The following is a 230,686-nucleotide window of genomic DNA, read 5'->3' on the forward strand; positions in this document are numbered from 1 at the left end:
TCTCGGAGTATACCGCCCTCTCCTCCCAGCTGATTGCAGCCTTGGAGCGTAAGCAGTACGGCAGCGAGGTGCTTGCCCTGACGTATCTCATTCAAATTCTGGTGCTGATCAACGAGCTATACAGCCGCACCCGTGCCGCCGTTCCCAGCATTATCTCCTCCCATATTCAATCTGCGATGAGCTATATCGACAACCACCTGCACCTGAATCTGTCGCTGGATCACATCGCCGGGGAGCTGAATCTGGATAAATATTATCTCAGCCATCTGTTCAAGCAGCAGACCGGAGGCACCATCTACCGCTATGTCCTGCTCAAAAAGATTGCGTTATCCAAACAGCTCCTGTCCGCCGGCAACTCCGTGTCCGATACCTGCTACCTGTCCGGCTTCAATGATTATGCCAACTTCATCCGCACCTTCAAGAACATCACGGGCATCCCGCCGGGAAAATACGGCAAATAAAAACGGCAGTGCCTATCCTCAGCGCTACCGTCTCAGGAACAAAATGCCTATGGCATCCCCATTGTGGTCGGTTTTTCGACCTTATCCGGCTCGCACGTCTCTACCGCACCGAATGTAGTCGGTTTTTCGACCTTATCCGGCCCACTCGTCTCTACCGCACCGAATGTAGTCGGTTTTTCGACCTTATCCGGCCCACTCGTCTCTGCCGCACCAAATGTAGTCGGTTTTTCGACCTTATCCGGCCCACTCGTCTCTGCCGCACCAAATGTAGTCGGTTTTTCGACCACATTTGGCCCAGATGACCATGCGCTGTACATGTGTTCAGTGAAATCAGCGAAGTCATTCCTATGACTGATCCAGAACATAGTCATCCTGCCGATGCGAGCTTTCCAGTTGAAAGCTTTCAGGCGGTCGCTACCGTCACCGTTCCCCTCCCCTATACTCCGTAGGGCTTACGCCCGTATACTCCTTGAACACCTTGGAGAAATAGTGCTGGTCGCCGAAGGACAGCAGCTCCGACAGCTCTTTCACCTTCAGCTCCGGCCTGAGCGTGATCAGCCGGCAGGCTTCGGCTATCTTCAGCCGCATGCTGTAATGCACGAAGGTCTGGTGTGAGTACCGCTTGAAAATCCGGCTGACATAGGAAGGGCTTACGTGGAACTTAAGCGCGACTTCCGTAATGGAGAGCGGAGCGTAGAGCTGCTCCTGCAAGTATTGCTCCAGCTGCCGGAACAGCTCCTCGCTGCTCTTCGGCCGCTGTTGCCCAGGTGAGGGCAATCCCTCCGGCAATCCTGTTCTGCTGCCCTCCTGCTCCTGCAGATGGGCGACCAGCCGCTGCATCACTTCAGCAAGCTGCTGCCGCTCCACGGGCTTCAGCAGATAATCGAACACCTGCAAATTCAGCGCCTTACGCGTATACTCGAAATCGCTGTACCCGCTGATCAGCACCGCCTTGAGCGCCGGATTCACCAGCCTGCACTCCCCGATCAGCGCAAGTCCGTCCAGCTTAGGCATACGGATATCGGTCAGCAGGATGTCCACCGGGTTAGCCTTGATGTATTCCAGGGCATCCAGCCCGTTCGGTGCAGTGGCAGCGATGCGGACTGGCAGCTCCATGGACTGCATAAGAGCCTCGATATTCCGCAGAATCGGCTTACTGTCCTCTGCAATGATAGCGGTATACATAGCTGTTCCTCCCCCGGTTCTAGTAGAAGTCTTTACTCATAGATGCGATAATCTGGACCGTGGCACCCTTTTCGCCGCCCAAGTGGTTGTAGATGTTGAAGAACAGCCGGTTCCTGTACATCAGCTTCAGCCGGTTCACCGTATTCACAATCCCCATATTGCCAATCCCTGAGGTATCATGCCTAAGCTCGTTAACCCCGGAATCGGAGCTCTCAATGTTATCCAGAATGTCCCTGATCCTGCCCGGAGCGAAGCCTTCACCGTTATCCCGGATTTCGATGGCCCACAGGCCGTTATACACCTTCACCCGCACCTCAATCCTCCAAGGAGGGTCCGTATTCTTGAAAGCATGCTCGATACAATTCTCCACGAACGGCTGGATCACCAGCCGGGGCAGCTCAATCCGCTCAAGCCCTCCGTCCCCGTCAATCTCCCACTCCAGATCGTCCTCGAAATTATGCTGAATCAGGGACAAATAATGCCGGGTATGCTTCAGCTCCTCCGTCAACGCCACATGCTGATAAGGGGAGGACACAATATAACGCAGGCTGTCCGAGAGATGCTTGCACATTTCGGTCACCACGCTATTCTTCCCTTCCTGGGCGGCAATACTGATCAGATACAGGACATTGTGGATAAAATGGGGCGCGATCTGAGCCTGCAAGGCGGAATTCCGCGACTTCACTTCTTCGTGCAGCGCAAGCTTTTCCCGTTCGATAGATTCCTGTAACCGCTCCAGCAGCTCCTGAAAAGCGCTATTCAGTTGAATCAGCTCATTGTTGTGGGTACGCGGGCCCGCCTTCATATTCAGGTTGCTGTAGTTCATCCGCAGAATCTGGCTGCGCAGCTTACGGATCGGAAGCAGCAGGTTCCGGGTCGAGAAGTAGATGAAGATGAACGAGAACAGAATCAGCGCGGTAATCAGCAGAATAGAGATGTATTTCACCGAATTGACCGGGCCCAGCACCACATTCCTGGGATTCACCACATAAGTGGTCCAGCCTGTCTCGGCAGAGCGGTGGTAAGCCACATAGTTCTGGCCGCTGCTCAGATAGATTCCGTTAGCTGCTGCAGATTCAGAGGGAGACGCTGCGAATTCGGGGACCTTCTCCCCTTCCCGCAGTGCCGGAGAACTGGAGACCAGCCGCTGGTCCTGATCCATAATATAGACCTTGCCGCCCGCCAGTCCCGCAGCAGATCTGTTCAAGTACCGCTGGTCGAGCTGCACCGCCAGATAGCCGAACACCTGACCATTCTGGTTCCTGATCGCCCGCACAAAAGAGATGGCATCCGCCCCCTGCCGGTACAAAGCGTAACCGCTTGCATTCCAGGTCGGCAGCTGGCTGCTCTCTTCCAGGAACGGCCTTAGCGACGCCGGGCTATCCGCATATCCGATATAAGAGGCCACCCGCTCCCCGGTCAGATCGTAGATCATCATATCCTCAATGTTCAGACTCGGTCCGAGTGCCTGGAACATGATGTCCTTCAGCCTGCGGCTGCGGGTCAGCCCTTCAAGGGTAAGCTGTGAGTAATCACCTGCGGACAGGAGGGTGAATACCTCTTTGTTCGACAGAATCCGCTGGGAGAGCTGGTTCTGGTTATTGATATAGAGGTTCAGCTGATCGCTGACCTGGACAGCCGCCAGCTTCATTTCGTTCTCTGTCTTGTCCTTGAGCGGCTGGATCACCATATAATTCACGTAGACCAGGAAGCAGCCCAGCACAATCAGCAGGAGCAGCATGAAGGTGAAGAAGAACTTCGTTTGCAGACTGGCCTGAACCCTGCCCTTGCGTAGTCTCTCGTAAAAAGTAGCCAAGCTAAAGCCCCCCTGAACCTTAGGATGCTGCCTACTTTACAACCAATCGGGCGAAATGACAAGCCGTCCCGGAGTTCAGAATATTACACAGAAAGTGTCAAGTACAAACATGTACCTTGCGCTGTCCTCATTCTATAATGGGCAATGTAAACGGATTCAGTTCACAGAAAATTCACTACGGGGGCGATCACATGAGTAAGCGAATGAAGAAAATCGCAACAGGCCTGCTCGCTGGAATCATGACCTTAACGCTGGCGGCGTGCGGCTCTGACAATTCAGGCAAGGGTAATGCTGCGGCAACGGACAGCGGGAGCGGTAACAGCGGCGGCAGCAGCACCGGCAAAAAGGTAACCATTGAGCTGGCCATCTCCAAAAGCTCGCAGGATTCGGCGTTCGTAGCCCAGGATGTGCTGGATGAGTTCGAACAGAAAACCAATATCAAAGTGAATCTGCAGCTGCTTCCGGCAGAGCAGACCGCCACCGTACTGCAGACCAAGCTGGCCGTTGACGAGGTGCCCGATCTGATTCAATACAATCTCGCCAGTGCGACTACGGACCTGAATCTGGAGCGCAATTTCGAGATTCTCGATAACGAGCCTTGGGTAAGCCGCCTGCTGAATAAGGATGTGCTCTCGGCTTACGATCATGTCTACAGCTTCCATTACAGCCAGGATACCGGGATGCAAGGCGTCGTCTACAACAAGGATATTTTCAAAGATCTGGGGCTTGAGATTCCAAAGAATTACGAAGAATTCCTGGCCGTCTGCGAGAAAATCAAGGCCAGCGGCATTACGCCGGTGTTCATGCCGTTCAAGGATAACTGGGCGGCGAATATCTGGCCGGCGGCTGCTTTTGCCGACTGGGCTGCCAAGAATGAGCCGTCCCTGTTCGAGGACATTAATGCCGGCCGCAAGAAGTGGTCCGATGTTCCCGAGTTCGCTACCTTCCTCGATCAGCAGTATGAGGTCTACAAGAAAGGCTACACCAACACCGACATTCTCAGCGACAGCTACGATATGGCGGTAGGCAAATTCCTGAACAAGGAAACGGCGATGATGTTCATGGGCGACTGGCTTATTGTAAATGTGGCCGAGAAGGATCCGAATGTGCATCTGGGCCTGTTCGCCATCCCGTCTTCTGAAGACGCAAATCTCGGTGCCAGCCCGCTGGGCGGCCAACTGTTCATTCCGAAGAAAGCCAAGCATATGGATGAAGCGAAGAAATTCCTGGAATTCCTCGCTACCAAAGAAGTCGCACAGAAAATGGTTGACAGCCAAGGCTCCGTCTCCAACTTCAGCGATGTCACTACGCCGAAGCTTCCCGATTACAAGCAGGAAATTGTCGATCAATATATCACACCGAAGAAAACTACGCTGACCACCGATGCTTACATGATCGTGGACCGCAGCGAGCTGTACCGTCTGCTTCAGGATGAATTTGCCGGAGGTCTGGATGCCAAGGGCGTACTCAAGGCCTGGGATGAGAAATTCAGCCAGCTGATGAAGGACAAAGGCGTAGAGGGCTTTTAATTAGAGCGGTTAACCATTACAACAGGCAGAATAAAGTCCGTCCGGGGCTTTATTCTGTTCCTGGCTATAGAGGAGTGTGAAGAGATGAAAGTATCCAAGAGACTATACTCGTATTACCTGATCTGGCCTGCGCTATTGATCTATTCTGTGTTTTTCGTGCTGCCCGCGCTAACCGGACTCTTCTATTCCTTCACTGACTGGCGGCTGGACCGGGAAGCGATCAAGTTCATCGGCTGGGACAACTTTGAGCGGATTTTCACGGATAGAACCCTATTGCTTGCGATGAAAAACACAGCGATCTTCGCCATCGTTACCGTCTTAGGCAAAAACCTGCTCGGAATCGCGCTGGCGGTCGGCTTGAACATGAAGCTAAAATCCAAAAACCTGCTGCGGGCGATTTTTTACTCTCCGTCGATCCTGAGCGTTTTGGTTATTAGCATTGTGTTCACGCCGATGCTGCGCTCCGACGGGACGATTAACCGCATCTTCGAAGCAGTGGGACTGCCTTCGCTGAGCCAGGCCTGGCTGACCAATCCGGCGCTGGTCATCTGGACCGTGGCATTTGTGTCCATCTGGCAGCATACCGGCTTCCAGATGGCCATCTATTTGGCCGGGCTCCAGTCGATCTCCAAGGAATATTATGAAGCCGCAACCATCGACGGGGCAGGCTCCTGGCGCAGCTTCCGCAGCATCACGATTCCGCTGCTGCTCCCTGCGATTAACATCAATCTGATGCTGACGTTGATCGGCGGCCTCAAGGTATTCTCCGAGGTCTTCGTGCTCACCGGCGGGGGGCCGGGCAATGCCTCCCAGGTGGTCGGCACGATCATCCTCCGCTCCTTCGGTGAAGGCAGCTGGGGGCTGGGCACTGCCGTCAACACCCTGCTGTTCGCAGCCGTAACGGTCATCGCCATTCCACTGCTGATCTTCATGCGGCGTAAGGAGGTATCGGAATAATGAGCTTTTCCCGTAAAATGGCTTGGCGCAACTATCTGGTTGAAGGCTTCCTGATTCTGGCCTCGCTGCTGATCATCCTGCCGCTGCTGATTATGCTGTTCGGCAGCTTCATGACCAGCTCCGAGGTGCTGAAGTTCTCGCTGCGGCTCCCGGAGGAGTGGAAATTCTCCAACTATACGACCGTTTTCAAGGAAGGCGGTCTGGGACGGGCGTTCCTGAACGGGATGCTGATTACCGGCGTCTCGTCCATCCTGAACATCTTCACCTCGTCAGCGGCCTCCTTCATTCTCGTACGCCGCGAGACCAAGTGGTCGAATTTCCTGTACATGTTCTTCTTCATGGGTCTGATCGCGCCGATGTCCACCATCACCACGATCCGTGTCGTGCAGTGGATGGGCTTCTACGGCAGCATCACCAGCGTCATTCTGATCTACGCCTCGCTTAACACAGCGTTCAGCGTGTTTCTGTACAGCGGATTCATCCGGTCTATTCCGAAGGCGCTGGATGAGGTCGCTTTTCTGGAGGGGGCGAACACATTCGATGTGTTCTTCAAGATCGTGACCCCGCTGATCGTTCCGGTGAACGCCACCGTAGCGATTATGGTCTTCATGTCTGTCTGGAACGACATTACCATTCCGCTCTACTTCCTGACCGACAGCTCGGACTGGACGATGCCGCTCTCGGTGTACAATTTCTACGGCAAGTACAGCCGGGACTGGAATCTGATCTTCGCAGACCTGGTGTTAACTTCCCTTCCCGTGCTAATCCTGTATATCTTCTGTCAAAAGTACATTGTTAGCGGACTTACAGCGGGAGCGGTGAAGGGGTAACCCTTGCCCTTTTTGTGGCTTTGTTGGACGAATGGATTATTCGGGCCGGAGATTTCGGACATACCCTACAGCAGACAACCTGATGCGGCATCCGGGAGATCCGGCGCGCCTGCCCATCCGGTTGTCCGTCCGCCGGGCCCGGCGAGTCCATGAGCCAGAAGCACATGAAAGGGGTTTTTAATTATGAATACGAAAATAGCAAACCACAGAAGAAGTCTAGCATCAAATATTAATCCTTACGTGTTTGCGAGTTATGAACTTTCCTATTATTTTGGCTACGTCGCTGTCATTGATCCTGTATACAATAAGGTCACCAAACGGATTCCGGTGGGCCTTAACCCTGGTCCTATGTGTTTGAATCCAAGTGAGGATAAGCTTTATGTAGTAAATACGGGCAATGATTCGGTCACTATCATTGATGCATATGACTTTAACGTTATCAAAACCCTTCACATTGGCACTTCGTCCACTTATAGCGCTCCTGTTGCTATCTTCGCTGCTCCTAACGTGAACAAAGTCTATGTAGCCCATTCGGGTGACAAGGCCGTTACAATTATTGACTCCGTCACAGATACGGTTATTAAGCAAGTGGATTTGCCTAGCGGAAGCGGATACCCTTTTGCCTTTGCCGGTAAGGTGAACAGTCTCTTTGTCTTTGTTGCATGTAAGTCTAAAGATAATGATAAAGGCAATGTTGTCGCCATTGCTGTTGACGATGACACCGCCCATCCAGTTGGGGATGATACTCCGCTTGAATTTGACGGGATCCACAACCCCTTGACCGTGTACCCAGGCGGAGTGGAACTAGTCACACTTGGGCCGACTGGCATGTTGACTCATTTTGAACCACTTACAATTGGTCCCTCCAAAACTTTTAGTCTGCTGGACAATACGGTATCCGGGATCTATCTGGATAATGATATGTTATTTTGCACCTCGCGAGAAGATAGAGCCTATCTGAAAAAATTCAACAACCTGTTTATTGACCAGCAAGGAAACATTACCAATGATCAATTCACAGAGATTTCTAGCTACAAAGGCCAGGATAAAATCCTTGCTTCAAGTAATCAAAGTACTATTTGCATCACCATTCAACCCACCACTTTCCCGACAGGTGGTCTGCAAATTTACGATGTAAACGCTGCTAGCTCACGGTTTGTTCCGCTCCCTTATGTCGGTGATTTAGCACTTGTCGATGACATCATTGCCTATGTAGGACAACTGACTTCGATTCAACCGATTGATTTGGGAAATCCAAGTAATCCCATTCCTGCTATTCCGATTGGCACAAGTCCCTCAGACCGCGTCAACGTGAAGAACATTATTTCCGGTTATAGCAATCAATCCTTGTAATGCACATTTAGTATAATAATCGAGCTGTCTCTTCAAGTCGAAATGGACTTAGGGGCAGCTCTTTTTTTCTACCTTACTGGACATTAGGACTATTCGGGCCGGAGCATTCAGACATAACATACAGCAGACAACCTGATGGGGCATCCGGACACAAACCGGCGCGCCTGCCCATCCGGTTGTCTGTCCGCCGGGCCCGGCGAGTCCATGAGCCAGAAGTACATGAAAGGGGATTTTATCAAAACGGTTCACATAGGCGGTCCCTCTATCAATAGCGCTCCTGTTGCTATCTTCGCTGCTTCTAGTGTGAACAAAGTCTATGTAGCCCATTCTGCTGACAGGGCCGTGACAATCATTGACTCCGTCACGGATGAGGTTATTAAGCAAGTAGATATGATTCCAGCCGGAAGTGGCTACCCGTTTGCCTTTGCGAGTCATAAGAATGCCCCCTATGTCTTTGTTGCATGCAAGTCTAAAGATAATGATAACGGTAATGTTGTCGCCATTTCCTATCTGGATGATAGCGTTTATCCAGTTGGAGATGGAATTGAGCTTACCTTTGACGGGACCCACAACCCCTTGACTGCTCACCCATTAGGACAGACACAAGTCACGCTTGGGCGGGCTGGGATGTTGACTTATTTTGGAATCCATGAAGTTTATCAGTCCAAAACACTGAGTCTGTTGGATAATACGGTATCAGGGGTCTATCTGGACAACGGATTATTATTTTGCATCTCCCAAGAAAATAAAACCTACCTGAAACAATTTAAAAACCTGCGAATTGACTATAAGGGAAACATTACCTTTGATCAATTCACAGAAATATCCAGTTTCAAAGGCCAGGATAAAATTCGTGCTTCAAGTAATCAAAATTATATTGGCGTCACCATCCAGCCCACTAATTCTCATACAGGTGGTCTGCAAATCTACGATGTAAACGCTGCTAGCTCACGATTTGTTCCGCTCTCCCTTGTAGGTGATTTAGCGTTTGCCGGTGACACCATGGCCTATGTAGGAGATATGATGGCGATTATTCCGATTGATGTGGCAAGGGCAACAGCCCTCCCCGGTATACTGATTGGCATAAACTTCATGGATCTCCTCACTGTCAAAAATATTATTTCCGGTTATAGCTATCAATCCTAATAAATATCTTAGGCCCGGCGAGTCCATTAGATAGAGCTGCATGAAAGGAGATTTTATCTATGAATATGAATCGAACAGCAAACCGTAACAGGAATACACGGAGCGGCCTTTCTTATGTCTATGTGTCTTATGAAAGTCTTAATAATAATGGATATGTCGCTGTTATTGACCCCACTACCGATCAGGTCGTCCGACGGTTTTCGGCAGGCTATAATCCTACCGCTATGTGCTTGAATCCCTCTGGAGATAAGCTTTACGTGGCGGATGGCCTTGCGAATATGGTCTATGTCTATAGTACAGATACCTTTAACCTTATAGGTTCAGTTCCAATTAACGACAAACCTGTTGCTATCTTCGTAGAGCCTAGCGGCAAATACGGCTATGTAGCCAACTATGGATATCCCTGCCTGACGGTTTTTGATGCCATTACTCTTAGTTTAATTGGAACTTTTTATTTTCCAGACATGGCTTACGCCTTTGCGTGCAATGAGAATAGCCCTTACGTCTACACTGCCCTCAAGAGTATTGTTAGTACAAGAGCATATTATTCTGCTTTTGCCATTAGTATTTTGAATATTAATGAATCTAATACGTGGATTGACCCAGATAGACCGGACCCTTTCCCTGACTCGACCTACAACCCCTTGACCGTTCACCCGAATGGACACACACTGGTCAGGTTTGAAAATGAAACCCTTTATTTTCTTGATCCTGATAATGATCAGGGTCCTGTAGTTGCAGCAGCACCGACTAGTTTGCTGGACAATACGGTATCCGGGGTATATCTGGACAACGGCTTGTTATTCTGCACGATGCGAGAAGAAAGGAACTTTTTGAAATTATTCAAGAACCTGGATATCGATGTGAATTCGAAAATCACCTATGATGATTACAAAGAAATCCCCAGTTACAAAGGTCAGGATAAAATTCGCACTTCGCTTACGCAAAAATATATTGGCGTCACCATTCAAGCCACGGATCACCCGCTGGGTGGTCTGCAAATCTACGATGTAGACCGTGGCACTTCCCAGTTTATTGCGCTTGCTTCCACAGGCGATCTTGCATTCTTCTCAGACACCAAAGCCTATGTGGGAGGATTTAACTCGGTTCAACCCATTGATCTGACCAATGTAGCAGCTCTACCTGCGATCAGCATTGGGACAGCTTACTTCAGAGTGAAGAATGTTATTTCCGGTTATAGCAATCAAACCCTGTAGCAGCATAACAGCCGATCCTATGGATCACTCAAGCGTTACAGTAAGCTGTCTCTTCAAGTCGAAATGGACTTGGAGGGCAGCTCTTTTTCTTTTAGCAGGTATAACATAAACCTATGTATTGTAAGCAGTCTTTACTGATACCTGCCCTTTTTGTGGCTTACTGGATGTTTGGATTATTCGGGCCGGTGAATCCAGACATAACATATAGCAGATAACCAGATGCGGCATCCGGATACAATCTGGCGCGCCTGCCACCCTGGTTGTCTGGCCGCCGGGCCCGGCGAGTCCATTAGTAGTGCCACAAGAAAGGGGATTTCATCCGTGAATACGAACAAGGCGAACAACAGGAATTTACCCTCAGGCGATCCTTACGTCTATGTGAGTTATGAACTTGATTATCAATTTGGATATGTTGCGGTTATTGATCCTCTAGAGGACCGAATTATTAAACGGATTCCAGTGGGTGCAAACCCTGGCCCTATGTGCACGGATATCACTGAGTCAAAGCTTTACGTGCTTAATACCCGCTCGAGTTCGGTCACCATCATTGATACAAATAGCTTTAATATTATCAAAACCGTTCAAATTGGCACTCCTGGCAGCACAAATACCGAACCAGTGGCTATCTTCGCTTCTCCTTTCGGTAACAAAGTCTATGTAGCCAATGCCGGAGATCATAGTGTAACGATTATTAGTACCAATACGAATACGGTTATAAAAAATGTGGATATCCTCCCAGGCAAGCCAGGCAAGCCTTTCGCCTTTGCGAGCAATGAGAATAGCTTCTATATCTATGTTGCCTGTAAGGTTGCCGATAAAAAAGATTTTGTTGTTGCCCTTTCCCTTGATGATGACCACGCTTCTCCTTATACCGAGGGCATTGAGCTTACTTTTGACGAGACCCGCAACCCCTTGACCGTTCATCCGCAGGGGCATACGCAAGTCACGCTTGGGCCGACAGGCATGGCTACCTTTTTTGGAGATAATGAAATTGGCTTGCCCAACACGTCAAGTCTGCTGGACAATACGGTATCCGGGGTCTACCTGGACAACCAAATGTTATTCTGCACAACACATGAAGAAAAATCCATTCTGAAACGGATTACTGAACTGGAAGTTGATCCAGAGGGACATATCACCTATGACAAATTCACAGATTTCCGCAGCTACAAAGGTCAGGATAAAATTCGGGTATCGCGTACACAGGGTTATATAGGTGTCACCATTCAACCCACTACTTTCCCGACAGGTGGCCTGCAAATCTATAATGTAAACGGGGCCTTCTCCCGGCTTGTTCCGCTCTCTTATGTCGGCGACCTGGCGATTTTCTCAGACACCAAGGCCTATGTGGGAGAACTGACCTCAGTTCGTCCAATTGATCTGGCATCCGCAACGGCCCTGCCTGCTATCCCGATTGGGTTCGGAACCAATGATCGTATCACCGTCAAGAATATTATTTCCAGTTATAGCAATCAATCAACATAGGCCCTGAGCAGAAAGGGGAGTTCATCCATGAACCCGAGGAATTTACCCTCAGGCGATCCTTATATCTATGTAACTTATGAACTTAACTATCAGTTTGGATATGTCGCTGTAATTGATCCTATAGAAGATCGGATTATCAAACGTATTCCCGTGGGCATGAACCCCGGCCCTATGTGCATGGACCCTGCAGAGAAGAAGCTGTACGTAGTGAATACCCGTGGAGATTCGGTCACTATCATTGATACGGGTAACTTTAACATTCTCAAAACCATTTCTGTTGGCTATCTTGGCAGCACAAATGTCAACCCTATTGCTATCTTCGCTGCTCCTTACGGTAACAAAGTCTATGTGGCTAACGCCGGAGATCAGAGCGTTACGATTATTGATGCCGAGACGGATACGGTTATAACAAATGTAGCGATCCTAACAGGCAAGCCTTTTGCCCTTGCGAGTAGTAAGTATAGCGACTTTGTTTTTGTTGCCTGCAAGGTTGCCGATAAAAAAGATTATGCCGTTGCCATTTCCTATAAAAATGACTACGCTTATCGGTATAGTCAGGACTTTGAGCTTACCTTTGACGAGACCCGAAACCCCTTGACCGTTCACCCGGATGGAACCACACAAGTCACGCTTGGGCCGATAGGTATAGCTAACTATTTTGGAAATGGTGACATTGGTTTGGCCAACACGTCAAGTGTACTGGACAATACGGTATCCGGGGTCTACTTGGACAACAAATTATTATTCTGTACCACGCAAGAAGAAAAAGCCATTCTGAAACGAATTACTGACCTGACCGTTGATTGGAGGGGAAACATCACCTTTGATAAAATTGAAGATGTTCCCAGTTACAAAGGTCAGGATAAAATTCGGGTGTCGCGTACACAAGAATATATTGGCATCACTATTCAACCCACTACTCTCCCGACGGGTGGTCTGCAAATCTACAATGTAAACAGTGCCAGTTCCCGGCTTGTTCCGCTCTCTTATGTTGGTGATCTGGCGTTCTTCTCAGATACCAAGGCCTATGTGGGAGAACCAAAAGCGATCCGTCCAATTGATCTGGCAACCGCAAAGGCTCTGCCCGCTATCCCGATTGGGTTCCCAACCGACACTCGTATAAACGTCAAGAATATTATTTCCGGTTATAGTAATCAATCAACATAGGCCCTGAGCAGAAAGGGGAGTTCATCCATGAACCCGAGGAATTTACCCTCAGGCGATCCTTATATCTATGTGAGTTATGAACTTAATTCTCAATTTGGATATGTCGCTGTTATTGATCCTATAGAAGATAAAGTTATCAAACGGATTCCGGTAGGTAGGAAACCCGGCCCTATGGGCATGGACCCCGGAGAGAAGAAGCTGTACGTAGTGAATACTGATGCGCCTTCGGTCACGATCATTGATACGGATACCTTTAACATTCTCAATACCGCTCCCATTGGCAATCCATTCACCTTGAATTATCCTAATACTGTTTTGGCTGCTCCTAAGGGTAATAAAGTCTATGCAGCCGAATCAGGTCCGTCCGTTACCATTATTGACGCCCTCACTAATCAGTCTATTAAAGAATTGGGATTGTCACAATGGTTTGAAGATAACCCTTTCGCCTTTGCGGGTCATGAGAAGAGTAACTATATCTATGTTGCCTGCGTTAGTGATAAAGATAAAATGTTCGCCATTTCCATTGACGATGACAGCGTTTATCCGTATGGAGTTGGAATTGAGCTTACCTTTGACAGGACCCACAACCCCTTGACCGTTCACCCGGATGGAACCACACAACTAACGCTTGGGCCTATAGGCATGGCTACCTACATTGGAGATGATAAAATTGGCTTGTCCAAAACGTCAAGTGTGCTCGACAATACGGTATCCGGGATCTACCTGGACAACAAATTGTTATTCTGCACCATGCAAGAAGATAAATCCATTATGAAACGAATTACTAACCTGGCCATTGATAGGAAGGGAAATATCACCTGGGATCATATTGCAGATGTTCCCAGTTATAAAGGCCAGGATAAAATTCGTGTGTCGCGTAATCAAAAGTATATTGGCGTTACCATTCAACCTACTGGTTCCCAGGCGGGTGGTCTGCAAATCTATAATGTAGACAATGCCAGTTCCTGGTTAGTTTCGCTTGATTATGTCGGCGACCTGGCGTTTTATTCAGATACCAAGGCTTATGTGGGGGAACCAAAAGCGATCCGTCCAATTGATCTGGCAACCGCAAAGGCTCTGCCCGCTATCCCGATTGGGTTCCCGAACGACACTCGTATCACCGTCAAGAACATTATTTCCGGTTATAGCACTCAGTCCTCATAGCAACATGGCAGACAATCCTATTGATAATTGAATGTTAAAGCCGAGCTGTCTCTTCAGGTAGAAATGGACTTGGAGGGCAGCTCTTGTTCTTTGAGCAGGGACTTCTTTGTTGCACATGCCTTTGTGTAGTCTTATTGGATGTTTGGATTGTTCGGGCCGGAGAATCTATGAATAACCTATAGCAGACAACCAGATGCGGCATCCGGATACAATCTGGCGCGCCTGCCCACCCTGGTTGTCGGTCCGCCGGGCCCGGCGAGTCCATTAGCTAGTGACACAAGAAAGGGGATTTCATCTATGAATCCGAACAAAGCAAAGGCAAACAACAGGAATTTACCCTCAGACGATCCTTATATCTATGTAACTTATGAACTTAACTATGCATTTGGGTATGTCGCTGTTATTGATCCTGTAGAAGACCGAATTATCCAGCGGATTCCGGTGGGGATGAAACCTGGCCCTATGTGCATGGATCCCGCAGAGAAGAAGCTGTACGTAGTGAACACTGGCGGGGATTCAGTCACCATCATTGATACGGGTACCTTTAAGATTCTCAAAACTGTTCGTGTTGGCACTGTTGGCAGCATGGTTACTGTTCCTGTTGCTATTTTCGCTGCTCCTTATGGAAACAAAGTCTATGTAGCCAATGCCGGAGACCATAACGTTACGATTATTGATACCAACACGGATACAGTTATAACGAATGTGGATGTCGGCCTAGGCAGACCTTTCGCCTTCGCGGGCAATGAGAATAGCGACTTTGTCTGTCTTGCCTGCAAGGTTGCCGATAAAAAGGATTATGTAATGGCCATTACCATTGATGATGACAATTTTACCCGGTATAACTTGGGATTTCAGCTTAGCTTAGACGAGACCCGCAACCCATTAACTGTTCACCCTGATGGACACACGCAAATCACGCTTGGATCGATTGGCATGATTACCTATTTTGGAAATGATGAGATTGGCTTGCCTAACACGTTAAGCTTGCTGGACAATACGGTATCCGGAGTCTACTTGGACAACAAATTATTATTCTGCACCACGCAAGGAGAAAAAGCCTATCTGAAACGAATTACTGATCTGGACATTGATTGGGAGAACCACATTACGTATGGCAATTTCGCAGATGTTCCCAGCTATAAGGGCCAGGATAAAATTCGTGTGTCGCGTACGCAAGGCTATGTTGGCATCACCATTCAGCCCACTACTCTCCCGACGGGTGGTCTGCAAATTTATAATGTAAACAGTGCCAGTTCCTGGCTTGTTCCGCTCTCTTATGTCGGCGACCTGGCATTCTTCTCAGACACCAAGGCTTATGTGGGCGAACCAAGTGCGATCCGTCCGATTGATCTGGCAACCGCTACTGCCCTGCCCGCTATCCCGATTGGGTTCCCTAACGACACTCGTATCACCGTCAAGAATATTATTTCGGGTTATAACACTCAGTCATAACAGCGTCAGGACAGTCAATCCTATGGTCACTCAAGCGTTAAAAGTCAAGCTGTCTCTTCTAGTCAAAACTGACTTGGAGGCAGCTCTTTTCTTCCACTGCGATCAACCGGATTAATAGACAGCAGGTACAATCTTCAGGCGAACGCTGCCCTTCTCTGCGGATCGGTGCGGTTCAATTAGGTCTTACTGTCTGAGCGAGATGCGTCAGCCAATGGAGGAGTCATGCTGGAGCTTACGCGGTTGTTACAGCACTATTCACGTATCCATACACAGCCAACTATCGGCGCCTACTTTTGGCGGAATGAGGTGCAGTTATGCTCCTCCTTACGACCGCTGCCCACTTCTAGTATATTCGGAGGGATTTATCCCTCTCATTTCCACGTGTAGCATACTTTCGGCGGATTCGGAGGGATTTATCCCTTTCATTTCCACGTGTAGCACACTTTCGACGAAATCGGAGGGATTTATCCCTTTCATTTCCATGCGCAAGCCACTTTGGGCGGATTCGGAGGGATTTATCCCTTTCATTTCAGTATGTATACGCAGAGCAGCGGTTCCCCAATACTGGAGAACCGCTGTTTTGTTTACCTTGTATAATTAGTTAGTTTGGAATTATGCCAGTAACTAGAGATGCAGCTTATATATGCCCCAGCAAATTAGCGATGACTTGCGCACTCTCGGCACGGGTCATGGTCTCCTGCGGCGCGAATTGCTGGTTGCCGCGTCCTTGGATCAGGCCGGCCTGTTCAGCGGTAACGGCAGCGTTCTTCGCCCAATCCCGAATCCGGGAATAGTCACTGAACGAGCTTCCGGCTGAATCTCCTGTCTGGCTTCCCGGAAGGGTGGCGTACGCCCGGACGATCATGACCGCCATTTCCTCGCGGGTAATGCGTTCGTTCGGAGCGAAGGCGTCCTTGCTGCGTCCGAGCACGATGCCCGCTTCATGCACTGCCGCCACAGCTTCGGCGTACCAGGACTTGGCGTCCACATCGGCAAATGCGGATGGGCTTGCCGCCTTAAGGCCAAGCGCACGTGTAATCATTGCGGCGAATTGCGCCCTTGTGACTTCACCTTGCGGCTGGAACTCGCTGCTGGAAATGCCTTCAATAATATGCTTCGCAGCCATAGATTTAATAACACCGCTGGCCCAGCTATTGCTGCTTACATCCGAGAATGTCTTGTCATACTCCAGCACCGCATACTGGCTGAAATGCTGCACACCAGCGGTAAGTTTACCGTCTGTCAGCGTGCCGCCCATGTATTCCACGGCCCCGCTGGCAGCAATATAGTAGACGCCGAGTAAGCTGCGGTTAGCATTAGGATCAACCGTGAAGGTAAGCGTCAGCGGCTGGTTAAACGTTGTCACTGCCACGGAGCTCCCGTCCACAGCCACAAGCTCCAGGCTGAAGCGGATCACATCACTTGCCGCCGTTAACTGAACGGCCCCATTGACCGCCGGGTTATTTATGAGCTGCTCCGCAGCAGCTCTCGCTGTCTTCACGGCAGAGAGCCTGAGCGCCGATCCTTCCGGCTGTCCTCCAGCCCCGGCAGCCTTCTCCCGGATGCTCTTCAGCACTTGCGGACTCAGTTCAACGGCAACTGAGTTCCAGGCAAGACGCAGGGTATTCTCTCCTGTTATTCCGGCTAATCCTGCCGGAAGCAGCACGGATTCAATAGCATCTGTTAGCTGAACGGTTATAGCTCCGCCAGCCGGTGCCGGGAAATCAGCCGCTGTAAGAACCTTCTCCGTCTGCGGTGAAGGGGACGGTGCTGCAGTTGGCGAAGGCGTTACGGCCGGTGCTGGTGTCCATACTGGCACTTCCACAGGAGCCGGTGTTGCTGTCGGCACCGGAGTTGGCGTCGGAGTTGGAATTACTTCCGGCGGCAGCTCCGCTTCTTTTACAGTGACCGTTCTTGTCACTTCAGCCGCCGCATTGCCCGCTGTATCCGTCACATTATAATGATACACATAGCTGCCTGCTGCTGAAGTATCCAGCGTCAGCACGGTCTCCCCATCCTGCGTAATCGTTGCAACGATACGGTCTGTAATATCGCCGTCCCGGTCATCTGCCGCTGTAGCTCCGGCATCCGTATAGTCTGCACTCTTCTCCAATTCAGCGGATGCTTCACCAAGCAAGGTAATTACCGGCTTCGTTACATCCGGGTCCAGCGCAACCACTACCCGTCTTGTCACCTCAGCAGCCGGATTGCCCGCCGTATCACTGACATTATAATGGAAGGTATAGATATCCACCTTGGATGTATCCAGTTCAGTCAAGCCATACACTTCGCTGGTCACCGTTGTCGTAATACGTTCAGTGATATCCCCGTCCTGATCATCATAAGCTGTAGCTCCGGCATCGGTATATTCCGCTCCGACCGGCAGATTGACTGTCGCCTCCCCATTCAGGGTAATCCCCGGCTGTACTGTATCCGGTACGGGCAGCGTGATTGTTCCGCTGGCAGCACCCTCTGCCGATGCTTCTCCCTTGCTTAAGGTTACCGAGAAAGTGAAGCTGCCCTCTGTATCCTCCGTTGCTTCCTGGAATGCAGCCATGGTAATGTCACCCAGGGTAACCCCGGTGCCCTTGAAGCCCGGCAATCCGCCGATGGTCTGCGCCAGCCAGATCCGTACAGCCTCTTCACTTCCCGCTGTCTCCTTCTTCACGCTGTACTTCGCGCCTTCAAGGATACTCTTCGCCTCAGAGACTGCCTGTTCATTCTCCACACTGGTCTTATCTCTGGCTACAGCCAGATAGCTGATCAGAGCCGCCTGACTGAACGTATTGTTCACCGAATATTTCACTGTACCGCTGACCGGCAGCGTGAAATCATGCTGAACCATGACCCCATTCGGACCTGCAACCAGGTTGGTCTGGACGGTCTCATTCACGGTCTTACCCTCAGCATCCACATAGCTGAGTGTAATATCCATGGTCCGGCTGGCATTGTTCCACCAGTCCAGATGGTAGGAAGTAATTGTGTATTTGCCCGCAGAGAGCGGCAGATTGTAGACGAGCGGCGTATTCTTCGTATTCGAGCTGTATACCCCTGTCTGGGCCTTATCGGTAGTGACTACAGCACCGCCCAGCCCCTTAGGGTTATAGTTAGCCCCCGTGTTGGTATGTCCCCATACCGTGTCATCTGCCGACAGCTGGTCTGCTTTGTTATTCAGCAGGCCCTCGCCTGCAAAATTCTTAATCGTCGTAAATGGCGGGGTGTCGCCGTCCGCCGGGACTCCAGGGTCCAGGAAGTACACAAGCCCTTGTGGCACCACCTCCACATAAGCTGTGGTCTTCAAGCTTCCGTAGGAGCCGGTTACAGCCACCCTTTCAAAAGGATTGTTAAAGCTGACCGCTTCCAGATTCCACTTCACGGCCACCTGTAATTTCGTGCCGTCTGCACGTGTGGCTTCCACCTTGGCGGGAAGCTCCGGCAGCTGTCCTGCATAGGTTGCCATATCCGCAATAGCGGCAAGCTCTCTCACATCTCCCGTAGTCAGCAGATTGCGGGCGAAGGTCAGGCGGGCTTCAAGGTGCTCAGCCCCTTCCTGATCCAATCTGTACAGAACCGGATCACTTAGTGCTGCCTGGGCTGCGCCCAGTGCATGAACGAAGATATTCCAGTCCTTCTCGGGGAAATCATCCTCCCTGCTGATCTCCAGCGCAGCACTCACCGCCTGCTGAAGTCCCGCTGTATCCGGGCTACCAGCTCCTGCCCCGCTGATAATCCCAACGGAATCCACGGCCAGGGTTCCGCTCAGCACTTTGATCTGAGCGGTATGCTCACCGTATTTCAGTCCACGGAGCGTGAAGGCCTGATACAGCTCCCTCGCTGCCGCCGTACTGCCCGAGACCACTTGGGTCTCCCCGTCTACTACAGCTTCCAGCTTAGCGGAGCCGTCATTTGGTCCGAGAATATCAAGGCCCGTGCCGGTAAAAGTATACTTCAGCACCGCACCCGCACCCTGGCTGGTAGAGAGGGACCGCTGATATACATACATGCCTTTTCCATTCTCATGGGCCCAGGCACCCTCGTATGCCAGCTTCGCCCCAGGTGACTGCGCCAGATCAAACATCTCCAGATTATCCAGCTGCTCTGAATAATAAGGCGTATAACCCTCCACCTTCTCTACCTTCAGATTGTCGAAGCGGACATGGTAGAAGCCGCTCGCGAGCTGCACGCGCCCGGAGAGCTTCGGATTCGGATCGGTATAGGAGGCAAGCTCAACCTGATCCAAATAAGCAGTCACCGTGTCACCGGCCACCTGAATGGCAATGTTATGCCACGCGTCATGTGCCGCATTGAAATCGGCAATCTTCACACCGCCGGAGCCGGTAGCTGCGTTGCCGCTGGACACAACGGTGCCGCTGGACAGCAGCTGCCAGCCGCCATCGAACCAGAACTTGAGCGCATAAGGAGTACCGTTAATCGTCTGCGGACCTCCCTGATATCTGGCTCCAATCGCTGCGTAATTATTCCCGCCATACGTACTGTTCTGTTCAAAAGACACATCGGCGCTGGCCTTATAGTTAGTCCAGCGGTAATCACCGATTGCTGTGACCGGATCACCGCCGTTCCAGGCCCCGCCCACGCCGGTAGTTACCTGGTCCAGCTGCTGCCGCAGCACATAGTTATCCGTGCCGTCAACCAGATACCCCTCGAATGCGCCGTTGAGGTCCTGGGTATAGCGCGGAATTACACTCTGCGGCCCGCCGCGTGAGCTTACATAACTCTCTTCATCTGTAATTGCACCGCCTTCTCCGATAACAGGCACGGTTCTGTCTCCATAATTGAAGTCATCTGTATACAGCACCTGATCCTCCGTATTCTGCACGGACCCGGTGGCATCGGTGTCAAGCACCGTGCGTTCACCTTCAACCGGAAGCGGGGTACCGAATTCTTCATTCGCGCGGTTATCCAGCGTAGTGACCGTTACAATCGAGAACGGCTTCACACGTATGGTATACAAGCCGCTGCCATCGGCATGGGCATCACCAAGAGGCTTCATATAATTGCTGTTAAAAGCCTGACCTTTGTCCGCCGCACGGGTCTCCCACACCTCCAGCGAAGGATTCCCGGTATAGCCCATGTTCACGGCCTGGAGCTTGTAGATCTTCTCATACTGGCTGTCATTGATGATGACGGTCGAGAAATCCTGCTTGTCAGGAGCGGCAAGCGTCATGTAGCTCGGAGTTCCGTTACGTCCGCTGACCGGATTCGTACCCGTTGCTCCGGTATAGCTGGCTGCAGGAACGGCTCTCCAGATGCCAGCCGTATTGTCTTCATTCTCCCAGCCGGTCTTGGCGAATCCGTTAAAATGCTTCAAAATGACCAGCCCCGCGTCATAATGAATGAAGCCCGACCACGGGTCACGCGCACTGAGCAGCTCTTTGAAGGAATATTGTCCACCTTCATAGAAGGAGCCAATCGCCGGCTGATAGATGAAATGCGTCCGCCGGGAATTCACGAAGCCCTTGATAATGGTATTGCCCATCTCCAGCGGTCCGCCGGTGCCGCCAATTCCTGTCCCTGCCACTGACGGGTCCTTCATATTATTATTGGGGCGGAAGGCCGAGTTACTGAAGGTGGCCTGCGCCTCGCTGTTCCAGATTTCCTTGTCGAATTCATCGGCCAGCCGTTTGAAATTCCCTTTGCTGTCGTCATCGGTATTGTAATGGAATCCGGCAGCAGCTACAGCTTCACGCAGCGACAGGTCATTCACCATGGCATCCCCGAAGGAGCCGATGCCGACCTCGTCGGAAATCACCAGCTGGATGCTGTGGTACAGCTCTTTCTCCTGATCGTTTTTGAAGCCTTCAGTATCACTCTTGACCCTCTCACCATACTGCTTCGTCCAGGCCAGATCCGGCGCGTGCTCATTAATATGGGGATTCACATAATCGATCATGTAGCCATATTCGCGGTATGCGGCCAGAATAGTCTTTTTGTACCAGGTATAAATCTTGTCGTTATTGTTCGCCCAGGCCGGAGCATTCCAGCGCAGGAAGCTTACCTTGACAGCCGGATTAATAGCCTTGGCATCCGCCGCAAGCTGGAAGCCGGGATGCCGGGCTACATTGGCCTTCTCATCCTCCGTACGCATCGTTGAAGGGTCAGGACCGGTAGAGTTATTGCGGTCATTGCCCATTTCAATCTTGACATGGTCGATCAGCGGGCGGTCACCGCCGAACAGAATCTTCAGCATTTGGGCATAGGCCTCCGGCTGCTCAGACTTATAGTCCATTAGCAGGGCACTGGTGCTGTTGCCGCTGAGTACGCCGAAGCCTTTGAAGGTCAGTCCGTTGACATTATCCTTCTTGATATCGTTGCCATCGAGCAGAATCTTGGTTGTAGAAGCAGCGGTCTGGCGGGCGTCATCCATCTCTTGCTTAATCGCGCCCTTGGCAACAGCGAACCAGCTAAGTATCGGCTTCTCCCCGGAGACATTAGCATAGGTCAGCGTCATCGGACTGCTGGTGTCAATGTCTCCGGGAATGGTAAATTCACCGGAAATAAATTTTGTCGTATTCGTGTTGAACTGAGCAAACGGGATCGTCTTGCTCTCCCCGCTGCTATTCTTGTATTCCAGCCGGGGCTGTATGAGCCGGTCACGGCTGCCGTACCAATCATAGAAACCGCTGCTAAGCGTATAGGTTCCAGACTGAAGTGCTTTCAATTTATAGATAATATCGTTGCTGGCAGGGTCTGCGCGCAGCCCGACAACCCATAGGCTTGGATCAGCGGCAGGATCGGTAAGATTACCGTTTTTGGAATTCTTCACTTTATGGATGGAATCATCGAATCCCCAGTCTGTGGTACCGGCGACATACCTCTGGTCCGGTGACGGGTTAAGCAGCTCACTGCCGGTCAACGTTCTGACCGCTTCGTATAGAGGTGAAGTAGAAGGACCGTTGCCAAAAGAATCGCCCCCTCTGCCACTATCCACAAAATAGACTAGCGGACTGCTGGCTGGCGGAATAACCTCCACGCTTGCCGTGACCGGACCGCCGTTTGCAGTTCCAGTGACTGTCACGGTGTCATACGGTACATCGAAGGTATCTTCACCGATGTTCCAGCTCACCGCCGCAGCCTGACCTGCAATCTCGATGCTTGCCGGAAGTGTCGTACCTGCGGTAGTCTGGGCACCCATATAAGCCGCAGCATAGACTGTATTTTCGGTAGCTGTAGCCGCCGATGCCGACGGCAGACCAAGGGCAGGGAACATTCCGGCTACGAGTGTAGCGGACATCAGCACGGAGAATAGCCTTTTCTTAACGCGGTTCTTTCTGTTCATTCATTAATCCTCCTCTTTCTCACTTAAGTAAGCGCATTCAGCATTTCGTAAGAAGAATGATTGACTTGGACAGACCTTCGTCTAAATTCACAATGCGGGTATACAAATACCTGGCAGACTGCGAAAAGCTGCAACTGCCAGGCTGTTACTCTACTAGTACAGCGTCAGATATAAGCTGGTAGATGGGGCGCTATGATGCCTGAAGGCCTACAGGAGAAGAGCGAATCTCTTCAGGTGCCATTCTAGCTCCTCCATTCCCAGATGAAGACGAGAGCTGTCCATTTGGGGCGTTTGGCCCGGCGTAACGGACTGAGTGGGCTCTTATTCCGATGAAAGTCCCCTCTTGGGCAACCTAACGGACCCCGTGGAGCTTATTCTTGGAATTTCTACTCTAAACATCATGTAAAGAAGCGATAAGTGCTACTCAGTCCGTTAAACCGCCAAAAGTGGCGTTTTTCAGGGAATAGAGTCTCTCAGGTCCGTTAGGAGCAAACTCCTGGCCGGTCAACTGGCCGGTATAATTTTGTTTTACGGAACCTCCGGGTCTGACCCTATTCACAGAATTACAGCTGTTTAGTTGTACCAACAAAGTACAGTTAGGCACACAGCGACCGGAGGGCCAAACATTCTCTGGAGTCACGGCTATCCCATAGGAGAAAAAATAAGTACAATCTCTATAGTTCAATCTAACGCTCTACTATCCCTTAATCCCCGAAGCAGCAACGCCCTGCACGAAGTACTTCTGAAGCGCCAGGAAGACAATCACTACCGGAATGATGGACACTACACTGGCTGCCATGATCAGCCCGTACTCGGCAGAATACTGGGAGATGAACATCCGCAGACCGATCTGGATCGTCTTGAGCTTCGTATCGGTCAGATAAATCATTGGCCCGAGGAAATCATTCCAGGTGGCGACGAAAGTGAAGATCGTCAGTGTGGACAGCGCAGGCTTGGACAGCGGAAGCATAATTCTCGCCCAAATTCCGTATTCGCTGAGTCCGTCGATTCTTGCGGCTTCACATAATTCATCAGGTACGCCCTGATAAAACTGGCGCATCATGAACACCCCGAAGGCCGAGAAGGCTTGCAGCAGAATGATGGCCAGGTGGGTATTGTTCAAGCCCATATAGCGCATCAGAATGAACTGCGGCACCATGTAAGCCTGCCAAGGAATCGCAATCGTCGCGATGTATCCCAAGAAGATCACATTTTTGCCTCTAAAATGCAGCTTGGAGAAAGCATACGCTGCGAAGCTGGAAGTCAGCAGCTGCAGGATCGTAACAATTATGGATAATTTCGCTGTATTGTAGATGAAGCGCCCGAGCGGAATCCGGGTCCAGATATCCTGGAAATTCTCCCAGCGCGGATTCGCCGGAATCCACTGCATCGGGAAGGAGAAGACATCCTTGTTCAGCTTGAGCGAAGACGACAGCATCCAGATATACGGCACCAGCATCGCCAGCACGGTCAGAATTAACAGGGCATATACAAGCACCATTAAGCTGATTTTAAGTCCTTTACTTTTACCAACCATATCTTATAGATCCCCCTATTGTCCGTATTTCTTCTCGCCGCGGAACTGGACGATGGTAATGCCGAGTACCAGCAGAAAGAGTACAATCGCCATGGCACTGGCATATCCGTAATCAAGCGAGCGGAACGCCGTGTTGTAAATCTGATAGACCATGACCCGAGTAGCATTGTTGAGCTGGTTATCCGCGCCGGCGAACAGGTTGATGAAGATATCGTAGACCTTGAACGAGTTGATGACCAGAATCATCAGGACAAAGAAGGTGGTTGGTGCCAGCTGCGGCACAGTCACATTGCGGAATCTTCTCCACGGGCCTGCGCCGTCCAGCTCAGCCGCTTCATACAGCTCCGGGTTAATTCCCTGAAGACCGGCCAGATAGATGACCATGTAGTAACCCATATTTTTCCACACTGTGAAAAGCACTACCGTAAACATCGCCCACTGCTTATCCGCCGCCCAGCGGGGCAGGTCCTCCAGCGGAATACCAGTTATCAGGTGCAGGATGTTGTTCACCGGACCCATGGTCGGGCTGAAGATGAAGTTCCATACCGCCGCAACCGCTACCAGCGAAGCCACGTAAGGGAAGAAGAAGACCGTTCTCATGAAATTACGGCCCATAATCTTCTGATTGAGCAGAATCGCCAGCGCCAGCGCCACGATCATGGTCAGCGGCACGACACCGATGGTGTAGACAATCGTGTTCCACAAGGCTTTGTGGAAGGTGGTATCCGAGATCAGCCGGGAGAAGTTGTCCAGCCCGATGAACTTCATCGGATTGGCCCCGTCCCATTTCACAAACGCCAGAATAAAGGCAAAGATCATCGGTACCAGGGTGAACAGGGCAAATCCGATAAAGTTCGGCGCAATAAAGCTATACGCGACCAGGTTATCCCGGAGTCCGCGCGACAACCGGCTTTTTGGGCTCTTATTTGTACGCAATATGGTTTCGTTCTGCATTCGTTCTCCTCCAAACCTTATCTAACATCCCCGCAAAGTGGGAATTATTTCGAAGCCTGTTAATGTGAGTGCTGTAATGTCTCTATTTATATGGAAGGCGGGCCTCCGCCCGCCCTTCCTTCAGTACACTACCGTTACACGCTCACCTTAATTGTTCAAAAGCTGGCCTACACGGTCATTCATATCCTTCAAGCCTTCGTCGATCGTAGCGTTCTTGGTCATGATGTTGTCATGTGCTTCATTCAGAATAACCTCGATGTCCGCACTCTTCTCATGAATCGGCATTTCCAGATAAGTCTGAACGGTATTCAGTGCAGCCTTACTGTTCTCGTCTGACGGGAAGCCGTCGATGGAGGTGATGGAATTGATAACTTCGTCATTCTTGATCGCAGGGATCGTACCGGTAGAAGCGATCACCTTGGCGCCTTCCGCACCCGTTACGAAGTTCATGAAATCAAGGGCAGCTTCCTTATGCTTAGACTTCTGGTTAACGGCCAGGGAAGTAATCGTTCCCAGAGTCGTTCCGGCTTCTACGCCTTCAGGATGAGGATACTTCACGATGCCCCATTCCTTCGACTGGGATTCGCCGCTCTTCACCTTCTCAATCTGGGTGGCAATGAACCAGCTGCCCATGTTCATCATCGCAACAGAGTTGTTGTAGAATACGCCGGAGTAATGCGTGCTGGAGGTCTTCAGGGTAGCGTAATCCATAACGATGCCATCTTCCTGCTCCTTCAGAATCCGCTCATAGGTAGGCTTCAGGAAGTCATAGTTGCCGCCGACCACAGTGTTCTTGCCGTCCAGAATGCCGAACAGTTGAACCGCGCTGCGCCAGGTGTGGTAGTGTGCGCCGTATACTTTTTCCGAGCCGCTGCCGGAGGTCATCTTGCGGGCCAGCTCATCATATTGGTCGAAGGTCATATCGTTGGTCGGATAATCCACGCCCGCTTTGTCGAACAAGGCTTTGTTGTAGTAGATCACCCAGAAGTCACTGCGGAACGGAAGCGCATACACCTCGCCGTTCACTTCAATCTGCTCCACCGTACCGCCATACACCGAAGGATCGATGGATTTGTCACCCATGTAGGTCTTCAGCGGCTCCAGGTGATTCTGCTTCACAAGGTTCGAGTAGCCCGGAATGTCTTTGATCGTCAGGACGTCCAGATCTGCCCCGCCCGAGAGCTGTGTGCTGAGCATGGTCATATAGTCGGTGGAGCCAAGATCCACATACTCAATAGTTACGTTCGGATGTGCAGCCTTGTAAGCATCGATCAGCGGTTTGTAGTAGGCAGTCGCTTCCCAGTCCCACAGCGCCCATTTCAGTGTTACCGGCTCCTGGCTTGGTTCGGAGGAAGCGGTTGCAGCGTTGCCCGAAGCGGGTGCGGCCGTGGCAGCAGCGTCTTTCGTATTGTTATTGCCGGAGCATCCGGCCAGCAGGCTCACAGAGAGCGCAGTGGCCAGGGTCATGCCGTAGAATCTTTTCAAGTTCATGTAAGTATCCCCTTTATCTTCTGATGGTCTATCGATAACCGGTGCATTTGCTTACCCGGCCTTAGTTCAAATTGTAAGCCTTTTCAGATCCGATGGGGATGCAAAATCAAACACAGTTCATTCACTATTCTGTGCTCTTCTCCGCACGGCCTGCCCCAAACCTGTAATTTCTTATCCGAAACCTGTAAAATTCTCAGCTTCTCCCCCTGACTCTATATTGAAACGCAGGAATATGCTATGGTAGTTGAAAACGCTTTATATATCCTCACCTGTATAAGATGCACTTAAGAGTTTAACTTGAAGCTACATCGTCACTGCGGTGAACATTTGGACTTCCGGCCGCTGTTGTCCCCAGTTTTCTTGATTTAAACCGCTAATCGCGGTAGAAATCCGGTGACAAAGGCGGTCGCTATCGCTCCTCCAGTTCCAAATTTCCCCTCCGCTTCTTTTGCTTTTTTGTTTATTTCTTTAGTGCCTCTTATATATCCTAAAGGAGTGTTCACCACGGTAAGAAAATCTACTATTAAAAGCCGCATTATTCTGCTCATGACCGCCTTTGCGCTGCTGATAGCGACGCTGCTGTCATGGTTCAGCTACGAACTCATTACCTATTATCAGCGGAAAACAACGATCCAGGCGACGGAATTCAACCTCCAGCTCGTCTCCCATATTATTGAACAGGATCTGATTGATCTGACTACGCTGGCGATGACCAGCAGCACTAACTCGTCTACGAACACACTGCTTACCGAATATTTCGGGTCGGCGGAGGCCAGCCCCAAGCAGGCGCTGAATGTGTTCAACGCGATGCAGGACGATGTGCGGATCAACCGTTCCTATAGCTATGTACGCCGCCTGATTGCCACGGATAACAGCGGAAAGTTCCTGCAGGTGGAGAATTTCGGCACCTCCGTTCCGCTTACCATCCATAATATCGGTCAAGTCACCGGTCTGACGAATGAGGCCGAAGAGCAATGGGACCGGGTCATTAAAGATCCTCTCTCCAATTCCTACGGCATTCCCTTTGTGTTCCCGATCTATGGCCGGGGGGCTACCCGGGTGGGCACCGTCTACCTGCTCGCGAATACCTCCGTCATTACGGACAAGCTGAAGGGCTATGCCCTGCCGGAGCATTCCCGGCTGCTCCTCACACTCGGCGAGCATCATTATCAGCTTAACGGAGATCAGGTCAAAGCCATTGAAGAGCCGTATGAGCCGGTAGCCTATACCAGTGACAAGCCTGTCGGCCCGGGTACCGAGCTGTCCATGGTGAAATTGCAGGATGATCGGGAAAGGCATATCGTGGTATCGTATCCGGTACGCAGCGGTGTCATGCTCTCGCAGACCTTATCGAACGACCAGTTCGCTCCCCGGAGCAATATATGGATTCTCGTCCTGCTCGGTGTCTGTCTGCTCGTGCTTGTCTTAAGCGCGATCATTACGCTGTATTTGACCCGCACGATCAGCCTGCCGGTGGAGAAGCTGAAGAAGCGCATGGACAAGATTGCCCAGGGCAACTTCCTGCTGGACTCGGGTATTGAATGGAACAGCGAGCTGGGCGATGTCGGCCGGGGCATTAACCGCCTGTCCCAGGATATCGTGGCCCTCATGGACAGCCGGCTCGCAGACGAGAAGCAGAAGCAGGAGCTGGAGTACCGGATGCTCCAGAATCAGATTAATCCGCACTTCCTGTATAATACCCTGAATTCAATCAAATGGATGGCTACAATCCAGAACGCCACCGGCATTGCAGAGATGACGACCTCCCTGTCCCGGCTGCTCCGCAGCATCGCCAAGGACAACCGGCGGCTGATGCCGCTGAAGGATGAGCTGAGCCTGCTGGATGATTATTTCCTGATTCAGAAATACCGGTACGGCAGCACGGTTACCATGGTCACAGAGATTGAAGAGGAAGCGCTGCTCGCCGGGCTTATTCCCCGCTTCACCCTCCAGCCGCTGGTCGAGAACGCGATCTTCCACGGCATCGAGCCCAAAGGCCGGGGCGATATTGTGGTCCGGGTCACGAAGAGCGGCTTCGCGGATCTGCTCATCACGATCGAGGACAACGGGGTCGGGATGAAGGAGGAGCAGATCTCCACCATCCTAACCGTTCCCGGGGACGAGGCTAAGGGAATGCTGGAGAATATCGGGCTGCGCAGTGTGAACGAGCGGCTGCAGCTTGCTTTTGGCGGGGAGTACGGCTTGTCGATTGAGAGCGAGGTCGGCCGTTACACCAGGATGAAGCTGCTGCTGCCCTTCCGGCAGAGAGAATAGCCCCCGGCGCCCTGCAAACTGAGCAAGGATGTGATGAGCTTGATCAAATTATTAATCGCAGATGATGAAGCCCTGGTCTGCATCGGACTCCAGTCCATGCTGAAATGGGAGCAATATAACATTGAAATCGTCGGCATCGCCCACAACGGTGCGCAGGAGGAAGAGATGATCGACACCCTCCGCCCGGACATCGTAATCAGCGATATCAAAATGCCGATTAAAAGCGGCCTCGAGGTTGCCGGCTCGGTCCGCCGCAAGTACGGGCGGCTTCCGCTGTTCATCATGCTGACCAGCTACGAGGAATTCCAGTATGCGCGCGGAGCGATTGAGGTCCAGGCCACCGATTACCTGGTGAAGCTGGAGCTGACCCCGGAGGCGCTGGGCGAATCGATCCGCCGGGCCATTAGTATCCTGGAGGAGTATCAGACGATAGAGAGCTATCCGAAGCTGGTCCACCGCGGCAATCTCCAGGCCCAGCGGGATAAATTCTTCATCCGGCTGTTAAGCGGCCTGTTCGAGAACAAGAACCAGTATCTGCTGCAAAAGGAGGATCTGGAGGTGGACCTCTCCGCGCCGGCCTATCTGGTCTGCACCTGCCGCATTCTCGGACCGGACACCGTCCCGCCGCGCGGGGATAAGCTGGTGGCCTTATGCTCAAGCACGGTACAGATGGCGAAGGATACGCTCTCTTCGCTTAGCGCCTGCTATGTAACCAGTCTGGATCTGCGCAACTTCGCGCTGATTCTGCCGGTTGCGGGACCTGATCCGCAGCTCTGGATGCCTGACATTCAGAAGCAACTGGCGGATATGGCTTCCGTGCTGCATAATTATTTCAACGTGACCATTATCGGGGCGATCGGCTTCGCGGCGGAAGATCCGTTTTTGCTGCAGGGGAGCTATCTAGCTGCCCGGAAGGCGCTGCCCGCCGCCGTGAAGGAGCGCTCCTTCGTCTTCTTCACGGAAGGCGAAGCCCCGCTGCAGGAGCAGCTTCTGTTTGACTTCTCGGAGTCTCGGCTGGAGATCCGCAGAGCTTTTGAAGAAATGGATACCCGCGCCCTGCACAGTATTATCTCCCGGATGATCGAGAGCTTCGACGGACGGGACGACCTGCTCGTTCCCGCCACCGATGCTGCCTGCAACATTCTGTATATGGCGACCTCCCTGCTAGCGGACGGCGAGAACATGGTGGAGCAGATCTTCGAACAGGAGCCGGAGGGTTACCGGGCGATCTACCAGATGCATACGATTGAGGAGATTATCGTCTGGCTCGTCCAGTTCCGGGACGGCTGCGTCCGGATGCTCGCCACCCGCAGACAGAGCTATAAGGAGCAGGTGGTGAAGAATGTCCAGGAGTATATCAAAAGAAATCTCGGCACCAAGCTCTCGCTTCATCAGGTGGCGGATGTGTTCAACTTCAGCCCCAACTACCTGAGCCACCTGTTCTCCAAGGTCGCCAAAGTGAACTATGTTGAGTATATCACAGAGACCAAAATCAACGCCGCCAAGGAGATGATGGTCCGCGGCGAAGGCCGGATCTACGAAATCTCCCAGAAGCTCGGCTATGAGAGCGCCTTCTATTTCAGCAAGGTATTCAAGAAGGTCACCGGGCTCTCCCCCCGGGATTATATGCAGCAGATTGAGGGGAATGCGGGAGGAGAGTAACGAAGGGAATAAGAGTAATGAAGGGAATAAACGAAGGAAGAAATTAAACGAAGCATGAAAGGAAGGAAAGGCAAATGAACCAAGGACAAATCGTATTTCTAAACGGAGTGACCAGCTCCGGCAAAACCTCAATCGTCGAAGCCATACAAGCGAGATCACCGGAATTCTTTTATGTGGTAGCCAATGATCTCTTCGAAGAGACGATCGGGGAACGCTACCTGCGTGAAGATTACTGGAAGTATCTTAGCGAAGCGATTATCATGATGTATCATACCGCCAAACTATTCTCGGATCATGGCAAGCATGTGCTGATTGACGGCATTATCGTGGAACGTCCCGGACTTGCGCCTCATTATGAGAAGGTAAAGGAGATTTTCAGCGGATACCCGCTATCCATTATTGAAGTATTCTGTCCTCTGGACATCTGCCGCCAGCGCAACCTGGCCCGGGAGCACCGGAGTGAAGACCAGTCGGAGGAGCAGCACAAGCTGATGGCCCGGGACATCGGGTATGGCTTCAAGGTGAACACGCATGAGAACACTTCTGAAGAGTGTGCGGATCTGATTGTGGGACATTTGTTCGGTGAGCATGCTGTAGGGTGATAGGGATGAGATAACTTTATTTGCTCGAAAAAAATGGACGAGGCTGCCTAAATAGGCTGCCTTTTTTTATTTGCGTACAAACGGAATAGTGGGCTGTGACATAGCTGTCTCCAAAGAGCAAGGGCTGAACAACAAAGCAAGACCTGTTGGGGGCTTGTTCGGGGCTTGTTCCAAACTCCTCCTAGGCTTACTTGGCATCTGGCGGACTGATATGACGCTATAGCGCGAAAAAACCAACTTTTCTTATGTTTGCGGACTCAGGAGCGCCTATTTGACCATTTGCAGCTATAAATGAGGAGTAATAGGTTAGTTAACGGCCACTGAGTCCGCCCGGCCTGCCTAACCGTGTAATTTGCTGCTGATAAGGGCCTTCCAGTCCGCGAGGATGTTGGGGCGGGGCTAGGCGATGAGACGATGAGTGATGGGCGATGAGCGATGGGCGATGAGTGGTGGGCGATGAGCGATGGGCGATGAGTGGCGGGCGATGAGCGATGGGCGATGAGCGATGGGCGATGAGTGGCGGGCGATGAGCGATGGGCGATGGGCCGTACGATGAAATAGTGACGGGGTTATACGACGATAAGGCGGTACGTAGATGGGGCGGCGGCGATGAGGCGATGAGGCGATGAGGCGATACGGCGGTGCTCCTGCGTCCAATCCCCTCCCATGTAAGCGCTCGTCAAAATCTGCTTGAAAGAACTCCAAAGGGATGATAGGATTAAGGTGAAGATTTAGTAAATTTATTAACTAAAAAGGCGTGATCAGCTTGGCAACGATTAAAGATATCGCCCGGGAGGCCGGCGTATCAGCCGCAACCGTATCCAGAGTGCTAAATAACGACCTGTCCCTGGCTGTCAGCGAGGAGACGCGCAGCCGCGTATTCACCGTGGCCGGGCAGCTGGGCTACAAGCCCTCACGGGTACGGCAACTGAAGCGGGAGAATGAGCTGGGCAGCAAGACCGTCACGCTTCTGCTCTGGTGTTCAGCCGAAGAGGAACGGGACGACCCTTATTACGGCTCCATCCGGCGCGGCGTGGAGCTGCGCTGTGAGGAGCTGGGCATCCGGCTGGGCCAGACGCTGCGCGGACACAGCACGCCAGCCCCGCTCCGGCCCGCCGGTGACGGGCTTATCGTAGTCGGCGGAAGCTTCCAGCCGGGAGAGCTTGCGAAGCTGCACCAGGATACAAGCACCACGGTGCTTGTCGATCATTACTCGGAGCGCCCGGAATACGACTCCGTGCGGACCCATTTCCGGCAGGCTGTCGATCAGGCGCTGGGCCATCTGCTGGAGCTGGGTCACCGCGAGATCGCCTTCATCGGAGGCGGCAGCGGAGAGGAACGCCGCAGGCATCATTACACCCGGATCATGCAGAGCCAGGGCTGTTATGATCCGGCGCTGATCCGCACGGGAAGCTGGACCAGTGCTGACGGCTACCGGATGATGAGCGAGCTGCTGGCAGGTGTAAAGCGGCCTACGGCCTGCTTCGCCGCCAGTGATCCGCTGGCGGTCGGCGCCCTGCGTGCCCTGCATGATTACGGGATACAGGTGCCTGCCGGGATGGCTGTCGTCGGCTTCGATGATATCGAGATGGCAGCCTATGTTCAGCCTCCACTGACAACGGTCCGCGCCTACCCCGAGCAGATGGGCAAAGCAGCAGTTCAATTACTTGCCGAGCGGTTCGAAGGACGCGAAGCTCCTTCGCATACGATGATCGGCACGAAGCTGATTGTCCGCGAGACCAGCGGCGGGATAGCGGATTAGCCGCAGCCCGGTTTCACAGCAATCGCAGATTGCCTTTTCCAAGATATCCGCAGAAGTCCCGCTCAAGCTGGTCCAGATATTCAGACCTTATCCCAACATACAAGGAGTGTTAAGATCATGAACATTTTTGCAGATGAATCGCAAGGGTTGTTTCACCTTCAGTCCAAAGACACCAGCTACATCATCCAACTGGTAGAGGGTTACCCTGCCCATGTCTACTGGGGCGCACGGCTCCGTCATGATGACAGTCTGGCCGGAGCACTGGAGCTGCGTGAACGCGCCTCCTTCTCGCCAACCCCGCTGCCGCAAAAGCCCGCCCTCTCGCTGGATGCACTCCCGCAGGAGTATCCGCAGTATGGTACAAGTGATTTTCGCCGGCCGGCTTATCAGGTTCAGCTTGCAGACGGCACGCGGATCTCAGAGCTGCAATATGCAGGCTATGTAATCACGCCGGGCAAGCCGGCACTGGACGGACTGCCTGCGGTCTATGCAGAGAGCGAAGCAGAAGCCCTCACGCTTGAGCTCACCCTGAAGGATGATTACGCCGGTCTGACGGTCAGACTGCTCTATACGGTGTTCGCTGACCATCAGGCGGTTACCCGCTCTGTACGTTTCGAGCATAACGGTGAAGCCCCGTTCCGGCTGGAGCAGGCGCTTAGCGCATCGGTGGATTTTGCCGATTCTGCCTATGACACCCTACACCTGAGCGGCGCATGGGCCAGAGAACGCCATGTCCAGCGCCACCCGCTTAACCCCGGGGCCGCGCTGTCTCTGGAGAGCCGCCGCGGATCAAGCAGCCATCAGGTCAATCCTTTCCTCGCGCTTCTGCGCCCGGGTGCAGATGAAGACCAGGGTGATGTCTATGGCTTCAGCCTCGTCTACAGCGGCAGCTTCAGCGCTACTGCTGAGGTGGAGCAGTTCGGACAGACCCGTGTAAGCATCGGGATTAATCCGTTCGACTTCTCCTGGCTGCTGGAGCCGGGCCAATCCTTCCAGACCCCGGAGGCCGTGCTTGTCTATTCCAGCGAAGGCATCGGCGGCATGTCGCGCACCTATCACCGGCTGTACCGGACCCGGCTCTGCCGCGGTGTTCACCGTGATCAGGCCCGGCCGATTCTGGTCAACAACTGGGAGGCGACTTACTTCGACTTCAATGCGGACAAAATCGCAACCATCGCCAAAGCAGCAGGCCCGCTCGGCATTGAGCTATTCGTCCTTGACGACGGCTGGTTCGGCAGACGCGATAAGGACAACAGCTCGCTCGGCGACTGGTTCGAGGACCGCCGCAAGCTGCCTGAAGGTCTGGCGGATCTGGCAGACCGGGTCAATAAGGAAGGCGTACAGTTCGGTCTATGGGTAGAGCCGGAGATGGTTTCGCCGGATAGTGAGCTATACCGCAAGCACCCGGACTGGTGCCTGCATGCCGAGGGACGCCGCCGCACGGAAGGCCGCAACCAGCTGATCCTGGATCTCTCCCGCCCGGAGGTATGTGACTATCTGTATGAGACGCTAAGCGCGGTCTTTTCCAGTGCCCCGATCCGCTATATCAAGTGGGACATGAACCGTAACATGACCGAGATTGCATCAGTGAAGGCCGCCCCGGAGCGGCAAAAAGAAACCACCCACCGCTATATGCTCGGCCTGTATAATCTGCTGGAACGCCTGACCTCGCGCTTCCCTGACATTCTGTTCGAGAGCTGCTCCGGCGGCGGCGGCCGGTTCGATCCGGGCATGCTGTTCTATATGCCGCAGACCTGGACCAGCGACAACACCGATGCGGTGGAGCGCCTGGCGATTCAGTACGGCACTAGCATCGTCTATCCGGCCAGCAGCATGGGCGCGCATGTATCTGACGTTCCGAACCATCAGGTAGACCGCATTACTTCCCTCGCTACGCGCGGCGATGTGGCGATGAGCGGTAACTTCGGCTACGAGCTGGACCTCACCAGGTTCACCGAAGCCGAGAAGGACCTGGCCGCCCGGCAGATTGCCCAGTACAAGGAAATCCGCAAACTGGTGCAGCAAGGGGATATGTACCGTCTGCTAAGTCCGTTCGAGGGCAGCGGTGAGACCGCCTGGATGTTCGTCAGCGAGGACAAGACCGAGGCCTTCGTCGCTTACTTCCGTGTACTCGCGAGACCTAATCCGCCAATCTCGCGCCTTACGCTCAAGGGACTGAATCCGGAGCTGGATTACGTCATCGAGACCGGGGCTGCCGGCAGCAACGAGCATGTCCACGGCGGCGCTGAAGCTGCTGCGGCAGCTGGAGGCGATAGCTCCGGTCCGTTCCAGACGGCCTTTGACGGTACACCGCTCGGCGGCGACCGCCTGATGCGCATCGGCCTTGTAGTCTCCGACCTGCGCGGAGATTACGCAAGCTGCACTTACCGCCTGAGAGCGGTGCAGCGCTGATCTACAGCTTGCTTTTCATTATAAGGCTGCTGCTTCGTACAGCTTCGTACTGCTTAAGGCATACCACAGGCGTCAGCCTCCTTTTGGAGATTGACGCCTGTTTTTTTGGTGGAGAGATGCAGTCAGGAAGGCGGCTTTGCTGCCGGTTCATTAACTACTTACTACCTCCCCCTATTCCTCATCTACTCCTGTCCATGTTCATGATCCCGGCCAAATAACCCGCTGAGCGCCTCTGTTACGTCCATGCCGGTAAGTGTCTTGGTCAGCTCAGGCACCTGGGCCATGATTTTGGCGATATCGCCGGTAATTTTGTTCACGCCAGAGGAAGCGCCGTCCTGAGAGATGACCGTGATCTTGTCTACCTTGGCTAGCGGGGAGGCGATTTTCTCAGCCAGCTCCGGCAGGATTTTCAGAAATTCCACGGTCAGGGCAGCTTGAGTGAACTGTTTGTACGCCTCAGCCTTCTTCTGAAGTGCTCCCGCTTCCGCCGCTCCGGCGAGCTGTACGATCTCTGCATTCGCCTTCCCTTTTGCCAGCTCCGCCTCTGCTGTTGCCAGTCCGCGCTTGGTTGTGGTAGCTGCCTCGGCTTCCGCCTCCAGAATCTGCCGCTGCTTGGCGGCTTCTGCTCTCATGATCGTCGCCTGATTCTCCGCCTGGGCAGGCTTGATTACCGTCGCCTCCAGCTCCTTCTGCTTCAGCTCGACCTCAATCTCCCGGACTGTGCGGTTGGCTTCGGCCTCCATCTGAGTGATTTTCACCTGTTCCGTAACCAGTGACTGCTTGATCTTGTTCTGCTGCAATTCGTACGCCAGATCCGCTTGCGCCTTCTTCACCTCGGTCTCCAGCTTGAAATCCGCCTGCTTAATATTCAGCTCCTTCTCGAACAGGGATTCCTTCGCACGGGCGGCGGTTCCCGCTTCTATGGTCGCCTGATGGGCATTGGCTTTGGCAATGGAGGATTCCTTCTCCGCTTCGGCCTGCTTGATCTGAATGTCGCGTTCGGCTTCGGCCTTGGCAATACTGGCGTCGCGGCGGATACGCTCAATCTCGGGCACCCCCATATTGTCGATGTACCCTTTGTCGTCGGTAATCTTCTTGATGGTGAAGCTGACCACCTCCAGCCCCATTTTGTCGAGATCCTCTGAGCAGGTCTCCCGCATCTTGCTGTTGATTTCGTCTGGGGTCTTGAGTATGGATTCTACACTGAGCTGGCCGATGAGGCCGCGCAGATGACCCTCCACCGAATGCAAAATAATCGTCTCACGGTCCTCTTCCGGCCGGTCAATGAACTGTTCACTGGCAGTGAGAATCGCGGTTGGATCGCTTTTAATCTTAATTTGGGCGACTGCCTCCAGGTTCAGCTTGATGCCTTGACGAGAGAACATGGCCTGCGCCGGGATAACATCGAAGCTCATCAGCATCATGGAGATGGTTTTATTGTTCTGAAAGCCGGGGATGACGAACGTCCCGCCGCCCTGAACCACTCTTTTGCCGCCGAGACCGTATACGATCATGGCCTGATTGGGCGGAACCTTTTTATACGCGGTCACAATACTGGTTAACGCCAGCAGAATCACTACAACAATAGCTCCGGTTACATATAAAATTAACATTTGCTCCGACACTCCCCGTTAGTTATGTTCCATTTCCCGTTCGAACAGAGTGACCGCTGCGATCCCCTTATCCGTCTTCACAATAATCACCCGGTCGCCCCGCAGCAGCTGCTGGCCGGATTCCGCCCGCACGCCGATGGAGCGCATGGTCCCGTGCAGCACATACTTCATCTCTCCCACAGCCCCATCCGCTGCGGCGATGCTGATATACCCGAGCTGGCCGGCCGGATCATAATCCAGTTCACTCATACTGCTGTCATACCGGGTCATCACCCGTGCCAGCACGGTGTAGAGCAGAATGCCCGGCAGCAGGGCAATCAAAGTACAGACCAGCACTACGGCAAGCAATTGCATCCCGCTGTAATTGACAAGCATATACCCCGTGCCGCCCCAGACGGTGACAAACACCATCAACGGAAGAATCGGCAGGAAGCCCGGTCCACCCGCATCCCCGCCCCCGACATGCAGGTGGCCTGCCAGACCATGTCCATGAATGCTGCCGCTGAGGATAAGCAGGAGGCCCACCCAGAAGCAGACGATAAATACAGTAACGATGGTAACCCCTCCTTTCAATGTAATGTGATGATGCATTAGCTGACTATTTGGGTGATGCGGAAACAGACTAATGTGGTACATACAAGACTAATTCGTATTTAAATTGACTAATTAATGTTGTTATATGATTTAATTGTGCTTCTCTCCGTCACTATTTCCTTTAATTTTCACTTTAGGCTGCTTGGTTAGTAGGGGCTGAGACGCAACTTGGCATTGCCGGGATTCAGGTGCACTTGTGCTCTTCATTTGCTCGTTTAGCCAACATTGCCGGGATTCAGGTGCACTTGTGCTCTTCATCCTCCCACTTTCCTCTGCATTTGAGGGATTAATCCCTCTCATTTCCACCTCCAGCCCATTTTCAGCGCAATCTGAGGGATTAATCCCTCTCATTTCCGCATCCAGCCCATTTTCAGCGCAATTAGTGGGATTTATCCCTCTCCTGCACAACAAAAAGACCACAGCAGCAGGGCTCTCCGTGGTCGGTTAATCGATCATGGCGCTCATCCTCTCTCTTCGAGGCTTACGGGGTTAGCTGACGGATTCGGACAGCGAGATTGCCCTACCTCACCAGAGCCATAGTAGCACGCTGGCAAGGATTCACCCCGGGTACTCAGCAGCCCATCCTTAAGCCGCCTGCACCAGTTGGTTCCCCCGTTCCCGTTACGGAATTCAGCCATTTCAAGAACAGTGTCATTTCATTCGGTTGTTGATTGAATCTTACGCCTGCAGCCATTTAATGTAAAACCTCACGGATGACAAAAGAAGCCAAAATTGCTGTCCCTTCGCGAATGAAGGCGCATTCTTCAGCTCTGCTCTTATCCGCCCGGGGATTTGCTCGCGCTATCGTCTGTTTACACCAACATTACTCATCCTCTCACTTACTCACCTACTCACTTACTCACCTAGTCATCTACTCATCTACTCATCTACTCACCTACTCACCTACTCACCTACTCACCTACTCACCTACTCACCTACTCACCTACTCATCTACTCATCTACTCATCTACTCATCTACTCACCTACTCATCTACTCACCTACTCATCTACTCACCTACTCATCTACGTACCTACGCACTTACTCGCCTACTCCACCATTTCTCATTATCCTCACAATGACTTCCTCCTAACTCATCCCTCATCCCCCACCTTTTTTCTCCAGCTCATTATTACAAATTTAAAACATTCACACTTCCGTCACTCGATGCTCATTGTGCAATCTTTCCCTTTGAGCAATAATAGAATCTATAGATTCTATAGCGCCTTTAACTTTTGAAGAAAGGAGGAACGTTGAAATTTGAATTCGAAACTGAATTTGCGGGACAAAAAAAAGGAAGCCACCTCCTACGCCTTAGCCGTAGCGGCCTTCGAGCTTGCGCTTGAGCATGGCATGGACGGCTTCATTGTCGACGATGTTGTTCAGAAGGCCGGGTATTCCCGGCGGACTTTTGCGAATTACTTCTCCTGTAAAGAAGAGGCAGTCGCTGCCTACTTCATTGGCATTATTGCTGTCCAAGAGAAAGAGGAAGAAAATAACCCGCTGGCTGCTCTGCCGCCCGATGCTACACCGCTCGATGCCCTGTACAATCTGCTGAAGCTGCAATTCACCTCGGAGTTCCTGCATAAGCTGCGGCAGTTCGTCTCTTTGGCGAATCAGTATCCGTCTCTGGAGCCTTACATTCTCAATGTCTTTCGGCATTTGCAGATCACCGCCCAGGACACGCTGGAGCAGTTCACCCGTGGACGGTATGCCGATGGATATACCCACCTGCTGGTAGGTGCCGTCTATGGGGCCTTCGTGCCTATCTTGGACGGACGGCTGAATGTCATGCTGCCGGGCGAACAGCTGAGTGAAGGCTCCGATGCCATGCTGTTTGAACAATACCTGAATTCCATGTTTGCTTATTTACGCAACGGCTTCTAAATTCACAGATAAAGAGGAGAAACCATTACATGTCTACCTTTCTATACCGCTTAGGAAAATCTGCTTATGCCAAGCCTTGGGCCTTCATTGCAGTCTGGATCATTGTACTCGGAGTTGTAGGCACCCTGATTGGAGTCAACGGCATTCAATCCAGCTCTGAGATGAAAATTGAAGGCACTGAGTCGCAAAAAGTGCTGGATAAGCTGACAAAAGAGCTGCCCGCTGCTGCCGGAGGGCAGGCAAGCATCGCCTTCACTGCGCCGGAAGGAGAACGTCTCGATACGCCTGAGCGTACTGCGCTGCTCCTGAAGGCCATTAATGATGTGTACAACATGGAATATGTCATTAACCCTATGGAGCTGGCAGCCCAAGCGGCTGCGGCGGCCCAGGGCGCCGGTGCTGACCCTTCCGCCGCTGATCCTTCTGCCGCCGCGGGCCAGGGCGCTGCCGCCGATCCTTCCGCCGCTGCCGATCCTTCCGCTGCGGCCGGCCAAGCTGCCGCCGACCCTTCCGCCGCTGCCGGCCAAGCCGCCGCCGCCGATCCTTCCGCCGCTGCGGGCCAAGGCGCTGCGGCTCAGGCAGCCCCGTTCGGCCCGCTGATGGCCGACGGGATGCCGGTTCCCGGCGTGATGCTGTCGGCTGACGGCAGCATTGCCCTGTTCCAGTTCCAGTTCACCGTTCAGCAGACATCTCTGCCATCGGATGTGCCGGATAATATCATCGATACCGTATCCGAGGTCGAACAGTCCGGTTCAGGCATTACGGCGATTCCAAGCGACTCGCTCAAAAGCATGCCGGCCATCGGCTCCACAGAAGCGATCGGCGTGGCCGTTGCTGCCGTCGTATTGTTCCTGACACTGGGCTCAGTCGTAGCCGCAGGCCTGCCGCTGCTGACCGCGCTTCTCGGAGTCGGCATTAGCGTCGGAGGTGCGTTTGCCCTCGGCAGCCTGATCCAGATGAACGATATTACACCGGTTCTTGCCGTGATGATCGGTCTCGCCGTAGGGATCGACTACTCGCTGTTCATTGTGAACCGGCAACGCCGTCTGATCCTGGATGAGAAATTAAGCGCAGCGGAAGCAGCCAGCCGTGCTCTGGGCACCGCAGGCAGTGCTGTATTCTTCGCGGGTCTGACCGTTATTATCGCCCTGTGCGGCATGCTCGTCATTGGCATCGGCTTCTTATCGACAATGGCACTTGTGGCTGCGGCCAGTGTTCTGATCAACGTCCTGCTGGCCTTATCCCTGCTGCCTGCGCTGCTCGGACTGGTCGGTGAACGGATCGTAACTGCCAAAGCCCGGACCAAGCACAGCACCGCAGCCAAAAAATCACAGCACAGCTTCTCCCATCGCTGGGCGAATGCCACAGTGAAATACCGCTGGGCCATCATTGTACTCGTAGTGCTGGTGCTTGGCACAGCCGCAATTCCGGTGACCAAGATGGAGCTGGGTATTCCATCCGGCGCCTCGGCGAACCTGGATACTCCGGCCCGCCAGAGCTATGATGTCATCTCCAAAGGATTCGGCGAAGGCTTCAACGGCCCGCTGCTGCTGGTCGCTGAGACGAAGAATCCGTCTGAGAAGATCTCCATGCCAGTCCTGGGCAAGCTGGTTCAGGAGCTGCAAATGCACGATAATGTGACCCTAGTCTCTCCGCTTGGTGTCAGTCCCACCGGCGATATCGCTATTATCAGCCTAATTCCGAAGACGGGTCCCACTGACACCGCAACGAGAGATCTGGTGCAGGAGCTGCGCGATCCGAATTCCGCTCTGACCACCGGCAACAATATCAATCTTGGCGTGACCGGCTTCACCGCCATCAATATTGATATGTCCTCCAAGCTGTCCGATGCCTTCCCTGTATACATCGGGATCATCGTAATCCTGTCGCTGATCATTCTACTGCTGGTGTTCCGGTCGATTATCGTGCCAATCAAAGCGACCGTCGGCTTCGTGCTAAGTATTCTTGCCACCTTCGGCGTGACCACCGCCGTCTATCAATGGGGCTGGCTGCATTCGCTGTTCGGCTTCGATACCGGCGGACCGCTGCTCAGCTTCATGCCAATCCTGGTTACCGGTATTCTGTACGGACTCGCCATGGATTATCAGGTCTTCCTGGTCAGCTCCATGCGTGAAGCCTATGTCCACGGCCGCCATGGCAAGGACAGTGTCGTTCACGGCTATGATCTGGCCAGCCGGGTCGTACTGGCCGCAGGTGTGATTATGGTATCCGTCTTCGCAGGCTTCATCTTCGCCCCGGATGCGATGATTAAGCAGATCGGCTTCGCACTGGCCTTCGGCATCCTGATCGATGCCTTCATTGTCCGGATGACGCTGGTTCCGGCCGTCATGGCCGTCTTCGGCGACAAAGCCTGGTGGCTGCCGAAATGGCTGGACCGCCTGCTGCCGAATCTCGATGTCGAAGGCGATAAGCTGATCGCCAAGCTGAATGCCGAGAGCGGACACAACAAGTAGAAACGGCTTTGCCGTCCTAATAAGGACGGTACCGTTTCAGCGAGAAATAGAAGGATAAATTATCGTGTAAAACATATAAATTCTTCTATTTGCACTACATCTCCACGGAATAACGGACGGCACTCCCGCCGTTCTCCCTGTACGAATAGAGCCTGCGCATCGTCCGCAGGCTCTATTTTGATATAATGGCTATCATTGAATTCAGATCCTAAGGAGGCATACCCATGAACATTATAGAATTGGACCTTGCTCAGAATCAGCAGGAAATCTCCAGGCTCCTGGAGGAACACAGCCGCCGCATGGACAGCAGCATTCCGCCTTATCAACGTGAGGTAATCCCCCTCGCCGCTTACGAGAACGGTATCTTCGTTGGCGGCATTACCGGGGAACTGGTCTGGAATATCCTGAACGTGCACTTACTGGCCGTTGATCCCGGATACAGGGGGCATGGACTCGGCGGAACTCTGCTGAAGGAGCTGGAAGCCAGAGCAGCGGGGCACGGCTGTAAGGTTAGCGAATTGACAACGATGAGCTGGCAGGCACCGCATTTTTATCAGAAGCAGGGGTATGAGATCTTCGGTGAAATCAAGGACTGTCCGAATGAAGGCCAGACGAAATATTATCTTCAGAAAAAATTGCAGCCGTAACCCCCCACTCCTATGCAGAAACGGTACCTCCTTGTAACAAGGACAGTACCGTTTCTGTGAGCTATATAAGGAGGATAATTCAAGCCACACTGAAAATAACATGCTTCCCGGCAGCCGCTGCCCTCCGGTAAAAGTCCAGAAGTCCGGTAAACTCACTTGTCACCTGCTGCCTTAGCGCCTCTTCAAGGTCACCTGTCTCCAGCGTATCTAAATCCACCTGCTGCATCGCTGCAATAATATCTTCCAGTTCATCCTGCTCCGTGCACGCGAAGAACCCGTCCTCCTCTTCCACCTCAAACACATGGACGCCGACAACCGCTTCACTTAACGGATCGCCTTCGATAGGCTCACTGGCTGAGACTCCGGTTAGCGCGAGATGCAGTTCCTCCCACAGCTTGTCGATATCGTAGTGTTCACTCCCGCCTTCAATCAGCTTCTCCAGCGTATCCATCAGCTCCGCCCCGTCCATCTCCATCATCCGCTCCAGTGTATCCTCATCCACCATCACGTATTGGCCCAGCATCCCCATCTGTCATTCCTCCTTTTATAGGTACGGCTGCATCACCAGTCTTCTTACAGAATAGGTGACAGCAGCCGGGAAATCCCCTCTTTCAGCTTAATTACCAGCGAGCGCTGCGCATAACGCTCCACGGTCAGCTCCGAGCACAGTTTGACATCATTCAGGAAAATGTCCTGGAGCTGTTCGGCAATCGCCCGGTCATACACAATGGCATTGACTTCGAAGTTCAGCCGGAAGCTGCGTGAATCAATATTCATCGTCCCGACAGAGGCAACCTCCCCGTCTGCGACAATCGTTTTGGCGTGCAGGAAGCCGTTCTCGTAGAGCAGGATTTTGGCCCCGTAATTCAGCAGATCTCCGGCATACGCCCAGGTGGCCCAATACACGAACGGATGGTCAGGCTTGTTAGGGATCATGATCTGCAGATCCACCCCGGAGAGCAGGGCGATTTTGCAGGCATCCATGAAGCTTGTGTCCGGTATGAAGTAAGGGGTCTGGATATACACGCTCTCCTTGGCTGACAGAATCAGCTTAATATACATGTTCTTAAGATGCTCCGTCGACGAATTGGGGCCGCTGGTAATGATCTGGACCGGGCTTGTCCCTGTATGCTGCTCCATGTTGAAGACGAATTCCCCGTAATCTCCGCGCTCATGCTTCCCGGCCTGATGCCAGTCGAGGATGAATCTGCCCTGGATATGGCTGACGGCGTTACCGGTAATCCGGAGATGAGTGTCCCGCCAATAGCCGAACTTCGGAACCTGCCCCAGATACTCATCCCCCACGTTGAACCCGCCGATATAGGCAATGCTTCCGTCAATAATGCACAGCTTGCGGTGATTCCTGTTGTTGATCCGGAAGTTCAGCGGCTTGATCAGGGACGGGAAGAACACTTCAACCTCGCCCCCTGCTGCACGCAACTCTCTGAAAAAATGCCGCGAAATCCGCTTCGATCCCACCTCATCATATAACAGCCGCACCTTCACCCCTTCCCGCGCCTTTCGGGTTAATTCATCCCTCAGCTGCTTGCCCAGAGCGTCCGGCTGAATGATGTAGTACTGAATATTGATCTCTGCGCGGGCTGAGCGGATATCCTCGAACAACGCGGCGAACTTCTGGTGGCCGTCACTGTAAATGACAATATCATTATCGTTAGATAACAAGCCGTGCGACGAGCGGATATTCATGTTGATGAGCTGGGCATAGTTCTGCAGCAGCTGCGACCTGTCATCCGCCCCTTCCGCAAAAGCTGCCAGCTGCTTGTCCGCTTCAGCCTGGACATATTCCTGCTCTTCGATGAAGAGCTTGTAGAAATTCTTCTTTTTGAGATTGCGCCCGAAAAAGATATACAAGACAAATCCCAGAATCGGGATGAAAAACAGCACCATCAGCCAGGCCCAGGTATACCCGGCCTCCCTGCGCTCAATGAACAGAAAGCCCAGGGCCAGAATGATGTTAATGAGGGTGACGACTGTGGTTAGACTTGCAAACTCCATGCTCTTTCCCCTTTCCTCTCTGTCTCTCTCTGCTGCCTAAAAGTCCTCCAGCACCTTGGACCTGTCGCCATGAATCCTGTCCAGGTGCTCCTCTCCCCAGTAGCATAACAGGTCCAGCGCGGGCTTCAGCCCCCATCCGTAGGCCGTCAGCTCATACTCCACTCTGGGTGGAATCTCCTGATAGATGGTCCGCGAGATAATCTCATCGTTCTCCAGGCCTCTTAACTGGGCGGTCAGCACTTTCTGGGTGATGCCCGGAATGAGCCGCAGCAGCTCGGAGGTACGCTTCTGTCCGGTCATCAGATGGTAGATAATTAACGGCTTCCACTTGCCGCCCATCACTTCGAGCGCCGCCTCCACGCCGACTCTATACTTTTTGGGAACGCTATCGTCACTCTGTTCAGTCATTGCTTCTGCCTCCGTTATGTAGGGTACCTCAATGTTCCTATGGAACATACACCTTCCTATAGAACAGCAAAGTGCGTACTTCCGCATTATTTTATTCCTGTATATAATAGCATCAGCCAAGGAACATGGCTACAAACCTGCTGTTAAGAAAGGTAGTGAAGATACCAGCATGAGCATATTAATCGTCGTATCACACCCGAGACAGGATTCCCTGACCTTCCAGGCTGCCCGCCGTTTCGCAGAGGGGCTTACCGCAGCCGGACACGGCTATGAGATATTGGATTTACATGGGATTGGGTTTAACCCTGTTCTGCAAGGAATGGAGGAACTCCATATGACCGCAGGTGAACAGGAACAGCCCTATTCTCCTGAATTAGAGCGGGAAATGGAGCGGTTGCGGCAGCATGACGGCCTGGCATTTGTGTTTCCGCTGTGGTGGTGGCATCTGCCGGCCATGCTGAAGGGGTATATCGACCGGGTGGTGAACAACAGGGTTGCCTACGGTACAAATAATCTGCATGGTTATCGTGCACTGTGGCTGGCGCTGGCAGGCGTAACAGAGGCGCAGATGAAAAAGCGCAGCTATGATGAAGCAACCGCCCGTCTGCTTAACGTGGGAATTGCCGATTATTGCGGAATCACGGACTCCAGAGTAGAATTCCTCTACGATACTGCGAGTTCCGCACCCGGACACCGTGAGGCGTTGCTGGAACAGGCCTATCAGGCGGGATTACATTATGGCAAGGGGGAAAACTGACAAATCGCAGGAATAAGGGAGATCACAGAGTCACATCAAATTCATTCACATAAACGGCGTTGCCCGTCACTTCTATAGTATTGCCGTTGTCCGACACGGACACTCTGACTCTGCCGTCCCTGCCGATCTCTTGGCCCTGCTCGATCAGCAGCTCGAAGGAGGGGGCTTGTCCGCCGATGTACCTGGAATAATAAGCCCCCATCACCCCAGAGGCTGTGCCTGTAACCGGGTCCTCAATAGTCCCTGAGAAGGGGGAGGAGAAATGGCGGGCATGCATATGCGCCTCAGGATCATTCGTCTCCAGGCAGAACGGGTGAATGGACGAGCGGGGCATCTCCTTCAGCACCTCTGGAAACCGCTTGTTGTCAGGCTGCATCCGGGTGAAGGCATCAAGGCTTGTAATCGGGACCAGTAAGGTCCACGTTCCAGTGCTGCCGTACATGGTCGGCAGGGTCTGATCAATATCACCGGGCTCAAGGCCGAGCGGGCGGGCCAAGTCCTCAAGTGATCCTTTAAAAGCTTCAAACTGCGGACTGGCCTGCCTCATCTTCATATAGAGTTCGCCGCTATCTTCTGTGATGCGGATAGGCAAAACTCCTGCCTTGGTCTCGATGGTTAACTCTTTTTTGTCCCCCAGCATCCCCTTGGTCTTCAGGGCATACAACAACGCCATGGTCCCGTGACCGCAGAGATTCATCTCATGCCCCGGGGTGAAATAACGGATTCTGAGATCCGCCTGGTTGGATTTTAACGGAAACGCCGTCTCATTGAAACCCACCTTCGCTGTAATCTCCTGCATTTGCTGCTCTGTAAGACCCTCGCTGTCCAAGACAACCCCTGCCGGGTTCCCTTTGTTCGGAATACTGCTGAATGCATCGTAATGATAGACTTTGATGTTCTGCACACCTGCACCGCCTGTCTTTTTTGAGTATTATGTTAGCATAAATTAATAGAATGTGAATTTAAGATATTTAGGCATTATGATTATCCCGCAGAAATTCTACAGTCAGCGCAGAGAACTTCTCAGGTTCTTCTATAAAAGGCAGGTGGCGGCCGTCCGGGAATATTATTTTCGTGGAACGTCTGATGCCTTTGTGCAGAATTTCTGCGGTCTCTCTATTGTATGGGTGGTCCAATGCGCCAATGAGGATAAGAACTGGTTGAGCAATCTCCGCTAATCTATGAATGGCATAAGGCTTGGGGACGCGCGATAGGCTTGGAGGGAACCGACAGAAGTTGCCGGGATTCCGCACATTGTCTATCGTTTTCTGTCTGGCCTTTTCTTTTGTTGCCGCAGGGAAGTAATAGTCCCAATAAGAATTAGCGATAAAATGGTCAATAGCTTGTTCAGCACCCTTCAGCCTGACCTGAATATGCTGTTTGATCCCCTGCCATAGCATCCTGGCGGGATAGCTGCGGCCGCTGACCGAAGGGGCTGCCAGAATGAGGCGGTCCACATAGCCTGGATAGACCAGCGTGAAATCGGTGGCTACGCTGCCGCCCAGGGATGAACCAACTAGAGTTACTTTTGTGAGGCCAAGGGTGTCCAGCAGCAGCTTCAGGTCCTCTACATGAGAGAACGAAGCGCGGGGAGTGTCCGAATGTCCGTAGCCCCGCAGATCATAGCCGATAACATCGTAGCTGGTGGAGAACCTCTCCATCTGCTCCTCCCATATCCGGTGGTCATTATAATTGCCATGGATAAATACGATCGTTTCGCCGCTGCCTCTGCGCTGATGGAACAACACTCCGCCTTCAACCTCTATGTATCCCGGACTCAACAACCACCCTTCGCCCCGTCCCTTCATAGCAGATCTGCCTTGTGCAGACTGTCTTCAATGATCGACCGCAGCACCTCAGAGACGGAATAGTCACCTCTGCCGCAGCTACGGTCAATTTCATTCCAAACTTCCTGCGGCAACGTCAGCGAGATTTTGCGCGTAACACCGATTGGTTTGCGGCCGGCACCTCTGCGTGCCCCGCCCTGTTTGCTTACCTTATTCACGCCGGTTGACACTTGGTTATCCTCCATCATTTATCACCCGCCATTATCATTACACATCGTGATGGCATGTTCAATTTATGCTACCTTAATCAAAACGCATACACCCGGTGCGTGGATGCTATGCGTGGTCCAAATGTAGTCGGTTTTTCGATTACATTTGGACCACGCACCTCCGACACGCCCAATGTGTTCGGTTTTTCGATGACATACAAAAAAAACAGCAACGAACCTCGCCCTAAAGCGGACGATATCCGTTGCTGCAATCATAAAAAGCTATACAATTTGTCTATTCTGTTGTCTACTCAGCCAAGCCATTTATTCAGCCATCTACTCAGCCGCATCTTGCTTCCCCAGCCAAGCCAGCTCCGCCATCGCCCGCAGCGGGCCGCGGAGGCCTGCGGCCACTTCCGCTTCGGTCTGTGCCTCCGGCTTGTCGCTCCAGATGGAGAAGGTGGTGCCGACCAGTTCGCGCGGGTAGGCTCCCGTGTATTCCTGTTTGGCTTCACCGGTGCGGTTCGGGAACAGTCCGGGATGCCAGGAGGCGCGGATTTTCTCGGCTGTCGGATAAGTGTAGCCTGCATGTTCGCCCAGCACGTAATACAAGTAGCCGTCGTTGTAGTTGATCACCTGATGCCCCTTGGCGAGGATGTCCTCCACCGGGGCCATCATCGGGTGCCACTTCGTCCAATATGTGATCTGAATAGACGGCTTGGGCGCGACCCGCTGGGTCTGATCCGCACGGTACAGGCCATCATTCCAGGCGCGGACCGTCCAGCCCATCGACTCCAAATGTTCAGCGACTTCATTAAGGTAATCAATATACGTGTCCACACCCGTGCCGCCGCTGATGTTCAACACATTCCGGGCATACTCCGCGAGCTGCGGATACTTATCGAACTCCGCAAAGTTAATGAATTCATCCCCGCCGATATGAAAAAATCGGCTGCCGGCAAATAACTCGGCATATTCGTCGATCAGTTCCAGCACAAACTGGCGGGCTGCCGGATTCGTAATATCCAGCGCACCCGGTGCCGGATTGCCTGCTGCATCCTTGAGCAGCCACTCTGGGTGCGTCCGGAGGGCCTGTCCCAGATGCCCCGGTGAATCCAATGAAGGTATGATATCCACATGATAACGCTGTGCCTCAAGGATAATCGCCTTCATCTCCTGCTTGGTTAAAGCTTGCTCCGACACCACCTCAGGATGGCTTTCGCTCATCAGCCGGAAGCCCTCATTCTCGGAGAAATGCAGCTGCAATGTATTGAGCCGGAGCCGGGACATTTCTCTGATCCGCTCCGTAATCCAATCCTCGCTGTAGAACTTGCGGCCGATGTCAATATGCAGCGCCCGCTCAGGCATTACGGGATAATCGGTCACTCTACCATAAGGAACGAAGCCGTCTGCCGCCAGTCTCTGCAACAGCGTCCGCAGACCATACATCAACGCACGTTCACTTGAGGCGGTGATCTTCGCACAGGCCCCGATGTCAATGACGTAAGTTTCCTGACTGTCCAAGTCTCCCGCAGCTTCATCACCCGTCAGTTCAATGACGATATCGCCCGAAGCAGGTGTCTCCGTTTCTCCATGAACAACAGGGATGATCCTGTCAGCAGGTGTCAGAATACCCGCGTATTCCCCCAGAACAATGAAGACCGTTTCGTTCAGAACACTGTTATTATCCGCTCTGGCATTGTCCACAATCCGGGTTTTGGACCCGGCAGACAGCCGCCATTGTCCCCCGGATGCCGCCGCAATCTGCTGCTGTACACTGGTGAGCGGGCCGTTATTGGAGGTGCGCCGCTCTAATGGTTCATTCTTATCCATATCCATACCTCACACCTCTCCCTTCTTCGCGTGGATCAGCGCAGCCGGAGGCCGACCGTTGTAATCTGATGTCCGCCAAGCGGCAGCTTGAGCGAAGCATCTCCTTCAGTCTGAAGCTCTTCACCTTCTGCTTCCAGCACATTCGAAGTATAGAAGGCAGCAACCGGCAGCGCGGATTCCAGCCCCAGCTCGCAAGGCTCAGCCGTCAGGTTGAACCAGCGGAGCAACACATCGCCGCGTTCCTTGTTCAGCTTCATAGAGGAGAAGGCAGCGGTCTCGCCACTCCAGCGGACAGCCGAATACACGGCGGGAATCGTTCCTGCATGAACCTCTGCCTGCGCGCAGGTCCACGGAATCTGGAACTGGTAAGCAGCGGCAGCGGCACCGGAGGTTACGGCATCCCCGCTATGCGGCAGGAGCAGCATGTCTGCAGTCTGTTCTCCCAGGCACTGGGCTTCCGGTGTAGGGAACCAGCCCCAGTCGCCCATCTCGCCGACACTGCGGAGCAATGTCACGGCGATGGTATTGCGTCCGTCCCGCAGAATCTCGTATTCGTGTAGTCCGAGATTAGCGACTGTCAGGCCTGCATTCTCCCCGGCAACATCCACGAAGCACTGCTGATGCTGCGCATTGCTCGGATTCTGCCATTCCGTTGCCGGCTCATTCGGACGTTCCGCCAGCTCGAACATCGAATCAACACTGTGCGAGACTGCAGCCAGATCCGCCGGGAAAAGCATCCGCAGACGGTGGTCTTTAGCCGTGTTATCTATGAAGCTCTTTACTTCCAATCCCTTGCCGTTGCGCTCCAATCTCAAGACCGTCCGCAGCTTAAGGGTAACAGTAGCCGCACTACGCTTAGCCTGCCGTTCCGGGTAATAGACCAGTGCCCGCTGCTCTTCTTCCAGCAGGGCATCGGCCGAAGCCGGGATCTCCCAGGCATGGGCGATTTCGATGGAAGCGCGGTATGGCGTATCTTCAATGACAGCGATCTGCGCGTCAAGCCCCAGAGTCGTCAGCGGTACTTCACCCGCAGGCTGTCTGTACATATATTCATTCCCGATGTCACCAGTATTCTCGTAGACACCGAGGTCTCGGTAGACTTTGCCGCTAGGCTTATGCTCCAGCGTGAAGGAACCGTCAGCCATAACCTCGACCCGCAGCGTGTCGTTCTCCAGTACGCGTGCGCCTTGAACCAGCGAAGAGACTTCTTTTCCGGCAGCATCAGCTGCAACAGGGCGAACCCAGGCATAGGTGCGCAGCCCCAGGGCAGACACATCCGCCGCCTCGAAGGTCAGCCGCACCTTGCGGCAGCTATACGGCTGGCGGAAGCGGTCATCCGGCAGGTCGTAGCCGAAGGACAGGCCGAGATCCTCCACCGTACAAGGAACCGGCTGGCCTTGTTCATCGACCAGTACCCGTCCGGCCAGCTCCACAGCCTTCATCAGCCGGGCATTCTCTTCAAGAGGCAGCCCGTCGCGCAGATACTGGCGGGCAGCATCCAGCTCAACGGTCACCGTACCGGTGCGGCTCCAGCCGCTGGTATTCGTCACCACGAGCGGAAGCGCCTCTTCGCCGTAAGCGGCGAAGCCGGAGGTGTCGACCGCTGCGGTGATCGCCTGCATACTATCCGCCACGATGCCTTCGGCCGTGTGATAGCTCTTGTCGAAGCGGGTGACCATCTCGCGGTGCACCTCATCCACGCTGCAGCCGCAGATGGAATCATGTGGATGGTTCTGCAGCAGCGTCTTCCACGCATAATCCAGCAGATGCTGCGGATACTCGCCGCCATGCAGCTTGGCGATAACCGCCAGCGGCTCGGCCACCTTTTCCAGCATGGCCTGGCCGCGCTGGTTGAGCTGCTTCAGGTATACCCGGGCGGAAGCGGTATTAACCAGCGTTCCCCAGCCGTCCGTGCGCTGGCTCCGCAGTTCGCCCTTCACCGTGGACAGGCTGCGGCCAGCCAATGAAGCTTCCACTGCCTTGATGTACTCCGGGAAGTTCGAGTGAACGAAGGCGACCTCCGGGTGCAGCTTCTCTGCCGTGCGGATCGCCTCCGGCAAGTCGGTCTGCAGCGGCTGGTGATCGCAGCCGTTCATGAACAGCAGCTGATCAGTCGCTGCGTACTGCCGGGCATCGCCCAGCTTGCGCTCCCAGAAGCGGCTGGCCTCCTCAAGCTCGACCGGAACTTCATTCCCGTTGGAATACCAGTTGGCGAAGAGGATGCCCAGCACCTGCGAGCCGTCCGGCCCTTCCCAGACCAGCTCCGAGAACGAGGATTCATAGCCGTCATCGGAGACCATATTGTTGAAGCCCGTCGGCTTCACGCCGCGCCCGAAGAAGGCGTTGGTAATACCGGCCTGCTGCATAAGCTGCGGAATCTGTCCGGTCAGGCCAAAGGTGTCCGGGAAATAACCGATTTTGGACACTTCCCCATAGACTGCCGCATCCTGATGTCCCAGCTGTAAGTTACGCACATTGGCTTCCGGGCTGGTCAGGAATGCATCCTGCAGAATATACCAAGGGCCGATGAAGATCCGTCCCTCCCGGATATGCCGTACCAGCCGCTCCCGGTTCTCCGGACGGACCTGCAGATAATCCTCGATGATAATCGTCTGCCCGTCGAAGAAAAAGCTGCGGAAGTCCGGGTTCTGCTCCAGCGTGTCCAGAAGTGTATCCACGAGCTGAATCAGCCGGATGTGATGGCGCTCATAAGGCAGATACCATTCCCGGTCCCAGTGCGTATGCGAGATAATATGTGCCGTCTGTTGTTTGGTCATAACCAGTTACCCCTCAATCTCCAGCGGATATTCATCCATATAGCTGATCAGCTCATCCACCGTCGTGAAGGCCAGCCCCGTCACCGTATCCGCACAGCCGTAGTAGATGGCAATCCGTCCGGTAGCCGCATCGGTCAGTGCCGCGCAAGGGAACGTCACGTTCGGCACATCGCCCACACATTCATATAGCTCTTCCGGGCCGAGGATGTAGTTGCGCGAACGCGCTTTTACCTTCCAAGGCTGATCCAGATCCAGCAGCGCTACCCCCATGCGGTAGACGAACCCGTTGCAGGTGTTGATAACGCCGTGATAGATCAGCAGCCAGCCCTTGTCCGTTTCAATCGGAATCGGTCCAGGACCAATCTTCTTGGACTGCCACGCCGAAGCGTCACCGTCAACCGTACCCATCACATAGCGGTGCTTGCCCCAGAAGGTCAGGTCAGGACTCTCACTGTAAAAAATATCGCCAAACGGCGTATGCCCGGTATCACTCGGACGGCTGAGCATTGCATAGTTGCCGCCGATCTTGCGCGGAAGCAGCACCCCGTTCCGGTTATACGGCAGGAAGGCATTTTCCAGCTGGTGGAAGGTTTTGAAATCGAATGTATACGCCAGTCCAATTGTTGGGCCGTGGTAGCCGTTGCACCAGGACACATAATACCGGTCGTCGATCTTGCAGACACGCGGATCATAGCGGTATTCGCGCTTGGTGATCTCTTCATCGCCCTCGAATACGATCGGCTCGTGGTTGATCTTCCAGTTCACGCCGTCTTCACTGAAGCCCGCGAAGATATCCATGCTGACCGACCGCGAATCACAGCGGAACACCCCTGCGAAGCCGCCTTCAAACGGAATGACTGCCGAGTTGAACACACTGTTCGAGTTCGGAATGGCGTTGCGCGGAATGATCGGGTTGGCGGAATATCTCCATACCGGCGAATTCGTGCCCTCAGGCTTCTCCTGCCAAGGGATGTTCGGTAGTGCTTCTCCAATAATTGTACTCATGATCAGGTCTCCTTTATCTGTGAAAAATATTTAAATTGAACTTATGATTTTCATGTTATGGATTAGCCGTGACTCCAGAGAAGTTTTGGACTTCCGGCCACTGTTGTATGCAGATTTCTTGATTTTATACCGCTATTCGCGGTGGAAATCCGCATACAAAGGCGGACGCTATCGCTCCTCCAGTTCCAAAATTCCCCTCCGCCACTTTTCCTTAAACTTTAATGTTTTAGTTCAATATTTAGAGAATGCCTTCCTTCAGTGCCCGCAGGATCAACTGCGAGAACAGGCTGTTCGACCAGGCGAACCACTTGCGGGTGAACACAGACGGATCGTCGGCGTGGAAGCCTTCATGCATATAGCCGGTGTCAGCATCGGTCGCTTCCAGCATGGCGATCACCGCCAGCCGTTCTTCCTTGCTGTCAGCCGTGATGCCCTGCATCGACAAGGCCATATGCCAGATATAGCCGGGAGGGGTGTGCGGACTCCCGATTCCTTTTGCAGCCTTGCCCTCGAAGTAGAACGGATTCTCCTTGCTTAGTGCGAAGCGTCTCGTATTCTGGTAGACCGGATCGTCATTGTTCAGATAGCCCAGGTACGGAATGGACATCAGGCCCGGCGTTCCGGCATCATCCATCAGACTGTAATTGCCATAACCGTCGGTCTCATAGGCGTAGATCGGCCCGAATTCCGGGTGGCGGTAGGTGCCGTACAGCTTGATGCCGTGATCGACCTCCTGCTCCAGTTCTTTCAGCTCAGCCAGGAAATCCAGGTCCCGGAAGACCCACTCGGCAAAATCCTGCATCTGCCGCAGCGCCACCACGGCGAACATGTTCCCCGGGATGTTGTAATGGAAGTCACAGGCATCATCGCTGGAACGGAAGCCGGACCAGATCATGCCAGTGTAATTCACAGGCATCCCTAAGCCGCCGTTACGGATGGAATCCTCCATAATCCCGTTGTTCCGGGTGAAGCGGTAAGGGGACTCTTCCGCATGATGCTGCTCGCGCTTGAACAGATCGGTGATGACGCGGAGCATTTTTTTGAAATCAGAGGTGAAGAAATCGGTCTGTTTCGTCTCTTCCCAGTAAGCATGGGCCAGCCGGATCACAAAGCACAGCGAGTCGATTTCGAATTTGCGCTCCCACACCCAAGGCGACATCTCCGTCACATCTGCGGCGTTCCAGTGCCAGTCGTTGGCCGATTCATTGAACGCGTTGGCGTAAGGATCGATCAGCACATACTCCGTATGGCGCTTGATCAGCCCGCCGATAATCCGCTGCAGGTCAGCATCTTCCGCGGCAAAAGGCACATAATGAATGACCTGCTCCACCGAATCGCGCAGCCAGCAAGCAGGAATATCCCCCGTAATGACAAAGGTAGTTCCGTCATCTAGCAGCTTTGTAGTGGTCTCTAGTGTATTCGGGAAGCAGTTGCGGAACAGCCGCTGCAGCTTAGGCCGGTGGGCCAGCTTCGCTTCGGCGTCGGCCAGCACGGCCTGAATGGATGACGGCAGCGTTAGCTCCGGCATCTCGATGCGGGGAAGTCTGAATTGTTCCAAGGTAGTAGTCTCCTTATCGCTTGATCTATAGTTTAGAAGCTGAATTTCTTGATGGGAGTGAGAGTTGAGATTGGCTTAATTGGACCTTACGCTCAGCCCCCATTTGTTTCTATTCAGCATGAATAATCTTAATCGTCTTTATCTCAAACGGATGGAAGTCTAGCGTCAGTACGCCGTCTTCATCCGGCAGCAGCTCGGTCTCTTCCTCTAGCGCATTGGACAGATAGATACCAGCGTGCGGCAGCGGCCAGCTGATCCGCACGGTCTCGCGTCCACCGGCGGATTCATACAGCCGCAGGATGCTGCCGCGTCCGTCTTCCGCCAGCTTGACGGTATCGAGCACCACTTGCTTCCCTTCATAAGGAAGGAAGGAGCCGGTCGACGGATGCTGCCCTGCACTTGCCTCGCAGCCTACCGCGTAGGATGCGTGATTCAGCTCAGCGGCCTTGCGCTGGGTATGGGCTGAACGCCAGTCTCCGGTATGCGGGTAGAGCGAATAGGTGAATTCATGCTCTCCCTGATCGGCCGAATGATCCGGCCAGCGCGGTGCGCGCAGCAGGGACAGACGGATGGTGCTGCCCTGCGTGTCATAGCCGTATTTACAGTCGTTCAGCAGGCTGACGCCATAATCATGCTCCGACACATCGGCATACCGGTGCCCGCAGACCTCGTACTGTGCCTGCTCCCAGCTGGTGTTGCGGTGCGTGGTCCGCTCCAGTGCGCCGAACGGAATCTCATACGTCGCCTTGCTGGTCACTACATCAATCGGGAAGCCAACCTTCAGCAGCTTGTGGGCTTCGTGCCACTGGACCTGTGTCTTGAAGTCGATCCGCTTGTCGGTGTGGTACAGGATCAGCTCCTGCTGGATTTCCGATTGGCCTAGACTCCAGCGGAAGAACAATACATCGCAGACAGGACCTGTGGACAGCAGCCGCTTCTCCAGCAGGACCGCCGCTCCGGCAGGTTGCTCCTCATAACGGCTGTCGATATCCCAGGCATCCCAGAGAATCGGACGGTCATGGAAGAAATGCAGCCGGTTCAGCGCTTCCCCGGACTTCACAATCTCGCGCCCGGCTTCCTTATCGTACAGGCTGATGATCTCGCCCAGCCCGTTGAACTGGAGCCGGTAATAGCCGGTCTCCCAGCGATTCTCGAATGCAGCTGCGGCTGCCGCAGAGATGGAGTTGTTGCCTGCATCCGATGCATCCGCCCCCTGCTTCTCTTCCCGCAGCCACACGGTTGCATACCCGAATGCCGGAACCTCCGGCACCCGTACACGAAGCACTGTTTGCTTTCCTGCTGTAGTCAGCTCTGCCGGAAGCTGTGTTCCGTTTCCGTCATAGACGGCCGGAGCAGTGAGCTTCAATCCGGCGGCAACCTCAAGCTCGGCTACCATATCCCGGGTCCAGCCCAGTCCGTTCAGGATGACATAAGGCTGCCCCTCTCCACGGGTATCAATATCCGATACAGCGGCCTCCATCACGGACTTCAGGCTGCTCTCCCCAAGGACGAAGATATTCTTGTATTCCTTGTCCGAAGTCTCATAGACCTCAGGAATCGACGAGCCGGGGATAATATCATGGAACTGGTTCAGTAGAATCATCTTCCAGCCTTCATGCAGGGCTTCCCCTACCTCTTCCCTCCGCTGCGGTGTCAGCCCGTGTCCAGCCAGCGTCTGCCATAGCTCAGCTTCCCGGTACAGAATCTCGGCCTTGCGGTTATTGCGCTTGTTCCGTGCATGGGTCGTATAGGTCCCCCGGTGCAGCTCAAGGTATAGATCGCCCTGCCAGACCGGCAGCTCAGGTGCAGCCTGCTCGATGCCTGCGAAGAAATCTGCCGCCGTGCTGTAGCTAGAGGCAGGTTGACCTACCATAAGCTCTGAACGCGACAGGTATTCCAGCATCTCCCGCGTCACGCCGCCGCCGCCGTCCCCGTGTCCGTAGAGCAGCATTTGTTCGCTGTGAACGGCTTTTTGGCGGTAGGATTGCCAGTGCTCATGGATATCCTTCGGCAGCGTATTCTCATTCACGCCATGGTTCATATAGGATAATAGCGCTGTCCCGTCGATTCCGACCCAGTGGAACAGATCATACGGGAACAGGTTCGTGTCATTCCATCCAAGCTTCGTGGTCATGAAGTAACGGACCTTGCCGTGCTTCAGGATCTGCGGCAGAGAGGCACAGTAGCCGAAGGTGTCCGGCAGCCATTCAATCTCGGATTGCTGGCCGAACTCCTCCTGGTAGAAGCGCTGTCCGTACAGCATCTGCCGCATCAGCGATTCCCCGCTCGGAATATTCAGATCGGGCTCTACCCACATGCCGCCGACCAGCTCCCACCGGCCTTCCTGAATCCGTGCCTTCACCTTCGCGTACAGCTCAGGATCATTGTCCTTCAGATAAGCGAACAGCTGCGGCTGGCTCTGGGCATAGCGGTATTCCGGGTACTCCTCCATCAGAGCATGTACCGTCGAGAAGGTCCGGCTGGTCTTGCGCACCGTCTCCCGGGTAGGCCATAACCAGGCAATGTCGATATGCGACTGCCCGATCATATGAATGAAGCCCTCGCTGTTGCCGCCGATGGCCTTCACTTTTGCCGCCAGCTCCTGCTCAATCGCCTCTATCCCCTTGCCAGCCTGCGAAACGTCAGTCCCCAAATTCACATAAGCATCCATCGCCTGATGCAGCGCCTCCAGCATGCGGATACGCCGGAAATCCTGCTCCGGCAACAGCAGCATCGAATCCCGGATGACGGTCACTGTGTACATCAGCGACTGTACAGGCAGATTCACTCTGACCAGCGCTGCGGTGATGGACCGGACCGGCGGCTGAATGACCGCCTGCTTATTCAGCGGATCATCCGGCTCAGGGATCGGATCATACAGCTCAATCTCAATCTCCGGGTGTCTGCCGCCCGTCTCCGGGTTTAGAGAAGCATAAGTATGATTGCGGTCAATCCCCTGCTGCGAGGCTCCGTTCACACGCAGCAGCCCTTCGCCGCCGGAGTGGAAGATCAGCCCGGTGTCCGCGTCGGTCCAGTCCGCCGGGATATCCAGGGTGGTGCGGAAGTAATAGGTGGTGCCTTGCACGCTCGGAAACAACCCGAACGATTCGCTGCCCGAATAAGGCTGTGCTTCGTCATAGTGGCCCGGCTGCCGGTAGATGGTGGAGAAGACCTGCCAGTCATCAAGCACCCGGTATTCCAGCCACTGCTGCTGTGAACATTCCCGAATGAACCGGTTTATGCGTTCGATGTTTATCTGCTCCATCTTTAGTCCTCCATGACCGCAAGATCAGTATCCAGCGTATCGTTCACATTCCTGCCGACACCGATGCGGAAGCTTCCCGGCTCGACCACCAGCTTGTAGTCCGTCCCGATATAGCTCAGATGCTCTGCATTCAGTGTGAAGCTCACCTTCTGCTTCTCTCCCGGCTCCAGTATGATTTTGCGGAAGCCCTTGAGTTCCTTGGCCGGTCTAGTCACCTTGCTGACCAGATCGGAAATATATAGCTGCACGACCTCCGCACCGCTGCGGGAGCCTGTATTCTCCACTTCCACTGTAACCTCAGCCGTTCCGTCAGTCCCGATCACCGCAGGCTCGACCTGTAGTCCGCTATAGCTGAATTCGGTGTAGCTGAGTCCGAAGCCAAACGGATAACGCGGCTGCGAATTCCCTTCCAGATAGCGTACTCCCCGGGAACGTTTGCCTAAGTAATACACTGGCAGTTGTCCTACATCCTCAGGGAGGGAGAGAGTCAGCCTGCCGGACGGATTGACATCGCCGAACAGAATATCTGCAATGGCGTGGCCGCCTTCCTGCCCTGGATACCAGGCTTCGAGAATGGCATCTGCCTGCTCATCGATCCAAGGTTCAGCAATGGGACGCCCGTTGATATACACGACGACTACCGGCTTACCGAGTGCCTTCAGCTCCTTCATCAGCTCCAGCTGAACACCGGACAGATGAAGCGACATGCGGTCGATGCCTTCACCGCAGTCCATATCGCTAAGCGCATTCTCCGTGACCTTCGAGGCTCCGGTCCGCAGATCGATGCTGCCTTCACCGAAGTCACGGGCGCTCGACCCGCCCAGGGCGAGCACAATGATATCCGCTTCGCTTGCTACCTTACGCGCCAGCTCGAAGCCCTCGGTAGAGCTGTCCTTGATCCGGCAGCCCGGCGCATAACCTACGCGCTCCGGCTGCCCGGCAAGCTTGGCGCGTATTCCGGCCAACACTGTAACCACACGGTCACGCGGCTGCGGAGAGGTGTAATCGCCAAGCTGATTGTAGCCGATATCCGCGTTCGGCCCGATAACCGCAACCCTCCCCTTGTCCTTAGACAGCGGAAGCACCCCGTTATTCTTCAGCAGCACAATTCCCTCTGCCGCCACGCTGCGCGCCAGCCCGGCGTGCTCTGCACTGCCGATTACCTGCTCTGCCACATCGGGATCGGCATACGGCTGTTCAAACAGGCCCAGCCGCAACTTCAGCTCCAGCACACGCGCCGCCGCCTGATCCACCAGCTTCTCATCGAGCCGCCCGGAGCGCAGCGCCGCAAGCAGATATCCGCCGAACATAACGCCGGACATCTCCATATCAATCCCGGCGGAGAGCGCCTGCACCGCTGCATCCTCCCCGCTGTCTGCCGTATCATGGCCCGAGGCCAGCATATCGATCGCACCGCAATCGGTAATGACCATGCCGCCAAAGCCCCACTCGCCGCGCAGAATATCCTCCAGCAGCTCCTGATTGGTGGTGCAAGGCACGCCGTCAATCTCGTTATAGGCTGGCATAATGGAGACCGCTCCCGCTTCCACCGCTTTGCGGAACGGGTACATATCGACTTCCAGCAGCTCGCGCTTGCCGATATGCGCCGGACCGGCATTCCGGCCGCCCTCTGAGCTGCCATAGGCTACGAAGTGCTTGAGGGTTGCGCCCACACTGGACGCGCTGTCCAGCCGGTCGCCCTGTAGTCCTTCTACAGAAGCTACGGCATATTCGCCGATGAGATACGGGTCTTCCCCGAAGCATTCCTCGGTCCGGCCCCAGCGCGGATCACGTACCACATCCAGCACAGGGGAATAGGTCACGGCTCCGCCCTGCGCCCGGGTCTCACGCGCTACTGCCCGGGACATCTCCCGGTAGAGGTCCACATTCCAGGTGCTGCCGATCAGCAGCGGAACCGGGAATACCGTGGCCCCGATGGCCATGTGTCCATGCGAGCATTCCTCACCGATCAGGAGAGGAATACCAAGTCTCGAATGCTCCAGCGCATAACGCTGAATCGAATTCACAGCCTCTGCTCCGGCCCGTGCATCCAGCCCGCTCTCCAGCGTAACTCCTGTCCAGGGATCGGCCCGCAGGGTTCCGTATAATGCGCCGACGCCGCCTTCGCGGATCTGGCGCTTGAAATCTTCGGTCAGTTCTATTGTTCCATCTGTATGATTATAGGTCTGCCATCCGAACAGCTGCACCAGCTGGCCGACCTTCTCTTCCGGCGTCATCAACCCGAGCAGATGCTCTGTCCGCTCCTTGACGGGCTGTGTACGGTCTCTATATAACATCCTGGCTCCACCCTCTCTCCCTTTGTTCTCTATAAAATACATTTAAGATTTCGATTCAAAGTATGGTCGTCACTGCGGTGAACATTTGGACTTTCGGTCGCTGTTGTCCCCAGATTTCTTGATTTAAACCGCTGTTCGCGGTGGAAATCCGGTGACAAAGGCGAACGCTACCGCTCCTACAGTTCCAAATTTCCCCTCCGCTCCTTCTTACTTTTCATTAATATCTTTAAAAATTTATATAGAAGCCTACTCCTTAACCGCACCCACAGTAAGACCCTGAATGAAGTAACGCTGGAAGAACGGATACGCGAAGATAATCGGACCGGTTGCCAGCACCACCATCGCCATACGCGAGGTATCCTGCGGCATGGAGCGGAGCGCCTCCAGACTCAGCGAGCTGTTCTGGGAATTCTGCAGAATGAACTGCATACTGGTCTCGATCCGCATCAGCATCGACTGCAGCGGCACCAGATTCGGATTGTCAATATAGAGCAGCGCGTTGAACCAGTCATTCCAGTACCCCAGGGTGCTGAACAGACCAATCGTAGCGAGACCCGGCAAGGACAGCGGCAGCACAATGCCGAGGAAGGTGCGGAACTCTCCGGCGCCGTCGATTTTGGCCGATTCGATCAGCGCATCCGGCACACTGGTAATATAAAAGGTACGCAGAATCATAATGTAAAAAGCATTCACCGCCAGCGGCAGCACCAGCGCCCAAATGCTGTCCTTCAGGCCCAGCATCTGTGTTACCACAATATAGGTCGGAACCAGCCCGCCGTTAAACAGCATGGTGAAAAAGGAAAAAAACGCGAAGAAATTGCGGTATTTGAAGCTTTTACGTGAAATGGCATAGGCATAAAGTGAAATAATAAGCAGGCTGACAATCGTACCGATGACGGTTACAGCAATCGTCACCCCGTAGGAACGGAGCAGCGTGTCCCCTGAGCTAAATACATATTTGTAGGCTTCCAGACTCCATTTGGCCGGGATTAACCGATATCCGTCCCGCGCCAGCGCCCCTTCGTCCGTGAACGAGATGAGGACAACGAACAGGAACGGGAAGATACACAGGATGGCAAAGCCTCCGGCGATACAGTTGAAGATGGTATTGAGCACCGGCGACAGCCGATGGAAATCGCGCGATTTCGCAGCGTTAGCAGACATTTGGATGACCTCACTTTCCTTCTTTTTCCCTAGAATAATGCACTGTCCTTATCGAATTTGCGCACGATGTAATTGGAGGTTAGAACCAGCACGAACCCGACCACTGATTGATACAAGCCCGCAGCCGTACTCATTCCGATCTCGCCGGTAGTCTTGAGTCCACGGTATACATACGTATCGATAACGTTGGTCACGCTGTAGAGCGTCCCCGAATCTCTCGGCACCTGATAGAACAGCCCGAAGTCCGCATAGAAAATCTTCCCGATCGCAAGCAGCGTCATGATGATAATGATCGGCTTCAGCATCGGCAGCGTGATACTGCGGATCTGCTGGAGCTTGCTGGCCCCGTCGATCATCGCCGCTTCGTAGAGGGACTTGTCGATACCCATAATCGCGGCTAGATAGACCACGCTGTTATAGCCGACGGCCTTCCATAGGAATACGAATATAATAATGAACGGCCAGTATTTCGATTCCGAGTACCAGGAGATATTACTGCCGAACATGGAGTTAAGCAGGCCACGCTCCGAGCTCAGGAAGCTGAACGCAAAGTATCCCACAACTACCCACGACAGAAAATACGGCAGGAACATGCCTGTCTGATAGAATTTGGCCAGTTTCTTATTGGCAATCTCGGACAGCACCACCGCCAACAGCACTGACAGAATCAGGCCCAGGCCGATGAAGGCTATGTTATATAAAAGAGTATTACGTGTGATCAGATAGGCATCATTAGTGCTGAACAGAAACTTGAAATTATCCCAGCCGACCCACTTGCTGTTGATGATGCTGGCCCAGAAGCCATCCCGGCTGAACCGGTACTGCTTAAACGCAATGACCGTACCCACCATCGGCAGGTAAGAGAAGAATAAAAACCACAGTGTGCCCGGCAGAACCATAAACAGCAGCACTTTATTTCTCAATATATCCTTGGCGGACTTTCCTATTTTCCCCATACTTCTAGTTCCTCCTATGCCGGAAAATTCTTATATTTACAAAAAAGATCGGGCCAAGTCTAATCACCCGCCCGATCCTCTAATAGAATGCTACTTATTATTCGCTGCTTTCCAGGCGTCGATCTGTGATTGAGCTTCGGCAATGATTTTATCCAGACCGGCAGCCTTCAATTTCTCGTTAGCCTTGGTCAGGTACTCTTCCGAATCTACAGATCCGGTCATCAGCGGTGCCCAGAATTCTTCCTTCACGTTCTGAACAGCAGCGATTTCATTCGTTACCTTGGAGGTATCGAAGTTGAAGCCGAGCAGCGGTGCGTTGATACCGGCATCATTAAATTTCTTGAATTCTTCCCATTTGTTCTCAGGGTCGCCTTCATTCAGATAGTTGATCATGATGTTACCCAGGGAGAAGGTAGGCATATCGTAGTTCTTCGCATCCGGGAGGTTCTTGATCATGTTGTCGCTGATCTTCTCGTAATGCACGCCTTCGATCCCGGAGTCAATCATGTTGCGCAGCTTAGGATCCGTGTTAAGCAGGTTCAGGAATTCCATCGCTTTCTCAGGATACGCGGAGTTAGCAGAAATCGCCTGCATGGAGCCCATTACGGACCAGTTGTAGATATAAGGCTGACTGGCTGGTGTGGACACGACTGGATACCCGTAGCTTGCGGACCACAGATTGTCGGCCATCGGCTGGGTGGATGCACGGTCAGTGAACCATTTGCCGGCTTTGTACAAGTCATCTACCGATGAGGTAGTCGCAACTTCAGGGGAGATGTAACCTGCCTGATAGAATTTGCGGACGGTCTTAAGCGCTTCCTTGATCTCTGGAGTTTCCAGGATGTTGACCACTTTGTAGTCCTTGGTGTCCAGATAGACAGCCATCGGCATCTTCTCAATCACATAGTCAAAAGGCATAATCGGCATGAAGTCCTTGACCATTGCGTAAGGAGTGACTCCAGGCTCGTTTTCCTTGATGGTTTTGAGCAGCGGCTCCAGATCCGCCATCGTCTTCACGCTGGTCATATCCAGCTTGTATTTGTCGAGCAGCTCTTTGTTGAAGCGGAAGACCTCTTGAGCCGGAAGCTCTTTGTTCGCAGGAATCGCATAGTTGTGGCCGTCTACCTTGGAGCCTTCCAGGAAGGCCGGATCAATTGTATCCACAATGCCCTTGCCCTGATTCTTCAGCAGATCATCGATCTGCAGGAAGGCACCCTTACGTGCATTCTGCACATAATCGAAGGCCCAGGAGGAGGTGAACAGGATATCCATCGGCTCACCGGAAGCCGCCATAACCTGCATTTTTTGCGTATAGTCCCCGAAGTCGAGCATTTTGATATCCAGTGTTGCGTTGATTTTCTCTAGTGTGTATTTATTGACTTCTGTGAGCACCTTGTCCATATCTTTCTGCGGCGGCCCGATTGTGTACCAGATCAGTTCTACTGGCTTTTCGGTAGCCTCCGAGGCTTTGTTGCCGCCTGAAGCTGCTTCTCCGCCTGCATTGTTCTTACTGTTTCCCCCGCACGCCGTTAGCGCCAGTGAAACGGTTAAAAGCGTTGTCAACAACAAGGAGAAGTGTTTCTTTTTCTTACTCATTTGCCGTACCCCCTTTTAATTAGCTGTCTGGTCTTTCAGGCTTACCGGATCTTTCCGGCTGCTGCTTTCCTTGAGCTATACCTTAACTTTATAAGATGAAAGCAGTTTCAAATAGAAGAGAAACTATAGTTTTTCAGGTATGAAATAAAGAAAATAAGCTTACCTGTAAAGGCAGGTTATTGATCTTTTACAAGGGCTGTAATGTTCTGGTCCCGTGATGCGCAGGGAGGACTGCCTCACAGCAGCCCCTTGAATTCCGTCGGCGAGATGCCTACATATTTCTTAAATTGCTTGTAGAAATATCCCATTTCCCAGTATCCCACATTCCTTGCGATTTCATGCACCTTCAGATTCGTTGAGCGGAGCTGCTCCTTGGCCTTATCGATCCGGTAGCGGTTCATATACTCGGCAAACGATTCGCCGGTCGTCTTGTGAAACAGCTGTCCCAGATACACCGGATGAATGTTGAACATGAAGCCCAGCTTCTTCAGCGACAGATCCTCACTGTACGATTTCGCGATATAATTCAGCACCTGGTTCACCACCGGACTCTTCAGCTCCCGGTCCAGCAGCCCGATGATGCCTGCCGAGGTCTGGCGGAGCGCAGCAGACAGAGCAGGCAGCGAATTCGCCCGGCGGATCGCCGTCAAGCCCTCGGCAATACACTCCCGCTCCGTCTCACTGCGGATATCCTTGATCAGTACCCGGAAGAACAGAATCCATTCCAGCGAGATCTCCTCCAGCATCGCTGGTGTTAACCCGTCCATACTTGGGGCTGCAAAATATAGCTCCAGCTGCTCCGACAGCCCCGCCACATTCTTGGACATAATGAGCTTAGCGTAATCGCTCCAGTCTGCGGGCAGGACCGACCCCAGATCCTCTTTCCGGTCCCTCAGCTGCTCATAATAGATACTGCTGCGCTCCGGGTGAATCTCCAGGAACTCCTGTGCCTGCTTCGCCTGCTCATAGCTTGCGGGAGCGGCGTCCACCCCGTACACAGGCGAGCCCACTGCCGACCGCAGCTTCTCACCGCCGGTGCATAAGCCGTTAATCTCCTCCAGCATGAACGCCATCTCCGCCGCACCGGCGGAGGCTTCTTCATAGTTATGTATCAGCACCAGATCATTGTCGGAATCCCAGAACATGAAGAACGAAGCCTCTGCGCCGATGCGGTCGGCCACCCTCTTCCTGAAGTCCTCCGTTGCAGACTCTACCTGCAGGAGCGCAACCTGCACATAACGGCTGCTGAGCGGCAGACCGATCAGATTCAGCCGTTCGGAGCGCTCCTGCGGATCAATCTGCCCCCGCAGCCAGCGCAGCAGCACATTATCCTTCAGCACGGAATTCGTATATTCCCACCACTGCATATCCTGCCTGGAGACATTCAGCTTCTCCACAATCGTCTCCAGCGTCTGCTGGAATTCCTCCAGATTAATCGGCTTCAGCAGATAATTCTCGATTCCGAGCGACAGGCCTTCCTTCACATACATGAATTCATCGAAGCCGCTCAGCACCACCACCTTCATGTCCGGGCGAAATTCCCGGACGGCGCGGATCAGCTCAAGACCGGTCATCACCGGCATGGAGATATCGGTAATCAGAATATCGGCGGGATTCTCCCGCAGCTGCCCCAGTGCCTCCTGCCCGTTCTCGGCCTGCCCAACAATCGTGAGGCCCAGTTCCTCCCAATTGAGAATATCCTGCAATCCGCTCAGAATGAACGGCTCATCATCCACAATAAACACCTTATACATCTGCGTTCTCCTCCTTCAGCGGGTATGGAAAAGTAATCGTAACCTCTGTTCCGCTGCCTTCCTCACTCTCCAGCTCTACGCCGTAGGGCTTGCCGTACATCAGTCTCAGCCGCTCATGAATACTGCGCAGCCCGAACGACTCGGACCCGGACATTTCGCCGTGATCCTCCAGCACCTCACGGAGCCGGGCCAGCCGCTCCTCTGCAATCCCCTTGCCGTTATCCGTAACCTTGACCCGGATATTCTCCGGCTCCGCTGTGATCACAATACGGATCACATTATCAGTCTGCCCTGTCCGCATGCCGTGCAGAACATAGTTTTCAATGACCGGCTGCAGCGACATTTTGAGTACAGGAAGCTCTTCCAGCTCCGGGCTGCATTCGATGGTATACGCGAATCGGTCCTTGTACCGGATACGGAATAATTCCAAATACAGGCGGCAGGCCTCCAGCTCATCCTTGAACGTATATTTCAGCTTCGGACGGACGTACGATTTGAACAGCATGGACAGGCTGTAGATCATTTCCCCCACATCCTTCGCCCCGCTCGAAATCGCCCGCATCCGGATAACTTCTAATGTATTATACAGAAAATGCGGATTCACCCTGGCTTCCAGCGTAGCGATCTCCGTATGCTTCTGCTTGATTTCCGCCTTATAGACCTGGTCGATATATTGGTTCAGTTCATCCAGCATGCTGTTGAAGCTCTTGGCAATCTGCCCTAACTCATCTTCCTTGCCGTCCACAATCCGGGTGTTCAGATCCCCGTTCTTGACTTTGCGTGTGAAGCGGATAATGCGGTGGGTCCGTTTGGCAAAATTAGAAATGAACATCGCCGGCAGCAGCACGGCAAACAGAATACAGACGAGTGCGATGGACACAATGGTGCTCCGCGCACTGCTGTAGGTCTCGGCCAGCTCCTTCTTCGAGATCAGGCTGACCACCGTATACCCCGCCTGACTCTGCGTCTGGCTGGTGACAACCATTCCATCCACGGTAACCTCCTCGCCGGCGTTCATTCCCTGCAGCTTCGGCAGCTTCCGGCCATATCCCTTCCCTGAGGAATCGAAGATGACTTCATTCTGGGCCGAGAGCACGAGGAGGTCGCCTTTGAAGTCCTGCTTATAATTATTCATGGCCTGCCAGATGGCCTCGGAATCGAAGTAGACCAGCAGCTGGCCGATATTGAGCAGCGAGGACTTATTATTGATGGGTATTTTCACAGAGAACAGCGGGGCTGCCGGCATCCCTATGCTTTTCAGCACCCAGATATTCGGAACAGAGACGACACTCTCCTCACCCAGCACCATCGAATCGGGGACAAAAGAATGCGCCGCATTGGTCGAGATCCGCTCGAACTGCCGGCGGTTGTCGTAATAATACATCACCTGCTGGTTGGCGCTGTACAGGATCAGGCCGCGGATGTCGGGATCATCGTCAATCTTGTTCTGGAAATACTGGATGGCGTTCGAAGCGGACTGTTCCCCCAGCAGAAAACGGTCCAGCCGGTGCTCAATATAATCGCTTAAGGGATTCTCCAGCAGGAAGGTCGTGTTACTGGCCAGACTCGCGTCCCTGTACACATCACGGAGCATATCCTGAACAGATTGATATTTGTTCTCCACATAATTGCTGACGCTCTCCATGCTCTTGCGCTGGATATCCATCTGGCGCTGCACTGCCGAATCCGAGATTAGCATCAGCACCAGAATGGAGAAGGCGATAATGGTGGCTATGAAGATACAGGACACGATCAGCGTGAAGCGCAGGAACATATTGTCTTTAAAATACTTGCGGTACAGCGAAAGGCTTCGCATCATTCACCTCCTAACATACTTGATAGCCCTGCAGGCACGGCTAGCCGGTATACACAAGAAGCGCTCCCCCCTGCTAATTTTGCCAGAGGGTGAGCGCTTTGTGTATGTTGTGCAGAATGGGCGGTACTTATTCCCTACCCGCGCCTTACGGCGTTGGTTGGCCTTTAAGGTATACAGGCTGCGACTTGTTGCCGCTGTAATCCTCCATGACCACGGTAACTGTTGCTGCGGTAGAGGTGAAGCTTAGCGCAGCTTTGGTTGTGCGGCCGCGGATAATCATCGGCTTCATGCCCGCAGCACCGGACAGATAGGTGACCGGGAACGACCGGTTCTGGCCGTCTTCATTAATGTACATATACCGCCAGTCCCGGGTGCTTGGCATCGGCAGGTTCAGCGTATTGCCGTTCCAGGACCAGTTCTCTGCATAAGGCTCGGACACCTTATCGGTGAACGTTCCGTTATAGGTTATTTTATCGGTATTTCCGGCTTGAACGGTAACCGTATACTCATCTCCGTTAACGGGCATATCCTGGAACAGCGCTGAGGTTGCCCCCTGCGGCACAGTCAATTCCTTAGATACCGGCTGCGGCGTGGTAGTCCAGTTCACCGACTTCACCGTAACCTTGATACTGCCCTGAGCGGCGGCGGGATTCGTCCACTTCACCAGGAAGTCCCCATTCGCAGCGGATTCGGCGGTCACCTTGGATACCGCAGCATTCAGATCGAAGGACAGCGTGGCCGCATCGCCCTCCAGCCCGTCTGCACCTACTGCCGCCACCTTCAGCACGCCGGATTTGGCCGGAAGCTTCTTGATATAGAAGGTCTCATCATATTTCCCGCCCACATAGATATCATTCACGTAGACATTGTACTGCTTCACCTTGGAATAATCGGTGTCCATGCTCCACTTCACGATCATCTCATCCGTGCCCGGCAGCGCCTGGGCAATGGAGAGACCGGCAGGAGCCGATGGTCTTACCGCCGAGCCGTCATGAATCCGCAGCTGGCCGATGTTCATCTGGTAATTGGCTGCTGTAGTGGCTCCAGGGGCGAACACCAACCCGAAAGCCGCGATCTCCCGTCCGGCATAAGCGCCCAGATTAAGCTCGGCTGTGGTCCAGCCCGTGGTATGCTTCCCGCTATTCGCAACAGGAATCTTCACAACCTGGGAAGGCTGGTCACGGAAGATGAGGCCCGCACTCAGGACAGAGCCATCATCGGCAGACGGCTTATTGTATACGATGGACAGCTTGGAACCAGCCTTAACGGCAAGATCGCTCTTGTAGAGACGCAGGAAGTTCTCGCTGTTCAGATTCCCGCTCACTGCCAGCGAGCTGCCGCCGTTGTAACCGCCAAGCTGCTGGTAGTTCATGCGCGAATTGGCGGTCTGGTCATAATCCGGACCATAATCGAAGTCCACCTTCAGGCGGTTGCCTGTGGTGTCCTGCCACCATTGCCAGGTGACCGGAACATCCTGAAGGCTCATATTGGACCACTCCGCTGCACTGGATACCGCTCCATCCTTGTAATAGGAGAGGCCGTGGCCGGTATTGAAGCTGGTATAGAAGTTAGAATCCTTCACCACCGAGCGCTCAGCAATGACCGAAGCGATCCCCGGCCAGTAGCGGGTATCAGCATATACGTCAGCTGCCGTATTGGAGGAGGATACCGCTGTGTTCTTCGGATTCACCTGCGGCCCTGACCACCATAGCTGCTCGCGCAGGTTCGTCATCCATTGGTAGCTGTTATCCGTGCGCTTCGAGACCGGCCAGGACTGATTCATATCCTCATCCAGACCAGCATGGACAAAATCCGCGCCCAGTGTCGCCAGGCTGGTCCGTGGAATTCCCCCGGACAGCTTGCTGCTCAGCGCTGAGCCCTGCACGCTTTTGAAGCGGTCGCGTCCGGCTTCAAGGCCCGCGAAGCCGGTCTCAAACAGATTGTAGCTCGTCCCTTGAGCTGTGTTGAAGCTATTCAAGTAATTCGCTGCTGAGGTAATCTGCGAGCTGCCCATGCCATAATCGAAGAAAAACGAATTCGAGACCGGCTTGTGGGCCGCTTTATCGTAGAGCATGGAGATATTATTGTTATTGAAGGTTCTGGCAAAGACATTGGCTCCTGTTGCGGTATTCAGAGAATCATACCACTGCACGTACAGCCCGCCATCCTGCAGCGCTTTCATAAAAGCAATATAATCAGGAAGATCCGCTGGCGCCACATTCGGATTCTGCTCCTCCTGATTCAGGAAATACCCGTCATACCCGAAGTATTCGGCCATTTCAATCATTTTCTCAGCCACCGGGAACTTGCCGTTCGCGTCCTTCACTATCATCTGCTTATATGTCTGCTGCCCGCGGTCATTGTTCGAGAAGAACACCCCGGCCAGTGACAGTACCCCATTCTTATGCGCGGCATCGGTATAGGCCGGATTGGGAATATTCAGCATACCGAACTCGAACCATTTCTGCTGCCAGTCGGACTGGGCCAGATCGTCGTAATATTCCGGCGGTGTATATGCCGTTGCTGTTCCATGCCAGTAGGAATAATAGTCAATGTACTGCCAGAAGTTGAAGTGATACTGGGCGAACTTGTTGGTGTACGGGGCATTCTCGATAAAAGCATTGCCATAATCGCCCGCAACATTCATCATCTGCACCGCCGGATTCAGCGCCGGATTGGCCTGAGTCTGCTGGAAAGGTGCAATCCGCTGCTGTAAGGGAACCCGGGAGCGCAGCAACGCCGCGTCCTGATCTCTCTGCGGACTCCAGTCTGCAATGTGCTGGCTGGTATAGCCGTGTACGCTGGGCTGATTCGCACCGTGTGCGCTTTCGCCTTTGAACGGCCAGGTGTCTCCGGCCATGGCTGTCTGCGGCAGCAGGGTCACCAGCAGCGCTGTGCCTAATACCGCTGAAGTCAGTTTACGAATTCTGTGTGTCCGGGATGTAGCTACCATTGTTCACTCTCCTCATTCTTCAGATTGATGAGAACGCATTCATAATAACCGGCTTCTTGCTCAACGAAAGGGTCACACTAACTACTCACCACTAACCAATTCACAATAAATTCCAGTTTACTCCTATTTATTGTTCATCCAACCTTACTATATAGCAGCTCTTCCCTGCTCTAATAGAAGCCAAATTAAAGATTTGCTGGTCAAATTAAAGGAAAAGTAGGGTGAATCGAACTGCAAATGATTAGTTCGTTTTTTAATGCCTGAAAACTTTAAATTGCAAAAAAATAGAGACAAAGTGACTTCCTTATACTAAAAAGCAGTTATACAACCTACTTTTTCACTAAAGGAAGATCTCAATTGTCTCATGTATTTCAAACTCATTTTTCTTCATTTTCAGTAATATATAATAACCATTTATCAATATGGTCTTTTAAATAAAAGTGCTTTCCATTTAATTCTCCATAAGGAATGAATTTAAACCTGTCATAAAAAGATAACTTACTTTTCGCCTCATTTTCTTGATTAATGATTTTTTTTAGATCATCATTCGTTATTCGCAGATACGCTGCAAGTTCATCATCATTCATTACATTTTTATTACCATCGTATAAACTCCTGGTCTCTCCAGAAACCGATGTAGGTCTCCATCCATCTGCAAGTATGTAAGCACCAACTATCAATGATAAGCCGATTATAAAAGCACTTACGATATAACCAAGGTTACTTTTCAAATAATACACCTCCTCACCATTTGTTACTGCAGATAGTTTTCCAGACATTGAGAATAGATCAACAATTTTCAAAAAATATGAACCTGTTGTAGATTTGAATACAAGAATAGAATTTGTAGATCCTACCCTTTCTCAATCAAATGGTTCTGCAACTAATAGGGCAGGTGATAGAAGGGTCTATGTTAGTAGCTCAATTGGCATTGGCTCCTCTCAAATCACTGGTTATGATGTTGGTCCTATACATAAGCAGACATTTTTACTTAGTGTACTGAAAGGAAAGGTTTTACAAATGTCCTCTTCTAAATCCGTAAGTGGTACATTATCTATAAGCGGAACGTATAATCAAAACGTTCTAAATCTAATAAAGACAACCTTTACGGGTTCTGCTAGTGGAACTGTTTCTAAAACATGGAGCACTACTGAAACTTGGTCTGGTCCACCTGAAAGCAGTTCTTATACTACTCGCAATTACTACGGTGCTATCAACTATGACCAATACAATTCTACATGTGTTCAATACGATTTTTATGACGTCTATTTAGGCAATACTTACCTTGGTAGAGAAACAGAAACAAAGTACTATTATGTAAATGGTTTCAAGGTTCCTAAGCCAATAGAATATGTTGTTGATACTAATTATTAATAGAAAGACTAAAGAGGCTATCTCATAAGTAGACTTCTACAAAAGAAAATAGCTCATACTATTCAAGTAGTAGTAAACAATCAGCAGGGCATCTATTCTCTCGTTATTAGAGAATAGATGCCCTTCGTTTTTAGTCATTACGGCTAGCTTTAGTACATTACGGGCAAGTGAACGCCAACATGCCATCCACAAAGTAATGTTTCAGAGATACGCATTTTTCGTCAGCCTGACTGAAGTACGGCAGTAAATAGCGTTTCGATGAAACTTCTCATCTGTTAGGAACGGAACCGATTAAGGGGGCGGAAGTCGGGATGTTGCCATCCAACCAGCCACATGAATGGGATGTTCTCTCGCACGGCTTTAGTGATTTGACAGGAGGAACTGATTCGCAGAGTATAAGCGTAAATCATGACTTTAGTAAGCAACTAAACTTGGTTAAAAAAGAATTTAGATCCAATTCCCGCTTAAACAGTGGAGAGAACGGGCTGATTGCCGCACGCCTCCGCTGCCGCCATTGTGTTCACTTTTCCGCATACATCCGGCCCACACGCCCCGCGCCAGCACATTGTAATCGGTTTTCCGACTACATTCAGCCCACATACTCTGCATCTGCCAAATGTAATCGGTTTTCCGATTACATTTGGCCCACACACCCTGCGCCAGCACATTGTAATCGGTTTTCCGATTACATTCAGCCCACATACTCTGCATCTGCAAAATGTAGTCGGTTTTCCGATTACATTCAGCCCGTGCGCCCCGCGCCTGCACATTGTAATCGGTTTTCCGATTACATCCGCCCCACCCGCACCCTTGCTACGCCAAGAGGCAGCCCCGCAAGGAGCTGCCTCTTGTTTGTCTCATATGTTACTTACCTTCATTACATATTTCCGCCAGCTTACTCCGCATCCGGATAAGGGTTGATACTCTGGATCGTGCCGTCTTCGTTGTACTTCAGCTCGGTGTACTTCACGCAGCGCTTGTGATTGACGCCTTCGGACAGGGAGCTGTCGTGATAGAACAGATACCACTTGTCTTCCACTTGTACAATGGAGTGGTGAGTCGTCCAACCGATAACCGGAGAGAGAATCTCGCCCTTGAACGTGAACGGTCCCATCGGGCTCTTGCCGATCGCATACACGAGCTTATGCGTGGTTCCTGTGGAGTAGGACAGGTAGTAATCGCCGTTATATTTGTGCATCCATGGGCCTTCAAAATATCTGCGTTCCTCATCCCCGGCCAGAATCGGGTTCCCGTCTTCATCAACAATCGAGATCTCGGCAGGCTTGCCCTGGAAGGACAGCATATCATCGCTAAGCAGCGCAACTTGCGGCCCAAGCGCCGGCTGGTCGGCAGCCGGTCCTTCTGCATCGGCTACGAAGCTGCCGGTCTGCCACTTCTCCAGCTGGCCGCCCCAGAGCCCGCCGAAGTAGACATACGCCTGATTGTCGTCATCCACCAGCACGGCCGGGTCAATACTGAAGCTGCCTTCCATATAATTCGGCTGCGGAGTGAACGGGCCTGCCGGAGACTCCGACGTTGCCACACCCAGGCGGAAGATTCCTTCATGGTCACGGGCCGGGAAGAATAGATAGTAGGTGTTATTCTTGTACGCTGCGTCTGGTGCCCAGAGCTGCTTGGAAGCCCATGGAATATCTCTCACATGCAGCGCTTCGCCGTGATCGACCACCGGGGAATCGAAGCTGTCCATCGAGAGAACATGGTAATCTTCCATTTTATACTGGTCGCCGTTATCATTGCTCGGCTCGTCATGATCCAGATCGTGGGAAGGATAGATATAGATTTTGCCTTCATAGACATGGGCGGACGGGTCCGCTGTATAGATGTGAGTTACGATCGGTTGATTAGGCTTAGGGGGTTGTTGCTGATTCATAAGGCATCTCCTTTGATATTGGAATAATAGAATCCTTCATAATAAGCAGGGCTGGCATTCTCTGTGCCGTTGCCCGAGGCATGTACGCCCAGGCAGACACCGGTGAAGCCGCCGTTGACCTCCGGGGACAGGACCGATACATGAACCGTCTCCGGCACTTCATGCCAGGACACGCCATCTGCCGAATAGGAGCAGTGGTAGTGATGACCGTCGCAGCGGAGGCGAAGCTGAACGGCACCTTGACCGCTTACCTCGTACTGGTGAATCTGCCGCTCCTCACCGTTCTTGACTACAAGCTCCATCACCCGGCGGCCGCTGCGGCAAGTAAGTCCCCAGAAAAGATATCCACGGTTGTTAAGCCGCGCAGCCAGCCCGGCATGCTCGCCTTCGGTCACCGGCGTGAAGTCAAGGCTGACGCCGGTCTCCATCCGGTGATGCTGCTGGCGGAGGCACGCGAACACGGCCGGCGCTTCATCGTCCAGCGTGTAAGCATTCCCACGCACGGTGAGACTGCCTTCGCGCTCGGTCCAGGAATAACGCTCCGCTTCATAGTCGCGGAGGAAGGTCCACTCCGGCCCGAAGCCGTCCCCTGGCGTAAAGCGCAGCACCCGGTCCTCCAGGCTGGACTCGTCCGCAGCTATAACGGTGCCTTCATTATTGTCAATCATCGGCCAGCCGTCCTCCGTCCAGGTGACCGGAGCCAGGAAGGTCTCCCGGCCCAGCGGGGAATACTGGCCTTCCACCGGGCGCATGCCCAGGAAGACCGCCCACCACTGACCGGACGTATCCTCCACCAGATCGGCATGTCCAAGGCATTGGACCGGGTGGTCCTTCAGTCCCCGGTGGGTCAGGATCGGTTCCGGCTTGTCCTCGAACGGGCCGTAAGGGCTGCTGCTGCGGGCAATAATCTCCCGGTGATCGCCCGCCGTGCCGCCGGAGGCGGTCATCAGGTAGTAGATGCCCTTGATCTTGTACAGATGCGGACCTTCGACCCACGGGCCGTCATCTCCGCTCCAGATGTTAACCGGCTCCGACAGCACTTCGCCGGACAGCGGATCAATCTCATACTGGATAATGTGCGATTCATAGCCTGCCCCGTTCTGCACCGTGACATAGGCGCGCCCGTCATCATCGAAGAACAGGGATGGATCAATGCCCCCGTGCGGCAGCAGAATCGGATCAGACCAGGGGCCCTCAGGCTTGTCCGCAGTCACATAGAAATTGCCGATGCCTCTGACATCGGTTGTAATCATGTAGAATCGCCCGTCATGATAGCGGATGGTGGCAGCGTAGATCCCCGACGAGCTCTTGGTGGTCCGCAGGTCCAGCTGGGACTGGCGGGTCAGCACATGCCCTATCGGGGTCCAGTCGATCAGATCCCTGCTATGGAAGATAGGCACACCCGGAAAATATTCAAAGGTACTGTTAATCAGATAAAAATCTTCATTCACACGGACCACACTGGGGTCCGGATAATACCCGGCAATCACGGGATTCCGCACATTCATGGAATGCATCATACCCTCCTCTGGAATGAAAGCAAGCGTTTACAATCGCTAGTGTTATTGTACAAGCCCGGATTAAGCTTTCCTATGCGCAGACTAAAGGATTTCCCCCGAAAAAATGTACAATTTCCGCATACATCCGATTGTACTGGAAATAACCACCTTTTGCTCGCCATTTTGCTTGCGTGGGTGGACATTTTTTGCTGAATTTATCACAGGCCGCAAACTTTGCAACAGACCTTCTCCACATAACAAAAAGCCGTCCCCCAACCATAATTTGGCATGAGGGACGGATCTGATCTTGCTTATATGGTACTTATGCGATGCTTCTTCCTACGGATTAATCAGATTCGATTGGATCAGCAGTCTGCGGATCGCCGCCGATGCTTCGGAGCGGGTAATATTCTCGTTAGGTGCAAGACGCTGCTCGTCTCTGCCTTGAATAATGCCGGCCGACAGATTCAGCTTCACATTGGCAACCGCCCAGCCCGCTACCGATGCGGAATCGGCGAAGGACTTCAGCAGCTGCTGAACCTGCGCTTCGCTGCGCGAAGCTTTCAGCTCCGTAATGCTCATCGCTCTGCTGACAATCGCCATCGCTTCCTGTCTGGAGATGTTGTTGCCTGGTCTGAACGTTCCGTCCGGATATCCGGTGATCAGGCCGTTCTCCACCGCAACCTGAAGCTCCAGTCCGTACCATCCGCTTGCGGAGACATCGCTGAACCTAACCTGCTGCTCCCCATGCGTAACAATACCGAGCGCTCTGGCAAGCATCGCTGTGAATTCAACACGGGTGATATTCCGCTGCGGTTCAAAGACATCGGTCTTCGTGCCGCTGGCCACCAGTCTTGAGCCCATGTCATTCACGTCCGGCTTGCTCCAGTGCTTCGCCACATCCGGGAATTCGAGCGGATTCCAGATCAGACCGAAATCGCCGTTCTCCAGGCTGTTGATCGTAGCGTAGTAGCGACCGTCCTTAACGGTTACATAAGTCGGTTGATGATAGATTTTACCATCTCGGTACAGTACGCCAGTTGTAATCTTCATATTGGCAGGCACTTGAAGCTCGTACTTCGCCCAGCCATGGCTGGTTACCGGTACAGTCTGCCCCTGGTACTTCGCCTGGATGGAGAAGTTCGCCAGTGTGCCGACCGTCTGCGCATTCCGCAGCCCTGCGGCTAGCTTGAATCCTTCGAGACTGTCCGGAGTGGACTCCGCCAGCCCTGCAGTGATGACAATATCATTCACATTCACATTTCCGTGACCGAACTGCTTGCTGATCTCAGCGAGATCAATGGCAGCCGGGTCAATTTTAACCGTACCCAGCTTCGATTCGATTACAATTTCACTGCCCTTTTTCTGCAATTCCTTCAATTGCTCAGCAGTCCATTCAACAGTGGTGGAAGGAACCGTCTCACCTTTGACTGAAGGAGCAGCTGTTGGCGCTGCTGTTGGTGCGGGTTCCGTTGGTTTAACCGGCTCCGCAGCCTTGTCTGTAATCCGTACAATCTGGAAGGTGCTGAATTTGTTAATCTGAATCTCCAGCGCTACAGGCTCGCCGCCCGAATTATACACAATTGCTGGAGTGTAGACTGTAATCTCGCCATCGCTGTGCTCAACGTATACCCGCAAGCTGTCCAGGAAGGCATCACGCACCCCGGAGCTTTGCAGCGGAATCTGATCCGCGAACTCGGTTAACGGCAGTTGAATCATAGTATTGATCTTGCTGTAGTTCGTCTCAATCTCGCGAGGCGCCCCCAGATTCTGAAGCGTCTTGTCACTGGCAAGCGCCAGTTTGGAGGTACCGTTCAGGATCGCATTGCTCTGAACATTCGCCTTCAGCTGCGGATTCTTCACCGGTACAATCCGGAAATACAGGTCGGTAGTGCTCGCATCAAGCTGCGCCAGGCTGTCTGCATCCAGATGGATGGAACCAAGAGCAGTGACAATATCCAGTGAAGCCTTGCGTCCGGCAAGAATCGATACGGCTGTTGATGGAATCTCAACTGCAATCTCGTCCGCACGTGCAGCCGGATCGTCCACATGGGTGATGGTTACACTCCGGTTGGCGGCATCCGGGTCATTCGGATTCACGCCTTCCACAAGGTCGTACACTTCGTTCTCATCAATCACAATGGTGTCGATCTTCGTTCCGTTTGACAGGTTCGTTCTGAGAATCGTCACGCCCTGCTCCAGCGGATTGCCTTCATTCGGGGTAGACAGTCCGGCTTGTCTGGACGTTGCCTCACGGACGGCACCTTCCTTGACTATGCCTTTCGCCTTCACAATCAGCAGGTATTGCTTCACTGCGCTCTTGCCGCCACGGGTGAAGGTTGCAGTCAGAATGACATTCGTATCCTGGGCCGGAAGGGTTACATTGCCCTTGGCCTGATCCGCATCCTGCTGAACGGCGATCACCGAAGGCACACTTGAGGTCCAGGTAATCTTCGTATCGTATTTACCGGTCTGAAGCAACAGGAAGGCTTCCGTGACACTCTCCCAGGTATCTCCCTCAGCGAAGGTTGCCGCAGGATGAATTCCTGTAGTTCTGGCAGCTTCGTCTGCCGCTTCCTGGTCACTGAGTTTTTTGATAACAATTGTAAAAGTCTTAACCAGCGTCTCGCCCGGACGGTCCGGGTCAGCCAGCTTCACGGTAAGCTCTACCGTCGCATCCTCTTCATCCGGCCCTGGTCTCTTGACCCGTCCGGTATTCGTCAGAACATCCGGCTTGTTCGAAGTCCAGGTCAGGACTGATCCGGTGTCGCCTGTCTTCGGCAAGAAGAGGTTACGGGTCACAGATTCCTCGGAATCTCCAGGTGCATAACCAATCTTGACATTGACTTCATCCTGAGGAAGGTCAACAGTGGCCGTTCCTTTGACCGTAATGTAGAAGTCCTGCTCCCGGAAGAAGCCTTCCTTCGCAACACGCGCTGTCAGTCGTACTACTGTATCCTTCAGCGGACGCTTTACTTCACCACTGCTGCTGACAATATCGCTGCGATGGCTTGTCCATACGACCTCGGAATCATAGTAGCCCTTGGAGATTAGCTCAACGTCTTGCGTTACGCTCTTGGCTGTATCCTGTCCTTTGTAGCCGATTCTCAGCAGCTTCATAGCTTCATCTAGCTGATCGTCGATGCTCTGACGCTTAGCCTTAACAGTTACTATGAACTCTTTCTGATAGGTCACTCTTCCTTTGGTTACTGTTGCTGTAAGGGTAACCTTCTGGTCTCCGTCAGCATAACCGGGGCGCTTCACACCACCGTCCGGAGTAATAACCGCTTCCTCGGAAGAGGTCCAGGTGATCGTGCTGCCATTGGTACCTTCGGAAATCAAGTCAAGATCCGTCAGGACCTGCTCCTGCTTCTCGTTATCTTCCCGAATCATGTCCCAGTCCAACTTAGCCAAGGTCTCGTTTACAGATTCCTCGTCTGTCATCGGGCGCTTGATAACTGTGAGCACGAAGGATTTGGTCTCTACAGTATCTCCCTTGCGGATAACCGCAGTCAAGGTTACCGTCTGGTCTCCCTTCGAATAGGAAGGTGCCGTTACGGTGCCGTCTATATCGATTACCCCTTCCTCGGAAGAGGTCCAGGTAATCGTGCTGCCATTCGTCCCATTCTTCGGCAAATACACATCAGAAGTTACGGATTCCTGCTTTACATTCTCCTCACGGATCGTATTCCAGGTGAGCAGTTCCGCATCTTCTGCTACCGACTGTTCGTTGGTTCCCGCCTGCTTTTTGACAATCAGTTCGAAGGTCTTCGTCAGCTCGAAAGTCCCATTCTTCAGCACCGCTGTCAATGTAACCGGCTGATCGCCTTTATTGAACGGTGGTCTTGTTACCGTACCATCAACAGCAACAGCCGTTCCATTGCTGGAGGTCCAGATAATCGTGCTGCCGCCCGCTCCTTTTAACGGTAGATTCAATCCCGTAGAAACGGAGGTCTGCTCAAGATTGTCCTTACGGATCATATCCCAGGTTAAGGCTTCCATATCGCGCTTCACCAGCACACCTGCACCGGGTAACTGCAGATCAATGTTGTTGGAGGTCATCGGCTTAACCCCGTCTACAATAACAGAAGGATCTACTGTGACTGAAGCAAAGGCAGAAGCCTCGTACTTTCCAGCCGCCTGACCGGTGAAATGAATCTCAAGTACAGTGCCGCTAATCCGCACCACGTTGAAGCTTAAGCCTTCAGGCATATTATTGACGCTTACGCCGCCTTCGACCTCTTCTGTGAATACGCCGTTACGCAGAGTTACCGTCAGCGTCTCTGCTGCGGAGCCGTCACCTGCATCGTGAATCACATCAGGAGACGCCGTAATCGCTGCAGGCGGAGAACGGAACAGAATAGCGAAGGTTCCCGATGGAATACCCGCTACCGTAACCTCTGCCCGGTCTACGCTGTCAGCAGTCTTGTGGCTGGCAGCCTGTCCGGCAATGGCGATCGTAATTTGATTCGGGCTGTCCAATGTAATCTTGCCTGGTGTCAGGCCTGGCGGCCAATTCACCGCTTCGATGGCATCCGCAATCAGTTCAGCATCGAAGGAACCGTTCTTCAGTTCCAGTACAAGCGAATCCCCAATCGTGCCGTCGTTCTGCTCAGATTCATAGAGCAGTGGTGTTTTGACTACCAGATAAGGCTCTTTATCCAGGAAGTCGAATTTGAAAGTGTTCGTGCTGAGAGCTGCCGGACTGCCCTCAAGCTTACCGGTGGCTACGGTCGCATAAGCTCCATAGACATCGCTTGTCACCGTTGCTGCACCGGTGAATTTGACCTCCAGCTCCGTATCGGAGACTCGGGTCACTTCCGTCCCAAGTCCGGCTGGCAGACTATGAATCAACACATCTTCTGCACCAACCGTTTTGGCGAACTTGCCGCCAGTCAACGTCACGCCAAGCGTCTCGGTGATCTCACCTGTGCCGTAGACGGCTTCGGATACAATCCCTTTGTTCACACTAAGCGTGGCAGGGTCTCTGAACGTTACACTGAAGGTCTTGGTCGTCAGACCGGAGGAGATCCCCCGCAGATTCTCTTTATCAACTGTAACGGACAGGTTCTTCGTGGTCGCATCCTTGCCGTGTTCAACCGCTGTACCGGTCAACGTGAAGTTAAGCTCCGTATCACTCAGCCGGGTTACGGCGAAGTCAAGCCCTTCCGGCAGATTGTTGATGCGGATATGGCTTGGATCAATCGGTTCAACTAAGGTCGCACCGACAATTTTCACCTTCTGGTTACCGACAACCGTTCCATCATTCGCCTTAGCTTCTACCAGCTCGGTGCTGGCGCCTTCATCCAGCTCGATGTCTGAAATGACTTCACTGAAATCCCGCTCATCCAGACTTGTGTAATAGGTGAATGTCTTGCTCGCATGCGGAGCCAGCGTCCCGGAATCCCAGGTCATGGTAATCCCCGCATCCGCCTTGACTTCCACGTTCTTCGCCTTCGGAGTGTTATAAGCTTCCAAGGCATAGGGGTTAGTATTTGTAAACCCGAAGACGGAAGCTTTAGCCCGCAGATCACTGGAATAGAAGAAGATAGGGGCTCTCGAATTAAAAGCCTTATACAGCGGATCAGTATCAGCAATCGTACTCGCCTTCACGACAGCTGCGCGATCTTCCTCGATTGTGTGAGTCACAATATTTGAGGTGACATATGCCCCTCCTTGATCCACCGTATTATCCGGGTCCATCGTGCGCATATACCGCGCCCCGTCCCAATTCCCATCGGTAAGATTGGTAAGGGTCACATCATTACGGTAGAATTTCTGGTTCTCCTCGAAGCTGATTACCTGCTTAATCTCCATAGTGTCAGTCCATGTGGATACTGTTGTCGCACTCAGAATCCCTTTATCCGTCTGTGAGGTATTTACTACTGTGGTCGGCATCTCCCACGAGTGCATCTGCGCCGAATTGGACTTCGCATATGTATTGTCACCGATCTGGTAGCCTACCGCGAACCGTTCTTCAGGGGTACCCGGCAAATAATAATCGACCGGCAGGTCCTTGCCTGTGCCATAGCCATCATGATCTGCACTCATTCCCAGGTACGGTCTGGAATTCGTTCCACGGAAGTTAGCGGGCTTACTGCCCAACGTACCGAAATTCCCCCAGTTGCTTATCCCCAGTTCAATGAATTTGCCTCCCAGGAAAAGCTCTGTCCCACCTTCTCCGCCATAGGCAGCCCGTGCTCCCCAATCTGCTGAATCTGCATGTACCGCAAGGGGTGCAGGAAACATAGACAGAATCATTGTGGGCACCATTAGCAGTGCTAGCAGCTTCTTACGCTTCATTGTCTCACTCCATTCTTAGTAATTGAAATGCAAGCTTATACATATAGAACCAAATCATTCTCACAAAATTCTCACAAATGATCGAAAAATGTCGATAACACAGGCAAAAAGTCAAAAAAAGAAGCAGAGCACACGATTATTCGTGAATACCCTGCCTTATAGCGCTTTATTTCAGTTACGATCATGACTGCTCTTCCGTCCAGCCTTTCCCTGACCGTTCACCGCCTAACCCTTCTGGCGAAATCCACAAACTGAAACTTATCCAGCCGGTGCCGGGATTCGGTGTATTGGAACAGCACGGTATTCTCCAGATACACATAGTTCCGCACCACGACAATATGCTGGTATTGCTTCAGGTCCAGCAGACGCTGATCCTCCCCGGTCACGGGCTCAACGGAGATCAGCTTTTTGGCATAACTGATCTTCAGACCCAGCTCCGCCTCCAGATATTCATAAATAGAGCCTTCTGCGATCTCTTTGCTGAGGAAGGGAACGATATCGGACCGGAAATAGTCCTTGTCCAGAATAATCCGCTCGGCTTCAATCTCTCTGGCGCGGATGACCTTCCATACCGGCGTCTCTTCAGCGAGGTGCAGCTGCCGGGCCAGCAGGGAGCCTGCCGGCTCCAGGACCGTCTCTTCTACCAGTGTCCGCGAGGGAACCCCAAGCGTCCCGGTCAGCTCCTGGAATGAGATCAGCCCGGTTACGGGAAAATCCATCCGCGTCATATCCAGCACGAACGAGCCCCTGCCTTTAATTTTGTTAATATAGCCCTCGCGGAACAAAAGATTCAGCGCCTTGCGCACCGTCTCCCGCGAGGTCTTATAAGCCTCCGCCAGCTCACTCTCAGAGGGCAGCTTGGTTCCGGGCGCGAGCTGGCCGGATTGGATACGGCTGCTGTATTCCGTATAGATCTGCAAAAATATATTCTCTCTCATCGAACATCACCGCCCTAAATTGTAGAAAAACAGCCCCGCAGGGCTGTCCTCCATTCCTTATATTGCATGTCTGATCCGCACGGGTCAACCCTTAAGATGAACAGTTAGAATACGGGTCTGCTTCGCCGTGGCCGGTCCGCTCTGTTCCTCGATCCGCTCCACCATCTCCTGCCCGGCAGGGATGATTATTGGAGTAATTAAAGGATACCCGGCGGCGCGGATGGCCTCCATATCGAATTCCAGCAGAAGCTCGCCAGCCCGGACCTTATCGCCGATCTGCTTCGTTGTCGTGAACCCTTCGCCTTTGAGCGATACGGTGTTAATCCCGACATGGATCAGCACCTGGACTCCGCTGGCATGCTCCAGAATCAGCGCGTGCTTGCTCTTAATCACGTGGGCTACTGTAGCATCGAAGGGAGCATAGACCTTGCCTTCGGAAGGTTCAATCGCAATCCCATCCCCCATCTGCCGCTCAGCAAAAGCGGGATCAGGAACCTGCTCTAGCGGTACCGCCGTTCCATTAAGCGGTGACGCCAGCTCCAGGATATTCACCGGCTCCTGCTCCTGCGAGCCTTGTACGGAGCTGCGGCTGCTTAGCTCAGGGGCTGTAACAGAAGAATCGGCTGCTGTTACGCCTGCTGTTGCTTGCGCTTTGTTCAGTGCACGCTGTGCAACCGCCCGGCCATACAGCACGGTGGCGGCAAACGGTACGATCAGCACGATCGCCATCCCGATGAAGAACACACCCCACTGGTTAGGGAAGATCGACAGGAAGCCGGGAATTCCCCCTACCCCAATGGATGTAGCCCGGATCTGATTCACAGTGAGCAGCACACCGCCTATCGCGGAGCCGATCATCCCGAAGATGAACGGATAGCGGTAGCGGATATTCACCCCGAAGATGGCCGGCTCGGTAACGCCGAGGAAGGCCGAGACGGAGGAGGTCACAGCCAGACCCTTGGTCTTCTGCTCTCTGACCACGAACATCATCGCCAGTGCTGCCGCACCCTGGGCAATATTGGAGAGTGCCAGCATTGGCCAGAGGAAGGTGCTTTTCTCGCTTCCGATCAGCTGGACGTCAACGGCCAGGAAGGTGTGATGCATGCCTGTAATGACCAGGAGCGAGTAGAATCCGCCGTAAATTAATCCGCCGAGTATGGCAAAATGATCGAAGATATACACCAGGCCGGAGGTGATGCCATTGGCAATGCCGAACGTAACCGGCCCGATGATGGTGAAGGCCAGGAAGCCTGTAATCAGCAGCGTCACCGGTGCGACCACCAGCAGCTTGACGGAATCATGGACGCGCTTGTCCAGGAACATCTCAATTCTGGCAAGGATATAGGCTGATACCAGGACCGGCAGCACCTGTCCCTGATAACCGATCCGCTCCAGATGCCAGCCGAACAGATTCCAGGTTGGAACCGTACCTTCCGTAGAAGCGTTAGCATAGCTGTAAGCACTTAATAAGTCTGGATGCACCAGAATCAGACCCAGCACAATCCCGAGCAGCGGGCTGCCCCCGAAGCGGGTCACGGCGGCCCAGCCGATCAGTGCGGGCAAGAATGTAAATGCGGTACTGGCAATTGTATTAATGATAGCAGCAATGTCCTTCCACTGCGGATAGACATCGACCAGCGAATCGCTGAAGAATATCCCCGGGCCGGTCAGCAGGTTATTGATCCCCAGAAGCAGACCCGCAGTAACGATGGCCGGAAGAATGGGAATGAAGATATCGGCCAGTGTCTTGATGATCCGCTGAAGCGGATTCAGGTTCCGGGCTGCGGCTGATTTCACCTGATCCTTGGAGGAACGGGCACCGCCGGTCAGCTGAATCATCTCATCATATACTTTATCTACAATGCCCGGTCCGATAACAATCTGGAATTGCCCCTGGGAAGAGAACTGCCCTTTCACAAGGTCATTTGCGTCCAGCGCCGAAGCATCCACTTTACTCTCGTCATAGAGCGAGAATCTCAGGCGCGTTACACAATGCGTAGCTACCTCAATGTTCTCCTTGCCGCCCACCGCCCGGACGATCTCTTCAACATTTTTGCGGTCTATAGCCATATTGTCACTCCTCGCATAGTTGATGAAGGCATAGTAGCCTATCAGATTTTAACGTACATTCACGCAATTTCGGTATCTCCTAGTGCCGGCTGACTAGCCACAGATATGAAGCATACGGGCGAAGCTGAAGCTCTTGCGTAAGTGCAGGATGCTCTCCGGTATTGCCAAGCAGGAGCTTCCCCTTCCCCTTAGCGCTTAAGTCCGCCCAGTGATCATCCGGAAGCCGGAACATCATCTCTTTGCTGCTGAAGTTCGAGACCACGACAAGCGCCTCATGATCTCCGGTCCGTGCATAAGCGAACACCTCGGGATGTCCTTCGTCCAGTCTGCGGTATAGCCCGTCTACGAAAATAGCGTGCGATTTGCGCAGAGCGATCAGCTTGCGGTAGTGATGGAAGATGGAATCCGGCTGCTCCAGCGCCTGACGTACATTGATGTCCGGGTACCGCTCATCCACTTTTATCCAAGGCGTTCCGGTGGTGAAGCCTGCATTCGAACTGTCATCCCACTGCATCGGCGTGCGGGAGTTGTCCCTTGAACGTTCCTGCAGAATCGCGAGCGCCTCCCCGGGGCTTGCACCCTGCTCACACAGAATCCGGTACATATTGAGCGACTCAATATCACGGAATTCTTCAATCCCCCGCCACTTGGGATTCGGCATCCCGATCTCTTCTCCCTGATAGACATAGGGTGTACCCTGTAATCCGTGCAGTGTAGTCGCCAGCAGCTTGGCACTCTCCTCGCGGTACGCCGTGTCGTCTGTGAACCGGGAGAGGGCGCGAGGCTGATCGTGATTGTTGAAAAATAAAGCGTTCCAGCCCCCGCCCTTCTGCATCCCGGTCTGCCACTCGCTGAACAGCCGCTTGAGCGCTTCGAAATCGTAAGGCATCAGCTCCCACTTCCGGCCGTTCGGATAATCCACCTTCAGATGATGGAAGTTGAAGGTCATTGAGAACTCCCGCCGCTCAGGATTGGAATAACGGATGCACTGCTCAAGTGTGGTAGAGGACATCTCACCGACCGTGATCAGCTCATGCGGGCCAAACACCTCATCGTACATCGCCCGGATGTATTCGTGGACCCGTGGACCGTCTGTGTAGTACTTCCGCCCGTCGCCCGGCGGCACACTCCCGTCATCATCCGGGAAGCGCTGGTCCTTGGAGATCAGGTTAATGACGTCCATCCGAAATCCATCCACACCCTTGCGGGCCCAGAACAGCATCATCTGGTTCACCGCGCTGCGGACCTCTTCGTTCTCCCAGTTCAGATCCGCCTGTGTCTTGTCGAACAGAGTAAGATAATATTGGCCTGACGCCTCATCGAACTGCCAGGCGGGACCTCCGAACTTCGACTGCCAATTGTTCGGTACTCCCCCGCCTGGCGCCGGGTCCTTCCAGATATAATAATCGCGGTACGGATTGTCCCGGCTGGAGATCGCCTGCTTGAACCACTCATGCTCTGTCGAGGTATGGTTGACTACGATATCTGTCATCAGCTTCATACCGCGCCGGTGCAGCTCCGCTACCAGCTCGTCGAAGTCCTCCATCGTGCCGAATTCCGGGTTAATCCGCTCATAATCCGCCACATCGTAACCGTTATCATGTCCGGGCGAGACATAGACCGGCTGGAGCCAGACAATATCAATCCCCAGCTCCTGCAAATAATCCAGCTTCTCCGTCAGGCCTCTGATATCACCGGTTCCGTTCCCTGTCGTATCCTTGAAGCTCTTCGGATATACCTGATACACTGTGGACCGCCGCCACCATTCCGCTGGCCGGGCCTTACTCTCTTGATTCAAATGAAGCACCTCCATGAATAACTTGTTGAGATACATTAAACTTGTATATACAAGTTCAAACAGAGGGGGACCTGATATGAGAGGAGAAGGCTCTCGCACCAACGGATACATTTGGACCATGTGCCTGCTTGCGGGTACAATGTATGCTGTTTTTCACATACATTTGGACCATATGCCTGCTGCGGGCACAATGTATGCTGTTTTTCACATACATTTGGACCGTATGCCTGCTTGCGGGTACAATGTCTGCTGTTTTTCACATACATTTGGACCGTATGCCTGCTTGCGGTTACAATGTATACTGTTTTTCACATACATTTGCTCCAAGCGCTGTACCCCGGCACACCGACTGTATTCGGTTTTACGTATACATTTGGCCCGCACGTACCTTCGCGCCGAGTCTCCTCCACTCCACCTCACAAAAAAACAGCGCCCCTCCCCGCAACTGGGGACAGAACGCTGCCTGTTAAATGCTATCTATTACCTTTACACTCTTTGCTTCTTCGCTTATTCGCGCTACTTTTCGCTATGATTAGCTGCTTTCTGCTACTCCAAATATCCCTTAATCAGTCCCGGAGCCAGCGGCTTCGGCTGGTCGCAGGTGGTGGTCAGCTCGGCATAGCGCTTCGAATCGGAGCTGGTATGGAAGGCGTGCATGATCTCCAGCACATGATTCGCCAGCTCGCCGTTAGCGCGCGGGGTCTCTCCGGTCCCGATGCAGCGGGCCATATCGGCCACGCCGATGCCCCGGCTGTTGCCTTCATAGCTGTGCACCACCGGAATCTCCTTGAATTCCGCGCTATGCGCCGGACGCAGGAGGATCGGGCCGCCGAAGGTGTTCGGGTCCGGCACAATCAGAGTGCCCAGCGAGCCGTAAATCTCAATGCGCGGCAGTGTGCTGTGCCAGACATCGAAGCTGGTAATCATCGTGGCAACAGCACCGCTGGCGAACTGTATTGTTCCGGCCACATGCGTAGGGACTTCAACCTCCACCACCTTGCCGAACTTCTTCTCGCTGGTGATCGTCCGCGTGGGGAACGAGGTCTTGGTCATACCGCATACCGTAGCCGCCGGACCCAGCAAAGATACCAGAGCCGTCAGATAATACGGTCCCATATCGAACATCGGGCCGCCGCCGGCCTGGTAATAGAACTCTGGGTCCGGATGCCAGCTCTCATGTCCGTGGCAGAGCATGAATGCCGTTGCCGCCACCGGCTCTCCGATATATCCGTCCGCGATCAGCTTGGCGCAGGTCTGTAGTCCCGCTCCAAGGAAGGTGTCCGGCGCGCAGCCGATGAACAGTCCTTTTTGCTTAGCCAATTCCACCAGCTCAGTCCCGTGCTCAAGCGATAAGGACAGAGGCTTCTCCACATAGACATGCTTGCCTGACAGCAGCGCCTGCTTACACACCTCGTAGTGGTAATTCGGCGTGGTCAAATTCACGACAATCTCAATCTCCTCCGAAGCCAGCAGCTCCGCTGTCGTCCACACATTCGGAACCCCGTACTGCTCTGCGGCCTGCTGCGCCCGCTCCAGATTAAGATCCGAACAGGCATAGACCTCTGTATTCACAAAGGTTCCGGTCAAATTCTCAAAATAAATGCCGCTGATATTTCCGCAGCCAACAATCCCAATTTTTACTTTACGCACGCTATTTCCCACCTTGTCCTTCGTTTATTTGGCTGCCCACAAGAAGCCCCGGCGCATCAGTTCCTTGGCCTCCGGGATATCGAACACATCCGCATGATGTCCAAGCGCGTTATAGAATACCTTGCCCTGGCCCCATTTCTTCGTATAGACTACCGGCATCGTGATGACACCATTGGCCGAATGCTCGCCTTCACTCATCACAAAAGTGGTAGTAGCCAGTACATTCACCGCCGGATCGACATGCAGATAATACTGCTCCGACTTCACCATAAAGTCCTGCATGCCTTCCACAATCGGGCTGGAGCCGGATTTCACGATGTTCACTTCATAATCCACTCCATCATTGAAGGGATGTGCCACCCATTGTGATCCGGTCAAAAATTGCCATTCCGTATTGGTACGGAAGGAGTCGCACATCCCGCCGTGACAGCCTGCGATGCCTACGCCGGAAGCCACAGCCGCCAGAACCGCCGAGCACTGCTCCCCCTTGATTTCGCCCATGGTCCAGACCGGTACAATCAGATTCAGTGCCTTCAGTGCCTCGGCATCGTTGAAGCTGTCCAGTGTATCCGAGACTTCCACCTCGAAGCCTTCGTTCGTAAGGATATCTGCAAAAATCGCCGCTACCTCATTCGGTTCATGCCCGTCCCATCCACCTTTTACAATCAATGCCTTCTTTGCCATGTCAAGCTCTCCTTTTTGTCCTATTTATTTAAGTTTGGGTTATAGATTGATTTAGATCAGGTCTTCCTGAAGAAATTGTAATCTATCCGCGCCGTTTCTGCTCGTCATTTTGCTTGTGGGAATGGTCATTTTTTGCTAAATTTAAGACTGCATTATGCCAATAGCAGCAAATAACTGAAACCGCTTCCTGACGGACTGCCGGGAGGACGAGAACAGGAGTAAACATGAGAGCGTTTCACGAGAACCGGACGTACGGCTATGCGTTTCCCTTCACGGCCTTTGTGAGCCGGAATATTAATTTCCTTGCCCACTGGCACAATGATCTGGAGATTGTCTATTGTCTGGAGGGGTCCATAAGGATGGGGATTAACTCCGAGACACGGGTGCTGACCGCCGGGGATCTGGCCGTATGCAGCAGCGGAGATATCCATTATTATGACAGCAAGAACAGCGAGTCCAAGCTGCTGATGATTATTTTCAATCCTTCACTGATCGGATATCCGGCAGGCTGGCCCCTGAATAAGCGGCTGATGTCACCTTTTATGGAGAAGAGCCAGTCTGCTCCTGAACAAGGCAACCCCCGCCTGCCTGCGATTATGCATGAGCTGCTGGAGGAGCATCTGGAGAAGGCCCCGCATCATGAACAGCTGGTGACCGGCCTGCTGCACGAGCTGTGTGCGCTGATTCTGCGGCAGATGCCGCTGGATATCGTAAATCCGCATAAGGATAAGCGGCGCATTACCAATATGAAGATTATGCAGGAGGTGCTGGAGTACCTGGATGTCCATTACATGCACCCTATCACCCTGGCCGATGCCGCCCGGCATGCCAATATGAGCTTGTTTTACTTCTCCCGCTTCTTCAAAAGCATCACAGGCATGAGCTACGTGGCGTACCTGAACAGCATCCGCGTCAACCAGGCGGAACGGCTGCTGCTGGGCACCGACAAAAGCATTCTGGATATCGCGCTGGAATGCGGCTTCACCAATATCCGCACCTTCAACCGGGTGTTCAAGCAGGTCAAGCTGCGCACACCGGGCGAGCTGCGTTAGCACTCCGCTGCTTCTTTTACAGAGGATTGGCGAAATATTGGATACGCATAGGTTGTAACCGTCTCAGCGGGGAATCTTCAGGAATAGGATGAAACAATCCTATTTCAAGGAGGCAAACCTCTTGTCCAATCCCAGCATCCCCAACATCAGTACTACGGTTACGTTAACAAGATACGATGCTATTAACCTATTGTTATCCTCCATTGCAATGGAGGAGCTTGCACTTGCCCATATTATTAACGCTGAGGGTGAGAAAATCCAATACGCCTTGGGCATGCTGATTGGAATCAGCGGTCCACCTGATTCACTCGTATAGGGGCTTCAGGTCATATTATCGGTAATACACGGTAAGAAGCCTTACTCCATAGGGAGTAGGCTTTTTTGTTATGAAACAATGCAGCAATCTGCTCTACCAATTATGTCTTGCCCTTTCAACTGAAACTGACTACAATACACTTATTGCAATTCTTTTAATAAGATTAATTAATAACCCGGGAGGAGAACCCCGCTATGGCCCAGCCGTCTCATAACACACAACTGGTCAAGAAAATCAATGTAGAACTGGTGAAAAATGCGTTGCGCACCTCCGGCACCGGCACCAAAGCATCCGTCGCAGGACAGACACGGCTAAGCGTGGCTACCTGTGGCACCATTCTGAATGAACTGGTCCAGACCGGTGAAATTCTGGAGCTGGGCTGGGAGGAATCCAGCGGCGGCAGACCGGCAAGGAAATATCAGTTCAATGCAGATTACTCTTCTATTATCTGTATGATTGTGCGTGCAGAGGGCGGCCGGCAATCCATTACCTGTGCGCTTGCCAATCTGAACGGTGAAATCATAGAGGAAGCCGTTAAGGATTATGACGAGATTACTCCAGATACCCTCGGAGAGTGGCTGGATGAGATGATTGCGGACCGTCTGAATGTGCAGGCAATCGGCATCGGCATTCCGGGGGTAGTACAGCAGGACCGGATAGGAATCTGCGATGTCCCCGCGCTTGCAGAGCAGCCGCTCGGACTTTTTCTGAAGGAACGCTATAAAGAGGTAGAGATCATCATTGAGAATGATATGAATCTGACGGTGTACGGCTTGTACCAGAAGCTTCTCCTGGACGAAGAGAGTCATTTTGCCGTGCTGACCTTCCCCAAGAATCATTACCCGGGGGCCGGCTTCATGGTGAACGGACGTTTGCTTAACGGCAACAGCTTTTTTAGCGGCGAGGTCTCTTACCTGCCTTACGGTATCCCCCGAGAAGAACAGCTCCGGCTGCTCCAGGGTGCAGGCGATCCCCGCAAGCTGGCCGTACATGCACTGGTGTCGATCATCAGCATCATCAACCCGGCCACCATTGTTATCACAGGCGATAATATCTTGCCGGAGATGCTGGAAGATCTGCGCAGCGGATGCCTGGACATTATTCCGCCCGAACATATGCCTGAGCTTATTATTCAGCGGGATACCCGGCAAGAGTACATGAGCGGACTGATTACCACAACCACGGAAAGCCTGAATTACCGGTTCCACCTGGTTGAACGAAAGTAAGGCAAATCTATTTTATTATCATCCAGGAGGCTATTTACTGTGAAAGCTCAATCCGGCAATTCTGCCAGCGCACCAGGCAACAAACGTAACACCGTCTATATCATGCAGCTCGTGACAATCTTTCTGGGCTTTGTCGTCTTTGGCATCTCAGAGAATATTAAAGGGCCCGCCATTCCGCGGATTCAGCTCTCGTTCAATCTGGATGAAGGCCAGCTCGGCACCCTGCTCTCGCTGAACGCGCTGGGTTATCTGATCGCCTGCTCCTTCACCGCTGTGCTTGTCCGCAAATGGGGGATCAAGGCGGTCACTATTATTTCATTTGCTTCCATGGTCCTCTCGGGGGTACTGATCTACCTGTCGCACAGCTATCCGCTGTTTGCTTCGTCCTACTTCCTGATGTATATAGGGAACGGGATGCTGGAGATCGGACTGGCGATTCTGGGGGCACGTATTTTCGTCAAAAACACGGGGATGATGATGAACCTCTCCCACTTCTTCTATGGATTAAGCTCAACCGTGGCGCCGCTTCTCGCTACCGGAGTCATGTCGATGAGCGTGTTCGGACATCTGCTGGACTGGCGGGGGATGTATCTGGTCATGCTGTCGCTCTGTCTGCTGCCGATTCTCTCGGCGCTGCGCAGCACATTTCCCGGAGATGATCTTCCGCAGGAGGACCGCACCTCCTTCCGCACGCTGACGCGTGATCCCGCGCTCTGGATGATGGTGATGATCCTGTCCTTCGGCGTGGTCTCGGAGCTGGCGGTGGGCGGCTGGCTGGTTAACTTTCTGGAAAAAGCCTATGCCTGGGACACCGTCCGGGCCTCCGGCCTGCTCTCTGCATTCTTCCTGGTGTTCTCTCTCGGCCGGCTTTTGCTCGGCGCGCTGACAGACCGGATCGGCTTCGTGCTCTCGCTGATTATCTTCTCCTGCTTCTCGGCGGTCTGCACCTTCGCCGCCCTGGCTGGCGGGGAGCGTCTCGCCTTTCTGTTCGCCCTCTCCGGGGCCGGGATTGCTATTATCTATCCTACGGTTATGGCGTTCATCGCCCGCCGGTACCCGAACGGGAGCGACACCGCTATTACCTTCGTGGTGACCCTGATGGGCCTCGGCAGCGTTATCGGCAACTACATTATCGGCTGGGTGATTGAAGCCGTCAAAGCATTCTACGGCTCCACCACCCAGCTTGGCCTACTCCGTGGGCTCCAGGCGGGGTACGGCTTTATCGGCTTATGCGCCGCCGTCTGCTCCCTGTCTGGCATCGTGCTGTATGTGTATTTGAAGCGGCGGCGGGAGTTGATCTGAGAGATTGGAATAAGCCTCATCCGCTATAGTATTTATTCTCTTTATGTCTTGGTTACCGTTAAAATCGATAACCGCAGCGCGAGCTCGGCTTACTGAAATGGAATCGACCTCTAAATTCGCACCAAACCGGAGAATCCGAATATTACTATAGTAATCATTAAGTATGCTGCTGACTGGAGTGTTTCCGTTTATGTGTGCAGACTCGGCATACAATACCGGGCGCATACTTGAACGAAATCTAAGTATACGGATAGGAAGTGACCCAATAATGGCCTTTTTATCAACTGGACCGATCGAAAATAACCCGGTTAACGGAGTGAGGCCTACTCAGCAGGTTACCGTTAAAATTGATAACCGCAGCGTTGATTCGGCTTCCTCAGTATCCATTCAAGGGTATTATTTAAACGCAGGAACCAGAGTCCTGTACGTTAGCGAAGTAGTCCAAATTGCAACAAATCAAGTCATTACTAAGAATTATTACGCTGATTTTAATGGTTTTGAATTTATCTTTGTCACACCTGCAAATATGACTGAATTGAGCGATTTCATTCAAATCTCGGTGTGGGGCAAGAGCAGTACAGGTCAACTGGTAAGCGCACACCGGTTGGTGTCTGAAGAACTGCTTGGACAAAATACCGGCGGAGGGAAAGGGACGACTGGAGCAACGGGGCCGACCGGAATGACGGGGCTTCGCGGTGTAACAGGACCGACCGGTCCAGGGGCGGCAACAGGGCCGACCGGAGTGACGGGGCTTCGCGGTGTAACAGGACCGACTGGTCCAGGGGCAGGGGCAACGGGGCCGACCGGAGTGACGGGGCTTCGCGGTGTAACAGGACCGACCGGTCCAGGGGCAGGGGCAACGGGGCCGACCGGAATAACGGGACCGACTGGTTCAGGGGGAGGGGCAACGGGGGGTACTGGTTCTACAGGAGTTACTGGCGCTACCGGTGTGACCGGAGCTACTGGAGCTACTGGTGTTACCGGAGCTACTGGCGCTACCGGGGCTACTGGTGATACTGGAGCTACCGGTGTTACCGGAGCTACTGGCGTTACTGGACTCACGGGCGTTACCGGACTCACAGGCGTTACCGGGCTCACGGGCGTCACCGGACTCACAGGCGTTACCGGGCTCACGGGCGTCACCGGACCAAATATTTTGGCCACTAATGGACGATTTGTACCGGTTAACAACACACAAGTAAATGATGGCGTCACGATTAACATACCGTTCAGTACGGTATTTGCTCAGGGGATTACCCTTGGAGGTACCGGTGGTAACACAAGCATAATAATACAAGAAACAGGCATTTATTTTGTTGCCTACAACATTCGATTGTTCATTAGTGATGTCGCTGCAAGTGCAGATGTTATAACTGTTCTACCTACCTTGGACGGTATAATTGCCCCCTTCCCCTCCTATTTGTATAAAGCAGGCGGAGGAACTGCAGGACCTGGCGGCCTGGCGTTGGCGGCCAGTGGTCTGATAAATGTAACTACGGCTAACTCTGAACTTGTTTTCCCAATCACTGCAACAGGAATTGGGACGTTAAACTTGCAAATCACAGGACAAAATTACAGTAATGTAAGCATATTTAAAATTTCTGAATAATAGTGCTGGAAAATGAGCAAAAGCAGGGTGCCTTTAATCCGATTAAATAATCGCAAAGGTGCCCAGCTTTTTAATAATCATGAAGCCGCCTAGACCTGACAGTGTTATTTTTCACATCCTACGCCTGCCTCTTACAAATACCCCTTAAGATTATTCAGCACCACCGCGTACCCGTTAGCATACATATGAACGCCATCCATCGTGTACTCTTCCTTCAGATTCCCTTCGGCGTCCATCAGTCCCTCATTCACATTAATGAACTCATAGCCGTGCCTGACCGCCAGCTCCTCCACGGCCCGGTTCGCTTCCAGTAGTGCCGCATTGGTTCTCGTTCTGAAGTAGTTCGCCCGCAGCTCCTCATCCATTCCGGGGAAGTCAGCCTTGGCGTTCACAGGATAATAAGCCATGACATACACCTTGCACTCAGGCAGCCTTGCGCCAATCCGGGTGAGGATCTCATCATAATTCGCAAGCAGATTCCCGAGCTCATATTCACCATCCGCTGAACTGATGTCGTTCGTGCCGATATTAATGAACAGCCGCGAAGGCGCAAGCTCTAGCACACATACCTCCAGCGCTTCGAGCAATTCCCGGGTCACATAGCCCGCAATCCCGCGGTTATAGATGATGGTCCGCTTCTCCAGCGTCTGCTGCAATTCATTCACCGGAAAAAACTCCATCAGTGAGGAGCCCGCCAGTACGGTCTGCCCCTGTAGCGCCAAATTGTTCAGGATGCTGTACTTCTTCACCTTCTCTTCTTTCTCCTCCTGCATTTGCTTCTCCCACATGGCGTCAAGCTCTTCCTCAGTCATTCTAAATCCCTCCGTTTCTGCGGCTCTGTTATTCTACTATTGTTATCCTTTATCTATCAGCTTGCAACCCTTGCCTAATTTTGTCTAAAATATGTAAATTGTTCTCATTAAAAGGATTTTGTTCTATGCACACGTGTTCTGAATAGGCTAGATATCGGGTGCCATCAGAGGTGCACATCTGGCTGGCATGCCACAAGGGACCGGTGCGCCGGACCTCATTCTACAGTTGAAGGGCGGAATGTTTTTGAAAAAGGTAGTTGGCTTGCTCCTGTCGGTTGCTCTGTTGTCTTCGTTCTATGTCGCCAGTCCCCCCAAGGTATCTGCCGCAACGCCCATTGTGGTGAACTCGACGATTGTCGTACCGGCCGGACAGACGTATGACGGCAGCGGCCAGACGTTTGTCGCCAATCCCAGTACGCTAGGAGACGGCAGCCAGGCAGAGAACCAGAAGCCCATCTTCCGGCTGGAAAAGAATGCTACACTCAAAAATGTAATTATCGGCGCTCCCGGCGCAGACGGGGTACACTGTTACGGGAATGCGACCATCTCCAATGTGACCTGGCAGGATGTCGGCGAGGATGCCCTGACACTGAAGGCTTCCGGCACCATCAATATTACAGGCGGAGGTGCGTACAAAGCCTACGATAAAGTGTTTCAGGCGAACGCTGCGGGCACGATCAATATCAAGAACTTCAAAGCGAATGACATCGGCAAGCTGGCCCGCCAGAACGGCGGCACCTCCTACACCGTGAATTTCACTTTGGACAACTCGGACATCTCCAATGTCAAGGACTCCATCTTCCGGACAGACAGCAGCAGCAGCGCTGCGCGGATCACCAATACCCGCTACCGCAATGTGCCCACCCTCTTCAAGGGTTATGCCTCGGGCAAGACCAGCCAATCGGGCAATACACAATATTGAAGGTAGCGAAGTAGGAAAACTGGCGTAAACACAGCAGTCTGAAGTTTACCGCATATAACTGTTATCTGAAACCGTCTTCATTCCGGCTCCACCGGGATGTAGGCGGTTTGGCCGTTCAAGCGGACAGCCAAGCACGTATGAACACGCTCAGCTCCGGGCCGGAGGAGATAGATTTATTTTGGACACATCTGCCTCTCTCAACTCTCTCAACTCTATCGACATAAGCTCACATCCTATGCTATTATGATAGCCTGATAACGTATTAACGAACTAAAGCAATGGATGCGGCAGGCAATCTACTAGGGGGATTAGAGAGATGAAGAGACAGGGAATATGGGTTCTACTCGTAATTATGGCACTTGCAGTGGTCACTGGCTGCTCCAGTTCAGGCGGTAAGGACGGGAAGCTGGTGATCGGCATCGACGACAAGTTCGCACCGATGGGCTTCCGGGATGATAACAATGAGCTTGTCGGCTTCGATATCGATTATGCGAAAGCCGCTGCCGCGAAGATGGGCCGGGAGGTTACCTTCCAGCCGATTGACTGGTCCGCGAAGGAGTCTGAGCTGAACAGCGGGCGGATTGATATGATCTGGAACGGATACACCATCACGGATGAGCGCAAGGACAAGGTGTTATTCACGAAGCCTTATCTGGAGAATAGTCAGGTGGTCGTTGTGCTGGCGGATTCAGCACTTGCGAAGCTTAAGGATCTGGCCGGTAAAGAAATCGGACTTCAGAGCCTCTCCTCTGCCGCCGATGCCCTGGATGCGAATCCGATCAAGGCCGAGCTTGGCGGCGTGTCTGAATTCACCGATAATGTGCTGGCGCTGACCGACCTGAAGTCGGGCCGTCTGGACGGGGTGGTCATCGATGAGGTGGTTGCCAGATATTACATAGCCAAGGAGCCGGATACGTACAAGCTGATGGAAGAATCGCTGGCCCCTGAGCAATATGGTATCGGCATTAAGAAAGGTAATGAAGCTCTGCTGGATGAGCTGCAGAAGGCGCTGGATGAGCTGAGCAGTGACGGAACAGCCGCCGACATTTCAACCAAGTGGTTCGGAGAGAATAAGGTATTGAACTAGATGCTATCGTTTAGGAGCCGGGTGTAGACATGGATATCGATTATATTATTAGAATCTCCGGACCGATGCTGGAAGGCGCCCGGACTACGGTGCTGCTGTTCCTGATCGTGATCGTGCTGTCCATTCCGCTCGGGATGGTCGTCACGCTGATGGCCAAAAGCACGTTAAAGCCGCTGGCCTGGATCGCACACACCTATATTTACGTCATGCGCGGAACGCCGCTCTTGCTGCAATTGTTCTTCTTCTGCTTCGGCCTCCCGCAGATTCCCGTAATCGGGGAATATCTGGTTATGGACCGTTTTGTAGCGGCGAGCCTGGGCTTTATCCTGAATTACGGCGCTTATTTCGCCGAAATCTTCCGGGGCGGACTGCTCTCAATCGATAAAGGCCAGCATGAGGCGGCCAAGGTGCTTGGGCTTAGCCGTTGGCAGACACTGCGCAAGGTCATTCTCGCTCAGATGTTCCGCGTGGCGCTGCCTGCGGTTGCTAATGAGTCCATCACGCTGGTCAAGGATACCGCTCTGCTGTATGCCGTGGCGGTGCCGGAGCTGCTGAATTTCGCCAAGACGGCGGTGAACCGTGATTTCACCGTCACGCCTTTTGTCGTAGCGGGCGTTATTTATCTGCTGATGACCCTGGTGCTGACCTTGTTCTTCAAGCTGCTGGAGAAACGTTTCAAATTTGAGTAGAAGGGCTGTATCGCTATGAGTAGCATGATTGAAGTACGGCAATTGAAGAAGGACTTCGGCAGCCTCAGTGTGCTGAATCAGATAAGCTTTGATGTGAAGCCCGGCGAAGTCGTTGCGGTGATCGGACCCTCGGGCTCCGGCAAAAGCACCATGCTGCGCAGCCTCGTACATCTGGAGGAAGTCACCGGCGGCAGCATCTCGATCTGCGGGAAAACGCTTGTTGAGAACGGACGCTACGCCAGTACGGCGGCGATTAGAGACATCACCTCAAGCATGGGGATGGTGTTCCAGCATTTCAATCTGTTTCCGCATCTCAGTGTGCGGGACAACCTGGAGCTTGCCCCGCGCACACTGAAGCGGGAGAGTGTGCAGCAGATCACGGCCAAGAGCCGGGAGCTGCTTGCCAAGGTAGGCCTGGCTGACAAAGCCGACGTCTACCCCTCTACGCTGTCAGGCGGGCAAAAGCAGCGGGTTGCTATTGCCCGGGCAATGATGCTCAGCCCGGACATTCTCCTGTTCGATGAGCCGACCTCGGCACTTGATCCTGAATTAACCGGCGAGGTGCTGCGCGTCATCCGCCAGCTGGCCGAGGAGAACATGACGATGATGATCGTCACCCATGAGATGAGCTTCGCCCGTGATGTCGCGGACCGCATCTTCTTCATGGACAACGGGGACATTGCCGAATCCGGCACCCCGGAGGAGATCTTCGGCAATGCGAAGTTGGAGCGGACGCGGACGTTTTTGATGCGGGAGTAGCTGTGAGTAGAGCTTAACAGCTTGAGTAGTGCGTTGCAGCTTTGCGGCTGAAGCCTCATGCTGGTCCGAACACAGAGCGGCTACCCTTCTGCTCATGGTGATTCTAATTGAAGAAGGTCTATCCCAGCCATATGATGGCTTTTGGGATAGACCTTTTTTGGGATTCAGATCAGTATGCGGTTGTATCGGATGTATACCCACAGCTCAGAACGCAGCGTGTGAAGCAAATGGATTTAGTTCATCTAATTTCGCGCTACAGACACACTTTCAGAGATTAGTTGGATAAACAACACTTACTGGGGCCGACTTTCGGTGAATCCTTAGAATTGGGCAGATTAGATGTACTTTTCCACCTACTCCCCCGTAACCGTCCATTCCGCGCGAAATAAGTGCCTTTTTTCCAACTCTGCCCCGAGGCCGGCCCAGCTCCAGTCTTACTTCAACCTACTCGCTCTTACTTCATCCAACCTTGCTCTTACTTCACCCAACCTCGCTCTTACTTCACCCAACTCGCACTTTCTCTACCTCATTCAAGCGCTAATCGGCACTTAATCTGCCTTATTCAATTACTACCTACTCCCCCGCTTCCGCAGAAGATACTGTGCCCTCGGGCACCGGCTCCGCCGGTCCCATGGGCGCTGGCGGCTCCTCATCCCAGCGCTTGCGGATGAAAAGCTGATACAGCTTGACTGTTATGATTTTGAGCATCATGTAGACCGGAATAATAACCAGGATACCGATGATTCCGCCGAAATCGCCGCCGGCCAGAACGAGAATAATGGTGGTCAGCGGGTGGATATCCATGCTTTTGCCGAAGATATAAGGGGCCACCAGGTTATCCTGAATCTGCTGCGCAACGAGCACGACCACAATCGACCAGACCGCCGTAGACGGGGACTCGATCAGACCGATAATGAAGATCGGCACAGTAGACAGAATGGCCCCGATAAAAGGGATAAAATTCATCAGCACCGCCACCAGCGTCAGCAGCAGCGCATACGGCAGGCCGATAATCAGGAACCCGATGTACATGAGCACGCCGAGCGCCAGATTGACCAGCACTCTGCCGACGATGAAGCTGCCCATCACGTTGTCAATCTCGGCAACCACCCCGGCGCCTTCCTCATGATAGCGTCTCGGGAAAAAGCTCACGAGCTTATCGCCGAACTTCCCGCCCTCCTTTAGCATGTAGAACAACAGGATCGGAAAGGTGAACAGCACAATCGCAAAATTAGAGACAAAAGAGAACAGCCCGGACACATAGCCCGTTGCCAGCGAAAAGCCTGTATTTAAATAGCCTATCAATTGGCTGGACAGGTTCATATTCTCGGGAAGCAGTCCTGACAGCAATTCAGTGTTCTCCAGCTTGCTAAGCTGCTCCCCTACTGCCCTCAGCACACCCGGCATATTGTTGACCAGGTTCAGCAGCTGACTTTGCAGCGAAGGCCAGACCCCTACTGTGAAGCCCAGTAACAGCATAGCAATGACCAGATAGACCAGCAGGATCGCCAGCGTCCGCTTCATTTTGCGGGAGGACAGGAAGTCAATCAGGGGCCGAAGCAGATAATAGAAGAAGACGGCGAGCATTAACGGCACCATCACAACCTTGAACAACGAGATAATGGGGGTAAAAATAAAGTCTACCAGTGAGCTGACATAGATAATGCCCAGCACCAGCAGCACGGCAATACACACGCGGATAAACAAATTCAATTTGGCCATAGTGGACTCCCGTTCTTATATTTTAAGCAGCGTTTCTTATTCACTTAAATATAGCCGGGGATTCTTAATTCAGACTAAACCAAGTCTAAAGATAAGCTAAAGATTGGGTCTTCAGGCAGTCTATCCGTTTTTAAAAATCATCCTAACGGATGAATAAGATTACCTTTGCGCGAACACAATGTATGCTGTTTTTGATATACATTCAGGCCATATGCCTGCTTACGAACACAATGTATGCTGTTTTCCATATACATTCAGGCTATATGCCGCTATACCAGCCCATTCTATTCGGTTGTACGCATACATTATCCAGACTTCAGGCCTTGGCTCTGATTATCCGATAGTCTTGACCACATTACCTTCCTGGTCTTTGATATAGGTTTTGCGGATCTGCACCTTCAATCCTTTGGCGGCAGACAACCGGAGCTCCCCTTCCTTAGGCTGGAGCTTCTCCTCCAGCTCCAGGACCGCCTCTTCCGTCAAGCCGAGGCTGACAAAGTCCTCGTTGACCACACTCTCGTTATCGGGTCTGCGCTCCAGCATCACCTGCAGCTTCTTGCTGGTCAGGGTCAGCGGCTTCCCTTTCAGCAGACGGCCGCGCAGCAGCTTGGCTATAGTCGGTGCCTGCCTTGCGCCTATGGTCAGGACAGCAGGTGCTGTGCCGATCAGGCGGCTTTTGCCCGGCTCATAATCCAGTTCATCCACATACAGAATGCCCGTCTGCGACCCGTCACGCTCGATGCCCTGACGTACCGCCTCCTGGATGACAGGAAGCCGGAGCAGCGAATCCCGGTCAAGATCGGTGATATAGAGAGGGAGCACCTCCTGGCTGGCCTCCAGGAAGGCATTGGTATTCCAGGAAATCATCGCTTCCAGCTCGTCCGCTGTGATTCCTACCATCTGCAGGAATTCCACACGGCCGTTCGGCGTATCCACAGCTGGAAGCTCCGGGTCATCGGTGAACGCCAGCGCCGTCAGCAGGGTATCAGCCCCGAGGCATATGGGGCCATTGGCATCCAGATGATGGCCGGAAGCAAAGATATTGCCGCTGGAGAATACATATCTGGCCATGTTTTGCAGCAGATTGATTGCCCAGGCTGGAGGCTCCTGCTCGCCGCTACTACGCGCCAGACGGAAGGTCAGCTCGAAGCCGTAGCCGCTGTATTCAAGGTCTTCAGACTCCTTCTCATACAGCTCGGAGAACCCGAAGGTTACGAAATGCCAATGCGGGTATGGCTGCTCGGCTGCATAGGCGCTGATTCCGTTCAGCGGGTCATTCCCCCCCAGGCTATAGGGCAGCATTGCAGCATAATGCTTAGGTTCCTGTTGTCCGTATATCCCTGTCATCTGTTTCTCTATCGCATCCCAGCCGATAGCTTCCACTTCATGCTCACTCATCTCTTTCCCTCCGATATCAGATTTATGTACAACCGGGTACTTCCATATCCGGCCCAGAATCTCCCGTTCATTACCCCATTTGCAGGGACCCCAAAACATACAAATTAACCCCACAAAGTGGGGCTTTGGCTTCGATGATGACTCAGATACTTTGCGGGGACCCCAAAACATACAAAATAACCCCACAAAGTGGGGCTTTGGCTTCGATGATGACTCAGATACTTTGCGGGGACCCCAAAAGATACACAAACGGCAAGCTCATCTGACGAGCTTGCCGTTTGTGTATCTTCATTAATATTAATATAGGAATCAGTTAATGCCGACGAGCAGGTTCTTGCGGGCTACGCCGCTCTTGGCTGCCGCTTCGGCTACAGCCATGCGGATTCTCTCTACTACCCGCGGATCGAAGGCGTCTGGGATAATGTATTTCTCATGCAGCTCAGACGGGTCAATCACGGAGGAGATCGCCTCTGCAGCCGCCAGCTTCATGTCTTCATTGATATCCGTAGCTTCACAATCCAGCGCCCCTCTAAATATCCCAGGGAAGCACAGTACATTGTTAATCTGGTTCGGATAGTCGGAACGGCCGGTCGCCATGACTCTTACATGCGGCGCAGCAATGGCGGGATCAATCTCCGGCATCGGGTTCGCCATAGCGAAGACAATCGGGTCGGTGGCCATGTTCAGCACATCTTCCAGCTTCAGCACATCCGGTGCAGAGACTCCGATGAAGACATCCGCGCCTTTGATCACATCGGACAGACTACCGATTTCTAGATAAGGGTTCGTAATCTGGGCAAAATCGCTCCAATGGCTGCGCTCATAATCCGCCAACCGGTTAATCGCGCCCTCCCGGTCCACGCCGATCAGGTTCACCGCTCCGGCATGCAGCAGCATTTTGGAGACGGAGATGCCTGCTGCACCGATGCCGTTGACCACGATTTTGACATCCTTAATATCCTTGCCGCATACCTTGAGTGCGTTCAGCAATCCGGCAGTTACGACAATTGCCGTACCATGCTGGTCATCATGGAAGACCGGAATGTCCAGCTCGGCTCTTAGTCTGGCTTCAATCTCGAAGCAGCGCGGAGAGGAAATGTCCTCCAGGTTAATGCCGCCGAACGTCGGGGCAAGCGCTTTTACAATCGCAATAATCTCTTCGGTATCCTTGGTGTCCAGGCATATCGGCACGGCGTCTACGTCTGCGAACTGCTTGAACAGCGCTGCCTTACCTTCCATAACCGGCATGGCCGCCTTCGGCCCGATATCGCCAAGCCCCAGTACAGCCGTGCCATCGGATACGACAGCTACGGTATTCTTCTTCGTGGTTAGCTCATAAGCCTGGGACTGATCGTCGGCAATCGCCTGACAGACCTTCGCCACACCCGGCGTGTAGACTTTGGACAGGTCGTCTTTGCACAGAATCGGATGCTTCAGGGTAGTTTCAAGCTTACCGCCTTTATGCAGCAACATAATTTCTTCTAATAGTTCCATATTAATTCCTCCATTCAACTGGTTCACCGTTTGTTACATCCCTCTCGGATCTTTCTATATATAGCGGAGCTTCCTGCATCCGAACCTTTCCAGGCCCGGGTGCAGCCCCGTCAACTATGCGTTTCATATGCTCCTGTAGTCATTCTCCGCGATAATGAATGGATTGGCAATACAAAAGCTGACATCTGCAAATTGTCCATGATTTAGACACGATTGAAGGCGATTTCATGTGATTCATGCGAATCGGCTAGTGCTGGTGCGCCTCGCTTAGCCGCCCCATACTGCTATGAGCAGCGTGGCCACAACCACCGTAATAGCTCCACCGATACGTGTAGAAATCTGTGCGAATGGCATCAGCTCCATACGTCCGGAGGCCGACAGAATCGCTACATCGCCAGTTCCTCCTAGACCGCCGCGGCACCCGGTAACAATCGCTGCTTCGACCGGATACATGTTGACCCATTTGCCGGTAAAATAGCCAGTGATCGTCATCGCCACAATCACTGTAGCGCAGACAATAATATAAGGAAGTGAGATCAGGGCCGCGACATCCTTCAGCGGAATGTACAGCATCCCCAGGCCGACCATGAGCGGCCAGGTTAACGTGCCAGACACAAGCTTGTAGAGCTGATAAGCACCCTGCTCGATTTTGGACGGGAGCAGCTTGGAAATCTTCAATAGTGCCGCTGCGAAGATCATCAGGATCGGACCCGGAATGCCGACAAACGGCGACAGCAGGTGTCCGGTGATGAACAATCCGCAGGCGAACAGCAGGCCCGCGCCCATCAGCAGGAAGTCCGGCTTCGCGCTGTCATACGTGCTGCCCGCCAGCTTCTGGCCATCCTTCGATTTCACCAGGACACCGTTCCCGGTAATGGACGGATTTTTGTCAGCCATCCGCTTGAGCAGGCCCGCTCCGATAATCGCAAACACGTTGCCGATCACCGCCGCCGGAATCATCTGGGCCACATAGGAACCGGATTCCCCGCCGAGGATCTGCGAGAACGCGATGGACAGCGGGAGAATGCCTTCCCCAACGCCGCCGCCGATAATAGGCACAACGATGTAGAACAACGTCCGGTGTGCGCTATAGCCGAGCAGCATCCCTACGCCCATCCCCGCAGCGACTGCAGCGATCGTTCCGGCCATCATCGGAATGAAAATACGGATGAAGCCGTTAATCAGCGTGGTCCGGTTCATCCCTGTAATACTTCCGGCTACCAGAATCGAGATGTACAGGTAGAGGAAGTTCGATGTCTTCATCAGCGTGTTGACTGATTCGAGCACCGAAGGGTCGAGCACATTCCAGAACACCAGGAACGATGGGATCATTAGCGAGAGGATCGCGGGACCGCCGATATTTTTCAGAATCGGAAGCTTGAAGCCCAGATCACTGAGCAGCACCCCCAGGACAATAATTACTGCAAAGCCGCCGATCATGTCGTTTGGCAGTTCACCAAGCACAGAAGCCGCAAAAATAATGAGTGCAAATACCACGTAGAGCGGGAGCGGAATAACGCCTACCTTTAAATGCAGAACCTTCTGGACGAAGCCCTGTTCTCCTTGCTTCAGTACAACAGGCTGCTGTTCCGGTACCGAAAGTGGGGGTTGAATTGCTTTTTGCATGTTAACCTTACCTCCTTAACTCTTTTACAAATTCATCATAGCTGCTTTGAAAGCGCTTTTGTTTTTATGAAAGTAATAAAGGGGTTTTGTAAATTATTAAAGTAAGCGCTATCAGGATAGAGGTAGGAGTGAGGGCGGGGGGATTGACGGGGAGTAGTAGAGCACTCTACATGGTCGAATTTGATTATAGGTGCTGGGGAGGAAGTATGCTGGAGTTCCGGCGGGTCAGAGGCTGGTAGTATCATGGGAAGGCAGGTAACATTAGTTAGTATGGGAGCTTAATACGTAGTCTGATTAATTCAGGTGCACTTGTGCTCCTCATTTGAGCTTACCGCTGACTTTTGCCTAATTCAGGTGCACTTGTGCTCCTCATTTGCGCTTACCGCTGGCGTTTGGCTAATTCAGGTGCACTTGTGCTCTTCATTTGCGCTTACCGCTGACTTTTGCCTAATTCAGGTGCACTTGTGCTCCTCAATTGCGCCTATCGCCGACTTTTGCCTAATTCAGGTGCACTTGTGCTCCTCATTTGCGCTTACCGCTGACTTTTGGCTAATTCAGGTGCACTTGTGCTCCTCATTTGCGCTTACCGCTGACTTTTGGCTAATTCAGGTGCACTTGTGCTCCTCATTTGCGCCTATCGCCGACTTTTGCTGGGATTCAAAGGGATTTATCCCTTCCATTTCAGCATCCAGCCCACTTTCGGCCAATTCAAAGGGATTTATCCCTTCCATTTCAGCATCCAGCCCACTTTCAGCCAATTCAAAGGGATTTATCCCTTCCATTTCAGCATCCAGCCCACTTTCAGCCAATTCAAAGGGATTTATCCCTTTCCTTTCGGCTCCCAGCCCACTTTCAGCCCCCAACCCACTTTCTGCCCCCAACCCACTTCCGCTGTCTGCACAACACAAAAAGCCCCGCCGCAGGATGCGCGGCAGGAGCTCCAGAACTAGTTAGTTGGACTTAAATATACTTAGTAATCAAACTCTTGCCGTTCGGAGCGAGCCGGTATTTCTGCACCGGGCGGCCGATGCTGCCGTAGACAAGATCCATCTCCAGCACGCCCATCTCAGTCAGCCCGATCAGGTATTTGCCGGCGGAGACGCGGGAGATGCCGGATACCGCCGAGATATCCTCAGCGGAGAACAGCTCGCTGCCGCAGGCCTCCACGGCACGCCAGATGGTCTGGAGCGTCTGCCGGGTGAAGCCCTTCGCCAGCTCCTGCGAAGATGTCCGCTCCTGCTTGAATCTCGCCAGCCTGTCCAGCTCCGACTGGTTCAGCCGCTCCTGGCTGCGGAACAGCTTATTCTGCTCCCGGTATCCGTTCAGGGCGGCCCGGAGCCTAGCGAACTCAAACGGCTTGATCAAGTAGTCCACCGCCCCGTTCTGCAGCGCTTCCTGAATGCTCTCCTTGTCGCTCGCCGCCGAGATGACGATGACATCGATCTTCACGCCCCTGCGCCGGATCTCGGACAGCAGCTCCAGCCCGTTGCTCTCCTTCATGTAAATATCGAGCAGGATCAGGTCATAGGCCTGCTTCTCCAGCATACTCAGCACTTCTTCCGCCGAGCTGGCCCAGCCATCGGCTCGGAAGCCTTCCACCTGCTGGACATAGAACTTGTTCATCTCCGACACCATAGGATCATCTTCAACAATAAGTACTTTGATCATAATGGCTGATCACCACTCTTCATGGGCTTTCCACCCTTTTCATTTAATTATCTTCACTTTTCATTCATTATCTTCCCTTTTCATTCATTATCTTCACTCTTCATCATTCTCATAGGCTTCAGCCATTAGCATCACCCTTCGCTCTATAAGGGATCTGCACCGTAAATTCGGTGCCTTCCCCTTCCCGGCTGTCATACGTAATCGTCCCGCCCAGCTTGACCACACTCCGATACACCAGATACAGTCCGACGCCACGGTCTCCGCCTTTGGTCGAATAGCCCTGCTCAAACAAGTGCGCCCCATTCTCTGCAGCGATGCCTGTCCCGTTATCACTAACCAGAAGAGTAAGCTGGTTGTCCTTGTACCGGAATCCAATCTCGATCTGCTTACCGTCTGCACCTTGGAGTGCTTCCAGCGCATTGTCCAGCAGGTTACCTGCAATGGTGACCAGTTCCCGCGCTACCTCATGATCTGCTGCTTCAGGCAGCATACCTTCATCCCGGATCACCAGCCGCACATCGGCCTCCCTGATTCTGCTGAGCTTGCCGAGCAGGAAGCCGACCATCACCGGGTCTTTGACCTGCCGGACCACCGAGTCCGCCTCTGTCTGGATATTCTGCACAATATCCGTGAGATATTCCTCAAGCCGGTCGTATCTGCGCATCGTATTCAGTCCCATTATGACATGCAGCTTGTTCATGAACTCATGGGTCTGGGCACGCAGCGCTTCGGCGTACAGGGAGATGCCGGAGAGCCGCTCCATCAGAATACTGATCTCAGTCTTGTCCCGGAACGTAGCAATCGCGCCTTCGATAATTCCGTTCACCCGGACCGGGACCACATTCACCAGCAGCGTGATGCCGCTCTGCTCCACTTCCTTGTCCTGCAAGGCCTCTCCGGTCTCCAGCACCTTCTCCATCCGCAGCAGCGGCCAGAACTGCCCGGCCTGCTTGCCTAGCGGTTCCTGGTTCAAGCCAACGCTGCCCATCAGCCTCCGGGCCTCGGCATTCACAAGGGTAATCCGCGATTCCTTATCGACGGCCAGAATCCCCTCCTTGGTCGATTGCAGCATGGCGCTGCGCTCCTCCAGCAATTTGGCGATTTCTCCCGGCTCCATGCCGAACATCATCCGCTTGATTTTGCGGGCGAGCAGGACGGCACCTAATATCCCCATCAGCCCGCCGACCAGGATGCCCGAGTAGATAATCCAGCGGTTCTGCTGTACGGCGGAACGGACGCTGCCCAGCGATATGCCTACTGCTACTGCTCCAACCTGCCTGCCGTCAGCGGCAAAAATCGGTGAGAACGCTCTCACGGAATAACCGAGCGAGCCTTCAGCCACGGATATGGTCTCCTTGCCGTGCAGCGCATCCGCCTCATCCCCGCCCATGAAGTGCTTGCCGATCAGGGCTGGATCTGGGTGCGAGCGGCGAATGCCTCCCATATCCATCACGACCACGAATTGCACGTCATTGATGGCGCTGATATCCATAGCATACCGCTGAATACTGCCGGAATCTCGCTCGGCAAGCAGCCCGTCCACCACTCCCGGCGTACGGGAGACCGTACGGGCAATGGTGATGGCCTTGTTCTCCAGAGAGGACCGGGCCTCTTCGGAGAATCTCATGCCGAACATCATATACACAATCAGCAGCACCAGCACGACGATCAGGCAGATCATCAGAGTGATGGTGGTCTGAAGGCGTAATCTTTTGGTACCAATTCTCACAATGCTCCACCTTCAGGAAATTTTTCTCGATTATAACGCAAAAGCACTCAAAGCGCGATAATCACAATTCAAAGTAATTCGGCTAAGACTCCGTAATCACCGACTGGTTCCGCCCTCTGCTTTTCGCCAGATACAAGGCCTGATCCGCCTTCACAAGCAGTCCCGTAAGGTCGCCGGCATGCGATGGATAGTGGGCAATTCCCTGTGAAATCGTAAGCTGCGCCGCAATCGGCGCCTGGCTCCGCTCGACAGCAAGACGGATTCGCTCAGCAGCGCTGAAGGCTTCCGCAGGCGTAGTCCGGGCCAGCAGAATAACGAATTCCTCCCCGCCATAGCGGTAACAGACATCATCCGGGCGAAGCGAGGTTACAATGACCCGGACGACATGCTGCAGAACTTCATCGCCCAGATTATGGCCGTACGTGTCATTGACCAGCTTGAACTTATCAATATCCAGCAGCACCAGTGAAAAGGGAACACCCGAGCTCATCCGCTGGCTGATCGTATGCTCCAGGGACCTGCGGTTCATCAGACCGGTCAGCACATCAGTCTCGGCTTCATGGGTCAACTGCTCGGTCTGCTGCCGGATATTGGCCAGGGCAAGCGACACGCCGTCTGTCAGTAAATACGCCTCCCGGCTCCAATACCGTTTCGCTTCCTGCAATTCTATCTGTTCTTTGCCCATTCTGCTCACGACATCTGACAGATAGACGAAGGGACGCGCAAATTTGCGCGCCAGCAGAATAACGCCCAGCAGCAGCAGAATGAACGGTATGGAGGAAAATCCGATCAGGGTACGGAAATGCCCGATCAGTTCCTGATGAATCTGGCTAATCGGGGAGACGACTACAATGCCCCAGCCATTAGCGGGCACACTGGAGTAACCGGCCAGCATCTCAATGCCCCGGGTGTTCGTGACAGGCTGTTCTCCGCTTCTCTTATTCAACAGCTGCTGCACAACGTCATTACTGCTGACATCTGTGCCGATCCGCGCTTTATCCGGGTGATAGACCAGATGCCCTTGCGAATCCACAATATAATAATAAGCCCCCGAATCATCCTCCTGCCCATTATCAAAAATCTCAGACAGCACATTATTCTCCTGAAGATAGATGGTGCCGCTAAGGATTCCAGCATAGGTACCCGCAGCGTCGAAGATCGGCTGGCTCAAAAATACGATTAACCGCTTGGTATTGGCTGTCAAATAAGGGGAAGAAATATACGGCTTGCGGAGTGCTAAGGCTTCCTTGCTATTCGTTGAGCTGACGTGCTTGCCTGCGGTCCCTATACTGGCTGGCGAAATATTGCGGATGAGTCCGCTGGCGTCAACCACCGTGATGGAATTGAAGAAATTACTGCTGCTGCGCATCAGATCCAGAGAAGCATTCACTTCCTGCGGCGGCATAGCATCTATGTCAGACAGCCTGATAGCGTTGTATTCCAGAGTCCCGTGCATAGACTGAAATAAGGAATCCATCGTCTTGGACATCCGGTCAGCATTGAGGTAATTCAGATGAAGCGTGGTCTCCATTAAGGACCGCTTCTTGGACTCATACGAACCGAGCAGAAGAATACTCGAAGTTAGCAGAACCACCAGTGTCACCAGACCTGTGAGCAGCGTGGTCAGGCTCAGCTTTTGACTTTGACGAAGCTTACGCTTCAACCTTATATACAAACCAGCAATCCTCCTTGGAGCAAAAAACGCAATGATATATTTATCATACCGCAAATACTGATAATGTTCGACAGCGGATTTATGGCAGGACAGGCGGCAGACAGGTCTTCCGGACATAGCAGAATAAGCCCGCAGCAGCGAGGCTCATCTTCAAGCGGTTATTCAAGTTCAGGTTCACCCTACGCCTGCAAAATCTCATCCACCCGTGCCGATGCACCCTCCCAGGAGGTCATCAACGGAAAAGAGTATTGCTCCCGTACCCTCAGGTTCCACGGATGCGGGATACAAAGTACCTTCTTCCCTGCCTGAACGGCGGGCAGCAGATTATGCGGGCCATCATCAATCAGCAGATCGTAGCCGATCAGATGCTTCCGCTTGCAGGTGAAGAAATTGTCGGCCGGGATATACGGCATATGCTTTTGCAGCCAGTTCCATTTCTCCAGCACCGTCTTCGGGACAGCGGCCGTCACAATAATAACGTCATAGGCGTTGTGCAGCTTCTCCATCTCTTCCACCACATATTCGTCGAACAGCTCCAGCTCCTCGTAGAGACCCGGTCTGCCGAAGAAAAGATCCATGGTGCTGTCCGGATGGCGCAGATGGTCCGTGTTCCAATCCATCATATCCTCGTAGCGAAGCGGATGTGTAGGAAACTCAATGTTATTGTGGTATATCGCACGCTTCACGAGATGACAGATGGTATCATCCATATCGACGGCGATGATCGGTTTGCGCATTGAATCTCCTCCATGTACATTTTCATTCATTTTCATTAATTATAGGCAACAAGGGAATGAGTGTCCAGACATCCGCCATACTTAACATCAAAAAGCACATGCCCCCTTCACAGGGACACATGCTTGCTGCCTAATCCGATCCACTCATTTTCCTTTATCTGCGCGTCCGTCCCTTAACCAGGTTAATCACGAACAGGACCGCTGCGACAAACAGCAGCAGATGAATCATGTTACCCATGAAATTAAAGATAAGGCCTAACAGCCATACTACTACTACAAGTCCGATTAATCCCCACAGCATAAGCTTACCGCCTTTCTCTTCCGGTTTTATTTGTTTTTACTTTACCCTTGTGGAGAGAGATTTAAACGGCTGGTCCGTCAGATCCGGCTGTGGAGACAGCTATTTTCCCAGGTCTTAGGACATTGCTTAATTGCGGGACAGGCTGTTATACTGTTTTTAAATAATACAATTGTATTGTAAAAAAGGAGACGAACCTATCCCCATGACCAACTCTTCAAGTCATCCGAAACCTGCTGCACCGAAATCGCGAAGCAGGCTGCTTAAGCTCCTGCTGATCCTTGTGTCTGCTGTCCTGCTTCTCGCAGGGTCAGGGTTCCTATATGAAGCCGTTGCCTCCCACTCCGCCCGTAAAAGCTATCCTGCACCGGGTCAATTGGTGGATGCCGGAGGCTATAACCTCCACATTCGCCAGCTGGGAGCGGGAGCCCCGACTATCATTCTGGAAGCAGGCAGCGGCGAAACCAGCCTGTCGTGGAGAGATATTCCTGAACAGTTAGCTGAACATGCTACCGTTGTCACTTATGATAGGGCCGGGTATGCCTGGAGCGAGCAGGCGGATACGGAACGCTCAGGCGCCAATATCGTTCGTGAGCTGCATACGGCACTGAGAAATGCAGACATTCCCGGCCCCTACTTGATGGTCGGCCACTCTCTCGGCGGCATGTACGCCCGGCTGTTCACTCAGACCTACCCAGCAGAAGTAACCGGGCTGGTGCTGATTGATGCCAGACCCGAGAATGACGACCGCGAGACAAAGCCGATTCTGGCCGCTGAGAATATTGCCGGCAACCCCAGTGCTTCCCTGCTGAGTCTACTTAAGCGATCCGGTGTGCTGCGGCTATTCCAGGATCATCTACTCACGGGGCTGGTTGCTCCACAAGACCGCGGCGCGTTCATTAACGTTATTTCCACGCCCAGTTATTTTGCCGCCAAGGAGCAGGAGGCAGCGCTCGCCAGCTCTACCGAGGATGCCATCCGGGGACAGAACTTCGGCTCACTCCCGGTCAAGGTGATCGCCCGAGGCTTACCTCAGGACTATGCATCCTTCGGAGTCTCCGAAGATGCGGGCCGGCGGCTGGAAGCAATCTGGCAGGAAGGCCAGCGCAGTATGCTGAACCTGTCTTCCAACAGTGAACTTATAGTCGCCGAGAAAAGCGGGCATATGATCATTCATGATCAGCCGGAGCTGGTCGTCCAGACGATTCTCGGTATGCTCGCCGCAGGGAAGTGATCTTGATTGCAGCACATTGCATGCAGCATGACATTTCAAGCTGCATTCATTATGGGTACATCGGCTTGATTACATTCCAGTTGGCATGCATAGACAAGGTTACCGGGGAACAGCCCTTGGGCATCAGAATGCCAAGCCCATAGCTATGCTCGAATTGTACTGCATAGTACTGCTTCTGAAGATCTTCCCACAGGCGGTGCACGCCGAAGTCGTCTTGCATAGCCGCAATATCATGGAACAGAATAACACCTTGATCCGCCAGCTTCGGCAGCCAGGACTCATAATCATGCTTAACCGCCTCATAGGTGTGAAGGCCGTCAATATGCAGCAAGTCGATGCTTCGGTCTGCAAATTGAAGCAATGCCTCGTCGAAGGTCATTCGCAGCAGATGGGAGATCCCGGGGTAATAGGTGGCCGACGAGGATTGCACGGATTGGTAACAGGATTCATCGTACAGTCCCGAATGCTGGTCGCCCAGCCACGTATCGACTGCGTAACATTCCGTTGCAAGCCCATGATCCTTGACAGACTGACAGAAGGCGAAGTGAGAAGCTCCATAATAAGTTCCTAACTCCACTACCCGGTTCGGCTGTATATGACGGACCAAGTCATAGCCGAATCTGCGGTGCCCTTCCCAAGCGGTATTCAGATGTGTCCCCCGCTCATCCGTCTCAAACACAGGTCTGCTGCTGCTCCATACCGTCATGTACACTCCCCCCGACCCAAGAGATATACGTTAGTGTATTCGGAGCGAGTAGGATTGGCTTGGATATCTGTAACCTCCAAATCCGATAAATTTTCAGATTGTCCGGATTGCGCACTAAATAAAAGCGGTACAAACCCAAGACTCATTCGTGAATGAGCTTGCAGGTTGTACCGCTTATTTTCGGTTTCTATACAATTAGTGCAATAGCTTACTTCTCCAACTGGTACACCTGTGTGACGATCTTGTAGCCGCCTACAGGCTGCTCCGCTGCCGCAAGCTTCGAGACACGGCGCTCCAGCACATCACTCTCATAGACAGCCTCTGCCCCGAAGGCAGGCTGAACCTTGAGTTCAGCCGGTTCGCCGCCCAGGTTGTACCAGCGGGCCACGAGATCGCCCGTCTCCTCTGCCATCTTGAGGGTCGAGAAGGCCAGCGGCGAAGCACTGGAGTTCCAGCTTAACCACTGCCCCGATACCGGCAGGGTCACTCCGCCTGAATGCGGACGTCCATTCACGGCCGGAACACGTGTAGCAGGACCTTGGGTCTGAAGGACCGTCCACGGAATCTGGTACTGGTAAGCTTGGGCATAAGCACCGGATACCGCTCCGTCACCTGTATAAGGGATGATCGCGTATTCTACGGATTGCTGGCCCAGGCACTGTGCCTCCGGCGTCTCGAACACACCCCAGTCTCCGAGTTCAGAGGACGAGCGCAGCAGGGTTACTGCAATGGTGTTCTTGCCGTCCAGCAGTACCTCGTATTCATTCAGGCCCTTGTTCGCAACCGCAAGCCCATGGACTCCGTCCGCTACGCTGACGAAGACCTGCTGATGCTGGGCATTACTCGGATTGATCCACTCTGCCGCAGGCCGGTTATTACGTCTGGCCACCTCGAACACGGAGTCAGCATAGTGGTGGTCCGCTTCAAGCCCTGTAGGGAACAAGGCTCTGAGCCGCTGATCCTTGGCCTGATTATTGAAGCTGGTGCTTACCTGCAGCATTCTGCTTCCAGCTTCCAGTGTATAGTGTGTGGTCAGCACAAGCGGAACCATCTGAGCCGAACGCTGGGCTGTGCGCTCCGTGAACGGTACCATCTGCTGCTTCTCGGTAAGGAAAGTCTCGTCTGCACTGGCCGGAACCTCCCAGCGCAGCACCGTCTGCATCACCACACGCGACGGGGACTGCTCCTTGATTGAAATCTCAGCTGTCAAGCCTTCGGTGGTCAGCACCTCGCTGCCTTCCGGCTGACGGTACACATACTCATTGCCGATATCCCCGGTGTTCTCATAGGCATTCAATCCGGCATAGACCGCACCTGATTGCTTGTCTGTAACAGTCACGGTACCGTTGTCCGCAACCGCAACGATCAGCTTGGCATTCTCCATGGTATGGCCCTGGACATGTACACTATCCAGCACGGCTGCTTCCGCACCGGCGGCAGCGGCAGCGGGAACCATAGCATACGTACGGTACCCAAGCGCAGCCACCTCCGCTGCCGGGAAGCTCATCCGCACCTTACGCGCCATATAAGGCTGGCGGAAGCGGTCCTTGGGCAGCTCATACCCGAAGTGAACCCCGAGATCCTCAATCTGGGCCGGATAGACTTTACCCTCTTCGTCCATAACCTGCCATTCGCCCAGGGGCTCCTGCTTCAGCTCCCGTGCAAGCCCCTGCGGGGTTGGGCCTTGAGGGAAATATCTCTTCGCCGTAATCAGCTCCACCGTCACCGTTCCGGTTCTGGACCAGCCGCTGGTATTAAATACGGTGAACGGAACGGCTTCCGGTCCCCATGCCGCTACCGAAGAGACATCAATGGCTTCAGTAAGCGCAGCCGCGCTCTGGGCGGCAATCGCCTCAGCCATCTGGCTGCTCTTGGCGAACCGGGTCACCATCTCGCGGTGCACCTCATCCACGCTGCAGCCGCAGATGCTGTCATGCGGGTGATTCTGCATGAGCGTCTTCCACGCATAGGTCAGCAGCGCATGCGGATAGGCCTGTACCCCGGCCAGCGCAGCGAACGCCGCCAATGGCTCAGCCACCTTTTCCAGCAAGGTCTGGCCGGATTGGTTCAATTGCTTCAGATACACCCGCGATGAGGCTGTGTTTACCAGTGTGCCCCATCCATCCGTATGCTGGCTGCGCAGCTCCCCTTCCACCGTCACCAGATCGCCTGGAAGATTGTCTTCCAGCGCCTTCAGGTACTCGTCGAAATTGGAATGCACGAACTCCACATCGGGATACAGGCTGGAGGCGGTGCGGATGGCCTCCGACAGATCGGTCTGAATCGGCTGATGATCGCAGCCGTTCATGAACAGCAGATGCGGAGTAGAAGCGAACTTCTCGGCGTCTGCGAGATTCTTGTCCCAGTATGCCTTGGCGGCAACCGGGTCTGCCGGAACCTCCATGCCGTTGCAGTACCAGTTGGCGAACAGCACACCCAGCACCTCGGAACCGTCCGGGGAACGCCAGACCATCTCGGAATAAGGAGACTCGTAGGTATCGTTCTCGCTGACTTCATTATTGAAGCCTGTCGGCTTCACGCCGCGTCCGAAGATGGCATTCGTAATTCCAGCCTGCTGGAGAATCTGCGGCGCCTGGCCCATATTGCCGAAGGAATCGGGGAAATATCCGGTTTTGGAGATGATCCCGAACGGTCTCGCATCCATATGCCCGATCAGCAGGTTGCGCAGATTTGCTTCCCCGCTGGTCAGGAACTCGTCCTGAAGCACGTACCACGGACCGAAATGAATGCGTCCTTCCCGGATATAGCGGTCCAGCCGCTCTCTCTGCTCCGGGCGGACCTGGAGATAATCCTCGCGGATGATGGTCTGTCCGTCCAGGTGAAAATAGCGGTAATCCGGATCTTGATCCAGCGTATCGAGCAGCTTATCCATCAGTTCAATCAATAGCAGATGATGATGTTCATAAGGCATATACCATTCACGGTCCCAGTGCGTATGCGAAATGATATGTGCGGTTTTTTTATTAACTATGTTGTTGTCTATGTTGTTAGCCATCTAGGTAACCCTCCATTATCCCTTATCCTTTTGTCGCTCCGCCCATGCTGAACCCCTTGGACATATACCGCTGGGAGAACATATACAGCACTACGGAAGGCATCGTGTAGAGCAGTGAGAAGGCAGCGAGTCTGCCATATTCGACCATACCATGGCTGCCGAAGAATTGATAGATCGTGACAGAGGCCGGCAGCTTCTCCGGTGTCTGGAGCAGGATGTACGGCACGAAGAAGTTCCCCCAGCTGCCCGAGAAGGTAAAGATCGCAATCGTCGCGATACCCGGAAGCATGAGCGGGGCCACGATTCTCCGGAGTCCGCCCCAGACGGAGGCCCCGTCAATCCATGCTGCTTCCTCCAGATCGATCGGCACGGAGTCCATGAAGCTCTTCATCATCCAGATCCCGTAGGGCAGGGAGGAGGATGTGAGGAAGAGCATGGTCGCGAAGATTGAGTTCTGCAATTTGAAGAACAGGAACATCTGAAATACCGGAACCATAACCGCCGTAATTGGCAGAGCCGTCATGAAGAGGATGCTGAGCAGGAAGCTTTTTTTGAAGCGCATCTCATAACGGGATAACGGATACGCAGCCAGTACGGATGCAAGAACAACAAGGGTTGCCTGCCCTCCGGAGAGAATGATCCCTACGCCGAACGAGCGCAGATTGCCGCTGTCTCCGAGCACTGCCGAGAAGTTATCGAGTGTAAAATTAGGGAATCTAATACCCTGCTGGGCATTTGTATCAAACGAAGCGAGCAGAATCCAGAATAACGGCAGCAGGAAGCAGAGTCCCAGAACCACCAGAATCCCGTATTGGATATTACGTTGAAGCCTATGCTTGACCACAGTGATGCACCTCCTTCAGGGTTAGACCTTGACTTTCATAGATTTCATATAGAACAAGCTTGCAACAATTCCGATCACCAGCAGCACGAGCGAGATCGCGGTGCCGTATCCGAACTGATAATTGACGAAGGCCTGGTTGTACATAAATACCGGTAAGGTCTGAGTGGCCGTTCCCGGTCCCCCTCCGGTCATGGTATAGATCAGTGTGAATACGCCCAGTGTCTGGAGCGTGACAAGCATCATGTTGGTGACGATCGAGCCTTTTACCATAGGAATGGTGATGTAACTAAGAATCTTGAAGTTGCTCGCTCCATCAATCGTGGCGGCCTCCTCAATATCCTTGGGAATCTCATCCAGTGCGGATTGATAAACCATCATCGAGAACGCTGTGCCGTGCCAGATGTTGGCGATGATGACACTCACCATCGGGAAGCTGAACAGCCAGGAGACCGGGCTAATGCCAAACCAGCCGATGATCTGATTGAGGGACCCGTTATCACTGAAGAACGCTACCATACAGAAGGCGACAACGATCTCCGGTGTAACCCAGCCCGCAATGACGATAATGCCGATGATCCGGCGGAAGGTTACATTCTTCTCTTTCATTAGCAGGGCCAGAATGAAGCCGAGCACGACCTGCCCGATGACCGCTGAGAAAATCAGGAACACCAGGGTTCTCCAGACGCTGATCCGGAAATCCGGGTCCTGGAACATGTTCGTGAAGTTCTGGAAGCCGATGAATTGCAGGTTACGGGCAGCACTCCCCGTCAGAGCCATATTGGTAAAGGCAAAGCAAATGGTCAAAATAATCGGTACGATAAAGAATATCAGCAGCAGCAAGACAGAAGGCGTCAGAAATAAAAATGCGCCCCGCGACTTCCTTTTCATAGGTCACTCCCCCTCCAAATCCGAAAGAGGAGAATGGCTTCTCCTCTGCGTTCGAATTCTCAAATCCACTATTTGACTTCTACTTTATCTTCTCCAAGCGAGCGGGTAACATTATCCTTCAGCTGCTTCACAGCATCTTCCGGCGACAGCTTGCCTGAAGCAATGCTCTCTACAATACTCTGAAGCTGCGCAGATACGGTTGCATACTGATCATTGGCCGGGCGGAATTTCGCTACTTCCAGTAAGGCTTGCGCCTCCGCTGTATACGTACGGTCTGTATAGCCTGCTACGTCCACCGAATCATTACGCGGGCTCAGGTTGCCCTCTGCCACTACGCGTCCTGTTGCATTCTCCTGATTCATCAGGAACTCCAGGAACTTCCACGCTGCTTCCTTATTCTGCGATTGTGCCGGAATCGACCAGGCCCAGCCGCCGGACATGGTGATGGCTCCAGGCTCTTGACCGTTCTGCGTCGGGAATGGAGCGAAGCCCATCTTGTCTGCTACATTCTCAATCGGTGCTGCACCGTTCTCGAACCAGGTGGAGCCGGCCCAGCTTCCGTCTACGGCCATCGCCAGCTTGCCCTGCGGGAACAGCTGCTGGAAGGCAATGCTGCCGGCTTGTCCGTTAAGTGCTACCTGCATCGAAGGGCCTGTCTTATCTACATTGAACAATTGATTAATGAATTTGAAGGAATCAAGGAGTCCGGGGCTGCTTACGACCCATTTCTTAGTTTCATCGTTATAGAGGGTGTCGTTCGTGCCGTACAGAAGCATCTCCAGCGTCTGCATCGTTACGCCTTCTCCGCTCGATTTGCCCACGATCATATTCAGCGGGGTTACGCCCGGCAGCTTATCCTTGATGGTACGTGCGGCTTCCAGCACCTCATCCCAATTAGCAGGCTTGAACGGCACCGGTAAGCCCGCTTGCGCCAGCAGCTCTTTGTTGTACCAGATACCGCGTGTATCCGAGGTTGCAGGTACGCCGTAGATTTTGCCGTCTTCACCGGTCACACCGGCTTTGAGGTTCTCAATGAATTTGTCCTTCCAGTCACTCCAGCCCGCAACCTGCGTATCCAGCGGCTCCAGGTATCCGGCTGCGGCATCCGATTTGATGATTGAGGTATCTTCGGCTACGATATCCGGCGCTGTATCGGGCGACTTCATCTGCAGGACGATCTTGGAGGTGTAGTCCCCTTCGCTGGCCAGCACCGGAGCAATCTTGATCTTGATATCCGGGTTGTCCGTTTCGAACTTTTCAATCAGTCCCGATTCAAAATACTTGGTTAATGTATCCTCGGAGCCCGACGAACGGAAGGTAATGGTGACCTCCTTCTTCCCTTCGGCTGCGCCCGAACCGGAATTCGAATTGCCGCTTGAACAGGCCGTTGTCAACAGAAGAAGAGAAGCCATAGCCGCAGTCATCGAAACTTTGAATTTATTCATTTTCATTTGTCTTTGCCCCTTTTGGTTGTAGTTTCATAACGCTTTCATAAAAGCTTCGAAAAGAACGGACAAGCCGTCTTTTCTACTACACAATCCGGTCTACTTCACTACCCGTAATCCGCAATAATCCATAATCAGTTCGCTGAACAGCATATTCGACCAGGAGAACCATGGACGGGTGAATGCTGCGGCATCGTTGACAGAGAAGCCTTCATGAGTCAGGCCTGTGCCGCCATCTGTGTCCTGAATCAGCTGGAGTAAGCGTTCTTTCTCGCTGCGTTCCGGTGACGTAAGTCCTTGCATAGACAAGGCGATGTGCCAGATGTAACCTTCCGGGGTATGCGGACTGCCGATGCCTTCCGCAACCTGCCCTTTATAGTAATAAGGATTATCCTCGCTGAGGATAAATCTCCGGGTATTGCGGTACACCTCGTCATTCTCGTCCGTGTAGCCGAGGTAAGGCAAGGACAGCAGGCTTGGAACATTGGCGTCATCCATAAGATTGTAGTGACCTAGCCCGTCCGTCTCATAAGCATAGATTCTCCCATAGACCGGATGATTATAGATGCCATGCTCCTGAATCCCCTGATTAATCTCCTGCCCCAGCTTCTGCGCCGCTGCCGCAAGCTCCTGATCCCCGTAGATCTCACGGGCAATCTCTTCCAGATATCGCAGGACAACGACAGCGAACATATTGGACGGCACCAGATAGCCATACTCACAGCAATCATCGCTTGGCCGGAAGCCTGACCAGGTCATCCCGGTATAAGCGGTTTCGCTGCCTTTGCCTTCACGGGTCAATGTATCGGTGAGCGGTGCATCCAGGCGCTGGAACGTATAGGGGGAATCTGTCTCGTGATGCTGCTCCACTCTCCACAGCTTGATGATTTCAAGCGCGGCCTTGCGGAAGGTCTCGTCAAACTGCGTGACGCAGCCGCTGTTCTTCCAGAGCAGATAACTGAGCTGAATCGGATACGCCAGCGAATCAATCTCATATTTGCGTTCCCAGATCCACGGGTTCATAGCGGTAAGATCCGATTGATGTCCGTGGCCGTTCGCCTCTTCATTGAAGGCATTGGCATACGGATCAAGCAGAACATAATTCATCTGCCGCTTCACAAGACCTGCAATCATCGCTTCCATGTTAGAATCTTCTGCGGCAAGCAGCAGATACGGCCGAACCTGGGCAGCGGAATCACGCAGCCACATAGCTGGTATATCACCTGTTATAACGAAGGTGGTGCCATCCGCTTTCTGCGAAATGGTGGTGCCAATGGTATTGATCATGCAGTCCTCGAACATCTTGGCCAGCTTGGAAGAGTCTGGCAACTCCCCTTGTACCTTGCCGATCAAATCATATACAGACTTCGGAATTTCATTCTGTAGCTTCACGGGTGTATGTTGCACCTCCAAATGGTATATATCAGTATTTCAAACGCTTTCATCATAGTAAACAAATAATAATAATATGTCAATATATTAATGGTATATTTATAGAATATAATGCGCTATTGGTATATTATATTTGGCTCACACGCCCTAGTGTCGCCCATTCTGAGCGCAACAAAAAAAGCCTTCGCGACGAAGGCTAATTCATTTCCGTTATGATTATAGCGGCCTCTTGCAGTAAGATTATTGCTTGCGGACCGGTGCTGTTGACTTGCCCTTAATCAACTCGGCCGGTAAAAGAATCCGGGAAATCGGCTGCTCGTTCACATGCATAGTGAATACATTCTCATACGCCTGCTTGCCGATACTGAACTGATTCTGGCGCATATGCGTCACTCTACAGCCTTCATAGGACTCCGGGCTGTCGAAGCAAATCAGGGACAAGTCTTCGGGAATCCGCAGTCCCAGCTTGCCCGCCGCCTCTTCGACCAGCAACGCGATACTATATTCGGCTGCGAACAGCGCGGTGATCTGAGGATATTTCCGCAGATGCTCTACCAGCTTGTCTACATCGCTAATACGGGCCTCCGGGTCAAATACATTCGGCATAGTAGACGTGATCTTCTCCATCCATAATTCACGGTTCGCCAGCAGATTATGCTCCATGTGAGCTTCGAGAATACCATCGATCCGTTCCTCTATTGCGGTTGTATTTGCTGGCGGAGGCGCGAGAAATCCGATATGGCGGTGCCCAAGCCCGAAGAGATAGTGTGTAGCTTCCTTGGCCGCCTGAATATTATCAGTACTCACAGAAGAGGCGGGAATCCCCTTTAGATACCGGTCAATCATGACAAACGGGAATTTCTGGATGACCAGCTTCAGGATCTCGGCACTGAAATATTCGCCTTGCGCCGGGAAGATAATCAGCCCGTCCACCCCAAGCCCCAAGAGCTGTTGAATCGCCTGTTCCTCCAGCTCGGGAATCCCGAACGACCGCCGCACAATCAGAAATGCGTCATTCTCCCGCGAAGCTTCTTCCATGCCGTAGATCAGCTCTGTGCCGTACATATCACTGAAGTGTGTAATCACCAGTCCGATGATCCGTTTCTTGCCTGTGGTCCGGACCGTCTGCTGGCTGTCAAACGGTTTCATGATCAGCGAGTTCGCATCGGCTACGAAGGAGCCTCTGCCTGGCTGACGGACGATTAGATGTTCATCAGCCAGCATTTTCAGTGCTTTCTTGGAGGTAATCCGGCTCACCCCAAATTCACTGCACAGTTCTTTTTCTGAGGGAACCCGCTCCCCCGCTTTATATTCATGATTCGTAATTCGCTCACGCAGCGTATGAAATATCATTTCGTACATCGGCTTCGAGCCTGAGTCATTGGCCATATCAAGCACCTCCATTACCGCTTTCTCTTGGAAAGACACAACCTAATATACCATGTTATATTAGTAATGTGAAGCATACGGATAAAAGGAGCGCCTGAGAATTGTTGCAATTATTGCAGGAATCCTCTATACCTATTACTGGCTGAAGTGGAATGTTGCATGAATTGCATAAATTTCTGTGATTAGAGCAAGTTTGCGCTGGATTTGTTGCATTTTGTGCAGGATTTCAGCATAGACCGCTTCAATAGGGCAGGATTGTTGCATTTCATGCAGAATTTCTCAACAATTGTTATTGGCTGTGAAGCCTAGAGCCCATCGCTCATCGTGGCAGCACCCACTGTATTCAGTTTTTGCTTGTAATACACGTTTCCAATAAAAGAAAAATAAGGAGCGCCTCATATGGGGCACTCCTTCAACCATAAAAGCATACAACCCCTACCGGACACGCTGGCGTAGCGGGCTTCCCTTCTTCGCCTTGAATGAATTCCGCTCTGTCCGGCCTTCCCCTTCGGCATCGTCCTTACTGGGCGTTACCGCGAAGAAGGACAGCAAGCCGCCTACGGCCCCGACGCCCGCCATGGTGAAGAACAAGGTCCAATGTCCCCGGTTCATCAAGAGGGACACCACCGGCGGGCCGAGCGCGACCCCGATGAATCTCATGCTGCTGTAGAGGGAAGTTATCGTGCCCCGGTTCTCCTTCTCGATGCCTTCGGTAATCAGTGCATCCATACAGGGCAGAACCACTCCGATCCCGATTCCGCTTAGACTCAGGAACCCGACCATGTAATAGATGTTCTCGCTGAAGCCCGTAATCAGCGTGGCAGCAGTCAGTAAGGCCATGCCGCCGAAGCCGAGCCATTTCATGAGCGGCTTGTTTTTGCCGATGATCTTGCCGCTTCCGTAAGAGGCCAGACATAGCAAAGCAAGCGGAATAGCCAGAACGAAGCCTTTGTAGGCCCCATGCAGGTTATATCTCGATTCGAGGATCTCAGATAAGTAGAACAGCACCCCGAAGGTGGCGAACATGCAGATGCCCCCGATGGCGAAGATGGCGTACAGCCAGCGGCCCTTCTCAAGCAATACGTTTTTAATGCCGCCCAGGAATTCCTTAAGACTGGTCTTCTCCGCCTCCTCCTTAGGCTTCTTGACCAGGAAGATCACTAGAATGCAAGAGATCAGGCACAGGACAGGAATGGCGATAAAAGGCGCATACCATAGCAGCATCCCCAGATAAGCTCCAAGGATCGGGCTGACCACTTTCCCGAAGGTATTGGAGGTTTCAATAATCCCGAGCCCCTTGCTCACCTCCTTCTCGTCCTTGAACAGATCGCCCACGAATGGAATGACGATGGGAAAAGCGCCTGCGGCACCGATCCCCTGGACGAAACGTCCGGCAAGAATGATCCAGTACGCGCTCACTCCTGTGAAGAACCAGGCAGCGGCGACACATCCGGCTCCGCCCAGGGCGGCCAGGATCAGGCTGGGCAGAATTACTTTTTTTCGCCCGAAGCGATCTGATAAATAGCCGGCGATGGGAATCATCAGGATGGCGATCAGGCCATAGACAGTGATGATCATACTGACCTCAAAAGCGCTCACCCCAAGCTCCTTCGAGATCTGCGGCAGGATCGGCAACAACATTGAATTACCCAGTGTCATAATCAGCGGGATGGAGGAGAGCGCAATTAGTGCCCCTTTTGTACCTTTTCCCCCTTGGGACTCTTCGGACCCGTTCATGGACGAACCACCTTCTTTTAGTTTCGCATCCTGCTTATTGTCGGTCTAACGGCTGTATTTATACCCAGGAATGATCCAGCTGATGATTACCTAACTTCACATCTGCTTATTATGGAATGACAGTCAGCCTTTTATCCGTGTCAACAAATTTACAACCTTGCTCTGTAATATCTCTGTTTCCTCCAGGACATGCTACCCCTTGTTCAAATCCAACCGCAAAGGAGCTTGATTACTTATGACAGGAATTCTAGGCGGCAACCCCAAAGATGAGCCGATGCATTATGGAGAGATTTTTACGGTGTGGGAGGCTTCAATGGCTGCCAAGGGCGCCTTATCGTCTTACAGAGCATACATGTATCATGCCGGAGATAGTGACCTGAAGAAAATCATCGCCTCTATGATCGACCAGGCGGAGCTGGAGATCAGCGAATGCGACTCGCTGCTGGCTGAGCAGGGCATTGCTGCTGCCCCGGCACTGCCAAACCGGCCTGAAGCGAGACTGGAGGATATTCCGGTTGGCGCACGGTTCACGGACCCTGAGATTGCAGCCATGGTTGCAGCCACTCTGGCGGTTGGACTGGTGGCGTGCAGCCAGGCGATGGGGATGTCTATCCGTGAGGATATCGGCGCATTGTTCGCCAAATATCATCTCACCAAGGCAGCTATCGGTGTGAAGAATCTGCATCTGCTGAAGAAAAAAGGCTGGCTGGTTCCCCCGCCGCTGCTCGTCAAGAGACCGGAACCGGTCCACGCGTAAAGCAGCCGGTTACAGCATCTGATACAGCAAGAGGCCCGCGATTCTTCGCGGGCCTTCTTCAGGTCTGGTTGTCCTATTCTCCCATCCTGTGGAATAAGCTATCTATATAGAATAAAGGAGGAGGACATCATTAACATTTTCATAGGTTATATGGTGCTGGGATTATCCCTGTCAGCGCCTATCGGCCCTATTAATGCTGCCCAATTGGACAAGGGGCTGCGCGGAGGCTTCATGCCGGCTTGGGTAGTGGGCCTCGGAGCCATCAGCGCCGATATTATCTACATGCTACTGGTATATCTGGGGATGATTCATCTGCTGGATGCTCCGTTCGTCAAGGCCTTTCTGTGGCTATTCGGCTTCTTCGTGCTGGTCTATACCGGTATCGAGAGCATCCAGCATTCTGGGCAGATTGCAGCCGCAGACACGAGAGGCAGTGGGGTCTCCCTGTCCAAATCGTTCGTGTCGGGCTTCCTCATGTCGCTGTTCAATCCCCTCTCCATCCTGTTCTGGCTCGGAATCTACGGCTCCATCTTGGCCAAAGCAGTTAACGAATACCCGATGCAGCAGCTCCTGATCTACAGCGGCGCCATTGTTCTCGGCATACTGCTCTGGGATGTGACCATGGCGGCAGCCTCCAGCATGTTCCGCTCCTTCCTGACTTCGCGGGTGCTGAAGTCGATCTCCGTCCTGTCCGGCCTATCGCTGGTAGGCTTCGGCTTCTATTTCGGGATTCAGGCAGCCCGGCTGCTGTTCTTTCATTAGATTTTGTTCTTCCGCAGCCGAATGCCCTTGATCCGGAAGCCGGGGCCTCCCGGCAACGAGTGGAAGCTTCCTGTATGCGCTTCCGTACGCTGTTCCTTGTCCGCTGCCTCCTGCCCGTGCTTGCTGCGGTAATGCTGGACTATCCAGTCGCTTAGCGCTATCAAGGCTACAATCAAGAGACTGATATAGAAGCCCGGGCGGCTGAGCTTATGGAACAGAGTGCCGGTGACTGCAGCCAGAATCAGCACCAGCCCGCTCCAGCGCTTCACACCGCCAAGCAGACTTGGCCCCAGCAGCTTGGCCGAGGAGAGCAGGATGAAGGCCCAGTTATAGAGAATCATCAGCCCGGCGGCGGTGGTGATGTATTCGTACACTTTTCCCGGCAGCAGCAAGGCCATAATTACAGCCCCCGTCAGACCGCCCGCGATCAGGCACAGCGCCAGCAGCGGATACTTGTCCTTCCATTTCTTCGCGAACACCATAGGCGCATCCCCCTCCTGGGCCAGCGTAAGCATCATCGAGGTAATGGCATACAGTGACGCAGTCATCGTAGAGAAGCCGGCAATAATCAGCACCCCGTTGAACAAATGCGGTATGAACGCGAGATGATCACTGCGCAGAGCCAGCACAAAGGGACTCTCCTTGGGGTTAAAAGCGCTAAGCGGCACCATAATCACCGCAAGTCCAATGGACAAAATATACACAGACGCCAGCCCCAGCAGCATCACCTTTCCCGCCTTCGGCGCTTCCTCCGGCTTCTCCAGCCGGTAAGACATAATACCCAGCACCTCAATCCCGCCATAGGCATAGAACGCGAAAATGAAGGCGGACCATAACCCGATGCCGCCGGACGGGAACAACGCCTTATAGCTCATAGGCACCTTCGGCTGAAATTTGGCACCGCCAATCCAGCCCGCTAGCAGCGCAGCCGCAATTACCAGGAACATAAGAATAGCCGCCACCTTGATGACGGCCAGCACGTTCTCCACCCGGTCGAAGCCCTTGTTGCCGAAGAATACAATCCCGAGAGCGACCAGCGCATACCCCGCTGCAAAAATCCACATCGGTACGTCCGGGAACCAGAACCGCGAGAAAATCGACAGCGCCGTAAGCTGGCTGCCCATAATCAGCAGCTCTGAGAACCAGTATAACCAGCCGCTGCCGAACCCGGCCCAACTGCCGAACGCCTGCTTGGCATAGGAGCGGAAGGAGCCTTGCTCCGGCTGCGCCGCCGTCATACGCGCCAGCGCATCGAAGACCGCATAGGTTCCCGCCGCCGCCAGCAGGTACACCAGCAGCACCGCCGGCCCGCCCATCGAAATCGCCAGGCCCGACCCGAGGAAATACCCCGTGCCAATCGTCCCCGCTATGCCCAGCAGGCTAAGCTGCCACCACTTCAGTTTCTTGTCATTCCCCGTTGATCCAGAAGTCTGCTTCATGAACTCCGTCCTTATCTTGTCAGAATTAGAGAGGTCTCTCAGGCTCTATAATTCCCTGCGGGCGGGGATTCATGAATTTAGTTTTCGGGCCAGATGCCCGTAACCGGTCTGGATGCTCTGTAATGAGGTGTAACGGGGCTGATAGCCTATTTCAGCAGCGCGGTCATTTAGCGAATAATAATTATTTTTGGAGCCGGTAATGGAGTTGTAGGAAGGGCTATCTTGGATTTCATACTTCAGTCCATGGTACTCTGCGAAGTAGTCCAGAATCTCGAATTTCGCCGCTGGCTTCAGAGAATATACATCATAGGCCTCATTCCGTACCTCTCCCTGCATACATAGCTTGATCAACTCGACCAAGTCCGCCGGGTGGACGTAATCTCTGACGATGTTGTCGGCTGAGGTGTACAGAATCTCTCCCGTCTGAAGGTGATGAATGATGTCAGTCAGCAGATACCTGGAATCCAAATCAATGAACGCGCTAAAAAAGCCGAAGATCCGCAAGTCCACAATACCGTATTGGCCCAGACTTCTGTGCTTGGCCTCCATGTTCAGCTTGGTGATCCCGTAAAATTCCTGGGCAGACAGATGGTTAGGATCAAGCTTAAGCCACTTCCCGTCTATAGCCGGCTGATCAAATTCAGATCCGTATACCGCCCCGCTGCTCAGATTGATGTATATAGCCGCCGGATTCTTATGCAGATAGTCCAGAATCAGATTGTCGTATTGCTCGGTGATCTGAAAGACCTGGAACGGATACTGCATAAGGTCACGTGGATTACCAATCCCTACTCCGTTAATTACCACATCATAGTCCGCTGCGTGAGCAAATTCATTGTATTTACAGAGCTTGACACGCTCCTGAAGCTGATTCTCTGTCAGGAAAAGGGTCATCCTGTCCCTGGACCGTGAGAATAAATACAGCTCATATTCCTGCAGTACTGCAAGACCGAGAATTAGATTTTTAGAAATATGGCCTGTGGCTCCTAGTAAGGCGATCTTTATCTTCATAATGTTTACATAGCAGCCCCTTTCTGGTTTACGCTCTTCAATAACCAAGTTATTCACAGCCATGCCCATTTATACGGTATTTCGGACCGGCAAGTCCAGTAGGTCTCGCTTGTCCAGGTGAAAGGACCACGAAGCAACCAGAAATCCATATAAAGAAGCAGGCAGTTGCAACCTTCCAACTGCCTGCTTCTTTATTATTCTTTCTTATACCTTGTCTCTTCGAGCACCTGATGTAATTCGCTTCTTTTGCCCAGCAAGACCTGATTCCCAGGCAAGTAAGCCAAGGCCTGCTCATTATGCCGGTAGGCCTGCTGCCATTCTCCGGCGGCGGCGAAGCAGCGGCTGACCAGGACATGAGGCAGCCAGGTGTAACAGGCCTGGGAGACCGGGCGTTCTCCCGGAGGCGCAGTCTGCCGGTCAATTGCCTGGAGATACCAGTAGATTGCACTCTCCCATTCCCGGCGCTCCTCGAAGAATCCGGCTACAGTGCAGCAGACATCCGCCTGGGGCAGCCCGAAGCCGAAAGAGCGGAAGAGGCTATTCAGCCTGAGCTCCGCTTCACCTAGCTCCCGGTAACATTCTGATAACCGCAGACAACCTGTAATCCTTTCCTCCTTGCAGCCGCTAGGCTCGCGCAATAACTGTTCATAGGAAGCAGCAGCAGCTTGATAGTCCCGGGCATCGAAGCATTCATTCGCATAGTGGAAGAGCAGCCTTCCTTCAGCCATGCCCTCCTCAACGATCCAGCGCTTTAGAATCTTCAGGTTGCGCACCGTATGAACAGTGGACGGACGATGGTCAATGTAGATGTCCGTGTTCATAGCGGAGCTTGCTCCAATAACCAACTCCTCATGAACCCGTCCCTGCCAGCGGAAAAGTCCGCGCCTCACAACACGGGGACGGCACTCCGGATACACTGGTACAACTGGGGGAGCAGGTTGGGAAGACTGCGGAGATAGCCGGGTTCCCATCCGGATTACATCCACCCCCTCCTGTTCCTGCGCAAGCTGCTGCTTCAGCCTGGCCAGCTTCTCAGCTTCCGGCGCACTCAGCAGTTCATCCGCATCCATCCAGATGACATAAGGCATCGTCGCCTGCTCGAAGGAATAGTTGCGGGCGGCTGCAAAATCCTCATCCCACGGATAAGTGAACACCTTCTCTGTATACCAGCCTGCAACAGTGACTGTTCTGTCTGTTGATCCCGTATCCACAATAATGATCTCATCCATCAGGTCTCTGACCGAGTCCAGACAACGTCCTAACACAGCTTCTTCGTTCTTCACAATCATACACAGACTGAACAGACCTTCCTGTTCCGCTTCCATCTCCCCGCCTCCTGAGAATGATCCAATATACAAAAGAAGCCATCCCTTAAAGGATGGCTCATAAACTGCTGATAAGTGAAGCCGATCCATTCTAGGATCAGGTTAATCTGTGGACAGACCATACAACACCTGCATTGGTAGCCCCCAGGTCTACATCAAGCGCCACTCCATTAGACTGATAGATGAGAATGATCACATCACCTGCTGTAAGCTCCACTTCACCTGCCAGGGTGACTGTTCCGCTTCTTAGAAGCGTTCTGAGGGTTAAAGTTCCTCCGATAGCCACATCAAGTACCGGTAATAATCCCGTCACAAGATCTGTAACTGGAGCTGGTGTAGTTCTTTGTACCACTAAAGACGGATTCGCTGCCGGGTCTAAAGCAGCGGCAATGGATGCGTCAAAAGCAAAGTTGATAGTTGCTTCAATAGAATATCTTCCTGTCTCTGGAACGGTATATTCCCCCAAAGCCTGGTCGAATGCCGCATTGCCGTAATAAGGTGCTGTTTCTTCCCAACCAACAAAAGTTGCTGTGGTTCCAGTCACCAAGGTTGGCAAGAATACAGAGAAGCCTTCAGTTGCCAATATGGGACCGGTCGTTCCTGTAACTCCTGTCATTCCTGTAAGCCCTGTAACTCCTGTAAGCCCTGTAACTCCCGTAAGCCCTGTAATTCCCGTAAGTCCTGTAACTCCCGTGAGCCCTGTGACTCCCGTAGGCCCTGTGACCCCCGTAAGCCCTGTGACTCCCGTAGGCCCTGTGACTCCCGTAGGCCCTGTGACCCCCGTAAGTCCTGTGACCCCCGTAAGCCCTGTGGCTCCCGTTTCCCCAGTAAGACCCGTGACTCCGGTAACTCCTGTAAGACCTGTGTCTCCCCGAGCTCCTCCTCCGGGCCCTGTGGTTCCTTGAGGACCTTGAACTCCCGTGGTCCCTGTAGGTCCAGGGGCTCCTGTCGTTCCTGTAGGTCCTGGGGCTCCTGTAGGTCCAGTAGCTCCAGATTCTCCTCCACCCGGCCCGGTAGGTCCAGTAGGTCCTGCTGGTCCAGCTTCTCCTGGCGACCCTGGTAATCCTGACGGTCCTCTCTCTCCTGCCGGCCCTGTAGGTCCCGCCGGTCCTGTTGCTCCGCCGCCGCCGCCTTTGTCTGCACCTAACAATTCTTCCGATACTAACCGGTGTGCGGTGACCAATTGTCCCGATGAATTCTTGCCCCATAGCGAAATCTGCACCGGCTCAACTTCCTCCGATGAATTCGGTGAGGTAATAAATGTGAATTCATATGCATTGACGTCTGCGTAGTAATTCTTCGTAACGACCTGATTCGCTGCAATGTTGAGTAATTCGCTTACGTACATCACTCGCGTTCCTCCGGTCAATTGATAACCCTGAATGGTGAGTGAGTAAGCCGAAGTCTGGCTGCGGTTATCAATTTTGACAGTAACCTGCTGAGTAGGTCTGACTCCGTTCACAGGGTTATTCTCAATAGGTCCTGTTGATAAAAAAGCCATTACATGGTCACATCCTTACAGATTTGGATTTCATTCCAGTATGCGCTGTGAATCATGCCAAATCCGCATGATCAGCGGACCCTCCCGTCAGCAGCATACTTAATGATTAATATAGTAGTATTCATCTATACAGGTTTGGTGTGGACTTAGTGGATGGTCTCGATAGAATAGGCTTCCTCCCCATCCGCCAAATCTTCTCTGCTCTGTGAATACCACTATATGCGCCAAGTCTGGAATGTGTCCGTCAGATCAAGTTGAAATATCCGTTTCGTCCACGAGATCGATTTGCATGATCTTTTTTAATTCCTCCCTGTCCAGGTAAGGATACATGTCCTCAATCGGCCGGTTCACCACCAGCTTGGGATAGACATTGGTATCCTTATCCAGCTTTACCTCAAGGAAAGCCGGCCCATCCACACTCAGGAACTGATTAAGCTGATGCATATCAGCCATCGTATTCATAGTATAAGCCGGGAGCTTATACGCTCTAACAATATCAATGAACGAAGGATTGGGATTCACCGTCGATTGTTGTCTGCCTGCGAAATATAAATCCTGGAATTGCCTGACCATGCCAAGCGAGCTATTATTCATAACGACGATTTTGATGGGCAGATTCAGCCGGACCACCGTATCAAGCTCCTGTATATTTAGTTGAAATCCTCCGTCTCCTGCAATCACAAGCGTCTCCTGTCCTGTGGCCAGACAGGCGCCGATAGCAGCCGGTAAGGCAAAGCCCATGGCCCCCATCCCGCCGGAATTAAGCAACCTTTGATGTCCGGACAGCCTGAAGGATTGCGATGCCCACATCTGATGCTGGCCCACATCTAGACATACCGTATGGAAGTTCTCTGATCTGGAGGACAACAGCTCCATGAACCGGTTCGGTTCAATTTCATCAGCCTGCGGAGTGAAGGAATAGGTAGGATATTGCTTCTTAAGTAGTGTAATATAGTCTAACCATGCAGTAATATCAGGCTTGCTAAATACAGCTAATGCATCATTCATCCTCTCGAGAAATACATTCAGACTGGAGTGAACAGCTAGGCTTACGCTAACTTTGCTGTTAAGCTCGTTAGAATCAATATCTACATGGATCAAGTCAGCGCCGCGCCCGAAGGTATCCGGTCTGGTTCCGGTCTGTCTGGTATCCAGCCTTGAGCCGAGAATAAGTAACAAGTCACAATTCGCCAGGATCAGATTGCTGTAACGGTTGCCGTATGACCCGATCAGACCTGTATATAACCGGTGGTCATGGGGGATGACATCCAATCCCATTAATGAAGTAACAACGGGGATTCCGGTCAGCTCAATGAACCGGGATAATGACGCTGCGGAGTTACCGGCCCTCACTCCCCCGCCCGCCAGTATCAGCGGCCTCTTGGCTGCCTCAAGCCGTTTCAGGACATCTGCAACAACGGCTGCGTCTAAGTCGCCATCATCTTGCATAAGCTCCTGATATTCAACACTATCATAGAAGCTGGCCAGCGTATCAGGTTCCACCTCTGCCCGCTGAAGATTCATCGGAAGATCCAGAAGCACCGGGCCGGGCCGGCCGCTTTGCGCGAGCGCCACAGCCTTTTCCAGCTCATACCTGATCTGATCCGGCTTAGTAACCATGACTGCATATTTGGTTAACGGCTGCGCGACACTGACAATATCCGTTTCCTGGAATCCTATTTGCCGGACCGGACGGTCGAATTTATACTCATATGTGTTTACTTGACCCGTGATGAATAAGCAAGGAACGGAGTCGAAGTAGCAACTGCCTATACCGGTCAACAGATTCAAGGCTCCCGGTCCGCTAGTAGCCATAGCTACACCCAGCTTCCCGTTCATTCTCGCATAGGCCTCCGCTGCGAATGCGCCTGCTTGTTCATGACGGACAGAGACACACTCGATGTCCTCTCTAACCGAGACGGAATCGAGCAAATGGACAATCGCCCCGCCAATGAACTCGAAGACATGGGAGACACCTTGCTGCTTGAGATAATCAATGACATAATCAGATATCTTCAAGTTAACTCCTCCTCCATGGACCTTGTCCGCCCGCAGTAAGTGATTCTTCAGCAATGGTGTTCAGATATTGTCCGTAGGCCAGCTTGCGCAGCGGCCTTGCCAGCTCCAGAAGCTGCTCTCTGGTAATGTAGCCTTTAATGAAAGCAATCTCTTCAATGCAAGCCACGTACAGGCCTTGCCGCTTCTGGAGCGTCTCCACCAGATTGGCTGCCTCCAGCAATGAATCCGGCGTCCCGGTATCCAGCCAGGCCATTCCCCGGCCGAACAGCTCCACATTCAATTGGCCTCTGTTTAAATACTCCCGGTTAACATCTGTAATCTCGATTTCACCACGCCGTGAGGGCTGGATATGTCTTGCGATCTCAACGACCTGGCGGTCGTAGAAGTATAAGCCCGGCACTGCATAATGGGAACGGGGATACAGGGGCTTCTCCTCCAGCGCAACCGCCTTGCCCATGCTGTCAAATTCAACAACACCATAAGCCGAAGGATCTTGTACCCGGCAGCCGAAGATCGTGGCACCCTCCCGCCGCTGGACAGCTCGCTCCAGAATGGAGCTGAAGCTCTGTCCATAGAAGATGTTGTCGCCCAGAATCATGCACACATGATCTGTACCAATAAATTCTTCTCCGATCAGGAACGCTTCGGCAAGTCCGCGCGGCTGCTCCTGCACTGCATACTGGAAGGAGAGGCCAAGCTGTTCGCCGTTGCCCAGAAGATCCTGGAACAGCCGGATGTCTCTCCCGGTGGAGATAATTAGGATATCCCGGATGCCTGCCAGCATCAATACAGACAGCGGATAATAGATCATTGGCTTGTCGTATACCGGCAGAATCTGCTTGGAGATCGACTTCGTCAGCGGATGCAGTCTCGTCCCCGAGCCGCCCGCCAGAATAATGCCTTTCATCCGTCCACCCTCCGGTTCTAATCATTTCTGAAGACAATCCCCGCGGTTTCAGGAACCACAGGGATTGGTCTAAGCACTTGTCGTGCAGTTTTATTTACTCTGCGTTTTGTAGGCTCCGCTAGTGAGGGTATAGAATAGCGGATGATTAGAAGGTTCAGGCGGAAGGTCAAAGGTTCTCATGGAGCGATCCTGCATGCTTATTGAGTAAATATGCTCAGTTCCAATTGCAATGACAAAACGGCTGTCCCTTGTGAAACTAATTCCACCCTGTATGATGGATTCCGGTATTGAAATAAATGATTCTCCTAAAAATGTTCTGGGCTCAATGAGAGTTATCCCCTGGATACTCTGAACACAAAGCATTGAACCATCAGGAGACAGGGCCAGAGCAACCGCATCAACGTTAATAGAGATTGCTGCAACTGACGAATCGGGATTTACAACAGTGATTTCAGAATAATTGGGCGGGACGTCTGGATCGACATGGTTGGTTATTACTAATGTACTTCCATTATTTAGCTCTACAATACCCCAGGTAGGTTGAGTCGCCCCCACGAACCGGGTCCCGTTGTCGCTAAAGTTTCCCACCTTCGAGTAGGCATAAGCGACATTTTGTAGACTGGGTGTTAATCGTACCTCGCTACTGTCCTGTGATACCACTAGAGGGTTCGAAATGCCTAAATACTTTGCAGGCTGAACATCATAGGCTCCACTGAAAATATTCTCGGTAAGCTCCCCTGTAGCAATCCGATAGGCATAAACCTCACCAGTGTAGACATAGAAGAAGACGTATCTGCTGTCGGGAGACGCAGCCGAGAAGAGCACATTCGAGTGCAGGGTGAGCGTTCTGACCGGATCTCTTTTCACCACGTCATAGATCTGCACCTGGGGACTGGCTTCATCCGAGATGAAGAGATAGTGCTCGTCAGGCGTCAACAACAGGTCATTTGCCTGCATTCCCTGATTCAGATCAACGCCCCATTCCACCTTCTGTGCGTATGCGTTGAACTGGTATAATCGGTCTTGGACCGCGAAGTAGATACTGCTGCCCCTCGATGAAGCGTAAGCCGCTGTCAGCGGGAACATGATGTTAGGGTCCATAGTGACCGAATGGGTTGGACCGACCAGAGCATTTAAGGTCTGGACCCCGCCCGCAGCCAGGAAATAAACTTCTTCATCCTGGATATAGGGTGTCCCGCTTCCCACAACCTCTGCTGCCAGATACCGGTTCTCCACGGTCAGCGGGAAGTTGCCCGGTACAGAAAAGTTTATTTGTACTTGAACCGAATAGACTCCCGCTCCGGCATCAGGGGTATGCGTCAGGCTGAACGGGAATTGCACACTCGCTCTTTCGCCGGGATCGGCTGCACCGCTCCCATAACCTTGAACAATGGACCGGAAGTCAAACCACTGAATCACTATACCTTTATAGAGAACATAAATAGAGAGAGGGATTCGTACGGCTGTTGCAAGCGGGAGATAGGAGACACGGAGATTCCCCTGTAGTTGTACGCGTTGTCCGTCCTCAATCTGCAAAAAGTTCAGGTTGAGAACCGTTAGTGAAGCATTGCTTAATACTAGTGAATTGTTAAGGTATTGGTATGCAGGAGGTGGCACGGGCTCTCCCGTCGCCCCAGTTGCACCTGTGGCTCCTGGCGGACCCGCCGGGCCTTTACCGCCAGTTCCTGTCGGCCCCAGTGCGCCCTCTGAACCCTCCGGTCCCTGCGCACCTCGCGTTCCTTGTATGCTGTACCCCGTAGTGCCTGTTACAGCTACGCCGGTTGCACCCGTAGGGCCGATTCCGTTGTTTCCCGTCTCCCCGGTCGGCCCAGTCGGACCATAGCCTACTGGGCCAGTGACAACCGCGGGAGGACCCGGTGTGCCTGTATCTCCTGTCTGCCCGGTCGCTCCGTAGCCTGTTGCCCCTGTCACGCCCTTCTTACCAGGATCGCCGCCATCGCCCATCCGCCCCTGGGTACCGGTTGTTCCTGTCGGGCCGGTTGGGCCGGTCAGTCCTGCCGCAGCTCTACCTGTATTCACAGATGCGATCCCTGCAACAGCTCTGCCTATAGATGGATCTGCTTTGACGTTAATGTAGCTGACGACCCGGGCTCGGATCGTGTAGGCATACGTTCCCGGGTACACCGCATGGTTGACCGTCACCTGCATTGTTCTAACGGTCTCCTCCGTTCCGGTATGGGACAGTGTAACCAATTGAGTCTGCAGGACATTGCCGGAGAGCATTGTTTCCAATTCTACCCGCAGCAAGGATGGACCGGAAGTGACTCCCTGGAAGACGACAGGAATCTGGAATGTGACATGCGCCTGGGGCTGTGCTGCAACAATGTCAAGAGTCTCCGCCAGGTGAACAGCCGGTCCTGGTGCTCCCAAGGGAAAAGTCGTTAAATTCGACATAAATTCACCGCCTTTTATATTTTGCACAACATCAGATGCTATCAGGAATTACCGTGGATGTTATTACACTTTGGAAGAGTTGAACTAAGTTCCATCCGTCTTGTTCATCACCTGTATACAACAGAGTTAAAGTCAGAGTAGTCGGTGGCCCATCATACATCACAATAAACGGGGAATTCTGAAATATTCCGGAATCGCCAGTTCCTTGCTGTTTTTGGAAATAATTAGCGTACTGATATAATGTATTTCCAGCAGTATCAGTAAGTTTGAAGCCTATTCGGAGTCCAGAATTAGTTGGTCCAGGTATACTCTTAAAATAAGATAACTTTACTATCCCTTCTACCTGACAACTCCCGCTTCCAGGATCAACCGGGAGAGACACAAGCGTTGTAGGGGTATTAAGAGCCACTTCCAAAGCACCGGCAGAAACTCTGTAAGTCAATGTTGGAATAAACGCTTCATCCGCTGGTGTACCTGTAGCTCCTATGGGACCCTCGGGTCCGGCTTCACCCTGCTCACCGCTTCCCCCGGACGGATCCCCTGTGGGGCCTGTGGGGCCTGTCGGACCGTCGGGTCCTGTATCCCCTATAATTCCTAGTCCGGTGGCCCCCATGGCCCCTACACCTGTAAGTCCGGTCGCTCCTGTAATCCCCATTCCCGCTGCCCCGGTCGTTCCAGTGGGGCCAGCGAATCCTCCTGCATAACCGGTTTCCCCTGTTGGACCGGTGGGGCCGGTTAGGCCGGTCGGGCCGGTAGCTGAGAATCCAGCCGCTCCCCTTCCCCCTAAGCCTCCAGATATTCCGGTTCTTCCGGTGAGACCAGTAGGTCCTGTAGGTCCTTGGGGGCCTATAGGGCCGTTGAATATGACAGGCCCCGGCCCCGTCCGGATCAACGGAGAGCCGACCCGGATATCCGAAGCGATATTCTGAACATGGAGCAGCTTCATTCGCAGCTCGTATTGATGAATGCCTGCGGGCAGTTCATCACTGAATCTGACCGTGGCTTCAGTCTGTATCCATCCGGCAGACAAGGCTGTGGATTCAACCGACACATCACGGGTTTCGACTAACGCATTTGCCCTCCATAGTTCAACATTCAAGTGTAGATGATAATAGCCGGGGGACTGGATATCCAGCAGCAGAGGAATCGATAACTGCACTTCCGCAGATGGATACGGCTGTTCTACATCCGTCCGAATATCCGTAAGCACCAGTTCGTTGCCGCTTTCAAGGGGAAGCGACGAATAGCTGTTCATATATGTTCAACTCCTTTATTTCTCAGATGCTTGTTACACTGACGCGGCTTTTATGAATAGATATCATTAATTTCCTTTGAGGAATACCTTCGCGGCTGCACTAAATGATTTATAGCTGATGGTTGTATTGGTAGACAGACTCCCAACCTCCACATACAATTGATAGTTATGAACACCCGGTGACGGATTCTCATCTACTGCATAGAAGGATAATGATTGTTCAGAAGGAATTGAATTATACGGTGGATTATTCAAATAATCGTAAGAAATACTCCATACTTGATCACCAGTGTCTGGAATTGTCTGACCATCTCGTCTCACCAAATAAGAAATAGCGTTGTTATAATTATGATTAGATGGATTTCCGTAGCTGATTTGGAAGGTACCTGCTACAACTACACATTGATCGGTCGAGGTTATCAGTACCGGCGGGAGTTGGCCTACGATGTTCCCCTCAATAGGACTGCTCGACAGCAGAGTATCACTCACAACGATCGGTAAGGCTCGGCTGGGTCCGGTTATCCCTGTGGGACCGGTTGGACCCGTATCCCCGGTAGCCCCTGAACCAGGACCTGTAGGTCCCGTCACGCCCCTTGCTCCCGTCGTCCCTGTCGGTCCCTGCGGACCATATCCGGTCATCCCGGTGGCTCCAATTCCAGTCATTCCGGTTGCACCTGTGGGCCCTACCCCGTCAGGTCCTGTAACACCCGTTGCCCCCGTTACGCTCCCCGCTCCAGTTGCCACAACCACACCAGTCGGTCCAGTGGGGCCCTTAGGACCCTTCACCCCTTGTATGCCAGGACCAGTTGTTCCTGTCGGTCCAGTGCTGCCAGTCGGACCTTTAGGTCCCTTCGTACCCCGTGGACCTTGCGTACCCGTTGGCCCTGTCGGACCCACCTCCTCCTCGTCCGCCGCCACTCCTTGGACGGAGACTGCTGGGCGTCCGGCCAGCGGATTCGCCGCAATATTCTGTGAAGACAGAATCTGCAGCTCCAATTCAAAGAACTGCCCACCCTGGCCGAAGCTGCCTGTAATCCTTGCATTCACATCCGCAATGAGTGCTTCCCCAGCATTGCCGCTGCCGATAAAGGGCTCGGTAAGGGTATAAATGATCTTTCCGTCTTTCAGCACCGATAGCCCGACGATCAAATGATAATTACCGGGCGCGGCGGGCTGGAACGACAGAGGCACACTAAAATCAATTTGGAAGAACGGATGACTCTCCTCCAGCAATATCGGACTTGCCATCCGGATTGCCGGTCCCGGACTTCCCAGTTGCACTGGAATTAATGATGACATATGGACACAACCCTTCTTTCACTTTATATTTGCTTGCCATTTGCGAACGGCAGTACTATTTAAACAACACCCCCAATACCAGTTTATGCTGCCTATAGATTGTCCAAGTCCACGATATGCAGAATATTTCATAGACCTCTCGGAGATCTGGCAACACCTAATATTCTATGCTTGTGAATCAGTCTGGCCTGGACCATTCCTCTAATATTTCCAAAGAGGCCAATCACTTCTCTGTTCTGAACTTTTAGACGCGGCAAAGCGCCAGAATTCATTCTGGCGCTCGTTATAAATTGATATTTTAATTAATCCTGATCAGTTGAATATTGGCAGAGAAGGTACCGTTTTCTCCTACAGGTTCAGTAGCATTTTCATTAACTAATCCCACAAACTGTGGTATACCTGTAGTTCCAATGATAGCGCCTCCTGCCACAGTTGCAATTGTGCCTGCGCCCAATGCCGAAGTTGCTTGTGAACCAGGAACAGGAGCAATAAGAGCTTCACCTGCATCATAGGTGTACAATTGGAAGCTCATTGGTTCAGCGAAAACTTTCCCGCCAGTGACAAAGTATTGGACCAGAACTGTAGAATTGAGAGGTAGTGGAAAGTACTGATTTGAATCTGGATTCAAAATAATACTTCCGTCACTCGGTCCAGTAGAGGTCCAAGTCACCGCTTCGGGAAAAGCGCCAACTTGATCTGCTGTAGATCCAGCAGAAGCAAACTCTGCGAAGAAGGCCAGACCGGTTAAGCCAGTCATACCAGTCATACCAGTCATGCCGGTCATCCCGGTTAGACCGGTTACCCCAGTCAATCCAGTCAGACCCGTTAAGCCGGTCAGACCCGTCATCCCGGTCTCTCCCGTCTCTCCAGTTAGACCGGTTACTCCGGTCATCCCGGTCTCTCCCGTTAAACCGGTCATCCCGGTCTCTCCCGTCTCTCCGGTTAGACCGGTTACTCCGGTCATCCCGGTCTCCCCCGTTAAGCCGGTCATCCCGGTCTCTCCCGTCTCTCCGGTTAGCCCCGTTAGACCGGTTACCCCAGTCAATCCGGTCATACCCGTTAAGCCAGTCTCTCCCGTTTGACCGGTTATTCCCATTGCACCTTGGAGGCCCTGAATTCCCTGATCGCCTTGAGGACCTGGAGGCCCCCCGGGATTACCCGTAGCCCCTGTTGCGCCAGTAGGCCCTACCATTATGGAGGCATTGAGGACTGTCTCCAGCTTGTTGGTGAGAATGAATTCCTTCTTGACAATGTCCCGCATCATATTTCTTACACTATCGTTCATAGCTAATACATCGCCTATAGTCGCTTCAGGAGCTGTAATTCCAGGTAATGTACCCAGGATATATTGCAGCTTCTCCCCTTCGGCATTGATAATGTGGCTGAGTCCCAATTCTTCCATCGCAATGGAGGACAGCAGCAGGTTAACAGCATCATCCCTGGCAATGCTTATGGTTGGGGTGATGTTTGGCAGGTTCGCCTGAGACATGAGATCAACTCCTCTATTTTAGGTTGGGTTAGAGCAATTTAATAATGGATATCGAGCCTGTAATATCGCTAATTTCAGCGGGACCAGCATTAAACAAGAGTAGAGAATTAACTGTGGAAGCAGTAACGGTCGGAAAAATACTGCCCCCCACTGCCAGATTTGAAGTAGCTCCAACAGGCACCGAATTATTGGATATCGCTTCACTTGCTGGAATCGTGACACCGTTAAGAGCAAGGGCAATGCTCATACTTGCCCCTGTCGCAGCAATAGCATTTACTGCATAATGAACATAGTATGTGGCCGGTTCCAGACTAGCTCCAGCACCGTTATTCTGCAGAAAGTAACCGCCACCTGGGTTGATGGAGATAGCTGTTCCAGTGAAATAACCATTATCATTAAAGAGTATTGGACCACGTGCTCCTATCGGACCTGCTTCAGCACCATTGAAATAAGCCAACCACCGGTCATTAGCAGGCTCTCCTGTACCCCCGGTTGCTCCGGTCATTCCAGTCAATCCGGTCACTCCAGTTAGACCCGTGAGGCCAGTTAATCCTGTCTCTCCGGTTTGCCCTGTAACACCAGTTACCCCTGTAACTCCAGTCAGACCTGTGAGGCCAGTCAATCCTGCCTCTCCGGTTTGCCCTGTCATACCAGTTACCCCTGTAACTCCAGTCAGGCCCGTGAGGCCAGTTGCTCCCGTCTCTCCGGTTTGTCCGGTAACACCCGTTACCCCTGTCACTCCAGTCAGGCCTGTGAGGCCAGTTGCTCCCGTCTCTCCTGTAACTCCTGTTATGCCCGTAATACCACTAATTCCAGTGAAGCCGGTTGGACCATCGTCTCCAGTCTCGCCTGCTGGACCCGGCAGTCCTCGTGGACCTATCGGTCCCTCGTCTGGTCCTGTTACGCCTGTGGCTCCAGTACCGCCATAATCAACCGGTGCGGCAAGCAGACTCTCTAACTGGCTGGTCTGCAGCCAGGCGCTTTTGACCGTTTCCCCCAGCATACTACGGATACTATCAGTGATATCCTGAATATTAGAGATATTCACCACCGGAGCAGTTACTCCAGGAAGAGTGCCAAGCGCGTATTGCATCTTCTCCCCTTCTGCATTAATTACATGGCTAAGCCCTAACTCTTCCATGGCGATGGCTGCCATCATCATGTTGATGGCATCGCTACGGGTGAGTGTAATGGTAGGTGTAATGTTAGGCAGATTAGCTTGAGACAAATCAATCCTCTCCTTCCTTGATTAGAATAGTCCATCATATGCCGCTTTGAATGATTGGTTCAGCAATTCGTCCTGACTATGTAAGAAAAAACAATCTTTTTTTGCTCTACACATACACATGCATGAAGACCAGCCTGCAGCAGGCTGGTCTTCATGGGAGGCAAAAAATTAATGATCACAATTTATAAAAAGATCATAACAACTGGACTATGGTAACTTTAGCTACGTAGAACCCGCCTTCTTGTACTCCAATAATATTAGTAGTTACAGAAGTGCCTTCGTACATAAGTGCCAGTTGAATCGTCGCCGGCATAAAAGTCGCTAAAATATGAGTTCCATACAGATAAGTGGCAACCGTATTTATTGAAGCGAAAACTTGTGTTACATTGTCAAATGCACCATTAACAATCAATTCCAGACCGGCTGCTTTGGTATCAGTGGATTTAACATTAGCTTGATACAGAATCAAGTAGCTTCCGGGCTCTACCGTAAACACATCGGTATCATCAGATTGTGGTCCTATAGAATTCCCAGTAGTGGATTGTAAATCTATAGTAAAGTTCGGGATCGGGAAATGATCACTTGTTGCTTCAATACCCGCTCCATAGTACAAAAACTGAGCGTAGCTCTCGGATAAAACACCAGTCGCTCCCGTCTGACCTGTTGCTCCCGTTAACCCAGTGAGTCCTGTTACTCCTGTAACACCGGTGACACCGGTTACTCCAGTCACTCCTGTCTGACCTGTTGCTCCCGTTTCCCCCGTAAGTCCCGTCGCTCCGGTCAGACCTGTCACACCTGTCTGCCCTGTATCCCCCGGTCTACCTGAACCTCCTCGTATTCCTCCGCTGCCTTGAGGACCTCTTGCACCCGTTGTTCCCGTTGGGCCAGTTGTTCCTGTTGGACCTGTTGGACCTGTTGGACCTGTTTGGCCTATAACTGTTCCAGTAAGCCCTGGTGGACCAGTCGTACCTGTAAGACCCGTCGCTCCAGTCTCTCCCGTAAGTCCCGTTGCACCAGTCTCTCCTGTCAGACCTGTTACGCCCGTTTCTCCTGTGAGACCTGTTGCTCCGGTCTCTCCCGTGAGACCCGTTGCTCCAGTTTCTCCCGTCAGCCCTGTCGCTCCGGTTTCTCCCGTTAGACCCGTAGCCCCAGTCTCTCCGGTGAGTCCTGTGGCTCCCGTTTCCCCGGTCAACCCTGTCGCTCCGGTTTCACCCGTCAGCCCTGTCGCTCCGGTTTCTCCCGTTAGACCCGTTGCTCCGGTCTCTCCTGTGAGACCCGTAGCCCCAGTCTCTCCCGTGAGTCCTGTGGCTCCCGTTTCACCCGTCAGCCCTGTCGCTCCGGTTTCTCCCGTCAGCCCCGTTGCTCCCGTCTCTCCGGTCAGCCCCGTTGCTCCCGTCTCACCTGTGAGCCCCGTCGCTCCGGTCTCTCCGGTGAGTCCCGTTGCTCCGGTCTCTCCTGTAAGCCCTGTCGCTCCCGTGGCTCCCGTTTCTCCGGTCAGTCCTGTCGCTCCAGTCTCTCCAGTCAGACCTGTTGCTCCGGTTTCTCCCGTGAGACCTATTGCTCCGGTCTCTCCGGTGAGTCCCGTTGCTCCCGTCTCTCCTGTGAGCCCTGTCGCTCCAGTTTCTCCGGTCAGTCCCGTTGCTCCCGTCTCACCTGTGAGTCCCGTGGCTCCCGTCTCACCCGTGAGTCCTGTCGCTCCCGTCTCTCCGGTTAGCCCTGTCGCTCCGGTCTCTCCCGTGAGCCCTGTTGCTCCAGTCTCTCCCGTGAGCCCTGTTGCTCCAGTCTCTCCGGTCAGACCTGTTGCTCCGGTCTCTCCTGTCAGACCCGTCGCTCCCGTCTCACCAGTCAGCCCTGTTGCTCCCGTTTCCCCAGTCAGCCCTGTTGCTCCCGTCTCACCTGTGAGACCCGTTGCTCCAGTCTCTCCGGTCAGACCTGTCGCTCCGGTTTCTCCCGTGAGACCTGTTGCCCCGGTCTCTCCGGTGAGTCCCGTTGCTCCCGTCTCTCCTGTGAGCCCTGTCGCTCCAGTTTCTCCGGTCAGTCCCGTTGCTCCCGTCTCACCTGTGAGTCCCGTGGCTCCCGTCTCACCCGTGAGTCCTGTCGCTCCAGTCTCTCCGGTTAGCCCTGTCGCTCCGGTCTCACCCGTGAGCCCTGTTGCTCCAGTCTCTCCCGTGAGCCCTGTTGCTCCAGTCTCTCCGGTCAGACCTGTTGCTCCGGTCTCTCCTGTCAGACCCGTCGCTCCCGTCTCACCAGTCAGCCCTGTTGCTCCCGTTTCCCCAGTCAGCCCTGTTGCTCCCGTCTCACCTGTGAGACCCGTTGCTCCAGTCTCTCCGGTCAGACCTGTCGCTCCGGTTTCTCCCGTGAGACCTGTTGCCCCGGTCTCTCCGGTCAGCCCTGTCGCTCCAGTCTCTCCGGTCAGCCCTGTCGCTCCAGTCTCTCCGGTCAGCCCTGTCGCTCCAGTCTCTCCGGTCAGCCCCGTCGCTCCAGTCTCTCCGGTCAGCCCCGTCGCTCCGGTTTCACCTGTGAGCCCTGTTGCCCCAGTCTCACCCGTGAGTCCTGTTGCTCCCGTCTCTCCCGTAAGTCCCGTTGCTCCCGTCTCTCCTGTCAGCCCTGTCGCTCCCGTTTCGCCCGTCAGCCCTGTCGCTCCGGTTTCACCCGTGAGCCCCGTCGCTCCCGTCTCTCCCGTCAGTCCCGTCGCTCCAGTCTCTCCCGTCAGACCCGTCAGACCCGTCGCTCCCGTTTCTCCCGTGAGCCCTGTTGCTCCCGTTTCTCCCGTGAGCCCTGTTGCTCCCGTCTCTCCCGTCAGCCCTGTCGCTCCAGTTTCTCCCGTCAGTCCCGTAGCTCCGGTCTCTCCCGTCAGACCCGTCGCTCCAGTCTCTCCGGTCAGACCCGTCGCTCCCGTTTCTCCCGTGAGCCCCGTCGCTCCAGTCTCTCCGGTCAGCCCTGTCGCTCCCGTCTCACCCGTAAGCCCCGTCGCTCCGGTTTCTCCGGTCAGCCCTGTCGCTCCGGTCTCTCCCGTGAGCCCTGTTGCTCCCGTCTCTCCTGTCAGTCCTGTTGCGCCCGTCTCTCCTGTCAGCCCTGTTGCGCCCGTCTCTCCTGTCAGCCCTGTTGCGCCCGTTTCGCCTGTCAGTCCTGTCGCTCCAGTCTCTCCGGTCAGCCCTGTCGCTCCAGTCTCTCCCGTGAGCCCTGTTGCTCCCGTCTCTCCCGTAAGCCCCGTCGCTCCGGTTTCTCCGGTCAGTCCTGTCGCTCCGGTCTCTCCGGTCAGACCCGTGGCTCCCGTCTCTCCTGTCAGTCCTGTTGCGCCCGTTTCGCCTGTCAGTCCTGTCGCTCCCGTCTCTCCGGTCAGACCCGTGGCTCCAGTCTCTCCCGTCAGACCCGTCGCTCCGGTCCCTCCCGTCAGACCCGTCGCTCCCGTTTCACCGGTGAGTCCTGTCGCTCCCGTCTCTCCGGTCAGACCCGTCGCTCCCGTTTCTCCCGTGAGCCCTGTTGCTCCCGTCTCTCCAGTCAGCCCTGTCGCTCCAGTTTCTCCCGTCAGTCCCGTGGCTCCGGTCTCTCCCGTCAGACCCGTGGCTCCGGTCCCTCCCGTCAGACCCGTCGCTCCCGTTTCACCGGTGAGTCCTGTCGCTCCCGTCTCTCCGGTCAGACCCGTCGCTCCCGTTTCTCCCGTGAGCCCTGTTGCTCCCGTCTCTCCAGTCAGCCCTGTCGCTCCAGTTTCTCCCGTCAGTCCCGTGGCTCCGGTCTCTCCCGTCAGACCCGTGGCTCCAGTCTCTCCCGTCAGACCCGTCGCTCCAGTTTCTCCCGTGAGCCCCGTCGCTCCCGTTTCTCCCGTGAGCCCCGTCGCTCCCGTTTCTCCCGTGAGCCCCGTCGCTCCAGTCTCTCCGGTCAGCCCTGTCGCTCCCGTCTCTCCCGTGAGCCCTGTCGCTCCCGTCTCACCCGTAAGCCCTGTCGCTCCGGTCTCTCCCGTGAGCCCCGTCGCTCCGGTTTCTCCGGTCAGCCCTGTCGCTCCCGTCTCACCCGTAAGCCCAGTCGCTCCGGTTTCTCCGGTCAGCCCTGTCGCTCCGGTCTCTCCCGTGAGCCCTGTTGCTCCCGTCTCTCCTGTCAGTCCTGTTGCGCCCGTCTCTCCCGTCAGACCCGTTGCGCCCGTTTCGCCTGTGAGTCCCGTTGCTCCAGTCTCTCCCGTCAGTCCTGTCGCTCCAGTCTCTCCCGTCAGACCCGTCGCTCCAGTTTCTCCCGTGAGCCCTGTCGCTCCAGTCTCTCCCGTGAGCCCTGTCGCTCCCGTCTCTCCCGTGAGCCCTGTTGCGCCCGTTTCTCCTGTCAGACCTGTTGCTCCGGTTTCTCCCGTAAGTCCCGTTGCTCCGGTCTCTCCCGTCAGACCCGTCGCTCCGGTCTCTCCCGTCAGCCCCGTCGCTCCGGTCTCTCCCGTCAGACCCGTCGCTCCAGTCTCTCCCGTGAGCCCTGTTGCCCCAGTCTCTCCCGTGAGTCCTGTGGCTCCGGTTTCTCCCGTGAGTCCTGTTGCTCCCGTTTCACCGGTCAGCCCCGTTGCTCCAGTCTCTCCAGTCAGACCCGTTGCTCCGGTCTCTCCGGTCAGCCCCGTCGCTCCAGTTTCTCCGGTCAGCCCCGTCGCTCCGGTCTCTCCTGTCAGACCCGTCGCTCCAGTCAGACCCGTTGCTCCGGTCTCTCCTGTCAGACCTGTCGCTCCCGTCTCTCCCGTGAGTCCCGTAGCCCCAGTCTCTCCCGTGAGCCCCGTCGCTCCCGTTTCTCCCGTGAGCCCTGTTGCTCCCGTCTCACCCGTAAGCCCCGTCGCTCCGGTTTCTCCGGTCAGCCCTGTCGCTCCGGTCTCACCCGTAAGCCCCGTCGCTCCGGTTTCTCCGGTCAGCCCTGTCGCTCCGGTCTCTCCCGTGAGCCCTGTTGCTCCCGTCTCTCCTGTCAGTCCTGTTGCGCCCGTTTCGCCTGTCAGTCCTGTCGCTCCAGTCTCTCCGGTCAGACCCGTCGCTCCCGTCTCTCCCGTCAGACCCGTTGCGCCCGTTTCGCCTGTGAGTCCCGTTGCTCCAGTCTCTCCCGTCAGTCCCGTCGCTCCAGTCTCTCCCGTCAGTCCTGTCGCTCCCGTCTCTCCCGTGAGCCCTGTTGCTCCCGTCTCTCCTGTCAGTCCTGTTGCTCCCGTTTCGCCTGTCAGTCCTGTCGCTCCAGTCTCTCCGGTCAGACCCGTGGCTCCCGTCTCTCCCGTGAGCCCTGTTGCTCCCGTCTCTCCGGTCAGACCCGTGGCTCCAGTCTCTCCTGTCAGACCCGTGGCTCCCGTCTCTCCCGTGAGCCCCGTCGCTCCAGTCTCTCCGGTCAGCCCTGTCGCTCCAGTCTCTCCCGTGAGCCCTGTCGCTCCAGTCTCTCCCGTGAGCCCTGTTGCTCCCGTCTCTCCCGTGAGCCCCGTCGCTCCGGTTTCTCCGGTCAGCCCTGTCGCTCCCGTCTCACCCGTAAGCCCAGTCGCTCCGGTTTCTCCGGTCAGCCCTGTCGCTCCGGTCTCTCCCGTGAGCCCTGTTGCTCCCGTCTCTCCTGTCAGTCCCGTTGCTCCAGTCTCTCCCGTCAGTCCCGTCGCTCCAGTCTCTCCCGTCAGTCCCGTCGCTCCAGTCTCTCCCGTGAGCCCTGTTGCTCCCGTCTCTCCGGTCAGCCCCGTGGCTCCAGTCTCTCCTGTCAGACCCGTGGCTCCCGTCTCTCCCGTCAGACCCGTTGCGCCCGTTTCGCCTGTGAGTCCCGTTGCTCCGCTCTCTCCTGTCAGACCTGTTGCTCCAGTCTCTCCCGTGAGCCCTGTTGCTCCGGTTTCTCCCGTAAGTCCCGTCGCTCCAGTCTCTCCCGTGAGCCCTGTTGCTCCGGTCTCTCCCGTGAGTCCTGTTGCTCCTGTCTCTCCGGTGAGTCCTGTCGCTCCCGTCTCTCCCGTGAGCCCTGTTGCTCCCGTCTCTCCGGTCAGACCCGTCGCTCCAGTCTCTCCCGTCAGACCCGTCGCTCCGGTCTCTCCCGTCAGACCCGTGGCTCCAGTCTCTCCGGTCAGCCCTGTCGCTCCAGTCTCTCCCGTGAGTCCTGTCGCTCCCGTCTCTCCAGTCAGCCCTGTCGCTCCAGTCTCTCCCGTGAGTCCTGTCGCTCCCGTCTCTCCCGTGAGCCCTGTTGCTCCCGTCTCTCCGGTCAGACCCGTCGCTCCAGTCTCTCCTGTCAGACCCGTGGCTCCGGTCTCTCCCGTGAGCCCTGTTGCTCCCGTCTCTCCCGTCAGTCCCGTCGCTCCGGTCTCTCCCGTGAGCCCTGTTGCTCCCGTCTCTCCCGTGAGTCCCGTTGCCCCAGTCTCTCCCGTGAGTCCTGTTGCTCCCGTTTCCCCGGTCAGCCCTGTCGCCCCGGTCTCTCCCGTGAGCCCTGTCGCTCCGGTCTCTCCCGTCAGTCCCGTCGCTCCAGTCTCTCCCGTGAGCCCTGTTGCTCCCGTCTCTCCGGTCAGCCCCGTGGCTCCCGTCTCTCCCGTAAGCCCCGTTTCGCCTGTGAGTCCCGTTGCTCCGGTCTCTCCTGTCAGACCTGTCGCTCCGGTCTCTCCTGTCAGACCCGTCGCTCCAGTCTCTCCCGTGAGTCCCGTCGCTCCAGTTTCTCCCGTCAGCCCTGTTGCTCCCGTCTCACCTGTCAGCCCTGTCGCTCCAGTCTCTCCCGTGAGCCCTGTTGCTCCCGTCTCTCCCGTGAGCCCTGTTGCTCCCGTCTCTCCCGTAAGCCCCGTGGCTCCCGTCTCTCCGGTCAGCCCCGTCGCTCCGGTCTCTCCCGTCAGTCCCGTCGCTCCAGTCTCTCCCGTGAGCCCTGTTGCTCCCGTCTCTCCGGTCAGCCCCGTGGCTCCCGTCTCTCCCGTAAGCCCCGTTTCACCGGTGAGTCCTGTCGCTCCCGTTTCTCCGGTCAGACCCGTCGCTCCAGTCTCTCCCGTAAGCCCCGTCGCTCCAGTCTCTCCTGTCAGACCCGTGGCTCCGGTCTCTCCCGTGAGCCCTGTTGCTCCCGTCTCTCCCGTAAGTCCCGTCGCTCCGGTCTCTCCCGTCAGACCCGTGGCTCCAGTCTCTCCGGTCAGCCCTGTCGCTCCAGTCTCTCCCGTGAGTCCTGTCGCTCCCGTCTCTCCGGTCAGCCCTGTCGCTCCAGTCTCTCCCGTGAGTCCTGTCGCTCCCGTCTCTCCCGTGAGCCCTGTTGCTCCCGTCTCTCCGGTCAGACCCGTCGCTCCAGTCTCTCCTGTCAGACCCGTGGCTCCGGTCTCTCCCGTGAGCCCTGTTGCTCCCGTCTCTCCCGTGAGTCCCGTTGCCCCAGTCTCTCCCGTGAGTCCTGTTGCTCCCGTTTCCCCGGTCAGCCCTGTCGCCCCGGTCTCTCCCGTGAGCCCTGTTGCTCCCGTCTCTCCCGTAAGTCCCGTCGCTCCGGTCTCTCCCGTGAGCCCTGTTGCTCCCGTCTCTCCCGTGAGTCCCGTTGCCCCAGTCTCTCCCGTGAGTCCTGTTGCTCCCGTTTCCCCGGTCAGCCCTGTCGCCCCGGTCTCTCCCGTGAGCCCTGTCGCTCCGGTTTCTCCCGTAAGCCCCGTAGCTCCAGTCTCTCCCGTGAGTCCTGTCGCTCCCGTCTCTCCCGTGAGCCCTGTTGCTCCCGTCTCTCCGGTCAGCCCTGTCGCTCCAGTCTCTCCGGTTAGCCCTGTCGCTCCCGTGAGTCCCGTCGCTCCAGTTTCTCCCGTCAGCCCTGTTGCTCCCGTCTCACCTGTCAGCCCTGTTGCCCCGGTCTCTCCCGTCAGACCCGTCGCTCCCGTCTCACCCGTGAGTCCCGTCGCTCCCGTCTCTCCGGTCAGACCCGTCGCTCCGGTTTCTCCCGTAAGTCCCGTTGCTCCGGTCTCTCCCGTCAGTCCCGTTGCTCCGGTCTCTCCCGTCAGCCCCGTCGCTCCGGTCTCTCCTGTCAGACCCGTCGCTCCAGTCTCTCCCGTGAGTCCCGTCGCTCCAGTTTCTCCCGTCAGCCCTGTTGCTCCCGTCTCACCTGTCAGCCCTGTCGCTCCGGTCTCTCCTGTCAGCCCCGTTGCTCCCGTTTCACCCGTGAGCCCTGTTGCTCCGGTCACTCCTGTCAGTCCCGTTACTCCCGTTTCACCAGTGAGCCCCGTTGCTCCCGTTAGTCCAGTCGATCCGGTACCTCCTGAAAATCCCACGTTACCTCTACTACCTTGATTCCCTCTACCGCCAGTTGTACCTGTAGGCCCTGTAGCCCCGGTTGTTCCTGTTGGTCCTGTAGCCATTAGTTGTCAACTCCTCGCTGTTACGGAAATGCAATTCACAAAAAACCTAATATTATCCATTTTTATCAAGAAATTAAGAAACGGGTACTCATCCTCAGACAAGGAAGGTATCCGTTTCTTAATTTTATTTAATTGAGCGGGAGTAGATTTTTATAATTAGTTCAAGGCAAAAATAGTTACTTGACCCCAAATATTACCACCGGCCGGGGCATTTGGAATATCCGCTGTTACATTAGTACCAGCTCCAAGAAGCCATAACTGCATATATACATTTCCGTAACCACTGGTATCTACAAGCAACACTGCAGACACTGGACTCACAGGATTAGTTGTATCAGGCACCTCAACTCCAACATAATAATTAAAAGAATCAACAGAATAGCTGCTAGGATCATCGTAACTTAGTGCTACTCCAATCGCCGGTGCAGCACTACTCGTATAGGCAACATTAATGTTGAATGAGATATGGTAGAAATGCCCTCCAGGCAAAGTAAATGTATTGTTATCACTAGGGTCAGGGCCAAGCGTAATCGAATTTTCCGGATCAACATGTTGCGCGTTGAAATATCCGATAGGAGTATCAGGATTATCACCATACGTGTCTCCATTGATTACATATGTTCCGAAAATAGAACTGATTGATCCTGTAATTCCAGTCATACCTGTCATACCTGTAAGTCCGGTTATTCCCGTGACCCCTGTAATGCCAGTATGTCCTGTATGCCCTGTTAATCCTGTATGTCCAGTAAACCCTGCTCCCGTCGTTCCCGTGACTCCTGTCATTCCTGTTAATCCCGTATTCCCTGCTCCCGTCGTTCCCGTGACTCCTGTCATGCCCGTTAATCCCGTATTCCCTGCTCCCGTCGTTCCCGTGACTCCTGTCATGCCCGTTAATCCCGTATTCCCTGCTCCCGTCGTTCCCGTGACTCCTGTCATTCCTGTTAATCCCGTATTCCCTGCTCCCGTCGTTCCCGTAACTCCTGTCATGCCCGTTAATCCCGTATTCCCTGCTCCCGTCGTTCCCGTAATTCCTGTCATGCCCGTTAATCCCGTATTCCCTGCTCCCGTCGTTCCCGTAATTCCTGTCATGCCCGTTAATCCCGTATTCCCTGCTCCCGTCGTTCCCGTAACTCCTGTCAGACCCGTATATCCTGTCGGACCTGTTGTTCCTGGTGCACCAGGCAACCCTCGAGTACCTGGACCCCCTCTTACTCCCCCGGTCCCTGGATTGCCCTTTGGCCCCGTTGTTCCCGTTGGTCCTGTCGGTCCAGTTGTTCCTGTTGGTCCTACTGGCATGATTATTTATCCCCTTTCAGCACTTAATTTCAATTTTCTTCTATTCTTGAAGGCTTCCGAAGCACAAGGGCAATCTCGCTGTTCTCCTTGAAGCTTTCAGGGAACGCGATAAACTCTCCGCTGATTGGATTACACCCAAGAATCGTCTCCTGTGCTGCCAGACGATTTCTCTTAACCTTCCAGTATGCCTGTTCTACTTCACCTTCTTGTAAGCATAGATTAAGAGACAGCATAGAATGCAGACTGGCTTGTGAACTCTTCATTGCAGCTAATGCTTCCCAGTCCTCTCCATCCAGTTCCTCGTAGGGATTCAGCCAAAGTACATAAGGGGATGTCAATAGCTCTTCTATCCTCGCCCAGAGCTTAGACGGTTCTTCCTCAGAGGGGAGAGTAAGAACCGTCGCCCCCAATTCACCAGCAAGCTTATTAGCGTCCTCTTCTATTCCAGCGTCGATCACAATCCACTGATCTGCGAACGGCTGCCAGTTGGCTGCCCACTTCCGCACAGCCGAGAACGGACCATCTTCCTTGCATAGCAATGTGATTACAGACCAGGAATTCTCCGGAGTTGTGTTGCAACGAAGGGAGCTTTTCTGCGGAGAAAGTGAAGAAATACTACAGTTACCCGAAGTAACATCTCCCACCGCCCGTAATTCTTCTTCCAGTTGCGATAGCTTCTCCGCCGCTTCTGTGAATGAAGGGGAATACTCCAGCGCCCTGCGGTACCAGATGCCGGCTTCACCGGACATACCGCGCAGCTCATAACAATTCCCGATATAATAGCAGGGGTAGAAGGTTCCCGCACCTTTGAGAACCATATAATGAAGAGCATTCTCTCCAAGCGTCAGACAATGCTCGAAAGCGGAGATCGCAGCCTCTACCTGGCCGATATGCATTAGAATGCAGCCCTTATACAGATGCAGGTCCACATAATCCGGGTAGAGGCTGATGGCCTTGTCAATGCCGGGCCAACCTTCCTTGAAGCTGCCCATCGCCACCAGACAGCCATACTTGAGCTTGTAAAAAAGCGACGGCGGCAATCTTGTCTGCCCCAGCGAAGCGGCAATGGCCAGATTAACCTGCTGGAAGGCCAGTGCATACTTCCCCACCCGCTGATATTCACTTGCTATATGGTAAAGACTCCACGGATCGGGGTTCGGATTATCTGTCACGGCCTCCTGCAGCAGCTTCAGATTGCGTTCATGTTTGGACTTCAGGGACGTTACGGATTGCAGATAGCCATAATGGAACAGCCGGACCGGAAGCTGGAACGGAGTGCTGGTATCTTCCCGGGTATACGTCTCGGGCCAACTTAATTGTTCATGAATGCCCCCAGTGAAGTGAACTCCCTCTCCGTTACGGAACAGACGGCACTGGGACAGCCGGTAAGCTTCATCTGCCTGAGGCCGGAACGGACCATTGAAATGGATCGTTTCCACAGAGGCCAGCTTGTGTTCCTGAAGAGTGCTCACCATTCGAAGCTTCAGCGCATCATTCACAGCGAGCTCTTCGTCGGCATCCATCCATAGTATCCATTCCCCTGTTGCATGAATGAGGCTATAATTGCGGGCTTCCCCGAAGCTCTCCTTCCAGGGAAATTGAAGAATGGTTGCGCCGAAGCCGCGTGCAATGTCCATCGTCCTGTCACGGGAGCCTGTATCCACAACGATAATCTCATCTACCCCTTCGCGTACACTCGACAGACAGCGTGCAATCCAGGGCTCTTCATCCTTGACGATCATGCACAGGGAGATTAGTGGGACGGTCGCCCTCGCTGTGTTCTGCCATAACGGGACTGCCTCCTTCCATAATGGATTTACCGGACTATGCGGACGAATCCGGTCAGGTGATTATACACATTGATTGACATCACCTCTTAACCTTATGACGGTTTCTGCCCGCATAGAACATTGTCGGATAAAGTCGGACAATCTAAATATGAAATCCTTGGGCGTTATCGGCATCAATCGCCGGGAATGTATTCCTTCCGTTTTTCATGGTCCGACGCTGGAAGCAAATGCTTCAGATGATCTGCAGCATCTTTACGGGCAACCAGAATGCCCCCGGGACCCGCCGCTACGATCACATCATCCAGCCCGACAAGTATGACCGGAACATCCAGCTCGTTGACAATCTGGCAATTCAAGGAGTCCGCACTGATGTGGCCCCATCCCAGAACCGAGGAGGCCAATTCTTCAGAGAGCGTGTTCCAGGTCCCCAAGTCCTTCCATCCGTCGTGATAGGGAACACAGATCAGACGGCTGTTGCCTTCCAGCACCTCCACATCGAAGCTGCTCTTGGGAAGGCGATGGTATTGCCTCTGCAGCTCTGCATAATCCATCGGGAAGCCAGCTGCTTCCAGCCGATTGAGCTGGTCTCTTAGCCGGAATGCGAAGATGCCGCAATTCCACATCGCCTGCTGCTCTAGCAGTGCCTCTGCCGCCTGCCTGTCTGGCTTCTCCACGAAGCAATCGACCTGTACATAGGCCGGATTTTCCAGCTTCCCTGGTGTAGCAGCGGTGGGAAGAGCCGGAACAATATACCCGTATTTTCCTGACGGACCATCCGGCTTTGCTCCAAGCAAGGCGATTTCCGCACCGGATTGCCGGAGTGCCTGATCGAGCTCTGTCAACTTGAAGAAGAAATCGTCGTTCACGTAAGCATCCACGGGCAGCACAATGACCGTCTCCTCCGGGGAAATCTTCTCCACCGAGTATAGATAGGCCGAAGCGAGGCTCACTGCCGGAAAGGTATCTCTGCGCCGTGGTTCAATGATGACCTTCGGAGCCGTTCGGAGCTGCTTGCGGATTAGCGTCTCTTGTCCGCTTGACGTTGCAATATAGACTTCATGACCGAGTCCCGCAGCTGATAACTGCCGCCAGATCCGCTGAAGCATGGACTCTCGTCCGCCTCCCGGAGCAGGCAGCACCTGAAGGAACTGCTTGCTCCGGATACTGCTGGAGAGCGGCCATAGCCGTGTGCCGGAACCGCCGGATAGAAGCACCAGCTTCATGGTTCATTCCTCCCTTCCTTTACTGGAAGTCGTCTGCAGTAAGATTGACTGCATTGAATTGCTCTTCGGTATCGCAAAAGGTCAACTTTCCGTTCTTTGTACGAGTATCCAGATATTGAGGTATTCCCGCTTTTCTCAAGCCGTCGCTCATGATGACATATTCATAGCGGTCGGTGCCATCGTCATACCGAACATGCTCCAGAATTTCACGACGCATCAGATAGGTGCAATGAATGACGTCAACCTGTACCAGACCTTTCACGTTCTGATACAAGTAATAGAAATACAAATCGTTGCTCTTGAAGTAACCATCTTCGTGCACCATATTATGATAGTTGGAATACAGACTGAGCGGAGCCTCTGCCACAGCAAGCAGTGGCCCGACAACTGGAAGATTCGTAGATAGCAGGCTCTCCAGCGTATCTGAAGCAATGAAATTGTCGCAATCTGCAACAAAATAATGGGTGTTTCTTGATTTAGCCCATTCGATGGACTCTTGACGCAGCCTGCCGATTACTCTTAAGCGTTCATAAGTCCATTCATGCGGAGCATAGTCCTGTACAGGCTCTTCCACATCGCTGGTATTCAGATACACCTCATTGTATCTCTCGCCCACCCGTTCGACCCATTCTCTAAGAATCTCTTCGGTCCGGTCATTGTTGTTGTTGGTCCGAATGTACAATTTGATCCTTGAAGCCGGATAGGTCTGCCGCTCTATAAGTTCCAGATAGAGCGGCAGCACATGCGCCTTGTCCTTAGCTAATATAGCAACCGTTACCAGATCGTGTTCCATGATATCCCTCCAGTTAATAATGTTCTTTGCCGCCTTATATTTCTATTGCCTGGACGCAGCAGTCTCACGATCTCCGGCTGTTAACCGGGTGCTGATGGTAGCTTGGCTGATAATTCCGAAGAATGGACTTTGTCTTGGCTGCTCAATATCCTCCGGGTAGAGCCTTCCGCCATCCTGTCTGATCATATAACGGGCACCTTCTCCACAGCGCAGAGAGACCACTTGATATTGATGGAATAAGGACAGCTTCAGCCCATTGAATCTCCGGCGCTCATCCGCCGTGAGGATATCGCCTTCCTGCAGCCAGAGAATATAGGGCTCGGTTGCCATATGACAGATCCATTCCCGCAGCATTCGCACATCAGGCTCCCCTTTTACGGTGTAGACCTGCCGTGTATAGCGGGCTGCAGTTTGTGCAATGCGTTCATTGCCGGATGGGTTCAACACAATCATTTGTTCCGTTCCCCCTGCAAATGAAGCCAGCGTCTCTTCCAGTGCAGCCTCGTCGCCGGATGCAATAATTCCTGCGCATACCCCCACGGGTGGAGCGTAGATCAGGCTATGGATATCCACCCCCCATTTCCGGAAAGCTTTCTGCTTGTTCTGCTGAAGAAGTGTAGTAAGATCGAAGGAAGGATCCTGCCCCATACTGGCATGACCTATATGGTGGATGAAGGAATCCAAGGCAATCAGCAGCTTATAGCCATGCTGGAGTGCCCGCAGGCATAGATCGTCATCTTCATAATTCCCCTGGCCATACCGTTCATCGAACCAGCCAATCTCAGACAGAACACTGCGTTTAACCAGCAAACAGAAGCCGATCAGGCGCCTGACCTCTTCCACTTGACCGCGCTTCGACTCACAGTACTCTGCCGCGAATGCCTCCATATCCTTGAGTTCACTATAAGTTACTGGTACAAGCTGATGTCCGCTAATGTAATTCGTAACAGGTCCTGCCATACCTACACTGCTGTCGCTATTCAATGCATGAAGCATAGGCGCCAGCCATCCGGGAGGAACTACGGTATCATTGTTAAGGAACAGAATCGTTTCGCCTTCCGCCAACTCTCCTCCCTGATTGCAGCCTTTGGCAAATCCCAGGTTCTCCTGATTCTCAATCAGCTTCAGTTCAGGATAATGCGCCTTCAGGAATTGCACCGTATCATCACTAGAGCCGTTGTCAACGATAATGATCTCATGCTCCTCGGGTGTATTTCGCTTGATGCTCTCCAGACATTGAATCGTTAAGGGCAACTGATTAAGGGTGAGAATAATAATACTAGTCTTCACTGGACCAACTCCTTTTGTTCTTCAGGGACGTAGACATTAACCTCTACATGTTTATCCCCCAGCAACTTCGTATAGTAATCCCGGTTATATATGGCACTTGGATTCTCCGGATAGTGTCCGAAAGAAATTTCATTGCAAAAGTCAGCATAGGTGTGGTCACCCAGCTTATCGTAGCAGACACAGAGCTGCAGATTCGGAAGCCACGTACTTGCAGAATAAATCTCCGTTCCCGGTTCACTGATCTTAGGGAGAGATGGAGCAAGCTTGAACCAGTAGACTGCTTGTTCGTATTGCTCTAATTCCATGTAATAAAAGCCTATTCTACAGCACACATCCGGGCGGGGGGGATTGTAGTCAAACGTACGGCACAGGGCCAGGAGCTGCTCCTGCTTGTTCCCCAGCGCCCCATGGCCGTCTGCCAGCCTCAAGCAGGCCTGAATATTATCCTCTATCCAACCCTCGCCTTCGGACAAGAAGCGCTCATAGTTCTCCACCGCCTCACGATAGAAGCCATGATCGTATAGTTCATTGGAGTAATAGATCCGGTCTCTGGCGGTAAGCGGCTTACCCTCAGCGATCATTTTGCGGTAGATATTAAGGTTACGCTGCGTATATTCCTTGTCTTTCTTATGTGTAACGCAGACATCGCTCTCAAGCACAGGCGCTGTAACCTCAATATATTCATGAACAGCGCCGAACCACCTGAATCCGCAATCGCGTCTGATCAGACGGTTGCGTCTGAAGCTGTAGAGCGACTTCCCATGCTCATCCGTTATGAGAATATAAGACATGGATACGGCATGATATTCAGGAGTCATTGTAGCCTTCAGCGTCTTGAACCGCTCCCGGTCGATTTCCTCAATGACATCATCTGCATCCAGCCACATGATATACTCACAGGCCGCTTGGGCGAATGCATAATTGCGGGCGGCTGCAAAATCATCGATCCACTCGAAATCATAGATTGTGGCGCCATATTCAGCCGCTATCTCTTTGGTACGGTCTGTCGAGCCGGTATCCACGATGATGATCTCATCCATAATATCCGCGACCGATGACAGGCATCGTCCCAGGCTCTTCTCTTCATTGCGAACAATCATACACAAGCTGATGGTCGGCAAGTCTTCTCCTCCTTCTTGCAGATTCTGAATATCCGGACTTACCGGATTTCTCGTATATGTATATGCCGGTCTTGCCGGATCATTCGGCCGGATTTCCCGCATGAATTCCATTGCGGTTCATAAGCTAGTACAGATAACTGTGTAATAATCTGCCCACCAAGATGGAAGGAGGAGCATATGCATACGATTTCCCCCTCGCTCTACTATCGTTTATACCGTTATGGCACCGAATGCAGAATTGCCTCAGACGGTGTGTTATCGTTGCCGGAACAGACGGCAATCGGCTCCGGTGTGCTGGTACGGGAAGGCTACCGGTGGGACATTCCTTCTCCCGCCAAGGATGGCTCACCCCGGATTGTGATTGGTAACCGCTGTGAATGCAGCCGATTCTTGACGATCCATGCAACAGGCAAGGTGGAATTGAAGGCCGATGTAATCACAGGCCCGCATGTGTATATATCTGACGCCAGGCAAGCCTGGCAGGCTGAAGCTGGCATCTCCAAGGTAACAATCGGTGAAGGCTCATGGATCGGGGCGCATTCCTCTATCCTGGGGCATGTGAAGATTGGAAAAGGCTGTGTGGTCGGTGCAGGCAGCGTAGTTCTTCGGGATGTGCCGGATTACTGTGTTGTTGCCGGCAACCCTGCTGAATTTCGCCGCATCTATGAGCCGTCCAGCGGAGAGTGGATCAGGGTAGATAGCGAGGCGGAGGCCCGAAGGGTATTGGAACGCAGAAGCAGGGAACCTCTGCTATCCATTTGCATACCCGGACGGAATCAGGCTGTAGAGCTAAGACGCTGTCTGGAGTCGATTTATGCACAGATGGATGATGATGGATTAATCGAGGTCTGCGTCCTGGACGATGCTTCGTCCGAGGAGACCGCAGAGGTGGGGCACCACTATGGACAACTGTACCGAAGCTTCCGGTATCACCGCGACCCAGATCTTGCAGCAGGAGGCTCTCTTGCAAGTCAAGCTGCTGATAGGGGGCGCGGGAAATTCATTATGCTGCATGAGCCGGGAGACTCCTTCATGCCTAACACTCTTCTTCCTTTTCTGAACGTGCTGCATACTCATCCTGACTGTGCGATCATCCTGATTCAGCCCGTGTTCATCCGCAACACTCCACAGCCTGAACAGCTGAAGGGACTATCTGAATTTGTCAGGCTTACATCATCCTACTCGTCCCCTCCTCTCCCTGTTGTTCTGAACCGAAAGGATTGGGAGCGTACTGCCGATTCTGTACAAGCCACAAATTTTCTGGACCCATGGGTATCCCGGCAACATGCACTATTGCAATTGAATCCACAGTTCTGCCTGTGCCGGTATACCATGACCGAAGCCGGGCGGCACATCGGATCAGCTCCGTAATTACGGCTATTGCCAAAAAAAATGATCTTTGACCATTCACTGAATATATATAGACTAGGAACAGGCAAAGATCTCAAGTGTAAACTTCGGGTCCATGAAGTCCGGTAAATGACAGGGATGCCTGGTACTGAGGACAAAGGAGAGGATGTCAGCGACATGGATGAACGTAAAATTTGTTTTATCATGTGTGTGAATAATGAGGAATTAGCGGAACGCAGCCAGAAAAATCTTAAGCAATTACTCAAACCGGATGGATTCACCGTAGATCTGCAAATCGTCAGGAATGCCTCCGGCCTGGCAGCGGGGTACGATCAGGCTATGCGCCAGTCAGATGCCAAGTATAAGGTGTATATTCATCAGGATGTCCATATCCTAAATCCCCAATTTCTTGAAGACATCGTCCGGCTGTTCTCCCGTTATCCGTCACTCGGCATGTTAGGAACCGTTGGCGCTAAGACGCTTCCGTCTTCCGGTATATGGCAGGACGCATCACAGAAGTTCGGTAAAGTGATTGATAGCCATACAGGCGCACTTCAGCCTCTTGAATTGATGCAGCCAGCGGATGAATATGAAACGGTGGAGACGCTCAGCGGACTGCTGATGGCAACACAGTACGACCTTCCCTGGCGCAAGGATTTGTTCACCGGTTGGCACTTCTATGACGCTTCACACAGTCAGGAATTCATCAGCAGCGGCTATGAAGTAGGGGTTCCCAAGCAGCCTCTGCCCTGGTGTCTGCATAACTGCGGTATCCCGGACCGAACCCCTGCTATTGAGAAGGCCCGGCACATTTTCCTTGAATATTACGGCTACGGCAAACACCATGGCCAGCACCGGTTCCACCGGCTCGGCAGCGGCTGCAGCATTCATCCATCCTGCGAATTGTCGGGTACGGTCGGAATTGCTCTGGGCAATGAAGTCAAGCTGCAGGCAGATTGCTGTCTTACGCTCCCTTACAATAATATTGTCAGCGAACCGCGCATCCAAATTGGTGCCGGAAGCGAGATCGGACGCCGGTGCAGCCTGTCCGCAGTCAACCGGTTAGTTATTGGCGCCCAGGTCGCCATATCAACTAATGTGCATATATCCGATCACAATCCTGCTTATGAGAATATTCATCTGCCCGTCATGAAGCAAGGGGTGAGCTCCTGGAGTCATACTGTGACCATCGGCTCCGGAAGCTGGATTGGAGCGAACACCATCATTGCCGGTCAGGTATCCATCGGTAAGGGCTGTGTCATAGGCGCGGGGTCAGTCGTTGTATCCGGCACGGTAATTCCTGACTACTGTGTAGCTGCGGGTACACCTGCCAGAGTAATCAAGCAATTTGATCCCGACTCCCGGAAGTGGCTGAAGACTAATGGATCGCCCAGCGAGGAAGCTGAGCGTCACGCTATAGAGACTGTTTCGCAACCGCTTATAAGTATTTGTATCCCTGCCTATAACTGCGAACAAGAGCTCGATCTTTGCCTGAAGAGTATTTACAGCCAGAATGCCAGACAGGAGGATTTCGAAGTCATTGTATCGGATGATGGCTCCACAGATCACACGGAAGAGCTGGTACGGAAGTATCAGGCCAGCTATGCCAACCTTCACTACTACCGCAATGAAATTAATGAAAGAACTGACCGCAATACCCTGAAATGTGCAGGCTATGCCAAGGGTGAATTCATCAAGCTTCACGGCGGCGATGATTACTGGCTCCCCGGCTCGCTCGAAGCCTTGTATAACCTGATCGAACAGAATCGGGACTGCAGTCTGCTCTTCCTTGATATCCTTAGTAACACAGGAGTGATGAACCGGGGATCGGGAATCAGCAAGTATGTTGAACAGGTCTCGATCTACAGTACATTTCTGTCGGGAATCATTATGCGCCGGAAGGAATTTGAACAGATTGCCGCGCCTGGGCGGTTCATCGATTCGAATCTTATCCAGGTCTATCTGGAGCTCTCTATTCTAGAGATTACTCCGGATTATTGTGTGTATCACCGTAAGCTATTGACCAGCAGCGACAAGATTGCAGGAGGTTACAGCTTCGCACAGACATTCATTCAATCATACCTGGGGATACTTCATTATTTCCTGGACAACGGATTAGATGCAGCCGTATTGGCAGCCGAGAAGAAGCAAATCGCCCATACCTTCTTGCTCTGGTGGTACAACTACATGCTGGAGAAGAATCTTCAGCAGCTGCAGCCCGAAGATTTCCCGCAGATTTTTGTTGCAGCCTACCAGGATGAATCCTATTATCCAGAGCTGCATGAACGGCTGCACAAAATTCAGGTCAAGCATCTAAATATATGAGGCAATATAGCCGCCGGGCAGGCCGCAGCAGCAGGCTTGTCCGGTCTATGACAAGGAGGCATCAGAGTATGGAAGGTATCAGCCCGGAATTTCAACAACGCTTCAGCACTTTCGGACCCGGAAGTCTGATCGTGCTGAAGACCGATATCAACTGTCCGGAGAAAGTCGCTATCGGCCGCAATGTGCTTATTCAGGAGAATAGCTGGTTCACGGTAGTTCATCCCGGTAAGGAAGAACCGCCAGCCATTTCGATCGGAGACGGCTGCAGCTGCAGCCGCAATCTGATCATTACCGCTGCGAACAGTGTGACTCTGGAAGATAATGTTATCGTCGGGCCAGATGTCTATATTTCAGACACTAACCATCAGTACCGCCAGATCGGCATTCCCATCCGCGACCAGTGGATCACCACTGCCAGCCATCAGGTGAGGATCGGTGCAGGCAGCGAGCTTGGTGCCCACTGCGTCGTTGTGGGTAACGTAACGATTGGCAAGGGCTGCCGGGTCACACCTAACAGTGTGGTAACCCGGGATTTGCCGGATTACTGCATCGCGGCGGGCAATCCCGCCAGAGTGGTGAATGCCTATGATCCCGAAGCAGGAGTATGGCAGCTGCCTGGCGAGGGCAGATGTTGATCGTAGAATAAGAAGTATATTACAGGGAGTACTTCAGATTGGACGAGATTCTGATCCCTTGATAGTCAACGGACGGCTGGCTATTCATAGACTGCATACTCTTCGGCTGCTGCCGTTCCGCTGTCTTCTTCGGCTGCTGCCGCTCCGACGCTTTCTTCGGCTGCTGCCACTCCGCCGCCTTCTTCGGCTGCTGCCACTCCGCCGCCTTCTTCGGCTGCTGCCACTCCGCTGCCTTCTTCGGCTGCTGCGGCTCCACTACCCTCTTCGGCTGCTGCGGCTGAATAGCAGGCTTCAGCTGTTGCCGCTGCTGCCGCTTGCGTTCGCTGGCTGCGCGCACTCCTACTGTCCGTCCTCGCTTCTTGTGGGACGTCCGCTTGCGCGTGGCCTGCGCGGAGCGCCGCTGGATGAACCGGACGGACTTACCCGTATTATAGAGATACTTGCCCCCGGATACATAGGCATCTGCAGGACGGATGGTCTGCTTGATAACGGTGGATACCTGCTCCCGATGCTCCGGTTCTTGCCTCTCAGCCTCCCGGCCTGTGGACTGAGCTCGTTCAAGCAGCCGTTCTGTCTCGCGCATGAACAGCGCCAGCTCGTCATCCGCATTGACCGAGAGCCGCAGACAAGCCTGCTTCAGCTGCTCCATCTGTCCCATTGTTTTATGAATCGCCTCTACCAATAGCTCATCCTCCGATTTCCGGGCTTCAGCCTTCATACCCGTTCACCTCTCGCACCAGCCGTCTGCTGGTTTCCAGTGTCCGGCAGATCATGGCCTGATGCTGGGCCAGGGCCGTGATGATTCTGGCCACCGCCGCCTGCAGGGCGTCAAGCCCCCCCATCTCTACTTCTTCCCAGCTGTATTCATCATCATACATATATTCCAGCTTGCGGATTTCAACCGCGATCAGAGCCGAGACCGCTTCTTCCTCCAGCGCCGCAGCCAGAATAATCGCTTTGATCAACCGTTCCCGCTGTAGCATCGCTTCATCCCCCCCGCTGCCTGCTTTGATTTAGTTACTGTTATATATATGTGCTTTTGACTTGTCCCTATCACCATTTGTCCCAGGTATATCGGATTTGGCGGATTTCAGAGAATAACAGGAATAGGACAATCTGTGCCTGAAGTATACATAGCTATGACTAGATAATTAAGCGCAAAGCAACCTTTCACGTTTTGGAGGAGATCTGCATGTCAATGCCCCACATCCCCAATATAACTCCCGATATCTCGCTTACGCGGGAGGAAAGCATCTCTCTCCTGCTCACCTCTATTGCGATCAACGAGATGTCTTTGTCTCACATTATTAATGCAGAAGCGGAAGCGATGCAGGCCTTCGTGCTTTCTAATCCCGGAAACATGAATTTCCTCAACATGATCCAGTTGAATAACACAACCGCCAGACTGCTCGAAGAGATTACCAAGGGCCAGTGGCTTAGTCTCAGTAAGATGGACCGGATTCTGCGTTTGCTGAGTGACTCTGGTGCCTTATCCGCACGATTGCTGGAAGAAGAACTAACTACTGAAATTGAGGAAGATGAGGAATAACAGGCAACTGCCATTCTTCAGCCAGACGGACATAACAACATACTGAGGGTGGCGGCACAGCCGGGAGGAACTTGGTGCTATGTACAGGGCAATGTCCTGTTCGCTGCTTGCTGAAACCCTCTGTCTAGGCATATAAGTTGCAACCGGTACCTTCCGCGTAAAAATGGACAAGCCCAAATCATGTAAGCTCCGCCTACTGCAACTTCAAGTGATTCAAATGATCCGCAATCCGGATCAGCTCATTGGCAAGCGAGGAGAGGGAAGCCACAAGCTGCTGCTGTCTGTCTGGCTCCTGGGCCTCGGCCATACCGCTTTCCATTCGCTCTGGTACGGGAAGCTCTTGTTCACTTTTGCTGTACATGGGGAATCCCTCCTCGATCAGCAGGCGCACAATGGTGCTTAGATGATAGCGTTCCATGCGCAGCTCACTGATTCTTTTTAACAGTTTCAGAGTTTCATAGGGATAGAGCACCTGATCTCCTTGCCGGGTCCCCGGTACGAAGTAAGAGAAATATTCCAGCCATCTCTTGACTGTAGTCGGAGGCAATTTCGATAAATTAATGATTTCCAGTTGGGTGTAATGGCGTACCATAACATCGCTCCTCTATTTTAGGTGGACTTATTTACTTTAATGGTATTCATGTGCCTCGCAATAAATGTGTAAAAATACCTATTTCTATAATTATCGTCCCGCAAAATAAATAGACAGGCCCGTTCCGGAGAACGTTGCCTGTCTATTATGCTGCCTTGAAGGCGGCAGATTGCCTGCTTAAGAAACTTTAAACAATTCGCTGAAGGAATCGCCAAGCAGCTCTTTATAATATTTCCGGTTATGCAGCATACTTGGGTGTGTAGGATAATAGAATAGAGCTGTCTCATTATGGTAATTAGCCTTCATGTACTGACCCAGACGGTCATAGCATACACATAATTGCAGATGCGGCACCCAGGTGGTAGAGGTCATATCCTGCAGCCCCAGGGTAGCCCGCCGCGGCAGTGAAATCGCCTGTTCGAACCAGTAGATGGCCCGCTGATAATCGCCGTCCTGCAGAAATTCCTCACCCAGCCGGCAGCAGAATTCGGAACGGGGGATATCATAATTAAGGGTACGGTAGAGTGCCTTCCTCTTTTCTTCCTTGTTCTTCAGATGTCCGTGGCATTCCGCCATCTTCAGACAGGCCTGATAGTTATCCTCAACCCAGCCCTGGCCGGTCTGCAGGAACTTCTCGTAGTATTCCAGCGCTTCTTCGTAAATGGCATGATCCCGGAGCTCATTCGCGAAATAGTAGAGATCGCGCGGCGAGAAGTTTTCTCCCTTGGCCAGACGTCCACGGTAGATGTTCAGGTTGCGGTCTGTATGAACCTTATCCTTCTTATGGGTAACGCAGACCTCACTGTCAAAGGTATATCCGGCAACCGCCAGGTACTCATGCACCGGTCCGATCCACTGGAAGCCGCAGTCCCGGCGGACCAGCCGGTTGCGTCTAAGACTTGAGGTCACTTTGCCTTCGCTGTCGAAGGCCAGATTGTAGGGCATGGTCACAGACTGATACTGCGGCGACAATGTCTCCTTCAGCTTCTTGAAGCGTACCCGGTCGATTTCCTCAATGGTATCGTCCGCGTCCAGCCAGAGAATATACTCCTTCGTTGCCTTGCTGAAGGCTTCGTTACGGGCTGCCGCGAAATTGTCAATCCATTCAAAATCATAGATTACTGCACCATATTCTGCAGCAATCTCCTTGGTCCGGTCCGTGGAGCCCGTATCGACAATGACAATTTCGTCGACAATATCCTTCACACAATCCAGGCAGCGGCCCAGACCATTCTCTTCATTGCGCACGATCATACATAGACTGATTGTTATCATTAGTGCCCTCCTATAAGTTCAGTGTCATATATTCGCTAATCTGCTGCTCGCTGATGTTCCGCATATCCTGCCCTGCATCCAGCGCTTTGTGCCAATCCACCGTCTTCTGCAGAGCCTGCTCAACACTCCAGCGGGAGCGCCAGCCCAGCAGACGGCGGGCCTTGGTACTGTCAAGCTGCAGTTCACCAGCCTCATGCAGTCCGGAGATACCAGCGATATCAATGCCTGCTCCCTCTCCCCAGAGCGCTGCAAGACGGACGGCCACCTTCTCGACACTATGGACGCTCTGCTCCTCCGGGCCGAAATTCCAGGCGGCGGCATACTCCGCCCCCTCCTGCACCAGCTTCTCGGCCAGTAGCAGATAGCCGCTAAGCGGCTCCAGCACATGCTGCCAGGGGCGCGTCGCCGCCGGGTTGCGCAGCAGCGGCCTCAAGCCAGCAGCGAATGACCGCAGGCAGTCCGGTACCAGCCGGTCCAGGGAATCATCGCCGCCCCCGATGACATTGCCTGCCCTGGCGGTAGCGACAGCAACGCCATGCTCGGCGTAGCGGGCCGGATGGAAATAGCTGTTGCGGTAAGCCTGTGTCACCAATTCAGAACATGCCTTGCTGGATGAGTAAGGATCATAACCGCCCAGCGGATCAGTCTCACGGTAGCCCCAGATCCATTCCCGGTTGTCATAGCATTTATCTGTTGTAACATTGACGACGGCTTTGACTGAGATGCCGGAATCAACTGCACTTGCGACCGCCTCCAGCAAATTCACCGTTCCCATGACGTTCACCTCGAAGGTGTCGGCAGGGAACTGGTAAGAGGTACGAACCAGCGGCTGGGCAGCCAGATGGAAGACCACCTCCGGGGCCGCTTCCCGCAGCGCCGCATCCAAACGCTGCCGGTTCCGCACATCCCCCCAGACCGTATGAACTTCCGGCGCAGCTCCGATCAGCGGGAAGAGCTTAGGTTCATCCCGGTCCCAGGCATAACCGCTCACACTTGCGCCCAGCATCGTCAGCCACTTGGTGATCCAGCTTCCCTTGAAGCCGGTATGCCCGGTCACGAAGACATGCCGCCCTTTCCAGAATGCTGCCCCTGTCAGTTCGCGCTCATCCATGGGAGACCTCCCTCCCGCCACAGCTCCTCCAGATAACGCTTGTCACGGAGCGTATCCATTGGCTGCCAGAAACCGTGGTGCTTGTAGGCCCTCAACTCATCCCTCGCGGCCAGCTCGCGGAGCGGCTCCTGCTCCCAGATCGTGCTGTCGCCCTCAATCAGGGAGAACACCTCTGGCTGAAGAATGAAGAAGCCGCCATTCACCCAACCTTCGTCGCCTTTGGGCTTCTCCACGAAGCCGATTACTCTGTCATCCTCTGTAATATCCAATGCTCCGAAACGGCCTACCGGCTGTACAGCGGTAACTGTCGCTAATTTTCCGTGAGAGCGGTGGAAGTCCAGCAACTCCTGTATGTTGACATCCGCAATACCGTCTCCATAAGTCAGCATGAACGGTTCATTGCCGGTGTATTTGTGGACTTGCCGGATTCTTCCGCCAGTCATCGCCTCCCTGCCCGTATCCGCGAGTGTTACCTTCCAATTCCGCTGCTGACGGTTATGGCGGGTCATTTGATTGCCGTTGCCGAAATCGAACGAAACATCGGAGCTCTGCAGGTAGAAATCGGCAAAATATTTCTTGATGACATGCCCCAAATACCCCAAACAAATAACAAAATCATCGAAGCCGTATGAGGCATAATGCTCCATAATATGCACAAGCAGCGGCTTATCGCCGATCTCAATCATCGGCTTGGGCTTCACATCAGTCTCTTCACTGATACGGGTCCCGTAGCCCCCGGCCAGAATGACTACCTTCATCTTTTTACCTCCTTACCTTTCAGCAAGCCCAGCAATACCTCCGCAGTATAATCCAGCATCTCCGTCGAAAGTCCCGGATAGATTCCCACCCAGAACGTATCGTTCATGATCCGGTCCGTCTGGGTCAACGGTGCGGCCAAGCGGTGCGCTACAGCGGAATACGCAGGCTGCTTGAGCAGGTTACCGGCGAACAAGAGCCGGGTGCCAATCCGTGCTTCCTCCAGCTTGCGTACAAGTTCATTGCGTGAGAGGGGGGACTCCTCCCTCACGGTCAGCGGGAAGCCGAACCAGCTCGGATCACTGCGCGGCGTTGCCTGCGGGAGAATAAGCCATTCCTCCGCAGGCTTCAGCGCAGCCTTCAGATAGTCAAAGTTACGTCTGCGTGCCGTATGGAACCCCTCCAGCTTATCCAGTTGGGACACTCCAATGGCTGCCTGCATATCGGTAGCTTTCAGATTGTAGCCGATGTGGCTATACGTATATTTGTGGTCGTATCCGGCAGGCAGCTCGCCCTTGGTCCAGTCAAACCGCTTGCCGCAGGTATTGTCGGTTCCCGGCTGGCACCAGCAGTCCCTGCCCCAGTCACGGAGCGATTCGACAATTTTCTTCAAGCGGGCACCCGAGGTCAGCACTGCGCCTCCCTCTCCCATGGTTAAATGATGCGCCGGAAAAAAACTGACCGTAGCCAGATCGCCGAAGGAACCGGCCGGCCTACCTTCATACATGGACCCGACAGCATCACAGGTGTCCTCAATCAGCCACAGCCCATGCCGGTCCGTAAATGCCTTAACACTGGCCAGATCGAAGGGATTACCAAGTGTATGTGCCAGCATGACCGCTCTGGTACGCGGACTCAGTGCCTCATCGAGCTGTGCCGTATTTATATTGTAGGTAGGCAGCTCCACATCCACGAACACCGGAATCAGGCCATGCTGAATCAACGGATTGACCGTGGTCGGAAAGCCTGCGGCTACTGTGATTACCTCATCGCCCGGCCGTAGCCGCCGTTCACCGAGCAGCGGCGAGGTAAGTGCTGCGACGGCAAGCAGATTCGCACTGGACCCCGAGTTAACCAGCAGGGTATGCTTCCTCTCCATAATCTGAGAGAACCTCCGCTCGAATTCGCCAGTATATCTGCCGGCAGTCAGGTGGAAATCAAGTGAAGCATCCACCAGACTGATCAATTCTTCGCCATCGAACACCTTGCCGCTGACCGGCACGTAATCGCGTCCAGGCACAAAGGACCGGCCGGGCCAACGGATATCGTAATATTCTCCTGTCAGCTTCAGAATTTGCTCACGCAAGGTTGCAGCTTCTGTGGGCAAAAGCTCCCCTCCTTTACACAAATGGTTTTCATTTAGGTGGATTTGTCGGACTTGGTACATCATTTATATGCAGCCGGGTGGGTAAATACGATTAGAATTAAATGGAATTTAAATTCCATTTTTGTTCAGTTCTTGTCTATGAGGGTTCTCTATAATGGGCTTGACTTGAAATGAACCGTTATGGAGGGATGCACATATGGGAAGACTGAGAGCCGTCAACGAAAGAAAATGCACGAAAGAGGACTGCAACAGACGGCATTATGCGAAAGGGTTATGCAAGCAGCACTATTGGCCCGCCTGGAAAGCAGGACAAAAGAACGAGACGGAATCACAGCCCCGGCGCCAGAATCTTTCGTGAATTTTTCGCACAGACCTCTGTTAATCGTTCAATAATTTATTTAATTTTTATGCAGGTGCTTCCTCGCCTCTGTCGAAATCTTTAATTTATGATGAATAAAAATTCCAGATATTATCTAAAACATCTGACCTTAGTGGTTATATATATCTCCCTGCTGTTAGGTATGCAAAGGGTCTGGCAGCAGATTTTTGCATTGCCGGAGCAGCCCAGTGCGGATGCAGGCGTGCTTGATCTGCGCGGCTGGACCTTCAAGCATGCCCATTCGCTTGTCCTTGACGGGACATGGGACTTCTATCCGAACCGTCTGGTCAGCGAAAGGGATATCCGCTCCGGCACGGCTGGGGCTGCCGTGCCTGTAGAGGTACCCGGCAACTGGAAGGAAACGATGTCTGGTTCCTCCCTGGGCTATGGTACTTATGCCCTGCGGATTCTGGTCGATCAGCCACTGGATGAACCCTATAGCTTCTGGACCCAGCAGATTCAGGCCTCATCCCGGATTGAGGTCAACGGCCGTGTCCTGCAGACCATGGGACAGCCGGCTGCTGACAAGGAGCTGTATCTGCCTAAGGCAGTTCCCTCTACCGTTCACTACCTCTTGCCTGAAGGGACACAAGAGATGTTTGTTCTGGTTCAAGCCGCCAATTTCGATCATAAGGAGAAAGGCGGAATCTCCTATTCCATCCGTCTCGGCGCGCAATCCTCCATTATCAAAGAGCGGTGGTATTCCTCTGCTTTTCAATTGACCACCATTGTTATTCTCCTCCTTCATGCGCTGTACGTCTTCATTCTGTATCTGCTGTCCCAGAAGAACTGGCCCCTGCTGCTGTTTGCCCTTATGCTGGTCGCAATCGCTGTCTCTGTTGGCACAGATAATGATCTTCTGTTATATATTGTGCTGCCGCTTGGCTATAGCTGGGGGATCAAGCTCAAGATGCTGTCTTATCTATGGATGGTCTATTTCATGCTGCTGCTGACTTACAGGTTCTATGGAACCCCGGCGTCCGGCCGCGTATTTAAGATGTATAGCTTCCTTCTTGCGCTGTACACGCTTGTCCTGTCTGTATTGCCTATACACATCGCCTTAACCCATGCCTTACTATTCTTCAATCTGCTATATATGATTCCGCCCTGCTGGATGTTCGTTGTCTTCGCAAGGATGGTCTATGAGCGCAAAAAAGATGTCGCCTTCCTGACCTTCACCGCCTGCTGTCTAATCTCGGGTGTGGTCTGGGGAGCTACCGTGAATAATTATCACAAGAACCTTCCGTTCTATCCGATTGATATTCTTGCTGCAATCATTGGATTCTCCTCCTATGCCCTGAAGCAATATATCCGGCAGTCCAACGAGAACAGGCTGCTCTATGAACAGCTGCTGCAAGCGGACAAGCAGAAGGACCGGTTCCTGATGAATACCTCGCATGAGCTGCGGACTCCGCTGCACGGCATGATGAGCATTGCCCAATCGGAATACGACAAGAAGCGGGCAGCCTCTCCGGAAGAAGACCCCGGAGACCTGGAGCTAATGGTACGGATCGGGCGCCAAATGTCACAGCTGCTGGATGATCTGCTGGATCTCACCCTGCTGCGGGAGAACCGGATGATCCTCCATCCTGCCCCGCTGTCCATTCATACCATCGCCGCCGGAGTGATGGACATGCTCCGTTACTTAACGGACGGCAAGAAGCTGACACTTCATGTAAGCGCATCCGCTTCGCTGCCGCGTGTGTGGGCCGATGAGAAGCGGCTGATTCAGATCCTCTTCAATTTGGTACATAATGCAGTGAAGTGGACAGAGAACGGCAGTATCCTTGTGACTGCCGAAGAAGCGGACGGGCAGCTGCAGGTCAGCGTGGCCGACACCGGTGCGGGGATGGAGGAAGAAGCTCTCGCACGCATCTTCCTCCCCTACGAACAGACTGGCGGACAGGACAATGGCGGCCTGGGTCTGGGTCTTAGCATTACCCGGCAGCTGGTGGAGCTGCACGGAGGCAGCCTGACCGTGGAGTCCAGGCTCGGGGAAGGCTCGGTCTTCCGCTTCTCCCTGCCGCTGGCGCACGAAGCCTTCTGTATAGATGAGCGGTTCGGCAGGGCAGAAGCAGTGGACACAGTGGAAGCCCTGGGTACTGCATCCACCGACTGGAGTATCCGTCTGCGTAATAAGGAAGAAGAGCCATTCCTGGCGGGGGTACCGCCGTCCTCCTCCGGCTTCGATACGGATGAAGCCGTACTGAAGATTCTGGCCGTTGACGATGATCCCGTTAATCTGCGGGTGCTCTCGACCATTTTGCATGAAGATATCTATCAGCTTACCTCTGTGTTAAGCGGGCAGGAAGCCTTGATCCGGCTGGAGGAAGAATCGTGGGATCTCTTGATTACCGATGTGATGATGCCCGGGATGTCCGGCTATGAGCTGACCCGCCGGGTAAGGGAGCGGTTTCCGGCGTCGGAGCTGCCAGTGCTGCTGCTGACGGCGCGGGCTATGCGTGAGGAGATCTACTGCGGATTTCAGCAGGGGGCGAATGATTATGTGACCAAGCCGGTAGACAGCCTGGAACTCAAATACCGGGTGACCGGGCTGGCGCGGCTGAAGCAGACCATCTACCACAGCCTGCGGCTGGAGATCGCTTACCTTCAAGCGCAGATCCGTCCTCACTTCCTGTTCAATGCCCTGAACTCCATCGCCACACTCAGCACCATTGATATCTGCCAGATGCAGCAGATGATCGAGGCCTTCTCCGCCTATCTGCGTTCAAGCTTCGACCTGATGAATACCGGCACATTGGTTCATTTGAAGCAGGAGCTGTCGTTAGTGGAAGCCTATTTATACATTGAGCAGGTGCGGTTCGGCGAGCGGCTGGAGGTCAAGTGGGAGCGGAATGATACCGGACTGCTGCGGGTTCCCCCGCTGATCTTGCAGCCGCTGGTCGAGAATGCCGTCCGTCACGGGCTGCTCAGTCTTATAGAAGGCGGCATACTGACTATCCGCATTGAAGAGGAGGAAGAGCAGGTCCGGCTTACGGTGCAGGACAATGGCAAAGGTATGGAGCAGGCGCAGATTGACCGCTTGCTGACGAAACACAAAGACAAACACTCCGGTATCGGAATATGGAACACGAACCGGAGGCTGATTGAACGCTACGGGCGAGGCTTGTCCATTCAGAGCCGCCCCGGCTTTGGAACCACCGTCTCCTTCATAATTCCCGTCCGGCGTGCGGAGTGAACCCCTTGCTCCAGCCGCTATAACTTGTACAAGGAGGTGCTACAATGCTTCGGGTAGTGCTGATCGATGATGAACGACTCGCCCTGATTCAGCTGGAAGCAACGCTCAAGGCGCTGGGCTCGACCATTGTAACGGCAACCTATACCAATCCCCTGCGGGCCTTAAGCGAAGCGTCCGGCTGGGAGGCAGATATTATCTTTCTCGATATTGATATGCCGGGAATGAACGGCATGGAGGTTGCGAAGCAGCTTGAGGAGTGCTGTCCCGGCTCAGCCGTTGTATTCGTCTCCGCCCATAACAGCTTCGCGCTGGAAGCCTTCGAGGTCAGTGCGCAGGATTACCTGCTGAAGCCGGTCCCCAGGGAACGGCTGAGCCGGACCCTTCAGCGGATAAGCAGCCGGAAAGTCAACCAGGAGCAGACGGACAAGCCAGACACACTGCTGATCCGCTGCTTCAATGCCATCCAGTTCGAACGGGGAGGCGTTCCAATCCGTGATTTCCGCTGGCGGACCTCCAAAGCCCAGGAGCTGTTCGCCTTCCTGCTCTATCATCATGACCGGATCGTCGTCAAAGACAAGCTGGTCGAGCTGCTCTGGCCCGAGGCCTCGTTCAAGCGTGCCTCTACCCACCTGTATACGGCCATCTACCAGATCAGGCAATCGCTGAAACGGGCGGACATCGGCCTTGTGATCAGCAATGCAAGCGTGGGCGAAGGGTATATGCTGGAGACCGGCGACGCGCAGATCGATGCGGTGCTGTGGGAGGAAGGCGTCGTCTCCCTCGACCCGGTGAATGATTATAACGCCGCAGAGCATGAGGAGCTGCTGAAGCTCTATACCGGCGATTACCTGGGGGATTATGAATATCTGTGGGCCGAGAGTGAACGGCAGCGGCTGAGGAACCTCTCCCTGCAGCATGCCACGGAGCTGGCCGATTATTATACCGTCAAGGATAACATCACCAAGGCGGTTAACACCTATCAGCGGATTGTGGAGCTGCATCCCTACCACGAGCCGGCTTACCTGGCGCTCATGGAATTCTATAACCGGCTGGGCGAGCTGAGCATTGTACAGGAGCAATATGAGAAGCTCCGCAGCCTGCTCTGGCGGGACCTGAAGCTCACCCCGTCCGCGAAGGTTGAGCGCTGGTATGCAAACTGGAAGCGTTTATACACTTGATTCCGTGCCGGAACTTCGGCGATAACAGAATTCATACAAAAACGGTATGCCGCCCCCCGGTCAGGGGTTAGGCATACCGTTTCTTGTTGCACCCGCAGCTTCCATTATAGCGGCAGGACCTGCGCATGCACGCTGTCCCGTCCTTTCAGTGAAAAGCTGCAGGATATGCGAATCCGCTGACATAACCGGTGTACACTGATTCTCGTGCAGTAGCTACCCATGCCAAACGGACCCTCACTCTTTCAATGTACCCGTTATAAAAAAGTTAAAACGCTCTGGCGCAAGGTTTAGAAATTCATGTAGACCACTGTGTAATCGGGAAAACCCTCCATCCATTTCACTATAGTCTTCGGCAGCTTGCTGGTGCCCGGAACATTGGTATAGAACCGCACGAAGGTCTCGGGAACCTCATCCGAATCCGAGGCTTCATCCGAATCGAGCGCAGCCGCCCAGAAATGTCCCTGCTTATCATACATGATAATGGCTTCCGTAAGGGTGAACAGCCCTCTTACGCCGCCCTCTACCACTTTTGCCCCCTTACCGTCGAGATCCTTCGGCTCATTCAGCAGCTGCATGCTGTACAGGAACAGATCATAATCTTCCCCTACCAGCTTACGGAAGGCCTTATCATCTGCGGCTGTCTTGAAGACACCGGTATCCCGCAGCGTGTAGACGGTCTCTTGAGGGTCTCTTGTATAGTGGCCGGTATAGGTTACATTCGCCCCGGCGGAATATACCGGTGAAGGGCTGGTAACATACAAATTGCCGTTCAGCAGATAGAAAAAGACCACGGAACCGTCCTCTTCCTTGTAGACGGCCATCCGTTTGCGGACTACTGCCGACTCTTCATACAGCTGGCCGGAATGAGCTCCATCATAGGCATCCACAGAGAAGACCAGCTTGTCGCTCTTCACGTTGCTGAATTCAACATAAGATCCGAAGAAGGGCGAATAAGACTCCATATACCATTCCCCGCTCCAGTCCGCTGCGGCCGGCACCTTGGCGCTGGCTGCGGCGGTAGCCGTCAATGCCTCTACCGGAAGCTGGCGGGTGCCGTCCGGGTTACTCCACACTCCGGCGAAGCCGGTGCCGGGAATCCACCAGCCCTCGAAATGGCCGGTTTCCTTACCCTTCGCATCATATTCATACATATTTGCGTATTTGCCGCTGACTGTACCGGTGAGCCTGATGGTCTTCTTGTATTTATCATAATAATAACTTCCGGTCAGCTTCCCGCCGCTCTCCACCTTAATGGACATATGAATCGGCAGATTACCGTTGATGGCGCCGGTCAGCGGCACCAGCCCGTTCGTGGCCAGACTCTGGGCGGGTGAAGCCGCAGCGGCTACCGTCCCGGACGGCGCAGCCTTCGCCCCGGCGGGTGCAGCCGGTGCCCCCTGCGGCATCAGAATGGCAGGCAGCAGCAGCGCAGCCGCCAGCAGGGTACTGATTTTACGGATAATTCTCACTATAACCCCTCCCTTTCGCAACCATCTATAACAGCTATGTTACACTGTATGCCATCAATTACCCTTTTACAAGCAGGTAGAAAATAGCCCCGCTATATTTATTGCACGTATAATTTCCCCAATCACAGGCTGAGGATATCACATACCCGTCTCATTCGCGCAGCAGGCATTCTGATGCTGTAGGCGCTGGAACGATAGTAACTGCATTTTGTACAATGGAATGCTGTAAAAAAGGCTTCAAAATAGAATCTATTGTATTCGGTACAATTGAATGTTGAACAAAGGCCTTTTTTCAGCCAAAACACAACATTCCACTGTATGAAATACAATAGAATCTCATTTTGCGGTCAGATATGCCTTTTCTATTGCAGGAAATACAATCAGTTACTTAAATTTAAAAGTAGAAGTCGGCTACGGATGCGGTATCAGCTTAATATTAGCTCAACGTTCATGCTCAGCTTTAACATCCCTGAGGTTCAATATTATAGTTTTAAAGCTATTTTCAGAAGATACATTACCAACCTTAGGGTAATTCTATATATACCAAAATTCACGTAGGAGATGATCCGTATGTCAGAACACAATTCGGTAAGCCGTGAGCCGGACGAATCTATAATGAAGCTCAGCTTCCAGGCTGATGGCCTGCTGCCGAACAACCCGGAGCTTCCGGTCCTGCTGTATAAAGGTGTTCTCCGGGACCACCCGGAAGACACCGAACAGATCTTCAATGCCAACGGCTGGCTGAACAGCTGGGTGAATGGCGTCTTCCCCTACCACCACTATCACAGCAACGCGCATGAGGTGCTGGGTGTGATCTCCGGCAGCGCCAAACTCCAGCTAGGCGGAGATGCCGGATACACCGCCAACGTGGAGGCCGGTGACGCCCTTGTGCTGCCTGCCGGGACGGCACACAAGAAGCTCTCGGCCACGCATGACTTCCGTATCGTCGGCGCATATCCCGGCGGCATGGACTATAACACCCGCCAGGCGAACCCGGATGACTTCGCGGCGGCGCTCCCCGAGATCCGCGAAGTTCCGCTGCCGGAGCGTGATCCCGTCTATGGCGAGGCTGGGCCGCTACTTCGGCTGTGGAAGTAGCAGCAGTGCAGTGCCTGAGCCATATGCTTAAACAGCGGAGCGGGCGGAACGACCCGCGTACAAGCGTAGCGTTCGCCTTGGTCTCCGGATGTTCACCGCTCCGCTTTTGCCGTCCAGGGATTAACTTATGCGTTTGGCTCCTGATCCGCTCATTCCGCTGGACAATACTATATAATGTTGTGTACAAATATCTGCTTAGGCATGGAGCCGGAAGTGAAGGGGGACTCTTGGATGTATCGGGTAGCGGTATGCGAGGATGAAGAACAGCAGCGGGAGCTGGTGAAGAGGATACTGGTCGGCTTATCCGTCAAGACGGATACCGAATTTGAAATCGAGCTGTTTCCTTCGGGAGAGGACTTAATCTCCCACTATGGACGGGGCGGAGCCCCCTTCCATATCCTGATTCTGGATGTGGAGATGGGCGGCATGAACGGGATTCAGACGGCGCACCGGCTGAGAAGCCGGAAGCATTTTGACGAACAGATTATCTTCCTGACCAGCTACCCTGAATATATGGTGGAGAGCTTCGACGTGATTACCTTCCAGTATCTGATCAAGCCCGTCGCCCCGCAGCTCCTGGAGGAGAAAATTCTGAAGCTCTGTGATTACTTCCAGGCCCAGGATAAGAAGTTCATGGTCATTAAGTCCGGGTATGAGGAGGTCGTCTTGCGGCATGATGATATCATCGGCATTGAGGCGGCCAAGAGTCTGACCGTCAAGAGCAAGCTGAATGTAATTACCACCACGGGAATCTATGAGACCAGAGGAATTATTGCAGAGTACGCTTCAGCACTGCGGGACAGCCATTTCCTGCACATCCACCGTTCGATTATTATCAATCTGCTGCATGTCCACAAGTTCGCAGGCGGCTCCGTGCTGATGTCGGGCGGGCAGGAGTTCCCCATCGGCCGGTCCAAAATCAAAGAGGTTAAGGACTTCTACACCAAATTCATGATCATGAAGGGCAGCTCCTATGACTCACTATAATCTGACCCTTGTCGTCTGTGTGGTGCTGGTGATGTGCTTTCAGACCCAATTCTTCTTTGCCTCCGTATTTGATAAGTCCGCCAGGAAGCCTAACCGGATCATTTATTTCCTCATCTACGGGGTGCTCTGCTTCCTCTACCTGGTAAGCCCGCTGTCCCCTCTATTCTCCTCCGGCGTAGCCCTGCTGATGATCTTCAGTATGGCGCAAGCCTATAAGGTGGAGATGAAGACGCAGGTGATCTTCTCCATGCTGTACGCTGTGCTGATGACGGTGGTCAGCTTTATGTCGCTGTATATTTTCTCAATGATAGATTCGGTAGATTACACCAGCATGGACGGGGGTACGGGGATTGACCGGCCGGCCTTCATCAAGGGGCTGATCCTGAGCTGCATTATTATGTTCCCGGTGATTCAGATCATCCGGCTGATCTCCAAACGCCGAAGCGTCTCCCTGCCCTACCGGTATTATGTGATGTTCCTGCTCGTCCCGCTCATCAGCACCTATCAGATCAACGTTCTTACCGTTAACAGCACGAAGGATTTCTACTACTTTTTTGCGATTCTCGGCTTCCTGTTCCTGAATGTGATGATTGTCTATATCTTCGATACTATTACCGACAAGTTCCAGTTCATGCATGAGAACGCCCAGCTCCAGCACCAGATGAACTATCAGGACGCCAACTATGAGAAGACGGTGCACAGCTTCAAGTCGATTAAAAGAATCATCCACGATACCCATCAGCAGTTCCTCTACATTGAAGAGTGTATCCGGCGGGATGATCCGGCGGCCGCTCTTGCGCATATCAAGCTTACGCAGAATAAAGTAGAGGATGCCTACCAGCGGGTCAACACCGGCCATCTGGCGGTGGATGCGCTGGTCACGAACACACTGAATATCGGACAAGCGAACGGCATCCGCATCGATACCCGGCTCAAGCTGCTGCCTGGTGAGCTTCACATCGACCGTTATGACCTGTGCGTCGTGCTGGGCAACATGCTGGACAATGCCATTGAAGCCTCCAAAAAAGTACGGCTGGCCGAGGACCGCTACATTCTGATCCAGATGCACTCCAGTGAATCCGCGCTGTTCATCCGCATCCTGAATCATACCGCCCCGGAGACTACCTCTTTGCAGAGCCGGAAGCCGGACCCGGAATACCATGGTATCGGTCTAACCAATATCTCCAGAATCTGCGAGAAGTACGGCGGCAATATGACGATTGAGGCCGGGCATCGGGAATTCAACAATATGGTGGTCCTCCCCTTCTCGCGCGAAGTTTCTATATAAAATGCGCTTAAGGGATCGTAATCCGCGTTTCAGGGTTATTCGGGCCACGCTCCTCTCTTCTGCCTGTATGATAACTTCAGGAAGATTACCTAAGAGACACAAGAGGAGGAATTCAAGATGAACAAGTTAACTTCAGTCGTAATTGCTGCCATGTTAGTAATCCCCGCAGCCCCGGCTGCCGCTCAGGAGAAGGAGAGCCCGGTGCAGGAAACGGCCCGTCTGCTGGGCTCGAAGATCGTATCCGATTACGGGGTAAGCGGCATGCAGTATGCGATTAGGGATCAAGGTGCCATTACGGTATCGGGAGGCTTCGGTGTATCTGATAAGGCAGCCGGGACTCCCATCACGAAGGATACCATGTTCGGCATCGGCTCCGTCAGCAAAATGCATGTCTCCGCAGCCACGATGATGCTTGCCGAAGATCAGGTCATTGACATCGATAAGCCGCTGACTACGTATCTGCCGCAATTCAAAATGGCCGATGAGCGCTATAAGAAGATTACGCCGCGCATGTTAATGAACCATTCCTCGGGCCTGTACGGCAGCCACTACGGGAACAGTATTCTGATGGATGATGCCGATACTCAGAATCATGATGACCTGCTGACAAGGCTTCAGTCTGAGCGGCTCAAATCTGATCCCGGCGCCTATTCCGTATATTGCAATGACGGCTTTCAACTGCTGGAGCTGATGATTGAGCAGGTGACCGGCAGCAGCTATACTGAGTTCCTGGATCAGCACATGAGCACTCCGCTGAAGCTAAGCTCCACCAAGACGCCGCTGGACACCTTTAACCGGCAGCAGCTCGCCAAGACCTACTTCCCTGGTCTAACGCAGGCAATGCCTGCCGAGAATGCCAATATCCTTGGAGCAGGCGGCCTCTATTCCACAGCCGAAGATCTGACCACATTCGCCGAGATGCTCAGCGGCAAGCACCCGGATGTTCTGTCGAAAGCCTCCGCTACAGCGATGCAGCAGCCTGAATACAAGAATGGGCTCTGGGTGCCTGAAGAGAGAAACAGCTTCAATTACGGTCTGGGCTGGGATGCCGTAGATCTGGCACCATTCGGTGATTACGGAATCAAGGCCTTATCCAAAGGCGGAGATACCATCATGTATCACGCTGACCTGATTACCCTGCCGGAATCCGATATATCCATCGCGGTGCTCTCGTCGGGCGGAAGCTCAATCTATAACACCATTTTCGCTACCAATGTGCTGCTGGCCTACCTGAAGGACACCGGGAAGATTAATAAGATTCTGCCGGAAGCCACCTTCACTTCTCCGGTCAAAGCGGCTATGCCTGCCGAGCTGGGAGCCTATTCGGGATTATACGGTACTGTCGGCGCAACCACTGCCATAACCATTAAGGACGGAGCGCTCAACCTGCCTGAGCTGGAGGGCGGACTCATTCCTGCGCAGAAGTATATTTATACCGGCAAGGGACAGTTCACGAGCCCGGACGGCAGTGCAGCCGTAAGCTTCGATAAGCAGAAGAACGGCAAAACCTATCTGAAGCTGAACACGCACTTGACTATCCCCGGTATCGGTCAAATGCTGATGGTCACATATGAGTACCAGAAGCTGGATGCAAATCCCCTGAATGCTTCTACGAAGCAGGCCTGGGCGCAGAGAGACGGGAAGCATTACTACGCTGTGGATGAGAAAATTAATTCCTTCTTCTACCTCTCCCCTTCCATCTTGACGAAGACTGTTAAGGTTGAACAGGGCTACGCCACCGGAACGCGGATTGTGGACGAGAACACTGCCGTCAATGCGGCTGAAATTCCGGTTATGAACGGCAGAGACGCCTTCGATTTGACCTTTTCCAAGCAGAACGGTGCCGAATATTTAACCATCGACGGCAATGCTTATATCAGCGGCGATGCCGTGAAGCCGATCTATGGAGGACCGGCCTCGACCAGCACCGTTCCTGCGGGCGGCCAGAGCGTATGGTTCAAGATCGACAAGAAGGCCGCCGGCAAAACCATGACCGTTACGGCTCCCCCAAGCGGCGGATACGTTGTCTATGATGCGGACGGAATGATCGTAAGCCACTCAAAAGTTAGCAAAACCCCTTCAGTCAAGTTGCCGCAAGGCGGAATGGCCGTCTTCGGCGGGCAGGCGGGCGATGTGTTCAGGATTGAACTGAGATAACGCTTTCAACTTTTCATCCACCATTTCTCTCTTTTCCCAAACTTGCTTAATGGTATACAGGTGTGTTTTAATGTTATCAAATTGAATAATACTCTTATCCAGAGTTCGGTGGAGGGCTTCGCCCGATGATACCGCTGTGACCGTCATGCCAGAAGCATATTAGGCACAGCACTAGAGGCATCCCGGATGCCTTGCAAAGATGAGAGGGTGCTGACAGTTGATGAGACTGCCCCCTTTAAATAGGGGGCTTTTTGTTTGAGAAGGGAGAGAAACGCATGACAGAATGGATTACGGAGTTTATACTTTTTTTCAAAGATTTGTCGTATGCCGGAATCATGATCGCCTTATCCTTTGAATTTGTGCCTGCTGAAATCGTGCTTCCGCTTGCCGGATATTGGGTGTATCTGGGGGATATGAAGCTTCTGCTGACCATTCTGGCCGGTACGGTCGGTGGCACCCTCGGTCCGCTAACATTGTATGCCCTTGGCCGGTTCGGCGGAAGACCCATGGTGGACAAGTACGGGAAGTACCTGTTCATCCGCCCGCATCACCTGGAAGCATCTGACCGTTTTTTTGAGAAATACGGCAGCGGTGTGGCCTTCTACGGGCGCTTCATTCCGGGCGTAAGAACTCTCATCTCCATCCCCTGCGGGATCGCCAAGATGAATGTGTTCAAATTCAGTCTCTATACGTTCCTGGCCATGCTGCCGATTACGGCAATCTATGTCTATTTGGGCTACAAGCTGGGTTCGCAGTGGGAGCATGTGGATGAGATCGTCAAGCCTTACATTCTGCCGTTGGCCACTCTGTTCCTGTTAGGGTTCGGGCTGTACGTCCTGTCCAAGCGGTACCGCAGACGGCAGGCTTAATCCACATTATTTGCAGTTCAAATTCAGGAGGAAATCATGGAAAACTGGTACAATTGGCTAAAATACTTACTGTTAGGCCTCGTACAGGGGGTGACGGAACCGATTCCCGTCTCCTCCAGCGGGCATTTAATCATTGCCCAGCGGCTGCTTGGCGTGAAGCAGAATGGACTCTCTTTTGAAATCTTAACCAATACGGCCTCATTGATCGCCATCTGTTTTATTTTCCGCAAAGATATCATGGACTTAATCACAGGGTTCTTCCGTTATCTGAAGACGCGCGATACGAAGTACCGGTCCGAATTCATGTTCTGCATCTACATCGTTATCGGCACAATCCCTGCAGCGGTTGCTGCCGTATTCTTCAAGGATACGATCGAACGCGTCTTCACCTCTGTACATACCGTATCCATCAGCTTACTTGTTACAGGGGTTGCCCTCTGGCTGATCCGCAATCTGCGCGGCCAGAAAAGAGACGGCAACCTCAAAATGAAGGATGCCATTATCGTCGGGCTGGCTCAGGCCGTAGCACTGATTCCCGGGATCAGCCGTTCCGGCTCAACCGTGATTGCCTCGATTGCCGTCGGGATGAAGCAGGAGACCGCACTCAAATTCTCCTTCATGCTGTACATTCCCATCAGTATCGGAGGCCTGATTCTCGGCGCATCCGATATCGCGAATGATCCGAACCGTTCAGCGCTGGCGATGCCTTACCTGATCGCCTTCCTCACCACGCTGGTCGCCACTTACTTCGCCATGCGCTGGTTCATCGGTATTATGGCGAAGGGCAATCTGATCTACTTTTCATACTATTGCTTCGTGGTTGGTACGCTGCTGCTGATCTTCTTGTAACAGGAACATGCCGGGGAGATGAAGGAGCTGGAAGGTACCGCCTCCCTGCTCCTTCATCTCCCCTTCTCATTTAACGGATTCCCTTACTGTTTGCTCCAAGGCAACAGAATGGGATGTTCATCAAGAATGGACTGATATTGCTCCTTCCAGCCGTACTTGCCGTCCGGGTCCAGTTGCATATACCGTATATACTTCTCCAGCCGGAATTCCAGCTTTGACCAGCCAAGATGCTTCAGGCGCAGGTTGCTCAGCTGATGGGGCAATTCCCAAATATTCTCTGGCAGCCGCCCGGAGTGTTGCGGGAGATTATTCCAGAGGTAGGTGAAGTCTTTGCGGTAGCGGACCAGGAACGGCCGGTATCTCAGGTGGGCCCGCCAGTACTTATCCTCGCGGTAATGGTTGTCATCCCAGAAATCGTAAAGGCGGAAGCAGAATAGGTCGCAGTTCTCCGTTCTCAGCAAGGAGTCCACTTCTTCGGCAAAGCCGGGTTCAAATATCTCATCCCCATCCAGATTAAGAATCCATTCCGGCCCAGTCGCAACCACCGCCTCCCACTGCTGTTTACGCAGCTCGGATTCATTGTTGAAGCGGGAGACCGGATTATGAATCAGCTTAAGCGGAATTCCCTTAAGAACCTCCTTGACTAATTCCGCTGTGTCATCTGTGCTGCCATCATCGATAATAACGGCCTCGTCGATATATTTGCGGTGCTCCTCCAGAATCTGCCGCAGGAACCTTGTGGCTTCATTCTTAACTATCATCGTTAGAGTCAGCTTGGGCCGGCGCGAGGCCGCTGCCGGGGTGACAACATGTTCCGCATCGCTCCGCTCTGGCTCTCCATCATTCCTTTTCCCAATATGCTCACTTGGCTCCGTCTCAGGCATTGCCGTTGACTGCCGTACGAACTCCTCAACTTTATCAAGATCACTGTCTCTGTATATATGCAAAGCCGGATAATGGGTATCTACGAAGAGAGGAATATCAAGTGCCGCTGCACGGATACAGAAATGGCGATCCTCTCCCCAATACGAGAGATTACGGATTTTCTTGTAACTAACACCAGACTTGATGGCCTGGATGCTGATTAAGGTGCAGGCGCCAAGTCCGCCGACTTCATAAATTCCCGGTTCCTCCATCTTCAGCAGAAATGTATGAAGGCGGCGCTTGATCTCTTCAGGTGAGAGTTTTTCTCCCGGTAACGCTTCCCATTGGTTATACTCATCATGCATCCATACCTGCGGCTGGGACAATTTGCCCGGCTCCCATTGGGTCCAGAACACTTCAGAGATAATGTCCTTGCCTGAACTAAGCAACTGCTCCAGTGTACTCGGATGAAGAATGAGATCGGAATCAATCAGAAACAGATAATCATAGCCGAAAGCTTCCGCATGCCGGATCATCTGATTTTTGAACTCGGCCACCTTCCAGACAAGGCTAATACGCCAGGCATGGGCATTGTCATCGCGTATATAGTCATCATGGTAGCCAGAGGATTCCAGAATGACTGTTCTCCCGCTTTGGGCGAACTGCTGCAGAAGTTCACTGGAGGCTTCATCCCGATTATCATCAATCAGATAGTAATGCAATTCAATATTGTTAAGGTTCAGGCGCTGCAAAGAATTCAGAAAATGCTGCAAAATTTCCGGTTTTTGATGGATCGGACTGCCCAGCAAGACCCGTTTTATCTTCTGATTCATTTAGGCTCACCCCAGAATAATAGCAACATTAATAGAACACCCCTTAGATTTGAAAATAATTGATATAACTTAATGTATTAAGTGAAGTATCTAGATAAGCCTATTTTCCTTAAAAACAACCTTCAGAGCAGCCGGGTAACACGACAAAAACACCCCTTAGAATCAATTGATCCTAAGGGGTGTTCTCCGTTAAGCCTATTATTTAGTGCCCATCAGTATCTTCGCATACGGCGAATCGATCGGGATCATGATGACCGGCTCATTCTTCAGCGTGGTCACATAACTCTGCAATGTGCGGTAGAAGCTATAGAACTCAGGAGATTTGCCATAGGCCAGGTTGTAGATTTTGGCGGCTTCCCCTTCGCCTTCGGCGATAATCTTCTTAGAGTCGGCTTCCGCCTGGGCCATCAGCTCCCGGGAGGCGCGGTCCGCCTTGGAGGTGATTTTCTTGGACTCCTCATCCCCTTCAGACAGGTAACGCGCAGCAATAGACTGGCGGTCCGAGATCATCCGGTTGTACACGCTCTGCTTGTTCTCTTCCGGCAGGTCGGTACGCTTGATCCGTACGTCAATGACTTCAATGCCGTAGTTATCACGGGACAACGCGTCACTTACATCCTTGGTAATCTCATCGTTAATATTACCCCGGCCGGTATCCTCACTGATGATATTCTCATAATTGATCTCCGACAGCTTGCGTCGCACCGAGTTATAGACGGCTTCATCGATACGCTGGACCCCGCCGCTGACCGATTGAACGGTTCTCAGGAACTGCGAGGCGTTGGTGATTCTCCAGACGGTATAATTATCGACCACAATCGGCTTCTGGTCCTTGGTCAGAATGCTGGTCGGCGAGCTCTCGTACGTCATCTGATACTTGGGCAGCTCCGAGACATTCTCGACAAAAGGCAGCTTGAACTTCAGCCCCGGCTCCTCCACCGCACGCATCGCTTCACCGAAACGCAGGACAACCTTATATTCCCCTTCCTTCACAATATACATAGAGCCGGCCAGCAGAATAATCAGGACGATAGAGGAAATTAATAGGATGATCGGGTTTCTTTTCACTTGGCATCTCCTCCTTGCGGTGCGGGTGAGGCAGGCGGATTCGTCGCGGCTGGAGCTGAGGTGTTCTCCTTGGAACTGCGCATCAGCTCATTCAGCGGCAGATAGTTCACCGTATCACTGTTCGAGTTGGTAATGAAGATCTTGGCGTTAGGCAGAATCGTCTCCAGGGTCTCCAGAACCAGCCGGCTCTCGGTGACACTCTTATTATTCGCATATTCGGCAAAAATCGCATTAAACCGCGCCACATCCCCCTGCGCATTCAGGATACGCGACTTCTTCTCGCCTTCGGCCCGCTCCAGCAGGGCCTGCGCTTCACCGCGCGCCTTCGGAATGATATCGTTCTCATACTTCTTAGCGTTGTTGATCTTCGTATTCTTCTCTTCACGGGCGTTCGTCACCTCGCGGAAAGCTTCCTCCACCTGACCGCTTGGCGGCTCAATATCCTGGAACTTGATATCGATGATCTGAATGCCGGTGTTGTATTTCTTCTGCAGATCCACCAGCAGCACACGGACCTTATCCTGAATGACCGTCTTTCCGTCGGTAATCGCATAGTCCAGCTTCTCGGAACCAATGACCGCACGGATCGAGGAGCTGGCCGAGTTGCGCAAGAATTGCTCAGGGTCATCAATGTTATACAGATAATCACGGATATTGCTGATCTTCCACTGGACTACAGCGTCGGCAGAAACGATGTTCTCATCACCTGTAATCATCATGGCTTCTTCATCCACGGGCACAGATCCTCCAGCTTCCTGGCGGTACCCGATATGAATCCGCTGGGTCAGCTCGGCAGGCACGGTAATTACATCCTGGATGGGATAGGGCCATTTAAAATGTAGCCCGGCTGAGCTCTCACTCGTATACTTGCCGAAGGTCAGAATAGCCGCACGTTCCTGCTCCTGCACCGTATAGAATGAGGTAGCGCCGATATACAGCAGCACAGCTGCTGCGGCTACCCCCACTCCTATCCTCTTGTACATACCCGGCTTCAACTTCGGCAGCTTGAACCCTGGGATATTATCGCCATTCTGGTTCATGAAATTCAAGATGCATCGCTCCTTTTGGCGTATTTTAGTCGTATTAAAGGTATATATACGGATACAAAACAAAAAAGTCGCAAAAATTGCGACTTTAATGAAGGTAGCTGAATATTGCTGCGATTCTCGCGGGTTTGCATGACCCTAGAATATTGTTCACGGTCTCGCGTGAAGTGATTGAACAGATGACGCTGCTCTATGGTTAGACTATAATCAGAAGAATCAAGGGACCACGGGCTCCGTAGACCCTTTGCAATTAGATAATGTCCCAGGAGGTCGGCAGCCATGAACGCCCGTATTGCAAATCGAATCAAAATCGCTCCAGGCTTCTGGACGAGTCTGAGTGGAATCGGGATAGAACCCATTGACGTTGCGCGCCAAGCTGGTCTACCAATGACCGTAATTAACGGACCGGACGTCTCAACCGCTCAATATTATGCCATCTGGCAAGCTTATTCCGAATTATCCGTGGACGTAGCTGCGGGAATAGTCAAGCTAGCGACCTCGTACGAGACAGCACACTATCCGCCAGCCGTCTTGGCGACCTTTCACGCTCTCGACTTCCGGGATGCACTGAACCGGATGGTGCGCTATAAGCAGATGTGCCCTCCAGAAAGCTTGCGCATTCGGGAAGAAGGCAGTCAGTGCTTGATTGAATTAGAGTGGCAGCATTCGGAACAACCCGGACCTCCGGTGCTTGTCGGCATCACGCTCGCCTATCTGCTTGAGCTTGGGCGCCGGGGAACCGGGCATTACCTGAGCGCTTGTTCCGTCGAATTCGTCCATCCCATAGGCGACGTTCAGGCTCTTGAGGATTATTTCGGCTGCCGGGTGAAGACGGGAACGGACCGCAACCGGCTAACATTGAACCGGGACGATTTGAATCGTCCCTTCGTATCGTACAACGAAGAACTTCTCGACATCCTGACTCCCGCCTTGGATCGTTCGCTGGATGAACATAACGGCAGGCGCACGATGATCGACCATGTCAAATGGATTCTGTCGCGTTGCCTGACGCGAGGACGAATTGACATTCATACCGTTGCCGGTGAGCTGGGGATGAGCGGCCGCACGCTGCAGCGCCGGCTGACAGACGAAGGGGCAAGCTTTACACAACTGATATCGCAGACCCGGCACGAGCAAGCGCTTGTCTATCTGGCAGACATGTCGCTAGAGATCAAAGAGGTCGCCTTCCTTGTAGGCTACGAGGACCAGAATTCATTCTATCGTGCGTTCCGCTCATGGGAAGGGGAGACACCTGCCAATTGGCGCACCGCGCAAGAATATCGGCGTCCCCCGCTAGTTACCGATTAGGCGAAATGAGATAATATTATCCCTATCTTAAATACAAGGAGTGCAGACAGATGGATATGGGATTGAAGAATAAGACAGCATTAGTAACAGGTTCTACCAAGGGGATCGGTAAAGCGATAGCTATTGAGCTTGCCAGAGAAGGCGCTCATGTACTCATAAATGGCAGGAACAACGATGACGCTACGCGCACTGCCGCAGAGCTCCAGGCAAAATTCCCGCAGACCCGTCCTCAGCATGCTGCGGCCGATCTCACCGATTCGCAGCAGAGAGAAGCTCTATTCGCGAAATTCCCTCACATCGATATTCTCGTCAACAACATGGGCATCTATGAGATTATGTCTTATGACGACGCAGACGATGCCGTATGGGAGAAATATATCCGCACGAATGTGCTCGCCGCCAACAGCCTTACCAAGTTCTATCTGCCCTCAATGCTGAGCCGCGGATACGGCCGCGTCATCTTTATCGCTAGCGAGGAAGCCGTTATGCCTTCCGGACAGATGCCTCAGTATGCTGTGACCAAATCCATGCTGCTGTCGTTATCCAAGAGCTTGTCCAAGCTGACCCGCGGCACCGAGGTTACCGTCAACACGATCCTGCCGGGTCCGACCCTCTCCGAGAACGTGCAACAGATTATCGGGAGCATTTATCCGGACGAAGAAATGACATTCGAGGCTAAAGAAAAGGACTTTATGGCGAAGAATTTGCCCCAATCCGAAATTGAGCGTTTTATCAGACCTTCCGAGATCGGATGCCTGGCCGCTTTCCTCTGCAGCCCGATGGCCTCAGCGTTCAAGGGCTCTCCCATCCGCATGGACGGAGGAATGGTACCGACCCTATATTAGTATTTTTGAGGCATCGGCTGAAATCATCCCCAATGAAAAACCCCCGGAAGCGAACGCTTCCGGGGGTTTTGATTATGGAACTAATCTGACTTTCCAGATTTGTTGCGGAAATAATTATGCAGAAACTCCTTGGCCCGCTCGGACTTCGGATGGTTGAACACCTGGTCCGGCGTCCCTTCCTCCACGATTTTTCCTTTGTCCAAGAAAAGCACCTTGTTGGCCACCTCATAGACGAAGCTCATCTCATGCGAGACGAGAATCATCGTCTGACCTGTGGCGGCGGTCTTCTTGATCGTCTGCAGCACCTCGCCGACCAGCTCAGGGTCAAGCGCCGAGGTGGGCTCGTCCAGGAGCAGCAGCTTCGGATTCATCGCCAGGGCGCGGGCAATGCCGACCCGCTGCTGCTGGCCGCCGGACAGATGCTTCGGATAATAATGCGCCCGGTCCGCAAGACCTACTTGCTCCAGCTGCTCCTGTGCAATCTGTGCAGCCTCGCGGTCGTTCATCCGCTTCACAATTTTCAGGCCTTCCTTCACATTATCCAGCGCCGTCCGGTGCTGGAACAGATTAAATTGCTGGAAGACCATCGCCGTCTGCTTCCGCAGCTCCAGCCGCTGCTTGTTCGTGATCGTGCTGAAATCGACCTTGAAGCCTTCGAGATCAAGCATCCCCTGATCCGCCTGCTCCAGGCAGTTGAGCGCACGCAGGAAGGTGGACTTACCTGCACCGGACGAACCGATCAAGGCTACGACATCGCCCTTCTCAATCTCCACCGACAGATCATCCAGAATCAGATTGCCGTGAAAGGACTTGGATAAATGGCTTACCTTAATCATCAGATCTCTCTCCTTCCCCAAGAGAACCAGCCGCGGTTCATGGCCCCGGCAGCGGAGTCCGGAATGGAGAATCTTTTCTCCAGGAATCTCAGAAGCTGCTCAATCAGAATCGTCATGACCCAGTAGATGATCGCCAGCGCAAGATACACCTCGAAGAAGCGGAAGTTGCTGCCGGAGATGATTTTACCCTTGGCTGTCATTTCGATCACACCCGCAACGAAGGCCAGGGAGGTCCCCTTGAGCAGTCCGATCAGGGCATTGCCCAGCGGCGGTATCGCCACCACCAGCGCCTGCGGAACGATGACCCTTCTGAGCACCTGAAGATACGTCATCCCCAGGGATTCAGCGGCCTCAATCTGGCCCTTGTTGACCGATTGCAGCGCAGCACGGATCGTCTCCGAGTTGTACGCCGCTTCATTGAATGCGAAGGTGACCAGTACGAAGATCATCGCCGGAATGGCATTGATATTATAATCCGTCCCGTACTGCTGATTAATGAATTTGAGTAACAACGGAATTCCGTTATAGGTCAGATACAGCTGCACAATGATCGGCGTTCCCCGGATGAACGAGATGAAGACTGTGACTAGCTGGCTTAGCACGGGAATCCGGCGCATACGGATAATGGCGAACAACAGAGCAAACACAAGGCCAACGATCATCGAGATGACCGTAATCTGCAGACTCACAGGAAGGACCTCTAACAGGCGAGGAATCGCTGAGAACACCGCGTGAATATCAAAAATCTCTCCCATGCAGACTTACTTCCTTCCACGTTCAATTTACAGGGCGACGCTCTAACACGGTCTGACAGTCAACCGTCTGCCCTCATAGATAATTTCAGTATGATACCGTTCGTTGCTTACCGCATTAAGCCGCTCCACCAGGGAAGCCGCAGCTTCATCTGAAGCCAGGACCGGAAGCCCGCGCTTCGTCACCGTCTCATGAGTGAGTCTAAGATCAATCGGAATCAGCTCATAGCCGAACCGCTTGTCCTCCACACTAAGATCGAACATAACCAGGAAGTTCTCGGAGAACTTGCGGTCGCTGTAGAACCCCTGCCAGTTCCCTTCGCTGTCCTTGGTTCTGTTCTTATGCAGGGTAGATGGAGCTTCATTCTCGGCATACCCGTAGGCGGTGAACATCTCGGGAGATACAATCGACTCTCCGGCCTCGAACTCCATGAACAGACTGCCTATGTTATAAAAAATAGGCTGGCCCTTATACAGCTCCACCCCTCTGGTGAAGTGGGCACCATGTCCGAAGACACAGCTCGCCCCGGCATCCACCGCCCCCCGCGCGAAGGTCTCAATGAACTCTGCGGGATAATCGGAGTACCAGTTCTCATTCTCCCCTTCATGCGTGTGCAGGCTGACAAAAACATAATCACTGCGCTCCGCAGCATCCTGGATGCTGCGGTAGATTTCCTGCTGATCCTGCTCATGCGCTACCGTTTTGACACGGGACTGTTCTCCCTTTTCAAAGGTTAAATAGCCTTCGAAAAATGAACCGAATTCATAGTAATTCTCCGATTTGCTCTTGAAGGTCTCAATCCGCTTGCCTTCCTCCATGCTGGAAGCGATGCCGATGCGTTCACTGATCTCCTTCAAGGTGCTGAAGTCCTGATCATTCACGACATACGTACGCGACCAGCGGAGCGGGTTGACCCCCGGACGGGCTGGAACGCCGTTCCCCGGATTCGAGGCAGCGAATACTTCGCTTCTCGTCACATCGATAGTGATGATGGCGATCCGGCCATCTGCCGTATCCACGAACACCGGTTTACGCGCTTCATGCAGGCTCATGCCCACTCCAAGCGGGGTCAGACTGCGGGCTTCCGCCTCTTCGATCGTATCCACAAGACCCTGGGTCCCGTAGTCTCCCGTGTGATTATTCGCAAAGCTCACATAACGGATATTGAGCTTCCCGAATTCATCCAGCGCCTTGGGGCGCACACTGGTCTGGTAGCCGCGGCCTGCCGCCGGAGCGGTATTCAGGCGCGGGGTCACGAACTCTGCATTGGTAAAAGCTTCATCGGCCCCTTGCAGCAAAGCAAGCAGCTCCGGATCCATCGTCTTATCTAAATTACTGCTGGAGAATAGGGCATCTCCCGAGACTAGAAATTTCATGCGATCACCTTCCTTCGGTTACTCCATTAGCTCTTTTTTAGGCAAATAGTCGCCGCCAAGCTGCTCTTGGCTAATTTTCAGCAGGGTGCCGTCCGCATACATTTCCTTAATTCTCTTATTGACGGTATCCAGCAGGGTGCTGTCCGCGGACTTGGAGAGCAGGATATAAGATCCTGGATCACTGTTCTCTGTAGAGAACGCAACGACCTTCAGGTTGGTGAAGCCATGCTCCTTGATGGCCTTCTCGGCAGAGACACGGGAAATGATGCGCACATCGTACTTGCCGGCTTCAATACCTTCGAACTGCTTCACGAAATTCTCGTCGGTGTAGATAATCTCTGCTTTGGCATCCGGGTTCGCTTCATTATAATTCTCCAGCAGTGTGGCACCGGAGTTGCCTACTTCTGTTACGGCTTTATAGCCCTTCAGGTCTTCTATTGCCTTAAGGGTGTTATCGTCCTTGCGGACTACGAATACATTCGCATTCTCGATAATCGGGAGAGAGAAATTGTATTTGCCGCGTCTCTCGGGGTTGGAGCTGAAATTGTTCGCCCCCAGCTGGAAACGGCCATTATCCAGGCCAGTCAGAATCCCTTCGAATTCAATCGCCTGAACCTCTATCTTATATTCCGGAAGGTCCTTGAAGATCGCCTTCATTACTTCCACATCGTAACCTGTCAACTGTCCGTCCTTCTCGTAGCTAAAAGGGTTACTTACCCCGCTCGTTGCCGCAACGATGGTCTTCGTACCGGCTCCCGCGCCGTTTGTCTCTGCGGAGCCTGCGTCATTCTTAGTTCCATTACCGCAGCCTGCAATGACCAACCCGAGCAACACCATCAGAACGCCTGGCACAAATTTCTTCTTCATTATAACTTCCCCCTCGTCTAGTAAAAGATCTCTCTTGTTGTCTACGATGTCCAACTTATCATAGTCATTTAGTCTGGAATTATTATGTCACGGGGTATACACGGTGTCAAGGTGAACGGGTAAAGGATTTGACGAATGGTGGCGAATAAAGTCGATTGGAGGCTAAGCCTCCAGCATAATATATGTATCCCCCAGGCGGCTGGGGAGTATTCCCCAGATGTTTCTCACAAATGAAACACGTAGTAGTCATGCGTATCGCCTCTTTCTATTCGGATAGTTAGCTGACTGCTCGCGTTTAAAACATCCACAACGTCCAGCAAATCCGGTATTTTTCGGTACACTCATCATACTTTAGGAATCGGCCCCATATGCATTAAAAGACAGCTTAACGGGTACGAAGCCAGACCTGAAGGATGGAAGGAGAATCTGCCTTGACCTTAAATATACCGCTTGAATTCGCTGAGCGATTTGCTCAGCTTGGAAGCAACACTTACATCGGGCAAGGGGGCGTAATTGAGTCTCCAGAGCTAATATCTATAGGCAATAATGTTTCTGTTGAAGCTCCGCACTATATCAAGACAGCAGCCATAGACCAACAGCTTCCTCATGAGGGTCCAGTTATCTGTATAGGAGACGGATGTCAGATCAACAGAGGGGTACAGATCACAGCATCCCCCAAGATTATCTTAGAGCCAAATGTTCTTATCTATTCCAATGTTCAAATGGAAGGTGAAATCGCCATTGGCGAAGGCTCCTGGATCGGAGCAAATTGCCGCCTGTCAGGGAATATACGTATTGGAGCTGGGAGCGTAGTTAAGGCAAACAGTACGGTCTTGGACAATGTTCCCGACTACTGCGTGGTTTCAGGTAATCCCGCATCGATTGTGCAGGTCTATGAGACTGCCTCCGGCAGTTGGGTGGATGTGTCTGATCATGACCAAGCCCAGGCCGTTCTTACTGCCCGAAGCCGTCTCCCCCTGTTATCTATCTGCATCCCGACTTACAACCGTGCGCCTTATCTGGACACCTGCCTTCATTCAATTTACTCACAGATCGGGAATAACGAACTGATCGAAGTAGTGGTATCCGATAATGCCTCTACAGATGCCACACCAGATGTCATAGACAAGTATATGTCCCTTTACTCCAATATGAGAGCAGTTCGAAATGACACTAATGTTGGTGCAGACCCTAATATTTATTTTGTTACAACATTGGGAAGAGGAAAATTTGTGAAAATGCATGGAGATGATGATTATTTTCTCCCCGGCAAGATCATGCCCCTCCTTCATGTACTGGACAGTCATCCGGAATGCGGAGTCATTCATATTAGTATAATAAACGGAAATGGGCCTCCCCGCTTAGACTCTGGGATTAGCAATTTCCTGGCCGCCACCACTCTTTATGGAGCGTTTATCAGTTCAGTTGTATTAAGGCGTGAGGATTTGGAGAAGATCGAGAATCCCACCCTATTTATGGCTTCTAAATTCAATCAATTATATCTGCAATATTCCATATTAAAGGATAACCCGAACTTCTGCATCATGTACGATAGTATGTTCAGTTATGGCGGTGCTTACAATCCTAAATACAGTTTTGCTGAAGTGTTCTTCAACGGTTATCCATCTATCCTAAGCCACTTCTTGAGCTCTGGCTTAACTGCTGAAGATATTGCCAGAGAGAAAAGACAAACTCTCTATCATTACACCATACCATGGCTACGGAATAATAAAGCAACTGTGACCACTGATGAATTTGAAGGAATCTATACAAAATACTATCACGAAGAACCCTATTATGAGGATGGCTTAGCCATCATGGAAGCAATACGCCAATCATAACTCATATTTCAGAAAGGAAGTTCATATGTCACACTCCTTAGAGTCTGAAACAGTATCCAGCTTCTATTACTATGGCAACAATACAGAGATCGCTGCCAACGGACAACTCAAGCATCCCGAACTCATTCTGATTGGTGATAGGGTAACCATTAAGGGAGATTACTCCATACAGCCTGAAGCACAAGCTTCTTTGCCTCTACCCAAAATTATTATCGGGGATGATTGCAAATGTGAACAAGGGCTCACTCTTCATGCCATCAACCGTATTGAGATTAAATCTAATGTGACGATAGGCTCTAATGTTAGTATATCGGATGCCAGACAGGAGTATCGCCAGATTGGAATCCCGGTAAAGGCACAAGGATGGATGAACGGCGCCGGAGAGGTTATCATCGGGGAAGGAACGCAAATTGGAGAGGGAACGGTTATTGCAGGTAATATCCGAATAGGCAAGCATAGCGTGATCTATCCGGGAAGTGTCGTTGAACAAGATCTTCCGGATTATTGTGTGGCAGGAGGGTCCCCCGCACAGATTCAGCAGCATGAACCAATTATTCACCCTATCTCACCGGATGCTACTCCGCTTCTCTCCATTTGTATTCCAACCTATAACCGCGCAGCCAACCTTGATCTATGCCTTTCCTCTATATTCAGCCAATTACAGGACGATAGCCGGGTTGAAGTCATTGTCTGTGACAATGCCTCTACAGACGCCACCCCTCAGGTGATCGCACGTTATGCCAGCCGCTATCCAAGACTGAAATCATTCAGAAACAGTTCGAATATCGGGGGGGACCGCAATATATATCTTGTAGCTCAATTAGCGAAGGGGACGTTTCTAAAATGGCAGGGCGATGATGATTATTGTGTGGAGCATTCCATCCCCGCCCTGCTTGAGGTCATCCATAATCATACAGAGTGCGGAATTATATATTTGAATGTTCATAATCATGATGGCCAGGTTTATACTGCAAAAGGCGCACCAGCCTATCTTCGAGCCTCAGGTATTATGTGTACTTTTATTTCCGGCATCATTTTGAAAAGAGTGGATTTTGAACAAATCGAAGAACCCTTCCGGTATATCGATTCATCGCTGAATCAAGCTTACATGCAATATGAGATATTAACCAGAAATCCTCACTTTTGCGTGGTTAACCGGAGAGTGTTCGATTTTTCCGGGAATCCTCCTGCAGGATACAATTTCGGTGAAGTCGTTTTTAGTAATTATCAGACAATTTTGAGTCATTTTATTGGCAAAGGTTTGACCGCAGAGGACGTCCGGGAAGAGAAACGAAATTCTCTCTTTAATTACATCCTCCGTTGGTATTGGGGAATCATGCGTGATCACGCCCCTGTTTTTACCGATGATTTTGAGGATCTCTTTAGAAAATTTTATGGAGATGAGTCCTATTTCGAAGATGTCCTGCTGCAAATTGCAAGTATAAAAGCTCTGGCACAAAGCTAAGGAGGGATTTAGTATGCATAAACCGGATACACTTCAGGCAAACCATAAGCCAGATTCACAGGAATCTCAGATGTCCAATTTAATGAATTACGCCAACTTTCTATATAATCAGAAAAATTATGAGAATGCCGCTGTATTTTATGAAAAGTTTCTTTTGGAAGCAAAGACGTTGAATGAAGAAACCTATGAGGCCTACGGGAGACTCTCGGATTGTTACGTTGCTGCCGGGGATGTGAATAAAGCCTTGTTAGCAGCTTTCCAATCCTTTACTTATGGAATTCCCCACCCCGTGATCTGTTACAAAATCGGTGCTGCATTCATGCAGAAAGGTCAAGTGAACCTAGCAATTTTTTGGTTTGATATGGCTACAAAAGAAACGATAGTAAATGGGCACATTAACTATGATGCCTCTTTTGTAAACTGGCTACCCCATTTACAATTGTGTGTATGCTATGAATTGCTCGGTGAACATGAGAAAGCCTATCATCATCACAAATTAGCTCAAAAACATTTTCCCGATCATCCAAGTATAGTGTACAATCAAAAGTATTTTGAATCGTTGTTCTACAGAAGCGAAGATTCCTCTTCGAAGGCTCACCCAGAGGCTGAAGTATTGGGGGGAAACGACACAGATTCCATAGATATCAACTCCGAAATACTGAATACAGAACAAAACGATGTAATTTTCACAGGAGAACGGGTTGTCATTAACGATGCCGTCAAGAAGAATCATGGAGATGTGCTTGAGGAGCACCTGAACAGATACAGATTAGCCCAAAAGTTCGTCAACGATAAACGGGTGCTGGATGCGGCCTGCGGGGCAGGGTATGGCAGTAAAATGCTGCAGGTGGCTGGAGCAAGTCATGTCCTTGGTGTAGATATAGATGAAGCCAGCTTGGCCAATGCGCGCAAAACATACGGTCATGATCAAATTGATTATGCGTACGGAAATGTTAATAAGCTTGAGCTTGAAGACAAAAGCTTTGATGTCGTTGTTTCCTTTGAGACCATTGAGCACATTGATGACGGCAGCATTTGGATTAAAGAATCCGCCAGGCTTCTCAAGGATGACGGAATCTTTATTGTCTCTACCCCTAACCGCGGCATAGCGAACCCTGCGGGCTATTTTGTGGACCCGCCAAGAAATCATTATCATAAATATGAGTATACGACTGTTGAGCTTGTGGGGGAGCTGCTGAAGGAATATGATGTTCTGGAGCTGTACGGGCAAACCTTCGTCTCGGATTATTCCGCCTTCCAGACCCAGGTTGTCAGAAATGCGAGAGCGATGCCTCCTACGACCACGCCTTATGACAATCCCGTTATTAATGCGTATGAGCTAATGGATCTCGGAAAAGTAAAAGATATGAATCCTTTGTATGTAGTGGCTGTGTGCAGAAAAAAACGTGCTCTCCCCGGCGAATAAATAGGATGGGATTGAACGCAGGATCGGCCAATGGCCGGTCCTGTTTGTAATGTTGCCAGTGCCATACTGAAAAATAATTAAACCCTGCTTGACTTCGTGTAACACGAAGGCGTTAGGCTCATCATATCACCAAATCATCCTAAGGAGGACAAAACAATGCAAACTGTAACCTTGAACAATGGAGTAAAAATGCCGCTGCTCGGCTTCGGTGTCTATCAGATTCCAGATGCTGAAGAATGTGAGAATGCGGTGTATGAAGCACTGACCGCAGGCTATCGCCTGATCGATACGGCTGCCGGTTATCTGAATGAAGAGGCGGTAGGCCGTGCCATTAAGCGAAGCGGCGTACCCCGCGAAGAGCTGTTCATCACCACCAAGCTATGGATTCAGGATGCCGGATACGAAAGTGCCAAGCTCGCCTTCGCCAAGTCCCTGAAGAAGCTGCAGCTGGACTACTTAGATCTGTATCTCATTCACCAGCCGTTCGGCGACTATTACGGAGCTTGGCGGGCTATGGAGGAGCTGTATCACGATAGCAAAATCAGAGCCATCGGGGTCAGCAACTTCCTGCCTGACCGCCTGATGGACCTCATCGTCCATAACGAGATTGTGCCTGCCGTCAATCAGGTGGAGACGCATCCGTTCCTTCAGCAGACGGATAACGCTGCTTTTATGAAGGAACAAGGTGTGCAGATTGAATCATGGGGACCATTCGCTGAAGGACGCAACAACTTGTTCAGCAATGAAGTGTTATCAGGGATTGCTGCTAAGCATAACAAATCCGTCGCCCAGGTTGTGCTGCGCTGGCTGATCCAGCGTGATATCGTGGCGATTCCGAAGTCCGTGCGTACAGCGCGGATCGCCGAGAACTTCGATATTTTTGATTTTGCGCTGAGTGCAGACGATATGGCTCAGATTGCTGCACTCGATACGGGCGAGAGCCTGTTCTTCTCCCACCGGGACCCGGAAATCGCCAAGCGGCTGGGTAACTGGAGGGTTGAGCTGTAAAAGCTCCATCATATCTCAGCAGCACAAGGCCCATGCATAATCGCATGGGCTTCTTTATCTATTATGGATTCCGTACAAATCTCACCGCATCGGCGGCAACATACCCGCTCGTTCCATTATTACGGATGGTTACACTTCCAGAGGTACCTGCCGTGAAGGAATAGGTACCGATCAGATTCCAGATTCCGCCGTTCGCAGTCTGGTCTACATTCAGTATTGCCGTCCCTCCGGTATGAGCGACTTCCAGCGGAATTGCAGTGGACCGGTTGAAGTGCTGCGGCCACATCATATAGACACTGTAGGTAGCCGTAGCGGGTAAGTCGGGGGTAAAAGTTACACTTTTGCTTCCCTTGCCGTTGTTGTCATCATGCAGATAATTGATCCCGTAGCGGTCGGTCTGCACCGCTGCTGTCTTCCAGCTCCCGGTCTTCAGCACCCCGGTGGTGTCGTTATTGTCCACAATAATCTCTTCTCCTGGAAGAGTCGGAGGCGTACCGCTGTCCAGCTCGAAGGAAGCCTTGAACGTCTTGCCCTTGGCTGCGCTGACATTTACCGATAAACGGATCTTCGGGCTTAACTGAGTAACCGTAATCCCTGAATCAGCCGTATATCCGCTTGCTGAACGGTCCAGCTCCACTTCGATCACGCCGGTAGCCGCCTGTGTCGGATCGCTGAGAGACAGCTCCAGGGTATCACCTGTTTCTCTGGTCATGACCGACGCCTTCTTGTTGACGGTAATCAGATCAGCTGAGCTTGTGCCATCCTCCCAGAAGTTCGCGCCGATGATGCCCAGCCCCCGCTCCCGTACCGCTTGCACACCGGAGGTATGCGCCAGCACTTCAATATCTGGAGCAGCAGCGTAGGCAGCCACTTGCGGAGCCGACTTCCCCGGAAGCAGTACATACTGATATTCTCCGCCCTGCGGATTCACCCCATGATCCAGCCAAAAGGTCATATAGTTGCGGGTAACCGGAGTGGACGGCGTGACCGGCCGGGGGTTGATCTGCTTCCAGTTGCCGGTTCTGGCCTCTCTCTTCATGGCAAGCGGGACCGTCTGCGGAAAATAATATCCGGTATCCGTACCCGCCGTGCTGCCGGACAGATGAGCCCATTCTACCTGGTCCAGCGTCCCTGACCCGCCCAAGGCGGAAGGCTGCACGGTACCATTGACGGTAAGTGTATTGCTGCCTGCCGTATTCAGCTTCCGGTTCTCGACAATCGTCTCCACGGGGATATTGTCCGAGCTGCTGATACCTGCCCCAAGTGCCACGATTTCATCGTCGAACATGAACCATGATTTTCTCGCGTTAAGATCATGATCCCCGTACTTCAGCTCCATGCCGGAGACGCCGTACAGATTCTGCATATCGGTGCCGCCGGTCCACTGTTTGGTGCTGGTATGACTGCCGGAAGAGGTCTGTGACAGTATCGTTGTTCCCGGCAGACGGTAATTATCCACGGTCGGCCAGTAATCTCCGCTGTATTGACCAAGATCACTGTTGTATAAGCTGGTCATTCCGGCGGAGGTATACCAGGCTTTGGCGTTCTCGCTGTTGATCGCTTCATAGCTGCCGATCCGGCTGGAATACATCGCCAGTCCGAAGCTATAGCCCGGCCGGTGCTGGACTGCCCGGTCCATCGCCGCGAACTGCTTGTAGCCGATCAGCTCTGCCGCAGGCTCTACCGCCGGGTCACTGGTAATGCTTTTGGCGAGAACAATAGCCGGAACCGGGGCATCTTCGTAAAAGGACTTGAAGGTATCCGACAGAATCCAGCCCTTCAGCATCCGCTTAAAATCACTTGCTTGCGCAGGCGGCGCAAACCGGGATAAGCTCAAAATGCCCTGCATCACCCGATGACCCGCATCGTGATCCTGGCTGTAATGCCTGGAGATCTCTCTGCCGCGGACCATGTCCATAATTGCGCCCTTGTACATCACCGGCTGATAAGCGTTATACACCCATTCCCATACATTGGACTGCTTGGGATCGGTCACCTGCCAGGGCGAGCCATGAAGCATCCCCATCAGATCACTGACAGCCAGCAGCAAGTCAATGCCATAACCTCCGGTGTAGGGAATGTTGTTATGCTGAAGGAATGAACCATCCCGGTAAAAGCCGTCCCCGCTGAGCGTATAATTGAAGACGGAGGACAACCCGTCACGGGCGGCGGCGACCTTGGTGGCATCTTTGACCAGGATGCCCCGTTCGCCTACCACCATCGCTTTCCAGGTGCGGTTAGCTCCGGTCAGGGTAACAGCGGGCGAGAAGCGTTCCACGGCCGTCATATAATCTGTGACTTGTGCCGGGGTTAAGGAATCATACACCAGCACCGTTATATCGTTAAGCTGCAAAGGAATACCGATTTGCCAATCCCACCAGTTACTCGTTCCGCTGGCTACCGGCGTTACCCCCTCATGGTATCTGGTGGCGTACATATAATCGAGTGCAGCCACGATATCGCCTCCAAGCAGGCTGTCTCCATAGAGAGAGGTACCGGAAGTAGCGTAGGCGAGCGCCATAGTCTTCAGCCGTTCATAAGTCACCCGGATATGAATGGAATTCCCGGTCCCGGGATTATCGCTCCACAGAGAGGTGCGTCCCGCTGCGGTGTTCATCGTCTGCCAATAACCGTTCGCCTCATTCGTCAGCTTGGTTAGGGCTGCGGCAATATCAGGGTCTGCAGTATCCAGAGAGCTGCCCCCTGTAAGCAGGACTTTCCGGTTCTCCCGCATCCCGTCGAACGCATCGGCAGCGCGGGCACGTTCCGCTGCTCCGCCAATCCCGCTGACCGACAACAGCAATGCCAGAATTATGAGACAGCCTTTGGTCAGGATTCTCCTCATTCGGTATCCCTCCTTTTAATTAAGCGCTTTCAATTGTACTGATGAACAAGCCGCACGCTCTGCGGCCTGCGGCATACCTGCCTAATACATTTCATAGATCAGCTCAGGGTCCAGCTCCCTGTCAGAGTCAAACGCTGCATAGATACATAACCGGCCCGCCGGCGTATCTCCGGCATCGTAGCCGATGCGGAAGGATCCGTCAACAGCGAAGTTCAACTCGGCCAGCTCCAGCTCATTCACATCTTCATCCGGATGAGCCCCGGCAATCTGCTGCAATACGCGGTCAAGCAGCTTGTCCAGTTCCCCCCATACCTTTTGAATCTGGGAGTTCAAATGCTCCGCATCCGTCTTGGTCTTAACCTCCACGGTCACGGGAAGCTCATCGCCCGAATAGGAAAAAGTTGCGCTATAGCATGTGAAGGTATTATCATATCGCAAGGTTCCGACACCCTCCACCTCATGATCGGGCTGGGTGATAAGATTATTGGCGTAATCCAGCTCCACTAGCTGCGGATTATGGCTCGTATCCAGTGCCGTCAGCTTGTTCTCCGAGCAATAGAGCTTAGTCAACTGCTTATTGTGGCTGAGGTCCAGACCCGTAAGATGATTATTGAAGCAACGCAGGCTTGTTAGAGCCGGTTGGTTACTGATATTCAAGCTGGTTAAATGATTATGATTGCAGCGGATTTCCACAAGCTCCGTACACTCTGCGATATTCAGAGTAATGATATAGTTACTGCTGCAATCGAGCTGCTGAAGTGCTGTATTCTGCTCAAGGTTCAGTTCATGCAGCGAGTTATAACTGCAATGCAGTACTTGGAGGTGAGGATTGCTGCTTAAGTCCAATCTGGATAACATATTCTCCTGACATTCCAGCTTCTCCAGCATGGTGTTCCGGCTGAGGTCCAGCGTACGGAGGCTGTTCCGGCTGCAATCCAGCTCCCGAAGCGCCGTGAAATGTCCGATTCCTTGAAGACTTGAGCATTCATGGCCTGCAAGCTCCAGTGTGGTCACGGTGTCAATGTCACTTTTGAGAATCGTTTCACGGCCACCACAGAAGGTGTCTTTTACAAACTGCCTGAATCGTTCATCTGTGAAATCATCGGTAATCTGAATCTGCATGGTTCTTCCCCCTCTAAGATCGATGGGATTATTCTACCATATCCGCCGTAGCCCTTCACTTCATAGAGAGATTGCCCGGAATGCTCAGCACCCGAACTCCGCATGGAACGAAGCTCCCCCGGCACCGTCAGGGTCGAACCGCAGTTTTACCTTGCCCGCTTCAGCCTGTTGCACGATAATCCGCTCTGACATGCTAACAACCCGGGGAACGGGTTCCCCCTTGCCGGTCTCTGCTCTGGCTCCGATACGATTGCCCATCTCGATCTCAATCTCCACCGGACGGCGCTGCTTCTGAGTCGGATCGGCCACCGCCAGGCTCCAGCCAGCCGGGTGCTTGCGCATAATGACAGTAGCCTGACTGCTGCAAGCAATTCCCCCGCTTCTATACCATCCCGTCTGCCAGAAATGCACGGCTGTGATTCCCCGTTCCGAGTCTTCAACCGCATGGGCTTGACTGCTGCATTCTACAATCCGCAGGCTCGGTGACTCAGCCAAGCTTGCCGTTGCCCCCATACTGTACCCTGGCAGCAGCACATAGGCATACTGCGCGCCTTGCGGCGCTGCTCCGTGATCGAACCAGATCGTCTGGTAGGACCGTTCCAAGCGCTGAGCTGATCCTGCGGCATTTATTGCCTTCCAGCTCCCTTGGCGGTGTTCGCGCAGAGCATATACCATGCTTTTTAGAGGAAAAAAGATCCCGATACCCGCTCCCTCCGTGCTCCCGCTCATATGCATCCACTTAGGCTGAAGTATCTCCGTGTGCCCGGCGGTCCGGCAGATCTCCATTCCGTCTGCTGTAATCACATCGTCCCCGTCCGGGCTGCACTTCCGGTTCTCTATGATCGTCTCCACCGCAGCCGGACTGCGGCTCTGAATATCCGAGCCTAAGCATACGATCCTGTCTCCCAACAAGAACCAGCTGATCCGCCCGGTCAGTCCGCCGGATTCATGAACTACATCCTCCAGTTCCATGGCAATGGCTCCATACTTGTTGTGAAGTACCGCTCCGCCAACGAAATCCCGGCTGCTTAAGCGGCCTGCTCCCGCTCCATCCTCCAGCAAAGTCTTCGTCACCGTAGTTCCGGGCAGCCGGTAGGGGTCAACCGTCGGCCAGTATCCGCCTGAATATTGTCCGAGGTCACTATTATATAGAAGAGTCATGCCATACGAAGTGTACCAGCCCTTCAGATTCTCGTCATTAATAGATTCATAGCTGTACATCCGGCTGGAGAACATGCTGATCGAGTAGAGGAATCCCGGACCCCGCAGCACCGCCCGATCCATGTGGGCAAACAGCTTGCAGCAGGTCTCCTCCGGGGCGGTCGGTATGCGTTCATCAGCCAGCAAAGCTATGGCCTGAGCGGCTGTATCGGGCGGTGCTCCAGCGATATAAGGTTTATACGTATCTGCCATGATCCAGCCTTTGGCTTTGGAGAATAGCCGGATCTGCTCCGGCTCCTCCAATATCCGCGAGAAGCGCAAGCAGGCGGTGATGACGGAATGTCCGCTCTCATGGTTCTGGGACTCCTCCCGCGAAATTTCCCGGCCGCTCACCATATCCGGTATAGATCCCTTGAACATCAGCGGCATGAAAGATTCCTCAATCCACCGGGCTGTCATCTCCTGTGCTGCGGCAGGCAATGCCCAGGGGGCATCGTGAAGCCATACCATCAGACGGATGAGGTCCTGAAGCAGTGATACTCCGTACCCGCCCGTATACGCATAGTTGTCATGCTGGATGAAGGAGCCGTCCTCATAAAAGCCATCCCCTTCACTTGCATAGGTGAACAGGGGAAGCAGCGCATTGCGGGCGGCGGACAGCCCCTCTCCGTCTTGCCGGATCACCGCAGCAAGAGCGGACGCTGTAACTTTCCAGACCAGATTCGCTCCGGTACACGGCTGGGCCTCCGCCGCGAACCAGCGGGCATGAACCGCCGGATCTCCCACATATTTGTCTATGGGGAGCAGAAGACGCCCAACCCATGCGGCATCCAGCGCTTCCCCCATAAGCAGCAGCGTCTCCAGCAGGGCAATCGGCACACCGATCTCCCAGAACCACCAGTTTCCATATGGCGGGCAAGACTCGTTGTATCTGTGCGTATACAGCCATTCCAGACCATAGGTAATCTGATCCTGTAATGCCCCATCCTTGTAGCAGGGACATCCGGGAGATTTCAGCGCGATAGCCATCTCTCTTAATCTGCTGATAATCATCAGCGTATCCGCAGCATTCTCGGCCCACGGAATATCTACCCAGAGCAGCTCCTGCTGATAGAGCATTGTCCTCTGTGCATCGCGGACCCGCTTCAGCGACTCAGGCGACACCGTAGACCCGGCGACCGATTGCTGCCATTTGCCGGCTAAGCTCCGCATGGTAACCACCTCCTTGCACCGGCTAGTACTGCATCCGATTTAAAATAGTGGAACAGAAAGAATTGCCCTTCAAATTACATATTTTTAAATAGATGGTTGTCATTTGGGTGGCGTTTGGCTTGGCGTAACGGACTGAGGTGCTCTTATCCGGGAAGAAAGTCGTCACTTGGGCGATTAGCGGACCGCAAGGACCTTATCCCCTGTCATTCAGCTCCAAAGCGTCTCGCAGAAAGACGATAAGGTCCACTGAGTCCGTTCCGCTGCAAAAGGTGGCGTTCTCGTCGGGATAAGGTCTCTTCGGTCCGTTAGATTTTTGGGGATGATAGGGTTTCATTACACGAACCCCTGAGTTTCACAAGTTTATTCACCCTTTAAAATCTGACACTGTACTAGTCCAATCTATGTGCTATGTGCGCTGCTCCCGCTCCGCCAGCGGCGAAGGCGGAACCCTTTTGCCCCACTCTCCGGCATCTGAACTAAGCACCAGTACAAGGGTGCCGCCGCCCGCAATCTCTTCATGGCGGACCCAGGCCCGGTCCAGGGTCTTCCCGTTCAGAGCAGCAGAGTGGATATACCTGCTGCCGGACCCGTCAGCTTCGCCTTGAACCTCAATCGTCAGCGGCACTTCATTCCCCTTCGCTCCCAGCAACAGAGTCGTCCGTTGGAACAACGGTGGTACAAGGAAGTAGAGGTCCTGGCCCATCAAGGGATAGAGTCCCATTGCCGAGCAGATGAAGAAGGCGCTCTGGCAGCCCATATCCTCGTTATCGCCCAGCCCGTCACGTTCAGCCCGGAAGTACTTCTCCAGACATTCGCGCACCCGGTCCGCCGCCCGGTCCGGCCTGCCTGCATAAATATAAAGATAAGGAATATGCAGCATTGTTTCCTTGGAGTTATAGAAGCCCCCGTCAAAAAAATAATCCAAATGCCGGACAAAGGCCTCCGCTCCCCCGTGCCGCTCCACCAGTCCATGGAAGTCATGATGCGTGCTGAATGACCATTGCAGACCGGTGCCCTCATAAAAGTACGGATCATTCCAGGAATCCGGCAGGCAGGATTCAGGGTCAAAGGAACTCACCCACTCCCCGTCCGGCCGCCGTGGCGCGAAGGACCGCAGGTCCTCCCGCCACAGATTCCACAGTTTCTGCGAGCTGCCATAGTACTCTTCGGCGGTCTCCTCCTGCCCAAACTCCTCAGCCAGACGGCCGATGCACCAGTCCTGATAAGCGTATTCCATATGGCGGGAGACACAGTTCTTCTTCACATCCGTGGACAAGTAGCCTAAGGAGTGGTAATCCTGCAGATGACGGCCGTAGAGCCAGGTGTCCGGGGACTGCACCTCATTATTCCTGCGCATCTGCTTCAGGGCCTTCGCATAGTCAATCCCCTCCAGCTTCTTCAGCGCCGCTTCACAGAACAGAATATCGGCGGAGCTTCCGCCTTGAATCATCGCGCTATGCCCCATGATCCAGGCGTCCGGCAGCCAGCCGGTATGATCTGCAATGTCCAGCAGACAATTCAGTATGTCCGCTTCCAGCTGCGGATCAAGCAGAGTAATCAGCGAGTTGGCATTCCTGACACTGTCCCAGAGCGCATAGAGATCGGTAAAATGCCGTACCCCCGATTCCCAGGCGAAGTTCTCATCGTCTACGCCCAGATCACTGGGCATACAAAACAGGCGGGTCATCAGGGTGTAGAACAGCCGGGTATGCTCCAGGCTTCCCCCTTCCACCATGACTCTGCTCAGCTTATCCTCCCAGATGCTTCCGGCTGCCTCACGGAGATCATCGAAGCCGGTAGAGGCTTCCCGGTCCACACTGGCTCTGGCTTTGCCTACACTTACATAAGAGATGCCTGTCTTAGCCGTCAGCGTTCCGCAGGCTCCGAAGCTCAGTGAAGCCTGGCAATGGGGCCCATCCACAGAGAAGCCTGAGCGTACCCCGCCCGCGTCCTTCAGCAGCACATTCTGTATCGGCTGGTCGAAACGGATATAGAAATAGACGGAATAAGGGAACTCATGCCCCCAGCCCCCGCGCAGATCGGAGCGGCCGGCAAGCTCATAGGCAGACAACACCTCAATATAACCGCCCGTTGAAAGTCCGGTTGTCTTCCCGGGCTCATCCCCGCCCACCTGGATAACCGCCCCGCCGTCAATCAGCAGTCCCGCCGGTTCATCAGCCGGATAAGTATACCGGTGGATTCCGGTACGCATCGTGCTGGTTAGTTCAGCCCGGATAGCCACCGGAAGCAGCTTCACACGGTAATAGCCTGCTTCGGCATGTTCCTCCTCCTTCGTATAAGGGTCAATATGGAACCGGGGCAATCCTGTATACGGCGTGAAGCCGACATTGCCGTACCGCCCGCCGCCCCCGGTCCCGCTGACATGCGTATGGCTGAACCGGATAATCGGCCGCGAGCTGTCGTAGCCGTGGGATAGCTGGGGCGGCAGGGTATCCGGGCCCAGGCGGACAATGCTGTTCGGCAGATAAGGCCCGCAGAGGCAGTTATTCTCCCCATCCACGCCTATAAATGGATCTACGTATTCCACTCTTCTTGTCACTCTATGCTGAACCTCCCTTTCAGAACTGAAATCCTTTGCATTACCAAAAGATTTCCCGCTCTCCTTTCAGCTTCAGCAGCGCCTCCAGGAAGAAGTAATCCCCGTAGATGATCGGAATCTCCACTTCCGCATTCGCTGGGAAGCTGCCCGTGCCCTTGGTAATCAATGCTTCCTCCGCCGGGTCCACCGGCGCATAATGGCGGAACAGCGATTCCGTGATGGCAGCTCCGAGCTGCCGGTAGTGTGCGGACGCTTCGCCTTCCAGCAGCCCGGCGATTTCCAGCATCCCGCTGGCTGCACAGGCTGCCGCCGTTGAGTCCTTGGCCCATAGCTGATCTGCCGGGGCGCGGAAATCCCACGGCGGCACCAGATCCTCCGGCAAATGTGCGGCGAAATAATCCGCTGCCGCTCTGGCAGCATTCAAGAAACGAATGTCCCCCGTATAACGGAACCCGATTGCAAACCCGTAGATCGCCCAGGCCGATCCCCGCGACCAGGCGGAATCCGGGCTATATCCTTGTCCACCCAGCGCCTCGATCCGCTCACCCGTCTCAGGATCGAAACGGACGATATGATGCACCGAGCCGTCCTCGCGGATGAATTCCCGCAGCGCCATCTCCGAATGGGCGACAGCAATGTGCCGGTAACGAGGGTCCTGCAGCTCTTCGCTGGCCCAGTAGAGCAAGCCCAGATTCATCATGCAATCGATAATCGCCAAGCCTTCACTGCCTTCATGCAGCCAGGCCCGGATGAAATTGCCCTTCAGGTTGAACCGGCTGGCTAAATGGCTGGCCGCGATCAGCCCTCTTCTGCGGGACAGCCGGCCCCCGGTCAGCTTATAATCAGCCACTGCCGACGGGCTCCAGAGGAAGCCGTTATCGTGGTGGAGCTGTTCATACTCCTGAAGCGGTACATCCAGCTGCTCCTCGCAGCGCTCGGCAATGCTCCGGTATTCCTCATCGCCTGTGGCCCGGTAAGCCAGCCAGAGGATTCCCGGCCAGAATCCGTTGGTCCAGCAGTCCAGGTCACGCGCATCATATTTCCCGCCGTAGGAGGCATTCGGGAAGGTAGCACCGATTCTCCCCCGGGTACAGCTCAATTTGCTCTGGGCATAGTCCCAGGCCTCGTTAATCCAAGTCTCCATTGTCAATTCTCTCCGTTTCTTTTGTACAGTAAGAAGACAGGACGTCTTCATCGAACAGACCTCCTGCCCTCCTCTACCGTCAACTATTGTGCTGCCTTCCAGGCATCAATCTGCGCCTGCAATTCAGTCTTGACCTTCTCGATCCCAGCCTTCTTTAACTTCTCGTTACGTTCCTCCAGCATCTTGGCCGGGTCAGGAATCGCCCCCGTGCTGGCCGCCCGGTATTCGCCAATGACCGAGGTAAGCTGGGTAATCTCATTCTTCACCGGCGTTTCATCGAACACGAAGCCTAACAGCGGAGAGCGCTTCGCTTCATCATTGAATGTCTTCCAGCTTGTATACAGATCATCGGGCTGGCCCGGCTTGAGATAATTAAGCAACTGGTTGCCGATGACCCAGAAGAGCGCCGTACTGCCATACCCGGAATCGGCAATCGGCTCAATCCGGTTCTCGCCGACCTTCTTGTAATGGGTGCCTTCGATACCGTTAACGAACAGGTTCACAGCATAAGGATCTGTATGCAGTGCATTCAGGACCATCATGGCCCGCTCCGGGTCCTTGGAGGTGCGGGAGATGGAGAACATCGATCCGGCCGCCAGATCCGTGGTCACGATAGGCTCTTCAATCACCTTGGACACGAAATCATATTTATTGTCCGAGGCGATTTTCAGCTCAATATCCGCGCCCGGCTTCCAGACCGCCTGCTGCATCCAGATCTTGCCCTGCTTGCGCAAGTCCCCGATCTCAGTGGTTGTAGTTGCAGCATCACTGTTGATGTAGCCCTTCTCGTAATAACTCCGGTTCAGCTCATACTCCGCTTTGGCAATCGCGGAAATCTCGGGATCAATCACTGACTTAATCTGGATGTTATCCGTATTCGTATAATCGTATAAGAACAATGGAATCTTGTTCGGTGTCGGTCCGATGGCGCGGAAGTTCGAGCGGGTCTCATACATCATGCCTTCGCCCGATTCCTTGATGAAGTCCAGAATCAGCTCCGGCTCCTTCTCCTTCAGCAGCTTGAACCAGGGTTCGAAGTCTGACATCGTTTTGATGTCCTCAACCGGGATATTATACTTGTCGACGATATCCTTACGGTACGTGTAGGCCTTGCCCTGGGTAATCTCTTTGTTGGTCGGAATGCCGTACAATTTGCCTTTGTAGCGCGGGGCCTCCAGATAGATCGGATTCAGGTTCTCTGTGATGCCCTGCCCATACTTGGCCAGCAGATCATCCAGATCCAGGAAGGCGCCCTTGGCTACATTGCCGAAGAAATTCAGCCAGGACGCGGTAAACACCAGATCCATCGGCTCCCCGGCGTTCAGCATCAGCTCGGTCTTCTGCTTGTATTCGCTGGAGGCGATGGGCTGAAGATCGACCGTAGCATTGAACTTCTCTTTGAAATACTCGCTGAGCTTGGCTTCAACCACCGCATCATCCCGCTGCGGCGCACCGAAGTAGATAATGGACACCTCGTAAGGCTTCAGTGATGCTGTCCCGCCGGCAGGCTCCGCGCTGCTTGCACTGTTCGTAGCTGCTGCTCCGCTGGAAGCCTCCGGCTTGGCAGCCCCCCCGTTATTGCCGCCGGAGCATCCCTGCAGGGCCAGTGCAAGAACCAGAACCGTTGCAGGAACCAGTGATCTGGCTCTTTTTAACTTTTTCATATGAACCCTCCTGTATGATCATGCTTATATAGAACGGCAGCAGACAATGCTGATTGCCGGTTCCACCACGCTTAACCCTTCACTGCCCCTACCGTCAGTCCCTTGACAAAATACTTCTGAAAGAACGGATACGCCACCAGAATCGGCCCCATCCCGATCACCGCCATCGCCATCTGCAGCGATTCATTCGGAAGATTCTTCATCATGCCCGGATTCTGGGCGGCCAGCTCCACATTGCTGCGCAGATACTGCACATCGTTCAGGACACGCATCATCAGATATTGCAGCGGATATTTGTCCTCGCTGGTGATGTACAGGAGCGCATTAAACCAGTCATTCCAGTAGCCGATCGTACTGAACAAGGCCATGGTCGCCAGCACCGGCAGCGAGAGCGGCAGCACAATCCGCAGGAAGATTCTCAGCTCACCCGCACCGTCAATCCGCGCCGATTCAATCACCGCCGGATGAATGGTGGTCTGGAAGAAGGTCCGCATAATAATGACGTTGAACGGCACGATCAGCATCGGCAGAATCAAGGCCATATAGGTATCCTTGATATGCAGCGCCTGGGTATAAATCAGATACCTGCTGACCATCCCGCCGTTGAACAGCATGGTGAAGAACAGGAAGAACGTAAACACGTTACGGAACGGATAATCTGCCCGGGAAATGGGATAGGCATACAAGGCCATGAGCAGCACACTAAGTGCTGTGCCGATCACCGTTATGGTGAAGCTCACGCGGTAGCCCGACACAATCGTCACCCAATCCTTAAAAATCATCTCATAAGCAATGAACGACCACTTCTCCGGAAGGAAGCTGTACCCCTGCGTCAGAATCGACTGTCCGTCTGTGAAGGAGACAATGATCACAAGCAGAACAGGCAGAAAGCACAGAAGGGAGAGAATGACGAAGGCCAGGTTTAGAAGTACGTTGGAAACGGCCGAATTGCCGCCGGGGGAATAACTGGAGTTGCTGTTCATGAGGGTTCTCCCTTCTTCATTAGAATAGTGCCTGTTCACGGTCGATTCTCCGGACGATACTGTTCGTCGCAATGACCATGATGAATCCGACAACAGATTGCACAAGCGCCGTGGCCGAGGACATGCCGATATCGTTCAATTGCATCAAGGCGCGGTAGACATACGTATCCACGGTATCCGTTACGGGGTACAGCGCCCCAGAATTCATAGGCACTTGGAAGAACAGCCCGAAGTCGGAGCTGAAGATGCTGCCCATCGACAGAATCGTCATAATAATAATGACCGGCCGGATAAAAGGGAGCGTGATATGCATAATCTGCTTCCACTTGGAAGCCCCGTCGATCAGCGCCGCCTCATAATATTCCGGATCAATGCCGGCAATCGCCGCGATATAGATGACCGCCCCGAAGCCTGCGTGCTTCCAGGCATTGACGAATACAAGAATGTACGGCCAATACTCCTTCTCCGAATACCAGAAGACCGGGTCCTGCCCGAAGGCCTTGAGGATCGTTGCATTAATGAAGCCGTGATCCGGCTGGAGGAAAGCGTATACAAGATAGCTCACCACCACCATCGACAGGAAGTGCGGCAGGATGATGAAGCTCTGGTACACTTTCGCCAGCAGCCGCCGCCGGATCTCGTTGATGGCTACTGCAATCGACACCGACAGCACCAGGTTCAGGATCATGAAGGTCAGGCTGTACAGCAGCGTGTTGCGCACAATCCGCCACATATCCCCCGAAGAGAACAGGAAGCTGAAGTTATCCAGTCCCACCCAGGGGCTGCCCCAGATCCCGTCCATATAATTCACATTTTTAAAAGCAATAAATATGCCGAACATCGGCAGATAGCTGTGGGCCAGCAGCACAAGCACCGCCGGCAGCAGCATCAGCGTCAGCGCCTTGTACTTCCACAGGGCATGGATGAATCTTGAGAATCCAGTGGCTCTACTCATGGTCCATTACTCCTTTCATGGACTTATTATAGAACCATCTGCCCCCCGCTTCGATGATGCATTCCCGTAGAACTGTGATCTTTTATTAGTCCGTTCCTAACGGTTCTGGCCCCCTCCGTCGCAAAGGCAACGTAATCACCGCCCGTGTCCACCCGTCCCCGCTCCGCTCATAAGCCAGCCCGTAAGCCTCCCCGTAATGGAGCCGGATGCGCTGATGCACGTTCCTGATCCCGTATCCTTTCACACTCTGCTCTTCTTCCAGAATGGCCTTAAGCTCCTCCAGATCTACCGGCAGATGCCCGTTATCCTCTACGGTGAAGCGCAGAATCCCATCTTCCTGCACCGCCGAGACCCGGATTTCTCCTTCTCCATCCATGCCGCGCACGCCGTGAAGAATGGCATTCTCAATCAGCGGCTGAATGATCACCTTGGGCGTCTCGAAGTCCCGCAGGGCATCGTCAATCTGCCACCGGACCTCGAAGGTATCCGGGTAACGCTTGGTCTGGAGCCGGGTGTACGCCTGTGCGTGCTCCAGTTCCTCACCTACCGTAATCATCTTCCGCCCCCGGCTGAGGCCGATCCGCAGCAGCATCGACAGGTCGCGGACCATTTCGCCGACCTCGGTATTGCCGCTGTCCAGCGCATACCAATAGATCGAGTCGAGGGTGTTGTACAGATAATGCGGGGTAATCTGGGACTGGAGCATGAGCAGCTCATATTCCTTCTGCTTCAGCTGCATCCCGTAATTCTCTTCAATCGAATGGTCCAGCCTGCGGGTCATTCTGACGAAGGAGCCTTGCAGAATACCGAATTCGTCCTGGCGCAGCGGCTCCTCGGATAGTAGCAGCTTTTTGCCAGGCTCATAGATCTTCATCACCGAGACCAGCTCGACCACCGGCTTGACCACAAGTCTTACCATATAGAGGACAAAGGTCAGGACGAACGCCAAGAAAATGAACGAGATCACCACCAGCAGCCGCTGAAACCAGATGAGCTTGCCGGTGATGGATTCTAACGGGATTTTGTACAATAATCGGGTGTGGAATCTGGAGCTGTCCGAGTAGGCATACAGCCATTCCTCTCCGCCCTCTTGCGCAAAGATATAGCCATAAGGGACATCCGGTTCGAGGTGCTTGCCAAGCTCGCCGGGGTTAAGGCCGCCTGAGCCAGTGGACATCAGCAGCTCCCCACTGGTATTGAACAGGAATGCCCCGGCAGCGGCGGGCAGCTCCACCGAGACCATGTCACGGGTCAGCATGACCTCTATCTTGTTGACGGCCAGCAGGCCGATCACCTCATTATAATTACGGGGATTCAGAATACTGCGCATGAAGGAGATGGTGGTCTCACCGCTCCCGGACGGCATGACGCGCAGCGCCCCCGCGCCGCTGACATCCATCAGACTGACGTTAAGATCAGGCAAGCCGCCGCTGAACCCATCCAGGTATTTGAAGCCTTTGGTTTTGTAGGACAGATCGAACGGCGTCGCCCTGCGCTCAATGTTTTTCATATATATGGCATATTCCGTCCCTCCGGTAGACCAGCTGTCCAGAATATTGTCGGCCTGCCGGATCTCATTCAACGTGTCAATTCCGGTCCAGAAGCTGTATCCTTCCGGGTTGCTGAAGAACTGGCTGTCGAGCAGCGTTATCGTCCGGTCGTTAACCGCAGACAAGGTTTTATCAATCGTGACATGATTCTGCTTGACCAGTTGCAGGGTTGTACTCCCGACCTCCTCCTTGATGGTGTTCAGCGCCACATATGCAGAGACCCAGCCCACCACGATAAAAGGCAGCACGATGCACAGCAGGAACGCCAGAATGACCTTATGCTTCAGTCTGAGTCTCAGCCGCTGTTTCAGCCTCTTCTTAAGCTTCTGCTTCAGCCCGTTCCCCTCCTCTGGCCTGCTTGCGGAATTCCGCCGGGGTCAGGCCCAGCACCCGCTTGAACATCCGGCTGAAATGCTCAGGTGATTCATACCCTACCGCATAAGCAACCTCATACCGCTTCTTGTCTGTAGTCGCCATAAGCTGCTTGGCCTCCTCCATCCGCAGGGCGGTCACATAATCCCACAGATTCATCCGCATCTCGCGCTTGAAAATATATCCCAGATGGGCCGCACTGAAGTGGACCTCCTCGGAAATATCCTGGATTTTGAGCGCCGGGTTGCGGTAGTTGCTCTGAATATAGCTGGTAATCCTTGAGATGACGCTCGGTGCTGCTGCTTCAGACTCCTGCGCCGTTAACCCTGTATCCGGCTGCTGCCCCCGGTTCAGATGCTCCTGCCTGGCGAAATCGCCATAATAGAACACCTGATGCCCGGGATGAACGCTATTCCAGCCGGCAGCCGTATCCGCCTCCTCCAGCAGCCCGGGAAGGGTGGCGATGCCTTCGCCAAGGGTGCTGAGTCCGATAACCGCCTCCGTATTCAGATGCCTCTTCAAATTCATCGCAATCATCTGCCCGATCATCTGAATCTGCGAGTGTACGCTGACCCGGGGATCGTCCCTGTCCTCAGCGGATAGCTGGATGAGGCTGATGATGGAATGGCCGAAGCCGTTGAAGGTAACGCCATTCCACTCCGCCAGCGTCTCGTTCATAATATTGAGCGCCGCATATTTCAATAATTTACGGTCCTGCAGCGTTACCTGCTGGCTGCTGAAGCCGGCCCGGCTGTAATCGATGCGGATGGAGATCACTCCGTAAAAGGGACCGTGCAGCAGGCCCCCCAGCTCACCGGTGATCTGCTCCATATCCTGCGGCGTCAGATTCCGCTCGGTCACCAGCTCCATTAGCCATTCATCGCGCCGCTCCTGCCTGCGGATGGAAGTAGGCTCCGGCTGCGGACTTGTGTCCAGCAGCTCCTTCCGGGTTAACGCATTGCGGACCACCCGGAGCAGTTCAGTCCGCTCTACCGGCTTCACCAGGTAATCCCTGGCCCCGAGCCGGAGCGATTTTTTGGCAAAATCAAATTTCTCATGGGCCGATATCACAATCACCGGAACATTCCACTGCTCCATATAAATGTTCTCCATTAATTCGATGCCGCTCATCCGGCCCATCTGGATGTCGGTCAGCACCAGATCGAACTGGTCCATCCGCAAATAATCAATTGCTTCGAACCCGTTCACGGCAGTCTCCACCGCAGTAATGTTCATATCCGAGGATAACAGGAAGTTCCGGATTCCCGCGCTCACTCTCGGCTCATCATCTACTACAAGAATTTTGTACATGCTGTTCCCCCCTATGATGCTTCATGGCTGCCCCATGCATTGTAGTCCTTGGTACCACCTTACACTCGCTCTAAATCACCGTAGATGATCTTTTTCATGTTTTATGTGATCTATATCAGGAACCCTTGCAGCCGGAAGCGTGGTAACCTGTCCATTAAAGAACAGCAAGCCGTCACAGCCCTATTATAGATCACAGATTTCCGGCAATTCATCATCGATTAGTGAGGGTAACTCTTTTATGCTTCTTTTGCAAGCGTTTTCATATAAAAAGAGAGGAGCGCCGGGTTAACGATATCCTATCATGAGGAGGTTCTAAGATGTTCACCAGAAGCCCAATGCCTGCGAGTCTTAAAAAGGTATTCTCTGTAAGCCTCAGCCTGTTGTTAATTCTATGTACGGTTGCTCTGGCTCCCCGGCCTGCCGCTGCTGCGGTTCCCCCCTTGCCCGGCCCTACACACCCGCTCCTGTACGATAATTTCGCCGGTGGCGGACTCTTCAAACAGAACTGGACGAACTGGTTCAATCAGAGCGGCGGCAGCGGAACCTTCGCCAAGACAACGGACGGTTCCCGTACGATCGGCAAGTTCACACAGACCCCGGTCTCGGCCTCTTCCTGGGCTAAATTTCAGCCGATGAACGAGACCTTCGACCTCTCCGGCTACCGTTATATGAACCTGTCCCTGAACAATGGCGGCTATGCCCAGTCTCTTGTCCGGGTAGTCATCAGCGACGGCATTACCAATTACAATCTGACCGGAGGGTATGTGCCTGCCACGGCGGCCTGGACCAGCCTGCAGTTTGACCTGGATGCCCTCTCCCCCAAGATTCAGAAGAAGAAGGTCAAGCTGGAGATCTGGCTCAGACAGGCGGGCGGCACCTACGGGGAAATGTGGGTAGACGACATCACGTTCACCACAGCCGCAAGCGGCAGCGCTCCCCAGTTAAGCCCGGCAGGGATGACCGCCAATACGGACGGCAGCTACAACCAGAATACGGATTTTACCTTTGAAGCCGTCTATACCGACGCAGATAACGAAGCCCCCTTTGCGGTTCAGGTTATTATCGATGATACCGCCTATGCTATGCGTGAATCCGACCCGGCGGATGGTACCTATACGGATGGCAAAAAATACAGCTTCCTGACGAAGCTCCCGCCAGGCGCTCATACCTACTATTTCCGCACCACCGATACGACCTCCGACGAAGTCGCCACCAGTGTCCAGACGCTGGATGTTGTTCAAGCCTCCTCCGTGATCGATATTGCTGTGAGCCAGGCCGGATACAGTGCGGATGATATTAAGAATGCGAAGTTCATCTCGGACACCACGGTCACAGATGCCACTTATGAAATACTGGACGGAACTAACGTAGTCTACTCGGGCACGATGACCTATGAAGGGCTGCACTGGAATAAGCATGTCTACGCTATCGGCTTCAGCCCGCTCACAGATTCCGGGAACTATAGAGTACGGAGTAATCAGGTGTATTCTTATCCTTTTGAGATCGCTCCGAACCTGTGGGATCAATACAAGGATGAGATGACAGCCTTCTACCGGCTGCTGCGCGCCTCCGTGGCGACCAGCGATGCTTATCCTGCGGGATACAGCAGTGTAGCGCCTTCGGCCAAGCTCTACCACGGGGCCGGCCATCTGGATGATGCACAGTCTGCGGACGGCCTGACCCATTATGATCTGACCGGAAGCTGGTATGACGCCGGGGATTATGGGAAATACGGCGGCAACCAGTGGGTCGGCGCGGAGATTGCCCTGGCTTATATCCGTTATGCTGACCATGACAGTGTGAAGTACGATAACGACAGCAACGGGATTCCTGACCTGGTGGACGAAGCCGTCTTCGGCAGCGAATACCTGATTAAGTTCGCGGATCAGCTCGGCGGAGAGATGTATAATCTCAGGAACAACGCCTCATTTGTCCATCCCGAGAAATCCACCGACAATATCTCCGGCACCGCCGATGACCGCAAGCTGACGGACCTGAGTGTCGGCGGCTCAGCCAAGTCAGCAGGCACACTCGCCGCTACCGCACGGGCGATCCGCACAGCGATTGACCAAGGGGATATCCCATCCGCTCAGATAGCGGAGCTTACGGAGTTCGCTGAACAATGTGAGAGCGCGGCGGTAGTCTTTTATGAATATGTAGTTGCCCATCCTGACGGACCGATAGGCTCTTATTCCACGAGGGGTGGGATTCCCAATTCCAAGCTGCTGGCGGATGTTGAGCTCTATCTGCTGACCGGTGAAGCCAAGTACAAGAATGCTGCTACAGCTACCATTAACGCGCTGACTCTGGGCGACATCTCCTCCACCAACTACTGGGATATGAGTCCAATGTCCATGGCCGAATTCTATCCGGTTGCCGATGCTGCCACACAATCTCATATTCATAGCCTGCTCAAGGGGCAAGCGGATTACTTCCTCTCCATGGCCGATGATACCCCGTATGGGGTGCTGAACCAGTTCAAAAACTTCGGGGTGAACGAGCCCCACGCCTCTTACCTGGGCGATCTGCTGCGGTACTATGAATTATTCGGTGATCCGGCAGCGCTGCAAGGGGTACTTAAAGGGATGTACTGGGTGTTCGGAGAGAATCCGTGGAATATCAGCTGGGTCTCCGGCATCGGCACCCATCATGTGATGTTCCCGCATACCCGCTACAATGAAGAATCCAATACGCCTGGAGACACCGGCATTATCCTTCCGGGAGCCATGGTCAGCGGGCCTAATATGAAGGACCCCAAGAACAAAAGCAGCGTAAGTCCGTGGTATCAGGACCGTTCGCTCTACCTGGATGATACGAACCAGTGGCGGTATAACGAGTTCAGCATCAGCATTCAGGCCGGATTGCTCTATACCGTTATGGGCTTGAGCGCTACTCCGGGGACAGGTGCGGATATTGCCGCGGTGCCGCCGGCCTTACCGATCCTCTCTCCTGTGATTGGAGAATGGGTACGGGGAGAAGTTACCGTGTTTGCCCAAGCCGGGGATTCACTGAGCGAAGTTCAATATGCGGCAACCGGCTTGCCTTATCAGCCAATGACGGTCTCCGGTGACGTGTATTCCACCGTGAGCGGGGCCGTCTACGCTGCGGTTATTGATGAGAGCCAATCCTTGCCTTATACGAACCGGAGAGTGGATGTCCGCGCCAAAGATCCTTCCGGCGGGTACACCTACAGCTCCACACATTACACCGTGGCCCCGGCTCTGCCGGACCCTTCCAATCCGCTGCTCTATGATGATTTCGGAGGCGGCGGCTTCTGGGGAGGTTCAGCGGCCAATACCACCTGGGTCAACTGGTATAACCAGAACGGCGGCACAGGAACATTCACCAAGGTAAGCGCAGACGGACGTACCGCTGGACAGTTCGCCCAGATACCGGCGAATGTGAACTCTGCGGCGAAGTTCCAGCCGTGGAACGATGTGGTCGATCTCAGCGGCTATCAATATCTGAATATTACGCTGAAGAATCCTGCCTCACCTGACCTAAGAACACGGATTGAGCTGAGTGACGGCAAGCGAACCTATAATCTGACCGGAGGCTGGGCCCAGGTTCCGTCCGACTGGAGTGACCTGCAATTCAATCTGAATGCCCTGACCCCGGCCATAGATAAAAAGGCAGTGAAGATGTCCATCTGGCTGAAGCAGGATACTGTCACTCCAGGTCAAATGCTGGTTGACGAGATTAAAGCCACTAATAAAGTCAGCGGAAGCGCGCCCACCCTGACCGCAGGCGGCTTAAATCACACTACCGGCACCACGCAGACAGATTATACGTTCACTGTCACTTATACGGATGCCGATAATCAGGCACCTTTTGCCATGGAGCTGATTCTGGACGGTGTCGTCCGCACCATGCAGCCCGCCAATCCAAGTGACAATAATTATGTGGACGGCCGAATCTATCAATACAGCGCCAAGCTGCCCCCGGGCCAGCATTCCTACTACTTCCACACTACAGATACCTTCACCGATGCGGTAAGCACCGGGGTGCAAAGTGGTCCTGGGGTTAGTGAAGAGCTGTAAAATAAGTGAGGGACAAAAAGAATAGTGAAGGACAATGAGAAGAGCCTTAAGAGTAGTGTAGAGCTGTAAGATTAGTGTAGAGCCATACGATTAGTGAAAAGCCATAAGGTTAGTGTAGAGCTACACGATTAGTGTATAGCCACACGATTAGCAAGGAGCTACACGATTAGTGTATAGCCATATGCATGCTCCGCTCCTCCAAGGAAGGGAGGCTGTGAAGCTGCGAGTTTGAAGGCGAAATTTAGAAAGGGTATACTACTGTCATGTACAGCGGTGCAGTCTGACAGCACAGTTACCAGGGTGCATCGCTGTAACATCGCGGCTGTCACAGCTACAACCCGCAGATTGTTGGCAAGATGACGGGGGCTGGGGTGATAGCGGATGAATGGAGGGAGATCTACGATGAGTGATGAGAATATGATGTGGCTGGCGATTGACGATCCGCTGGCAATTTCGGCGGTGCAGGCGATTCGTACCGGCGATGTGCCGGGATTGACACAATTGCTGGCTAGTAACCCGGGGCTGGCTACAGCCCGGATTGTTGGAACTGAAGAGGGGCGTGCAAGTAACGAAGGCAGTGGGGAGACTGGCGATGCTGAAGCTAGCAGCGTGAACAGTGCCAATGCTAATAGCGAAGACCCTGGGGCAAACGGCGTGAACTCTGGCTTCGGCACTAATCGCGGGCTGTCACGCGCGCTGCTGCATATAGCCACCGATTCGCCGGGGCATTATCCCAACAATGCAGCGGTGGTCACTGCGCTGATTGAAGCCGGGGCCGAGGTGAATGCGCAGTTCAGCGGGCCGCATAGCGAAACGCCGCTGCATTGGGCAGCAAGCTGTGACGATGTCGAGGTGCTGGACCTGCTGCTCGATGCCGGTGCCGACATCGAGGCCCCCGGCGCAGTCATCGCTGGCGGGACCCCGCTGGACGACGCCGTAGCATTCGCTCAGTGGCAGGCGGCGCAGCGGCTGGTGGAGCGCGGTGCGCAGCCTGCGCTATGGCACGCGGCGGCGCTCGGTCTGCTTGATGCGATGGAGGCACACTTCACCGGACATCCGCTCCCGCGCCGCTACCCTTGGGGCGCAAGCTCCGCTTCAGCAGCACCAGACGAGGTTAACGTCGCGTTCTGGTGCGCCTGCCACGGCGGACAGCGTGCCGCCGCCGAATTCCTGCTCGCCCAAGGAGCCGAGCTGAGTTGGCCTTCCCCATGGGACGGCCTCACTCCCCTTGACGTGGCGAAGCGCAGCCATGCCACTGAACTGGCAGCATGGCTTGAGAGCCTGGGTGCCCAGTCCGCCCATCTGTAAGTAGTGCGGGTGCATCAATGCTCCACAATCCGCCGGATGGATTACATTCGGCGGATTCAAGGGCACTTATGCACCTCATTCCCGCTCCACGCCCACTTTCACCCTCACCAAAGGGATTTATGCTGTTAGTGTTAACCGTGGACACCCGTTAAGAGAATAGAGATAATTAGTTTAACGAGGAGGTGTCCCCATGAGTGGAACACGGAGAAGCTACAATGAAGAATACAAAAGACAGACCGTCAAGTACATCCAGGAGCAGACGAAAACGGTAGCGGAATTGGCCCTGGAGCTGGACATCCCCGCCAAAACGTTGCATAAATGGCTAGGACAGTATCGGCAGTTTGAGAATGAGCCCATCATTACTCCAGACAAATACAGAGAGCTGGAACGTCAACTGAAGGAGAGGGAGCGAGAGCTCGCAGACCTGACCGAAGAGATGGCCATCCTAAAAAAAGCAGTGCACATCTTCAGCAACCCAAAGAACTGAGATTTCAGCTTATTGAAGATCATCGCTCCGAGTTCCCTGTGGAGAAGATGTGCCGTGTCTTTCAGGTGTCCCGGAGCGGTTATTACAAATGGAGAACAGCAGAACCTAGCCCCCAAGCCACCCGCAAAGCGTTGCTATTAAAGCGGATAGCCTATCATTTCCATGACTCTAAGGGTCGCTATGGCAGTCCCAAAATCAAGGTTCTCCTCGAACGTGAAGGGCACCGGGTCAGTGAACGCACCGTAGGAAAGTATATGAAGGAACTCGGTCTGCGCTCTTGTGTCGCGAAACGATTTCGGGTATGCACCACCGACTCCAACCATCCGTTACCCATTGCCCCCAACCTGTTGAACCAGCAATTTCACACGGAAAAGCCGAACCAGACGTGGGTGGCGGATATCACCTACATTCCCTGCCGGGAAGGACGGATGTACTTGGCGAGCGTACTGGACCTGTGTACCCGGGAGATTGTCGGCTGGCGGCTTAGCGACCGGATGACCACTGACCTCGTACAAGGCGCTCTGGACGCTGCTTATCAGGCCAAACGCCCCGGGAAGGGCTTGATTCATCATTCGGATCGGGGCTCCCAGTACGCCTCTGCAGACTACCGGGAACGCCTAAAGTCGTACCAGATGACTGCAAGCATGAGCCGCAAAGGAAACTGTTATGATAACGCCTGTATCGAATCGTTTCACAGCCTCTTAAAAAAAGAGTTGGTGTACTGGAATCGATTTAAAACGAAGCAACAGGCGTATGATGCCATCTTCCAGTACATTGAATTTTTCTACAACCGCAAACGAATCCATGGGGCGCTGGGTTACGTTTCTCCGGTTCAGTTTGCAGCCACATTTAAGCGAAAAACGATGTAGTTGTTGTCTACTTTCTTGACAGGAGTCCATTATCCCTCTAATCTCCTCATTCTGCCCACTTTCACCCTCACCAAAGGGATTTATCCCTCTAATTTACTCATTCCGCCCACTTTCACCCTCACCAAAGGGATTTATCCCTCTCATTTCCTCATCCTGCCCACCTCCACCTTCACCAAGGGGATTTATCCCTCTCATTTCCTCATTCTGCCCACCTCCACCTTCACCAAGGGGATTTATCCCTCTCATCTCCTCATCCTGCCCACTTTCACCCTCACCAAAGGGATTTATCCCTCTCATTTCCTCATCCTGCCCACCTCCACCTTCACCAAGGGGATTTATCCCTCTCATCTCCTCATCTACTCATCTAGCCCCATGCCTGCCCTTATACGGATTGGCAGCCTATAACGAAACAGGACCGGCCCAAGGCCGGTCCTGTCATTGTTTATCCCGGAAGCTGCCCATCGGGACAGCCTCCCTCCAACCACCTTTAGCTTACTTCCCTCCGTCCCCAGCCTGCTGCGACAGCTTGGCGACGATCTGGTCGATCGGGTTCGTGAACAACGCATACAGGATGGCGGCGTTCTCCTTTTTGCTCAGCGCGGCTCTGGACTTGTAGTCCACAGCGCCCTTGGCATCCGGCTTGAAGTCCGGTCCGTACAGGCCCAGGGCGACGGCCATTTTCACTGCGGGAACTGCCCATTTATCGGTGTTTCCGGCCAGCTTCACCTTCTGGAACAGCTTATCCGGGTACTGCGCAGTGTACATTCTCCAGATCATGACTGCCGCCTCCTGACGCGAGATGACCCGGTCCGGCTGGAACTCTCCGCTAGCCGTTCCTTCAATCATTCCCAGCTCAACAGCCTGCTGGATGTAAGCGGCATCGGGATGGCCCTGCAGATCCGGGAAGGCCAGCTTCTCAGTAGTGCTTCCTTTGAGCCCGCTGCTCTCCATCATCAGTCGCACATACTGGGCGCGCGTAACGCCTGCCTCAGGCTGGAAGCTCAGCGTGGCATCATTCGTCAGATACCCCAGCGACTGGAGCATCTGCACCGGAGTGGCATAAGGATGGCTCGCGGGAACGTCGGCATAACCAACGCCGTCCGGCCCCTTCTGGGCATAACTGAACGGATTGAGGTAAGGCTCCTTCATATACGCGCTTTGTCCGTCTGCTTTCATGGCGAAGCCCGTTAATTTGCCGGTCAGCTCATCCTTGAACAGATTATCATCTATCTGGATCAGCTTGCGGGAACCCAGGAAAGCATCATTAATCGTTAGCGCACCATTCTGCACAGACACTGTAGACACCAGACTCTTGATACGGAGATCCGCATAGTAGCCGGTGAATACCCTCAGTGCATCAGCGCTCATCGGCTTGTAAGCATCCAGCTTCACCGGTGCGGCATATTGCGGGAAGAATGTCTGGATAAAGGCCGGGTAGAACAGCTCACGCAGTGTACTTTGCTGATTATAGCCAATGAACACCCCGGTATTCTGCTCGGGAATAAGAAACATATAAGAGCTGAATCCAATCAAATCACCGGCCTTGGTGATAATCTTGGGGCTGCTGCCGGCTCCGGGAAGCTGTATAGGCGCCTCGAAACCATAGGTAGTATTCGGCAGCAAGGGATGGATAGCAGAACGGTATTCCTCCATCGATTGTACAGTGTCCGCCTTCAGAATGCGGTTATTGTCAACCGCTCCCCCGTTCAGAAAAGCCGTCATGAACTTGGCAACATCATCGCCGGTGGACAACATGCCGCCATGCGGCATCACGGTTGGCGTCACGTTGTAGAGATCAACCTCTTTGCCCGTGGCGTCATAGGCTGTAGCAAGATTGTCCTTCAGCTTGCCTTCCAGCAGGAAGCCGCTTGAACCCATCTTCAGCGGGGCGAAGACATGCTGCTGCATATAATCCTCGTAAGGCATGCCGCTTGCCTTCTCCACTACCAGACCGAGCAGCAGTGAAGCGAAGTTGTCATACATGTAGGAAGTACCCGGCTCACGCACCACCGGCGGCATATGTTTCACCACATAATCCTCAATCGACACCTTGGTGGTGAAATCCTGGTTGATATCCTCCGGCAGCGGGTCCTGGATACGGAAGCCGGTGGTGTGGCTCAGCAGATCCCCCACAGTTACCGGAACCCCGAAGGGGTTGTCGAAGGCCATCGGACCGGTATAAGTCTGGAAATCCGCTTTCAAATCCAGCTTGCCTTGCTCAACGAGCTGCATGGCGGCAGTCGCAGTGAAGGTTTTGGATACCGAGGCCAGACGGAAGACGGTTTTGTCAGGGTCTACCTTACTTTTGGCAGCCTTATCCGCAAATCCGAAGCCTTCTTCGATAACCGTCTTGCCATCCTTCACCATTACCACAACCGCACCGGATAGCTGCGCTTTCACCGCATCCGAACTGAAGAATTGCTTGAGGAAGGCCGCAGCATTCTCTGTTGTCAGCGGCTTGGCCGCTGCAGTGGCAGCTGCCGGAGCGGTAGAAGCAGGGGGAACGGCGGCGGCCTGAACAGCCGGAGCCGTAAGTGTCAGAACCAGTGCAGCCGAAAGCATGGTCCTCGTCCAAAAGGCAGAGCGGCGGCGCAACAATGATAATTTCATTCAATTCACTCCATTTCCATAGAATAACACGCACAGTGATAATACGTCTTATCCTGGAAATAGGTTCATTTAAATCGCAGCACCTCTTCCATCTTCTTCAGCTTTCTGTAGATTACCGACCGGTCAACGTTCAAGCGCTTGGCCGCCTCCGTCCCGTTCCCGGCACAATCCTGCAGCACTTTTTTGATATAATGGCCCTCCGCTACGGCAGTGAAATCCTTCAGGGTGGAGAGCTGGTGCTTATTCTTCTCAATAAAATGGTCGAGGGAGAACCAGTCGCCGATCTGCTCTTCCTCTTGCATACTCTGGCCCACATGCCCGGTTACAACCAGTCTCTCGATGTAATTCCTTAGCTCTCTCACGTTCCCATGCCAAGGCTCGTTCAGCATCTTGTCGAACTCTTCGGCACTGAGCACATATTTCTTGCCGTACATTTCATTGAAGCTGGCGATGAAGCTGGAGATTAACCCTACCAGATCCAGCTTGCGGTTGCGCAGCGGCGGGATATGAATCGGAATCACATTAATCCGGTAATACAGATCTTCGCGGAACAGCCCCTTCTTAACCAGACTCCACAGATCCCGGTTGGTGGCTGCGATCACGCGGCAATGGACCGGAATATTTGTAATCCCGCCCACGCGTCTCACTTCATTATTTTCAAGCACCCGTAATAACTTGGCCTGCATCTCCATCGGCAAATCGGCAATCTCATCAAGGAACAGCACGCCGCCATTCGCAATTTCGATCATTCCGGCCTTGACCTCCGTCTGTCCCTCAAGCACGCCCTTCTCGTACCCGAACAATTCATATTCAAAAAGAGCCGGAGCAATCGCAGCGCAGTTAATCGGAATGAACGGCCCCTTCCACTTCTCGCTCTTCAGATGGATGTACTTGGCGATCACCTCTTTGCCCGTCCCGGACTCGCCGTAGATCAGCACCTTGCTGTCATAAGACGCAATCTGGTTACAGACCTTGATAATCTGCTTCATCGCCAGACTCTCAGCCACGATCCCCTTCTTCTTCTCCGCCGCCATACCGCCTAACTGCTTATGGATCTGCTGGGCGACAGGCACATTTGCTTCATAATAGTTCTGCTCCTGGCTGAATTCATTGGAGGTGGTAACGACCAGCTGTACCTCCCCGTCCTTGTCCAGAATAGGAATCGCTGACGAAAAGACATGGAAGCCTCTGGAGGTATTGACGGTCCGGGATACCTTCTGCTTAGTCGCGATAGCCTCCATCGTGATGGAATGGCCGTAGTAGCCCGCCTTTACCAGATCCTGGACGTTAGCCTTAAGCAGCTCCTCCAGATGGATACCGATGGTTAGCGCGGTGAATTCATTGGAAATCAGGATATTCCCGTTCTGATCGGTAACAAATAACGTAGACGGATATTCTTCCACGAATTCGTCGATTGAGGGTTTATGGGTGTTTTTGTTTTTTTTGGTCACATTCATCAGTCCTATACCATAATATGGACGCTTACATTCCGGCTAGACAAAAAGCCAAACCGCATCATTATATAAATGATACCATTTGGCTAATGGTTAGCAAAACCTTAATTAGGCATGTGCTACAGCTTCAAAGGTTACTTTGCCCATCTTGTCCATGACTTCCTGCGCCTCAGCGAACATAGTGGTAATCATCTCTTCCACGGTGGTAATCTTGTTGACCATCCCGCAGATCTGTCCTGCCATTACGGAGCCGGTATCGGTATCTCCTTCATATACAGCTCTGCGCAGCGAGCCGAGGCTTAAGCTCTCCAGCTCCTCACGTGATGCCTTCTCATTCTCCATTCTGAGGAATTCGGCAATCATGCTGTTCTTAATGCTTCTTACCGGACCGCCCAGGCTGCGGCCAGTTACGGTTGTGCTGGTATCATCGGCGTTGATGACCGCCAGCTTGAAGTTCTCATGTGTCGGGCATTCCACAGTCGCTAGGAACCGTGTTCCAACCTGAACACCCTGGGCTCCGAGTGCAAAAGCAGCGGCAATCCCGCGTCCATCGGCAATCCCGCCGGCCCCGATTACCGGAATCGATACCGCGCTGGCGACTTGCGGCAGCAAGGCCATCGTCGTAGTTTCACCAACATGTCCGCCAGCTTCCGTTCCCTCAGCTACAATCGCATCGACACCGAGCGCTTCCATTTTCTTGGCGATTTTGACGGAAGGCACGACCGGAATCACGATAATGCCATGTTCCTTCAGAATCGGCATATATGGAGCAGGTGTACCTGCGCCTGTGGTTACGATCTTCACGCCTTCTTCGATGATAACCTGGATCAGTTCAGGAATATTGTTCATCATCAGCATCAGGTTAACGGCAAACGGCTTATCGGTGCTTGCTTTGGCCTTGCGGATCTCGTCACGGAGACGGTCGGCAGTGAAGCCGCCGGAGCCGATGATGCCCAGCCCGCCAGCGTTGGATACAGCGCCTACCAGCGGAGACACGGCAATCTGAGCCATACCGCCCTGGAAAATCGGATATTTAATTCCTAACAGTTGTGTAATCGACATTATAATTACCTCCGTATATAAATTAATGTTGTATATTTGAACTTCCGGCCGCTCCTTAAGCCGCCTTAACCACTTCCGGCTCGGGCTTCTGCTTGTTCTCCATCGCTTTGTAGACGAAGGTTAAGGCGAAGCCGACCAGGGAGATGACCAGCGCGATGTAAAAAGCATTCGTGAAGTTGCCGTCATTGGCTGCCGCTACACTGCCGGCAATTCTCGGTCCGAAGAATGCGGCTCCCGAGTAGCCGATGAAGGTGACACCATAATTCACGCCGTAATATTTCATGCCGAATTTCTCACCGACAATGGACGGGAAGATGCCCATTGTTCCGCCGAAGCACAGGCCGATTCCGGCAATGGCGACAGCGAATCCGGCGACAGAAGAGGATAAAGCAATGGTGAGCATCATCGCTGCAATGACCAGATAGATCATGAGCAGGCATTTCACGCGGCCGATTCTATCGGATACCGCACCCCAGAACACGCGGCCGAGACAGTTGCTCAGCGAGTACAGGCTGACGTACAGGGCTGCGGCGGCTGCGGTTAAGCCGAACATTTTTTGACCGATTACCGATGCATTCGCGGTTACCATCATACCAGACAGGGCACCGATCAGGAACAGGCAGGCAATTACATAGAATAGTGGCTTCTTGATCATCTCGTTCCATGGTACATTCACTCCCGCCTTGGCTGCTCCGGTTACCGGAGGGGTCCAGCCTTCAGGAGCATAACCGGCTGGGGCAGGTTTGACGAGCAAGCCAAGCCCTAGAATAATCACCAGGAAAGCAACACCGAGTGTAATTAAGGCAGACTGTACGCCACCACTGGTGATCAGCGCATTAGCGATAGGAGCGATAGCGATGGTGCCGCCGCCATAACCGGCTGTAACGATCCCCGCTGCCAGCCCTCTTTTATCCGGAAAGAGCTTGACGCTATTCCCAATGGTCGAGGAATACACGATTCCCTGGCCAATCCCGGTAATGACACCATAAGTGATATACAGCATCCAAGGTGCAGTAGCCAGCCCTGAGAGAATGAATCCAATCCCGAACATCGCCCCGCCGATGAAGACCGCCTTCTTAGCGCCCCCTTTATCCACAAGCTTACCGCCTAGGATCATCGGAATCGGGGAAATCGCTGCATTAATGGTAAAAGCAATCATAATATCCGGCATGCTCACGCTGAAAACCTTCGTTAATGGCAGTGCAAAAATACTAAAAGCATAAATCGCGCCTACACAGATGTTAATAATAGTTGAGGCAATGAGTATCCTCCAGCGGTTCAATTCTACGTTCATGATCTCATCTCTTTTCTGATATGGTTTATGAGTGCAGCTTGCTAATGCTTACACTTCCTGCAGCACCCGGTCCTTGTTCTTGTCGGCGATAATTGACTTCAGCATGCCCCAGTTCTCTTGGAACATAGCCGCGTCCATTTCCTTCAGGTCTGGTGAAATAACCGGCTTGAAGTCCATCTGATCCAGAATCTCTGTCTGCAGGTCGATGCCTGGTGCAATTTCGGTTAAGGTCATTTTCCCGTTCAGCAGTTCAAAGACAGCGCGTTCCGTAACATACACAACCGGCTGCTGTACCTTGGCGGCATAAGATCCGCTGAAGGTGATCTGCTGTACCTTTGAGATGAATTTCTTGGCTTTGCCCTCTTGAATGATGTGCAGCTTGCCGTTCTCTACCTTGATCTGCAGCCCGCCCGCTGTAAAAGCACCCGCGAACACCAGCTTCTTCGCCGCCTGAGAGATATTGATGAATCCGCCGCAGCCTGCTACCCGTGTACCGAATTTGCTGACATTCACGTTACCCGACTCATCCGTCTGGGCCAGGCCAAGGACCGACAGGTCAATGCCGCCGCCGTCATAGAAATCGAACTGGGCATCATGATCGACAATCGCCTCGGAGTTGTACGCATGGCCGAAGTCCTTCAGCCCTGCGGGAACCCCGCCGATCGAGCCTGCCTCTGTCGTCAGAATCAGCTGGTCGTCCACGCCCTCTTCAGCAGCGATGTTCGCCACATTCACCGGAATGCCCACGCCCAGATTCAGAATGGTATTCGGCTGAAGCTCTACAGCTGTGCGGCGGGAGATGATTTTGCGTTCATCCAGTGGCAGAACCTCAATTGAATCTACCGGTACTTTGACATGGCCCGAGAACGCCGGATTATACTGCGTATTCTCGGTCTGGTAATGATTCTCCGGGGTGGACACGACGAGGTAATCTACCAGAATGCCCGGAACCTTCACATCCTTGGGATTCAAGGTTCCATTCTTGGCCACGGTCTCTACCTGAGCGATCACGATACCGCCAGAGTTGCGGACGGCCTGGGCGATCGGCAGCACCTCCATGTGCAGGCCTTCTTTTTCAAGGGTGAGGTTACCGTTCTCGTCTGCCACGGTTCCACGGATCAGGGCGATCTGAATCGGGAAGGTCTTGTAGAACAGCCACTCTTCGCCTTCTAATTCAATCACCTTCACAATGTCTTCCTTCGTGGACGGTGACATCTTACCGCCCTCAACGCGCGGGTCAACGAAGGTCTCCATGCCCACCTTGGTGATCACGCCCGGACGCTTGGCCGCAATCTCGCGGTAGAGCTGGGTAATGACACCCTGAGGCAGGTTATAGGCTTCGCATTTATCCTCTTCAATCAGCTTGGCTAGTCCCGGGGAAGCGATGGCGATACCGCCAATCCAGCGTTTGATGAGGCCTTCATGTCCCAAGTGGCTCATGCCCTTATCCCGGCGGTTGCCGACGGCGCTGGCATGCATCACCGTCAGATTCTTCGGTTGTCCGGTCTGCATGAAGCGCTCTTCAATGGCGATCCCCATCTCTTCTGCCCAGCAGGATAATCCGAATCCGCTCGCTGCTACGGTGTCCCCGTCCTTGATGAGTTCCGCTGCTTTGGCGGCTGAAATTACTTTGCTCATTTCATCTGCTCCTCTTTATGTGAATTATTTCACTACACTTGTTAAAAAAAATAATGGCCCTTCTGTGTGTCTCATTCTTGCTGATCTGGGAGACTAAATTTCCTTGTGAAATTTTTCTCAAGGCCATCGTAATACAGAATAAAAGACCGGTCAATAGCTCCAAAATGCCTTGAATTCAAGACATTTTTCTGTTGCTTTTTTGCGACTGGCTTGGCGGACTGCACAGAATGTTGGGGAGCTGTTCTCTTAATTCAAGCCTACTTAGGTTTGAACTCAAAGCTTGGTCGTCGCTGCGCTGAACGTTTGGACTTCCGGCCGTTGTTATATTTAGATTTCCTGATTGGAACCGCTCTTTATATTTTCAGCATTCCCGCGGGACCCGCCAGTCGCAAAATAACAACACTATTTTCTCCAGCCAGGTTGGATGGATATTAAATCCAGCGGTCCAAGGCATATCCTGTCCTGCGGATCTGACAAAGGGTTGGAGATGTGACTTCAAGATATTGTAGCGCAGCCAAAAAAAATAAAATATTTTTCTTATGGGAGGGTTATTGCAGATTTGCAACAGCCAATCAGGGTAAAACCGGTTCAAAAAAGAGCCGAAAGGGTTGTACACTTTTGCTTGCATATGTTATATTCTGGACAATTTTAGTTAGAGGGGGATGCTGTCATGATGCATTTAGTCACACAGGCGATTGTTCAGGGAGAAACATCGCTTGGGATTGAGTTCGGGTCCACGCGAATTAAGGCGGTGCTGATCGATCACCAGTTCGAAACGATCGCCTCCGGCACCTATGAATGGGAGAATCAATTCAGTAATGGTTACTGGACCTACGAGCTAAGTGAGGTGGTTCAAGGGCTGCAAGCAGCCTACCAGCAATTACAGCAGGCGGTTCAGCAGACCTATGGCGTCACACTGCAAACCGTCGGCTCTATAGGCTGCTCGGCCATGATGCAGGGGTATATTGCGCTGGACCAGGCGGGAGAGCTGCTTGTTCCATTCCGTACCTGGCGCAATGCTACAACAAGCGTTGCTGCTGCGGAGCTAAGCGGAATATTCCAGTTCAAAATTCCGGAGCGCTGGAGTATCGCCCACTTGTATCAGGCTATTTTGAATGGTGAAGAGCATGTGGCCAGAATAGATTATCTTACGACGCTATCGGGTTACGTTCACTTGCTGCTGACGGGCCGCAGGGCTCTCGGGATCGGGGATGCCTCCGGGATGTTCCCCATCGACGAAGCAACAAAGCAGTACAATGAAGAGATGGTGAAGCAGTTCACCACTCTAACTTCCGGCAGGGGTTATTCATGGAAGCTGCAAGATATCCTGCCTACAGTGCATACGGCCGGTATGAATGCCGGAAATCTCAGTGAAGCAGGTGCCCGGCTGATCGACCCGTCAGGCCATTTGCAGGCCGGTATTCCGCTATGCCCGCCGGAGGGCGATGCCGGAACAGGCATGGTAGCGACGAATAGCGTGAGGAAACGTACCGGCAATATTTCTGTAGGGACATCGGTTTTTGCCATGTTTGTACTGGAGAAGAATCTAACAGCGGTCTACCCTGAGATTGATATCGTGACTACTCCGGAAGGCAGCCCGGTCGCTATGGTTCTTGCCAATAACTGCTCCAGCGATCTGAATGCCTGGGTCGGCTTGTTCCGTGAATTCTATGCAGCCATGGGGCTGACGCCCGACATGGATCAGTTATTCAGCGTCCTGCTGAACCAAGCACTGGAAGCGGATGCGGATGGCGGCGGCTTGCTGAGCTATGGCTACTATTCAGGCGAGAACATCACCGGACTTGCTGAGGGGCGTCCGCTGTTCGTCCGCTCTCCGCAGAGCCGC

The 230,686-nt window shown here is 53.2% G+C and carries 161 protein-coding genes, 1 pseudogene and 1 riboswitch (2 of these 163 cut by a window edge); of the genes and pseudogenes, 57 read left to right on the forward strand and 105 right to left on the reverse strand.

The features are described 5' to 3' along the window. A protein-coding gene (locus tag NSS83_RS09225; protein WP_341184722.1) for an AraC family transcriptional regulator crosses the window boundary here: on the forward strand, window positions 1–461 show its 3' portion. The gene continues 370 nt to the left of window position 1, outside the view; 461 of the gene's 831 nt are visible here — the last part of the coding sequence; its start codon lies off the left edge, out of view; the stop codon is at window positions 459–461. Between the two features lie 47 nt (window positions 462–508). On the opposite strand, the gene NSS83_RS09230 is transcribed toward NSS83_RS09225, so the two are convergent. The 3 genes from NSS83_RS09230 to NSS83_RS09240 are packed head-to-tail and all read right to left on the reverse strand — an operon-like array spanning window position 509 to window position 3,462. Further along, window positions 509–826: a hypothetical protein gene (locus tag NSS83_RS09230; protein ID WP_341184721.1), complete on the reverse strand. Its 318-nt coding sequence runs from the start codon at window positions 824–826 to the stop codon at window positions 509–511. Window positions 827–881: 55 nt separating this feature from the next. Further along, on the reverse strand, window positions 882–1,646 hold the full coding sequence (locus NSS83_RS09235; protein WP_341348081.1) for a response regulator: 765 nt from the start codon (window positions 1,644–1,646) through the stop codon (window positions 882–884). Window positions 1,647–1,665: 19 nt separating this feature from the next. Continuing rightward, on the reverse strand, window positions 1,666–3,462 hold the full coding sequence (locus NSS83_RS09240; RefSeq protein WP_341184719.1) for a cache domain-containing protein: 1,797 nt from the start codon (window positions 3,460–3,462) through the stop codon (window positions 1,666–1,668). Between the two features lie 191 nt (window positions 3,463–3,653). Here NSS83_RS09240 and NSS83_RS09245 point away from each other — a divergent pair, with 191 nt between their 5' ends. From NSS83_RS09245 to NSS83_RS09290, 10 genes are all read left to right on the forward strand, one after another. Then, a complete protein-coding gene (locus tag NSS83_RS09245) occupies window positions 3,654–4,991 on the forward strand; it encodes an ABC transporter substrate-binding protein (RefSeq protein WP_341348082.1) in 1,338 nt (445 codons plus the stop codon). An 84-nt stretch (window positions 4,992–5,075) separates the two neighbouring features. Next, window positions 5,076–5,948, forward strand: a complete 873-nt coding sequence (locus NSS83_RS09250; RefSeq protein ID WP_341348083.1) for a sugar ABC transporter permease — start codon at window positions 5,076–5,078, stop codon at window positions 5,946–5,948. Further along, the gene (locus tag NSS83_RS09255; protein WP_341184716.1) at window positions 5,948–6,778 is read left to right on the forward strand and encodes a carbohydrate ABC transporter permease; all 831 of its coding nucleotides are present in this window, start codon (window positions 5,948–5,950) and stop codon (window positions 6,776–6,778) included. Before NSS83_RS09250 ends, NSS83_RS09255 begins: the two co-directional genes overlap by 1 nt. A 183-nt stretch (window positions 6,779–6,961) precedes the next feature. Then, the gene (locus NSS83_RS09260; protein ID WP_341348084.1) at window positions 6,962–8,131 is read left to right on the forward strand and encodes a YncE family protein; all 1,170 of its coding nucleotides are present in this window, start codon (window positions 6,962–6,964) and stop codon (window positions 8,129–8,131) included. Between the two features lie 219 nt (window positions 8,132–8,350). Further along, complete coding sequence (locus NSS83_RS09265) at window positions 8,351–9,277, forward strand: hypothetical protein (protein ID WP_341348085.1); 927 nt, start codon at window positions 8,351–8,353, stop codon at window positions 9,275–9,277. A gap of 59 nt (window positions 9,278–9,336) precedes the next feature. Further along, on the forward strand, window positions 9,337–10,494 hold the full coding sequence (locus NSS83_RS09270; RefSeq protein ID WP_341348086.1) for a hypothetical protein: 1,158 nt from the start codon (window positions 9,337–9,339) through the stop codon (window positions 10,492–10,494). Window positions 10,495–10,815: 321 nt separating this feature from the next. Beyond that, window positions 10,816–11,979 carry a YncE family protein gene (locus NSS83_RS09275; protein WP_341348087.1) on the forward strand — a complete coding sequence of 388 codons (1,164 nt, stop codon included), beginning with the start codon at window positions 10,816–10,818 and terminating at the stop codon, window positions 11,977–11,979. Window positions 11,980–12,006: 27 nt separating this feature from the next. Then, entirely contained in the window at window positions 12,007–13,146 is a 1,140-nt protein-coding gene (locus NSS83_RS09280) for a YncE family protein (protein WP_341348088.1), read from the forward strand. 27 nt (window positions 13,147–13,173) lie between these two features. Continuing rightward, a complete protein-coding gene (locus NSS83_RS09285) occupies window positions 13,174–14,310 on the forward strand; it encodes a YncE family protein (protein ID WP_341348089.1) in 1,137 nt (378 codons plus the stop codon). A 297-nt stretch (window positions 14,311–14,607) separates the two neighbouring features. Beyond that, window positions 14,608–15,765 (forward strand): YncE family protein, encoded by a 1,158-nt coding sequence (locus tag NSS83_RS09290; RefSeq protein ID WP_341348090.1) that lies wholly within the window; start codon window positions 14,608–14,610, stop codon window positions 15,763–15,765. 637 nt (window positions 15,766–16,402) lie between these two features. Here the strand turns inward: NSS83_RS09290 and NSS83_RS09295 are convergent. The 4 genes from NSS83_RS09295 to NSS83_RS09310 form a co-directional block, all read right to left on the reverse strand. Further along, window positions 16,403–23,062, reverse strand: a complete 6,660-nt coding sequence (locus NSS83_RS09295; protein ID WP_341348091.1) for an S-layer homology domain-containing protein — start codon at window positions 23,060–23,062, stop codon at window positions 16,403–16,405. A gap of 697 nt (window positions 23,063–23,759) precedes the next feature. Then, window positions 23,760–24,599, reverse strand: coding sequence for a carbohydrate ABC transporter permease (locus NSS83_RS09300; RefSeq protein ID WP_051493958.1), 840 nt, complete (start codon window positions 24,597–24,599; stop codon window positions 23,760–23,762). A 15-nt stretch (window positions 24,600–24,614) separates the two neighbouring features. Continuing rightward, window positions 24,615–25,553, reverse strand: coding sequence for a sugar ABC transporter permease (locus NSS83_RS09305; protein ID WP_036699514.1), 939 nt, complete (start codon window positions 25,551–25,553; stop codon window positions 24,615–24,617). 147 nt (window positions 25,554–25,700) lie between these two features. Then, window positions 25,701–27,044, reverse strand: coding sequence for a sugar ABC transporter substrate-binding protein (locus NSS83_RS09310; protein ID WP_341184711.1), 1,344 nt, complete (start codon window positions 27,042–27,044; stop codon window positions 25,701–25,703). A gap of 546 nt (window positions 27,045–27,590) precedes the next feature. On the opposite strand from NSS83_RS09310, the gene NSS83_RS09315 reads away from it, so the two are divergent. From NSS83_RS09315 to NSS83_RS09335, 5 genes are all read left to right on the forward strand, one after another. After that, window positions 27,591–29,318, forward strand: coding sequence for a sensor histidine kinase (locus NSS83_RS09315; protein ID WP_341184710.1), 1,728 nt, complete (start codon window positions 27,591–27,593; stop codon window positions 29,316–29,318). A gap of 39 nt (window positions 29,319–29,357) precedes the next feature. Further along, a complete protein-coding gene (locus NSS83_RS09320) occupies window positions 29,358–30,980 on the forward strand; it encodes a helix-turn-helix domain-containing protein (RefSeq protein WP_341184709.1) in 1,623 nt (540 codons plus the stop codon). 74 nt (window positions 30,981–31,054) lie between these two features. After that, window positions 31,055–31,582 (forward strand): AAA family ATPase, encoded by a 528-nt coding sequence (locus NSS83_RS09325; RefSeq protein ID WP_341184708.1) that lies wholly within the window; start codon window positions 31,055–31,057, stop codon window positions 31,580–31,582. 766 nt (window positions 31,583–32,348) lie between these two features. Next, complete coding sequence (locus NSS83_RS09330; RefSeq protein WP_341184707.1) at window positions 32,349–33,344, forward strand: substrate-binding domain-containing protein; 996 nt, start codon at window positions 32,349–32,351, stop codon at window positions 33,342–33,344. A 117-nt stretch (window positions 33,345–33,461) separates the two neighbouring features. Then, entirely contained in the window at window positions 33,462–35,756 is a 2,295-nt protein-coding gene (locus tag NSS83_RS09335) for an alpha-galactosidase (protein WP_341184706.1), read from the forward strand. Window positions 35,757–35,938: 182 nt separating this feature from the next. Here NSS83_RS09335 and NSS83_RS09340 read toward each other — a convergent pair whose 3' ends face one another. Both NSS83_RS09340 and NSS83_RS09345 read right to left on the reverse strand, forming a co-directional pair. Further along, window positions 35,939–37,369: an SPFH domain-containing protein gene (locus NSS83_RS09340; protein ID WP_341184705.1), complete on the reverse strand. Its 1,431-nt coding sequence runs from the start codon at window positions 37,367–37,369 to the stop codon at window positions 35,939–35,941. A gap of 18 nt (window positions 37,370–37,387) precedes the next feature. Then, window positions 37,388–37,942 carry a hypothetical protein gene (locus NSS83_RS09345; protein ID WP_341184704.1) on the reverse strand — a complete coding sequence of 185 codons (555 nt, stop codon included), beginning with the start codon at window positions 37,940–37,942 and terminating at the stop codon, window positions 37,388–37,390. A 484-nt stretch (window positions 37,943–38,426) separates the two neighbouring features. After that, a riboswitch (cyclic di-AMP (ydaO/yuaA leader) is annotated at window positions 38,427–38,609 on the reverse strand. A gap of 612 nt (window positions 38,610–39,221) precedes the next feature. Between NSS83_RS09345 and NSS83_RS09350 the strand changes: the two genes are divergently transcribed. The 3 genes from NSS83_RS09350 to NSS83_RS09360 all read left to right on the forward strand — a co-directional run bounded on the left by NSS83_RS09350 (window position 39,222) and on the right by NSS83_RS09360 (window position 42,969). Further along, window positions 39,222–39,848, forward strand: a complete 627-nt coding sequence (locus NSS83_RS09350; protein ID WP_341184703.1) for a TetR/AcrR family transcriptional regulator — start codon at window positions 39,222–39,224, stop codon at window positions 39,846–39,848. A gap of 29 nt (window positions 39,849–39,877) precedes the next feature. Continuing rightward, entirely contained in the window at window positions 39,878–42,322 is a 2,445-nt protein-coding gene (locus NSS83_RS09355) for an MMPL family transporter (protein ID WP_341348092.1), read from the forward strand. 224 nt (window positions 42,323–42,546) lie between these two features. Beyond that, a complete protein-coding gene (locus NSS83_RS09360; protein WP_341348093.1) occupies window positions 42,547–42,969 on the forward strand; it encodes a GNAT family N-acetyltransferase in 423 nt (140 codons plus the stop codon). A 79-nt stretch (window positions 42,970–43,048) separates the two neighbouring features. Here the strand turns inward: NSS83_RS09360 and NSS83_RS09365 are convergent, their stop codons facing one another. From NSS83_RS09365 to NSS83_RS09375, 3 genes are read right to left on the reverse strand one after another with little or no spacing between them, the layout of a single operon-like run. Next, window positions 43,049–43,498 carry a DUF1877 family protein gene (locus NSS83_RS09365; protein WP_341348094.1) on the reverse strand — a complete coding sequence of 150 codons (450 nt, stop codon included), beginning with the start codon at window positions 43,496–43,498 and terminating at the stop codon, window positions 43,049–43,051. A 44-nt stretch (window positions 43,499–43,542) separates the two neighbouring features. After that, the gene (cls, locus tag NSS83_RS09370; protein ID WP_341184699.1) at window positions 43,543–44,985 is read right to left on the reverse strand and encodes a cardiolipin synthase; all 1,443 of its coding nucleotides are present in this window, start codon (window positions 44,983–44,985) and stop codon (window positions 43,543–43,545) included. A 36-nt stretch (window positions 44,986–45,021) separates the two neighbouring features. After that, window positions 45,022–45,393 (reverse strand): helix-turn-helix domain-containing protein, encoded by a 372-nt coding sequence (locus NSS83_RS09375; RefSeq protein WP_341184698.1) that lies wholly within the window; start codon window positions 45,391–45,393, stop codon window positions 45,022–45,024. A 169-nt stretch (window positions 45,394–45,562) separates the two neighbouring features. Between NSS83_RS09375 and NSS83_RS09380 the strand changes: the two genes are divergently transcribed. Then, window positions 45,563–46,150, forward strand: coding sequence for an NAD(P)H oxidoreductase (locus NSS83_RS09380; protein WP_341348095.1), 588 nt, complete (start codon window positions 45,563–45,565; stop codon window positions 46,148–46,150). A 22-nt stretch (window positions 46,151–46,172) separates the two neighbouring features. On the opposite strand, the gene NSS83_RS09385 is transcribed toward NSS83_RS09380, so the two are convergent. From NSS83_RS09385 to NSS83_RS09460, 16 genes are all read right to left on the reverse strand, one after another. Beyond that, complete coding sequence (locus NSS83_RS09385; RefSeq protein ID WP_341348096.1) at window positions 46,173–47,054, reverse strand: PhzF family phenazine biosynthesis protein; 882 nt, start codon at window positions 47,052–47,054, stop codon at window positions 46,173–46,175. Window positions 47,055–47,121: 67 nt separating this feature from the next. After that, window positions 47,122–47,931 (reverse strand): alpha/beta hydrolase, encoded by an 810-nt coding sequence (locus tag NSS83_RS09390; RefSeq protein WP_341348097.1) that lies wholly within the window; start codon window positions 47,929–47,931, stop codon window positions 47,122–47,124. 23 nt (window positions 47,932–47,954) lie between these two features. Beyond that, window positions 47,955–48,167, reverse strand: a complete 213-nt coding sequence (locus NSS83_RS09395; RefSeq protein ID WP_341184694.1) for a hypothetical protein — start codon at window positions 48,165–48,167, stop codon at window positions 47,955–47,957. Window positions 48,168–48,482: 315 nt separating this feature from the next. Beyond that, window positions 48,483–49,985 (reverse strand): glycoside hydrolase family 20 protein, encoded by a 1,503-nt coding sequence (locus tag NSS83_RS09400; RefSeq protein WP_341348098.1) that lies wholly within the window; start codon window positions 49,983–49,985, stop codon window positions 48,483–48,485. Window positions 49,986–50,014: 29 nt separating this feature from the next. Then, window positions 50,015–52,756 (reverse strand): alpha-mannosidase, encoded by a 2,742-nt coding sequence (locus tag NSS83_RS09405; protein WP_341348099.1) that lies wholly within the window; start codon window positions 52,754–52,756, stop codon window positions 50,015–50,017. Window positions 52,757–52,762: 6 nt separating this feature from the next. After that, on the reverse strand, window positions 52,763–53,761 hold the full coding sequence (locus tag NSS83_RS09410) for a glycoside hydrolase family 130 protein (RefSeq protein WP_036731574.1): 999 nt from the start codon (window positions 53,759–53,761) through the stop codon (window positions 52,763–52,765). A gap of 238 nt (window positions 53,762–53,999) precedes the next feature. Further along, window positions 54,000–55,319: a glycoside hydrolase family 125 protein gene (locus NSS83_RS09415; protein ID WP_341184691.1), complete on the reverse strand. Its 1,320-nt coding sequence runs from the start codon at window positions 55,317–55,319 to the stop codon at window positions 54,000–54,002. A 109-nt stretch (window positions 55,320–55,428) separates the two neighbouring features. Further along, a complete protein-coding gene (locus NSS83_RS09420; protein ID WP_341348719.1) occupies window positions 55,429–58,569 on the reverse strand; it encodes an alpha-mannosidase in 3,141 nt (1,046 codons plus the stop codon). 17 nt (window positions 58,570–58,586) lie between these two features. Then, window positions 58,587–60,881, reverse strand: a complete 2,295-nt coding sequence (locus tag NSS83_RS09425) for a glycoside hydrolase family 3 N-terminal domain-containing protein (RefSeq protein WP_341348100.1) — start codon at window positions 60,879–60,881, stop codon at window positions 58,587–58,589. A gap of 246 nt (window positions 60,882–61,127) precedes the next feature. Beyond that, window positions 61,128–62,045, reverse strand: coding sequence for a carbohydrate ABC transporter permease (locus NSS83_RS09430; protein WP_341184689.1), 918 nt, complete (start codon window positions 62,043–62,045; stop codon window positions 61,128–61,130). A gap of 29 nt (window positions 62,046–62,074) precedes the next feature. Beyond that, window positions 62,075–63,001 carry an ABC transporter permease subunit gene (locus NSS83_RS09435; RefSeq protein WP_341184688.1) on the reverse strand — a complete coding sequence of 309 codons (927 nt, stop codon included), beginning with the start codon at window positions 62,999–63,001 and terminating at the stop codon, window positions 62,075–62,077. 90 nt (window positions 63,002–63,091) lie between these two features. Beyond that, on the reverse strand, window positions 63,092–64,597 hold the full coding sequence (locus tag NSS83_RS09440; RefSeq protein WP_341184687.1) for an ABC transporter substrate-binding protein: 1,506 nt from the start codon (window positions 64,595–64,597) through the stop codon (window positions 63,092–63,094). A gap of 236 nt (window positions 64,598–64,833) precedes the next feature. Next, window positions 64,834–66,351 carry a response regulator transcription factor gene (locus NSS83_RS09445; RefSeq protein WP_341184686.1) on the reverse strand — a complete coding sequence of 506 codons (1,518 nt, stop codon included), beginning with the start codon at window positions 66,349–66,351 and terminating at the stop codon, window positions 64,834–64,836. Continuing rightward, on the reverse strand, window positions 66,344–68,170 hold the full coding sequence (locus tag NSS83_RS09450) for a sensor histidine kinase (protein WP_341348101.1): 1,827 nt from the start codon (window positions 68,168–68,170) through the stop codon (window positions 66,344–66,346). Before NSS83_RS09450 ends, NSS83_RS09445 begins: the two co-directional genes overlap by 8 nt. A 142-nt stretch (window positions 68,171–68,312) precedes the next feature. Continuing rightward, window positions 68,313–71,120, reverse strand: a complete 2,808-nt coding sequence (locus NSS83_RS09455) for a hypothetical protein (RefSeq protein ID WP_341348102.1) — start codon at window positions 71,118–71,120, stop codon at window positions 68,313–68,315. A 377-nt stretch (window positions 71,121–71,497) separates the two neighbouring features. Further along, the gene (locus NSS83_RS09460) at window positions 71,498–71,923 is read right to left on the reverse strand and encodes a hypothetical protein (protein ID WP_341184683.1); all 426 of its coding nucleotides are present in this window, start codon (window positions 71,921–71,923) and stop codon (window positions 71,498–71,500) included. Window positions 71,924–71,945: 22 nt separating this feature from the next. Between NSS83_RS09460 and NSS83_RS09465 the strand changes: the two genes are divergently transcribed. Next, window positions 71,946–72,494 (forward strand): hypothetical protein, encoded by a 549-nt coding sequence (locus NSS83_RS09465; protein WP_341184682.1) that lies wholly within the window; start codon window positions 71,946–71,948, stop codon window positions 72,492–72,494. Window positions 72,495–72,769: 275 nt separating this feature from the next. Here NSS83_RS09465 and NSS83_RS09470 read toward each other — a convergent pair whose 3' ends face one another. From NSS83_RS09470 to NSS83_RS09510, 9 genes are all read right to left on the reverse strand, one after another. Continuing rightward, complete coding sequence (locus NSS83_RS09470) at window positions 72,770–72,904, reverse strand: transposase (protein ID WP_341185244.1); 135 nt, start codon at window positions 72,902–72,904, stop codon at window positions 72,770–72,772. A gap of 485 nt (window positions 72,905–73,389) precedes the next feature. Further along, window positions 73,390–74,385 carry a glycoside hydrolase family 43 protein gene (locus tag NSS83_RS09475; RefSeq protein WP_341348103.1) on the reverse strand — a complete coding sequence of 332 codons (996 nt, stop codon included), beginning with the start codon at window positions 74,383–74,385 and terminating at the stop codon, window positions 73,390–73,392. Next, the gene (locus tag NSS83_RS09480; RefSeq protein ID WP_341348104.1) at window positions 74,382–75,905 is read right to left on the reverse strand and encodes a glycoside hydrolase family 43 protein; all 1,524 of its coding nucleotides are present in this window, start codon (window positions 75,903–75,905) and stop codon (window positions 74,382–74,384) included. The genes NSS83_RS09475 and NSS83_RS09480 overlap by 4 nt, the downstream gene beginning before the upstream one ends. Before the next feature lie 318 nt (window positions 75,906–76,223). Continuing rightward, entirely contained in the window at window positions 76,224–82,187 is a 5,964-nt protein-coding gene (locus NSS83_RS09485; protein WP_341348105.1) for an S-layer homology domain-containing protein, read from the reverse strand. 218 nt (window positions 82,188–82,405) lie between these two features. Then, entirely contained in the window at window positions 82,406–83,125 is a 720-nt protein-coding gene (gene treR / locus NSS83_RS09490; protein ID WP_341184678.1) for a trehalose operon repressor, read from the reverse strand. An 84-nt stretch (window positions 83,126–83,209) separates the two neighbouring features. Continuing rightward, complete coding sequence (gene treP / locus NSS83_RS09495) at window positions 83,210–85,195, reverse strand: PTS system trehalose-specific EIIBC component (RefSeq protein ID WP_341348106.1); 1,986 nt, start codon at window positions 85,193–85,195, stop codon at window positions 83,210–83,212. A 79-nt stretch (window positions 85,196–85,274) separates the two neighbouring features. Beyond that, entirely contained in the window at window positions 85,275–86,993 is a 1,719-nt protein-coding gene (treC, locus tag NSS83_RS09500; RefSeq protein WP_341348107.1) for an alpha,alpha-phosphotrehalase, read from the reverse strand. Window positions 86,994–87,539: 546 nt separating this feature from the next. Next, window positions 87,540–88,643: a Gfo/Idh/MocA family oxidoreductase gene (locus NSS83_RS09505; protein WP_341348108.1), complete on the reverse strand. Its 1,104-nt coding sequence runs from the start codon at window positions 88,641–88,643 to the stop codon at window positions 87,540–87,542. Between the two features lie 24 nt (window positions 88,644–88,667). Continuing rightward, window positions 88,668–89,327, reverse strand: a complete 660-nt coding sequence (locus NSS83_RS09510; protein WP_341348109.1) for a ThuA domain-containing protein — start codon at window positions 89,325–89,327, stop codon at window positions 88,668–88,670. A gap of 224 nt (window positions 89,328–89,551) precedes the next feature. Here NSS83_RS09510 and NSS83_RS09515 point away from each other — a divergent pair, with 224 nt between their 5' ends. The 5 genes from NSS83_RS09515 to NSS83_RS09535 all read left to right on the forward strand — a co-directional run bounded on the left by NSS83_RS09515 (window position 89,552) and on the right by NSS83_RS09535 (window position 94,832). Beyond that, window positions 89,552–90,379: an AraC family transcriptional regulator gene (locus NSS83_RS09515; protein WP_341348110.1), complete on the forward strand. Its 828-nt coding sequence runs from the start codon at window positions 89,552–89,554 to the stop codon at window positions 90,377–90,379. A 121-nt stretch (window positions 90,380–90,500) separates the two neighbouring features. After that, the gene (locus NSS83_RS09520; RefSeq protein ID WP_341348111.1) at window positions 90,501–90,695 is read left to right on the forward strand and encodes a hypothetical protein; all 195 of its coding nucleotides are present in this window, start codon (window positions 90,501–90,503) and stop codon (window positions 90,693–90,695) included. A 194-nt stretch (window positions 90,696–90,889) separates the two neighbouring features. Beyond that, the gene (locus tag NSS83_RS09525) at window positions 90,890–91,921 is read left to right on the forward strand and encodes an ROK family protein (protein WP_341184669.1); all 1,032 of its coding nucleotides are present in this window, start codon (window positions 90,890–90,892) and stop codon (window positions 91,919–91,921) included. Window positions 91,922–92,023: 102 nt separating this feature from the next. After that, window positions 92,024–93,223 (forward strand): MFS transporter, encoded by a 1,200-nt coding sequence (locus NSS83_RS09530; protein ID WP_341185243.1) that lies wholly within the window; start codon window positions 92,024–92,026, stop codon window positions 93,221–93,223. A 268-nt stretch (window positions 93,224–93,491) separates the two neighbouring features. Next, a complete protein-coding gene (locus tag NSS83_RS09535) occupies window positions 93,492–94,832 on the forward strand; it encodes a hypothetical protein (RefSeq protein WP_341348112.1) in 1,341 nt (446 codons plus the stop codon). A 131-nt stretch (window positions 94,833–94,963) separates the two neighbouring features. On the opposite strand, the gene NSS83_RS09540 is transcribed toward NSS83_RS09535, so the two are convergent. Further along, the gene (locus NSS83_RS09540; RefSeq protein WP_341184667.1) at window positions 94,964–95,644 is read right to left on the reverse strand and encodes a GDSL-type esterase/lipase family protein; all 681 of its coding nucleotides are present in this window, start codon (window positions 95,642–95,644) and stop codon (window positions 94,964–94,966) included. Between the two features lie 238 nt (window positions 95,645–95,882). Here NSS83_RS09540 and NSS83_RS09545 point away from each other — a divergent pair, with 238 nt between their 5' ends. From NSS83_RS09545 to NSS83_RS09560, 4 genes are all read left to right on the forward strand, one after another. Continuing rightward, window positions 95,883–96,566: a pectate lyase gene (locus NSS83_RS09545; protein ID WP_341185242.1), complete on the forward strand. Its 684-nt coding sequence runs from the start codon at window positions 95,883–95,885 to the stop codon at window positions 96,564–96,566. A 316-nt stretch (window positions 96,567–96,882) separates the two neighbouring features. After that, entirely contained in the window at window positions 96,883–97,653 is a 771-nt protein-coding gene (locus tag NSS83_RS09550; protein WP_341184666.1) for an amino acid ABC transporter substrate-binding protein, read from the forward strand. 29 nt (window positions 97,654–97,682) lie between these two features. Then, a complete protein-coding gene (locus tag NSS83_RS09555; RefSeq protein ID WP_341184665.1) occupies window positions 97,683–98,342 on the forward strand; it encodes an amino acid ABC transporter permease in 660 nt (219 codons plus the stop codon). A 15-nt stretch (window positions 98,343–98,357) separates the two neighbouring features. Next, window positions 98,358–99,101, forward strand: coding sequence for an amino acid ABC transporter ATP-binding protein (locus NSS83_RS09560; protein ID WP_341348113.1), 744 nt, complete (start codon window positions 98,358–98,360; stop codon window positions 99,099–99,101). Between the two features lie 573 nt (window positions 99,102–99,674). On the opposite strand, the gene NSS83_RS09565 is transcribed toward NSS83_RS09560, so the two are convergent. The 10 genes from NSS83_RS09565 to NSS83_RS09610 form a co-directional block, all read right to left on the reverse strand. After that, window positions 99,675–100,823: an AI-2E family transporter gene (locus NSS83_RS09565; protein ID WP_341348114.1), complete on the reverse strand. Its 1,149-nt coding sequence runs from the start codon at window positions 100,821–100,823 to the stop codon at window positions 99,675–99,677. 333 nt (window positions 100,824–101,156) lie between these two features. Next, a complete protein-coding gene (locus NSS83_RS09570; protein ID WP_341184662.1) occupies window positions 101,157–102,221 on the reverse strand; it encodes a suppressor of fused domain protein in 1,065 nt (354 codons plus the stop codon). A 309-nt stretch (window positions 102,222–102,530) separates the two neighbouring features. Then, window positions 102,531–103,715: a malic enzyme-like NAD(P)-binding protein gene (locus NSS83_RS09575; protein ID WP_341184661.1), complete on the reverse strand. Its 1,185-nt coding sequence runs from the start codon at window positions 103,713–103,715 to the stop codon at window positions 102,531–102,533. Window positions 103,716–103,982: 267 nt separating this feature from the next. Next, on the reverse strand, window positions 103,983–105,341 hold the full coding sequence (locus NSS83_RS09580) for a 2-hydroxycarboxylate transporter family protein (RefSeq protein WP_341184660.1): 1,359 nt from the start codon (window positions 105,339–105,341) through the stop codon (window positions 103,983–103,985). 605 nt (window positions 105,342–105,946) lie between these two features. After that, window positions 105,947–106,204, reverse strand: a complete 258-nt coding sequence (locus NSS83_RS09585; protein WP_341184659.1) for a hypothetical protein — start codon at window positions 106,202–106,204, stop codon at window positions 105,947–105,949. Window positions 106,205–106,301: 97 nt separating this feature from the next. Beyond that, on the reverse strand, window positions 106,302–107,009 hold the full coding sequence (locus tag NSS83_RS09590; protein WP_341184658.1) for a response regulator: 708 nt from the start codon (window positions 107,007–107,009) through the stop codon (window positions 106,302–106,304). A 118-nt stretch (window positions 107,010–107,127) separates the two neighbouring features. Then, window positions 107,128–108,738, reverse strand: coding sequence for a DcuS/MalK family sensor histidine kinase (gene dcuS / locus NSS83_RS09595; protein ID WP_341348115.1), 1,611 nt, complete (start codon window positions 108,736–108,738; stop codon window positions 107,128–107,130). A gap of 82 nt (window positions 108,739–108,820) precedes the next feature. Next, window positions 108,821–110,413, reverse strand: coding sequence for a diguanylate cyclase (locus NSS83_RS09600; RefSeq protein ID WP_341348116.1), 1,593 nt, complete (start codon window positions 110,411–110,413; stop codon window positions 108,821–108,823). Window positions 110,414–110,592: 179 nt separating this feature from the next. After that, a complete protein-coding gene (locus NSS83_RS09605; protein ID WP_341184655.1) occupies window positions 110,593–111,150 on the reverse strand; it encodes a hypothetical protein in 558 nt (185 codons plus the stop codon). Window positions 111,151–111,304: 154 nt separating this feature from the next. Further along, window positions 111,305–111,451, reverse strand: a complete 147-nt coding sequence (locus NSS83_RS09610) for a lmo0937 family membrane protein (protein ID WP_341348117.1) — start codon at window positions 111,449–111,451, stop codon at window positions 111,305–111,307. A gap of 202 nt (window positions 111,452–111,653) precedes the next feature. On the opposite strand from NSS83_RS09610, the gene NSS83_RS09615 reads away from it, so the two are divergent. Then, complete coding sequence (locus NSS83_RS09615) at window positions 111,654–112,682, forward strand: alpha/beta hydrolase (protein ID WP_341348118.1); 1,029 nt, start codon at window positions 111,654–111,656, stop codon at window positions 112,680–112,682. A gap of 49 nt (window positions 112,683–112,731) precedes the next feature. Here NSS83_RS09615 and NSS83_RS09620 read toward each other — a convergent pair whose 3' ends face one another. From NSS83_RS09620 to NSS83_RS09655, 8 genes are all read right to left on the reverse strand, one after another. Further along, the gene (locus tag NSS83_RS09620) at window positions 112,732–113,388 is read right to left on the reverse strand and encodes a class I SAM-dependent methyltransferase (RefSeq protein ID WP_341184653.1); all 657 of its coding nucleotides are present in this window, start codon (window positions 113,386–113,388) and stop codon (window positions 112,732–112,734) included. Window positions 113,389–113,596: 208 nt separating this feature from the next. Beyond that, window positions 113,597–116,404 carry an alpha-mannosidase gene (locus tag NSS83_RS09625; RefSeq protein ID WP_341184652.1) on the reverse strand — a complete coding sequence of 936 codons (2,808 nt, stop codon included), beginning with the start codon at window positions 116,402–116,404 and terminating at the stop codon, window positions 113,597–113,599. Window positions 116,405–116,426: 22 nt separating this feature from the next. Next, complete coding sequence (locus tag NSS83_RS09630) at window positions 116,427–117,248, reverse strand: carbohydrate ABC transporter permease (RefSeq protein ID WP_036699598.1); 822 nt, start codon at window positions 117,246–117,248, stop codon at window positions 116,427–116,429. Between the two features lie 21 nt (window positions 117,249–117,269). Then, window positions 117,270–118,136, reverse strand: coding sequence for a sugar ABC transporter permease (locus NSS83_RS09635; RefSeq protein WP_036699600.1), 867 nt, complete (start codon window positions 118,134–118,136; stop codon window positions 117,270–117,272). A gap of 68 nt (window positions 118,137–118,204) precedes the next feature. Beyond that, window positions 118,205–119,587, reverse strand: a complete 1,383-nt coding sequence (locus tag NSS83_RS09640; protein WP_341348119.1) for an extracellular solute-binding protein — start codon at window positions 119,585–119,587, stop codon at window positions 118,205–118,207. Window positions 119,588–119,680: 93 nt separating this feature from the next. Beyond that, window positions 119,681–120,973: a glycoside hydrolase family 125 protein gene (locus NSS83_RS09645; protein ID WP_341184649.1), complete on the reverse strand. Its 1,293-nt coding sequence runs from the start codon at window positions 120,971–120,973 to the stop codon at window positions 119,681–119,683. Between the two features lie 240 nt (window positions 120,974–121,213). Next, window positions 121,214–122,362 (reverse strand): GntR family transcriptional regulator, encoded by a 1,149-nt coding sequence (locus tag NSS83_RS09650; protein WP_341348120.1) that lies wholly within the window; start codon window positions 122,360–122,362, stop codon window positions 121,214–121,216. A 435-nt stretch (window positions 122,363–122,797) separates the two neighbouring features. After that, on the reverse strand, window positions 122,798–124,099 hold the full coding sequence (locus NSS83_RS09655) for an MFS transporter (protein ID WP_341184647.1): 1,302 nt from the start codon (window positions 124,097–124,099) through the stop codon (window positions 122,798–122,800). A gap of 235 nt (window positions 124,100–124,334) precedes the next feature. On the opposite strand from NSS83_RS09655, the gene NSS83_RS09660 reads away from it, so the two are divergent. Further along, window positions 124,335–124,856 carry a DUF3231 family protein gene (locus NSS83_RS09660; protein ID WP_076154332.1) on the forward strand — a complete coding sequence of 174 codons (522 nt, stop codon included), beginning with the start codon at window positions 124,335–124,337 and terminating at the stop codon, window positions 124,854–124,856. A 150-nt stretch (window positions 124,857–125,006) separates the two neighbouring features. Next, entirely contained in the window at window positions 125,007–125,618 is a 612-nt protein-coding gene (locus tag NSS83_RS09665; RefSeq protein ID WP_179090382.1) for a LysE family transporter, read from the forward strand. Here the strand turns inward: NSS83_RS09665 and NSS83_RS09670 are convergent. The 18 genes from NSS83_RS09670 to NSS83_RS09755 form a co-directional block, all read right to left on the reverse strand. Continuing rightward, a complete protein-coding gene (locus tag NSS83_RS09670) occupies window positions 125,615–127,057 on the reverse strand; it encodes an amino acid permease (RefSeq protein ID WP_341348121.1) in 1,443 nt (480 codons plus the stop codon). The two genes, NSS83_RS09665 and NSS83_RS09670, sit on opposite strands and share 4 nt — an antisense overlap. 69 nt (window positions 127,058–127,126) lie before the next feature. Then, a complete protein-coding gene (locus NSS83_RS09675) occupies window positions 127,127–128,068 on the reverse strand; it encodes an NAD(P)-dependent oxidoreductase (RefSeq protein WP_341184645.1) in 942 nt (313 codons plus the stop codon). Between the two features lie 194 nt (window positions 128,069–128,262). After that, window positions 128,263–129,393 (reverse strand): glycosyltransferase family 2 protein, encoded by a 1,131-nt coding sequence (locus NSS83_RS09680; protein WP_341184644.1) that lies wholly within the window; start codon window positions 129,391–129,393, stop codon window positions 128,263–128,265. Between the two features lie 97 nt (window positions 129,394–129,490). Next, a complete protein-coding gene (locus NSS83_RS09685; RefSeq protein ID WP_341184643.1) occupies window positions 129,491–130,894 on the reverse strand; it encodes a hypothetical protein in 1,404 nt (467 codons plus the stop codon). A 249-nt stretch (window positions 130,895–131,143) separates the two neighbouring features. Beyond that, window positions 131,144–132,913 (reverse strand): thiamine pyrophosphate-binding protein, encoded by a 1,770-nt coding sequence (locus NSS83_RS09690; protein WP_341184642.1) that lies wholly within the window; start codon window positions 132,911–132,913, stop codon window positions 131,144–131,146. A 1-nt stretch (window position 132,914) separates the two neighbouring features. Continuing rightward, window positions 132,915–133,820: a glucose-1-phosphate thymidylyltransferase RfbA gene (gene rfbA, locus NSS83_RS09695; RefSeq protein WP_341184641.1), complete on the reverse strand. Its 906-nt coding sequence runs from the start codon at window positions 133,818–133,820 to the stop codon at window positions 132,915–132,917. Between the two features lie 90 nt (window positions 133,821–133,910). Next, window positions 133,911–136,235: a hypothetical protein gene (locus NSS83_RS09700; RefSeq protein ID WP_341348122.1), complete on the reverse strand. Its 2,325-nt coding sequence runs from the start codon at window positions 136,233–136,235 to the stop codon at window positions 133,911–133,913. Window positions 136,236–136,266: 31 nt separating this feature from the next. After that, complete coding sequence (locus tag NSS83_RS09705) at window positions 136,267–137,490, reverse strand: hypothetical protein (RefSeq protein WP_341348123.1); 1,224 nt, start codon at window positions 137,488–137,490, stop codon at window positions 136,267–136,269. A 66-nt stretch (window positions 137,491–137,556) separates the two neighbouring features. After that, the gene (locus NSS83_RS09710; RefSeq protein WP_341348124.1) at window positions 137,557–138,789 is read right to left on the reverse strand and encodes a hypothetical protein; all 1,233 of its coding nucleotides are present in this window, start codon (window positions 138,787–138,789) and stop codon (window positions 137,557–137,559) included. A gap of 298 nt (window positions 138,790–139,087) precedes the next feature. Continuing rightward, complete coding sequence (locus NSS83_RS09715) at window positions 139,088–140,278, reverse strand: hypothetical protein (protein WP_341348125.1); 1,191 nt, start codon at window positions 140,276–140,278, stop codon at window positions 139,088–139,090. A 28-nt stretch (window positions 140,279–140,306) separates the two neighbouring features. After that, window positions 140,307–141,506, reverse strand: coding sequence for a hypothetical protein (locus NSS83_RS09720; RefSeq protein ID WP_341348126.1), 1,200 nt, complete (start codon window positions 141,504–141,506; stop codon window positions 140,307–140,309). Between the two features lie 193 nt (window positions 141,507–141,699). Then, complete coding sequence (locus NSS83_RS09725) at window positions 141,700–149,757, reverse strand: hypothetical protein (RefSeq protein WP_341348127.1); 8,058 nt, start codon at window positions 149,755–149,757, stop codon at window positions 141,700–141,702. A 156-nt stretch (window positions 149,758–149,913) separates the two neighbouring features. Beyond that, entirely contained in the window at window positions 149,914–151,053 is a 1,140-nt protein-coding gene (locus NSS83_RS09730) for a hypothetical protein (RefSeq protein ID WP_341348128.1), read from the reverse strand. 29 nt (window positions 151,054–151,082) lie between these two features. Beyond that, a complete protein-coding gene (locus tag NSS83_RS09735) occupies window positions 151,083–152,795 on the reverse strand; it encodes a glycosyltransferase (protein ID WP_341348129.1) in 1,713 nt (570 codons plus the stop codon). 221 nt (window positions 152,796–153,016) lie between these two features. Beyond that, complete coding sequence (locus NSS83_RS09740; protein ID WP_341348130.1) at window positions 153,017–154,066, reverse strand: sugar phosphate nucleotidyltransferase; 1,050 nt, start codon at window positions 154,064–154,066, stop codon at window positions 153,017–153,019. Between the two features lie 19 nt (window positions 154,067–154,085). Further along, window positions 154,086–154,859 carry a hypothetical protein gene (locus NSS83_RS09745; RefSeq protein ID WP_341348131.1) on the reverse strand — a complete coding sequence of 258 codons (774 nt, stop codon included), beginning with the start codon at window positions 154,857–154,859 and terminating at the stop codon, window positions 154,086–154,088. A gap of 42 nt (window positions 154,860–154,901) precedes the next feature. After that, a complete protein-coding gene (locus NSS83_RS09750; RefSeq protein WP_341348132.1) occupies window positions 154,902–156,149 on the reverse strand; it encodes a glycosyltransferase family 2 protein in 1,248 nt (415 codons plus the stop codon). Further along, complete coding sequence (locus NSS83_RS09755; RefSeq protein ID WP_341348133.1) at window positions 156,146–157,270, reverse strand: glycosyltransferase family 2 protein; 1,125 nt, start codon at window positions 157,268–157,270, stop codon at window positions 156,146–156,148. Before NSS83_RS09755 ends, NSS83_RS09750 begins: the two co-directional genes overlap by 4 nt. A gap of 177 nt (window positions 157,271–157,447) precedes the next feature. On the opposite strand from NSS83_RS09755, the pseudogene NSS83_RS09760 reads away from it, so the two are divergent. The 4 genes and pseudogenes from NSS83_RS09760 to NSS83_RS09775 form a co-directional block, all read left to right on the forward strand. Next, window positions 157,448–157,930: pseudogene (locus NSS83_RS09760) on the forward strand (acyltransferase); the annotation flags it as partial. A gap of 27 nt (window positions 157,931–157,957) precedes the next feature. After that, complete coding sequence (locus NSS83_RS09765; RefSeq protein ID WP_341348720.1) at window positions 157,958–158,641, forward strand: glycosyltransferase family A protein; 684 nt, start codon at window positions 157,958–157,960, stop codon at window positions 158,639–158,641. A 156-nt stretch (window positions 158,642–158,797) separates the two neighbouring features. Further along, entirely contained in the window at window positions 158,798–160,945 is a 2,148-nt protein-coding gene (locus tag NSS83_RS09770; protein ID WP_341348134.1) for a glycosyltransferase, read from the forward strand. A 68-nt stretch (window positions 160,946–161,013) separates the two neighbouring features. Beyond that, window positions 161,014–161,580 carry an acyltransferase gene (locus NSS83_RS09775; RefSeq protein ID WP_341348135.1) on the forward strand — a complete coding sequence of 189 codons (567 nt, stop codon included), beginning with the start codon at window positions 161,014–161,016 and terminating at the stop codon, window positions 161,578–161,580. A gap of 19 nt (window positions 161,581–161,599) precedes the next feature. Here NSS83_RS09775 and NSS83_RS09780 read toward each other — a convergent pair whose 3' ends face one another. Both NSS83_RS09780 and NSS83_RS09785 read right to left on the reverse strand, forming a co-directional pair. Beyond that, a complete protein-coding gene (locus NSS83_RS09780) occupies window positions 161,600–162,298 on the reverse strand; it encodes a hypothetical protein (RefSeq protein WP_341348136.1) in 699 nt (232 codons plus the stop codon). Further along, the gene (locus NSS83_RS09785; protein ID WP_341348137.1) at window positions 162,288–162,563 is read right to left on the reverse strand and encodes a hypothetical protein; all 276 of its coding nucleotides are present in this window, start codon (window positions 162,561–162,563) and stop codon (window positions 162,288–162,290) included. The genes NSS83_RS09780 and NSS83_RS09785 overlap by 11 nt, the downstream gene beginning before the upstream one ends. A gap of 209 nt (window positions 162,564–162,772) precedes the next feature. Here NSS83_RS09785 and NSS83_RS09790 point away from each other — a divergent pair, with 209 nt between their 5' ends. Next, the gene (locus NSS83_RS09790) at window positions 162,773–163,129 is read left to right on the forward strand and encodes a hypothetical protein (RefSeq protein WP_209879878.1); all 357 of its coding nucleotides are present in this window, start codon (window positions 162,773–162,775) and stop codon (window positions 163,127–163,129) included. Window positions 163,130–163,322: 193 nt separating this feature from the next. Here the strand turns inward: NSS83_RS09790 and NSS83_RS09795 are convergent, their stop codons facing one another. The 5 genes from NSS83_RS09795 to rfbH form a co-directional block, all read right to left on the reverse strand. After that, window positions 163,323–163,721, reverse strand: a complete 399-nt coding sequence (locus NSS83_RS09795; RefSeq protein ID WP_341348138.1) for a MerR family transcriptional regulator — start codon at window positions 163,719–163,721, stop codon at window positions 163,323–163,325. 177 nt (window positions 163,722–163,898) lie between these two features. Beyond that, window positions 163,899–164,996: a glycosyltransferase gene (locus NSS83_RS09800; protein WP_341184623.1), complete on the reverse strand. Its 1,098-nt coding sequence runs from the start codon at window positions 164,994–164,996 to the stop codon at window positions 163,899–163,901. A gap of 10 nt (window positions 164,997–165,006) precedes the next feature. Further along, a complete protein-coding gene (rfbG, locus tag NSS83_RS09805; RefSeq protein ID WP_341184622.1) occupies window positions 165,007–166,107 on the reverse strand; it encodes a CDP-glucose 4,6-dehydratase in 1,101 nt (366 codons plus the stop codon). After that, window positions 166,089–166,865: a glucose-1-phosphate cytidylyltransferase gene (rfbF, locus tag NSS83_RS09810; RefSeq protein WP_341184621.1), complete on the reverse strand. Its 777-nt coding sequence runs from the start codon at window positions 166,863–166,865 to the stop codon at window positions 166,089–166,091. The genes rfbG and rfbF overlap by 19 nt, the downstream gene beginning before the upstream one ends. Continuing rightward, entirely contained in the window at window positions 166,862–168,190 is a 1,329-nt protein-coding gene (rfbH, locus tag NSS83_RS09815; RefSeq protein WP_341184620.1) for a lipopolysaccharide biosynthesis protein RfbH, read from the reverse strand. The genes rfbF and rfbH overlap by 4 nt, the downstream gene beginning before the upstream one ends. Before the next feature lie 551 nt (window positions 168,191–168,741). Between rfbH and NSS83_RS09820 the strand changes: the two genes are divergently transcribed. Both NSS83_RS09820 and NSS83_RS09825 read left to right on the forward strand, forming a co-directional pair. Further along, window positions 168,742–171,768, forward strand: coding sequence for an ATP-binding protein (locus NSS83_RS09820; RefSeq protein WP_341348139.1), 3,027 nt, complete (start codon window positions 168,742–168,744; stop codon window positions 171,766–171,768). Window positions 171,769–171,812: 44 nt separating this feature from the next. After that, the gene (locus NSS83_RS09825) at window positions 171,813–172,946 is read left to right on the forward strand and encodes a response regulator (RefSeq protein ID WP_341348140.1); all 1,134 of its coding nucleotides are present in this window, start codon (window positions 171,813–171,815) and stop codon (window positions 172,944–172,946) included. Between the two features lie 287 nt (window positions 172,947–173,233). Here the strand turns inward: NSS83_RS09825 and NSS83_RS09830 are convergent, their stop codons facing one another. Continuing rightward, on the reverse strand, window positions 173,234–174,415 hold the full coding sequence (locus NSS83_RS09830; RefSeq protein WP_341184617.1) for a hypothetical protein: 1,182 nt from the start codon (window positions 174,413–174,415) through the stop codon (window positions 173,234–173,236). Between the two features lie 570 nt (window positions 174,416–174,985). Here NSS83_RS09830 and NSS83_RS09835 point away from each other — a divergent pair. The 6 genes from NSS83_RS09835 to NSS83_RS09860 all read left to right on the forward strand — a co-directional run bounded on the left by NSS83_RS09835 (window position 174,986) and on the right by NSS83_RS09860 (window position 181,663). After that, entirely contained in the window at window positions 174,986–175,513 is a 528-nt protein-coding gene (locus tag NSS83_RS09835; RefSeq protein ID WP_341348141.1) for a cupin domain-containing protein, read from the forward strand. Between the two features lie 231 nt (window positions 175,514–175,744). After that, window positions 175,745–176,500: a LytTR family DNA-binding domain-containing protein gene (locus NSS83_RS09840; RefSeq protein ID WP_341184616.1), complete on the forward strand. Its 756-nt coding sequence runs from the start codon at window positions 175,745–175,747 to the stop codon at window positions 176,498–176,500. Beyond that, on the forward strand, window positions 176,487–177,788 hold the full coding sequence (locus NSS83_RS09845) for an ATP-binding protein (protein ID WP_341184615.1): 1,302 nt from the start codon (window positions 176,487–176,489) through the stop codon (window positions 177,786–177,788). The genes NSS83_RS09840 and NSS83_RS09845 overlap by 14 nt, the downstream gene beginning before the upstream one ends. Window positions 177,789–177,905: 117 nt before the next feature. Next, window positions 177,906–179,945 (forward strand): serine hydrolase domain-containing protein, encoded by a 2,040-nt coding sequence (locus tag NSS83_RS09850; RefSeq protein ID WP_341348142.1) that lies wholly within the window; start codon window positions 177,906–177,908, stop codon window positions 179,943–179,945. Between the two features lie 275 nt (window positions 179,946–180,220). Further along, a complete protein-coding gene (locus tag NSS83_RS09855) occupies window positions 180,221–180,814 on the forward strand; it encodes a DedA family protein (protein WP_341184613.1) in 594 nt (197 codons plus the stop codon). Window positions 180,815–180,850: 36 nt separating this feature from the next. Next, window positions 180,851–181,663 carry an undecaprenyl-diphosphate phosphatase gene (locus NSS83_RS09860; protein ID WP_341184612.1) on the forward strand — a complete coding sequence of 271 codons (813 nt, stop codon included), beginning with the start codon at window positions 180,851–180,853 and terminating at the stop codon, window positions 181,661–181,663. An 83-nt stretch (window positions 181,664–181,746) separates the two neighbouring features. Here the strand turns inward: NSS83_RS09860 and NSS83_RS09865 are convergent, their stop codons facing one another. The 3 genes from NSS83_RS09865 to hflK form a co-directional block, all read right to left on the reverse strand. Further along, window positions 181,747–183,360, reverse strand: a complete 1,614-nt coding sequence (locus NSS83_RS09865) for a glycosyltransferase family 2 protein (RefSeq protein ID WP_341184611.1) — start codon at window positions 183,358–183,360, stop codon at window positions 181,747–181,749. Between the two features lie 198 nt (window positions 183,361–183,558). After that, complete coding sequence (locus NSS83_RS09870; protein ID WP_341184610.1) at window positions 183,559–184,428, reverse strand: protease modulator HflC; 870 nt, start codon at window positions 184,426–184,428, stop codon at window positions 183,559–183,561. Next, window positions 184,425–185,468, reverse strand: coding sequence for an FtsH protease activity modulator HflK (hflK, locus tag NSS83_RS09875; RefSeq protein WP_341185240.1), 1,044 nt, complete (start codon window positions 185,466–185,468; stop codon window positions 184,425–184,427). The genes NSS83_RS09870 and hflK overlap by 4 nt, the downstream gene beginning before the upstream one ends. 285 nt (window positions 185,469–185,753) lie before the next feature. Between hflK and NSS83_RS09880 the strand changes: the two genes are divergently transcribed. Beyond that, window positions 185,754–186,782: an AraC family transcriptional regulator ligand-binding domain-containing protein gene (locus NSS83_RS09880; protein WP_341348143.1), complete on the forward strand. Its 1,029-nt coding sequence runs from the start codon at window positions 185,754–185,756 to the stop codon at window positions 186,780–186,782. A 50-nt stretch (window positions 186,783–186,832) separates the two neighbouring features. After that, a complete protein-coding gene (locus NSS83_RS09885; protein WP_341348144.1) occupies window positions 186,833–187,627 on the forward strand; it encodes an SDR family NAD(P)-dependent oxidoreductase in 795 nt (264 codons plus the stop codon). Between the two features lie 80 nt (window positions 187,628–187,707). On the opposite strand, the gene NSS83_RS09890 is transcribed toward NSS83_RS09885, so the two are convergent. From NSS83_RS09890 to NSS83_RS09905, 4 genes are read right to left on the reverse strand one after another with little or no spacing between them, the layout of a single operon-like run. After that, window positions 187,708–188,463, reverse strand: a complete 756-nt coding sequence (locus NSS83_RS09890; protein WP_341348145.1) for an amino acid ABC transporter ATP-binding protein — start codon at window positions 188,461–188,463, stop codon at window positions 187,708–187,710. After that, window positions 188,463–189,218, reverse strand: a complete 756-nt coding sequence (locus tag NSS83_RS09895) for an amino acid ABC transporter permease (RefSeq protein WP_341348146.1) — start codon at window positions 189,216–189,218, stop codon at window positions 188,463–188,465. The genes NSS83_RS09890 and NSS83_RS09895 overlap by 1 nt, the downstream gene beginning before the upstream one ends. A gap of 42 nt (window positions 189,219–189,260) precedes the next feature. Then, window positions 189,261–190,592, reverse strand: a complete 1,332-nt coding sequence (locus NSS83_RS09900; protein WP_341348147.1) for a CapA family protein — start codon at window positions 190,590–190,592, stop codon at window positions 189,261–189,263. A gap of 18 nt (window positions 190,593–190,610) precedes the next feature. Then, entirely contained in the window at window positions 190,611–191,459 is an 849-nt protein-coding gene (locus tag NSS83_RS09905; RefSeq protein WP_341348148.1) for a transporter substrate-binding domain-containing protein, read from the reverse strand. A gap of 431 nt (window positions 191,460–191,890) precedes the next feature. Between NSS83_RS09905 and NSS83_RS09910 the strand changes: the two genes are divergently transcribed. The 4 genes from NSS83_RS09910 to NSS83_RS09925 all read left to right on the forward strand — a co-directional run bounded on the left by NSS83_RS09910 (window position 191,891) and on the right by NSS83_RS09925 (window position 197,199). Beyond that, entirely contained in the window at window positions 191,891–193,300 is a 1,410-nt protein-coding gene (locus NSS83_RS09910; protein ID WP_341348149.1) for a glycosyltransferase, read from the forward strand. 25 nt (window positions 193,301–193,325) lie between these two features. Then, complete coding sequence (locus NSS83_RS09915; protein WP_341348150.1) at window positions 193,326–194,765, forward strand: glycosyltransferase; 1,440 nt, start codon at window positions 193,326–193,328, stop codon at window positions 194,763–194,765. A 13-nt stretch (window positions 194,766–194,778) separates the two neighbouring features. Then, the gene (locus NSS83_RS09920; RefSeq protein ID WP_341348151.1) at window positions 194,779–196,191 is read left to right on the forward strand and encodes a class I SAM-dependent methyltransferase; all 1,413 of its coding nucleotides are present in this window, start codon (window positions 194,779–194,781) and stop codon (window positions 196,189–196,191) included. A gap of 156 nt (window positions 196,192–196,347) precedes the next feature. Then, window positions 196,348–197,199: an aldo/keto reductase gene (locus NSS83_RS09925; RefSeq protein WP_341348152.1), complete on the forward strand. Its 852-nt coding sequence runs from the start codon at window positions 196,348–196,350 to the stop codon at window positions 197,197–197,199. Between the two features lie 61 nt (window positions 197,200–197,260). On the opposite strand, the gene NSS83_RS09930 is transcribed toward NSS83_RS09925, so the two are convergent. From NSS83_RS09930 to NSS83_RS09975, 10 genes are all read right to left on the reverse strand, one after another. Further along, entirely contained in the window at window positions 197,261–200,044 is a 2,784-nt protein-coding gene (locus NSS83_RS09930; protein WP_341184599.1) for a polysaccharide lyase family 8 super-sandwich domain-containing protein, read from the reverse strand. Window positions 200,045–200,125: 81 nt separating this feature from the next. Further along, window positions 200,126–201,166, reverse strand: a complete 1,041-nt coding sequence (locus NSS83_RS09935; protein WP_341184598.1) for a leucine-rich repeat domain-containing protein — start codon at window positions 201,164–201,166, stop codon at window positions 200,126–200,128. Between the two features lie 84 nt (window positions 201,167–201,250). Continuing rightward, a complete protein-coding gene (locus tag NSS83_RS09940) occupies window positions 201,251–203,539 on the reverse strand; it encodes a polysaccharide lyase 8 family protein (protein ID WP_341348153.1) in 2,289 nt (762 codons plus the stop codon). 406 nt (window positions 203,540–203,945) lie between these two features. After that, window positions 203,946–206,099, reverse strand: coding sequence for a GH92 family glycosyl hydrolase (locus NSS83_RS09945; RefSeq protein WP_341348154.1), 2,154 nt, complete (start codon window positions 206,097–206,099; stop codon window positions 203,946–203,948). Window positions 206,100–206,139: 40 nt separating this feature from the next. After that, the gene (locus NSS83_RS09950) at window positions 206,140–207,243 is read right to left on the reverse strand and encodes a glycoside hydrolase family 88 protein (RefSeq protein ID WP_341184595.1); all 1,104 of its coding nucleotides are present in this window, start codon (window positions 207,241–207,243) and stop codon (window positions 206,140–206,142) included. Between the two features lie 83 nt (window positions 207,244–207,326). Beyond that, the gene (locus NSS83_RS09955; RefSeq protein WP_341184594.1) at window positions 207,327–208,907 is read right to left on the reverse strand and encodes an ABC transporter substrate-binding protein; all 1,581 of its coding nucleotides are present in this window, start codon (window positions 208,905–208,907) and stop codon (window positions 207,327–207,329) included. 71 nt (window positions 208,908–208,978) lie between these two features. Continuing rightward, window positions 208,979–209,890, reverse strand: coding sequence for a carbohydrate ABC transporter permease (locus NSS83_RS09960; protein ID WP_340993834.1), 912 nt, complete (start codon window positions 209,888–209,890; stop codon window positions 208,979–208,981). A 19-nt stretch (window positions 209,891–209,909) separates the two neighbouring features. Further along, the gene (locus NSS83_RS09965; protein ID WP_340993835.1) at window positions 209,910–210,845 is read right to left on the reverse strand and encodes an ABC transporter permease subunit; all 936 of its coding nucleotides are present in this window, start codon (window positions 210,843–210,845) and stop codon (window positions 209,910–209,912) included. 85 nt (window positions 210,846–210,930) lie between these two features. Beyond that, window positions 210,931–212,643 carry a sensor histidine kinase gene (locus tag NSS83_RS09970; RefSeq protein WP_341348155.1) on the reverse strand — a complete coding sequence of 571 codons (1,713 nt, stop codon included), beginning with the start codon at window positions 212,641–212,643 and terminating at the stop codon, window positions 210,931–210,933. 70 nt (window positions 212,644–212,713) lie between these two features. After that, window positions 212,714–214,078 (reverse strand): response regulator, encoded by a 1,365-nt coding sequence (locus NSS83_RS09975; protein ID WP_341184592.1) that lies wholly within the window; start codon window positions 214,076–214,078, stop codon window positions 212,714–212,716. A 317-nt stretch (window positions 214,079–214,395) separates the two neighbouring features. Between NSS83_RS09975 and NSS83_RS09980 the strand changes: the two genes are divergently transcribed. From NSS83_RS09980 to NSS83_RS09995, 4 genes are all read left to right on the forward strand, one after another. After that, window positions 214,396–218,118 (forward strand): glycoside hydrolase family 9 protein, encoded by a 3,723-nt coding sequence (locus NSS83_RS09980; RefSeq protein ID WP_341348156.1) that lies wholly within the window; start codon window positions 214,396–214,398, stop codon window positions 218,116–218,118. A 381-nt stretch (window positions 218,119–218,499) separates the two neighbouring features. Then, on the forward strand, window positions 218,500–219,426 hold the full coding sequence (locus NSS83_RS09985) for an ankyrin repeat domain-containing protein (protein WP_341348157.1): 927 nt from the start codon (window positions 218,500–218,502) through the stop codon (window positions 219,424–219,426). A gap of 190 nt (window positions 219,427–219,616) precedes the next feature. Then, window positions 219,617–219,913, forward strand: coding sequence for a transposase (locus NSS83_RS09990; protein WP_341346726.1), 297 nt, complete (start codon window positions 219,617–219,619; stop codon window positions 219,911–219,913). Between the two features lie 11 nt (window positions 219,914–219,924). After that, on the forward strand, window positions 219,925–220,782 hold the full coding sequence (locus tag NSS83_RS09995) for an IS3 family transposase (RefSeq protein ID WP_341348716.1): 858 nt from the start codon (window positions 219,925–219,927) through the stop codon (window positions 220,780–220,782). Between the two features lie 93 nt (window positions 220,783–220,875). Here the strand turns inward: NSS83_RS09995 and NSS83_RS10000 are convergent, their stop codons facing one another. From NSS83_RS10000 to NSS83_RS10025, 6 genes are all read right to left on the reverse strand, one after another. Continuing rightward, a complete protein-coding gene (locus tag NSS83_RS10000; RefSeq protein WP_341348158.1) occupies window positions 220,876–221,130 on the reverse strand; it encodes a hypothetical protein in 255 nt (84 codons plus the stop codon). Between the two features lie 144 nt (window positions 221,131–221,274). Then, window positions 221,275–223,392: a serine hydrolase gene (locus tag NSS83_RS10005; protein WP_341348159.1), complete on the reverse strand. Its 2,118-nt coding sequence runs from the start codon at window positions 223,390–223,392 to the stop codon at window positions 221,275–221,277. Between the two features lie 65 nt (window positions 223,393–223,457). Beyond that, on the reverse strand, window positions 223,458–224,843 hold the full coding sequence (locus NSS83_RS10010; RefSeq protein WP_341348160.1) for a sigma 54-interacting transcriptional regulator: 1,386 nt from the start codon (window positions 224,841–224,843) through the stop codon (window positions 223,458–223,460). Window positions 224,844–224,954: 111 nt separating this feature from the next. Then, window positions 224,955–225,908: a DUF561 domain-containing protein gene (locus NSS83_RS10015; protein WP_341348161.1), complete on the reverse strand. Its 954-nt coding sequence runs from the start codon at window positions 225,906–225,908 to the stop codon at window positions 224,955–224,957. A 55-nt stretch (window positions 225,909–225,963) separates the two neighbouring features. Beyond that, window positions 225,964–227,202 carry an OFA family MFS transporter gene (locus NSS83_RS10020; RefSeq protein WP_341184586.1) on the reverse strand — a complete coding sequence of 413 codons (1,239 nt, stop codon included), beginning with the start codon at window positions 227,200–227,202 and terminating at the stop codon, window positions 225,964–225,966. A gap of 48 nt (window positions 227,203–227,250) precedes the next feature. Further along, complete coding sequence (locus NSS83_RS10025) at window positions 227,251–228,840, reverse strand: acyl CoA:acetate/3-ketoacid CoA transferase (protein WP_341348162.1); 1,590 nt, start codon at window positions 228,838–228,840, stop codon at window positions 227,251–227,253. A 670-nt stretch (window positions 228,841–229,510) separates the two neighbouring features. Between NSS83_RS10025 and NSS83_RS10030 the strand changes: the two genes are divergently transcribed. Next, window positions 229,511–230,686: the 5' portion of an FGGY-family carbohydrate kinase gene (locus tag NSS83_RS10030; RefSeq protein ID WP_341348163.1), read on the forward strand. It continues 450 nt past the right edge of the window; only the first 1,176 of its 1,626 coding nucleotides appear in the window; the start codon lies at window positions 229,511–229,513; the stop codon falls past the right edge of the window.

Origin of the sequence: Paenibacillus sp. FSL H3-0469 (genome assembly GCF_038051945.1) — a bacterium.
Lineage (GTDB): Bacteria > Bacillota > Bacilli > Paenibacillales > Paenibacillaceae > Paenibacillus_AQ.

What these genes read in the sequence shown, in the direction of transcription:
- NSS83_RS09445 (WP_341184686.1), bottom strand. Translation starts at nt 66,351, where the DNA reads ATGTATAAGGTGTTTATTGTGGATGATGAGCCGTTCATTCTGAGCGGA.
- NSS83_RS09525 (WP_341184669.1), top strand. Translation starts at nt 90,890, where the DNA reads ATGGCCCAGCCGTCTCATAACACACAACTGGTCAAGAAAATCAATGTA.
- NSS83_RS09540 (WP_341184667.1), bottom strand. Translation starts at nt 95,644, where the DNA reads ATGACTGAGGAAGAGCTTGACGCCATGTGGGAGAAGCAAATGCAGGAG.
- NSS83_RS09425 (WP_341348100.1), bottom strand. Translation starts at nt 60,881, where the DNA reads ATGTTATATAGAGACCGTACACAGCCCGTCAAGGAGCGGACAGAGCAT.
- NSS83_RS09580 (WP_341184660.1), bottom strand. Translation starts at nt 105,341, where the DNA reads ATGCAAAAAGCAATTCAACCCCCACTTTCGGTACCGGAACAGCAGCCT.
- NSS83_RS09935 (WP_341184598.1), bottom strand. Translation starts at nt 201,166, where the DNA reads ATGCAGATTCAGATTACCGATGATTTCACAGATGAACGATTCAGGCAG.
- NSS83_RS09930 (WP_341184599.1), bottom strand. Translation starts at nt 200,044, where the DNA reads ATGAGGAGAATCCTGACCAAAGGCTGTCTCATAATTCTGGCATTGCTG.
- NSS83_RS09710 (WP_341348124.1), bottom strand. Translation starts at nt 138,789, where the DNA reads ATGTCATCATTAATTCCAGTGCAACTGGGAAGTCCGGGACCGGCAATC.
- NSS83_RS09965 (WP_340993835.1), bottom strand. Translation starts at nt 210,845, where the DNA reads ATGAGTAGAGCCACTGGATTCTCAAGATTCATCCATGCCCTGTGGAAG.
- NSS83_RS09775 (WP_341348135.1), top strand. Translation starts at nt 161,014, where the DNA reads ATGGAAGGTATCAGCCCGGAATTTCAACAACGCTTCAGCACTTTCGGA.
- NSS83_RS09245 (WP_341348082.1), top strand. Translation starts at nt 3,654, where the DNA reads ATGAGTAAGCGAATGAAGAAAATCGCAACAGGCCTGCTCGCTGGAATC.
- NSS83_RS09400 (WP_341348098.1), bottom strand. Translation starts at nt 49,985, where the DNA reads ATGGATATGGATAAGAATGAACCATTAGAGCGGCGCACCTCCAATAAC.
- NSS83_RS09430 (WP_341184689.1), bottom strand. Translation starts at nt 62,045, where the DNA reads ATGTCTGCTAACGCTGCGAAATCGCGCGATTTCCATCGGCTGTCGCCG.
- NSS83_RS09355 (WP_341348092.1), top strand. Translation starts at nt 39,878, where the DNA reads ATGTCTACCTTTCTATACCGCTTAGGAAAATCTGCTTATGCCAAGCCT.
- NSS83_RS09855 (WP_341184613.1), top strand. Translation starts at nt 180,221, where the DNA reads ATGACAGAATGGATTACGGAGTTTATACTTTTTTTCAAAGATTTGTCG.
- NSS83_RS09475 (WP_341348103.1), bottom strand. Translation starts at nt 74,385, where the DNA reads ATGAATCAGCAACAACCCCCTAAGCCTAATCAACCGATCGTAACTCAC.
- NSS83_RS09795 (WP_341348138.1), bottom strand. Translation starts at nt 163,721, where the DNA reads ATGGTACGCCATTACACCCAACTGGAAATCATTAATTTATCGAAATTG.
- NSS83_RS09905 (WP_341348148.1), bottom strand. Translation starts at nt 191,459, where the DNA reads ATGAAGAAGAAATTTGTGCCAGGCGTTCTGATGGTGTTGCTCGGGTTG.
- NSS83_RS09295 (WP_341348091.1), bottom strand. Translation starts at nt 23,062, where the DNA reads ATGAACAGAAAGAACCGCGTTAAGAAAAGGCTATTCTCCGTGCTGATG.
- NSS83_RS09675 (WP_341184645.1), bottom strand. Translation starts at nt 128,068, where the DNA reads ATGAAGATAAAGATCGCCTTACTAGGAGCCACAGGCCATATTTCTAAA.
- NSS83_RS09510 (WP_341348109.1), bottom strand. Translation starts at nt 89,327, where the DNA reads ATGGCAAAGAAGGCATTGATTGTAAAAGGTGGATGGGACGGGCATGAA.
- cls (WP_341184699.1), bottom strand. Translation starts at nt 44,985, where the DNA reads ATGGAGTTTGCAAGTCTAACCACAGTCGTCACCCTCATTAACATCATT.
- NSS83_RS09940 (WP_341348153.1), bottom strand. Translation starts at nt 203,539, where the DNA reads ATGCGGAGCTTAGCCGGCAAATGGCAGCAATCGGTCGCCGGGTCTACG.
- NSS83_RS09470 (WP_341185244.1), bottom strand. Translation starts at nt 72,904, where the DNA reads ATGATTTACGCTTATACTCTGCGAATCAGTTCCTCCTGTCAAATCACT.
- NSS83_RS09570 (WP_341184662.1), bottom strand. Translation starts at nt 102,221, where the DNA reads ATGAGTGAGCATGAAGTGGAAGCTATCGGCTGGGATGCGATAGAGAAA.
- NSS83_RS09700 (WP_341348122.1), bottom strand. Translation starts at nt 136,235, where the DNA reads ATGTCGAATTTAACGACTTTTCCCTTGGGAGCACCAGGACCGGCTGTT.
- NSS83_RS09975 (WP_341184592.1), bottom strand. Translation starts at nt 214,078, where the DNA reads ATGTACAAAATTCTTGTAGTAGATGATGAGCCGAGAGTGAGCGCGGGA.
- NSS83_RS09260 (WP_341348084.1), top strand. Translation starts at nt 6,962, where the DNA reads ATGAATACGAAAATAGCAAACCACAGAAGAAGTCTAGCATCAAATATT.
- NSS83_RS09685 (WP_341184643.1), bottom strand. Translation starts at nt 130,894, where the DNA reads ATGGCTTTTTTATCAACAGGACCTATTGAGAATAACCCTGTGAACGGA.
- NSS83_RS09680 (WP_341184644.1), bottom strand. Translation starts at nt 129,393, where the DNA reads ATGGAAGCGGAACAGGAAGGTCTGTTCAGTCTGTGTATGATTGTGAAG.
- NSS83_RS09925 (WP_341348152.1), top strand. Translation starts at nt 196,348, where the DNA reads ATGCAAACTGTAACCTTGAACAATGGAGTAAAAATGCCGCTGCTCGGC.
- NSS83_RS09435 (WP_341184688.1), bottom strand. Translation starts at nt 63,001, where the DNA reads ATGGGGAAAATAGGAAAGTCCGCCAAGGATATATTGAGAAATAAAGTG.
- NSS83_RS09620 (WP_341184653.1), bottom strand. Translation starts at nt 113,388, where the DNA reads ATGACGGTATGGAGCAGCAGCAGACCTGTGTTTGAGACGGATGAGCGG.
- NSS83_RS09285 (WP_341348089.1), top strand. Translation starts at nt 13,174, where the DNA reads ATGAACCCGAGGAATTTACCCTCAGGCGATCCTTATATCTATGTGAGT.
- NSS83_RS09300 (WP_051493958.1), bottom strand. Translation starts at nt 24,599, where the DNA reads ATGGTTGGTAAAAGTAAAGGACTTAAAATCAGCTTAATGGTGCTTGTA.
- NSS83_RS09535 (WP_341348112.1), top strand. Translation starts at nt 93,492, where the DNA reads ATGGCCTTTTTATCAACTGGACCGATCGAAAATAACCCGGTTAACGGA.
- NSS83_RS09250 (WP_341348083.1), top strand. Translation starts at nt 5,076, where the DNA reads ATGAAAGTATCCAAGAGACTATACTCGTATTACCTGATCTGGCCTGCG.
- NSS83_RS09365 (WP_341348094.1), bottom strand. Translation starts at nt 43,498, where the DNA reads ATGGGGATGCTGGGCCAATACGTGATGGTGGATGAGGATACACTGGAG.
- NSS83_RS09230 (WP_341184721.1), bottom strand. Translation starts at nt 826, where the DNA reads ATGTTCTGGATCAGTCATAGGAATGACTTCGCTGATTTCACTGAACAC.
- NSS83_RS09725 (WP_341348127.1), bottom strand. Translation starts at nt 149,757, where the DNA reads ATGGCTACAGGACCAACAGGAACAACCGGGGCTACAGGGCCTACAGGT.
- NSS83_RS09405 (WP_341348099.1), bottom strand. Translation starts at nt 52,756, where the DNA reads ATGACCAAACAACAGACGGCACATATTATCTCGCATACGCACTGGGAC.
- rfbG (WP_341184622.1), bottom strand. Translation starts at nt 166,107, where the DNA reads ATGGATGAGCGCGAACTGACAGGGGCAGCATTCTGGAAAGGGCGGCAT.
- NSS83_RS09825 (WP_341348140.1), top strand. Translation starts at nt 171,813, where the DNA reads ATGCTTCGGGTAGTGCTGATCGATGATGAACGACTCGCCCTGATTCAG.
- NSS83_RS09615 (WP_341348118.1), top strand. Translation starts at nt 111,654, where the DNA reads ATGACCAACTCTTCAAGTCATCCGAAACCTGCTGCACCGAAATCGCGA.
- NSS83_RS09340 (WP_341184705.1), bottom strand. Translation starts at nt 37,369, where the DNA reads ATGTTAATTTTATATGTAACCGGAGCTATTGTTGTAGTGATTCTGCTG.
- NSS83_RS09880 (WP_341348143.1), top strand. Translation starts at nt 185,754, where the DNA reads ATGAACGCCCGTATTGCAAATCGAATCAAAATCGCTCCAGGCTTCTGG.
- NSS83_RS09900 (WP_341348147.1), bottom strand. Translation starts at nt 190,592, where the DNA reads ATGAAATTTCTAGTCTCGGGAGATGCCCTATTCTCCAGCAGTAATTTA.
- NSS83_RS09310 (WP_341184711.1), bottom strand. Translation starts at nt 27,044, where the DNA reads ATGAACTTGAAAAGATTCTACGGCATGACCCTGGCCACTGCGCTCTCT.
- NSS83_RS09605 (WP_341184655.1), bottom strand. Translation starts at nt 111,150, where the DNA reads ATGCGCAAACCGATCATCGCCGTCGATATGGATGATACCATCTGTCAT.
- NSS83_RS09745 (WP_341348131.1), bottom strand. Translation starts at nt 154,859, where the DNA reads ATGGAACACGATCTGGTAACGGTTGCTATATTAGCTAAGGACAAGGCG.
- NSS83_RS09915 (WP_341348150.1), top strand. Translation starts at nt 193,326, where the DNA reads ATGTCACACTCCTTAGAGTCTGAAACAGTATCCAGCTTCTATTACTAT.
- NSS83_RS09515 (WP_341348110.1), top strand. Translation starts at nt 89,552, where the DNA reads ATGAGAGCGTTTCACGAGAACCGGACGTACGGCTATGCGTTTCCCTTC.
- NSS83_RS09375 (WP_341184698.1), bottom strand. Translation starts at nt 45,393, where the DNA reads ATGACTGAACAGAGTGACGATAGCGTTCCCAAAAAGTATAGAGTCGGC.
- NSS83_RS09955 (WP_341184594.1), bottom strand. Translation starts at nt 208,907, where the DNA reads ATGAAAAAGTTAAAAAGAGCCAGATCACTGGTTCCTGCAACGGTTCTG.
- NSS83_RS09650 (WP_341348120.1), bottom strand. Translation starts at nt 122,362, where the DNA reads ATGGCCAATGACTCAGGCTCGAAGCCGATGTACGAAATGATATTTCAT.
- NSS83_RS09335 (WP_341184706.1), top strand. Translation starts at nt 33,462, where the DNA reads ATGAACATTTTTGCAGATGAATCGCAAGGGTTGTTTCACCTTCAGTCC.
- NSS83_RS09920 (WP_341348151.1), top strand. Translation starts at nt 194,779, where the DNA reads ATGCATAAACCGGATACACTTCAGGCAAACCATAAGCCAGATTCACAG.
- NSS83_RS09270 (WP_341348086.1), top strand. Translation starts at nt 9,337, where the DNA reads ATGAATATGAATCGAACAGCAAACCGTAACAGGAATACACGGAGCGGC.
- NSS83_RS09665 (WP_179090382.1), top strand. Translation starts at nt 125,007, where the DNA reads ATGGTGCTGGGATTATCCCTGTCAGCGCCTATCGGCCCTATTAATGCT.
- NSS83_RS09705 (WP_341348123.1), bottom strand. Translation starts at nt 137,490, where the DNA reads ATGAACAGCTATTCGTCGCTTCCCCTTGAAAGCGGCAACGAACTGGTG.
- NSS83_RS09550 (WP_341184666.1), top strand. Translation starts at nt 96,883, where the DNA reads ATGAAGAGACAGGGAATATGGGTTCTACTCGTAATTATGGCACTTGCA.
- NSS83_RS09960 (WP_340993834.1), bottom strand. Translation starts at nt 209,890, where the DNA reads ATGAACAGCAACTCCAGTTATTCCCCCGGCGGCAATTCGGCCGTTTCC.
- NSS83_RS09950 (WP_341184595.1), bottom strand. Translation starts at nt 207,243, where the DNA reads ATGGAGACTTGGATTAACGAGGCCTGGGACTATGCCCAGAGCAAATTG.
- NSS83_RS09280 (WP_341348088.1), top strand. Translation starts at nt 12,007, where the DNA reads ATGAACCCGAGGAATTTACCCTCAGGCGATCCTTATATCTATGTAACT.
- NSS83_RS09255 (WP_341184716.1), top strand. Translation starts at nt 5,948, where the DNA reads ATGAGCTTTTCCCGTAAAATGGCTTGGCGCAACTATCTGGTTGAAGGC.
- NSS83_RS09455 (WP_341348102.1), bottom strand. Translation starts at nt 71,120, where the DNA reads ATGGTAGCTACATCCCGGACACACAGAATTCGTAAACTGACTTCAGCG.
- NSS83_RS09360 (WP_341348093.1), top strand. Translation starts at nt 42,547, where the DNA reads ATGAACATTATAGAATTGGACCTTGCTCAGAATCAGCAGGAAATCTCC.
- NSS83_RS09715 (WP_341348125.1), bottom strand. Translation starts at nt 140,278, where the DNA reads ATGTCTCAGGCGAACCTGCCAAACATCACCCCAACCATAAGCATTGCC.
- NSS83_RS09735 (WP_341348129.1), bottom strand. Translation starts at nt 152,795, where the DNA reads ATGATCGTCAAGGATGAAGAGCCCTGGATTGCACGCTGTCTGTCGAGT.
- NSS83_RS09740 (WP_341348130.1), bottom strand. Translation starts at nt 154,066, where the DNA reads ATGAAGCTGGTGCTTCTATCCGGCGGTTCCGGCACACGGCTATGGCCG.
- NSS83_RS09590 (WP_341184658.1), bottom strand. Translation starts at nt 107,009, where the DNA reads ATGATCAAAGTACTTATTGTTGAAGATGATCCTATGGTGTCGGAGATG.
- NSS83_RS09450 (WP_341348101.1), bottom strand. Translation starts at nt 68,170, where the DNA reads ATGATGCGAAGCCTTTCGCTGTACCGCAAGTATTTTAAAGACAATATG.
- NSS83_RS09890 (WP_341348145.1), bottom strand. Translation starts at nt 188,463, where the DNA reads ATGATTAAGGTAAGCCATTTATCCAAGTCCTTTCACGGCAATCTGATT.
- NSS83_RS09530 (WP_341185243.1), top strand. Translation starts at nt 92,024, where the DNA reads ATGCAGCTCGTGACAATCTTTCTGGGCTTTGTCGTCTTTGGCATCTCA.
- treP (WP_341348106.1), bottom strand. Translation starts at nt 85,195, where the DNA reads ATGGCTATAGACCGCAAAAATGTTGAAGAGATCGTCCGGGCGGTGGGC.
- NSS83_RS10025 (WP_341348162.1), bottom strand. Translation starts at nt 228,840, where the DNA reads ATGAGCAAAGTAATTTCAGCCGCCAAAGCAGCGGAACTCATCAAGGAC.
- hflK (WP_341185240.1), bottom strand. Translation starts at nt 185,468, where the DNA reads ATGAACCAGAATGGCGATAATATCCCAGGGTTCAAGCTGCCGAAGTTG.
- NSS83_RS09610 (WP_341348117.1), bottom strand. Translation starts at nt 111,451, where the DNA reads ATGCTGTGGGGATTAATCGGACTTGTAGTAGTAGTATGGCTGTTAGGC.
- NSS83_RS09305 (WP_036699514.1), bottom strand. Translation starts at nt 25,553, where the DNA reads ATGCAGAACGAAACCATATTGCGTACAAATAAGAGCCCAAAAAGCCGG.
- NSS83_RS09410 (WP_036731574.1), bottom strand. Translation starts at nt 53,761, where the DNA reads ATGAGTACAATTATTGGAGAAGCACTACCGAACATCCCTTGGCAGGAG.
- NSS83_RS09730 (WP_341348128.1), bottom strand. Translation starts at nt 151,053, where the DNA reads ATGCCAGTAGGACCAACAGGAACAACTGGACCGACAGGACCAACGGGA.
- NSS83_RS09640 (WP_341348119.1), bottom strand. Translation starts at nt 119,587, where the DNA reads ATGAAAATGAATAAATTCAAAGTTTCGATGACTGCGGCTATGGCTTCT.
- NSS83_RS09325 (WP_341184708.1), top strand. Translation starts at nt 31,055, where the DNA reads ATGAACCAAGGACAAATCGTATTTCTAAACGGAGTGACCAGCTCCGGC.
- NSS83_RS09840 (WP_341184616.1), top strand. Translation starts at nt 175,745, where the DNA reads ATGTATCGGGTAGCGGTATGCGAGGATGAAGAACAGCAGCGGGAGCTG.
- rfbF (WP_341184621.1), bottom strand. Translation starts at nt 166,865, where the DNA reads ATGAAGGTAGTCATTCTGGCCGGGGGCTACGGGACCCGTATCAGTGAA.
- NSS83_RS09785 (WP_341348137.1), bottom strand. Translation starts at nt 162,563, where the DNA reads ATGCTACAGCGGGAACGGTTGATCAAAGCGATTATTCTGGCTGCGGCG.
- NSS83_RS09635 (WP_036699600.1), bottom strand. Translation starts at nt 118,136, where the DNA reads ATGAAAAGGAAGTCGCGGGGCGCATTTTTATTTCTGACGCCTTCTGTC.
- NSS83_RS09545 (WP_341185242.1), top strand. Translation starts at nt 95,883, where the DNA reads ATGTTTTTGAAAAAGGTAGTTGGCTTGCTCCTGTCGGTTGCTCTGTTG.
- NSS83_RS09485 (WP_341348105.1), bottom strand. Translation starts at nt 82,187, where the DNA reads ATGAAGCGTAAGAAGCTGCTAGCACTGCTAATGGTGCCCACAATGATT.
- NSS83_RS09860 (WP_341184612.1), top strand. Translation starts at nt 180,851, where the DNA reads ATGGAAAACTGGTACAATTGGCTAAAATACTTACTGTTAGGCCTCGTA.
- NSS83_RS09835 (WP_341348141.1), top strand. Translation starts at nt 174,986, where the DNA reads ATGTCAGAACACAATTCGGTAAGCCGTGAGCCGGACGAATCTATAATG.
- NSS83_RS09800 (WP_341184623.1), bottom strand. Translation starts at nt 164,996, where the DNA reads ATGATAACAATCAGTCTATGTATGATCGTGCGCAATGAAGAGAATGGT.
- NSS83_RS09780 (WP_341348136.1), bottom strand. Translation starts at nt 162,298, where the DNA reads ATGAAGGCTGAAGCCCGGAAATCGGAGGATGAGCTATTGGTAGAGGCG.
- NSS83_RS09790 (WP_209879878.1), top strand. Translation starts at nt 162,773, where the DNA reads ATGTCAATGCCCCACATCCCCAATATAACTCCCGATATCTCGCTTACG.
- NSS83_RS09480 (WP_341348104.1), bottom strand. Translation starts at nt 75,905, where the DNA reads ATGATGCATTCCATGAATGTGCGGAATCCCGTGATTGCCGGGTATTAT.
- NSS83_RS09770 (WP_341348134.1), top strand. Translation starts at nt 158,798, where the DNA reads ATGGATGAACGTAAAATTTGTTTTATCATGTGTGTGAATAATGAGGAA.
- NSS83_RS09235 (WP_341348081.1), bottom strand. Translation starts at nt 1,646, where the DNA reads ATGTATACCGCTATCATTGCAGAGGACAGTAAGCCGATTCTGCGGAAT.
- NSS83_RS10005 (WP_341348159.1), bottom strand. Translation starts at nt 223,392, where the DNA reads ATGAAATTATCATTGTTGCGCCGCCGCTCTGCCTTTTGGACGAGGACC.
- NSS83_RS09670 (WP_341348121.1), bottom strand. Translation starts at nt 127,057, where the DNA reads ATGAAGCAGACTTCTGGATCAACGGGGAATGACAAGAAACTGAAGTGG.
- NSS83_RS09660 (WP_076154332.1), top strand. Translation starts at nt 124,335, where the DNA reads ATGACAGGAATTCTAGGCGGCAACCCCAAAGATGAGCCGATGCATTAT.
- NSS83_RS09575 (WP_341184661.1), bottom strand. Translation starts at nt 103,715, where the DNA reads ATGGAACTATTAGAAGAAATTATGTTGCTGCATAAAGGCGGTAAGCTT.
- NSS83_RS09885 (WP_341348144.1), top strand. Translation starts at nt 186,833, where the DNA reads ATGGATATGGGATTGAAGAATAAGACAGCATTAGTAACAGGTTCTACC.
- NSS83_RS09990 (WP_341346726.1), top strand. Translation starts at nt 219,617, where the DNA reads ATGAGTGGAACACGGAGAAGCTACAATGAAGAATACAAAAGACAGACC.
- NSS83_RS09980 (WP_341348156.1), top strand. Translation starts at nt 214,396, where the DNA reads ATGTTCACCAGAAGCCCAATGCCTGCGAGTCTTAAAAAGGTATTCTCT.
- NSS83_RS09265 (WP_341348085.1), top strand. Translation starts at nt 8,351, where the DNA reads ATGAAAGGGGATTTTATCAAAACGGTTCACATAGGCGGTCCCTCTATC.
- NSS83_RS09845 (WP_341184615.1), top strand. Translation starts at nt 176,487, where the DNA reads ATGACTCACTATAATCTGACCCTTGTCGTCTGTGTGGTGCTGGTGATG.
- NSS83_RS09290 (WP_341348090.1), top strand. Translation starts at nt 14,608, where the DNA reads ATGAATCCGAACAAAGCAAAGGCAAACAACAGGAATTTACCCTCAGAC.
- NSS83_RS09850 (WP_341348142.1), top strand. Translation starts at nt 177,906, where the DNA reads ATGAACAAGTTAACTTCAGTCGTAATTGCTGCCATGTTAGTAATCCCC.
- treR (WP_341184678.1), bottom strand. Translation starts at nt 83,125, where the DNA reads ATGAGAGAGAATATATTTTTGCAGATCTATACGGAATACAGCAGCCGT.
- NSS83_RS09865 (WP_341184611.1), bottom strand. Translation starts at nt 183,360, where the DNA reads ATGAATCAGAAGATAAAACGGGTCTTGCTGGGCAGTCCGATCCATCAA.
- NSS83_RS09625 (WP_341184652.1), bottom strand. Translation starts at nt 116,404, where the DNA reads ATGGCTAACAACATAGACAACAACATAGTTAATAAAAAAACCGCACAT.
- NSS83_RS10020 (WP_341184586.1), bottom strand. Translation starts at nt 227,202, where the DNA reads ATGAACGTAGAATTGAACCGCTGGAGGATACTCATTGCCTCAACTATT.
- NSS83_RS09565 (WP_341348114.1), bottom strand. Translation starts at nt 100,823, where the DNA reads ATGGCCAAATTGAATTTGTTTATCCGCGTGTGTATTGCCGTGCTGCTG.
- NSS83_RS09555 (WP_341184665.1), top strand. Translation starts at nt 97,683, where the DNA reads ATGGATATCGATTATATTATTAGAATCTCCGGACCGATGCTGGAAGGC.
- rfbA (WP_341184641.1), bottom strand. Translation starts at nt 133,820, where the DNA reads ATGAAAGGCATTATTCTGGCGGGCGGCTCGGGGACGAGACTGCATCCG.
- NSS83_RS09560 (WP_341348113.1), top strand. Translation starts at nt 98,358, where the DNA reads ATGAGTAGCATGATTGAAGTACGGCAATTGAAGAAGGACTTCGGCAGC.
- NSS83_RS09380 (WP_341348095.1), top strand. Translation starts at nt 45,563, where the DNA reads ATGAGCATATTAATCGTCGTATCACACCCGAGACAGGATTCCCTGACC.
- NSS83_RS09985 (WP_341348157.1), top strand. Translation starts at nt 218,500, where the DNA reads ATGAATGGAGGGAGATCTACGATGAGTGATGAGAATATGATGTGGCTG.
- NSS83_RS10015 (WP_341348161.1), bottom strand. Translation starts at nt 225,908, where the DNA reads ATGTCGATTACACAACTGTTAGGAATTAAATATCCGATTTTCCAGGGC.
- NSS83_RS09315 (WP_341184710.1), top strand. Translation starts at nt 27,591, where the DNA reads ATGACCGCCTTTGCGCTGCTGATAGCGACGCTGCTGTCATGGTTCAGC.
- NSS83_RS09440 (WP_341184687.1), bottom strand. Translation starts at nt 64,597, where the DNA reads ATGAGTAAGAAAAAGAAACACTTCTCCTTGTTGTTGACAACGCTTTTA.
- NSS83_RS09895 (WP_341348146.1), bottom strand. Translation starts at nt 189,218, where the DNA reads ATGGGAGAGATTTTTGATATTCACGCGGTGTTCTCAGCGATTCCTCGC.
- NSS83_RS10000 (WP_341348158.1), bottom strand. Translation starts at nt 221,130, where the DNA reads ATGAGAGGGATAAATCCCCTTGGTGAAGGTGGAGGTGGGCAGGATGAG.
- NSS83_RS09655 (WP_341184647.1), bottom strand. Translation starts at nt 124,099, where the DNA reads ATGAACGGGTCCGAAGAGTCCCAAGGGGGAAAAGGTACAAAAGGGGCA.